Source organism: Streptomyces sp. NPDC053426 (assembly GCF_055585405.1).
Map to the genome: position 1 here is coordinate 574,581 of NZ_JBVJKE010000001.1, position 219,725 is coordinate 794,305.

Consider the following 219,725-nt stretch of genomic DNA (forward strand, 5'->3'; position numbering starts at 1 on the left):
CCTGACGGACCGCTGCCCGGAAGGCGTCCTCCCCTCCTTCCGGGCAGCCGGCCGTCCCGGCCGGCTCAGACGAGATGGGCGAAGACCACCAGGTTCTCGGTGTAGTCCTTGGCGGCACGGTCGTAGTCCCCGGCACAGGTGATGAGCCGCACCTGGGCGTCGGGGGTGTCGGCGTACACGCGCTCGTCGGGGAAGTCGTCCTTCTCGAAGGACTCCGCCTCGTCCACCACGAACGTCGCCTTGCTGCCGTCGGCGCGCAGCACCCGGAAGCGGTCGCCCTTCTCGAGTTCGCTGAGCCGCGCGAACACGGCCGGGGACGTCGTCGTGTCCACGTGCCCGGCGATGATCGCCGTACCGCGTTCGCCCGGGGAGACGCCCTTGGCGTACCAGCCGACCAGGTTGGTGTCGTGGGGCGGCGGCGGTTCGAGCCGGCCCTCGCCGCCGATGGCGAGGTCGGTGAAGGGGGCGTCGACGTCGATGGCGGGGATGAGCAGCCGCTTCGGCTCGGAGCGCGGCAGGTGCCCGGCCGCCGGTTCGCGGGTGGCGGGCTCGCCGGCGGCCGGGGTGCTCGCGGCGGGGGTGGACGGCGCGGCGGAGACCGCGGATGCCGCGCGCGGCCCGTGCGCGTCGTCGGGAGGGTCCTCCCCGCCGCCCATCAGCGTCGTGGCCAGCAGCAGGCCGGCTCCGCTCCAGAAGACCGCCGTCATGGCGGCGCGCAGCCTCCGCCGCGTCGGCGACGCCTGATCGGTTTCGAGGGGGGAAGGGGGACTGGCCGGCATCGGGGGGACCACCTCATTCGGACACGGCACACGGACGAGCGAGCGGGGCCGTCATGACGTGCGAGGCACGTACGACGGCCCCGTCTATGGAGCCGGGCATGGCTCAGGCCACGCTCCCGGCGGCCTTCTTGCGGCGCAGCGCGTATGCGCCGGCGCCGAGGACCGCCAGTGCGGCCAGACCGCCCGTGGTGACACCGGGCTCGGCGAGCCCGCCGCCACCGGTGTGCATCCCGCCGCGCGGCTTCTCCTCCTTGCTCCACTCCTTGTCCTGCTTGCCGCCGTAGGACTCCTCGCTGCCCGAGTCGTCCTTCTCCTTGTACGTCTCGGGGTCGTACTTCGGGTCCTTGGCGGTGTCCCAGTCCTCCTCGCCCACGACGGTCAGGGCCCCACCGCCCGTGTGCATGCCGCCGTGCGGCTTGTCGTGCTCCTTGCCGTCCTTGCTCTCCTTGTCGTACTCCTTGCTCTGAGAAGACTTGTCGTAGCCCCCGTCGTCCGAGTGGCCGGCGTAGGCCGCGGGCGCGGCGATGACGAGGGCCGCCGTGGCCGTCGCGGTGGCGAGCAGCATGCGGGCAGAGCGCATCTGAGAGTCCTTCCGCGGGAGGCCGGGCAGCTGACTCCTCGTCAGCACGGATGTCCCGGTCTCCGGCATGATCCACGCTCGTTCACGGCACCCGGTCCCACCATCCGGGACGATCACACGGGTTAACGTCCCCACTCCTCCGGCGGCACACCGGCCGCGTCCGCCCCCGTCCGGCCTCTCTTGCCGCGGGCCACGACGGTGCCTAGCCTGACTTTGTGCCACTGATAAACAAAACCCGTTCGCACAGTGTGGTGCCGGGTACCGACCTCGTCCGACTCCGTCTCGCCCTGACCGCCTTCTTCGCCCTCGACGGCTTCGTCTTCGCCGGCTGGGTGGTGCGCATCCCCGCCATCAAGGAACAGACCGGCGCCTCCGCCAGCGCCCTCGGCCTGGCCCTGCTCGGCGTCTCCGCCGGGGCCGTGATCACCATGACGCTCACCGGCCGCCTGTGCCGCCGGTACGGCAGCCATCTCGTCACCGTCGTCTGCGCGGTCCTGCTCTGCCTGAGCGTCGGGCTGCCCCCGCTGACCCGTTCCGCCCTCGCGCTCGGCACCGTACTGCTGCTGTTCGGCGCGGCGTACGGCGGGATCAACGTCGCCTTCAACAGCGCCGCCGTCGATCTGGTGGCCGCGCTGGGGCGGCCCGTCATGCCGAGCTTCCACGCCGCGTTCAGTCTGGGCGGCATGACCGGCGCGGGACTGGGCGCCCTGGTCGCCGGTTCGCTGTCGCCCACCCGGCACCTGTGGGGGCTCGCCGCCGTGGGGCTGCTCGTGACGGCGGTCGCGGGGCGGGCGCTGATGCGGTGCGAGCCGCTGACCCCGGCGGACGCGGGACGGACCGAGCGGGGCGCCCCGCGCCGGCCGGACCGCCGTACCCGCGCGCTGGTGATCGTCTTCGGGCTCATCGCGCTGTGCACCGCGTACGGCGAAGGGGCGCTGGCCGACTGGGGCGCGCTCCACCTGGAGGAGGACCTCGGCGCCTCGCCGGGTGCCGCGGCCGTCGGGTACTCCTGTTTCGCGCTGGCCATGACGGTCGGCCGGCTCTCCGGGACGACGCTGCTGGAACGGCTGGGCCGGACCCGTACCGTCCTCGCCGGCGGTACCACCGCGGCGGCCGGCATGCTGCTCGGCGCGCTCGCGCCGTCCCTGTGGGCGGCCCTGCTCGGTTACGCGGTCACCGGCCTCGGGCTCGCGAACCTGTTCCCCGTGGCCGTCGAGCGGGCGGGCGCGCTCGCGGGCGCCGGCGGGGTCGCCACCGCCTCCACCCTGGGCTACGGCGGCATGCTCCTCGGTCCGCCCGCGATCGGCTTCATGACGGACTGGTTCAGCCTCCCGGCCGCGCTGACCAGCGTGGCGGTCCTGGCGGCGGTGGCCACCGTCATCGGCTTCGCCACCCGCCACGTGCGCGCGGACTGATTCCGTACGGTCCCCCGGCCGTCCGGGAGACGGGTGGCGGCGGGGCGGATCGGGTGCGCGGTGCCGGGGTACCCGGGCGGTGGCGTCCGCCGTCCTCCGTCGGCGGGCGCCGACCGCACGACCGCCCCTCCACGGACATGGGAGAGACCGTGACCGAGCAGCAGAACCCCGTCGAGCAGCACCCGACCCCCGACTTCCCGTCCCAGGACCAGCCGCATCCCGGCTGGACCGGCCCCATGGATCCGCCGCCGGACCACGGGGAGGACTCCTACCGGGGCAGCGGCCGGCTGGCGGGCCGCAAGGCCGTGATCACGGGCGGGGACTCGGGGATCGGCCGGGCGGTCGCCCTGGCGTTCGCCCGCGAGGGCGCCGACGTGGTCTTCACCTACCTGGACAGCGAGAAGGACGACGCCGCCGAGACCGCGCGGTGGGTGGAGGAGGCCGGCCGGCGGGCCGTGCCCGTCGCGTGCGACGTCCGGGAGGAGGAGAACTGCCGGGCGCTGATCGACCGCGCGGTCTCGGAGTTCGGCCGGATCGACGTCCTGGTGAACAACGCGGCGTACCAGATGTCCCAGCCCGACGGCATCGAGGCGATCTCCACCGAGCAGTTCGACCGCGTGATGCGGACCAACCTGTACGGCATGTTCTGGCTGTGCAAGCTGGCCGTGCCGCACATGCGGGAGGGCGGCAGCATCATCAACTCGGCCTCCGTACAGGCCTACAAGCCGAGCCCGCACCTGCTGGACTACGCCACCACCAAGGGCGCCATCGTCACGTTCACCCAGGGGCTGGCGCAGATGCTGATCGGGCGGGGCGTCCGGGTCAACGCCGTGGCACCGGGGCCGGTGTGGACGCCGCTGATCCCGGCGACCCTGCCGGACACCGCGGAGTTCGGCAAGCAGGCGCCCATCGGACGCCCGGCCCAGCCGGCCGAGATGGCCCCGGCGTATGTCTTCCTCGCCTCGCAGGAGGCGTCGTACATCACCGCGGAGATCGTGAACGCGACGGGCGGGACCCCGCTCCCCTAGGCCCGGACGGGCGTCCGTACGGCAGACTCCTGCACATGAAGAGTGCCTTGTTCCTGGAAACACTGGAGAAAGAAGGCCAGTTGCTGGCCGATGCCGCGGAGCGGGCGGGCACGGACGCCGCCGTGCCGACCTGCCCGGGGTGGCATGTGAGGGACCTGGTCCGGCACACCGGTGCGGTGCACCGGTGGGCCGCGGCCTTCGTCGCGGACGGGCACACCGAGCCGCGCCCGATGGGTGAGGACCCCGTACTGGACGGCACCGGACTCATGGCCTGGTACCGCGACGGTCATCGCCTCCTGGTGGACACCCTGGCCGGCGCGGCGCCCGACGTGGAGTGCTTCACCTTTCTGCCCGGGCCGCCCTCCGCGCTCGCGTTCTGGACCCGTCGGCAGGCGCACGAGACGACCGTCCACCGGTTCGACGCCGAGTCGGCACGCGGCGGCACCCCGTCGCCGGTCGCCACGGACTTCGCCGTGGACGGCGTCGACGAGCTGCTGCGCGGGTTCCACGCCCGGCCCAAGAGCCGGGTGCGCACCCCGGCACCCCGCGTTCTGCGGGTGCGCGCGACCGACGCGGACGCGGTGTGGACCGTACGGCTGTCCCAGGAGCCGCCGGTGACCAGCCGGGGCGCGGACGGGGACGCGGAGTGCGAACTCGCCGGCCCCGCCGATCAGTTGTACCTCGCGCTGTGGAACCGGGTGCCGATACCGGCGGTGTCGGGTGATCCGGAGCTCGCCGCGCTCTGGCGGGAGACGTCCGCCGTGGTCTGAGGGTCCCGCCGTTCAGCCGTCCGAGAGCATCCGGGCCAGCACCGCGCGCTGCACGGGCAGTACCTCGCCGTGCAGCGCGCGCCCCTTCGCGGTGAGCGACACCCGCACTCCCCGCCGGTCCTCCGGGCACGTCCCGCGCTCGGCGAGGCCCTCCTTCTCCAGCCGGGCGACCAGCCGGGAGAGGGCGCTCTGACTCAGATGGACGTGCTCGGAGATCTCCTGGACGCGGTAGGAGCAGCCGCCCGGTCCGGGGCCCTGCGCGAGGATGTCGAGGACCTCGAAGTCGCTGGCGCACAGGCCGTGTCCGTGCAGGGCGCGGTCGATCTCGCACTGGGTGCGCGCGTGCAGCGCGAGCACGTCCCGCCACCGTTCCACGAGCGCCTGTTCGGCCTGCTTCGCCGCCATGGGCGCACCGTAGCAGGCATGTGCGCAGGAGTCTCCCGAGCGTGCTCTCCCCGCTCACCGCCTCCGTCCCCGGACGCCGGGCCCGGTCTGGTTCCTTGCCCGCCGGGGTGCACGCCTGTTTGACTCCTCGAGGGACCGGATGCGGGGGGCGGGCGTGACGGGGTACGGGGGACGACGGAGTCCGGCCGAGCGGGACGCGATCACCGTGGAGACCGGGTACGCGCTGTGCAGCGCGGCGTTCGCGGCGGCGGTCGTCCTCGGGGCCGTGGCGGGACCGGCACTGCTCTTCGAGCTGCCGGGCCCCTTCGAGACGGTGCTGCGCCGCACCGGGGCACTGCTCGCGACGGTGCTGTTCGCCGTCCGCACGGTGGCCGTGCTGGTCCGGTTCCGGCGGGCGGATCAGCCCAGCCAGCCGGGCCGTACCAAGCCCGACTCATAGGCCAGTACGACCAGTTGGGCCCGGTCGCGGGCGCCCAGTTTCACCATGGTGCGGCTGACGTGGGTCTTGGCGGTGAGCGGGCTGACGACCAGACGGCGGGCGATCTCCTCGTTGGACAGGCCGATGCCGACCAGCGCCATGACCTCCCGCTCCCGCTCGGTGAGCCCGGACAGGGCGTCGGCGGCGGCCGGTTCCTTGGAACGGGCCGCGAACTCCGCGATCAGCCGGCGCGTCACCCCGGGCGACAGCAGCGCGTCACCGTCGACCACCGCCCGCACCGCGCGCAGCAGTTCCTCCGGCTCGGTGTCCTTGACCAGGAAGCCCGAGGCTCCCGAGCGGATCGCCTCGAAGACGTACTCGTCCAGCTCGAAGGTGGTGAGCATGACCACCTTCACGTCCCCCAGCCCCGCGTCCCCGGTGACCCGGCGGGTCGCGGCGAGACCGTCGAGCGCGGGCATCCGGATGTCCATGAGCACGACGTCGGGCCGCAGTTCGCGGATCAGCCGCACCGCCTCCTCGCCGTCGGACGCCTCACCCGCCACCTCGATGTCCGGCTGCGCGTCCAGCAGCGCGCGGAATCCCGCCCGGACCAGTGACTGGTCGTCGGCGAGCAGTACACGGATCACCGGTCCTCCTCGGCCTCGATCGGCAGTACGGCGAGCACCCGGAAGCCGCCGTCCGGGCGCGGGCCCGCCTCGATGGTGCCATCCAGCGCGGCGGCCCGCTCCCGCATCCCGGCGAGCCCGTTCCCGCTGCCGCCCGCGTCGGCGCCGGTGGCGGGCCCGTCGTCGTCGACGCACAGCCGCAGCCGCCCCTCGCCCCGTTCGATCCGCACCCGCGCCTCGCGCGAGCCCGAGTGCCGCACGACGTTGGTGAGGGCCTCCTGGACGATGCGGAAGGCGGCCAGGTCCGCGCCGGGCGGCAGGCGCGGCGGCTCCCCCTCGACCGTCACGGTGAGGCCCGCGCTCGCGGCCTGTTCCACCAGCTCGGGCAGCCGGTCCAGGCCGGGCGCCGGGGCGCGCGGCGCGGCGCCCGGCGCGCGCAGCGTGTCGAGCACCTGCCGCACCTCCCCCAGCGCCTCCTTGCTCTTGGCCTTGATGGTGGTCAGCGCGCTGCGCGCCTGCTCCGGGTCGCTGTCCAGCAGCGCGAGGCCGACGCCCGCCTGCACGTTGATGACGGAGATGCTGTGCGCGAGGACGTCGTGCAGTTCGCGGGCGATCCGCAGCCGTTCCTCGTCCGCGCGCCGCCGTGCCGCCCGGGCCCGCTCGGCCCGCTCCCGCGCCCACTGCTCACGGCGGGTCCGGGCCAGTTCCGACACCGCCACGAGCGCCACCACCCAGGTGGCGATCACGATCTCCTGGTTCCAGGAGGGCGCCCGGTCACCGGAGGGCGGCAGCCATCCGTACAGCGCATGGGCGATCAGCGCATGTCCCGCCCAGAACGTCCCCATCGCCGCCCACGCGGCATGCCGGTGCCCCGAGACGACGGCGCTGAAGCAGGCGACGGCGACGGTGAGGAACACCGGTCCGTACGGATACCCGGCCCCGGCGTAGAGCAGAACGGCGGCCACGGTGCCGAACACGACGGGCACGGGGTGACGCTTGCGCCACAGCAGGAGCGCGCCCGCCAGGAACAGCAGGACCCGCCCGAGGGGGTCCAGGGCGACCCGCTCGCCCTCCTGGGCGTGCTCGGCGAAGCCGGAGCCGACCAGCACGAACACCGTGAGCAGCACGGTGGAACGCCAGGGCCACCGGGAGCGCCGGTCCTGGCCGTCGGCGGCGCCACCGTCGTCGTCGGTGGCTCTGCCCGCGGCTTCGTGGGCCCCGTCGTCCTCGTGGGCCCGACGGATCCCGCCGGGCGGGCCGTGCCGGAGCGGCCGCCCCGGGCGCCACCACCCCGGCCGCCGGCCGCCGGGTCCGCGCTGCTCGTCCATGTCCGTCACGCTAGACGCCGGACGCCCGGTGCGACGTCAGCCCGGCGTGGTGATCACGCGTACTCCCGGCGGAGTACGTCCGTCCGCCCCGCCTCCTACGACGGCTCGGCGGCGGGCCCGCCCGGCGCGGCCACGGGGCCCTGCTGCGGGTACACCAGGCCCACGGTGTGCGCGAGCTGTCCCACCGCGTGGCGGAAGAACGTGTCGCGGTCCTCCACCACCCGGTTGAACTGCCCGAACAGCTCGAACCCGATCAGCCCGAACAGCTGGGCCCAGGCGGCCACCATCGTCGCCACCACCTCGGGCGGCAGATCGGGGGCGAGGTCGGCGGCCATGCGGACGGCCTCGGGCCTCAGCTCGGCCGGCAGCGGGGGCTTGGCGAGGCCGAGGCCCTGGTGCGCGTCGCGGAGGATGCCGATGATGACGAGGGCGGAGCGGGCGGCGGCCGGAACGGTCGTCTCGGGCGCGGTGTAGCCGGGCACCGGTGTGCCGTAGATCAGCGCGTACTCGTGCGGGTGCCCGAGCGCCCAGCCGCGCACGCCCTCGCACACGGCGGTCCAGCGCCGCACCGGTCCGGCGTCGGCGGCCGCGTCCCGGGCCGCTTCGGCCGCCGCGCCGAGGGAGTCGTAGGCGTCGATGATGAGCGCGGTCAGCAGGTCGTCGCGGCTGGGGAAGTAGCGGTAGAGCGCGGAGGAGGCCATGCCGAGCTCGCGGGCGACGGCCCGCAGCGAGAGCTTGACGGCACCCTCCTTCGCGAGCTGTCTGCGGGCCTCTTCCTTGATGGCCGCGGTGATTTCGATCCTGGCCCGGGCGCGGGCGCCGTGTGCGGTGCTGCTCATGCGGACCAGTGTTCCACGAATCCAGAGCAGTGCACACAAACGAGATCGGTGTACTCAAACCAGAGCGATGAGCGCAAGAAAGAGCGGTGCGCGCAAACAAGAGCGGCGCACAAAAACGAGAGCAGCGCTCTTGCTTTGCCACGCCGGCATCGTGCAGACTGAAGGCACACCGCGAGAGCAGTGCTCACAAAAGAGAGCAACGCTCTCACAATCACTCCGACCCGGGGGTCACCGATGTCGTCGTCCACGCCGTACTACCTCAAGGGCAGCCCCATGGCCATCCGGCTCAACAGCGTCATCGGCTGGCTGGCCCGGCACGGCGTCAGCCTCGCCGGAACCGCGGAGATGTCCGTCCGCGGCCGCAAGAGCGGACGGATGCAGCGCATCCCGGTCAACCCGCACACCCACGACGGCGGGCAGTACCTGGTCTCGGCCCGCGGTCACTCCCAGTGGGTGCGCAACATGCGCGCCGCCGGCGGCGGGGAACTGCGCGTGGGACGCAAGGTCCGCGCCTTCACCGCCGTGGAGCTTCCCGACGAGGAGAAGCTCCCGATCCTGCGGACCTACCTGGAGAAGTGGGGCTGGGAGGTGAACCAGTACTTCCAGGGGGTCACCGCCCGGTCCTCCGACGAGGAGATCGTCGCCGCCGCCCACGACCACCCGGTCTTCCGGATCACGGTCAGGAGCTGACCTCGTCGCCCGCGGGACGCCGGTCCAGCGCCATCAGCGCGCGGTGCGCCAACGGGTGGGTGCGGACGAGCTCGCCGAGCGTCGTCGAGCCCTGCGTGATGTCCTTGAACGCCTTCCACGCCGGGCGGAAACCGGTGAGGACCGCGTGGAACACCCCCGGACGCCGTTCGAACGCGGCCAGCATCCGCTTGCCGACGCTCATCTCCACGCCGAGCCCCGCCTTCACGGCGAAGGCGTAGTTCAGCGCCTGCCGGCGCGTGTCCACGGCGTCGTGCGCCTCGGCGATCCGCACCGCCCACTCCCCCGCCAGCCGGCCCGAGCGCAGCGCGAAGGAGATGCCCTCGCGGGTCCACGGCTCCAGCAGCCCCGCCGCGTCCCCGCACACCAGCACCCGGCCGCGCGACAGCGGCGAGTCGTCGGCGCGGCAGCGGGTCAAGTGGCCGGAGGAGATGCTCGGTTCGAAGCCGGCGAGGCCGAGCCGCCCGACGAAGTCCTCCAAGTAGCGCTTGGTCGCGGCGCCTTCACCGCGCCGCGAGATCACCCCGACGGTGAGCGTGTCGCCCTTGGGGAAGACCCAGCCGTAACTGCCGGGCATCGGGCCCCAGTCGATGAGCACCCGCCCCTTCCAGTCCTCGGCGACCGTCTCCGGCACCGGGATCTCCGCCTCCAGGCCCAGGTCGACCTGGTCCAGCTTGACTCCGACGTGGGCCCCTATGCGGCCCGCGCTGCCGTCCGCGCCGACCACGGCCCGCGCCAGCACCGTCTCGCCGCCCTGCAGGACGACGGCGACCGTGCGCCGGTCCGGTACGGCCGAGCCGTGCTGCTCCACCCGCTGCACGGCGACGCCGGTACGCAGCTCGGCGCCCGCCTTCTGCGCGTGCTCCACGAGCTGCTGGTCGAACTCGGGCCGGTTGATCAGCCCGAACAGCATCTGCCGGGAGCGGCGGGTACGGGTGAAGCGGCCGTTGTGGGAGAACGTCACCGCGTGCACCCGGTCCTTGAACGGAAGCTCGAAGCCCGGAGGGAGCGAATCGCGGGAGGGGCCGATGATGCCGCCGCCGCACGTTTTGTAGCGCGGCAGCTCCGCCTTCTCCAGCAACAGCACGCGCCGCCCCGCGACCGCCGCCGCGTAGGCGGCCGAGGCCCCCGCGGGTCCCGCGCCCACCACGACGACGTCCCACACCTGCTGTACGTCGTCCGCCGAAGAGTTCTCGCTGCTCACGATGGTCTACTGCTCCCGATCCAGCCGCCTGCCGCTGATGTCCTCCCGCATCCTACGGCGGCGATCACCTCGGGCCACTGTGGGAGGATCGGCGGCGTAAGTGCCCCGTACACGGGCCCTCACGCACACCGCACGATCATCTCGTACGAAGTAGTACGCAGAAGCTCGCAGAAGTACAACGTCGCACCCACAAGGAGCGTGCCCATGTCGTCGAATCCGGTCGCCGCGACCGTCGCCTCGCTGATGCCCAGGGCGAAGGAGGAGCTCACCGAGCTGGTGGCCTTCAAGTCGGTGGCGGACTTCGGCCAGTTCCCGCGCGAGGAGAGCGAGGGCGCCGCGCGCTGGATCGCCGACGCGCTCACCGCCGAGGGCTTCCAGGACGTGGCGCTGCTCGACACCCCGGACGGCACGCAGTCGGTGTACGGCTACCTGCCGGGCCCGGAGGGCGCCAGGACCGTGCTGCTGTACGCGCACTACGACGTGCAGCCGCCGCTGGACGAGGCCGGCTGGGCCACCCCGCCCTTCGAGCTGACCGAGCGCGACGGCCGCTGGTACGGGCGCGGGGCCGCCGACTGCAAGGGCGGCGTCATCATGCACCTGCTGGCGCTGCGGGCACTGAAGGCGAACGGCGGCGTCCCCGTGCACGTCAAGGTGATCGCCGAGGGTTCGGAGGAGCAGGGCACCGGCGGCCTGGAGCGGTACGCCGAGGACCACCCCGACCTGCTGACGGCCGACACGATCGTGATCGGCGACGCGGGCAACTTCCGCGCCGGTCTGCCGACGGTCACCTCCACCCTGCGCGGCATGACCCTCGTCCGGGTGCAGGTCGACACCCTGGCGGGCAACCTGCACTCCGGCCAGTTCGGCGGGGCCGCGCCCGACGCGCTGGCCGCGCTCGTGCGCGTACTGGACTCGCTGCGCGCCGAGGACGGCAGCACGACCGTCGACGGGCTGGCCGGCGACGAGGCGTGGGACGGACTGCAGTACGACGACGAGCAGTTCCGCAAGGACGCCAAGGTGCTGGACGGTGTGGAGCTGATCGGTTCCGGCACGGTCGCCGACCGCATCTGGGCGCGCCCGGCGGTGACCGTGCTCGGCATCGACTGCCCGCCGGTGGTCGGCGCCACGCCGTCGGTGCAGGCGAGCGCCCGCGCGCTGATCAGCCTGCGGGTGCCGCCGGGCGTCGACGCGGCCGAGGCGACGAAGCTCCTCCGGGCGCACGTGGAGACGCACACGCCGTGGGGTGCTCGGGTGAGCACCGAACAGATCGGCCAGGGGCAGGCGTTCCGCGCGGACACCACCAGCCCGGCCTACCGGGCCATGGCCGACGCGATGGCGGTGGCGTACCCGGGGCAGGAGATGCAGTACGCCGGCCAGGGCGGCTCGATCCCGCTGTGCAACACCCTCGCCGCCCTCTACCCGAAGGCGGAGATCCTGCTCATCGGCCTGAGCGAGCCGGAGGCGCAGATCCACGCGGTGAACGAGAGCGTGTCCCCCGACGAACTCGAGCGGCTGTCGGTCACGGAAGCGCTGTTCCTGCGCAACTACGCGTCCGGCGCGAGCTGATCGCCGGTGGTCCGTCGCCCCGCCCGCGGGCGGGGCGACGGACCACGGGTGGGGCCCCGCCCGGGACGGACAACTCCCTGACGTGGCCGAGCGTCCGGACCCTCCCGAAGGAGGAGTCCGGACCGTCCGCCTCGGGCACCCCGCCCGTCGACGGCACCGTACCGCCGGGCGTGCCCGGCCCCGGCCGGCGGCGGGCCGGTGAGAGGCGTCCGCCGGTCCGGGCTCAGCCGACCGGCACTCCGGCCTCCAGGTACATCGCCTTGCCGCGTTCCCGTGCCCGCAGGGCCCGCCGCAGCCGTTCGTAGCGGACCGGGGGCAGCAGATCGGCGGCCTCGGCCTCGGAGGCGAAGCGCCAGCCGCGCAGTTCCGGGCCGGGCAGCAGGAGGCTTCCGGCAGCCGCGGAGTCGAGACGGCCGCCGTCGAAGAGCAGCCGCAGGCCGCCGAATCCGGGCGGCGCGGGCGGCTCCCAGTCGACGACGAGGAGCGCCGGTACGTCGTCGAGGCGGATCCCGGTCTCCTCGGCGACCTCGCGCATGCCCGCACGCGCGGGGGCCTCGCCGCGTTCCACGACCCCGCCCGGGAACTCCCAGCCCGGCTTGTAGGTCGGGTCGACGAGCAGGACCCGGTCCTGCTCGTCGAAGAGCAGCACACCGGCGGCGACCGTCTCGGCGGTGGGTTCGGGCGTCTGCACGATGTCGCAGGCCGGCGCCTCCCCGCTGCCGACCGCCTCGGCTATCCGCAGGGCGGTCTCGTAGGGGCTGAGGGTTCCGCTGTCGACCGGGTAGGCGTCGGCGGTGAGCCAGGCGGCGAGGGCCGCCTTGTACGGTTCGATGTGGTCGTACGACCATTGCCGGACGCGCATCTCGCCGTCGGGGAGGTCCGCCGGGACCTCGCGGGCGGCTATGCGCTCGCGCAGGATCGTTTCCGCCGGGGTGAGGAGGACATGCCTCACCGGTATGCGCCGGGCGGCGAGCCCGCCGAAGATCTCGTCGCGGTACTCCTGGCGCAGCAGGGTCATGGGGACCACGAGGGTCCCGCCGAGCTCGGCGAGCATCGCGGCCGCCGTGTCGATCACGAGTCGTCGCCAGATCGGGAGGTCCTGGAAGTCGCCGACCTCGGCGAGGCGTTTGGGCGGGAGCAGTCGCTCCAGTGCTCCGCCGATGACCTCGGGGTCGAAGAGCGTGCTGTTCGGGATCAGCTCGATCAGTTCGCGCGCGGTGGTGGTCTTTCCCGCACCGAACGTGCCGTTGACCCAGACGATCACGTTTCCCCCTCTTCTGTTGGCCCCCTGTGGCTTGCCCGCTCCACCCTGCCACGGAAACCAGATCCGGGAGAGAACGCACGAGAACGGCGCCGGTGCCCCCTGTCTTCCAGGGGGCACCGGCGCCGTACGGCCGCGCCGTGGGGCTCGTCAGTCCTTGTCACCCCGGTCGACGTCCAGGTCCAGGGTGTTGCCCTCGGCGACGGCCCGGTCGAGGGTGCTGAGGGTGTCGTCGACGCCGAACGGGGCGACACCGTCGGCGAGCGCGTGCGACGGGGTGACGGCCGCGACGACGAAACCGGTGGCGAGGGAGGCGATGGCCAGCATGCTGCGCTTCTTCATACCCGCCACAACGGCCGGAACGGCCTCGGGGTCACGCACGTGTTCCCGGTACCGCCCGGCGGCCGTCACGGCGTCGCGCACGACGGGCCGCGCCGCGAGAAGCCCCGGCCGGTCGGCGACCGGCCGTGAGCGGCAGACACCGACGGCCGGACGTCACGACGCCCGCGCCCGGCCCGGAAGGCCCCGCGTCCCGCGCGCCGCCCACGACTCCGGCACCCGGACCACCGATGCCGGACGCCCGCTCCCGGCCCGGCCCCCCGGACCCGGCCCTCAGACCCCCGCCACCGCCGTGTCCGTCCTGCCCGCCAGCGCTGCCGCCGCCGCGCCCACCAGGCCCGCGTCCGTGCCCATGCGGGCCGGGGTCACGGCGAGGCGCTGGACGAAGGACAGGGTGGCGTACTCGGTGAGGGCCCTGCGGAGGGGGGCGAAGAGGACCTCGCCCGCCTTGCCCACGCCCCCGCCGATCACGGCGATGTCGATCTCGACGAGTGTCGCGGTGGCCGCGATCCCGGCGGCCAGCGCCCTGGCCGCCCGTTCGAAGGACGCCACGGCCACCGGGTCCCCGGACCGGGCGGCGGTGGCCACCGCGGCGGCGGAGGTGTCGCCGTCCGGGCCGGGACGCCAGCCGTTGTCCAGGGCGCGGCGGGCGATGTTGGGGCCGCTCGCGATGCGCTCCACACAGCCGCGCGAACCGCACGGGCACAGGTCGCCGTCGAGGTCCACGCTGATGTGACCGATGTGGCCGGCGTTGCCGGTGGGCCCGGGGTGCAGCCGGCCGCCGAGCACCAGGCCGCCGCCGACCCCGGTCGAGACGACCATGCACAGTGCGTTGTCGTGGCCGCGGGCGGCGCCCTGCCAGTGCTCGGCGGCCGTGATCGCCACCCCGTCGCCGATCAGCTCCACGGGCAGGCCCCCGGCCGCGTCCCGGACCCGGGCGACGAGCGGGTAGTCGCGCCAGCCGGGCACGTTGACCGGGCTCACCGTGCCGGCAGAGGCGTCCACGGGGCCCGCGCTGCCGATGCCCACCGCGCCGGCGCGGTGCCACAGCGGGGACGCGATGAGCTCACCGAGCACCGCCTCGACCGCCCGCATCACGGTCTCGCCGTTCTCCTGCGCGGGCGTCGGCCGCTGGGCGCGGACCAGGATCCGGCCCTGGCCGTCCACCAGCGCGCCGGCGATCTTGGTGCCGCCGATGTCGAGCGCGGCCACGAGGTCGGTGTGCATCAGTGTCGGATCTCCCCGTTGGAACATCAGAAAATCGCCGAGAACGACCATGTGCGACCACGAGGCAACACATGGAGTACGAACAACGGCCCGATCGCGCGGCGAGGTGCGGGCCGGAGTGTGCGTCGGACAGTGTCCCCCGAGCCTGACAACGTTGTCCAGGCTCTATGCTCGACGCCACATCCTCATACAAGCCCATGGACCTACGCATCCCCGTGGCCGACAGGACAGGACACCGCACCGTGCCGGAGACGACCCGCCGCACCGACCGCATCCCAGGGACCCGTTACGGCAACCGTCCGACGATGAAGGACGTGGCCGCGCGTGCCGGGGTCGGGCTCAAGACGGTCTCCCGCGTGGTCAACGGCGAGCCCGGTGTCACGCCGGAGACGGAGCGCCGCGTCCAGGAGGCGATCGACGCGCTCGGCTTCCGCCGCAACGACAGTGCCCGCGTGCTGCGCAAGGGCCGCACCGCCAGCATCGGTCTGGTCCTGGAGGATCTCGCGGACCCGTTCTACGGGCCGCTGAGCCGGGCGGTCGAGGAGGTGGCCCGCGCGCACGGCGCCCTGCTGATCAACGGATCCAGCGCGGAGGACGCCGACCGCGAGCAGGAACTGGTGCTGGCGCTGTGCGCCCGACGGGTGGACGGTCTGGTGGTGATCCCGGCCGGCGACGACCACCGCTACCTGGAGCCGGAGATCAAGGCGGGCGTCGCCACCGTCTTCGTGGACCGTCCGGCCGGGCACATCGACGCGGACGTCGTCGTGTCGGACAACTACGGCGGTGCCCACGACGGCGTGAGCCACCTGATCGCGCACGGTCACCGCAGGATCGGCTTCATCGGCGACATGCCCCGCATCCACACCGCGGCCGAGCGGCTGCGCGGCTACCGGACCGCCATGGAGGACGCGGGGATAACGGTGGCGGACTCCTGGATGTCGCTGGGCGTCACCGACCCGGAGCGGGTGCGCCGGGCGGCCGAGGAGATGCTCTCGGGACCGGACCCGGTCACCGCGATCTTCACGGGCAACAACCGGGTGACGGTCACCGTGATCCGGGTACTGGCCGGGCACGCCCGCCGGGTCGCCCTGGTCGGCTTCGACGACATCGAGCTCGCCGATCTGCTCCAGCCCGGCGTCACGGTCGTCGCCCAGGACGCGGCGGCCCTCGGCCGGACCGCGGCCGAGCGGCTGTTCCGCCAGCTGGACGGCACCCTGCTCGCCCCGGAGCGCATCGAGCTCCCCACCCGGCTGATCACCCGCGGCTCCGGCGAGCTGCCCCCGGCGGACTGAGCGGGCGGTGCCGCCGGAGGAGGACCGCACCCTGCGGGCGCTGGGCCTGGAGAAGGCGCCGCGCGAGCACCCGCTGCTGTACCCGGGCGCGTGGCCGCGGGACTCGGGGCTGCTGAACGGGGACCGGCTGCTGCCGCTGGACCGCCTGGTGTACGAGGACCGCGTGCCCGTGCTCGCGGTCGGTTCCAACGCCTGTCCCGGTCAGCTGCGGCACAAGATGGCCGAGTCCGGGATCATCACACCGGTGCCGATGGTGCGGACGCGGGTGACGGGCGTCGACATCGGCGTCTCGGCGCACGTCAGCCGTATGGGTTATGTGTCCAACTCGCCGGTCCGCGCCCCGGAAACGGTGCGGGAGCTGTTCGTCCTCTGGCTCGACGCCCGGCAGCTCGCGGTGATCGACGCGAGCGAGGGCGTACCGCGGCCGGACGGCAACTTCCACCGCGCCTGGCTGCCCGCCCCCGATGTGCGCGTCGAACTCGCCGACGGCTCCACGCTCCCCGGCGCGTACGCGTACGTGAACCGCCACGGCGTGCTGCACGACGGCACCGGCGTCCCGCGCGGCCATCCGGGCCAGCGGGCGCTGCTCGCCGATCTGCTCGTGAACGTGCCCGGACTGCGGGAGCTGTTCGGCGTCTCCCCCGAGGAGTTCTGCGCGCGGGCCCGCGCCGACCTCCGGCTGTGCGCGCGGGGCACCCGGCTGTTCGCCGAGGAGAAGCTGGTGACGGTCTGCGGCCTGGAGCGGTACGTGGGGTCCGAGCGGTACGGACGTCCTGGTACGGGCGCGTCGTCGGCGCCGCTGCCGAGGCAGGGGCGTGGGTGACGGGTCAGGGCCGGGTGTCGTCGGGCTCCCAGCGCAGCAGGTCGCCCGGCTGGCACTCGAGCACGTCGCAGAGCGCGGCGAGGGTCGTGAAGCGCACCGCCTTGGCGCGGCCGTTCTTGAGCACCGCCAGATTGGCCGGTGTGATGCCGACGCGTTCGGCGAGTTCGCCCACGGACATCTTCCGCTTGGCCAGCATCACGTCGATGTCGACGGCGATCGGCATCAGATCACCTCGGCCAGTTCGGCCCGCATCCGCGACGCCTCGACGTCGCGCGCGACGGCCTGCGCCAGCAGCATCCGCAGGACGAGTACGACCAGGGCGATGCCCAGGATCGCCAGACCGGCCCCGCCCAGCAGTGCCACGATGCCCGGGGCCACGGCCTCGCCGGGCGCGAGGAGCGCTCCGAGCGCGAACACCAGCAGCGCGGCGGCGACGAAGGCGCCGATGACGGTGTGCACGTAGCGGAAGGCGGCGTGGGAGAAGACGGTGCCGCGCCGCGCCATCGTCACCAGCCGCCAGACGCAGACCAGGACGACCTGGGCCGTCACCACACCGAGGACCACGACGAGGAGGAACGGGACGCGCAGGTGCGAGTACTCCGCGTCCAGCCCTTCGAGGTCGTTCGCCATCAGCGGCACCATCACCGCCTGAATCCCCAGGGAACCCGCCAGCAGCGCCACCATCACGGTGCGCAGCGCGAGCACGGTCAGCCGTCCCATCGCCCCTCCTTGAACCGAATCACGATGGAAAATTATCGAAATTCGATAGGTTGGGCAAGCGGGTGCGCCCCGGTCTACCGCGCGAAACCCTCCAGGTCGGCGCGGGACAGCGAGGTCGGGCGTGCCACCTCGGCGGCGTCCAGGGCGCCGCAGTCCAGGCCGCGCAGCAGGTACCCGGCGAGGGCCTTGGCGGTGGCGGGCTCGTCCATGACGTCGCCGCCGGCCCGGTCGGCGTACCGGGCGAGACGGGCGGCGGCCTGCGCGAAGCCCTCGCGGTAGAAGGCGAAGACGGCCGCGTAGCGGGTGGGGAGGTGACCGGGGTGCATGTCCCAGCCCTGGTAGTAGGCGCGGGCGAGGGCGCGGCGGGTGAGGCCGTAGTGCAGCCGCCAGGCGTCGTGGACCTGCTCCGTGGGGCCGACGGGCAGCACGTTGGTGGAGCCGTCCGAGAGGCGTACGCCGGTGCCAGCGGCGGCGACCTGCATGACGGCCTTGGCGTGGTCGGCGGCCGGGTGGTCGCTCGCCTGGTGCGCGGCGGAGACGCCGAGGCAGGCGCTGTAGTCGAAGGTGCCGTAGTGCAGCCCGGTGGCGCGGCCCCGGGCGGCCTGGATCATGCGGGCGACGGTGGCGGTGCCGTCGGTGGCGAGGATGGACTGACTGGTCTCGATCTGGATCTCGAAGCCGATCCGGCCGGGTTCGAGGCCGCGCGCCTCCTCGAAGGCGTCGAGGAGGCGCGCCATGGCGGTGACCTGCTCGGGGTATGTGACCTTGGGCAGGGTCAGGACCAGTCCGTCCGGCAGGCCGCCGGCCTCCATGAGGCCGGTGAGGAAGACGTCGAGGGTGCGGATGCCCCGGTCGCGGACGGCGGCCTCCATGCACTTCACGCGGATGCCCATGTACGGGGCCGCGGTGCCGTCGCCGTACGCCTCGGCGATCAGCCGGGCCGCGCGGGCCGCGGTCTCGTCCTCCTCGGCGTCGGAACGCCTGCCGTAGCCGTCCTCGAAGTCGACGCGCAGGTCCTCGACCGGTTCGCGTTCCAGTTTGGCGCGGACGCGGCCGTACACGTCCTCGGCCAGTGCGCCGTCCAGTCCGAGGACGGCGGCGAAGGAGGCGGCGTCCGGGGCGTGTTCGTCGAGCGCGGCGAGGGCCCGGTCGCCCCAGGCGCGGAGGGTGTCGGCGGCGAAGGCGTCGCCGGGGACGTAGACGGTGTGGACGGGCTGGCGGGTGCCGGGGTCTCCGGGGTAGCGGCGCTCCAGTTCGGCGTCGACCGGTGCGAGGGAGGCGCCGATCTCCTCGGTGACGGCACCCGCGAGACTCGTCGCCACCCGCTCCTGCTGACCCTGGCCCATCCCACACCCTCCCGAATTTCCGCGATACGGAATCAACAATCCGTTGAATGAAGTTATCGGGCCCGCTTCCCCCGGTCAACACCATCCTGCGCCCCGGTCCACTCCTCCTCCCTCCATGCTCGCGCCCGTCCCCGGCGCTCCTCCACGACGCCCCGTGACGCGCCGAGGCCCCCGCGACCGGAGCGGTCGCGGGGGCCTCGTACGGCTCGGGGTGATCAGCCCTTGCGGGTCTTGATCTCCTCGGTGAGCTGGGGCACGACGTCGAACAGGTCGCCGACGACGCCGTAGTCGACCAGGTCGAAGATCGGGGCCTCGGCGTCCTTGTTGATGGCCACGATGGTCTTCGAGGTCTGCATGCCGGCGCGGTGCTGGATCGCACCGGAGATGCCGGAGGCGATGTAGAGCTGCGGCGAGACCGACTTGCCGGTCTGGCCGACCTGGTTGGTGTGCGGGTACCAGCCGGCGTCGACGGCGGCGCGCGAGGCGCCGACGGCCGCGCCGAGCGAGTCGGCGAGCGCCTCGATGATCGCGAAGTTCTCCGCGCCGTTGACACCGCGGCCACCGGAGACCACGATCGCGGCCTCGGTCAGCTCCGGGCGGCCCGTCGACTCGCGCGGCGTGCGGCCGGTGACCTTGGTGCCGGTCGCCTGCGCGGAGAAGGACACGCTCAGGGCCTCGACGCCGCCCGCGGCCGGGGCGGCCTCCACGGCGGCCGAGTTCGGCTTGACCGTGATGACCGGGGTGCCCTTGGAGACACGGGACTTGGTGGTGTAGCCGGCGGCGAACACCGACTGGGTGGCCACCGGACCCTCGTCGCCGGCCTCCAGGTCGACGGCGTCGGTGATGATGCCGGAGCCCAGACGCAGCGCCAGGCGGGCGGCGATCTCCTTGCCCTCGGCGGAGGAGGAGACCAGGACGGCGGCCGGGGAGACGGCCTCGACGGCGGCCTGGAGCGCGTCGACCTTCGGCACGACCAGGTAGTCGGCGTACTCGGACGCCTCATCCGTGAGGACCTTCACCGCGCCGTGCTCGGCGAGCACGGCCGCGGTGTCACCGGCACCGCTGCCCAGCGCGACGGCGACGGGCTCGCCGATGCGGCGGGCCAGGGTCAGCAGCTCCAGGGTGGGCTTGCGGACGGCACCGTCCACGTGGTCGACGTAGACGAGAACTTCAGCCATGGGACTTCTTCTCTCCTGCTTGCGAAGTATGAGGGGCGGGAAGCGAGTTGAGCCGCGTAGCTCAGACGAACTTCTGGCTCGCGAGGAACTCGGCGAGCTGCTTGCCGCCCTCGCCCTCGTCCTTGACGATCGTGCCGGCGGTGCGGGCCGGACGCTCGGCCGCCGACTCGACGACCGTGTAGGCGCCCTCCAGGCCGACCTCGTCCTCGTCGATGTCGAGGTCGGACAGGTCCCAGGACTCCACCGGCTTCTTCTTGGCCGCCATGATGCCCTTGAAGGACGGGTAACGCGCCTCACCCGACTGGTCGGTGACCGACACGACGGCCGGGAGGGAGGCCTCGAGCTGCTCGGAGGCGGTGTCGCCGTCGCGGCGGCCCTTGACCGTGCCGTCCTCGACGGACACCTCGGACAGCAGGGTCACCTGCGGCACGCCCAGACGCTCCGCCAGCAGCGCCGGTACGACGCCCATGGTGCCGTCGGTGGAGGCCATGCCGGAGATGACCAGGTCGTAGCCGGCCTTCTCGACGGCCTTGGCCAGGACCAGGGAGGTGCCGATGGCGTCGGTGCCGTGCAGGTCGTCGTCCTCGACGTGGATCGCCTTGTCCGCGCCCATGGACAGCGCCTTGCGCAGGGCGTCCTTGGCGTCCTCCGGGCCCACCGTCAGGACGGTGATCTCCACGTCGTCGTCGGAGTTCTCCGAGATCTGCAGCGCCTGCTCGACCGCGTACTCGTCCAGTTCGGAGAGCAGACCGTCCACGTCGTCACGGTCGACGGTCAGGTCATCGGCGAAGTGCCGGTCGCCAGTGGCGTCGGGCACGTACTTCACGGTGACAACGATCCTCAAGCTCACGCCGGCTCTCCTACTGCATCGTCATTTCTGGCTGCCTGCCTGCAGGCAGCATAGGCGCCTGAAGCGGGCGGTCCCGGTCAGGGCGGCCCGCGCTCCGACCGAAATATTACTCGTCAGTACACCCAGTTCCTTCCCGCTAAGCAAGCGCTTTGAACTGTGACCTTCGCAACGCAGCGTAACCGGAACTCGACGGGTCCGCGACCAGGGGAACCCCGCCTCAGTCGCGCAGACCGTTGAAGCGTCCCTGGTGGTAGAGGAGCGGACGGCCGTGACCGGTGGGGTCACCGAGCAGGACCTCGGCGATCACGATCCGGTGGTCACCGGCGGGCACCCGGGCCACCACCTCGCACACCATCCAGGCCGGGACGTCGTCCAGCACCGGAACCCCCTTCGGCCCCTCCCGCCAGGCGGTGGCCGGACCGAAGCGGTCGGCGCCGCTGCGCGCGAAGGTCTCCGCCAGCTCCCGCTGGTGCTCCCCGAGGACGTGCACGCCGACGTGGCCGCCCGTCGCGATCGCCGGCCAGCTCGAACTCCCGGTGCCGATGCCGAAGGAGAGCATCGGCGGCTCGGCGGAGACGGAGGCGAGGGAGGTGGCGGTGAAGCCGACCGGACCGCGGTGACCGCGCGCGGTGATCACGGCGACGCCCGCCGCGTGCCTGCGGAAGACGGAGCGCAACAGCTCGGGCGAGGCGGGCCGGGCGGTGCCCAGGCCGGACGTGGCCGTCATGAAACTGTCCTTCCGCGGGAGGTGACGAACGGGTTCGCGGCCACTCACCGGCCCGGTCGGCGCACACGCGCGGCGCACACGCGCGGCGCGGGCGGCGGCCGCCGGGCGGCCGGGTACCCGCCGGGAGCGGAGGAGTTCCGAAGGCATGGGGTCAGGCTGACGACGGGTGGCATGCACAGTCAAGTCGGTCCCGTGATGTGGGAGATGCCTCACCACGGCCCGGCCGGCCCTCACACGGCCTCCCCGAGCGCGGCGATCACATCGGCCTTGCGCGGCTGTCCGGTCGCCCGCCGTACGATCCGGCCGGCCGCGTCGAGGACCAGCACCGTCGGCGTCTTCACGATCTCCAGACGGCGTACGAGGTCCAGACGGGACTCGGCGTCGATCTCCACGTGGGCCACGCCCGGCACCAGCGCGGCCACCTCGGCGAGCACCCTCCGGGTCGCCCGGCAGGGGGCGCAGAAGGCGCTGGAGAACTGCACCAGGGTGGCGCGCTCCCCCAGTGCGACTCCCTGCCCGGCCCACGGTTCCGGCATGCCGAGCCGTCCTCCGTCGTCCCCGTCCCGCACTCGCGCACTCCTCTCGCGGATCACCCGTCGACGATGTCCAGCGCCGCCGGGAGCGCGGGCATTCCCGGCCGCACGCACAAAGTCCGAGGTGGATCAAGGGGTGGACGTGACGAGAATCTCGCCGACGACGGGCACCAGGACTGGTCCACCGGCCGTTCTTGGGGCACCATCTGCGACAAGCCGTAAAACCTACGGCTGCGTAACTTCGACTGGGAGCCTCCTTCCCAGGCAGAGAAGGAAGGGTTCCAACCCGCCCATGGCAGAACTCGTCTACCGGCCCGTCGTCGGTTTCGCCCGCACTCTGTTCAAGGCGTGGGACCTCAAGATCGACTGCCAGGGGTCGGAGAACATACCGCGCTCGGGCGGCGCCGTGCTGGTGAGCAATCACATCAGCTACCTGGACTTCGTCTTCAACGGCCTGGCGGCACTCCCCCAGAAGCGGCTCGTCCGTTTCATGGCGAAGGAGTCGGTCTTCCGGCACCGGATCTCCGGTCCGCTGATGCGCGGCATGAAGCACATCCCGGTGGACCGCGAGCGGGGCGAGGCGGCGTACGAGCACGCGCTGCGGTCGCTGCGGTCGGGGGAGATCGTGGGCGTCTTCCCGGAGGCGACGATCTCGCAGTCGTTCACGCTGAAGAGCTTCAAGTCGGGTGCCGCGCGTCTGGCCCAGGAGGCCGGCGTGCCGCTGGTCCCGATGGCGGTGTGGGGCACTCAGCGGCTGTGGACGAAGGGGCACCCGCGCAACTTCGGGCGCAGCCACACCCCGATCACCATCCGCGTGGGCGAGGCGATCGAGGCGTCCAGGGACAAGTACGCGGGTGCGATCACCCGGCAGCTGCGCGAGCGTGTGCAGGAGCTGCTGGAGGCGGCGCAGCGGGCCTACCCTGTGCGGCCCAAGGGTCCGGACGACACCTGGTGGATGCCGGCCCACCTCGGCGGCACGGCCCCGACCCCGGAACAGGTCCGCCAGGCCGAGGCCCACTGACACCGCTCACCGCTCTCCGCCCTCCGCCCTCCGCCCTCCGCGGGCAGTCGTGCCGCACCCGCCCGCCCCTCCGCGGGCAGTCGTGCCGCAGGGCGGCACGGGTGGGCGCGACGGCACCCCGCCAGCGCCGGGCTGCGCGACCTCCTCCCGCCCCGCACCGGCACCGCTGACCGGTGCCGGCCGGGTGCAGCTTTACTCACCGGCGCTCGCCGGGTGCCTCCCCCACTCTCGGCTTCGCTCGAGCGGGAGGTACCCCCACCGCCCACCCGTGCCGCCCCAGCGGCACGACTGCCCGCAGCTACGGCGGCTACGGCAGGCTGCTCTCGTCTTCGAGTGCGGTGGGGAGTGTCCGCCACAGGTGGGGGCGGTCCGGGGCGGACCTCAGGGCGTTCAGTACGACCGGATGCGGTGCGGCGTACAGGACCGGGTAGTCGGTCTCGCCGGACGCCGGATCGGGATCGAAGGCCAGCCGCTCGCCGTCCAGGGAGAACCGCGCGTCCACCCCGGGCTTGTTGCCCCGCGGGTCCTGCCGGTGCCAGGCACCGCGGAACCGCACGGCGACCAGGCCGTGCACGACGCCGAGGTTCTGATAGCACAGCGCGGTCGGGATGTCCTCGGCCCGCAGCAGCGCGGCCAGCGCGTGGGCCTTGGCGTAGCAGATGCCGGTGCCCTGCTCCAGGACGTCGGAGGCGCGCCAGGTGACCCGGAGATCGCCGGAGTCCTGGGAGTGCGGGATGGTGTCGCGCACGAACTCGAAGGCCACCCGCGCATATTCATACGAGTCGGCCACTCCGGCGGCGAGCCGTTCCGCCGTCTCGCGTACCAGCGGATGATGGTGGTCGATCGCCTCGTCGGCGGCGAGATAGGCGGAGAGGTCCGGGTTTTCCTGGATCAGCTGCATGCCGCCAGAGCATAGGTACGCGACCGACCGGCAGTCAATGCATTTCCGGTCGACCGCATATCTATGCATGCATCTCTAGCGGGCCATCTCCTCCTTGAGCGCGGCCACGAACATGTCCACGTCGTCCTCGGTGGTGTCGAAGGCGCACATCCAGCGGACGTCACCGGCCGCCTCGTCCCAGAAGTAGAAGCGGAACCGCTTCTGCAGGCGCTCGCTCACGTCGTGCGGCAGCCGCGCGAAGACCGCGTTGGCCTGCACCGGGTAGAGGATCTCCACGCCGTGCACGGCGCGCACGCCCTCGGCCAGGCGCTGGGCCATCTCGTTGGCGTGCCGGGCGCTGCGCAGCCACAGGTCGCGGGCGAGCAGGGCCTCCAGCTGCACCGAGACGAAGCGCATCTTGGACGCGAGCTGCATGGACAGCTTGCGCAGGTGCTTCAGGTGCCGGATGCCGTCCGGGTTCAGCACCACGACCGCCTCGCCGAACAGGGCGCCGTTCTTGGTGCCGCCCAGCGAGAGCAGGTCGACGCCGACCGCGTTGGTGAAGGTGCGCAGCGGCACGTTCAGCGTGGCGGCGGCGTTGGCCAGCCGGGAGCCGTCGACGTGCACCTTCATGCCGTGCGCGTGGGCGTGCTCGCAGATGGCGCGGATCTCGTCCGGGGTGTACACCGTGCCCAGCTCGGTGGTCTGGGCTATGGAGACCACCTGCGGCATGGCACGGTGCTCGTCGTCCCAGCCGTACGCCTGCCGGTCGATCAGCTCGGGGGTGAGCTTGCCGTCCGGGGTGGGCACGGTGAGCAGCTTGATGCCGCCGACCCGCTCCGGGGCGCCGCCCTCGTCCACGTTGATGTGGGCGCTCTCGGCGCAGATCACCGCGCCCCAGCGGTCGGTGACCGCCTGGAGCGCGACGACGTTGGCGCCGGTGCCGTTGAACACCGGGAACGCCTCGGCCGTAGGACCGAAGTGGCTGCGGATCACCTGCTGGAGGTTCTCGGTGTAGGCGTCCTCGCCGTACGCGACCTGGTGCCCGCCGTTGGCCAGGGCCAGGGCGGCGAGCACCTCCGGGTGGACCCCGGCGTAGTTGTCGCTGGCGAAACCGCGGACGTCCGGGTCGTGATGACGACGCGCGTCGGTCCTCGGTGGGTTCACGGCTTCTCGGTCAGCCACAGACGGTTTCCGTTCACTTCCGCGGCGGGCTTGTCCCAGACGCCGACGATGGCCTCGGCGAGGTCCTTGACGTCCGTGAAGCCCGCGAACTTCGCGTTGGGGCGGTCGGCGCGCATCGCGTCGTGCACCAGCGCCTTCACCACCAGGATCGCAGCCGCCGACGTCGGCCCCTGCTCGCCCCCGGCCTTGCGGAAGTAGTCGCCCATGGCCAGCGTCCACGCCTCGGCGGCGGCCTTGGCGGCGGCGTAGGCGGCGTTGCCCGCGGTGGGCTTGGTCGCGCCGGCCGCGCTGATCAGGACGTACCGGCCGCGGTCGCTGCGCTGGAGCGCCTCGTGGAAGGCGAGGGTGGTGTGCTGCACGGTGCGCACCAGCAGCAGCTCCAGGAAGTCCCAGTCGTCCAGGCTCGTCTTGGTGAAGGTCTCGCTGCCGCGCCAGCCGCCGACGAGGTGGACCAGACCGTCGATCCGGCCGAACTCCTTCTCGGTGCGGGCGGCCCACTCGCGGGTGGAGTCCAGGTCGAGCAGGTCGACCGTGTCACCGGTGACGGTGGCGCCGCCGTGCGCGTAGCGCGCCGCGTCCACGGCCTCCGCCAGCCGCTCCGGGTCGTTGTCCGAGCCGACGACGGTCGCTCCCGCCTCGGCCAGCCTGAGCAGTGCCGCCCGGCCCGCGGGTCCCCCCGCTCCGGCCACCGCGATCACCGCACCGTCGAGCGCCCCGTTCCCCATGATTCCCGCCTCCTGAGCAGTTGTGGTCTCGCGATCGCTCACGCGGCGACCCGCTCGGCACCGTCCGCCGTGATGCCCTTGGTGGAGGCGATCACGTTCTTCAGCTTCTTGGACAGTGCCTCATAGAACATGCTCAGCGGAAACTCGTCCGGAAGCACGTCATCGACGAGTTTGCGCGGCGGCTGCGTCAGGTCGAGGGCGTCGGGGCCCTTGGCCCACGTGGAGCCCGGGTGCGGGGAGAGGTAGGTGGAGACCAGCTCGTACCCGGCGAACCAGTGGACGAGCTTGGGGCGGTCGATGCCGTCGCGGTACAGCGTCTCGATCTCGGCGCACAGCTGGTTGGTGACCCGCGGGGCGCGCTCCCAGTCGATGGAGAGCTTGTTGTCGGTCCAGCGGACGACGTCGTGCTTGTGCAGGTAGGCGAAGAGGAGCTGGCCGCCGAGGCCGTCGTAGTTGCGTACGCGCGCGCCGGTGACGGGGAAGCGGAACATCCGGTCGAAGAGCACCGCGACCTGCACGTCACGGGCCTGCGGGACGCCGTCGCCGGCCAGCTTCACGGCCTCCTTGAAGGCGGTGAGGTCGCAGCGCAGCTCCTCCAGGCCGTACATCCAGAACGGCTGGCGCTGCTTGATCATGAACGGGTCGAACGGCAGGTCGCCGTGGCTGTGGGTGCGGTCGTGGACCATGTCCCAGAGCACGAAGGCCTCTTCGCAGCGCTTCTGGTCGTGCACCATCGCGGCGACGTCCTCGGGCAGCTCCAGGCCCAGGACGTCGACCGCGGCCTCGGTGACACGCCGGAAGCGCGCGGCCTCGCGGTCGCAGAAGATGCCGCCCCAGGTGAACCGCTCGGGGGCCTCGCGCACCGCGATGGTCTCCGGGAAGAGGACCGCGGAGTTGGTGTCGTAGCCCGCGGTGAAGTCCTCGAAGGTGATGCCGCAGAACAGCGGGTTGTCGTAGCGGGTGCGCTCCAGCTCGGCCAGCCAGTCGGGCCAGACCATGCGCAGCACGACCGCCTCGAGGTTGCGGTCGGGGTTGCCGTTCTGCGTGTACATCGGGAAGACGACCAGGTGCTGGAGGCCGTCCGCGCGGCTCGCGGCCGGCTGGAAGGCCAGCAGCGAGTCGAGGAAGTCGGGCACCTCGAAGCCGCCCTCGGCCCAGCGGCCCAGGTCCTCGACCAGGGCCTCGTGGTAGGCGCGGTCGTGCGGGAGCAGCGGGGAGAGCTCCTCGACGGCACCGGTCACGGCGCGCACCGCGCGCTCGGCGTCGGCGCGGTCCGGGGCTCCGTCGGCGTCGAAGTCGATCGAACCGTCCTTGGACTGCCAGGGCCGGATCCGCTCCACGGCATCCTTGAGCACGGGCCATGCCGGGTGCTCCACCACCCTGGTCGCCGGAGGAACCTGTCCCTCGGCACCCACCTGCACAAGAATTTCCGTCATGTCCCATCCTCCACGGGAGAACCTCGCGTAAGAAGACCGTATACATACGGGGTTTCTCCCAGCAAGGGGAGTCTCGGGAAATTATCCTGCCCTACCCCCGCCTTAACCGCATTTTTTCCTGTGGGACACCGGGGTGGGCGGCGGTGTCTGCGATCCGGGTTCAGCCTCTGGACGCGGCGGGCACAGGCGATACGGTCCAGGAGGGCCGTAGGGACGCGGCCCCCCGCCGCCGTCGACGGAAGCGAGTCGGATCTTGAACTTCCTCACCATCGGTCACCGCGGAGTCATGGGTGTCGAGCCCGAGAACACCCTCCGGTCCTTCACCGCCGCCCAGGAGGCGGGCCTCGACGTCATCGAACTCGACCTGCATCTGAGCAAGGACGGCGCGCTCGTCGTCATGCACGACACGGAGGTGGACCGCACCACGGACGGCACGGGCGCGATCGCCGACAAGACCCTCGCCGAGCTGCGCGCCCTGGACGCCGGGCGGGGCGAGCGGATTCCCGTCTTCGAGGAGGTGCTCGACGCCGTCCGGGCACCGCTCCAGGCCGAGATCAAGGACGTCCAGGCCGCCCGTGCGCTGGCCGAGGTGATGAACGGACGGGAACTGGCCGAGCGGGTCGAGGTGTCCTCGTTCCACGACGAGGCGGTCGCGGAGATCGCCCGCCTGGTGCCCGGCGTCCGTACGGCGCTCATCGCGAGCCGCTACGGCACGGACATCGTGGACCGGGCGGTCGGGGCCGGTGCCTCGACCGTCTGCCTCAACATCCGCAGACTCACGCTGGAGACCGTGGAACAGGCGCGGAAGGCCGGGCTGCGGATCATCGGCTGGGTGGTGAACACCCAGGACCACCTCAGACTGGTACGGGCCCTGGGACTCGACGGCGCCACCACCGACTACCCGGAGATCAAGCGCACCGGCCGCTTCACGGCGTGAGCCGTCAGACCAGCTCCTTCACCAGCAGCTCGAACTCCAGGTCGTCCCGCTGCGGAACGCCGAAGCGCTCGTCGCCGTACGGGAAGGGCGTCATCCGTCCCGTACGGCGGTAGCCGCGCCGCTCGTACCAGGCGATCAGGTCCTCCCGCACGGAGATCACCGTCATGTGCATCTCGCTCGCGCCCCAGGTCTCGCGGGCCTGGCGCTCCGCCTCCGCGATGACCGTCCTGCCGAGTCCGGCGCCCTGGAGGGCGGGGCTGACCGCGAACATCCCGAAGTAGGCGTGCGCGCCGCGGTGTTCCAGCTGGCAGCAGGCGACCACGCGGCCGGCGCGCTCCACCGTGAGCAGCCTGCTGTCCGGCGCCTTGATGACCTCCAGCACGCCCTCCGGGTCGGTCCGCTGCCCCTGGAGGATGTCCGCCTCGGTGGTCCACCCGGCCCTGCTGGACTCGCCCCGGTACGCCGACTGGATCAGCGCGACGAGGGCGTCCACATCGGCGTCGGTCGCGTCGCGGAAGGTCAGTGCGGTGTCGGTGGCGGATTCCATGGGCACGTCTCCGGTTCTCCTGGGCGCCTTCCGGCGTGGCTCGGGCGGGAACGAGACTAACCCGGCCACTACGCTCGGCCGCATGGTGCACGTACTGAGCAGTCGCGTCCTGCTCCGCCCCACCGACCCCGACCGCTCCCGCGCCTTCTACGGGGAGCGGCTGGGCCTCGCCGTCCACCGCGAGTTCGGCACCGGACCGGAACGCGGCACCGTCTACTTCCTCGGCGGGGGGTTCCTGGAGCTCTCGGGCCGCGCGGAATCCTCCTCGCCGTCGTCCTCGTCCTCGTCCCCGGACGTACGGCTGTGGCTCCAGGTCGAGGACATCGCGGTCGCGCACGAGGAACTGGCGGCCGGGGGCGTCGACATCGTCCGTCCGCCGGTGCTGGAGCCGTGGGGTCTGCTCGAGATGTGGATCGCCGACCCGGACGGCACCCCGATCGTGCTGGTCGAGGTCCCGGCCGAGCACCCGCTGCGCTACCGGCCGGGCATCTGAGGGGCGCGCTCGCGCCGGATGGCCGGGCCCGGAAGGCGGGCTTAGCGTGGCGAGGGTACGGAAGGGAACGCCATGAAACAGTCCGCGCCGGTGACCGGCGGGCCCTGCTGGGCCGAGCTGGGGACCACCGATCCGGAGTCCGCCCGACGGTTCTACACGCGGTTGTTCGGCTGGCGCCCCGAGACGGACCCGCGTCAGGAGTCGGGCGGCTACACGGTCGCGTACCTCGGTGACGCGGCGGTCGCCGCGCTGGCGCCGCTGTACCAGGAGTCGCAGCCGGTGGCCTGGAACGTGTCGTTCGCGGTGGCCGACGTCGACGCCGCCCTCCGTGCGGTGGAGGCGGCGGGCGGGCGGGCGCTGCTCGGCCCGACGGACGTGTTCGACGCGGGCCGTTCCGCGGTGGCCGTCGACCCCACCGGCGCCGTCTTCCAGCTCTGGCAGGCGGACGCCTTCCCGGGCGCCGGTGTGTTCGACGTGCCCGGCTCCCTGGGCTGGGTGGAACTGATGACGCGGGCGCCGCGGCAGGCCGTGGCGTTCTACACCGGCGTGTTCGGCTGGAGCGTGGACGCCTCCCGGCGGTACCCGCGGTGGGGCGCCGGCGGCGCGGACTTCGGCGGCATGGTGACGATGGACGACAAGTTCCCGCACGAGGTGCCCGCGCACTGGCTGCCGTACTTCGCCGTGGACGACGTGGACGACGCCGCGGTGACGACCACGACGGTGGAGGGCACGGTGCTGATGGAGCCCGTCTCGCAACCGGAGGGTCCGCGCATCGCGGTGCTCCGCGACCCGCAGGGGGCGATGTTCGGCGTGTACCGGGCGGCGGACGAGAGGTGAGCGGGGGGCGGGCCCGCGGCCGTCACGCCCGCAGCGCGTCCAGGCGTCCTTCCAGCTGCCCGAGCAGCTCGCCGAGCAGGGCGGCGAGCTCGCCGAGCTCCGGGCCGTCCAGACCGGACAGTACGGCGGTCTCGTAGGCGAGCTGCGCGGGCAGGATGCCGTCGACCAGGTCGCGTCCGGAGTCGGTGAGGCGGACGTGGGCGACCCTGCGGTCACGGGCGTCGCCGCGGCGTTCCACCAGTCCGCGCTCGGTGAGCTGCTTGAGGCGTTTGGTGACGGCGGCGCCCGAGGAGAAGGTCTCGCGGGCCAGCTCGCTCGGCGTCAGCTCGTGGCCGGTGCGGCGCAGGGCGCCCAGCAGGTCGAACTCCGGGCGGGTCAGTCCGGCGCGGCGCAGCGGGGCGTCCTCCGCCTGCTGGAGGAGGGCGGCGCAGCGGTTGATGCGGCCGATGACCTCCATGGGGCCGGTGTCGAGGCCGGGGTGGACGGCCCGCCACTGCCGGACGACGGCGGCGACGGTGTCGCCCCGCGAGCGGCCGGGCGCGTCCCCGTCGGCCGTCTCCGGCCCCTCGCCGCCGGCCGCCGCTGGTCCTTCGGTCGCCGTCATGGCCGTGCGTCCTCCGTGTTCGTGCCCGTGCCGGGGTCCGGGAGCAGTCCCTGGCGTCGTACCGTCGCCGCGAGCGTACGGTGTCCCGACTGCTCGGCGAGCACGACCCGCTCCTGGGCCGGTGCGCGCTGCCACCACTCGCCGGACGCGGCGTCGGCGGTGGCCCGCAGGTCGACCAGGGCGGCGGCGAGGTCGCGACGGGCGGCGTCCAGGGCGGCGAGGGCGGGCCGGGGCCCGGCCAGCAGGCGCGCGGCGTGCTCGCGTGCGCGGTCGGCCGTGGTGAGCGCCCGCTCCACGCGGTCGCCCGCCCGCCGGTTGGTGACGGCCACGGCGGCGGCGAAGCCGACCAGGGCGCCGACGAGGGTGTCCACCGCGCGCTCGGTGATCAGGTCGCCGGGCGGCTGGTAGCCGGCGAACTCGGTGACGAGCAGCGCGAGCGGGGTCACGCAGACGGTGCCGAGCCAGTAGTTGCGGCCGATGAGCGCCTCGGCGCCGAAGTTGAACAGCAGGCAGCAGAGCACGAGGGCGAGCGGGCCGAGGTGGGCGACGGGGACGACGGCGGCGAAGAGCAGCACGCCGGCGAGGTTGCCGACGACGCGCTGGACGGTCCGGCTCCAGGTGAGGGTGATGTTGGCCTGGTAGAGCGAGGCGGCGGTGACCAGGGCCCAGTAGGGGCGGCCGATGCCGAGGGCGAGGGAGGCGTAGCCGGCGAGGGCGCAGCCGAGGGCGGTGCGGACGGCGATCGGGGTGAGCGGGCCGAGCCTGGTCCACAGGGGGCGTGGCGGGGTGGCGCGCTCGGCGGCCACCCCGAGGAGTTCACCGGCGTCCGCGCGGGGGTCGTCGGTGCGCGGGACGGCGCCGGTGCCGCGCAGTGCGCGGGCCCAGGCGCGCAGGCGTTCGGGGTCGGCGTCGGCGGGCGCGGCGAGCGCGACCTCCGCGCGGACGACGAGCCGTTCGAGGGCGCGGCGGGTGGCGGAGGGCCGGTTGCCGGTGGAGAGCAGGGACTGCCAGGCGGCCTGTACGGCGGCGTAGGCGGCGGCGCGGGCCCCTGTGTGACCGTCGCCGGTGCCACCGGTCCCGGCGTACGCGGCGGCGGCGTTCAGCGCCTGGGCGGTGGCGCGGCGTTCGGGGCCGTGCGGCCGGAGCGGCGCGGGCGCCATGCCCACCAGATAGGCCCAGACACCGGCCGCGGCGGCGAGCGCGAGATGGCCGGGGACCTGTCCGAGGGTCTGCGGCACGAACAGCGAGGCGGAGCTGACGAAGGTGAGGATCACATGGCCGGGCGGGCCGACGCGGGTGGCGTCGCACAGCGCCTTCTGCGCGGCGGCCAGGACGGCGCCGACGGTGACCAGGACCACGGCGTTCCGGGTGAGGGAGGCGGCGACCAGGGACACGGCGAGGCCGCCGAGCATGCCGAGCACCACCCAGGCCAGCACCCTGGCCCGGGCGGCGTACGGGCGGTTGTGGGCGTAGAGGGCGCACAGGGACCCCGCCATGGTGTACATCGCGAGGTCGAGCCGGCCGAGGGCCACCAGGAGCAGGCTGGGCGGTGCTACCGCGGCGACCACGCTGAGGGCCGGCTTGAACCAGATGTCGGAGGGCCGCCCGAGGCGCAGTGGGGCGGCGAGCGGGAGGCGCCGGGCTGCCTGCGGGGCGGTGGGGGTGGGGGTGGGGGTCGCACTGCTCATGAAGAACAAGGTTAACAGGTAATTTACTCGTAAAGCATATGCGTGGGCCCACCGCGCCCCCGGGCGCTCCCCCCGCACTCCCGTGCGCTCGGGTGTCCGTCGCCGGGACCGGGCATGCCATGACCGACCGTCGAGCGGGCCGAGGGGGAGGTTCGGGTGCACGGACCGGTGTCGTCCGGCTGGCTGCTGGTCGCGCTCTGCGCGGCGACCGGCGCCTACTGTCTGCTGCGCATGCGCAGCCATGTGGCGGAGCAGCGCCGCGCCGCGGGCGGCGAGGCGCTCATGGGTTTCGGCATGGCCGTGATGGCCGTGCCCGCGGCGGTGTTCACCCCGCCGGCGTGGGCCTGGCCGGCCTACGCGGTGGTGTTCGGCGCGGCCGGGCTGCACGCGCTGTGGACGGCCCGCGCCGGCGCACGCCACCTGCACCATCTGATCGGCGCCGGGGCGATGGTGTACATGGCGGTGGCCATGGCCGCCTCCACCGGTCAGGGGCCCGGGCACGGGCACGGCGGATCGGGCACACCCCTGCTGACCGGGGCCCTGCTGCTCTACTTCGTCGCGTACGTGCTCGCCGCCGGTGCACGACTGGTGCCCGCGGCCGCCGTGGCGGGGGGCGGCCGGGGCGCGGGCTGGGGCGACCGGCCGGAGCTGGCGCGGGCCTGCCGGCTGTCCATGGGGATCGCGATGGTGGCGATGCTGCTGACGATGTGAGGGCGGGACACCCGGCGCGGCGGCCGTTGCCTGCGTCACTTCGGTGCGTCCGTCCATGTCCTCGGGCGGCCCGCGCTCATAGGCTGCACGCATGATCCTCCCCGCGGCCCTGCTGCTGCTCGGCGTCCTGACCGCCGTCCTGGGTCCCCGGCTGCTCGCCCGGGCCGACTGGCCGGACCGCGAACCGGTGGTGGCGCTGTGGGCGTGGCAGTGCGTGATCGCGGCGGTGCTGCTGTGCTGCGCGCTGTCGATGACGTTCAGCGCGGCGGCCGCCTGGCAGGCGGTGGGCGGCCAGGTGTTCGCCACCGCGCCCCGCGCGGTCGTGGAGGCGTACGCGCTCGGTACGGCGGGGCTCTGGGCGCAGACCACCGCGGTGGCGCTGGCGTGCGGCGGGCTGTGGAGCGCGGCGATGCTGGTCCGGGAGGCCGTACGGGCCCGCGCCCGGCGTCGGGCGCGCCGCGCCGAACTGCGGGTGCGGGCACCGCTGCTGCCCGGGGAGCGGCCGGGCTCCGACCGGCTCGTGGTCCTGGAGGGCGAGCGGCCCGACGCCTGGTGGCTGCCCGGCACCCCGCCCCGACTGGTCGTCACCACGGCCGCGTTGCGCCGGCTGAAGGGCAGGCAGCTGGACGCCGTCCTCGCCCACGAGCGGGGGCACGCGCAGGCCCGGCACGACTGGCTGCTGCACTGCTCCTCCGCGCTGGCGGGCGGTTTCCCGCAGGTGCCGGTGTTCGCGGCGTTCCGCGACGAGATGCACCGGCTGGTCGAACTCGCCGCCGACGACATGGCGTCCCGCCGCGTCGGCCGGCTGACCACGGCCCTCGCGCTGGTGGAACTCAACGAACACCGCGGGGTGTTCGGCGGCCCCTGCCCGGCCCCGCAGGCCCACGTCCCGGCCCGGGTGCACCGCCTGCTCACTCCCCCGGACCGGCTCACCGCGGGGCGCCGGCTACGGCTCACGGCGGTGGCGTCGCTGGTCCCGGTGATCCCGGTACTGGTGGCGTTCACACCGGGCCTGCGGGCACTCGGCTAGCCCGCCGCCCCCGCGGGCAGCCGCACGCCACGTCCCTCGCTCTCCGCGGGCGGTCGCGCCTCAGGGCGGCACGGGGGTGGACGCGGACGGCACCCCGCAAGCGCCGGGCAGCGCGAACACCCCCGGCCCGCACCGACGTCGGGGCACCTCGTACGGCGCCGGGCCGCGCACACCCCCGACCGGCACGAGCCCGGAAGAGGCCGGCGGAGGCGGGGGCTGGCCCCGGTCACCGGCGTTCGGAGAGGATCGCCCCATGCACACCCCCCACACCGAATCCCCGCCCAGGCCCCCGGAGCACCGCCCGGCCGCCCTGTCCACCGGAGTGCTCGCGCTGTGCTCGGCGCTGCTGCTGACCCTGGTCGGCGTCGAGTGGCGCCCGCTGCTCGAGCTGGACGCCGACATCGCCCGCACCACTCACCGCTGGGCGGTCGAGGAACGGGGGCTGACGCAGACGTCGCGCATCCTGACGGACTGGGTCTGGGACCCGTGGACGATGCGGGTGCTGTGCGGTGTGGCGGCGGCGCTGCTCCTCTGGCGGTACGCGGCCCCCTGGTCGGCGCTCTGGCTGGTGCTCTCGGTCGCCGTCGGAACGGCGGTGCAGCAGGGGCTGAAGGCCGCACTGGACCGCGCCCGCCCGGTCTGGCCCGACCCGGTGGACTCCGCGCACTACGCGGCGTTCCCGTCGGGGCACGCCATGACCGCGACGGTCGTCTGCGGCCTGCTGCTGTGGCTGCTGCACCGCCGCGGGGTGGGCCGCGCCCTGTGGCGTACGGCGCTGGCCGTGGCGGTCCTCTCGGTGGCCGGTGTCGGCCTCACCCGGGTCTGGCTCGGCGTCCACTGGCCCACGGACGTCCTCGGCGGCTGGCTGCTCGGCGCCCTGACGGTGGCGGCGGCCGTGGCGGTCCACCGGCGGCGGTGTCCGGCGCGCCGGTGATTCCGGGCGCCCCCGAGCCGGTGCCCCGGGGCCGCTCTCGCCGCGAACCAGACCGTTCACCTCGGACGATCCCCCGCGTCGCCCGAGGTGAACGGCAACCCGGCAAGGCCCGCCAAGGGGTCTCGCCGGACGCGCTGAGTATAGTTGGCTGCCAGCCAGTCAACGCAGGAGTCCAGCATGTCCCCGCGCAGCGCCCTGGTCAATGAAGAGTTGCGGAGGCGTTCGAAGGAGCGGCTTCTGCACGCCGCCGTGGAGTTGGTCGACGAGCACGGCTACGAGGCCACGACGCTGGGCGACATCGCCGACCGGGCGGGCTCCGCGCGGGGCCTGGTGTCGTACTACTTCCCGGGAAAACGCCAGCTCGTGCAGTCCGCCGTGCACCGGCTGATGCACCGCACCCTGGAGGAGGCCCTGGAGCGGGAGCCGCACACCGAGGACGGCCGGGAGCGGATGGCACGGGCCATCGACGCGATCCTGGGCCTGGCGCGGGACCGGCCGGTCCTGATGCGCCAGCACATGGCCGGACTGCTGCAGGCCGAGGGTTTCCTGCCCTGCCCGGAGCAGCGGCGACTGGCCGAACTGCTGAGCGACACCGTCACCCGGCACGGCTCCCACGACGTCGACACGGACTACCCGATGCTGCGCGCCCTGCTGATGGGTGCCGTGTACGCGGCCCTGATGCCGGGCGCGCCCATGCCGGTCCCGGTGCTGCGCGCGGAGCTGTTCAAGCGCTACCGGCTCGACTGGGAGATGGGCGTCCCGCCGGACACCGAGGTGCCCGGCGGGACGTGTGGCAAGGACCGGGCGGACATGGCCCGGTTCTTCGCGACGGAGCCGGACGCTCAGTCGAAGTAGTCCGGCTGGGTCTGCACGTTGAGCTCACGCAGGTGGACCCGGCGGGCCGGGTCCGTACGCCGGTCGTCGATCTTCAGGACGTCGAAGCCCTTGGCGATGTCGTTCGAGTAGATGTAGCCGTTGTAGTAGTACGCCGACCAGGAACCGCCGGTGACGAGCTGGTCCGTGGACAGCGGGCCGCGCTCGAAGTAGGCGATCTCCTTCGGCTTCGAGGAGTCGGTGAAGTCCCAGACGGAGACGCCGCCCTGGTACCAGGCCTGGACCATCAGGTCCCTGCCCTTGACCGGGATGAGCGAGCCGTTGTGGGCCACGCAGTTCTCGGTGTCCGCCTGGTGGCGGGGGATCTTGAAGTAGCTGCGGAAGACCAGCTTCTGCCGGTCGCCCTTGCCGACGATGTCGTAGATGCCGTCCGCGCCGCGGTTCGGGCCGATCTCCGCGTTGCAGGTGGCGCCGCCACCGCCGCCCAGCTCGTCGGTGAAGACGACCTTGTTCGCCTTCTGGTTGAAGGTCGCCGAGTGCCAGAACGCGAAGTTGACGTTGTCCTGCACCCGGTCGATCACCCGCGGACGCTCCGGGTCCTTGATGGAGAACAGGATGCCGTCGCCCATGCAGGCACCGGCCGCCAGGTCCTTCGACGGCAGCACGGTGATGTCGTGGCAGCCGGTGGTCTTGGAGACGCCCGGGTTGGTGGGCCCGCCGGGGTTGCCGCCGCCGTCCGGGCCCTCACCCGGGAACAGCACCGGGAAGCCGACCAGCGCCGCCTTGTGCGGGGCCTTGCGCGGCACCTTGATCACCGAGATGCCGTCGTGCGGCGGCTGGCAGTCGGGGTAGGCCGCGTTCGGCGAGTACGACGAGACGTAGACGTAGACGTTCTTGCGCTCGGGCACCAGCGTGTGGGTGTGCGAGCCGCAGGCGGTCTCGACGGCGGCGACGTAGCGCGGGTTGCGCTTGTCGCTGATGTCGAAGACCTTCATGCCCTCCCACGAGGACTTCTCGGTCGCCGGCTGGGTGGTGCTGTTGCAACTGCTGTCGCTGCGCGAGGAGTCCGTGGACAGGAACAGCAGGTCGCCGGAGACGGAGATGTCGTTCTGCGAGCCGGGGCACAGCACCTGGGCCACGGTCTTCGGCGTCTTCGGGTCGCTGATGTCGAAGATGCGGAAGCCGTCGTAGTTGCCCGCGAAGGCGTACCGGCCCTGGAAGGCCAGGTCCGAGTTGGTGCCGGACAGCGCGTCCTTGGGGATGTTGGCCACGTGCCGGATGTTGTCGGAGTGGACGACCTCGTCCTGGCCGGGTATCTCGCCGCTCCGGATGGCCTCGCGCGCCTCGGCCTGGTCGCTGCGCGACACCTCCTTCTCGGCGGCCGGCGAGTCCCCGGGGTCGGGGATCGCCGCGGCCGGCGCGGCGGTGAGCAGCGCGGCCAGCAGTCCGCCGGCCGCCGCGGCAACTCCCAGTCGTCTGCGCCGGGTTCGGGGAACGTTCAACAGGATCACTGTTTTCCTCCCTGGTTCCGTTCACATCAGAACGGTTTTCGCACCGGCAGTATCGTCGTGGACATGCACATACCAACAGAGGGCAACGCCATCGCGATGAAGTTTTTTGATCACTGACGCGCGGAAGCGTGCTAGGACGGTCGTCGACACTCACGAGGTGTCCCGCAACCCCCCTGCCACAGGAGGTCCTTGTGCACTACCGCCGTGCGTCACGCGTGTCCCTCGTCGCGGCCGGGCTGACCGCCCTGGCCGTACTCGGGCTCGTGGGCTGCGACTCCGGTACGGACGACACCGAGTCGGCAGCCGCCGCCGGGCCTTCGGTCATCGCGCCGGGTGAGCCCGGGGAGGCCAACCGGACCCTGTCGGCCGAGGAGGCCGAACGGCAGCGCGTCGAGGACGACTCCCCCAACTCGGCGGACGTGTCCTACGCGCGGATGATGATCCAGCACCACGCGCAGGCCCTGGAGATGACCGGAATGGTGCCGGACCGCGCCGAGTCGTCGAAGATCGTCAAGCTGGCCGAGCGCATCGCCGCCGCGCAGCAGCCGGAGATCAAGGCGATGAAGGGCTGGCTGAAGAGCCACGACAAGCCGGAGCGGGACGACGGGCACGGGCACGACCACGCGACGATGCCCGGGATGGCCACACAGGCCCAGCTGAAGCAACTGCGCGCGGCCGGCGGCAAGGCCTTCGACCAGCTCTTCCTCACCCTGATGATCACGCATCACCAGGGGGCGATCACCATGTCCACCGAGCTGAAGGGGCAGGGCAACAACATCCGGATGGAGGAGATGGCGGACGACGTGGTGGCCCAGCAGACCAGCGAGATCAGCCGGATGCGCGACCTGATGTGACGGTGCGCGGCACGCCGTGCCGGCGGCCGGCGCCCGACGGGGCGGCTCAGCGCCGGACGTGCCGTGCGGGCAGCAGTCCCGCGTCGCGCGTCCGGCCGATGAGCCTGAGCGCACCGCGCCGGCTGTACCCGGTCTCGTCCATCACGGCGAGGACCGGATCGGCTCCCCGCTCCTGCGCCGCGCGGTACGCCCCCGCCACGAGGCTGTGCTCCTGTGGCCCCCTCGGCCGGTCGGCCCGCTCCCGGTGCGTGCCCGTACCGGCCTCGTCGCCGGGTCCCGGCTCGGGCCCGGCGCCGCAGGCCCGCGCCAGCGGCCCCTCGATCCAGTCGGCGAACAGGGCGAGGTCCTCCAGGGCCAGCGCGGGCCGGGCCCGTACGTCCTCGACGCAGACCCACCCCTCGCACACCGTCGCCAGCGCGTCGATGCGGGCCCCGTCGCCGAAGGCCAGCCGCACATGGAGCCACCGGGTCGCCCGCTCCCCCTCCCGCACCTCCCACGCGGGCCACACGGACACCGCACCCTCCCCCGGAGAGCGATCGGAAAGATGAAGAAAAGATGCCTCAAACACACACGCAACGTAACCGCGTGATCAGTTCCCCTCCGTAGAACACGCGCCCCGGGCGGCGGACGGCACCCTGTCAGCGGAGCGCGGACGGTGCCATGCTGGAGACATCAGCGATCTCCTGTGGATCCCCCGGGGTGAGGAGTTCCGCCGTGCTGCGTGTCGCCGTCGTCGGTTCCGGGCCGAGCGGGTGCTACACCGCCCAGAGCCTCGTCCAGCAGGACGCCCGGGTGCGTGTGGACGTCCTGGACCGGCTGCCGTGTCCGTACGGCCTGGTCCGCTACGGCGTGGCGCCGGACCACGAGAAGATCAAGTCCCTGCAGAACACCCTCCGGGCGGTCCTGGAGCACGAACGCGTGCGCTTCCTCGGCGGGGTACCGGTCGGGCCGGGCGGGGTACCGGTCGCGCGGCTGCGGGAGCTGTACCACGCGGTGGTGTACTGCGTGGGCGCCGCCACGGACCGGCGGCTGGGCATCCCGGGCGAGGAGCTGCCGGGCAGCTGGTCGGCGACGGAGTTCGTGTCCTGGTACAGCGCGCATCCGGACGCCGCCGACGGCGGTTTCCTGCGCGGGGTGCGGTCGGCGGTGGTCATCGGGATGGGGAACGTCGCCGTGGACGTGACGCGCATGCTGGCCCGGGGCGCTGCGGAGCTGAGCCCGACCGACATGCCGCACGCGGCCCTGACCGTACTCGCGTCGAGCCGGGTGGACCGCATCCACATGGTGGGCCGGCGCGGCCCGTCCCAGGCCCGCTTCACCACCAAGGAGCTGCGCGAACTGGGGACCCTGCCGGACACCGGAATCGCCGTGGACCCGGCCGAGGCGGCCCAGGACCCGGCGTACACGGACCCGTCCGCGCTGCCCGCCCCGCAGCGCCGCAACGTCGAGGTGCTGCGCGGCTGGGCCGGGGCGCCGGTGCCGGGCGCCCGGCGGCTGGTCCGGCTGCGCTTCTTCCTCCGCCCGGCCGAGCTGATCGCCCGGGAGGGCAGGGTGGGCGCGGTGCGTCTCGAGCGGACGGTGCCGGACGGACACGGCGGCGCCACGGGCACGGGGCGGTTCGAGGACGTCGAGGCGCAGTTGGTGCTGCGCTCGGTCGGTTATCGCGGGGTGCTGTTGGAGGGACTGCCGTTCGACGCGGCCGGCGGCACGGTTCCGCATCTCGCCGGGCGGGTGCTGCGGGAGGGCGCCGTCACTCCGGGCGAGTACGTGGCGGGCTGGATCAAGCGGGGCCCGACGGGCGTCATCGGCACCAACCGGCCCTGCGCGAAGGAGACGGTGACCTCCCTGCTGCGGGACGCGCCCTTCCTCGCCGACCGTGACCTCCCCGGCGACCCGCTGGCGGCACTGCGGGCCGAGGGCGTCGAACCGGTCGAGTGGAGGGGCTGGCAGGCGATCGAACACGCCGAGGCGGAACTGGGCGCCTCTCTCGGCCGGACCACCGTCAAACTCCCCGACTGGGACACCCTCCTGGCAGCGGCCCGCGCGGCCGGCCCATGACCGCTCCGGGGTCACGGACGACCGCCGGCCCGCCGGAGCGGGCCCGGCCGGTGCCACCGGGAGCCGGACTCCGCCACACGGACACCCGCACGCGCACGGACGCCGCGCCGGTGCCCTCCGACGCCCGCGGCATGCCCGCCGTACGCCCACACGCGCACGGCCGGCGCCACGCGGGATCCCGGGCCGTCACGGCCACCGGCGGAGCTGGTCCCCGGACCCGCCCCGCGCACGACCGGTAACGGTCCGCGCGGCCTCCGGCAACGGGAAGCGCGCCGGCCTTCGGCGCCGGGCGGACCGGGCCCCGGTGGGCACCGCCCCGTCGGGCGGACCCCCGCACGCCGACAGGCGACACCTCCCGAGATCCCCGGCTCCCGGACGCACCGGCGAGCGATCGGCCGCCCCGCAGTGAAACCCGCAGAAGCCCCGAGTGCAGCCCGTAGCGGCCCCCGTGGCCTCCTGCGGCAGTCAAGGGATCAGACACCCAGGGTCGAGGGCCGGACCCCGGTGGGCACTGCGCCGAGGCCCCCGGTTCCCGCACGCACCGGCGAGCGATCGCCCCCGGGCGGAAACCCGCACGCCAGGCGTGCGGCCGGCAGCGAGCCGCTGGGCGGTGGCCGGGTCAGCCGGTGTTCTGGCGAAGGGACTGGTGGGCGGCGGCGGTGAGCAGGCAGTCGAGGAGGCCCGGGAAGAGGTCGTCCAGGTCGGACCGGCGCAGGCCGTTCATCTTGGCGGTGCCCTCGTAGATCTGCCGGATCACGCCGCTCTCGCGCAGCACCCGGAAGTGGTGCGTGGTGGTGGACTTGGTGACCGGCAGGTCGAAGTACGAGCAGGACAGCTCGACGCCCTCGGCGGCGAGCTCGCGGACGATCCGCAGCCGTACGGGGTCGGAGAGCGCGTGCAGCACGCCCTCCAGCCGGATCTCCTCGCGCGCCGGGTGCGGCAGGTCGCGGCTGCTGGGTGCGGGGGCGGCGGTGGTCACGGCGGCTCCTGGTGCGGTCCGGGAAATCTCATTGTACGAAAGGCATCGTAGTTTGACATCCCCCGTACTACGATGACTATCGTACGAGTCGACCCCTCTCCCGGTCCCTGCCGAACGGAGCCCGCCGTGAGCACGCTGTTCCAGCCCTACACCCTGCGCGACGTGACCATCCCCAACCGGGTGTGGATGCCGCCGATGTGCCAGTACTCGGCCGCGCCCGAAGGGCCCGGGACCGGCGCGCCCGACGACTGGCACTTCGCGCACTACGCGGCCCGCGCGGCCGGCGGCACGGGCCTGATCGTCGTCGAGGCCACCGCCGTGTCACCGGAGGGCCGGATCTCCCCGTACGACCTCGGCATATGGAACGACACCCAGGTCGAGGCGTTCCGCCGGATCACCCGCTTCCTCGTGTCGCAGGGCACCGTCCCCGCCGTCCAGCTCGCGCACGCCGGGCGCAAGGCGTCGACCGAGCGCCCCTGGAAGGGCGGCGCGCCCGTCGGGCCGGACGCCCACGGCTGGCAGCCGGTGGCTCCGAGCGCGGTCGCCTTCGACGAGCGGCACCCGGTGCCGGACGAACTGTCCGTCGAACAGATCCATGAGATCGTCGGACAGTTCCGCGCCGCCGCGCGCCGCGCGCTCGCCGCCGGGTTCGAGATCGCCGAGATCCACGGCGCCCACGGCTACCTGATCAACGAGTTCCTGTCTCCGCACTCCAACCACCGCACCGACGCCTACGGCGGCTCGTACGAGAACCGGACGCGGTTCGCGCTCGAGGTGGTGGACGCCGTGCGCGAGGAGTGGCCGGACGACAAGCCGCTGTTCTTCCGCGTCTCGGCCACGGATTGGCTGGAGGAGTCCGGCTGGACCCCGGACGACACCGTCCGCTTCGCCTCCGAGCTGCACGCCCACGGCATCGACCTGCTCGACGTCTCCACCGGCGGCAACGCCTCCGGCGTCCGCATCCCGACCGGCCCCGGCTACCAGGTCCCCTTCGCCGCGCGGGTGCGGAACGAGACGCCGATGCCGGTCGCCGCCGTGGGGCTGATCACCGACGCCGAGCAGGCGGAGAAGATCGTGTCCAACGGCGAGGCGGACGCGGTGCTCCTCGGCCGCGAGCTGCTCCGCAACCCCTCGTGGGCCCGGCACGCCGCCCGTGAACTGGGCGGCGAGGTCCATGTGCCGGACCAGTACCACCGCTCGGTCTGAGCCCGCACCGCCACCGCGCCGGTGGCCCGGGGCGCCCTTCGCGCCCGGGCCACCGGCGTCGGCCTTTCCTGTCCGAATGTGATCCCCTCGAGGCGTTGACTAGAAAGCGCTTACCCCATACGTTTCCCGTTCAGCGGCGTGACCCGCTCACGGCAACGAACCGGGCACGCCGCACACCATCACGAACGTCGTTCAGGTACCTGTCTCACACCCCCACAACAGAAGGAACGACATGACTTCCGCGAAACGACCACGCGCCCGCGCGCTGACGGGCGCACTCGCCACCCTGGGCCTCTCGGTTGGCATGCTCATGACTACCGGCGCGTCCCCGGCGAGCGCCGCCACCTGGCCGACCGCCAACGGCAGCCAGGGCGTCTCCTCCACCATCTCCGTGTCCGGCACCAAGGACTACGGGATGAAGCGCCTGTACGGCACCGGCGACCTGGGCTCCGGCAGCCAGGACGAGGACCAGGGTCCGATCCTGGAACTGGCGGACGGCGCGGTCCTGAAGAACGTCATCCTGGGCGCCCCCGCGGCCGACGGCGTCCACTGCAAGGGCTCCTGCACGCTGCAGAACGTCTGGTGGGAGGACGTCGGCGAGGACGCCGCCACGTTCAAGGGCAAGTCGTCGGGGTCGGTCTACACCGTCAGCGGCGGCGGCGCGAAGGAAGCCGGCGACAAGGTGTTCCAGTTCAACGGCGCCGGAACGCTGAACGTGTCGAACTTCGCGGTCAAGAACTTCGGCACCTTCGTCCGCTCCTGCGGCAACTGCTCCACGCAGTACAAGCGGACGATCAACCTCAACACCATCGAGGTGACCTGGAAGGGCAGCAGGCTCGCCGGCATCAACACCAACTACGGCGACAGCGCGACCCTGCGGAACATCACGATCATCGGGGACAGCAGCAAGAAGATCGTCCCCTGCCAGAAGTACATCGGCAACGACGACGGTGACGAGCCGGACAGCAACGGCTCGGGCCCCGACGGCACGTACTGCAAGTACGCGGCGTCCGACATCACCTACCGGTAGCCCCCCACGGGCAGCGGCCGTACGAGGCGTCCCGCGCGGCGTCTCGTACGGCCGACCGGCCCCTGCCACGACTTCACGCGCCGCCCACGCGGGAACGCACCTCCCCCGTCAGCTCCCGCCGGTACTCCGCGTAGGCGGACCGCAGCGCGTCGCCCGGCCAGTCGGCGGGCAGCAGGGCGGGGGGCAGGACGGGGTCGGCGAGCAGATGACGTACGACGGCGGCGAACGCGGCGAGCCGCTCGGCGGGGCGAGTGGCGCGGCCGCTGTGGCCGAGGAGTGCGCGGGCCGTACCGGACCAGGCGTCCAGCGGCCACAGACGCGCGGCGAGCTCGCGGGCGGGCCGACCGGGGCGGGCCGTGCAGCGCTCGGCCACCTCGTCGAGGGCGGCGGGCAGACCGCGCTCCAGATTGGCGGGGCGCAGCCACACCCCCTCACGGAGTTCGGCGAGCCGGAGGGCGGCCAGCCGGGTGCGCAGGTCCGCGCGTTCGGCGGGGCCCCGGCCCGTCGCGGTGACCACCACCAGCTCCCAGTCGCCGTCCCACGCGCGCGTGCGCGGCTCCACGGACTCGTCCTGGCGGCGCTGGCGTTCGAGCAGCCGGTCGCTGAGCCGGTAGCCGGCGTCCGTGCGCCGCAGGTCACCGGCGGCGACCATCCGGCTGAGCGCCGCGCGGAGCGTGGACCCGCCGACGTCGAAGCCCTCCACCAGCCGCCCCAGCTCCCTCGCCGACAGCTCCGGCGGGTGCGTACCGAGCAGCAGGCTCAGCACGACCGACCGCGCGGACAGCGGGCGCGGCCGGGGGTCGTCCGGCGCCTCCGGGTCGTTCCTCCGCATGGGGCCGTACTCTACGACGCCGATCGTGTTGCATGATTGCTGCGACCGTAGGAGAAGTGCAACACTCGCGTCATGGCAACCACACTCGCGGACGAGCAGCGGCAGGACTCCGGCGCGCCCGGGGGCGCCACCCACGACGTCACCAACCAGCCCCCTCCCCTGGCCCCGTACGACGCCTCCGACGACACCGCCCTGCTGGAGGGGCTGCGGCGGGAGGGCGCCGGCTGGGCCGAGGAGGAGCTGCGCCGGGTCGGCAGGCTGGCCGGCAGCGCGCAGGTGCAGGAGTGGAGCGACCAGGCCAACCGCCACGAGCCCGAACTGCGCACCCACGACCGGTACGGGCACCGCGTCGACGAGGTGGAGTTCCACCCGAGCTGGCACCACCTGATGCGCGCGGCCGTCGCCGAGGGGCTGGCCGCCGCGCCCTGGGCGGACGACCGGCCCGGCGCCCATGTCGTCCGTACCGCCAAGGGACTCGTGTGGGGGCACACCGAGGCGGGACACGGCTGCCCGACGTCCATGACGTACGCGGCGGTGCCCGCCCTGCGCCGGCAGCCGGAGCTGGCGGCGCTGTACGAGCCGGGGCTGACCAGCCGGGAGTACGAGCCGGGCCTGCGGGTGCCGGCCGGGAAGCGCGGTCTGCTGGCCGGCATGGGGATGACCGAGAAGCAGGGCGGCTCCGACGTCCGGACCAACACCACGTCGGCCGCTCCGACCGCCGAGCCGGGTGTGTACACCCTGCGCGGCCACAAGTGGTTCACGTCGGCGCCGATGTGCGACGTGTTCCTGGTGCTGGCGCAGGCCCCGGGCGGACTGTCGTGCTTCCTGGTGCCGCGCGTGCTGCCCGACGGCACCCGCAACACGTTCCGCGTCCAGCGGCTGAAGGACAAGCTGGGCAACCGCTCCAACGCCTCCTCCGAGCCCGAGTTCGACGGGACGGTCGCCTGGCTGGTCGGCCCCGAGGGGCAGGGCGTGAAGACCATCATCGAGATGGTCAACTGCACCCGGCTGGACTGCGTGATGATGTCGGCGGCGCTGATGCGCAAGACACTGGTGGAGGCGGGCCACCATGTGCGGCACCGCGGCGCGTTCGGGGCGCGGCTGGTGGACCAGCCGCTGATGCGCAACGTGCTGGCCGACCTGGCACTGGAGTCCGAGGCCGCCACGACCCTCACCCTGCGCCTGGCCGGAGCGGCCGACCGCGCGGTGCGCGGGGACGCCGGGGAGGCCGCGTTCCGGAGGATCGCGACGGCGGTCGGCAAGTACTGGGTCACCAAGCGGGGCCCGGCCTTCACCGCCGAGGCCCTGGAGTGCCTGGGCGGCAACGGCTACGTCGAGGAGTCCGGGATGCCCCGGCACTACCGCGAGGCCCCGCTGCTGTCGATCTGGGAGGGCTCGGGGAACGTCAACGCCCTCGACGTGCTGCGGGCGCTCGGCCGGGACACGGCCACCGCGCAGGCGCTGTTCGACGAACTCGCCCTGACGCGAGGGGCGGACGCCCGGCTGGACGCGGCCGTGGCAGGACTGAAGGACCAGCTGGCCGAGGGGTCCCAGGCGGGCGCCCGGCGGCTGGTGGAGCGGATGGCCCTGACGCTCCAGGGTTCCCTCCTCGTCCGGCACGCCCCGTCCGCGGTCGCCGACGCCTTCTGCGCGACGCGGCTGGGCGGCGACTGGGGACACGCCTTCGGCACCCTGCCCGCGACGGCCGGCCTGGACGCGATCCTCGGCCGCGCGCTGCCGGACGGCGGCTGACCCCGCCGTCCGGCCACCGCGCACGGTCGTCCCCGTCCCCGTCCGCACAGGCCCCGAGCTGCGGCGACGCCGATCCGGGGGTGACTGTCAGTGGTGGGGTGCAGACTGGCCGGTGTCCTGGAACGAGGGCGTCGACGAAGACGTCGCGGAGGTGGTCGGCATGACCGAGGTACTGCTCGCCGTGGGCACCCGCAAGGGCCTGTTCATCGGGCGCCGGCGAGGTGACACCTGGGAGTTCGACGAAAGTCCCTGCTTCAACGCACAGGCCGTGTACTCGATCGCCATCGACACCCGTGGCGCGAGCCCGCGGCTGCTGGTGGGCGGGGACAGCGCGCACTGGGGCCCCTCGGTGTTCCACTCCGACGACCTGGGCCGCAGCTGGACCGAACCGGCCCGGCCCGCCGTCAAGTTCCCCAAGGACACGGGGGCTTCGCTGGAGCGGGTCTGGCAGCTCCACCCGTCCGAGGCCGAACCGGACGTGGTGTACGCGGGGACGGAACCGGCCGCGCTGTACCGCTCGGAGGACCGCGGGGAGACCTTCGAACTGGTCCGGCCGCTGTGGGAGCACCCCACCCGGGCGAAGTGGGTGCCGGGCGGCGGCGGTGAGGGCCTGCACACCGTGCTGACCGACCCGCGTGACCCGCGCGCCGTGACGGTGGCCGTCTCGACCGCGGGCGTGTTCCGCACCCTGGACGGCGGCGCGAGCTGGGCCCCGTCCAACTCCGGGGTGTCCGCGGTGTTCCTGCCGGACCCGAACCCGGAGTTCGGGCAGTGCGTGCACAAGGTCGCCCGGGACGCGGCGGACCCGGACCGGCTGTATCTGCAGAACCACTGGGGGGTGTACCGCAGCGACGACGCGGGCGGAAGCTGGACGGACATCGGCGAGGGCCTGCCGTCGACGTTCGGCTTCGCGGTGGTGGCCCACCCCCGCCGCGGTGACACGGCGTACGTGTTCCCGATCAACGCCGACTCCGACCGGGTGCCGGCCGGCCGGCGCTGCCGGGTCTTCCGGACGGCGGACGCGGGCCGGAGCTGGGAGCCGCTCACGGCGGGGCTGCCGCGGGAGGACCACTACGGCACGGTGCTGCGCGACGCGATGTGCCACGACGGCGCGGACCCGGCGGGCGTCTACTTCGGCAACCGCAACGGCGAGGTGTACGCGTCCGCCGACGACGGCGACACCTGGCGGCAGTTGGCGGCACATCTGCCGGACGTGCTGTGCGTACGGGCGGCGGTCGTCGCATGAACCGCACGAACCACATGAACTGCACGAGCCGTACGGGTCGTACGGTGATCCCGTCCGGTCCTGGCCACTGGTTGATCTCCGCCGCCGTCGCGGCAGTAAGGTGACGCCCGTGGCACCACGACCCTTGAATGAAATCGTCGAAGCGGGCTGGGCGAAGGCCCTGGAGCCGGTGGCCGAACGGATCGCCGGAATGGGGGACTTCCTGCGCGCGGAGATCGCCGCGGGACGCACCTACCTCCCGGCCGGAGCGAACGTCCTGCGCGCCTTCCAGCAGCCCTTCGACGAGGTACGCGTTCTGATCGTCGGGCAGGACCCGTACCCCACCCCGGGGCACGCGGTGGGGCTGTCGTTCTCCGTCGCGCCCGAGGTGCGGCCGCTGCCGGGCAGCCTCATCAACATCTTCCGGGAGCTGAACACCGACCTGGGCCTGCCCCAGCCGTCGAACGGCGACCTCACGCCGTGGACCCAGCAGGGCGTACTGCTGCTCAACAGGGCGCTGACGACGGCCCCGCGCAAGCCGGGCGCCCACCGCGGCAAGGGCTGGGAGGAGGTCACCGAACAGGCGATACGGGCGCTGGCCGGCCGGGGCAAGCCCCTGGTCTCCGTCCTGTGGGGGCGGGACGCCCGCAACTGCCGTCCGCTGCTGGGCGATCTGCCCGCGGTGGAGTCGGCCCATCCGTCGCCGATGTCCGCCGACCGCGGCTTCTTCGGCTCCCGCCCGTTCAGCCGGGCCAACGACCTGCTGATCCGCCAGGGCGGCCAACCGGTGGACTGGCGCCTGCCGTGACCGGGCCCGGTTTCCTCGCCGTGGACTCCGGGGGCTCCGGTCTGCGGGTCGTCGTCGGGGCCGGCGGGCGCGGACCACTGGCCCGGGACGCCTCCGGGGAACCGGTGCGGACGGGGGCCCGGGGCCTCGACCCGGGGCACCTCATGGAGCAACTGGTCCCGATGGCGCGGGCCCTGTGCGCGGAGGCCGGGGTCGAGGGGACGGCGACGGCCGTCGTCGGGGCCGCCGGGCTGGCCAGCCTGGGGGACGCGCTGCGCGCGGAGCTGCCGGGGGCGCTCGCCCGTGAACTGGGGGTGCGGCGGGTGGTGCTGGCCGCCGACGCCGTCACCGCGTACGTCGGAGCCCTCGGGGCACGGCCCGGTGCCGTGATCGCCGCCGGTACGGGGGTCATCGCGGTCGGCACCGATCTGGCCGGCTGGCGCCGGGCGGACGGCTGGGGGCACCTGCTGGGCGACTGCGGCGGCGGCGCCTGGATCGGGCGGGCGGGTCTCGACGCGGCGCTGCGCGCGCACGACGGGCGGGAGGGCGGCTCCGCGCGGCTGCTGGCGAGCGCCGAGGACCTGTTCGGTCCGGCGGCCGGGCTGCCCGGCCGGCTGTATCCGCGGACCGACCGGCCTGCCGTGCTCGCCTCCTTCGCGCCCCGGGTGGGCGAGTGCGCGGCCGACGGCGACCCCGTCGCCGTGGCGGTGCTGCGGGCCGCGGCCCGGCACATGGCCGGCTCCGCCGCGGCCGTGTGCCCGGCGGCGGGCGAGCCCGTGGTCGGTCTCACCGGTGGTCTGTTCCGGATGGGTGCCGTGCTGCTCGGCCCCCTGGACGAGGAGCTGGCCGAGCGGCTGCCGGGGGTGCGGCGGATCATGGCCGAAGGGGACCCCCTGCACGGGGCGGTCCGTATGGCGGAGGACCTCACCGCCGGCTCGTTCGCCCTTCCGGGCGACGAGAAGATGCTGTACGTGACGGGTCCGGCGGATGAGGACGTCACCCGCGCGGCCGACGTCCGTACGTAACTCATCAGAACTCATCAGACAAAACCGGACGGATACCGCTCACCCGCACCCTCCCCGAACAGGGGAGCCCGGGAAACCACTAACATGCCGCAACATGAGCACCCCCACTGGGCCCGCGTCCGGCCTGCCAGTACGAATGCCGCGCCCCCGTCAGCCCGGACGGCACCGCCGTCCCGAGCCGCTGGTGGCTCCCGAGGACGCGCCCGCGCTCGTCCTCGCCGTGCCGGGTGCGCCCAGTAGTGCCACCCGCTCGCTCGCCGACGAGGTCGTGAGCATCGCCCGTTCCGAGCTGCCCGGCCTGGACGCCCGGATCGGTTACCTCGACGGTGACGACGAGGAGTTCCCGACGCTGCGGTCCGTCCTCGCGTACGCGGCCGAGGAGCGCACCGCCCGCTTCGAGCAGGCCCGCGCCGCCGGCCTGGACGTCAAGGAGCCCGACGGCCCCGTCGCCGTCGTCGTGCCGCTGCTCGCCGGTCCGGACAGCGCGCTGCTGCGCCAGGTCCGCCAGGCCGTGATGGACAGCCGGGTCGCCGCCGAGCTGACCGATGTGCTGGGTCCGCACCCGCTGCTCGCCGAGGCGCTGCACGTGCGGCTCTCCGAGGCCGGTCTGGCCCGCGCCGACCGTGCCCGCCTGTTCACCGTGGCGACCGCGGCGGACGGCATCATCCTGGCCTCCGTGGGCGGTGACGAGGCCGTGCAGGCGGCCGGGATCACCGGCATGCTGCTCGCCGCGCGCCTCGCCGTGCCGGTGATGGCGGCGGCCCTGGACCAGGAGGGTTCCATCGCCTCCGTGGCCGAGCAGCTCCGGGACGCCGGTTCGCAGCAGCTGGCGCTCGCGCCGTACCTGATCGGCCCGGAGATCGACGCCGGCCTGATCGAGGAGGCCGCGAAGGAGGCGGAGTGCTCCGCCGCCGAGGCGCTCGGCCCGTACCCGGCGATCGGCAAGCTGGCGCTGGCCAAGTACACGACCGCGCTGGGCATCGCCCCGCAGCAGGCACAGAGCACCCCGGCCCACTGACCCGGCCGGTTCCCGCACGACGCCGGAAGGGCCCGCTCCACGCACCGGAGCGGGCCCTTCGTCATGTCTCCCCGGGCTCCGTCAGCCGGTGACCACGCAGGACGCCGCGGGCACCGGGACCGAGCCGGCGCGCCGCGGCACTCCCGTGTCCGGGTCGAGCGCGAACCAGGTCACGTCCCCGGAGCGTTCGTTGGCGACGTACAGGACGCCGTCGGAGGCGGTGATCGCACGGGGCCAGTGACCGCCGCAGGGGACGGTGGTGAGCGGGGTCAGCGCCTTGCCCTCGCCCTCGACCGCGAAGACCGACAGGACGTCCTCGCCGCGGGTCGCGGTCCACACGAAGCGGCCGTCGGGCGAGACGGCCACCCCGGACGGATAGGCGTCGCCGGCCGGGGCACCGGGCAGGACCGGGATCTCGGCGAGCGGTCTGAGCGCGCCGTCGGCGGCGTCCCAGCGGCAGACCACGAGGGTGGGGCTGAGTTCGTTGAGGACGTACGCGTACGACCCGTCCGGGTGGAAGGCCAGGTGCCGCGGGCCCGAGCCGGGGCGCAGGGCGATCTCCCGGTGCGGTGCGAGCACGCCGCCGGACAGGGCGCAGACCCGTACCGAGTCCGTGCCGAGGTCGACGCCGACCGCCCAGCGGCCGCTCGGGTCGGGCTGCACCTGGTGGGCGTGCGGGCCCTGCTGGCGCTGCGGATGAGGGCCGGAGCCGCTGTGCCGGAACACCCCGGACACCGGCGCGAGGCCGCCGTCCGGGCGGACGGGGACGGCGCTGACGCTGCCGGAGCCGTAGTTCGCGGTGAGGACGTGTCCGGCGAAGAGGCTGAGGTGGGTCGGCCCGCTGCCGTCCACCCGCACCGGGCGCCCGGCCGGCCGCGGCCCGTCCGCGGTCACGCGGAACGCGGCCACGGCGCCCTCGGCCGTCTCGCTGACCGCGTACAGCATGCGGCCGTCGGGCGACAGGGCCAGGTAGGACGGGTCGGGTACGACGTTCACGGTGCTCAGGACGGTCAGCGCGCCGCTGCCGGGGGCGACGGCCGCGGTGACGATGCCCGGGCCTCCCGCCGCCGTGAACGACCCGATGAACGCCCGCCGTCTGCCGTCCGCCACGGCTGTCCCCTCTCGTCCGATGCCGACCGGGGTGACGGTAGCAGTCGATCACGTCAGGTCTAGACCAAAGGCCCGTCCAATGCGTCCGCGCGTGTCAGGCCCCGACCAGCGGGGAGCCGGACGGCGCCCGCAGCGGCGCGGCCAGCTCGGCGAGGGCGCGTTCCAGACCGTGCAGATGGGCCAGGGCGGGTTCCGTCCCGGCCGGGGAGGTCCGTACGGCGATGTCCCGGCCGCCGGTGAGCGCCTCGACGGCGGCCTCGACGCGCCAGCAGGCGGCGGCCAGCCGGGCGTCGTGCGAGGCCTCCGGGTCGGCGGCGACGGCGACGAGGCCGCGGATCTCCCGGGCGCAGTCGTCGAGCAGGGCGAGCACCCGCCGGGCGCGCCGCTTGCGGCCGAGCATGGGGTTCAGCGGATGCACCAGCGGGGCGACCGAGAGCCGCACCCGGGCGAGCAGCTGTTCCAGCTCCGCCACCACCGGCGCCGGGTCGGCGTCCGCGGTCCCGGCCAGCCGCGCGGCCGCCTGGGCGGTGCACGCGTGGACGCAGCGCAGGGCCCGCTGGATCCAGGTGTCGGTGACGCTGTGCGTGGTCACGGGCAGGACGAACGCCACCGCCAGCACGGCGCCGAGCGCGCCGACGGCGGTCTCCACGGCCCGGAGCGCCAGCAGACCGGGGGTGAGCACGCCCAGCAGGCCGTAGAGCATGGCGGCGAGCACCGTCACCCAGAGCATCATCCAGGTGTAGGACACGGCGGCCGTGTAGAAGATGCCGAAGACGGCGACGGCGACGACCAGCGCGGTCACCGGCCCGTCCCCGTGTGCGGGGACGGCGACGAAGAGCGCGAGCCCGATGCCGATGACGGTGCCGAGCACCCGCCGGAAGCCGCGCACCAGGGTCTCGCCGCGCGAGGTGGTGTTGACGAAGACCCACCAGGTGGCGCCGACGGCCCAGTACCAGCGCTCCCCGGACAGCAGCTGGCCCACGACCAGGGCGAAGCCCGCGCCGGCGGTCGCCTGGACCGCCTGGCGGGTGGTCACGCGGGCCAGCCCGGTGCCGGCGGGCGGCGCCGGTACGACGGCCGGGGGCAGCCGGCGCTCGTAGCACCACAGCCCGAAGCGCACGGCGGCCGCGGCGAGCACGGACAGCAGGACGGAGGCGTACAGCTCGGGGAGCTGGGCGGTCCTCGCGTGCAGGAACTGCGCCACGAAGTAGGTCATGAAGGCGAAGACGCCGAGGCTGTGGCCGCGCGGGCCCCAGCGCCGCGCGTACACGCCGAGTCCGACCACGGCGAGGAAGGTGAGGTCACGGGCGACCGGGTGGTCGTGCAGCACGGCCGCGGCGGCGAGCACCGGCAGGCCGACGACGGGCAGCAGCGCCGTGGTGACGGCCTGCCCCCGGACAGTGGCGTCGGTGACGGTGAACAGGGCGAGCAGTGCGGCGAGCCCACCGGTGACGGCACCGGTGAGCGAGTGCCCGGCCAGGCCGCAGACGACGACGGCCAGCCCGATGCCGAGCACGGCCCGCGCCGCGAAGCGCAGCCGGATCCGGCCCGGGTCCGGAGCCATGAACACCCTCTTCAGCACGTACCGCCCCCTGGGAACTCGTTGGTGTGCGCCGTGGCACGAAAAAGGCGCCGCGGAGGTCCGCAGCGCCATCGACCCCTCCATATCAGCATCCCTTCCACCAGTGGCTCAACCGAGTCCTGTGGGAGTGGGCCATTGGTACAGTGTTCGCGGCATTCCTACGGCCGTCGAAGTGCCAATGGCCGATACGGGGACACTTCGGATCTCATGGCCGTGGACGAGCTCGACACCCGCATCCTGCGGCTGCTGCTGGAGCAGCCGCGCACCAGCGTGCGGGAGTACGCCCGCGTCCTCGGGGTGGCCCGCGGCACTCTCCAGGCCCGCCTGGACCGCATGGAGCGCGAGGGCGTGATCACCGGCACCGGCCCCGTCCTCTCCCCCGCCGCGCTGGGCCACCCCGTCCTCGCGTTCGTGCACATCGAGGTCACCCAGGGGCACCTGGACGAGGTGGGGGACGCGCTGGCCGCCGTACCGGAGATCGTCGAGGCGTTCTCCACCACGGGCGGCGGCGATCTGCTGGCCCGGGTGGTGGCGCGCGACAACGCGCATCTGGAGGACGTGGTCCAGAAACTGATCAGCCTGCCCGGCGTGGTCCGCACCCGCACCGAGGTGGCGCTGCGCGAGCGCGTCCCGCACCGGCTGCTGCCGCTGGTGAAGTCGATCGGCCGTACGGCACGGAAGTGAGCCCTGTCATCCTGGACCCCATGAGCACCCTCGGCGCCCTCTCGGTCGTCTTCGATCTCGACGGAACGCTCGTGGACAGCGAGCCGAACTACTACGAGGCGGGCCGGCGGACCCTCGCCGAGTACGGGGTGCCGGACTTCTCCTGGGCCGAGCACGAGCGCTACGTGGGGATCAGCACCCGGGAGACGCTCGCCGACTGGCGGGAGCGGTACGGGCTGTCCGCCCCGGTGGAGGAACTGCTCGCGGTCAAGGACCGCCACTATCTGAGGCTGGCCGGCGCCTCGACGCGGGTGTACCCGGAGATGCGGGCGTTCGTCGAACTGCTGGCGGCCGGCGGCGTGCCGATGGCCGTGGCCTCCGGTTCCTCGCCCGTCGCCATCGGGGCGATCCTGGCCGGCACGGGCCTGGACGCGCACTTGCGCACCGTCGTGTCGGCCGACGAGGTAGCGCGGGGCAAGCCGGCCCCGGACATCTTCCTGGAGGCGGCCCGCCGGCTCGGCGCGGACCCGGCCGACTGCGTGGTGGTCGAGGACGCGGCCCCGGGCGCCGCCGCCGCGCACGCGGCCGGGATGCGCTGCATCGCCGTCCCCTATGTCGCCGCTCAGGCCGACGCGCCCGAGTTCGCCACCGCCGGTCTGCTGCTGCGGGGCGGGCAGGCGGAGTTCACGGCGCGGGCCGCGCACGCCTGGCTGACGGACTCCGCCCGGCGCCCCTGACCGGCTCCCGCCGTCGCGATCGCGGGCACGCTCACCGACACCACCGCCGAGACGTGCTGCGCGTACAACATGCTCAAGCTGAGCCGGACGCTGTTCTTCCACGAGCAGGACCCGGCGTACACGGACCACTACGAGCGGGCCCTGTCCAACCAGGTGCTCGGCTCCAGACAGGACCGGCCGGACGCGGAGAAGCCGCTCGTCACCTACGTCATCGGCCTGACGCCCGGCCATGTGCGCGACTACACGCCCAAGCGGGGGACGACCTGCTGCGAGGGCACCGGCATGGAGAGCGCCACCAAGTACCAGGATTCCGTGTACTTCGCGAAGGCCGACGGGTCCGCCCTGTACGTCAACCTCTACAGCGCCTCCCGGCTGACCTGGGCCGAGAAGGGCGTCACGGTCACGCAGACCACCCGCTACCCCCAGGAGCAGGGCAGCACGCTCGCCCTCGGCGGCGGCCGGGCCTCCTTCACGCTGCTGCTGCGGGTGCCGTCCTGGGCGGCCGCGGGCTTTTGGGTGACCGTCAACGGGCGTGCCGTGCCCGGCACTCCGGTCCCCGGCCGCTACTTCGGCGTCTCGCGGACCTGGCGCGAGGGTGACACCGTACGGATCTCCGTGCCCTTCCGGCTGCGGGTGGAACGGACCCTCGACGACCCCGCGCCGCAGGCCCTGTTCTACGGCCCGGTCAACCTGGTCACCCGTCGACCGGGGCCGGACGAACCCCTGCACTACACGCTGGACGGGATCGAGCCGACGCCCTTCGCGGAGGGGACCGAGGACCTGACACACGCCTCCTTCCGGCGCTCGGAACCGCGTGTGATCTTCGGCACGTCCGACTCCGGAGTCGCCAGCCCGGCCCGCGGCGACGGCACGACGCTGCTCGACGAGATCTGGGCCGGGGCGCCCTTCCGCGGCAAGGGAGCGCTGGTGGCACGGGTGCGGTCCACCGTGGCGGCCCGGGTGTCCGAGGGCCTGCTGAGCCGCGCGGACGGCGACAAGGTGGTGAGCACGGCGCAGAGGGCCGCTTACGCCGACTGAGGCCGGCCGAAAAATCTTTCCCGGACGGTGACTGTCTCGCGCCCGGCGTCCGTACTCCCTGCTGTTGGGCCGTTCACATCCCAGGAGGCACGATGCGCATCTCGCGCAGCACGGCAGGAACCGCGTTCGTGGGCGGAGCCATGATCCTCACCCTCACCGCGCTCGCCTACCCCACCATGCTGGGCGTCCAGAACACATCGACCAAGCAGGACCGGGTGGTGGCCAACACGAACTACGGCCCGCTGACCGAGGCGGACCGCGACTTCGTGGTGAAGGTGCGCGCGGCGGGGCTGTGGGAGCACCCGCTGGGGCTGCTGGCGATGGAGCGGGGGACGACGCCGGAGATGAAGGAGGCGGGCGAGCACCTGGTCGTCGGTCACGGCCGGCTCGACGCGTCCTGCCGCAAGATCTCCGTGGAGCTCGGCATCACGCTGCCGAACGTGGCCTCACCGCAGCAGCAGGGGTTCGTGGAGACCGTGAAGGCCACCAACGGCAAGGAGTTCGACTCCACGGCGGTGAACATCATGCGCGTGACGCACGGGCAGATCTTCCCCGCCATCGCCAACATTCGGGCCAACACCAGGAACACCCTGGTCCGGCAGCTGGCCGACCAGGCCAACGACACGGTGCTCGACCACATCACGGTGCTGGAGAAGACGGGCCTGGTCAATCACGAGCAGGTCAACTTCCAGCAGACCAGCCCGCCCAAGATGCCGCGGGAGGCGGTGACGCCGCCGGCGCCGCAGCCGGGTGCGCAGGTCCTCGCGCTGGAGATCCCCGAGGGTCTCGAGGACCTCAACACGGCGTCCCCGGCGCCGTCACCGTCCCCGACGGTCAGGTAGCCGGGTCAGGACCTGCGACGGGGCTTGCCCCGCCGCGGGTTCTTCGCCGTGCCGCCGGTTCCTCCCCGGCGGCTCCGGCCGGCGGTCCCGCCGGCCGGCTGCTGCCGCCGGGCGGCGGGCTTCCTCTCCCGCGTCGGCTCCTGCCTGCGGCCCCTGGTGCTGTTGACGGTCCGGCCGCGGACGATCCCGATGAAGTCCTCGACCCGGTCCGTCGTCGCCGCCTCGGGCCAGGACAGCGCCACGCTCGACTCGGGGGCCCCCTCGAGCGGCCGGTGGGTGAGGTCCTTGCGGTGGTGCAGCCGGGCGAGCGACAGCGGGACGACGAGCACGCCGATCCCGGCCGCGACGAGTTCGATCGCGTCGGCGGTGGTGGCGGGGCGTTCGAGGGCGGGCCGTCCGGGCAGGCTCTCCCAGGTGAGGACGTCGTCGAGCGGGTGCAGCACGATGTCGTCGGCCAGGTCCTCCGGGGACACCGCGTCGGCCGCCGTGACGAGGTGGTCCTTGGGCACCACGACGACCGTCTGCTCGGTGTAGAGGGGGATCGCGCTGAGGACCGTACGGTCGACGGGCAGCCGGACGAGGCCCGCGTCGGCGTCACCGCCCAGCAGCAGCCCCTGCGCCGTGCCGGCGGGGACCTGCGTGAGGGTCAGCGGGACGTCGGGCAGCCGCTCGTTCCATACGCGCACCCATTTGTCGGGCATCACGCCGGGTACGTACACGAGCCGGAACGAGGGGGACACTTCCGAGCCTGTCACCTGGCCAGGTTACCGGCCGTGGTCGGCGGCCGTGCACACGCTCGATACCCTGGACGTCATGACGCAGCACCAGAGCACCCAGACGATGAAGCCCGCGACCGCGGCGAAGAAACTGGGTGTGTACCTCGACGCCACCCCCGCCGACTTCCGGGACGGTGTCGTCTCACGCGCCGAGCTGAACGCGCTCCAGGCGGACCCGCCGCAGTGGCTGCGGGACCTGCGGCGCGACGGCCCCCACCCCCGCCCGGTGGTCGCGGCGAAGCTGGGCGTGTCCATCGCCGGCCTCGCGCGCGGCGGGGTCACCGAGGCCCTCACCACCGAGCAGATCGAGGCGCTGAAGGAGGAGCGCCCCGAGTGGCTGGAGCGGGAGCGCGCCACCCAGGCCGAGGTCCGCAAGGAGGCGGCCCGGATCAAGAAGCGGAACGCGGAGCGCGCGGAAGGCGACGACACCCCCTAAACGCCAGCCCGCGCCACCCTTCCGGTGGATAGAAATATCTACCAGCATGTCCGTACCGCACGCGCCCGCAGCGGCGCAGCCGACCGTGCCCGGGGTGGACATGCACAGCGCCATGTGGAAGCAAGCCGTCGAGTGGCTGGCCGCGGCGGCCACGGACCCGCAGGAGTGCAAGCGCGAGTGGGACCACGGCAAGGGCACGGCGCTGCTCGCGGCGGGCCGGTACTGGGACGTGCTGAGCGTGCCCGACCGGCTCGGGCTGCTCGCCCTGGACATCCTGTGGCGCGACCCCCTGAAGGTGCCCGGGCCCACGCTGGTGGACGTCACGGCCCGCAGAGTGGGGTTCTTCCTGCCGCCCGACCCGGCCAGCGAGTGGGTCGGCTTCGGGGTGCGGCACGTGGGCCGTGGGTCCTGGGTCGCCGTACCGCCGCCGTACCGGCCGGCCGGGCGTCTGGAGTGGCTGGTCCCGCCGGACGGCGCCGGCACCCTGCACGCCCCCGGTCCGCTCGAACTGGCGCTGCGCGGGGCGACCGGCACGCTCGCCGTGCTGGCGCCGGTCAGCGCGGAGCCGGCGGGTCCGGAGGGCTGGTGAGTTCCTCGCCGGTGCCATCGCCGGTGTCCTCGGCGGTGTCCTCGGCGGGCGGCCGCAGCAGGGGGACGGGGAAGGGCACGGGCAGCACCGTCGCGCGCTCGCCGACCGTGGCGGCGGCGAAGGAGGCCCACAGGCCGTCACGGTGCTCCGGGACCGCGTGCCCCCTGGCCCGCCACTCCGCGACGAGGGCCGTGTAGATCGGCGTATGACCGCCGTACCCGCTGGTGAGTTCGGCGTACAACCGGCCCGCGGCGTCGTGCCCGAGAAGGCGCCGCGCCGTCTCAGTGCTGTCCATGCCGGTCCAACGCGCCCCCGTGCGCCGGTGGTACGCCGGTGGCCGCAGGTCCGCCGGGTCGGGTGAAGCCGTCACCCGTACAGCCGTACCCAGGACGGGGTCCGCCCTGGACACGGGATTGAACGAGCGTTTAGCATGCTGTACATGCGTTCAACCCAGGACGACCGGACCACCCGGGCCGTCATCCGCGACGAGGCGTTGCGGCTGTTCGCCGAGCGCGGGCCGGAGTCGGTGACCGTACGGCAGATCGCCGGGGCCGCCGGGGTGTCGGCCGGGCTCGTGGTGCACCACTTCGGGTCGAAGGACGGACTGCGGCAGGAGGTCGACCAGTACGTCCTGGCCGTGTTCGAGGCGATGCTGGGCGAGCTGACCGGTGAGGGCGGGCAGGAGCTGCTCGACCCGGGCGCCGGGTCGGCGTCCCTGAGCGAGGCGTTCGCCCGGCATCTGCCGGCCGGCTCGCCCCTGCCGGGCTATCTGCGCCGGCTGCTGCTCACCGGGGCGGACACCGGGCGGGTGCTGTTCCGGCGGCTGTTCGAACTGAGCCGCCGGACGCTGGACGAGCTGGTCGCGGCCGGAATGGCCGATCCCGGCCGGGATCCGGCCGTCCGCGCGGCCGTGCTGCTCGCCAACGACCTGGCCGTGTTCCTGCTGCGCGACCACCTCACCGACGTCCTGGGAACCGACCCGCTGTCCGCCGACGGCATGGCCCGCTGGGCCCCGGAACTGCTCGGCGTCTACGCGGGCGGGCTGAACGCGGCACCGCGAGGAGAGGCGCCCCCACAGCGATAGGGAGATTCCGCATGCCGTCCGGAACCGTACTCGCACCACCCGCGCTCGAAGCGCGTGACCTGCACAAGTCCTACGGCGCCCACCGGGTCCTGCGCGGTGTCGACCTCACCGTCGCACCGGGGCGGCTGGTCGCCGTCGTGGGCGAGAACGGCGCCGGGAAGTCCACGCTGCTCAAGGCGCTGGCGGGCGTCCTCGCCGCGGACCGGGGCGAGGTGGTCCATCACGGGACGCTCGGCTACTGCCCGCAGGAGCCGGTGCTCAACGACAGCCTGACCGTGGAGCAGCATCTGCGGTACTTCGCCGCCGCCCGGCGGCTGCCCGGTCTGGAGCACGGCCACGAACTCGTCGGGCGGCTGGGCTACGAGAAGTACCTGGGGACCGCGGCCGGTGAACTGTCCGGCGGGACCCGGCAGAAGCTCAACCTCACCCTGGCCCTGCTGCACGACCCCGACGTCCTGCTGCTGGACGAGCCCTACCAGGGGTTCGACTGGGAGACGTACCTGCGCTTCTGGGAACTGACCGAGGAGCTGCGCTCGCACGGCAGGGCGGTCGTCGTCATCACCCATCTCGTCTTCGAGCGGGAGCGCTTCGACCTGCTGGCCGATCTCGTGGACGGACGGCTCGTCACCCGCGCCACCGGCGCCACGGAGGCGGAGGAGGCCCGGCATGCGGACGTCTGACACCGTGCGGCGGCCGCCGTACCGGCAGTTCCCCACCGCCCTGCGCTTCTCGGTGCGCGACCAGACCCGCAACCGGCTCGCCGGGCTGCTGCTCGTGCTGTTCGTGCCCGCCTGGTACCTGCTGATGGACGCGATGGCCGGGAGCGAGGTGCTGGAGTTCAGGCTGTACGCGACCGGGGAGGTGCTCCAGGTCGACGGCGGCCGGCTCACACTGATCACGGCCGGGCTCAACTGCGTCACCATGATCGCGGGTTTCGTGGTCTTCGACGCCGTCCGCAAGGCGCTGCTCTTCGACCGGCGGCTGGTGTTCGCCGGTTACGGTCAAGCCGTCCTCGTCGGCGCCAAGACCCTTGCCGTCGTGGTCGTCGCCGCCGCGATCGCCCTCTACACCGCGCTGGCGGTGCTGTTCCTCTGGCGCCCCTCGGTGGGCGGCTGGTTCGCCGTGCTCGCGGGCTTCACGGTCATCGCGCTCACCTACGGCGCCCTCGGCCTGCTGCTGGGGGTGCTGGTCAAGCGGGACCTGGAGGGCTTCTTCCTCATCATCATGGGCGGGCTGATGGACACCTTCCTGCAGAACCCGCTGGGCAATCCGCTGGCCAACGAGCCCGTGCTGCGGTGGTTCCCGTCCTTCGGGCCCATGCAGTTCGCGGCGGGCGGCGCCTTCGGGGACGCCGTTCTCTGGGGGCACCTCGGGCTCGGGCTGCTGTGGGCGGGCGCGTTCAGCGCGGTGGGGCTGGTGGTGTTCTGGATCAGGACCCGCAGCCGGAACCACGCGCGGTGACCGGCCGGGGTTGACCCTCGACCTGGTCGAGGGACCAGGGTCACGGGTGTGGAGAGCGAGATGCGCAGCATTGGTGAGATGGCCCGGGACAGCGGGCTGGGCGTGAGCGCCCTGCGGTTCTACGACCGTGCCGGTGTCCTGGTCCCCGACCGGGTGGACCCGGTCAGCGGCTACCGCTGGTACGCCCCCGGGCAGCTGGAGGAGGCCCGGCTGCTGGCCCGGCTGCGCCGGGCCGGGATGCCGCTGGCGGACATCCGGCTGGTGCTGGCCGGCTGGACGGGCACCGACACCGATCTCGTACGGCAGCTCCTTCAGGCGCATCTGCGCCGGCTGGAGCAGGGGCTGTCCGATGCCCGCGCCGAGTTCTCCGCGCTCCGAGTCCTGCTCGACCACAGGGAGAACCCCATGACCTCGCTCCGCACCGACACCGCCGTACGGCTGTCCCTCTCCGGTCCCGGACTGGCCGCCGCACTGGACGCGGTCCGGTTCGCGGCCGGCACCGACCCGGAGCTGCCGATGCTCGGCGGGATCCACTTCGACGTCGAGGGCGACGCGCTGCGCCTGGTGGCCACCGACCGGTACCGGATGGCCGTGGCGCGCGCCGCCGCCGACGGGCACGACGGATCCCGCGTCCAGGTCACCGTGCCCCTTCCGCTCGCCGACGCGATGCGGGCGCTGCTGGACGGAGAGGACCGGGTCCGGCTCACCGTGGACGGTGACCGCGTGACCCTGGAGACCGGGGACCGGCAGACGGCCGGCCAGTGCCTCGGCCACGACTTCCCCGACTACCGCCGGCTGGTCCGCCTCCCGGCCGGGCGGCGTGCCGTGGTGGACGTGCCGGCCTTCCGGGAGGCGGTGCGCACGGGTCCCGTCCGCGCGGGCGAGGCGCCCGGACAGGACGGGACGCCCTGCGACCTCAGCGTGCTGGAGGTGGCGGAGGACGGCTCGGTCGCCCTGGCCGGGGACGGTGCCGACGGCCGGGACCTCGTCGCCGTCAACCGCGCGTTCCTGCTGGACGCCCTCACCGCCGGGTCCGGCGACCGGCTGGTCCTCGAATTCGGCGCCCCCACGGCGCCCCTGGCGGTCCGCCGGCCGGACGACGAGCACACGTTCTCGCTCCTGATGCCGGTGCGGCTGGAGGACTAGGGACCCTGGGGCCGGCCCGGACGGTTCAGCGTTCGGGCCGGCTCTCGTCCACCGGTTCCAGCGTCTCCGCGGCCGGCGCCGTGGCCTGTGCGGGCACGGTGTCGGCGGAGGCGGTGCGCCGGGCGGTCAGGCGCAGCGCGACGGGCTCGGTGTAGCGGGCCGTGAGCGGGCCCAGGACGACCAGGACCAGGACGTACGCCGTGGCCAGCGGGCCGAGGTCCGGTTCGATGCCGGCGGTGACCGCGAGACCGGCGATGACGATGGAGAACTCGCCGCGGGCGACCAGGGTGCCGCCCGCGCGCCAGCGGCCCTTGGGGGAGATCCCGGCCCGGCGGGCGGCCCAGTAACCGGTGGCGATCTTCGTCAGCGCGGTGACGACGGCGAGCGCGAGGGCGGGCAGGATCACCGGCGGGATCGACTGGGGGTCGGTGTGCAGGCCGAAGAAGACGAAGAAGACCGCGGCGAACAGGTCCCGCAGCGGCGCCAGCAGGTTGTGCGCTCCCTCGGCGACCTCCCCGGACAGGGCGATGCCGACCAGGAACGCGCCCACGGCCGCCGAGACCTGCAACTGCTGGGCGAGCCCCGCGACGAGCAGGGTCAGGCCCAGCACCACCAGCAGCAGCTTCTCCGGGTCGTCGCTGGAGACGAAGCGGGAGATCACCCGCCCGTAGCGGACGGCGACGAACAGCACGAGTCCGGCGACGCCCAGCGCGATGGCCAGCGTGACGCTGCCCGCGGCGAGGCTGACGCCGGCCAGCAGGGCGGTGATGATCGGCAGGTAGACCGCCATGGCCAGGTCCTCGAGCACCAGGATGCTGAGGATGACCGGGGTCTCGCGGTTGCCGAGCCGTCCGAGGTCGCCGAGGACCTTGGCGATGACGCCGGAGGAGGAGATCCAGGTGACGCCGGCCAGCACCACCGCGGCGACCGGGCCCCAGCCGAGCAGCAGGGCCAGGGCGGCGCCGGGCAGGGCGTTGAGCGCCATGTCGACGAGGCCGGCCGGGTACTGGGTCTTGAGGTTGGAGACGAGGTCGCTGGCCGTGTACTCCAGGCCGAGCATGAGCAGCAGCAGGATGACGCCGATCTCGGCGCCGATCGCGACGAACTCCTCGCTCGCGCCGAGCGGCAGCAGCCCGCCCTCGCCGAAGGCGAGGCCGGCCAGCAGATAGAGGGGGATCGGGGAGAACTGGAGGCGTCCGGCGAGACGTCCCAGCAGGCCGAGCCCGAGGATGATCGCGCCGAACTCGATCAGGAAGATCGCGGAAGAGTGCACGCGCTCACTCCCGACCGAGTATCTCGGCGGCGGCGTCGATGCCCTCGCGGGTGCCGATCAGGATCAGCGTGTCACCGCCGGCCAGCCGGAAGTCCGGCGCGGGGGACGGGATCGCCTCGGCCCGCCGCAGCACGGCCACGATCGAGGCGCCGGTGTCGGTGCGCATCCGGGTGTCGCCCAGCAGCCGGCCGTTCCAGTGGGAGACGGCGGACAGTTCGACGCGCTCGGCGACCAGCCCCAGGTCGGTGGTGTGCAGCAGGTTGGGGCTGTGGTGGGCGGGCATGAGCGCGTCGATCAGCGCGGCCGACTCGGCGACGGTCAGCCGCATCGAGCGGGCGCAGGCGTCCGGGTCGTCGGAGCGGTAGACGTTGACCGTGCGGGCACCGTCGCGGTGCGCGATCACGGACAGGTGCTCGTGCTCACGCGTGGTGAGGTCGTATTTCACGCCGATGCCCGGCAGCGGCGTGGCGCTCATCCGTGGAGCAGGCACAGCCCGTCCCCTTCCCGGTTCTCTTGTCGATGTCGTCCGGGGTGTGGTGCCGGCCGTGCCGTCGAACGGTACGGATGATCCACCCCCACGGGGCAATGGTGCCATCCCGCCATTCGGCCGGAACATGGGTGTTGTCACGGATGGACAGGGGGGCGCGACGGAGCCGAGGATTTCCGGGGAGACCGTGTCGCCGCAGGTCGGAGGGGTGGGTACGGGCTCTCTCCCGCGGGTACCCGGAGGAACCGCCGGGGACGGGAGTGAGTGGTGAACGACACGGTGGTCGTAGGAGTGGACGGTTCGCCGTCCAGTCTCGCCGCGGTCGACGTCGCGGCGCACGAGGCCCTGCTGCGCGGCGCGCGACTGCGGATCGTGCACGCGTTCAGCCGCCCGGCGGATCTCGACCCGATGATCCACGGCGTTCTGGCGGGGGCCGAGCAGCGTGCCCACGACCGTGCGCCGGGGCTGGAGATCGCCAGGACGGTGGCGTCCGGTGAGACGCTGACGGTGTTGCGGAGCGAGTCGCGGCACGCGGTGCTGACGGTGGTCGGCGGGCGGGGCCGCGGTGGGTTCGGGGATCTGCTGCTGGGCTCGACGGTCGTGCAGCTGGCCGCCCACGGGCACGGCCCGCTGATGGTGGTCCGCGGTCGCCCCGGCCCCGAGGGGCCCGTGCTCCTCGCCGTGGACGGCTCGCCGGCCGGGGCCGCGGCGGCGGGCTTCGCCTTCGCCGAGGCCGCGCTGCGCGGGGCGCCGCTGGTCGCGACGCACGTGTGGAACACCTGGAGCGAGCCGACGCCGTACGAGGGTCCCGCCGATCCGCTGAACGTGGTGGTGGATCTCGACCGGCTTCGGGAGCGGCACCAGCGGATGCTGGAGGAGGCGGTGGCGCCGTGGCGGGAGGTCCGGCCCGAGGTCGCCGTGGAGCTGCGCCTGGAGCGGGCGCGGGTGCGGCACGCGCTGCTCGACGCGAGCCGGGAGGCCCAACTGGTGGTGGCCGGGGCCCGCGGTCACGGCGGCTTCACCGGGATGCTGCTCGGTTCGGTCAGCCAGGCGCTGCTGTACCACGCCGACTGTCCCGTCGCCGTCGTCCGCGGCACGCAGTGAAAGGGTGTCCCCGCTCCTCGTGGGGGCTTCCTCGTCGCGGCACGACGGGACCGTGTGCACGACCCGCGCCTCGGGACATGTGAACGCGCCCCGTCCGGCCGTCCACCGGGCGCTGGTGAGCGCGGAGGCGGTCGCGTGGTGGCGGGTGCCGTCGGGGACGCGGAGCGAGGTCCACGCGTTCGAGGCGCGCGAGGGCGGCGGGTTCCGGGTCTCCCTGACCCACGACTCGCCCGGCGCGGTCGGCAGGTCGTCCCGCGCACCGACACCTGCCACGGCCGCTTCGCGCGGCTCGTGCCCGGCGAACCGGTGGTGGAGGTCCTCCAGTTCGAGACCGAGGACCCCGAACCGCGCGGCACGATGACGATCACCACCACGCTCACCGAGGCCGGTGGCGGCACGGATGTGCTGACCGTCCACGAGGGTGTCCCCGACGCGGTGCCCGCCGCCGATAACGAGGCGGGCACCCGCTCGGCACCGGCCCGGCTCGCCCGTTTCGTGGAGGCGCACGCCTGAATTCCTGCGCTCCCCCGTGCACCCGTGCGCCCCCTTGGCGACGGCATTCGGTGCGTCGGGTGCCGGTCCGGTGTGGGCAGGACAAGGTTCGAGTGCCACATGTATGTGGACTCGTATATGTGGACTCACTGAATTCCGTTTGTGTCGCTGGAGACAGGTGGTATTCGATGAGCAATTGCGTTCACGAACCGGTGCCGGCCTGGAGGCCGGGAATCGCGCCGGGCATATTCCCGTCCGTCGGCCACGGTATCGCCTTGTTCCGGCGCCCGCTGGAGTTTCTGAATTCTCTGTCCGAGTACGGCGATCTGGTGGAGATACGCCTGGGTCCGACGCGTGCCTGGGTGGTGTGCCACCCGCGGCTGGTCCACGAGATGCTCAGGGACACCCGCACCTTCGACAAGGGCGGCCCCCTCTACGAGCGGCTCCGGGCCCTGATGGGGGACGGGGTCGTCACCTGCCCGCACGGCGAGCACCTCAGGCAGCGCAGGCTGCTGCAGCCCGCCTTCCGCCCGGCCGGCGTCGCCGGCCTGACCGGGGCGATGGGCGAGGAGGCCGAGTCGGTGTGCCGCACGTGGTGGGCGGGGCGGAGGGTCGATGTCAGCGCGGCCATGATGGCCCTGACCACGGGGACGATCAGCCGGGTCCTGCTCTCCGACTCGCTCGACGCGGCGAGGGCCGCCGAGGTGCGGGACTGCCTGGCCGGGATCGTCCACGGACTGTTCCTGCGCACGGTCCTCCCGGTCGACGCCCTGTTCCGGGTGCCCCTGCCCGCCAACCGCCGGTACCGGGACGCGGTCGCCCGTCTGCACCGGCTCGTGGACGCGGCGATCGCCGAGCGCCGCGCGGGCGAGCCGCGCGACGACCTGCTGGGGGCCCTGCTGGCGGCGGCCGACGCCGGAGAGCACGGGGTGACCCCCGGTGAGGTGCACGACCAGCTCGTCTCCCTGCTGCTCACCGGGTCGGAGAGCCCCTCCCTGGGCCTGTCCTCCACGTTCAGCCTGCTCGCACAGCACCCGGAGGCCGAGCGCGAACTGCACGCCGAGGTCGACTCCGTACTGGCCGGGCGCGCCCTCCCCACCTCCGACGATCTGCCGCGTCTCCCCTACACCCGGGCCGTGATCAGCGAAACCCTGCGCCACTCCCCGCCCGGCTGGCTCTTCACCCGGTCCACCACCAAGGACGTCGAGTTCGGCGGGCGCCGCCTGCCGCGCGGGGCCACCGTTCTCTACAGCCCGTACCTGCTGCACCACGCGCCCTCGTCGTTCCCCGACCCCGAGCGGTTCAGGCCCGAGCGGTGGCTGTCGGACGAGCACACCGACCAGCCGTACGGCGCGATGGTCCCGTTCTCCGCGGGCAGCCGGAAATGCCTCGGGGACTCCTTCGCCATGGCGCAGAGCACGGTGGCGGTCGCGACCATCGCCCGGCGCTGGCGGCTGCGCCACCCCCCGGGGCCCGTCGCGCCGGTGCGCCCCGCGGCGACGCTGGGCCCCAGGTCGCTGCGGATGATCTGCGAACCGCGCGGCGAAGGGCTCGGCCGGCGATCCCGAGGGGCGGGTGGCGATCTTGTCGACCACACATGAGGACATCACGGTCGGCACACTGCGCGGAATTCCCGGATCCGATCTCAGGGATCTGATCGACACCCATCTGCGCATGCCGTTCCCCTTCCGGACCAATCCGCACGAACACCGGGTCACGGCGGGCGTCGAGAAGTGGCTGCGGAAAACGGGACTGGCGGACGAAAGCTGGGTCCCGGAAATGATCGCCCGCACCCGCCCGGCCCAGCTCGCCTCCTACAACGGCCCGGAGATGGATTCCGGTCTGCTGCAGATCGTCGCCAATCAGATCGCCTATCAATTCGTCTTCGACGACCGGGCGGAGGAGGTGGGCCGGCAGGGACCCGGCCGGCTGCTGCCCATGCTGGAGGAGAGCATCGCCGTACTGCGGGACGACGCGTCGCCGTCGACGCCGCTCGGCGCGGCCCTGGCCGATCTGCACCGGCAGGTCCGCGAGCGGTGCACGCCCGCCCAGGCCGCGCGATGGGCCGTCAAGAGCCGTGAGTACGTGCACGGCCTGCTGTACGAGGCGGTGGCGCAGGCCGACACCGCCCCGCTGCCTACCGGGCTGTGCACGTCGATACGGTCACTGACCGCGGGGGTCGAGCCCTTCCACCCGCTGTGCGAGGCGGCCCAGCCGTGCGAACTGTCCGACGCGGAACTCCACCACCCGGTGATGCGGCGGCTGGCCCGGCTGTCGGCCGACGCGGCGGTGTGGATACCCGATCTGTACTCCGCGGTGAAGGAACGGCAGGCCGGCGGGATGATCAATCTGGCCCTCGCCCACCAGCGGGCCCACCGCTGCTCCCTGCCGGTCGCCGTCATGCTGGCGATCCGGCAGATCAACCGCACGATCGACGAGTTCGTCGGCCTCTTCGAGGAGATCAGGCCGCGGCTGAGTCCCTCGGCCGTCGGTTACGCGGAGGGCATGGCCGGCTGGATCCGCGGGTGCTGCCACTGGTCCCGCACCGTCCCGCGCTATGCCGACACGGCGGCGGCCCCGGCCTGACCCGGGCGCCGCCACGGACGCGCCCCATCCGGACACCTCTACCCACAGGAGGGATGCCTCAAGCCGTCACCGCCTTCGATTCACCCGTCCTGTCACGGTCGTACCGTAAGACGGACACGGTGTGCCGTGGCAGGCATACGCTCGTCTGCCACTCGTTGGCCGAACGACAGGAAGCGGTACGGCACATGGTGATCGAGCGGCGGCAGCATGTCACCGAGTCCCGGCCGTTGCTGGAGCGCCGACGGGAACTCCGCGCGCTGGACGAGGCGTTGGCGGCCCTGCGGGACACCCGGGACGGGGTGCCGCAGGTGCCGCGCGGCGGGCTCCTCGTCTTCACCGGCCCGGGCGGGATGGGCAAGACGGCGCTGCTGGCGCAGGCCCGCTCCCGCGCGCTGGCCCAGGGGGTCACCGTGCTGTCGGGCTGCGGCGGCCAGAACGAGCAGGAGCTGGCGTTCCGTGTGGTGCGCCGGCTCCTCCAGCCCTCGCTGGCCGCGATGGACGGCGGCGAGCTCCGCGCCTTCCTGGGCAGCTGGTACGACGTCGTCGCCACCGCGCTCGGCCTGGAGGCGGGGCCCGGCCCCCACGTGCCCGACCCGTCCGGGGTCCGCGAGGGCCTGGACTGGGTCATGACCCGGCTCGCCGCACGGAAGGCACCCATGGTGCTGCTCCTCGACGACCTGCACTGGGCGGACGTCGAGTCCCTCGACTGGCTCACCTCCTTCGCGCCCCGGGCGGCGGATCTGCCGCTGCTGATCGTCCTCGCCCACCGGCCCGACGACCTGCCGCGCGAGGCGGAGCCGCTGCGCGCCCTGCCGGGCAGTCTCGGCACCCGCCCCTACGCGCTGGAGCCGCTCACCTCCGAGGCGGTGGCGCGGATCGTCAGGGACGAGGTGGGGGACGAGGCCGAGGACGAGTTCTGCGAGGAATGCCGGCAGGTCACCGGGGGAAGCCCGTTCGAGGCCGTCGAACTCGCCATCCGCCTGGGCGAACGCAATCTGCGGGGCACCCGGCACGAGCTGCGCGCGATGCGGGACCTCGCCGCGGCGATCAAGGGCCGCGGACTGATCGAACGTCTGCGCGCCCTCGGGACGACCACCGTCCGTTTCGCCTACGCCGCGGCCGTGCTCGGCGAGTCCGTGTCGCAGGAACTCGCCGCCGCCATCGCCGTGGTCGGCAGTGAGGCGGCCGCCGAGGCGACGGAGCGGCTGCGCGCCGCCCGGATCCTGGCCGAGGACGACGGGACCGGGGACGGACTCGCCTTCGTCCACCCGCTGATCGCCACCACCATCTACCGTTCCATCGCCCCGGCGCTGCGGGTCGGACTGCACAACGGGGCCGCCGAGGCCATCCGGGCCGCCGGGTTCGGGCCGGCGGCGGCCGCCCGGCATCTGCTGGAGGTGCCCTGCGACGGCCGCGTCGAGGCGGTGGCGTGTCTGCGCGAGGCCGCCCGCGAGTACATGCGCGCCGGCGCCCCGGAAGCGGCCCGGCGGCTGCTGACGCGGGCGCTCCAGGAGCCTCCGCCGCCGGAGCAGCGCGCCGAACTGCTGCACGAACTCGCCTCCTCCACCTTCCTCATCAAGCCCACGGCCACGGTCGCGCACCTCCGTGAGGCGCTGGCGGAGCCCGGCATCGACCCGGAGCTGCGGGCGTCCATCGTGTACCGGCTCACGCAGGCGCTGGCGCACATCGACGAGGTGGCCGAGGCCGCGGCCGTCGCCGCCGACGAGGCGCGGCGCACCCCGCATCCCCGGATCAGGCTGCGGATGCTGGCCGACCACTTCGTGTGGAGCTCGTACCGCACCGACGAGCCGGACCCCGCCGCCCGCTCGCGCAGGCTCGCCAGGCTGGCCGCGCGGGTGACCGGCCGCGGCCTGGAGGAGCGGTACATCCTGGGTCTGCGGGCCTGGGAGGCGGTGGTGTGCGGCGAGCCGCGGCGAACGGCCCTGGAGTACGCCGAACGGGCCCTGCGCGGCGGGCTGAGCTGGACCGACGAGAACCGGGGCTTCGAGGTGCCGGTGGCGGTGGCGATGGTGTTCCTGTACGCCGACCGGCCGCGGCGGGCCGAGGAACTGTTCAGCAAGGGCATGGCGGAGTGCGAGGCGAAGGGCTGGCGCGGCTCCCACCTCGCCCTGGGCCAGACCCTCTCCGGGTACATCCGCTACCGCCGGGGCTCCCTGGCCGAGGCGGAGAACCTGGTCCGGGAGGGGCTGCGCATCGCCGACCGGGTGGAGGGGGCGGTGCCCGCCCAGTGGTTCGCCGTCGGCATCCTCGTCCAGACGCTCCTGGCCCGCGGGCGTACGGCGGCGGCACGCCGGATCGCCGACCACTACCGCTACGGCGGACTGGTCCCGAACGCCGTCATCTACCCCGATCCGCGCACGGTGTACGCCGAGCTGCTGCTGGCGGAGGGCCGCGCGGACGAGGCCGCCGCGCTGCTCCGCGACGTCGGGGACTGGCTGGACGGGCGGGAGTGGCGCAATCCCGCCTGGTGCGCCTGGCAGTCGGGGCTGGCGTTCGCGCTCGCCCGCAGCGCGCCCGACCTGGCGGTCCGGCACGCGCAGGACGCGGTCAAGCGGGCCCGGGACTTCGGGGCGGCCTCGGCGATCGGGCAGGCGGTGCACACCCTGGCCGAGGTGACCGGCGGCCCGGCCTCGCTCGACCTGCACGCGGAGGCCGTCGGTCACCTGGAACAGTCGCCCGCGGCCTACGAGCTGGCCCGCGCCCTGGTCGGCCACGGGGCGGCGCTGTCCCGCACCGGGCAGTTGCAGGAGGCCGCCGACCGCCTCTACCGCGGGCTGGAGGGCGCAGTGCACTGCGGCGCGGAGGCGCTGGCGGGACGGGCCAGGGACGAGCTCGCCGCGGCCGGACTACGACCGCTGCCCCTGCGCTACGCCCAGACGGACACGCTCACCGCGCCCGAACGGGAGGCCGCCGAGCTGACGGTCCGGGGAGCGTCCGCGGCGGCGATCGCCGGAAAGCTGCGCCTCACGGAGCAGGGCGTACGCCATCTGCTCTCCTCGGTCTACCGCAAGATCGGCACGGACGCCTCCGGCCTGGCGGCCGCACTGGAGTCGTTCCCCCGCCCCCGGTCCTGAACAAGCCGCGGCCGAACGGGGCGTCCGTCTCGGCCGACTAGCGGCGCAACACGGGGCGTTGCCGCCGCGCGCCCCCACGGTCGGAGAGGCGTCGCCGATCTCGAACGCCTCCTCCGCCGCCTCTGACAGCCGATGGCCGCGGACCACCGGGCGGGCTCCGCGGTCGGGGTGTCGCGGTTGGCGCCCACGACCTTCGAATCTTTCGATCTACTCACCGAAATATCTGATCGGCCGGCTCCCGGCGGAACGACCAAGAGGACCCATGGAGCGGACCAGGAGATCAATGACGAAGTGAGTCAGGGCTGTTGACTCCCCACAGCCTCACTCTTAACTTATCCGCACCAATTCGACAACAGGACTGAAACTTTCGAATCCGCGGAAAGGACGCTCACGTGAAGGCCAGACGAAAGTTACGGATACGCCCGCTCCTGCTGGCGTTGTTCGGCGGGGTGCTCCCCCTGCTCGCCGGCTTCCTCCTCACCACGCCGAGCGCACAGGCCGCTTCCCTCACCGAGGTGACCGACTTCGGGAACAATCCCGGCAACCTGCGCATGTACGAGTACGTGCCCACCAGCGCCGCAGCGAACCCGCCGGTTCTGGTCGCGGTCCACTACTGCACCGGCACCGGGCCCGGCTTCCACTCGGGCACCGAGTTCGCCTCGCTGGCCGACCGGTACGGGTTCATCGTGATCTACCCGGACGCCAACGTCAGCGGCCAGTGCTTCGACGTGTCCTCCCCGCAGGCGCTCAGGCACGACGGGGGCAGTGACCCGACGAGCATCGCCTCCATGGTGAGTCACGTCGTACAGCGCCACGGCGCCGACGCCGGCCGCGTCTACGTCGCCGGAGCCTCGTCCGGGGCGATGATGACCAACGTGCTCCTCGGCGACTACCCGGACGTCTTCAAGGCCGGGGCGGCGTTCATGGGCGTGCCGTTCGGTTGTTTCGCCACCACCGACGGATCGGGATGGAACAGCGCCTGCGCCGACGGCCGGATCAGCAAGACGCCTCAGCAGTGGGGTGACCTGGTGCGCGCCGCCCACCCCGGCTACAGCGGGTCGCGGCCGCGGATGCAGCTCTGGCACGGCACGACGGACACGACGCTGGACTACAACAACTTCGGCGAAGAGATCAAGCAGTGGACCGACGTGCTGGGCGTGAGCCAGACCCCGGTGCTCACCGACAGCCCACAGTCCGGCTGGACCCGCACCCGCTACGGCGCCGACGGCACCCAGGCGCCCGTCGAGGCCATCAGCGTCTCGGGCGTCGGCCACAGCCTGCCCACCGCCGGCATGACCGCCAGGGCCATCTCGTTCTTCGGCCTGGACCAGAGCACGCCGCCGCCCACCACCCCTCCGCCGACGGGCGGTGCCTGCCGGGTGACGAACGCCGTCAGCGCGTGGAACAACGGCCTCACCGACAACATCACCATCACCAACACCGGTTCGTCGACGCTCAACGGGTGGACGCTGACCTTCACGCTGGGCTCCGGACAGACCATCACCTCCGGCTGGAACGCGACCTTCTCGCCCACCAGCGGTGCGGTCACGGCCAAGAACGTCAGCTACAACGGGACACTCGCCCCGGGCGCCGGCACCTCCATCGGCTTCCAGGCCACCCACACGGGCAACGCCGGAACCCCGACGGACTTCAAGCTCAACGGATCCGCCTGCCAGTCCGGCTGAGCCGACCCGGCCCCTCGCCGACGGGCCCGGCCGGCCGGACTCCCCGACCGGGCCCGTCTCCGGCGCATCCCTAGCCGAGGAAGCTCAGCCGCACGTGGCGGTCGGGGTTGTCGCGGTTGGTGTCGACCAGGCACACCGACTGCCAGGTGCCCAGTTCCAGCCGTCCGTCCACCACCGGGAGCGTCGCGTGCGGCGGGACGAAGGCGGGCAGGACGTGGTCGCGGCCGTGGCCGGGGCTGCCGTGGCGGTGCTGCCAGCGGTCGTCGGCGGGCAGCAGGGTGTGCAGGGCGGACAGGAGGTCGTCGTCGCTGCCGGCACCGGTCTCGATGACGGCGATCCCCGCCGTGGCGTGCGGCACGAAGACGTTCAGCAGGCCGTCCCGGCCGGCCGCCGTCTCCCGCAGGAAGGACTCGCAGTCGCCGGTGATGTCGACGACCCTCTCGTCGGAGCCGGTGGCGATGTTCAGGACTCGGGTGGTGAAGGCATCGGACATGTGCTCCATCCTGTCCCATGCGCCGGGGTTCCCGCGGGAGCACCGACGGGAAGATCCACGGCCTCCGCCTGGTTGGTAGAAACGTGAACGACATGCGCGAGGTCGAGGTAGTCGTCATAGGCGCCGGGCAGGCCGGACTGTCGAGCGCCTATCACCTGCGGCGGACCGGGTTCGAGCCGGACCGCGACTTCGTGGTGCTGGACCACTCCCCCGGCCCCGGCGGCGCCTGGCAGTTCCGGTGGCCGTCACTGACGTACGGCAAGGTGCACGGGATGCACGCGCTGCCCGGCATGGAGCTTGACGGCGCCGATCCGGCGCGGGCCTCCTCCGAGGTGATCGGCGAGTACTTCGACCGCTACGAGCGGACCTTCGATCTGCGGGTCCGGCGTCCGGTGGACGTACGGGCGGTGCGCGAGGGGTCCGGCGGACGACTGCTGGTGGAGACCTCGGACGGCGACTGGTCGACGCGGGCGCTGATCAACGCCACCGGCACCTGGGACCGGCCGTTCTGGCCGCGCTATCCGGGCCAGGAGACCTTCCGGGGGCGGCAGTTGCACACGGCGCGCTACCCGGGGCCGGAGGCGTTCGCCGGACAGCGGGTGATCGTGGTGGGCGGCGGTGCCTCGGGCACCCAGCACCTGCTGGAGATCGCGCCGTACGCGGCGGCCACGACCTGGGTGACCCGGCGGCCCCCGGTCTTCCGTGAGGGCCCCTTCGACGAGGAGGCGGGCCGGGCGGCCGTGGCGCTCGTCGAGGAGCGGGTACGGCAGGGTCTGCCGCCGCGCAGTGTCGTCTCCGTGACGGGATTGCCGCTCAACGACGCGATCCGCCGGGGTCTGGCGGACGGTGTGCTCGACCGGCAGCCCATGTTCGACCGGATCACGCCCGACGGCGTGGAGTGGGCGGACGGACGGCGGGTGGCGGCCGACGTCATCCTGTGGGCGACCGGCTTCCGCCCCGCCGTCGAGCATCTCGCCCCGCTGCGGCTGCGGGAGCCGGGCGGCGGCATCCGGGTCGAGGGCACGCGGGCGGTCGCCGACCCGCGGATCCATCTGGTCGGCTACGGCCCCTCGGCGAGCACCATCGGCGCCAACCGGGCCGGACGCGCGGCGGTGCGGGACATCAGGCGGCTGCTGGCGCGGGAGGAGCGGGCCGCGGCGTGACGGCCGGGGCGGTGTGACGGCCGGGGGCGCGCCGCTCACTTCTTCGACGGTTCGCTCGCCTTCTTCCCCTGTGCGTCGGACTCGGCGACGTTGCGCTGGTGTTCCGCGTAGTCGGCCGTGAAGCGGGTGTCGCCCGGCTTGACGGTGACGAAGTAGAGCCAGTCGCCCGGAGTCGGGTTGATCGCGGCGCGCACCGCGTCCTCGCCGGGGTTGTCGATCGGGGTCGGGGGCAGCCCCATGCGCCGGTAGGAGTTGTAGGGGCTGTCGATCTCGGTGTCGGCGGCCGTCGTGCGCGGCGCCCCGCGGTTCAGGGCGTAGTCGACGGTGGAGTCCATCTGGAGCGGCATCCCGCGCTCCAGCCGGTTGAAGATCACCCGGGCCACCTTGCCCATGTCGGCCTTGGTGGCCGCCTCCGCCTGGACGATGCTCGCGACGGTGACCGCCTGGTAGACGTTCATCGCGTTGCGCTGCGCGCCGGCGGCGATCGGGGCTCCGTTGAACTTCTTGTCGGCGGTGTCGACCATGCGGGACAGCAGCTTCTGCGGGGTCGCCTTCTCCTTCAGCGGATAGGTCGCCGGGAAGAGGTAGCCCTCCGGGTTGCCCCCGGCCTCGTCGGGCAGCTTCAGGCCGGCCTCGGGGAGGGACTTCTTCGTGGTGCCGGGGGGCAGGTCGAGGACCTTGTCGACGGCGGCGTACACCTGGCTCGCGCGCCAGCCCTCCGGGATCACCAGGGTCGTGGGGCGGGAGTCGTCGTCGCCGTTCATGATCAGCAGCGGCACCGCCACGGCGGTGCCGGCCACGACGGCCCCGAGCGCGGCGAGGGCGAGGCGGCCCCGGCGCGTCAGTCGGATCGTGCTCCGTGACGGAGTGTTCGTCTGCATGCGGGCACGGTAACCCGCATATCGCCACAAACCCGGCATATTTTCATTTTGTCGGCTCCAGTTGGGCGTCCCGGCGTACGAGGGCGGCGTAGCGCCCGCCGCGCTCCAGCAGCTCTTCGTGCGTGCCGCGTTCGACCGCGCGGCCGGAGTCGAGGACCACGATCTGGTCGGCGCTCCGGACGGTGGACAGCCGGTGGGCGATGGTGACCGTGGTGCGGTCGGCCGACAGCGCGTCGATGGCCTCCTGGACGGCGGCCTCGGTACGGGTGTCCAGGGCGCTGGTGGCCTCGTCGAGCACCAGGACCGGCGGGTCGCGCAGGATGGTGCGGGCGATCGCCAGGCGCTGCTTCTCACCGCCGGAGAACCGGTGGCCGCGCTCGCCGACCACCGTGTCGTACCCGTCGGGCAGGGCGGCGATGTGGTCGTGGATCTGCGCGGCCCGCGCCGCCGCGTGCAGCTCCTCGTCGGTGGCGTCCGGCTTGGCGAAGCGCAGGTTGTCCGCGACCGAGGCGTGGAAGAGGTACGTCTCCTGGGAGACGACGCCCACCGCGCGGGCCAGCGTGTCGAAGTCGAGGTCGCGGACGTCGACGCCGTCGAGGGTGACCCGGCCGCCCGTGACGTCGTACAGCCGCGGCACGAGGTGACCGAGGGTGGACTTGCCGGCGCCGGTCGGCCCGACCACGGCGAGGCTGCCGCCCGGGGGGACGGTGATGTCGATGCCGTCGAGGACGGGGCCGCCCTTGCCGTCGTATCCGAAGGTGACGCCCTCGAAGCGGACCTCGCCCTTGACCCGGTCGAGGTGGACCGGGTCTTCGCGCTCGGTGATGTCGATCGGGAGGTCGAGGTACTCGAAGATGCGCTGGAAGAGCGCGAGCGACGTCTGGATCTGGACGCCGGTGGACAGCAGGCTCACGGCCGGGCGGAACAGCCCCTGCTGGAGCGAGACGAAGGCGACGATGGTGCCGATGGAGACCTCGGGGCCGCCCGTCTGCAGGGCGATGCCGGCCGTCCAGTAGATGATCGCCGGCATGGCGGCCATGACGATCGTGATGACGGCCATGCGCCAGCGGCCGGCCATGTTCGACCGGACCTCCAGGTCGACCAGCCGCTCGGACTCGTCCGAGAAGGCGCCGGTCAGGGAGTCGGAGCGGCCCATGGTGCGGCCCAGCAGGATGCCGCTGACCGAGAGCGACTCGGTGACCGTGGCGGCCATCGCCGCCATCTGCTTCTGGCGCTGGGTGGTGATCTTCTTGCGTTCGTTGCCGACGCGGCGGCTGATCCAGACGAACACCGGCAGCAGGACCAGGGAGACCACGGTCAGCCGCCAGTCGAGCGCCAGCATCGCGACGACGGTGGCGACCACGCTGGTGAGGTTGGAGACCAGGGACGTCGCCGTGGAGGTCACGGTGGCCTGCATGCCGCCGATGTCGTTGGCGATGCGGGACTGGACCTCGCCGGTGCGGGTGCGGGTGAAGAAGGCGAGCGACATGCGCTGGAGCCGGCCGTAGACGGCGGTGCGCAGGTCGTGCATCACGCGCTGGCCGACGGTGGTCGAGATCAGGGTCTGCAGCACGCCGAAGACACTGGTGAGGACCGCGCTGAGGATCATGCCGAGCGCGAGCAGGCTGAGCAGCCCGGTGCGGCCCTCGGGGATGGCGACGTCGAGGATCGCCTTCAGCAGGAACGGGGTGGCCACCGAGACCAGTGAGGCGGCGCCGACGAGCAGGCCGACGATCGCGAGGCGGCCCCGGTAGGGACGGAAGAGCTTCAGGATGCGCCGCACCTGCCGGGGTTGCTCCTCGGCACCGGCGGGCGGGGTCCAGTCGGGTTCGTGGTCGGGGTGCATGGTCTCCTTCGGCAAGAGTGCCCGGGTTCGCGGGCGGAGGGTGCCCGGGTGCGCGGGCGGGGTGAGTCCAGCTCATTGTTACCTATACTCACAATGAACGGCATCCTGATATTGTTCCCGTATGACCGCCCCCGATCCCGACGGCCTGCTGGCCGAGCAGCTGCTTCGGCTGACCCGCCGGGTGCATCGCATCCAGAAGCGCCATCTGGCGGGGCGCGAGCTCGGTATCACCCCTGCCCAGTCACGGCTGCTGCGCACCCTCGCGCACTATGGTTCGCCGCCCCGCATGGCCGATCTGGCCGAGCGGCTGGAGGTGGTCCCCCGCGCCGTCACCACGCTGGTCGACGGGCTGGAGGCGAACGGCAAGGTGCGGCGGGTGCCGGATCCGGCCAATCGGCGGGTGATCCGGATCGAACTCACCGACGACGGGCGCGCGGCCCTGCGGGAACTGCGCGCCGCGCGCCGGTCCGCCGCGGAGGAGATCCTGGCCCCGCTGGGGGACGCCCAGCGCGAGGCGCTGGGCGAGCTGCTGGACACCCTGATCGACGGGACGGTTCCCGCGCGGTGCGGCGACGCGTCCGGACGACCCGTGTGACGTGACGGTACGGCGGTGCCGGCCGCCCTGACCGCCGGTTCTGTGCGGTCGTGTGGAAAACCGTTTGCCTCCCGGTACGTAGCGGGGTCAACCTGTCACGGTTTGCTGCCGCCGTCCTCGGACTGCGCACGCCTTCGCCTTTCCCCGTTTCCGCCTCCCCCTGATCCGAGCCACTGGGACGTCATGCAGATTCAAGACCTTCCGTTTCCCGACCCGGGGGTGCCCGACGCACGCTCGGGTCCCCGATTCCTGTGGTGGCTCTTCCGGAATCAGCTGTCCGGACAGCTCAAGTCGCTGGCCTGGGGCCTGCTGCACTTCGCCTCCGTGGCCTCGCTGCCGTTCTGCGTCGGCGTCGCCGTCCAGGCCGCGGTCGACCGCTCCGGCGGCCGGCTCGCGCTGGCCGGCGGCCTGATGGCGCTGGCCTGCGCGGGCAACGCCATCGGCGACACCTTCCTGCACCGCGCCGCCGTCACCAACTGGATCACCGCCGCCGCCCGCGTCCAGCAGCTGCTGGCCCGCAAGGCGGCGACGCTGGGCTCCGCACTGACCCGGCGGGTCGCCGCCGGGGAGGTCGTGGCGGTCTCCACCGGTGACGTCGAGAAGATAGGGTGGTTCGTGGAGGCCCTGTCGCGGTTCACCGCGGCGGCGGTCACCATCGTGCTGGTCTGCGTCGGCCTGGTCGTCTACCAGCCGGCGCTGGGCGTCGTCGTCGCCGTGGGACTGCCGGTGCTGGCGATCGCGGTGCTGCCGCTGCTGCCCCGCGCCACCCGGCGGGCGGACGTCCAGCGCGAGAAGGCCGGCCGGGCCACCGAGCTCGCCTCGGACACCGTCGCCGGGCTACGCGTCCTGCGCGGCATCGGCGGCGAGGAACTGTTCCTCGACCGCTACCGCCGCGCCTCCCAGGAGGTCCGCCACGCCGCCGTGCGCAGCGCCAGGATGTGGGCCCTGATCGCCGCGATCCAGGTGCTGCTGCCGGGGATCCTGCTGATCACGGTGGTCTGGTACGGCGTCCATCTCGCCCGCGAGGGCCGGATCGCCGTCGGTGAACTGGTCACCGTCTACAGCTCGGTCATGGTGCTCACCTACCCGCTGCGGCACTTCGAGGAGATCGCGATGGCGTACTCCTTCTCGCGTCCCTCGGCGAAGCGGGCCGCGCGTGTGCTGTCGCTGGAGCGTGCCACGGACACCGCGGGGTCGCGCGCCGCCGAGGACCCGGCCGGGGACCTGTACGACCCGGAGACCGGTCTGCTCGCCCCCACGGGCCGGCTCACCGCCGTGGTGTGCGGGGACCCGGACGCGGCGGGACGGCTGGCCGAACGGCTCGGCGGGCACGCCTCCGAGCGGGGCACCCCGGTGCTGCTCGGCGGGGTACCGCTCGACGAACTGCCGCTGGACTCCGCCCGCCGGGCCGTCCTCGTGCAGGACAAGGATCCGGTGCTGCTCTCCGGCACCCTGCGCGAACTGCTCGACGTGCCGGCGTCCGGCACGGTCGACCCGCGCGACGCGCTGGACGCCGCGCAGTGCGGGGACGTACTGGCGGCGCTGGTGCAGGGCTCGGCGGACGCCGACGACCCGATGGACGCGTGGATCACCGAGCGCGGGCGGTCCCTGTCCGGCGGGCAGCGCCAGCGGCTCGCGCTGGCCCGGTCGCTGGTCACGGACCCGGAGGTGCTCGTCCTGGACGAGCCGACCTCGGCCGTCGACTCGCACACCGAGGCCCGTATCGCCCAGGGCGTGCGCGAACTGCGGGCGCGGCGCACCACCGTGGTGTTCACCTCGTCCCCGCTGCTGCTGGACCGCGCCGACCGGGTGGTGTTCCTGCACGGCGACACCGTCGCGGCGGTCGGCGACCACCGCGAACTGGTGCGCACCGAGCCCCGGTACCGGGCCGTGGTGACGCGCGAGACCGAGGACGAGGCCGCGCCGGCGGGGGTCCTGGACGAGGACGGCGTCCTGCGCGAGGACGAGGTCCTGCAGGGGTTGGAAGAACTGGAAGAGATCGAGGAGACAGCATGATCGGCGTGGCGCCACCGGCCTACGACCCGGCGGCCCCGACCGCGGCCAGCACGCTGCCGGTGGGCGCGCCCGCGACCGTCCGCGCCTACGTGGGCGAGCTGCTGCGCAGGCACCGCCGGGCCTTCGTGCTGCTGATCACCGTGAACACGGTCGCCGTGATCGCCTCGATGGTGGGCCCGTATCTGCTGGGCGGACTGGTGGAACGGGTCTCGGACCGGGAGCGGGAGCTGCATCTGGGGCTCACGGTCACGCTGTTCGTGCTCGCGCTGGCCCTCCAGGCGGTGTTCGTCCGGCAGGTACGGCTGCGCGGGGCGATGCTCGGCGAGCGGATGCTGGCCGATCTGCGCGAGGACTTCCTGGTGCGGTCGGTCGGGCTGCCGCCGGGCGTACTGGAACGGGCGGGCACGGGCGATCTGCTGTCGCGGATCACGACCGACATCGACCGGCTCGGCAACGCCATGCGCGAGGCCGTGCCCCAGCTGGCCATCGGCGTGGTGTGGGCGGTGCTGCTGCTGGGCGGACTGGTCGTCACGGCACCCGAGCTGGCACCGGCCGTGCTGCTCGCCGTGCCGCTGCTGGTGATCGGCTGCCGCTGGTACTTCCGGCGGGCGCCGGCCGCCTACCGCTCGGAGGCCGCCGGGTACGCCGCCGTGGCCGCCGCGCTCACCGAGACCGTGGACGCGGGGCGGACCGTGGAGGCGCACCGTCTCGGCGCGCGCCGCGTGGCACTGTCGGACCAGCGGGTCAGGGAGTGGACGGCCTGGGAGCGCTACACCCTCTGGCTGCGGTCGGTGCTCTTCCCCGTCGTCAACATCACCCACGTCACCGTGCTCGGCTCGGTGCTGATGATCGGCGGGGTGTTCGTCCTGCAGGGCTGGATCGGTGTCGGCCAGCTGACCACGGGCGCGCTGATCGCGCAGATGCTCGTCGACCCGGTGGGGCTGATCCTGCGCTGGTACGACGAGCTGCAGGTGGCGCAGGTGTCGCTGGCCCGGCTGGTCGGGGTCCGGGACATCGAGCCCGACGCCGGTGACGCCGGTCTTGCTCCCGAGGGGCGCCGGGTCCACGCGGACAAGGTGCGCTTCGGCTACCTGGAGGGCGTGGACGTCCTGCGCAAGGTGTCCCTGGAGGTCTCCCCCGGGACCAGGCTGGCACTGGTCGGTCCCTCGGGTGCGGGCAAGTCCACCCTGGGCCGGCTGCTCGCCGGGATCTACGCGCCCAGGGACGGGCGGGTCACCCTGGGCGACGCCGAACTGTCGCGGATGACCGCGGAACGAGTGCGGGAGCATGTGGCCCTGGTCAACCAGGAGCACCACGTCTTCGTGGGCTCCCTGCGCGACAATCTGCGGCTCGCCAGGACCAGCGCGGAGGACGCCGAGCTGTGGGCGGCGCTCGGGGCGGTCGACGCGGACGGCTGGGCCCGTGCGCTGGACGAGGGCCTGGACACCGAGGTCGGCTCCGGCGGGTTCGCGCTCACCCCGGCCCAGGCCCAGCAGATCGCGCTGGCCCGGCTGGTGCTGGCCGACCCGCACACGCTGGTCCTGGACGAGGCGACCTCGCTGCTCGACCCGCGAGCGGCGCGGCACCTGGAGCGCTCCCTGGCCCGGGTCCTGGACGGCAGGACCGTCGTCGCCATCGCCCACCGCCTGCACACCGCCCATGACGCGGACGTCATCGCCGTCGTGGAGGACGGCCGCATCAGCGAACTGGGCAGCCACGACGACCTGGTCGCGGCGGACGGGGCGTACGCGGCACTGTGGCGCTCCTGGCACGGCTGAGCATGCGCCGCCCCGGCGGGAGCGGGCCTGCGGGCGAGGTCCCCCCGCCGGACCTCTCGGTGTGACCTCGAACCGGCCCGGAACCCCGCCGCCCGGACCGGCGGCACCATGCCGCACGCCCGGCCGGCCGCCGGCCCGGGGCATCCGGCGCCCCCGGCGGCGGTGGGGCCGGGGAACGCGGCCCGCGCCGACGGCCGTACCCGTGCGGGACTTCCGGCCCGGGGACGGTTCCGGGCCGTGTGGCGGGGTATCGGCGGGGGTGCCGGGCGAGGCGGGGTGAGGGTCCCGGACGCGCGGCCCGCCGGGGGTGTGCCGTTGCGCGGTGGGGAGCTCCGGTGGAAGGCTGGAGTCAGGCACCGGCTCGGGGGCGCCCGGGGCCCGGCGGACCGGGCACGGACGGCGCCAGTGCCCCGTGCAGCGGCGACCCGCCGCGGTCCGCGGTGAGAAGGGGCCCGTCCCCACCCCCTGGAGGTACCTGTGAACAGCGCCGACGGATGGGGAGACGACGTCTACCAGCCCGACGGTTCCGAGCAGAGGGAGGACACCGGGCTGCTCGACGCGGAGGACACCCTTGAGTACGACGGGGTCGCCGATCCCCTCGACCGGGGCTGGTCCCCGCCGGAACGTCCCTGGGCGGTGGAGCACACCGGCGTGACGGCCGGGGAGCGCCACCGGGGCGAGACGCTGGAACAGCGGCTCGCCGAGGAGCAGCCCGACTCCCTCGCACCCGACGGCGACGGCCTGGGCGATTCCCAGGACACCGACGGGGAACTCCTGGACAACGAGGTCGGAGCCGCACGCTCCGGCCGGCTCGTGGCCCCCGACGAAGGGGCGCACGAGGACGAGGAGGAGGCCCTGGTCGCCATGGACGTCGGCATCGACGGCGCGGCCGCCTCCGCCGAAGAGGCCGCGATGCACGTCGTCGACGAGGACAACCTGCCTGGCTGACCCCGAGGAGCACCCATGCAGCAGGACAAGCACCCCGACTACCACCCGGTCGTCTTCCGGGACCGTGCCGCCGGATACGCCTTCCTCACCCGGTCCACCGCGACCAGCGACCGGACCATCGAGTGGGACGACGGCGAGACCTACCCGGTGGTGGAGGTGGAGATCTCCTCGGAGAGCCACCCGTTCTACACGGGCAGGGCCCGGACCGTGGACACGGAGGGCCGCGTCGCCCGCTTCGAGCGCCGGTACGGCGGTGAGGGGTCCGGCTGAGTCCCGGGCGGGCGCGTTCCTCAGATCACGTTGAGCGCCGCCGCGCAGCCCACTCCGCCCAGCAGCATGAACACGGGCATCAGCACCTTCAGCTCCACCCAGCTGCCCGCCCGGAACCGCATCGCCTTCGGTGGGCCGATCGGGTACCAGCGCTTGCGGCCCACCGGTATCGGCCACAGGACCGGGCAGCCGGAGACGGTCAGCGCGTCCCCGATGTCGTGCACCAGCGCGCCCAGAACGACCGGCAGCCCCAGCCACAGGTACTCCTGGCCCGGCTCGGTGAACAGCCAGTTCGCGCCGTGGCCCGGCTCGTCCAGGACGCCCGCGAGGATCCAGGCGCTGGTCGCGGCCAGCAGCCACACCAGGACATCGCTGCTGGAGCCCCGCGTCGCCCGCCACAGCAGGCCCTCGATGGCCAGCACCATGTGCACGAAGAGGATGGCCAGCACCGCCCAGCGGCCGCCCGTGATCGCCAGGACCGCGGTGCCGGCACCGATCAGCACCGCCCACAGCCAGGTGTGCGTGAGCGTGCGGTGCCCGCCGGAGCGGCGCGGGTCGCCCTGCTTCTTGGTGGCCTTGTAGACGGCGTAGGACAGCTTGTCGACGACCTCGCACAGCCAGCGGGACAGGGGTCCGAAGGCCCGCGAGATGGTGGCCGCCTTGTGGTCCAGGTCGGGGGCGAGCGCGGCGCCGGCGCAGATCAGGGCGCCGGCCAGGAGCACCGGCCAGGGCATGGGGTGTCCGGCCGCGGCCGTCGCCGCGCCGACCCCGAGCCAGGCCGCGGCGCCCGACAGTGAGTGTGCTGGTCCCATCATCGCCGTTGCCCGCCCCATTCCTCGTTCGCCGCCGGCCGGTTGACCCGGTGCGTTGACGCCCCGCCGGCGACACAGCGTAGCGTTCGCGATCTTCGCGCCCGCAGCCGATTCCCCCATCGGCCGGGCGGGCAGGCAAGATGGGGGCGTGACCCTCATCGATCAGCTGCCGCCGACCGCCGACCCCGACGCCCTCTACGAAGCCTTCGAGTCGTGGGCCCGGGAGCGCGGTCTCACGCTCTATCCCCATCAGGAGGAGGCACTGATCGAGGTGGTCTCCGGGGCGAACGTGATCGTGTCGACGCCCACGGGCTCCGGCAAGAGCATGATCGCGGCGGCCGCCCACTTCGCCGCGCTGGCGCGCGACGAGGTCACCTTCTACACGGCGCCCATCAAGGCGCTGGTGTCGGAGAAGTTCTTCGAGCTGTGCAAGATCTTCGGCACCGAGAACGTCGGCATGCTCACCGGCGACGCGTCCGTCAACGCCGACGCCCCGGTCATCTGCTGCACCGCCGAGGTACTGGCGTCGATCGCGCTGCGCGACGGCAAGGACGCCGACGTGGGCCAGGTCGTGATGGACGAGTTCCACTTCTACGCGGAAGGGGACCGCGGCTGGGCCTGGCAGATCCCGCTCCTCGAGCTGCCGCAGGCGCAGTTCGTGCTGATGTCGGCGACGCTCGGCGACGTCTCCTTCTTCGAGAAGGACCTCACCCGCCGCACCGGCCGCCCCACCGCCGTGGTCCGCTCGGCGACGCGTCCCGTGCCGCTGTCCTACGAGTACCGGTACACGCCGCTCACCGAGACGCTCACCGATCTGCTCGAGGCCCGGCAGGCGCCGGTCTACATCGTGCACTTCACACAGGCGCAGGCGGTGGAGCGGGCGCAGGCGCTGATGAGCATCAACATGTGCACGCGCGAGGAGAAGGACAAGATCGCCGAGCTGATCGGCAACTTCCGTTTCACCACCAAGTTCGGACGCAATCTGTCCCGCTACGTCCGGCACGGTATCGGCGTGCATCACGCCGGCATGCTGCCCAAGTACCGGCGGCTGGTGGAGAAGCTCGCGCAGGCGGGTCTGCTGAAGGTCATCTGCGGCACCGACACGCTCGGGGTGGGCGTCAACGTCCCCATCCGCACGGTGCTGTTCACGGCCCTGACCAAGTACGACGGCAACCGCGTGCGCACGCTGCGGGCCCGTGAGTTCCACCAGATCGCGGGCCGCGCCGGACGCGCCGGCTTCGACACCGAGGGCTTCGTGGTGGCCCAGGCCCCCGAGCACGTCGTCGAGAACGAGAAGGCCCTGGCGAAGGCGGGCGACGACCCGAAGAAGCGCCGCAAGGTCGTGCGCAAGAAGGCGCCCGAGGGCTTCGTCGCCTGGAGCGAGCAGACCTTCGAGAAGCTGATCGGCTCCGAGCCGGAGCCGCTGACCTCCCGCTTCCGGGTCACGCACACCATGCTGCTGTCGGTGATCGCCCGGCCCGGCAACGCCTTCGAGGCGATGCGACGGCTGCTGGAGGACAACCACGAGCCCCGCAAGCAGCAGCTGCGGCACATCCGGCGGGCGATCGCCATCTACCGTTCGCTGCTGGACGGCGGCATCGTCGAGAAGCTCGACCGGCCGGACGCCGAGGGCCGGATCGTCCGCCTCACCGTGGACCTGCAGCAGGACTTCGCGCTGAACCAGCCGCTGTCCACGTTCGCGCTGGCCGCGTTCGAACTGCTGGACCCCGAGTCGCCGTCGTACGCGCTGGACATGGTGTCCGTCGTGGAGTCCACGCTGGACGATCCGCGCCAGATCCTCGCCGCCCAGCAGAACAAGGCGCGCGGCGAGGCGGTCGCCGCGATGAAGGCCGACGGGGTGGAGTACGAGGAGCGCATGGAGCGGCTCCAGGACATCACCTACCCGAAGCCGCTGGAGGAGCTGCTCTTCCAGGCGTACAACACCTACCGCAAGAGCCACCCCTGGGTCGGGGACCACCCGCTGTCGCCGAAGTCCGTGATCCGGGACATGTACGAGCGGGCGCTGTCGTTCACCGAGCTGGTGTCCCACTACGAGCTGGCCCGCACCGAGGGCATCGTGCTGCGCTACCTCGCGAGCGCCTACAAGGCGCTGGAGCACACCGTCCCGGACGACCTGAAGTCGGAGGACCTGGAGGATCTGATCGCCTGGCTGGGCGAGACGGTGCGCCAGGTCGACTCCAGCCTGCTGGACGAGTGGGAGCAGCTGGCCAATCCGGAGGAGATGACCGCCGAGGAGGCGCAGGAGAGGGCCGACCAGGTCAAGCCGGTCACCGCCAACGCGCGTGCCTTCCGTGTCCTGGTCCGCAACGCCATGTTCCGTCGGGTCGAACTCGCCGCCCTCGACCAGGTGGACGAGCTGGGCGAGCTGGACGCCGAGGGCGGCTGGGACGCGGATGCCTGGGGCGAGGCGATGGACAAGTACTGGGACGAGTACGAGGAGCTCGGCACCGGTCCCGACGCCCGCGGGCCGAAGCTGCTGCTGATCGAGGAGCAGCCGGAGAACGGGCTGTGGCGGGTCCGGCAGATCTTCGACGACCCCAGCGGCGACCACGACTGGGGCATCAGTGCCGAGGTCGACCTCACCGCCTCCGACGCGGAGGGCCGCGCGGTCGTCCGGGTCACCGATGTCGGCCAGTTGTGAGCACAGGAGAATCCCACCCATGACAAATCCGGCCGAGAGCCTCGTCGCCCTGCTCGACCTGGAGCAGATCGAGGTCAACATATTCCGTGGCCGCAGCCCCCAGGAGTCCCTCCAGCGGGTCTTCGGCGGCCAGGTGGCGGGCCAGGCCCTGGTCGCCGCCGGCCGCACCACGGAGGGTGACCGTCCCGTGCACTCCCTGCACGCGTACTTCCTGCGTCCGGGCAGGCCCGGGGTGCCGATCGTGTACCAGGTCGAACGGGTGCGGGACGGCCGGTCGTTCACGACCCGCCGGGTCACCGCGGTGCAGCAGGGACGTACGATCTTCAATCTGACCGCCTCCTTCCACAAGCCTGAACAGGGGAGTTTCGAGCACCAGCTGCCGCCGGCCCGCGAGGTCCCGGACCCCGAGTCGCTGCCGACGGTGGCGGACGAGATCCGTGAGCACCTGGGCGTGCTGCCGGAGCAGTTGGAGCGGATGGCGCGCCGCCAGCCCTTCGACATCCGTTATGTGGACCGGCTGCGCTGGGACGCCGACGACGTCAAGGGCGCCGAGCCGCGCAGCGCGGTGTGGATGCGCGCGGTCGGCCCGCTCGGCGACGATCCGCTGGTGCACACCTGCGCCCTGACGTACGCCAGTGACATGACCCTCCTGGACGCCGTGCGGATCCCGGTGGAGCCGCTGTGGGGGCCGCGCGGCTTCGACATGGCGTCGCTGGACCACGCGATGTGGTTCCACCGTCCGTTCCGCGCCGACGAGTGGTTCCTGTACGACCAGGAGTCGCCGATCGCCACGGGCGGGCGGGGCCTGGCCCGCGGCCGGATCTACGACCTGGAGGGCCGGATGCTGGTGTCCGTCGTCCAGGAGGGGTTGTTCCGGGCCCTGTAGGTCACCGGTTTCCGCGCCGCCACCGGCCCAGCAGGCCGCGGGACGTCCCGCGTACCGGCTCGACGGCTTCCGGCACGCGCTGGACCGGTTCCGGCCGGCGGGGAGCGGGACGGGGTGCCGGCCGGTGTGCCCGCGCCTCCTCCGTCAGCCGGACCAGATCGGCCTGCAGCCAGGCGACCTCGTCCGGGTCCTGAGCGGTCATGAGCTCTTCCGCCAGGTCCGCGGCCGGTGAGCCGGGCGCGCCGTGGGACGGAGGCGGCCGGCGGAACCCGTTGAGGTGGGAGCGGTCGTAGGGGTCCGGGACGGCCTCCGACACGTGCGACGGGCCGAGCAGCGACGCCACGGCCCCGGCGCGCGCCCAGGGGTCGTCGGCCCGGCGGAGCATGAAGCCCAGCTGCCGGGTGCGCCAATTGCGCGGGCGCAGGTCGACGCCGGTGTCGAGCCGGATCCTGAGGTTCTCGGGCGTGCGCCCCGTCAGCAGGGGCGTGTTCCTGTCGTCGGCCGCGAACAGCCGTAGTTCCTCGGCCAGGTAGAGCCAGACCACGGCTCGGTAGCGGTTCAGGTAGAACTTCACGGGCACCAGCAGTCCCAGCCTCGCGAGGCGGGTGAAACGGGTCTTCGTCACGTCGATGAGGGCGGCACCCTCCGTGGTGCCCATGGCCTGCACGCTCCGGCGCAGGGCCTCCGGGAACCCCGGCCCGGCACGGAGCCGCTCGATCTCGGCCCGGTCGACCCACCGGCCCCCTCCGCCGTCGTCGGGGATCGTACGGATCCGCCCGAGCTGCACGGCGAGGTCGAACTCGGTGCTTTTGAGACCGAGTTCGCGGGCCGCGCGGCCCGGGCCGATCCGGGCCTCCCGTGCCGCCCCGGGCCGCTCGGCAATGGCGGTGGTGTCGTGCGTGACGGCGTGCTGTCCGGGCATGTTCGTCTTCCCCCGTGGAGTGTGGGCGGCCGGCGCCGGGTGCGCCACCGGGAAAAACCGTAGCCGCTTTGTCACTCTCCGTGTCGAGCCTGTGGATAACTCCGCAGCGGAGGACGAATTCGCAGGTCAGTGCTCTGTGCTGGGTTTCTGTCGGCGGGCGCCCACGTCCAGATGCTCGCCGACCCGGTTGACCAGCAGGGTCATCTCGTACGCGATCTGGCCGATGTCGGCCTCCGCCCCGCTGAGTACGCACAGACAGCTGCCGGCGCCCGCCGCGGTGACGAAGAGCACCGCGTCGTCGAACTCGATCATCGTCTGGCGTACCCCGCCCGCGCCGAAGTGCCGCCCCGAGCCCTTGGCGAGGCTGTGCAGTCCGGACGAGACGGCGGCGAGGTGTTCCGCGTCCTCCCGCCGCAGCCCCGTGCTCGCGCCCGTCACCAGCCCGTCGTTGGACAGGACCAGTGCGTGCCGTACGTGTTCGACGCGTTGGGTCAGGTCGTCCAGCAGCCAGTCGAGTCCCTGGTTCTGCGCCATGTCGTGTGTCTCCCCCTGGTTCTTCCCCGTGGTCTGCCCCGTGTGCCGTTCCCTCCTGGCGGGAGGGCCCTCGCGCCAGCCTTCCCCACGACCGGGCGCCGGGCAAGGAGGACGGGAGCCAAGGGGTGGAAGATGACCGAGGAACAGTGGCGCGAGCCCGGATCCCGCGGTCACCCCACCGAGTCGAGCAGCCGGGCGGTGTGCACGCGTCCGGCGTACTCGACGAGCCGGATCAGCACCTCCTTCCCCGAGTCGCGCTCGCGTGCGTCGCACAGCACGACGGGCGTTCCGGCGTCCAGGTCGAGCGCGCGGCAGACGTCCCCCGTGTCGTGGTGCCGGGCTCCCGTGAAGCAGTTGACGGCGACGACGAACGGGATCCGCCGGTGCTCGAAGTAGTCCACCGCGGGGAAGCAGTCCTCCAGGCGCCGGGTGTCCGCGAGAACGACCGCGCCCAGGGCGCCTTGCGCCAGCTCGTCCCACAGGAACCAGAAGCGGTCCTGTCCCGGGGTGCCGAAGAGGTACAGGGAGAGTCCCGAGCGGATGGTGATGCGCCCGAAGTCCATGGCGACGGTCGTGGTGACCTTCCGGTCCACGCCGTCGGTGTCGTCCACCGACTGACCGGCTTCGCTGAGCAGTTCCTCGGTGCGCAGCGGCCGGATCTCGCTGACCGCGCCCACCAGGGTGGTCTTGCCCACGCCGAATCCGCCGGCGACCAGTATCTTCAGCGCCAGCGCGGCCGTCTCGTCACCGGGGGCGTCGGAGTGTTCGGGGACCATCGATCACTTCTCTCTTGGAGTGCCGGCCGCGGTCGGCGGGGATACGGGTGTGCCGTGGGCCCGGGAGACGTCGCCGCGCGGCGTCCCGGCCGGGAGCGCGGTGTCGCCTACAGGGCCCTCAGCCCCTCGATCACCTCGCGGAGGACGCGCTCGTCTGGCAGGTGGGCGGGCGGTACGGGACGGCTGACGGTGACGCGGCCGCGCTCCAGCAGGTCGCCGAGGAGCACCCGGACCACGCCGACGGGCAGGTCCGCGCCCGCGGCGAGTTCGGCGACCGACTGCGTCTCCGGGCGGCACAGGTCGATCAGGGCGCGGTGCTCGGGACCGAGCGCCGGGTCGTCGGCGCCGGGAGCGGCCGGGTCCAGGGTGACGAGGGCGATCAGGTCGAACCGCACCCCGCCGGGGCCGGGCCCGGTGCGTCCGCCGGTCATGGCGTACGGCCGGACCAGGGGCCCGGCCTCGTGGTCGTACCACTGGCTGCCCGCCGCGTGCGGAGCGCCCGTCGTGTCCTCGGTCATCGTCCCGGACCGCTTCCTCGTCTCATCCGGCCGCCGGTGGCCGCGCGCCGGCCCGCGGCGGGGTGTGGAGATGCTCGCCGACGCGCTTGACCAGCCGTGCCATCTCGTAGGCCACCAGGCCGATGTCGGCGGTCACGGCCGTCAGGAGGGCGAGGCAGGTGCCGTCTCCGGCGGCGGCGACGAACAGGAAGCCGTCGTCCATCTCCACCATCGTCTGGCGCACTCCGCCGGCCCCGAAGTGCCGGCCCGCGCCCTTCGCGAGGCTGTGGAAGCCGGAGGCGACCGCCGCGAGGTGCTCGGCGTCCTCGCGTCCGAGGCCGCCGGAGGCGCCGACGGCGAGTCCGTCGTCGGAGAGCACCACGGCGTGCCGGACGTCGCCGACGCGGAGCACCATGTCGTCGAGCAGCCAGTCGAGTTCGCCGGATCGCCGGCCGGTCCTCGTGCTCGGTTCCTGGATCATGCGGGGTCTCCTTCGGTGCTGTGCTTCACGGGACCGGGACCGGCACCGCGGCCGGAGGGCCTGCCGCCGCCGCGCGCCCAGCCGTCGCGGTAGGCCGTCATGCGGTCCCGTACGAGTTCGGGGGTGCGCTCGTCCCGGCCGTCGCGCCGCGCGGGCGCGGGCGTTTCCCGGCGGTCGTCGCGCAGTTGGGGGGCGAGGCTGGCCTGTCGTACGCGGCGTGGGAGATCGTCGGAGCCGGCGGGCTCCTCCTCCGGGCGGTGCGGTCGCAAGGCGGCGACTCCTGGGGATCGGTTCGCGGCGGTGCCCCGCGCGGTGTCGGTGGTGCGGTCCGGCGGGCCGTAGCCGGTGTCCGCCACGGCGAGGGTGCCGTCCGCCGTGTCGGCGGCCGGAGCCACCAGGGCGGGCCGGTCGTCCGGTGCGGGGACGGCCTCGTGGCGCGCGATGCCGTCGGGCATCCGCGCGGAGGCATGCTCCTCGTGCCGTGCCTTCGGCGCCGTCCCGCCGCCGGGGCGTTCCGTCGCGCCGTCGTCCAGCAGGACGGTGGGGAGCAGGACGACCGCGGTGGTGCCGCCGTACGGAGAGGTCCTCAGGTGCACCTTGATGTCGTGCCGGGCGGCGAGCCTGCTGACCACGAACAGGCCGAGCCGGTCGCTGTCGAACAGGTCGAGCGCCTCGGACTCGGTGATGCGGCGGTTGGCCTCGGCGAGGGTCTCCTTGCCCATGCTCAGCCCCCGGTCCTCGACCTCGACGGCGTAGCCGTTGCCGACGGGTTCGCCGGTGACGCGTACGCGCGTGTGGGGCGGTGAGAACTGGGCGGCGTTCTCGATGATCTCGGCGAGGAGGTGGGTGAGGTCGGCGACGGCCGCGCCGACGACGGACGCCTCGGAGAGCTGCCGCACCTCCACGCGCGCGTAGTCCTCGACCTCGGACACGGCCGCGCGCACCACGTCGGTGAGCGGGACGGGCAGGCGCCAGGCGCGGCCCGGTGCCGCTCCGGAGAGGATGATCAGGCTCTCCGCGTGGCGCCGCATCCGTGTGGTGAGGTGGTCGAGGCGGAAGAGGTCGCTCAGCTCGTCGGGATCGTCGGAGCGGCGTTCCATGCCGTCCAGGAGGCTCAGTTGCCGGTGGACGAGGATCTGGCTGCGGCGGGCGAGATTGACGAAGACGCCGGAGATCCCGCCGGCCAGCTCCGCGCGCTCCACGGCTGCGCGCAGCGCGGCGCGGTGCACCGTGCCGAGGGCCTCGGCGACCTGGCCGGTCTCGTCCTGGGCGGGCGGCCCGGGCGGGGCCTCCGCGCGGATGTCGATCCCTCCGCCCGAGCGCAGTTTCCGCATGGCTTCGGGGAGTTTGCGGCGGGCGATCTCCAGGGCGTCGTTGCGCAGGCCGACCAGTTCGACCACGAGACCCCGGCCGATGCGTACGGAGATGACGAGCGACGCGGCGACGGCGGCGAGGCCGAAGAGCACGGCGGCGCCGGCCGGGGTGAGCAGTCCGCGGGTGAACGGGTCGGCCCGGTGGGCGGCGCCGGTGGCCGCGTCGGTCTCGACGCTCCGCATGCCGTCCCGCACGCGCGCGTGCGCCGTGTCCCAGGTGTCCCGCGGGACCGCGTGGGCGGCCCGGGCGCCGGGGCCGGCGGCGAGGATCTCGTCCTCCGCGGTGTGGAGGACGGCGTAGGCGCGGCTGTCGGCGAGGGCGCGCCACTCGGTGCGGGCGGGGTCGCGCAGGTCGGCGACGGCGGAACCGGTGAGTGCGCGGCGCAGTTCGACGGCCCCGGTGAACAGGCGCAGCCGTTCACCGCCGAGGCCGCCGCGCAGCCGGGCGCCGGCCAGGATCGCGTCCTCCTGGGCCAACGCCTCCCCCGCGCGGGAGAATTCGAGCAGCACGCGCGCGTCGGAGCCGAGTTCGGCGTCCTGGATGCCGGTGAGGGCGCCGCCGACGCCGAAGGCCGTGGAGACGGTGCTCGTGTACCGGTCGTAGGTCTGCGTCCAGCCCGCGCGGCCTTCGCTCAGTGCCGTCCGCAGCGGGCCCAGCCGTTCGGCCGCGGTGACGAAGGCTTCGAGGCGGCCGGCCACCGCGCGGGGCAGTTCCTCGCCGTCGGCCACGGTCCGGTGCTCGCCCAGCCGCAGTTCCGCGACCGCCCGGTCGGTGCGCCGCGCGAGTTCCGTCAGTTCGTCGGGGCGTACCGCCGAGGTGTCGGTGGCGCGGCGCACCGCGGCCGCGCGTTCGGCCTGGAGGGCGGCGGCGGAGAGCGGGGCGCGGACCGTGGCGTCCACGCGCTGGACCTGACGCAGCCGGGAGACGTCCTGGGCGGTGGTCACGGTGGCGTACGCCCACAGGGCGAGCAGGGAGACGACCGGCACCATCAGCAGACAGATGATCTTGGCGCGCACGGTGCGGGGACCGCCGAACCGGCGTCCCGCGTGCGCGGATGCCGTGTCCGGGGCCGACTCACCCAGGGGGTGCGGGCCTTCGTCGGCCGGTGGCCCGGCGTGCGCGCGCCGGCCGCGCGCGGGAGGCGGGGGCGGCGCCTTCGCGCGGGCTGTCGGGATCCTCCGGGATGTGCGCATGGACTCCTCGCTCGGGAGTGGTGCGTGGGGCGGGCCAGAACGGTCGTCGGCACCGCGGGGCGCGGTCAGTGGGCGGTGTGCCCGGCCGGGCGCTGGGCCGAGGCGGACGCCTCGCGCTCCCCGGCCGTCGGTGACAGCGCCACGAAGGCCGAGGTGATGAAGAGGTAGGACCCGAGTCCGACGGCGAGCGGGAAGATGAACTGCATCGCCGTGGCCCCGGGCAGGGGTTCACCGGAGGGCGTGACGCGCACGCTCACCGCGGACATCCCCGTGTAGTGCATGCTGCTGACCGCGGCGCCCATGATCAGAGAGGCGAGGGTGACCGCGACGGGCGACCGGATGTTGAGCGCCGCCCACAGGGCCGCCGTGGCCGCGACGACGGCGATGAGGACGGAGAGGCCGACGAGCACCGGGTCGTAGCTCACCTCGCCGTGCAGCCGCACCGCCGCCATGCCCAGGTAGTGCATGCTGGCGACGCCGAGACCGGTGGTGAGTCCGCCGAGCAGCAGTGCCCGGACCCGGTCGCGGCCGTGGCCGACGGCGAACACGCCGGCGCAGACGACGGCCATGGCGACGAGCAGGCTGGCGAGGGTGAGCGGCACGTCGTAGCGGATGTCGGTGCCGCTGACGGCGAATCCGAGCATGGCCACGAAGTGCATGGTCCAGATGCCCGTGCCGATCGCCGAGGCGGCGGTGAGCAGCCAGTTGCGGCGCACGCTGCCGGTGGCGGCGAGCGCGCGGACGGTGCAGCGCAGTCCGAGGGCGGCGCCGGTGCAGGCCATCGCGTACGACAGCACGGGGGTGAGCCACCCCAGGGCGGCGTGGTCCAGGTGTCCCATGGCCCCGGGACGCTAGGGGGCGCGGGCGTGCGAAGGGGACGCGTTTCGAAAGCGGCTGAAATATGACGCGGCGGTGCACCGGAACGACCGCGTCATGCTCGAACGTGCGCACAAGGGCGTCGCCCGTCCCGGTGAGGGATCATGCGGAGCATGAGCGACGACCACACACACGTCCAGGAGTTCTTCACCGCGCGTGCCGCCGACTGGGACCGCCGCTTCCCCGACGACGGTCCGGTCTACGCCGCCGCGGTCGCCGGGCTCGGGCTGCGCGAGGGGGACCGGGTGCTCGACGCGGGCTGCGGCACCGGGCGCGCCCTGCCGCCGCTGCGGGAGGCCGTGGGGCCCTCGGGCGTGGTCCTCGGCGCGGATCTGACGCCGGCCATGCTGCGGGAGGCGGCACGGGCCGGACGGGACCGCGACGGGGCGCTGCTGCTGACCGACGTCGCCGCGCTGCCGCTGCGCCCGTCCGTGCTGGACGCCGTGTTCGCGGCGGGCCTGATCGCCCACCTTCCCGATCCGGCCGGCAATCTCCGGGAGATCGCGCGGGTGGTGCGGCCGGGTGGCGTGCTCGCGCTGTTCCATCCGGTCGGCCGGGCGGCGCTCGCCGCCCGGCAGGGCCGCACGCTCACCCCGGACGACCTCCGCGCGGAGCCGAACCTCCGTGCGCTGCTGTCCCGTTCGGGGTGGCGCATGACGTCGTACGTCGACGAGGACACGCGCTTCCTGGCGCTGGCCGTCCGCGCGGACTGAGCATCCGGCCACGCGCCGGGCGCTCGGTCCGAGTCCCGCGCCGGGCCGCCCTCTTCTGCTGTCGGAGCCGCAACTCTACGTTGGGCGGCAGGAGATGAACGGTCGGCGAGGACAACCGGGCCGGGGAAGGTGGACCGCATGTGGGGAAGGGTTCGGGGCATCGGGAGCAGAGTGACCGGCAGGTGGCGCACGGAGGAGCGGGCCGGGCGGGAGGAGCGTCCGCACAATCTGTTCGAGGCCGCCGCGGCGTACGTCTCGGCCTGCGCGGAGGACGATCAGGACCGGATCGACGAGGCGGCCGGCTGGGTGTCGCCGGAGGCGCTGTCGTTCGGGGTGAACGAGCTGGCGTGCCGGGCGGTGATCGCGCTCGCGCGGGAGCGGGACGAGTCTCCGGGGACGGTCGCGCGGGCTCTGCTGGGTCTCCCGGCCGCCTGAACCGTCCGCCGGCGCGTGGCCGATTCGCCCCGTCCGGCCGGAAACCTGCAGCTCCGGGCATGGCCGCGGGGGTCGTGACAAGCGGCTCGGGGTCGGCATAGGGTGCGCGCCGGTGGACGAAGCGATGGGGAGGCTGGGATGGCCGGGACGGACGAGGAAGCCGTCGCCGCCGCGGACGACGCGCTCTATGTGCTCACGGCGGCGCTGCTGACGCCGGCGAAGTTCCCGAGCGTGCTGGGCGACGACTACCCGGAGGCGTGCGCGGCGCTCGGTCTTCCGCCCCTCGCCGACGGGTACGGGCTGGTGCTCGGCCAGGACGGCGAGGGCGCCCGGTGGACCGTCGTCGTCGACGACGTCTCGCTGGTGGCCGTCGCGATCGCGTCCTGGGACTGCGGGATGGAGCACGATCTGTCGCCGGACGAGCGCACGGTCGTCACCGCGTTGCCCGGCTGGCCCCTCGCGGTGGCCGTCGCGGCGCCGAACGTGCCCGCGCCGCACGATCCCGGCCCGGACGCCGCGGACGGGCCCCCGCTGGCCCCGCCGGACGCCGGGGCCTGGGGACCGGCCCAGCGCCGGCTGGGTGCCGACGAGATCGCGCTGCAGTGGGCGGTCTGGCGGGAGCAGGTCGACGACGCGGCCTTCCCGGCGCCGGGCGGCCCGGTCCGGGCGGCCGACGACGCCGAGGAGTCCGCGGAGGGGCCCGCGGAGGACGGCCGGACTGAAGAAGCGGGCGGCCGGCCGGACGGGCGGCCGGGACACGGCGGGATCCGGCGGGTGCTGGCGGAGGCACGCGCGTACGTCGACTCGCCGCCGCCGCTCGGCCGGGTCCGCTCGTCCTTCGCCCCGGGTGGCGCACGCACCCTGCGTGCCGACGGCCCCGGCTGGTCGCTGGTGGCCCGGACCGACGACATCGCGTTCGTCCTGCTCGACGACGAACCCGGCGAGGTCCTGCCGGTGGGCCGGGGCCCGGAGCTGCCGGGCCTGCTCGAAGCGCTCGACCGGATGGCCGTACGACCGCTCTGAGCACACGCGGCTTCGAAAGGGCCGGGAGTGATGGACAGGACGTCAGCGTGTGTTGAAACCCCATGTGTGGACGCCGTTCCATAGGGCGCCAACCCATCGATGACGGCGAGGGCGGGCCCTCACCATGGGGCGGTTCCGCGATCGACCCCATGTCCCCCTTCCGCTGCTCGTCCTTTCGGAGGCCGTCATGCGCCCCTCCCGTGGCGTTCCCCTGCTCGTCGCCGTCCTCTCCGCGGCCGCCCTCACCGCTCCGACTCCGGCCGGCGCGGCCGGGGACGGTCACTGCGCGCGCCAGGAACGCGTGCGTGTGCCGGGCGCCGCCCATCAGCGCAGTGCCTGTCTCACCGATCTGACCACGGCGGGGCTGGCCGGTACGCCGTACACCGACATGGCCGACCAGGCGGGGCTGACCGCTGCGGCCACCCGGTCGCCGTCCGGCGTGCCCGGGGTGCAGATCGACGGCTACTTCCCGGACTCGTCCCGCTTCAACAACACCCACGGCTGGCGGCACGACGCCCAGTTCGTGATCCGGCTGCCCGACCGTTGGAACGGCGGGCTGGTCGTCACCGGAGCGCCCGGCAACCGCAGGCAGTACGCGACCGACAAGGCGATCTCCGACCAGGTACTGGCGCGGGGCTACGCCTATGCGGCGACCGACAAGGGCAACAGCGGTGTCGACTTCTACCGTGACGGCAGGCGGCCCGGTGACGCGGTCGCCGAGTGGAACGCGCGCACCACACAGCTCACCCGCGCCGCCCGGCGCGCGGTGGCCCAGCGCTACGGGCACGCCCCGCGCCGCACGTACATGACCGGCGTCTCCAACGGTGGCTACCTCACCCGCTGGCAGCTGGAGAACCACCCGGAGCTGTACGACGGCGGGGTGGACTGGGAGGGCACCCTGTGGGCCGCCGAGGGGCGTCACCCGCTGCTCTCCCTTCCGGTGGCGGTGGCCCGGACGTACGGCAGGGCCACCGACGAGGACATGTACGCGGCGGGCTTCGCACGCGGCTCCGAGTTCCTGTGGCCGTACCACGAGAAGGCCTACTGGGGGCTCACGCAGAAGATCTACCGCGCCGAGTTCGACCCGGACCACGACCCGGACTGTCCCGGTCCCTCCGCCGGGTCGACGACGGAGCAGATCCTCGCGCCGTGCCCGTCCGACGCCGCCTACGACTACGCCTCGCGCCCCGCGTCCGTGCACCGTGCCGTGGAGCGTGTGGCGCTCACCGGGCGGATCGGGCGGCCGATGATCACCCTGCACGGTGATCTGGACGCGCTGCTGCCCAAGTCCGTCGACTCCGATGTGTACGACGGCATGGTCGAGGCGAGCGGACGCGGGCGGATGCACCGCTATTACACGGTGCGGGGCGGGACGCATGTCGACGGGCTGTACGACACCCGTCCGGACCGGCTGCGGCCGATCCTGCCCTGTTACCGCTCGGCGTTCGACGCCCTGGTCGCATGGGTGGAGCGCGGGGTCGCGCCGCCCGCGGACCGGACGGTCGGCGGGCCCGCGGACGGCGATGTGGTCGACTCCTGCGCGCTGGGCTCCGGTGAGGCGGTGACGCCGTAGCGCCTCAGCGGCCCAGCTCCTTGCGCGAGACGCGGCGCAGCCTGCGCCGCTGTGCGGGGTCCAGGGCCAGGTACGCGGCGGCCGGGACTCCCAGGACTATCAGGAGGGCGGCCCACCAGGGCAGCCAGATGAGCAGGATCAGTCCGGCCGCCACACCCCCCGCGGCGATCTTGGCGTTCTTCGACATGAGTGTCGCCTCCTTCGCGGCCACTGCCGCTCTCTGCCGTGAGAACGGGCCCGCGCCCGCGGCGGTTCCGGACCACGACCCTGAGACGTCCCTGAGGTGCGCCCCCTAAGGTCTTCGAGAACCCTTCGTGGGCCTCCCGGGCGGGAGGCCCACGACGCGCCTCCATGGTGACCCGTCTCACAGCACAGGCACACCCGGTCGACGCCACTCGTGCTGTACCCTCGGCGACTCCGGCTTCACTAGTCAAGTTTGAGGAATCCTGTCATCGCCGCGCAGACGACTCCCCCGGCACCTTCCTCCGCACACCCCGCACACCCCGCACACTCCGAACTGGCCGGCTGTCCGGCCGTATTCGTACCGGGCGACCCCGCCCGCACCGGCCGGATCGCGTTCTGGCGGCCCGACGGCTCACCTCCGCCGGCCGTGGACGCGGACGCGGCGTCGGCCGAGGACCTGACCGTCGTGGTGCCCGGCGACGACGGGACCGAGGCGGTGCGTGTGCCCGCCACCGTGCTGCCGGTGCGCGACGCGCTCCCGTTCCTCACACGTGCGCGGGCCGGTGGTGCGGGACACCGGGCCACCCGGTTCTGGGGCGCCGCCGCCGTGCACGCCCTGCACCTGGTGGCGCGCGGTCTGCTGCTGCCCGGCCTCTCCCCCGCCGACCACGACGCCTGGCGCGTCGGCCCGCTGGACGCGGAGGACGTCGAGGCGATCCGCCGGCTCGCCGCCGCGATGCCGCCGGAGGCGCACGCGACGCCGCTGGACGGCACCGGGCCGCACCGGCTGCCCGACCCCGAACGGCTGCTGCGCGCCTTCCTCGACGCGGTCGCCGACACCCTCCCCCGCTCCCCCGCCGCCCACCTCGCGACCGGCACCGCCGCCTTCGCGGCCCCGGGGCCGCGACGACTGCCCGCACTGCGGTCCTGGGCCGCCGACATCGCCGCCGGCCACGACGCCGGCGTACGGCTGTCGCTGCGGATCGAGGCGCGCGGGCTCACGGACGCGGCCGACACCGCGGACGTGTCGTTCCGGGCCGTCCTCCAGATGCACGGCGTGAGCGACCCCTCCCTCGTCGCGGACGCCGGCGAGGTGTGGGCCGGGGCCTTCGACGCCGCCTTCGACTCCCGCGCGCGGATGGACGCCCTGCTCGCGCTCCGCCGCGCGGCGCGGGCCTGGGCACCGCTCACCCCCTTGCTGTCGGCGACCGTGCCGGACGCGGTGGACCTCGCGGAGGAGGAGATCGCCGAACTCCTCGGCAACGGCGGCCGGATGCTCGCCGCCGCGGGCGTCGACGTGCACTGGCCCAGGGACCTGGTCCGCGAACTCACCACCCGCGCGGAGGTCGGTCCCGCCGACGACGAGCCGGGACCCGGAAGGACCGGGTCCGCGGACGGGCCGTCGTTCCTTTCCGCCGACGCGCTGCTCGCCTTCGACTGGTGGTTCGCCCTGGGCGACCGGCGGCTCACGCGCGAGGAACTGGACCGGCTGGCCGAGGCGAACCGCCCCCTCGTACGACTGCGCGACCAGTGGGTCCTGATCGACCCGCGGGAGCTGGCCCGGGCCCGTGCGCGCCAGGACCGCAAGATCACGCCGGTCGACGCGCTCGGCGCGGCCCTGACGGGCTCCGTGGAGGTCGACGGAGGCCGGATCGAGGTCCGGCCCACCGGGTGGCTGGCGGCCCTGCGGGACCGGCTCGCGGACCCCGAGGCGCAGGAACCCGTCGAGCAGCCCGCCGCGCTCACCGCCACGCTGCGGGACTACCAGCGGCGCGGCCTGACCTGGCTGGCCCGGACGACCTCCCTGGGCCTGGGCTGCTGTCTCGCCGACGACATGGGGCTCGGCAAGACCATCACCCTGATCGCCCTGCATCTGCACCGCCGGACCGACCCGGAGTCCGCGGGCCCCACGCTCGTGGTCTGCCCGACCTCCCTGATGGGCAACTGGCAGCGGGAGATCGAGCGGTTCGCGCCCGGCACCCCGGTGCGCCGCTTCCACGGCGCGCGGCGGACGCTGGACGACCTGGCCGACGGCGAGGTGGTGCTCACCACGTACGGCACCATGCGGCTGGACGCCTCCCGGCTCGCCGGGGTCCCCTGGGGCATGGTCGTCGCCGACGAGGCCCAGCACGTGAAGAACCCGTACTCCTCGACGGCCCGTCAGCTGCGTTCCATCGGCGCACGCGCGCGCGTGGCGCTCACCGGCACGCCGGTGGAGAACAACCTGTCGGAACTGTGGGCGATCCTCGACTGGACGACCCCCGGCCTGCTGGGCCGGCTCGGCACCTTCCGGCGGCGGTACGCGGACGCCGTCGAGGGCGGGCAGGATCCGGCCGCGGCGGAACGGCTGGCCCGTCTGGTACGGCCGTTCCTGCTGCGCCGCCGCAAGTCGGACCCCGGGATCGCGCCCGAGCTGCCGCCCAAGACGGAGACCGATCACGCCGTGTCGCTCACCCAGGAGCAGACGGCGCTGTACGAGGCCGTGGTGCGCGAGGCGATGGCCGAGATCGCGGGCGCCGGCAGCATGGCGCGGCGCGGGCTGATCGTGAAGCTGCTGACCGGCCTGAAGCAGATCTGCAACCACCCGGCGCAGTTCCTCAAGGAGGAGCGGCCGGTGGTGGCCGGGAGGTCCGGGAAGCTGGAGCTGCTGGACGAACTCCTCGACACGGTCCTCACCGAAGAGGCCGGCGTCCTGGTGTTCACGCAGTACGTGCGGATGGGGCGGCTGCTGGAACGGCATCTGGCCGCGCGGGGCGTGCCGACGCAGTTCCTGCACGGCGGCACGCCGGTCGCCGAGCGTGAGGCGATGGTGCGCCGTTTCCAGGACGGCGGGGTCCCGGTCTTCCTGCTGTCGCTGAAGGCGGCGGGCACCGGGCTGAACCTCACCCGCGCGGAGCACGTCGTGCACTACGACCGCTGGTGGAACCCCGCCGTCGAGGCGCAGGCGACGGACCGCGCGTACCGCATCGGCCAGACCCGGCCGGTGCAGGTGCACCGCATCATCGCCGAGGGGACCATCGAGGACCGTATCGCCGGGCTGCTGGAGCGCAAGCGTGAGCTGGCCGACGCGGTGCTCGGCTCCGGCGAGGCGGCGCTCACCGAACTGACCGACGCCGAGCTGGCGGAGCTGGTCGAACTGCGAGGGGGACTGCGATGACCCGGTACGACGGTGACGAGGCCGGTGTGGAGCGCGTCTTCGCCGCGCTGCCGCCCGCGCGGGGGCGCGCTTTCGCGCAGAGCTGGTGGGGCCTGGCCTGGCTGACGGCGCTGGAGGGTACGGCGCTGGACTCCAAGCAGCTCAAGGCGGGCCGCGGGCTGGCACGCGCGGGCGCGGTCGGCGCGGTGTCCGTACGGCCGGGGCGCATCACGGCGGTCGTACAGGACCGGGACCGTACGGCCCACCGCGCGGACGTGCTGCTGCAGGAGTTGTCCGAGGAGCAGTGGGACCGGTTCCTGGCCATGACCGTGGAGCGGGCCGGGCACGTCGCGGCGCTGCTCGACCGCGAGATGCCGACGCACCTGGTCGAGGACGCGGAGCTGGCCGGTGTCGAACTGCTGCCGGGCCTTGGTGATCTGGAGCCGGAGTGCGACTGCGACGCCTGGGACCACTGCGGTCACACGGCGGCGCTGTGCTATCAGGTGGCCCGGCTGCTGGACCAGGACCCGTTCGTCCTGCTGCTGATGCGGGGGCGGGGTGAACGCGCCCTGCTGGACGCGCTCCAGGCCCGGGGGGACGCGTCCGCCGGGCGGCCCGCCCAGGGACCGGAAGGCGTGGACGCGGCCGAGGCGTACGCGGCCGGTGACATCCTGCCGTCGCTGCCGGCCGCCCCCGCCCTTCCCGCGGAGCCGGGGATTCCGCCGTCGCTGGACACGGAGACGGAGCCCGCGGCCGGGATCGATCCGTCCGCGCTGGAGTTCCTGGCCGCCCGGACCGCCGTACGGGCCCACCGGCTGCTGGCCCGGGCACTCCAGGACGGGCACGAACGGCAGCCCGTGGAACCGGAACCGGACGTCGCGCGGGACGCGGTGCGGCTGGCCGCCGGGGAGCCTCACCGCGCGGTGACGGAGCGGCTCGCCGAGGGGTCGGGGCGCGGCCGGGAAGGGCTGGCCGTGGCCGTACGGGCCTGGCGGCACGGCGGTACGGCGGCGCTGGCCGTGCTCGACGAGGAGTGGACCGTGGACGGCGAACGGCTGGCACGCGCGCGTGCCGCCCTCGACTCGGCGTGGGACGAGGACGAACGGCCGGTGCTCCGGGCCCGGGCCAACCGGTGGACGGTGACCGGCGCACCCGTCCAGCTGCGCCTGGGCCGCGAGGGGCGCTGGTGGCCGTATCGCAAGGAACGCGGCCGGTGGGTCCCGGCGGGGAATTCCTCCCAGGACCCGGCGACGGCACTGGCCACGGCGGAGAGCGCACCCGAAAGGTAGCCACCCACCAGGTCACCGCCGCACCAAGGCCACGACCGGCCCCGGGAGCCACACCGCAAGGAACACGGTCGCCGGGCCCCGCAGGGCCCCGGCGGAAGTCCTGGCCTCGGCGGAGCGCACACCTGAAGGCGGCCACCAGCGAGATCGTCGCCACGCCGAGGCCACGACCGGCCCCGGCGGCCGTACCGCGAGGAACACGGTCGCCGGGCCCGGCAGGGGCCCCTCGGGGATCCGGCGGCGGCCTCGGCCGAGGGTCCCTCCGGGGAGTGACCGCGGCTCGCGCGGTGCTGTGTTCAGGGCAGTTCCACGTCACCCAGGGAGGGCAGGAGCGACTCCAGGCCGCTCGGCAGCTCGCTCGGGAACTCGGACGGCAGTTCCGTGGGGAACCCGGAGGGGAGCCGGCTCGGGAGGCCGCTGGGCAGCTCGGAGGGGATGCCCAGCGACGGAGCGGGGGAGCCGCCGGTGCCCGTGCCGCTCTCGGTGGGCTCCTTGTCCGGCGGGTCGTCGTCGCCCGTGGCCGTCAGTACGACGAGGGACACGGCCGCGATGGCGACGACAACGGCGAGCAGGAGGAGCACGAGCCTGCGCCCGCCGGGCGGCCCGGGAGGGCGGGGCGGCAGCGCGCCGTCGTTCGGGGGTGGTCCGAAACTGCCGCCGTCCGGCGGCCGGGGCGGTACGGGTGGCGTGGCCATGCACACCATCGTCGCCGCGCATACGGGGCCCGCGCGAGGACGCCGCGCGGAAGTTGATACGGACTCAGGGGACGGGCGCCATGATGACGGCGTACCCCGCGCGGAGCGGGCGCCCGGAACAGCACCGTCCTCGCGGCGGACCGGACCCGTACCGCTCGTGTGCGCCACACGCTCGTACCACGCGAGGGCGCACCTGTGGGATGCGTACCGAGCGGCCGGTGCGCACGATCGCGCGCGGGACGCCGGCCCGGACGCGTACCACCGCGCGCGTGATTCCGCGCGGCCGTCGCGTCGGCCGCACCCTGGGGCGAACCGCACGTGGGGCGCGGTCGCCCCGGACACGCGTGCGGGGGCGTGCCCGTCCCGTGGCAGGGGTGGGACGGGCACGCCCTCGCGGCCGGGGTTCAGCCCCGGGCGCCCAGCAGGTGGTCCATCGCCAGCTGGTCGAGGCGCTCGAAGGCCATGCCCCGCGCGGCGGCCTCGTCGACGTCGAAGTCCTCGAAGGCGGACCGGTCGTCGAGCAGGGCCTGGAGGCCGTCGGCCGCCGTGGGCTGGGCCAGCTGGTCCAGCCGGGCCGCGCGCAGCGCCTCCTGCACCTCGGGGTCCGCGCGGAAGGCCGCCGCGCGCTCCTTGAGGATCAGGTAGTTGCGCATGCAGCCGGCCGCCGAGGCCCACACGCCGTCGAAGTCCTCGGTCCGCGGCGGCTTGAAGTCGAAGTGCCGCGGGCCCTCGTACCCGGCCGACTCCAGCAGGTCCACCAGCCAGAACGCGGCGCGCAGGTCGCCCGCGCCGAAGCGGAGGTCCTGGTCGTACTTGATGCCGGACTGGCCGTTGAGGTCGATGTGGAAGAGCTTGCCCGCCCACAGCGCCTGCGCGATGCCGTGCGGGAAGTTCAGCCCGGCCATCTGCTCGTGGCCGACCTCCGGGTTGACGCCGTACAGCTCCGGGCGCTCCAGGCGCTCGATGAACGCCAGGGCGTGGCCGATGGTGGGCAGCAGGATGTCGCCGCGCGGCTCGTTCGGCTTGGGCTCGATGGCGAAGCGGATGTCGTAGCCCTGGGAGGTGACGTACTCGCCGAGCAGGTCGAAGGCCTCCTTCATCCGGTCGAGGGCGTCCCGCACGTCCTTGGCGCCACCGGACTCGGCGCCCTCACGGCCGCCCCAGGCCACGTAGGTCTCGGCGCCGAGCTCGGCCGCGAGGTCGATGTTGCGGATGGTCTTGCGGAGCGCGTAGCGGCGCACGTCGCGGTCGTTGGCGGTGAAGCCGCCGTCCTTGAACACCGGGTGGGTGAACAGGTTGGTGGTGGCCATCGGCACCTTCATGCCGGTGTCGTCCAGCGCCTGCCGGAACCGCTTGATGTGCTCCTCGCGCTCGCTGTCGCTCGAGCCGAAGGGGATGAGGTCGTCGTCGTGGAACGTGACGCCGTGGGCGCCCAGCTCGGCCAGGCGCCGCACCGACTCGACCGGGTCGAGGGCACGCCGCGTGGCGTCACCGAAGGGGTCCCGTCCCTGCCAGCCGACGGTCCACAGTCCGAAGGTGAACTTGTCCTCGGGGGTGGGCTGGTAGTTCATGCCGCGGCTCCTTGCTCGCTGAGGCTATTTCGTCATGGCGCTTTACAAATTAGTATGCAGGAACATTTCTGGGAAGAGACACACCCCGCCGAGTCGCGGAAGTGGGTCGCAGAAGAGGGAGAGACCGATGTCAGCAGCCGAGGGTCCGCTCGTCGTCGGCGTGGACACATCCACCCAGTCCACCAAGGCGCTGGTCGTCGACGTGGCCACCGGCCGGGTCGTCGCGAGCGGCCAGGCACCGCACACGGTGACCTCGGGGGCGGGCCGGGAGAGCGACCCGCGCCAGTGGTGGGACGCCCTGTCCGAGGCGCTGCGCCAGTGCGGCGAGGCGGCGCACGAGGCCGCCGCGGTGTCGATCGGCGGGCAGCAGCACGGCCTGGTCACCCTGGACGGGCACGGGGAGCCGGTCCGTCCGGCGCTGCTGTGGAACGACGTGCGTTCCGCGCCGCAGGGCCGCCGGCTGATCGAGGAGCTGGGCGGCGCGAAGTTCTGGGCCGAGCGCACCGGAAGCGTGCCGGCCGCCTCCTTCACGGTCACCAAGTGGGCCTGGCTGGCGGAGCACGAGCCGGACGCGGTGCGCGCCACCAAGGCGGTCCGCCTCCCCCACGACTACCTCACCGAGCGGCTCACCGGGCAGGGCACGACCGACCGCGGCGACGCCTCCGGCACCGGCTGGTGGGCGTCGGGGACGGAGGCGTACGACGAGGAGATCCTCGCCCACGTGGGCCTCGACCCGGCGCTGCTGCCCCGCGTGGTGCGTCCCGGTGAGGTCGCCGGGACCGTGCGCGACGGCCACGACCTGCCGTTCTCCAAGGGCACCCTGGTGGCGTGCGGCACCGGTGACAACGCCGCCGCCGCGCTGGGTCTCGGGGTGCGTCCCGGCACACCGGTGATGAGCCTCGGCACCTCGGGCACGGTGTACGCGGTGACGCAGCGCAGGCCCGCCGATCCGACCGGCACGGTGGCGGGGTTCGCCGACGCGCGCGGCGACTGGCTGCCGCTGGCCTGCACGCTCAACTGCACGCTGGCCGTGGACCGGGTCGCGGCGCTGCTGAACCTGGACCGCGAGGCCGTCGAACCCGGGCGCGGCGTCACGCTGCTGCCCTTCCTGGACGGTGAGCGCACCCCGAACCTCCCCCACTCCTCCGGCCTGCTGCACGGGCTGCGCCACGACACCACCGGCGGGCAGCTGCTCCAGGCCGCGTACGACGGCGCCGTGTACTCCCTGCTGGCCGCGCTGGACCTGGTCCTCGACGAGGACGCCGACCCGTCGGCGCCCCTGCTGCTGATCGGCGGCGGCGCCCGGGGCACGGCCTGGCAGCAGACCGTACGGCGGCTGTCGGGGCGGTCCGTCCAGGTGCCCCGGGCCAAGGAACTGGTCGCGCTCGGTGCGGCGGCGCAGGCGGCCGGGCTGCTCACCGGGGAGGACCCGGCCGCGGTCGCCCGGCGCTGGGACACGGCGGCGGGCCCGGTGCTGGAGGCCGTGGAGCGGGACGAGGAGACGCTGGCCAGGCTGGCCGGGGTACTCTCCGACGCGGCCCCGCTGCTGGACCGCGGCACGGACACCGCCTGACGACACCGCCGGACAGGCACCGGCCCGCGGGCGCGGCCCGACGGGCGTCGGCCCACCGGCACGGACCGGCCGGGCACCCGCCTGCCGACACCGACCGACGGGCACGGACCGACCGGCACCAGCCCGCGGGCACCGGCCGGCAGGCACGGACCGCCGACCGGCACCGCCCCGCCGACACCGGTCGGCGGGCACGAACCGACCGGCACCAGCCCGCGGGCGCATACCGGCAGGCACCGGCCCGTCGGCACGGACCGGCCGGCGTCGACCGACAGGCCGACGCCGGCCGCAGAGACCGAGGAACGACGGAGGAATGAGCACACCGCTGCACAAGGCCCGCCCGGCCGGTCCGGGGCGCGCGCTGCCCGACACCCAGCAGGGCATGCGCCGCCGCAACCTCTCGCGGGTGATGCACACCGTCAGCGCCGAGGGGCCGCTGTCCCGGGCCGCCGTCGCCTCCCGCATCGGTCTGACCCGCGCGGCGGTGTCCACGCTGGTCGACGAGCTCATCCGGTCGGGCCTGCTGGAGGAGCTGGGCCCCGAGCGGCCCGGACGCGTGGGCCGTCCCGGCTCGGCGCTCGCCGTCAGCGGGCGCGGCCCCGCGGGGATCGGCGCCGAGGTCGGCGTCGATCACCTCGCGGTCTGCGCGGTCGACCTGCGCGGGCGGGTCCGGTCGCGGGCGGTGCGGCACGTCCCGAACCGGGACCGCTCCCCCGGGCCGGTGCTCGGTGAACTCACCGAGCTGACGGAGCGGGTCGTCGCCGAGGCGGAGGGCGAGGGCCTGTGGCCGGCGGGGCTCGCCGTGGCCGTACCGGGTCTGGTGGCGCGCGACGCCCGGACCGTCGTACGCGCCCCGAACCTCGGCTGGCTCGACACGGACCTCGGTGACCTGCTCCCGGCGGGCCTGCCGCTCACCGTGGCCAACGAGGCCAACTTCGGCGCACTGGCCGAACTGTGGCTCGGCGAGGACACCCCGCGCGACTTCCTCCATGTGTCCGCCGAGATCGGTATCGGTGCCGCGGTCGTCGTGGACGGGCGGCTGCTGCACGGAAACCGCGGCTTCGCGGGCGAGCTGGGCCATGTACCGGTACGGCCGGACGGACCGGAGTGCGCCTGCGGCGGACGGGGCTGTCTGGAGCAGTACGCCGGTGAGGAGGCGGTGCTGCGCGCGGCCGGGCTGGAGCCGGGCGAGGACCGCGTCGGCCTCCTCGCGGGCCGCGCCGAGCAGGGCGACACGAACGTACGACGCGCCCTGGAGGACGCGGGGACGGCGCTCGGGATCGCCCTGACCGGGGCGGTCAACCTGCTGGACCCCGAGAGCGTGGTGCTGGGCGGAGCCCTGTCCGGGCTCGCCCCCTGGCTGCTGCCGTCGCTCCGCTCCGAACTGGCCCGCCGTACCGCGGGGCCGGCCTGTCCCGTCTCCGTGTCCCCGCTGGGCCCCGAGGGCCCGCTGCTGGGCGCGGCGCACTCGGTGGTGCGGGGAGTCCTGGACGACCCGGCGGCGGTGGCCGAACGGGCCTGACGCCCGCGGGCCCCTCCTCGGTTCCCGCACGAAGTCGCGCGGGGCGTCGCCGCCGGCCGTCCGGGAGGCGATGTCGCCGACGACCGCCTTCCGGCCGCCCCGTCGCGCACGAGGACGGGAACGCCGTACCAGGTCACGAGCTCATCGGCCGCCATGACATGATCGCGTGTCAGTTTCTCACCGGGGTTTCGGCGGTCTCACCACCTCACCGCTCGATTACGAATCGCCCAACATCTGGTGGCCGGACGTTGAGCAGGCAACGATGAGGGCATGACACCGGCGCAGCGAGCCATGGAGCGACTGCTCACCTGGCCCGATCTCACGGCCTGTCCGGCCGATTGCGGTACGGGGCACGCCCTCCGCACCACTCGTGACGAGATCGTCCACTTCCACTCCGCGCGGGACGTGGACCTCCACCTCACCCGTCGCGCCATCCAGCGCTTCCACTACGACCTGGGCGGGTCGAGCGCGATACAAGTGGTCCCGGACTCGGACTGGGTGACGGTGCATCTGGACTGCGCCACCGACGTGGACCTGCTGCTCAGCCTGGTGAGCGTCGCCCTCAAGGCACACCAGAACAGACCCCCGTCCGCACCTCCCGCACCGGCGGGGTGCAACTTCCACCGCGTCACCGTGCTGCCGCGCGACGTGGTGTCCGACCGCTGAACCACGCTCCGCGCGGTGGCCTCACGGCCGCAGACCGCCGACGATGTCGGCGGTCGCCGTGAGGCCACTGTGGATCGTGGGCGCGATGCTCGTGCTGGCCAGGTAGAAACCGAGCAGCAGACAGACCAGCGCGTGGGAGATCTTCAGCCCGCCGTTGCGCAGGAAGATCACCGCAAGGACCGAGAGCAGCAGCACCACAGAGATGGAAATGGCCATCGTCAACCTCCTCCGCCACATCCGTTTCGCGGCGTTCGGCCGCAAGTGTGGCGTAACGGAGGGTTCGTCCGGGCGGCTGACCTGTCCTCCGAACGTGTGGTGTCATGCCCTCCGGTAGGCGTCGAGGAAGGCTTCCAGGCCCGCGAGGTCGTCGGTGTTGAGGTGGTCGACGTCCGCCGCCACCAGTTCGCCCCAGAGCGCGTCGCGGGCGGGGCCCGGCAGGTCGGGGGTGGCCCAGAACCGCACCCGCTGCCCGCGCGCGTGGGCGGTGCCCACGATGTCGCGGAGCTTCCGGCGCTCGGCGTCGGGGAAGGCGCCGACGCCCTGCCAGGTGAAGTTGAGCGTCCAGTTGTCGCTGATCAGCGGGACGAAGGAGGCCGGTGCGGTGCTGCCGAGATCGGTGAGCCTGCCGTCGTAGAAGGCGCGGCGCACCCGTTGGGCCTCCATGGGCGCGCGGGCCGCGCGGTCGCCGGAGATGACGGCGGTGACCGGCCCGGGCAGCACCCTGCCGTGGGCACAGGTGGTGAACAGGTGCCGGTAGCGGCGCAGATGGCGGTCGAGTTCGAGGTAGGTGGACGCGCCCTCGGTCTTGATGTCGATCAGCAGTTGGAGCGGCTTGCGGTGTCCGCGGTACACGGAGCCGTGGTGCGCCCGGACGCGGGCGGCCAGCGGATCGAGGTACAGGGACTCCAGCGTGCGGGACGGATCGAGGTCCTCGGGGTCGTGGGCGACGAGGAGTTGGCCGCCGACCAGGTAGATGTCGGCCTCGACGCTGCCGAAGCGGTGGTCGAGGGCGTCGAGGAGGGGGCGGGGGTGCTCGTAGTCGTTGTGGGCGTGGGCTCGCCACAACGGGCGCGGCCGGTGCTTGTGTTCGCCGGCCAGTGCCTGCGTCGCGGGGAGGGCGACGGTACCGGCGAGGGCGGCGCCGAGGGTGGTGAGGGCTCTGCGACGGGTGGTGAGGGCCATGCTCTGCCTCCCTGGAGGGGCCTACGGGACCAGGGAGAGTATGAGGTCCACGGGTGGTCGAAGAGCAGTGTGGTGCGGGGAGTTGGCCGATCCGCCGTCGGTCGTTCATCTCACCGGGGCAGGGCACGCGGAAGAAGCCCGCCCCCGAAGGGACGGGCTTCTTCCGTCGTTCGACCGGTCAGGGCGCTCTCAGGTCGACCAGTTCCGCCAGCGCCTCGCGGTGGGCGCCCGCCGTGCCGTAGGCGATCGAGTCGGCCTTGGCGCGCTTGAGGTGGAGGTGCACCGGGTGTTCCCAGGTCATGCCGATGCCGCCGTGCAGTTGCAGTGCCTCCTCGGCGGCCCGGACCGCGACGGGCGCGGCGTAGGCCTGGGCGACGGTGACCGCCACGCCGGTGTCCTCGCCGGTCGCGAGCGCGTCGGCGGCGCCCCGCGCGGCGGCGCGGAGGCTGACGACCTCCAGCCAGAGCTGGGCGAGCCGGTGCTTGAGCGCCTGGAAGCCGCCGACGGGACGGTTGAACTGCTTGCGGTCCTTCAAGTAGCCGACGGTCTCCGTCAGCGACCACTCGGCGGAGCCGAGTTGCTCCGAGGCGAGCAGTCCGGCGCCGGCCCGCAGGGCGCGGGGTACGGCGGTCCCCGCGTCGCCCAGCCTGCGTCCGGGTGCGCCGTCCAGGGTCACCCGGGCCACCGGACGGGTCAGGTCCAGGGAGACCTGCGGGGTGACGGTGACCGCGCCGGCCTCCACCGCGTACAGCCCGCCGTCGTCCGCCGGTACGAGCAGTACGTCGGCGACGGCGGCGTCCGCGATGCCGGTCAGCTCACCGTGCAGCGCTCCGTTCTCCAGCCGTACGGTGGTGAACGCGGCGCCCGGGGCGGTGTGCAGGCCGACGGCGAGGGCGCCGATCCTGCGCCCGGACGCCAGCTCGGCGAGCAGGTCGCCGGCGTCCTGGCAGGCCAGCAGCGCCTCGGTGGCCACCACGGCGCTGGTCAGGTACGGCACGGGAGCGACCGCGCGTCCCAACTCCTCCAGTACGACGGCGGCTTCGCGGTGGGTGGCGCCCTGGCCGCCCCGGTCCTCGGGGACCAGCAGACCGGCGAGGCCCATGCCGTCGGCGAGCGCCTTCCACAGGGACAGGTCGTGCGGGGCGTCCGACTCGGTACGGGCGATCACGCCCGCCGCGTCGCAGTGGTCGGTGAGCAGGTCCCGGACGGCGGCGCGCAGCGCCTCTTCCTCCTCCGAGTACAGAAGATCGCTCATCGGGCCAGGTCCTTCCATGCGACGTCCTTGTCGGTGCGCGGCTCGGCGGGCAGGCCCAGGACGCGCTCGGCGACGATGTTCAGCAGGACCTCGCTGGTCCCGCCCTCGATGCTGTTGCCCTTGGAGCGGAGGTAGCGGTAGCCGGCGTCGCGGCCGGTGAAGTCGACCAGCTCGGGGCGGCGCATGGTCCAGTCGTCGTACAGCAGGCCCTCCTCGCCCCTCAGTTCCACCTCCAGGCCGCTGATCTCCTGGTTGAGGCGGGCGAAGGCCAGTTTCATGCCGGCGCCCTCGGGGCCGGGCTGCCCGGCGACGAGCTGCTGGCGCAGGCGTTCGCCGGTGAGCCTGGCCACCTCCGCCTCGACCCAGAGCTTCAGCAGCCGCTGGTGCAGGTCGTGGGTGCGCAGTTCCGGCCGTTCGCGCCAGGTCTTCGCGACCGGGCCGATCATGCCGCCCTCGCGGGGCAGCCGCATGCCGCCGATGGCGACGCGTTCGTTGTTCAGGGTGGTCTGCGCGACCCGCCAGCCGTCGCCGGCCTCGCCGAGGCGGTGGGCGTCGGGGACGCGGACGTCGGTGAGGAAGACCTCGTTGAACTCGGCCTCACCGGTGATCTGGCGCAGTGGCCGCACCTCGACACCGGGGTCGGTCATGTCGCACACGAAGTAGGTGATGCCCCGGTGCTTGGGCGCGTCCGGGTCGGTGCGGGCGATGAGGATGGCCCAGCGGGCGAGGTGGGCGCTGGACGTCCACACCTTCTGCCCGTTGACCACCCAGTCCTCGCCCTCCCGGACGGCACGCGTGCCGAGGGCGGCCAGGTCGGATCCGGCGCCGGGCTCGCTGAAGAGCTGGCACCAGACCTCCTCGCCGGTCCACAGGGGCTTCAGGAAGCGCCGCTTCTGCTCCTGTGTGCCGTACTGGAGGATCGTCGGCGCGGCCATGCCCAGGCCGATGCCGATGCGGCGCGGGTCGTTGTCGGGTGCCCCGGCGGCCTCCAGTTCGGCGTCCACGACGGCCTGGAGGGAGCGTGGGAGACCGAGTCCGCCGAGCCCTTCGGGGAAGTGCACCCAGGCGAGTCCGGCGTCGAAGCGGGCGCGCAGGAAGTCCAGGCGCTCCGTGTCGGCCGGGGGGTGCTCGGTCAGGAACTCCAGTGTGCGGCGGCGCAGTTCGGTGGCGTCGGTCATGCGGCGGCTCCGTTCTCCAGCGAGGGCAGCACGGCGACGCGTCCGGTGGTGGCACCGTCGGCGACCCGCTGCACGGCGCCGGCGGCCCCGGCGAGCGGCACGCGCTCGCTCACCAGCGGCTTGATCGCGCCCCGCGCGGCGAGTTCGGTGAGCTGCTCGTGGCAGCGCTGGACCAGCTTGGGGTTCTTGGTGTTGTACAGGCCCCAGTGCAGGCCGAGGATCGCGTAGTTCTTGACGAGGGCGTGGTTCAGGGCGGGGCTGGGGATGGATCCGCTCGCGAAGCCGACGACGACGATCCGGCCCTCGAAGGCGACGGCCTTGGCGGACTGGGCGTAGGCCTGGCCGCCCACGGGGTCGTAGATCACGTCGGCGCCCCGGCCGCCGGTGGCCTCCTTCACGGCGGCGACGACGTCCTGCTCGCGCCGGTCGATCACCACGTCGCAGCCCAGCTCACGGGCGACGGACGCCTTCGCGGCGCCGCCGACCACGCCGATGACGGTGGCGCCCGCCGCCTTGCCGAGCTGCACGGCCGCGCTGCCGACCCCTCCCGCGGCGGCGTGGACGAGCAGGGTCTCGCCGGCCTCGAGGCCGGCCCTGCGGTGCAGGCCGAACCAGCCGGTCTGGTAGCCGATGTGCAGGGCGGCGGCCTCGGCGTCGTCCAGCGCCTCCGGCGCCGGCAGCAGTGCGGCGGCGTCCGCGACGGCGTACTCGGCGAAACCGCCGTACGGCAGCGCGGGGTTGGCGATCACGCGGCGCCCGTCCTCGGTCTCGCCGCAGATCTCCACCCCCGGGGTGAACGGCAGCGGCGGCCTGACCTGGTACTGGCCCCGGCACATCAGCGCGTCCGGGAAGTTGATGTTGGCGGCACGCACCTTCAGCAGGACCTGCCCGTCACCGGGTGCCGGCCGCGCCACCTCCGCGAGACGCATCACCTCGCCCGGCTCGCCGAGCTCGTGCACTTGCCATGCCTGCATGGGGGGCCTCCACGGGAGCGTGAACGTCGGGTTCGCCTGACCGGGTCCACCGCATACTAAGCGGTCGCTTGCTCGCTGGGAAGGGACACCGGGAAGAGACCCCCGGAAGGCACACCGGAAAGGGAACGGTCCCGTCCGTCACCCCCGCTTGGGCCGCGCCCGCACATGCATCCGCTCCCCCTGCGGCCCGAACAGGCTGAGGAACTCCACGGGCCCCTCCCCCGTCGACCCGAACCAGTGCGGCACCCGCGTGTCGAACTCGGCCGCCTCCCCCGCCGTCAGCACCACGTCGTGCTCGCCGAGCACCAGCCGCAGCTTCCCGGACAGCACGTACAGCCACTCGTAACCCTCGTGGGTGCGCGGTTCCGGCTCCAGCCGCCGCTTCGGTTCCAGCACCTTGTACGCCTGGAGGCCGCCGGGCTGGCGGGTGAGCGGCCAGTGGGTGCGGCCGTAGCGCTGGATCGGCTCGGAGGCCCGGATGCGCGGATCGCCGACCGGCGGCGCGCCGACCAGTTCGTCCAGCGGCACCTGATGGGCCTGCGCTATCGGCAGCAGCAGCTCCAGACTGGGTTTGCGCAGGCCGGACTCCAGCCGGGAGAGGGTACTCACGGAGATGCCGGTCGCCTCGGACAGCGCCGCGAGGGTCACCTCCCGCTCCTTCCTGATCCGCCGCAGCCGGGGGCCCACTTCCGCGAGAACGTCGTCCGTAGTCATACCGGTATTGCAGGTTCGGCAAAGTCGTTTGTCAATGCGGCAGTGTCCGGGCGACTGTCGTGGTGGAGGTGGTCACGATGAACGAGACATTCGGAAGCGAGACGTACGACGTGGTCGTCGTCGGCGGCGGGGCGGCGGGGCTCTCCGCCGCGCTGGTGCTCGGCCGGGCCCGGCACCGCACGCTGGTCGTCGACGCGGGCGAGCCGCGCAACGCGCCCTCGTCGCACATGCAGGGCTATCTGTCCCGGGACGGGATGGCACCGGCCGAGTTCCTGGCGCTGGGCCGGGAGGAGATCGCGCGTTACGGCGTGGAGCTCGTCCGGGACCGGGTCACGGAGGTCACCAGGGACGGGGACTTCACCGTCGTGCTCGACGCGGGACCGGCCGTACGGGCCCGGCGGCTGGTCGTCGCCACCGGGCTGAAGGACGAGATGCCGGCGGTCCCCGGGGTCGCCGAGCGGTTCGGGCGGGACGTGCTGCACTGCCCGTTCTGCCACGGCTGGGAGGTGCGCGACGAGCCGTTCGGTGTGCTCGCGTCGAGCGCGATGAGCGTGCACCAGGCGCTGATGGTGTCCCAGTGGTCGAAGGACGTCACCTTCTTCCTGCACGAGGTCGCCGAGGAGGAACTGTCCGACCTGGACCTGCGCCGGCTGGCCGCCGCCGGGGTCGAGGTGGTGCCCGGCGCGGTCGCGGAGCTGGTGGTCGAGGACGACCGGCTCACCGGGGTGCGACTGGCCGACGGCACCACCCACACCCGCTCCGTGCTCTTCGTCGGCCCGCGCCCGGTGCCGCAGACGTCTCTGCTGGAGGCGCTGGGCGCCGAGATGAACGAGACCCCCTTCGGCGCGTACCCGGTGATCGACTCGACCGGCCTGACCACGGTGCCCGGGGTCTGGGCGGCGGGCAACGCGATCGGCTTCTCCGAGCAGGTGGTGCACGCGGCGAGCGGCGGTTACCGCGCGGCGGCCGCGATCGTCGGGGACCTGCTGATGACCGGCCTGGACGCCGCGGTGGACGGGTAGGCGCCGGACGACGGAGGTGTGGGGCGCCCGCCTCCGGAGCACTATGGCTGCATGCTGCTGTCCCGGCTGGCCCGTGTGTCCCAGGAGGTCGCCGCCGCCTCGGCGCGGTCCCGGAAGATCGCCCTGCTCGCCGAGCTGTTCCGGGAGGCGGAGGCGGACGACGTGCCGGTCGTCATCCCGTATCTGGCCGGCCGGCTGCCGCAGGGCCGCATCGGGGTCGGCTGGAAGGCACTGAGCCGTCCGGTCGCCCCCGCCGCCGAGCCGTCACTGACGGTGCGCGAGGTGGACGCGCTGCTCACCAGGCTGGGCAAGGTGTCCGGTGCGGGATCGCAGGCCGAGCGGGCCCGGCTGGTCGGCGAGCTGCTGGGCGCGTCCACCGAGGACGAACAGCGGTTCCTGTCCGGGCTGCTCACCGGCGAGGTCCGGCAGGGCGCCCTGGACGCGGTCGCGGTGGAGGGGCTGGCGCGGGCGACGGGGGCGCCCTCGGCGGACGTACGGCGGGCCGTGATGCTGGCGGGCTCGCTGCAGACGGTGGCCGAGGCGCTGCTGGCGGACGGTCCCGGGGTGCTGGAGCGGTTCCGGCTGACCGTGGGCCGACCGGTGCTGCCGATGCTGGCGCACAGCGCCTCCTCGGTCGCGGAGGCGGTGGAGAAGCTGGGGGCCTGCGCGGTCGAGGAGAAGCTCGACGGCATCCGCGTCCAGGTGCACCGCGACGGGGACAGCGTGCGCGTGCACACCCGCACCCTCGACGACATCACCGACCGGCTGCCGGAAGTGACGGCGGCGGCGCGGGAGTTGCGGGGCGAGCGGTTCATCCTGGACGGGGAGGTCATCTCCTTCGACGGGGACGGGCGCCCCCGCTCGTTCCAGGAGACCGCCGGACGGGTCGGCTCCCGGGTGGACGTGGCCACGGCCGCACGGGAGGTCCCCGTCTCCCCCGTCTTCTTCGACGCGCTCTGCGTCGACGGCCGCGATCTGCTGGACCTGCCGTTCACCGAGCGCCACGCGGAACTGGCCCGGCTGGTCCCGGAGCCCATGCGGGTGCGCCGCACTCTGGTGGCGGGTCCCGGGGAGCTGGGCGCGGCGGAGGGGTTCCTCGCCGAGACGCTGGCGCGCGGCCACGAGGGCGTCGTGGTCAAGGGCCTGGACGCCCCCTACAGCGCGGGCCGGCGCGGCGCGTCCTGGCTGAAGGTCAAGCCGGTGCACACGCTCGACCTGGTGGTGCTGGCCGCCGAGTGGGGCCACGGCCGCCGCACCGGAAAGCTCTCCAATCTGCACCTGGGCGCCCGCACCGCCGACGGCGGCTTCGCCATGCTCGGCAAGACCTTCAAGGGCCTGACCGACGCGATGCTGGCCTGGCAGACCGAACGGCTGCGGGAGCTGGCGGTCGAGGAGAGCGGACACGTCGTGACGGTGCGCCCCGAACTCGTCGTGGAGATCGCCTACGACGGCCTCCAGCGCTCCACCCGCTACCCGGCCGGCGTCGCCCTCCGGTTCGCCCGCGTGATCCGCCACCGCGAGGACAAGCGCCCCGAGGAGGCGGACACGGTCGAGACCCTGCTCGCCGCGCACCCCGAGGTACGGCCGTGAGGGGCGCCCGGAGCGCCGGACTGCTGTTGTTCCGGCACACCGGTCAGGGCATCGAGGTGTTGCTCGGTCACATGGGTGGCCCGTTCTTCGCCCGGCGCGACAGCGGGGCGTGGACCGTGCCGAAGGGCGAGTACGACCCCGGCGAGCCGGCCTGGGAGGCGGCGCGGCGCGAGTTCCAGGAGGAGCTGGGGCTGCCGCCGCCGGACGGGGAGGCGCTGCCGCTCGGGGAGGTCCGGCAGTCCGGCGGGAAGACCGTCACGGCCTGGGCGGTCGAGGCCGACCTCGACCCGGTGACGGTCGTCCCCGGCACCTTCGAGATGGAGTGGCCGCCGAGGTCGGGGCGGATCCAGAAGTTCCCGGAGCTGGACCGGGTGGCGTGGTTCCCCCTGGAGCGGGCCCGCGAGGTGATCGTCGGCGCGCAGACCGCGTTTCTCGACCGCCTGGCGGAGCACTCGCCCTGAGGAGACCTCCCGCGTTGCGCCGCCCACCACCGCGCGGGAAGGTCGAGAGGCACAGCCCGCCCCAGGGAGGTCAGCGATGCACATCGCCACGGTGAACCCGGCGAACGGCGAGACGGTCAAGACGTACCACCCCATGGACGAGGAGGAGATCGGGCACCGGATCCAGCTCGCGGAGGCCACGTTCCGTACGTACCGGACGACGACCTTCGCCGAGCGTGCCCGTCTGATGCACCGGGCCGCCGAGATCCTCGACGAGGACCGGGAGACCATCGGCCGGGTGATCACCACGGAGATGGGCAAGCCGGTCAAACAGGCCCGCGCGGAGGCCGCGAAGTGCGCCAAGGCGATGCACTGGTACGCCGATCACGCGGCGCAGTTGCTCTCCGACGTGGAACCCGCCGCCTCCGACGTGAAGGACTCCGGCGCCTCCCGTGTCCTGGTGCGCTACCGGCCGCTGGGTCCGGTGCTCGCCGTGATGCCGTGGAACTTCCCGCTGTGGCAGGTGGTGCGGTTCGCCGCGCCCGCGCTGATGGCGGGCAACGTGGGTCTGCTCAAGCACGCCTCGAACGTGCCGCAGACCGCCCTGTACCTGGAGGACCTGTTCCACCGCGCGGGCTTCACCGAGGGCTGCTTCCAGACCCTGCTCATCGGCTCCGCCGCGGTCGACGACATCCTGCGGGACGAGCGGGTGAAGGCGGCCACCCTCACCGGCAGCGAGCCCGCGGGCCGCGCGGTCGCCTCCACCGCCGGGGAGATGATCAAGAAGACGGTGCTGGAGCTGGGCGGCAGCGACCCGTACGTGGTGATGCCCTCCGCCGACCTGGACCGGGCCGCCGAGGTGGCGGTCACCGCGCGGACGCAGAACACGGGGCAGTCCTGCATCGCCGCCAAGCGGTTCATCGTGCACACGGACGTCTACGACGCCTTCGCCGAACGCTTCGTCGCGGGCATGAAGGCGCTGAAGGTCGGCGACCCGATGGACGAGGAGACCGACGTCGGCCCGCTCTCCAGCGAGAAGGGCCGCAGCGACCTGGAGGAACTGGTCGACGACGCCGTCCGCGCGGGCGCCACCGTGCTGTGCGGCGGCGAGCGCCCCGACGGGCCCGGCTGGTACTACCCGCCGACCGTCCTGGCCGGCATCGGCCGGGAGATGCGCATCCACCGCGAGGAGGCCTTCGGCCCGGTCGCCACGCTGTACCGCGCGGCGGACGTCGACGAGGCGGTCCTGATCGCCAACGACACCGACTTCGGGCTGAGTTCCAACGTCTGGACCCGCGACGAGGCCGAGGTCGACCGGTTCGTACGGGACCTGGAGGCCGGCAGCGTGTACGTGAACGGGATGACGGCCTCCCATCCGGCGTTCCCGTTCGGCGGGGTGAAGCGGTCGGGGTACGGGCGTGAGCTGTCCGGGCACGGAATCCGCGAGTTCTGCAACATCACCACGGTTTGGCAGGGTGCGTGATGTCCGCGCGGCTACGATCCCGACTGTGAACCGCGAAGTGACTCTGCCTCTGATCGTCGACGACCGCGGGACCCTGCAGGTTTCCGCTGCCGATGTCAGCAAGCTGCTGCGTACGGTGGGTGGGCGGTGGGTCCGGCTCGTCGAGGCGGGGGAGGACGGGCTCGATGAGGACACGGTCGCCGCGCTGACGATCGAGCTGGCGAAGCTTGCCGATCGGATCGACGTCGCGTGCATCGCCCACAGCAGTGGTACGCCGTAGGGCGCAGTGTTTCGTTGCCGGGTGCGGGTCGTCTGTGGTTGATCGCGCCCACGCGGCGGAGCCGCACATCGGAACAGCCCCGCGCCCCTTCAGGCGTGCTGCACCAACGCCATCCAGAACATCGCCTCGTACGACTGGAGCAATCGGGCGTACTGGTGGGCTCGGTTCTCGTTCAGGCGGCCCTCGTCCAGGGCCGTCCGGACTGCCCCAGTGGCCATGCGGTCCAGGTCGGGGGCCGGCTCCGCGAAGAAGTCGAAGAAGGCGCAGGACTCGTCGGTGAAGCCGTAGTGGGTGCGCAGGGCCTTCGCGATCGTCGCGCAGTAGCCGCCCCAGGCCGAGAAGTTCGCCGTCAGGGCCAGGACCACGTCGGACGGGTTCGCGTTGAGGGCCAGCCAGGCGACGTACGCGGGATAGGCCTGGCAGCCCGGCAGGGGCTCGTACGCGTCCGCCCGCGCCTCGTCCACGCCGCACGCGGCCGTGAACGTCCTCAGGTGTTCCGCCGCCAGGGTCTCGCCCTCGGCCAGGGCGGTGAAGTACGCGGCCGACTCCGGGCCGGCCCGTTCCGCCAGGTGCAGGAAGGCGCGGCGGTCCGCCGGGATCACCCGGCGTTGTTCCAGGGCGAGCGTGGCCAGGACGGCCCGGTCGGCCTCGCCGCGGGCGATCAGGGGGACCAGCGGGTTGGACCCCGGATCCGGGGCCAGTTCCCCGGTGGTCGTCTCCAGCAGTTCCCGGGCCGTGCGTGTCATCGCGTCCTCCGTCGCGTCGGTCACGCACGAGCCTTTCCCGGGAGCGGGGCAGGGGTAACCCGGCGGTGCCGCCCGCACCGCCGGGTCGTCCGGGTGGCCGGCCTCAGCGGATGGGCATGCCCGACAGGGTGCGGGCGATCACCAGGCGCTGGATCTCGCTCGTGCCCTCGAAGATGGTGTAGATCGCGGCGTCGCGGTGCATGCGCTCCACCGGGTACTCGCGGGTGTAGCCGTTGCCGCCGAGGATCTGTATGGCCTGGGCGGTGACCTTCTTGGCGGTCTCGCTGGCGAACAGCTTGGACATGGAGCCCTCGGCGGCCGTGAACGGCTTGCCGTTGATCGCCATCCAGGAGGCGCGCCACACCAGGAGGCGGGCGGCGTCGATCCGGGTGCGCATGTCGGCGAGCTGGAAGGCGACGCCCTGGTTGTCGATGATCGGGCGGCCGAACTGCTCACGGGTGGTCGCGTAGTCGAGGGCGACCTCGTAGGCGGCGCGGGCGGTGCCCACCGCCATGGCACCGACGGCGGGGCGGGACGCCTCGAAGGTGGCCATGGCGGCGTTCTTCACGCGCTCACCACCCTGCTTGGCCTTCTCGCGGGCGCGGGCGAGGCGCTCGTCCAGCTTCTCCTTGCCGCCGAGCAGGCAGGAGCCGGGGACGCGCACGTCGTCCAGGATGACCTCGGCGGTGTGCGAGGCGCGGATGCCGTGCTTCTTGAACTTCTGGCCCTGGGAGCAGCCGGGGGTGCCGGGCGGGATGATGAAGGAGGCGTGGCCCTTGGAGCCGAGGTCCGGGTCGACGACCGCGACCACGACGTGGACGTTGGCGATGCCGCCGTTGGTCGCCCAGGTCTTGGTGCCGTTGATCACCCACTCGTCCTTGGCCTCGTCGTACACCGCGCGGGTGCGCATCGAGGCCACGTCGGAGCCGGCGTCGGGCTCGGAGGAGCAGAAGGCTGCGACCTTGACGTCGTTGGCGTCGCCGTACATCTGGGGGATCCAGGTGCCGATCTGCTCCTCGGTGCCGTTGGCGAGGACGCCGACGGCGGCCAGGCCGGTGCCGACGATCGACAGGGCGATGCCGGCGTCGCCCCAGAAGAGTTCCTCCATGGCCATCGGGATGCCGAGGCCGGTCGCGTCGAAATACTGCTGGGCGTAGAAGTCCAGGGAGTAGATGCCGACCTTGGCGGCCTCCTGGATGACCGGCCAGGGAGTCTCCTCACGCTCGTCCCATTCGGCGGCCGCGGGGCGGATCACATCGGCGGCGAAGCCGTGCAGCCAGTCCCGCACCTCCTTCTGTTCGTCGTTGAGCTCCATGGTGAACTCGGCCATGTCCCCTCCAGCGGCGACGCACGTGCGTGTTACTTGCGGTAACCCCGAGTCTGTTACCGGTGGGTAGGAAAAGTCAACTCCCCAGGACCGGTCGGCATCCCGTTCGATGACCGGATCGCCCGCAGTGTTAGTTTGCGCAGGCGTCACCGAATCAGCACGGGTGGGGAGAGATCATGAACACCACACAGCGGACCGATCAGCAGCGGTCCGCCGACCGACGCCGGCGCGAACTGCTGGAGGCCGCCGACCGGGTGGTGCTGCGCGACGGCCCGGGGGCCTCGATGAACGCGATCGCCGCCGAGGCCGGCATCACCAAGCCGATCCTCTACCGGCACTTCGGTGACAAGGGAGGACTCTACGCCGCCCTGGCCAAGCGGCACACCGACGCGCTGCTGGACTCGCTGCGGGCCGCCCTGGACGCCCCGGCGGACCGGCGCGAACGGGTCGAGGCCACCCTGGACACCTACCTCTCGGCCATCGAGGCGCGGCCCCAGGTGTACCGGTTCCTGATGCACCCGGCGGAGGGGTCGCAGAGCGACCAGGGCTTCGACGTCGGCAAGCACTCGGCGCCGCTGCTGCGCCGGATGGGCGAGGAGCTGGCCCAGGTCATCGGGGAACGGCTGGACCTCGGGCCGGACGGCCAGCGGCTGGCCCGGGTGTGGGGGCACGGCATCGTCGGCATGATGCACGCGGCCGGCGACTGGTGGCTCGGTGAACGGCCCTGCTCCCGGGCGGAGTTGGTGCGCAGTCTGGCCGATCTGCTGTGGGGACGCCTCGCGGCGGCGGGGGACAAGGTGGGAGGTCCGGGGTTCTGATCCTCACAGGTCGCGTGCGGGCCGTGTGCGGCCGGCCGCGCCCACGCGGCGGAGCCGCACCCCGAGGGGTTCAGTCCGTCCGGCGCCAGGAGGCCCGGGCCACCTGCCGCATCAGTTTCCGGTGACGCCGGCCCGTCAGGTGGTCGGCGTAGATCCGGCCCTCCAGGTGGTCGCACTCGTGCTGCAGACACCGGGCGAAGAAACCCGTGCCGTGGACGGTGACCGGCTCTCCGGTCACCGTGAAGCCCTCGACGACCGCGTGGTCGTACCGCTCCGTGCCCGCCTCCAGGCCGGGCAGGGACAGACAGCCCTCGGGTCCGCGCACCACCACCCCGTCCGTCTCCACCAGCCGCGGGTTCACCACGTGGCCCAGGTGGCGGACGTCCTCGTCGTCCGGGCAGTCGTAGACGAACACCCGCAGCGGCTCACCGATCTGGTTGGCGGCCAGGCCCACGCCCTGCGCCGCGTACATCGTGGCGAACAAATCGTCCACCAGACGTGCGAGTTCCGGACCGAAGCCGGTGACCTCCCGGCAGGGCGCGTGCAGCACCGGGTCGCCGAGCAGGGTGAGGGGCCGTACACGTCCGTGGACGCCGGGGATGGAGCCTTGTCGCATGCCCGTCAGAGTACGGTCCTCACAGCAACGCCCGTCTCACGACGGTGCCGCGGTTCTGGAGTGCGAACGATCTCGATAGGCTGAGGTCTCACCACGTGGCCGTCAGGCACAGACGCGGCGCGTACGCAAGGAGGATCGAGAACTGATGGCAGGCAACTCGGACCCGCTCACGCCGCGGGCCAAGCTGGCCGTGACCGCCGGCAAGGCGGTCGCAGCGGCATCCCGCGCCGCCGGGCGCGGCAGCGGTTCGGTGATCGGCGGCCGGGTGGCACTCAAACTCGACCCCGATCTCCTGGCCCGGCTCGCGCAGCACCTGGACGTGACCCTGGTCTCCGCGACCAACGGCAAGACCACCACCACCCGGCTCATCGCCGAGGCCCTCAAGGCCGCAGGACCGGTCGTCTCCAACGCGCTCGGCGCCAACATGCCGGCCGGCATCACCTCGGCGCTGGCCGGCGGCTCGGAGGCCAGGTTCGGTGTCATCGAGGTCGACGAGAAGTACCTCGCGGGCGTCGCCCGGGACACCGACCCCAAGTGCATCGCCCTGCTCAACCTCTCCCGCGACCAGCTCGACCGCGCCGCCGAGACGCGGATGCTCGCGGAGAACTGGCGCGAGGGCCTGGCCGGCTCCAAGGCCGTGATCGTCGCCAACGCCGACGACCCGCTGGTGGTGTGGGCCGCGTCCTCCTCCCCCAACGTGATCTGGGTCGCCGCGGGCCAGATGTGGAAGGACGACGCCTGGTCCTGCCCGTCCTGCGGCGGTGTGATGCAGCGCCCGGGCGACGACTGGTTCTGCAGCGAGTGCGGCTTCCGCCGGCCGACGCCGAGCTGGGCGCTCTCCGGCGACCACGTGCTCGACCCGCACGGCTCCGCCTGGCCGATCCACCTCCAGCTGCCGGGCCGCGCCAACAAGGCCAACGCCGCGAGCTCCGCGGCCGTCGCCGCCGTCTTCGGGGTGCCGCCGCAGGTCGCCCTGGAGCGCATGTACCAGGTGCAGGCCGTGGCCGGCCGCTACGACGTGGTCCAGTTCGAGGGCCGTGATCTGCGGCTGCTGCTCGCCAAGAACCCCGCGGGCTGGCTGGAGACGTTCTCGCTGATCGACCCGCCGCCGACCCCGGTGATCCTCTCGGTGAACGCGCGCGGCGCCGACGGCACCGACACCTCCTGGCTGTGGGACGTCGACTACACCCGGCTGACCGGCCACCCGATCTGCGTCATCGGCGACCGGAAGCTGGACCTCGCGGTGCGCCTGGAGGTCGCGAACCAGCAGTTCCAGGTCTGCGAGAACCTCGACCAGGCGGTACAGCTGTGCCCGCCGGGCCGGATCGAGGTCATCGCCAACTACACCGCGTTCCAGGACCTGCGCCGCCGCGTCGGCAACTGACCAACGACACCCCAGGGGACTTGAAGTGAGCGACAACCAGCTGCGGGTCGTATGGATCTACCCGGACCTGCTCAGCACCTACGGCGACCAGGGCAACGTCCTCGTCGTGGAGCGCCGGGCGCGGCAGCGCGGCCTGGACGTGGCACGGCTCGACGTGCGCAGCGACCAGCCGATCCCGACCTCCGGCGACATCTACCTGATCGGCGGCGGCGAGGACCGTCCGCAGCGGCTGGCCGCCGAGCGGCTGCGCCGGGACGGCGGTCTGCAGCGGGCGGTGGGCAACGGCGCGATCGTCTTCTCGGTCTGCGCCGGCTACCAGATCCTCGGCCACGAGTTCATCAACGACCTCGGCCAGCGCGAGCCCGGTCTCGGCCTGCTCGACGTGGTCTCGGTACGCGGTGAGGGCGCCCGGTGCGTGGGCGACGTGCTGGGGGACATCAACCCGCAGCTGGGCCTGCCCCCGCTGACCGGGTTCGAGAACCACCAGGGCGTCACCCACCTGGGTCCCTCGGCCCGCCCGCTCGCCCAGGTGCGCTTCGGCAACGGCAACGGCACCGGGGACGGCACGGAGGGCGCGTTCAACGAGACCGTCTTCGGTACGTACATGCACGGTCCGGTGCTGGCCCGCAACCCGCAGATCGCGGACCTGCTGCTGAAGCTGGCGCTCGACGTCAACGCGCTGCCGCCGACCGACGACCGCTGGTACGAGGCGCTGCGGGGCGAGCGCATCGCGGCGGCGCAGCAGCAGCCCGCGTGAGTCTCCGTCCGCCTGCGGACGGCCCCTGACACCCCGGCGCGACCGGCCCGTCTGACGGCTGGTCCGCACAGGTGAGCGGGGTCGTCCAGCAGGCGGACGCCAGGTGCGGCCCCGCCCCCCGGAGCGGCTAGGGTGGCGGAGATCGAGCCGGACAACGCGGTCCGGTCCCGGCCCACTTCGAGAAGGTTGTTTCGGGCTATGCGCATTGGTGTCCTCACGTCCGGCGGCGACTGCCCCGGCCTGAACGCCGTCATCCGGTCCGTCGTGCACCGTGCCGTCGTCGACCACGGCGACGAGGTCATCGGCTTCCGGGACGGCTGGAAGGGCCTCCTGGAGTGCGACTACCTCAAGCTCGACCTCGACGCCGTGAGCGGCATCCTCGCCCGCGGCGGCACCATCCTCGGCTCCTCCCGGGTCCGCCCCGAGCACCTGCGGGACGGCGTGGAGCGGGCCAAGGGGCACGTCCGGGAGCTCGGCCTCGACGCGATCATCCCGATCGGCGGTGAGGGCACGCTGAAGGCGGCCCGGCTGCTGTCGGACAACAGCCTGCCGATAGTGGGTGTGCCGAAGACCATCGACAACGACATCGCCGTCACCGACGTCACCTTCGGCTTCGACACGGCCGTCGGCGTGGCGACCGAGGCCCTGGACCGGCTGAAGACCACCGCCGAGTCCCATCAGCGGGTGCTGATCGTCGAGGTCATGGGTCGGCACACGGGCTGGATCGCGCTCCACTCCGGCATGGCGGCCGGCGCGCACGCCGTCGTCGTACCCGAACGGCCCTTCGACATCGACGAGCTGACCGCGAAGGTCGGCGCGCGCTTCTCGGCCGGCAAGCGGTTCGCGATCGTGGTCGCCGCAGAGGGGGCCAAGCCGAAGGCCGGGACCATGGACTTCGACGAGGGCGGCAAGGACGTCTACGGCCATGAGCGGTTCGCCGGCATCGCGCGGCAGCTCTCCCTGGAGCTGGAGTCGCGGCTCGGCAAGGAGGCGCGGCCGGTGATCCTCGGGCATGTGCAGCGTGGGGGGACGCCCACGGCGTACGACCGGGTGCTGGCGACGCGGTTCGGGTGGCACGCGGTGGAGGCGGTGCACCGGGGGGAGTTCGGGCGGATGACTGCGCTGCGCGGGACGGACATCGTGATGGTTTCCCTCGCGGAGGCGGTGGAGACGCTGAAGACGGTGCCGGAGGAACGCTACGCGGAGGCGGAGTGCGTGCTGTGAGTTTGCGGCGCCGGTAAGAGCTCGGTCTGCTGCGGTTCGTTGCGGGCTACGGGCCGTCCGTGGCTTGTCGCGCAGTTCCCCGCGCCCCTGGGTGGTTTCCCCGACCCCGGTCACAGGTGTGGCCGGGGTCGGTCGTACTCTGAGTGCGGACAGACTGCGTACAACCCCCACGAAACAGGAGCCGGTGGATGGATCACGGCGGGCACGGCATGACCATGGATCTGCCGCCGTTCACGCTGGGGCGAGGGCTCGGCTGGTCGGCGGACCCCTTCTTTCTCGTCGCCTGCCTGCTGGGGCTGGCGCTGTACGGCTGGGGTGTGGTCCGGCTGGTGCGGCGCGGTGACAAGTGGCCGGTGGGGCGGACCGTCGCGTTCGTCGTCGGTGTGCTGAGCATCGGGCTCATGATGTGCACCAAGCTGAACGACTACGGCATGGTCATGTTCAGCGTGCACATGGTGCAGCACATGGTGATCAGCATGGTGTCGCCGATCCTGATCCTGCTCGGCGCCCCGATCACCCTCGCCCTGCGCGCGCTGCCGCCGGCCGGGCGGGGCCGGAAGGGACCGCGCGAGCTGCTGCTGATGCTGCTGCACAGCCGCTACATGCGGGTCGTCACCCATCCGGTGTTCACCATCCCCCTGTTCATCGCCAGCCTGTACGGCCTGTACTTCACCCCGCTGTTCGACTTCCTGATGGGCTCCAAGGTGGGGCACATCGCGATGATGGTGCACTTCCTCGCCGTCGGCCTGGTCTTCTTCTGGCCGATCATGGGTGTGGACCCGGGGCCGCACCGGCCGGGGTATCTGATGCGGATGCTGGAGCTGTTCGCGGGCATGCCGTTCCACGCGTTCTTCGGCATCGCGCTGATGATGGCGTCGACGCCGATGGTCACGACCTTCGAGAACCCGCCCGGCTCGCTCGCCATCGACGCGCTGTCCGACCAGAACGCGGCCGGCGGTATCGCCTGGGCGTTCAGCGAGGTCCCCTCCGTGCTGGTGCTGCTCGCGCTGCTGTTCCAGTGGTACGCCTCGGACCAGCGGCAGGCCAGGCGCAAGGACCGGGCCGCCGACCGGGACGGTGACAAGGAACTCGAGGCGTACAACGCCTACCTGGCCTCACTGAACGCACGCGGGAACTGAATTCACCGTCTCCCCGATCCCCTTGAACGGGGATTTTCCACCGGTAGCATGAATGCGTCGGGGGGAACCGCAGGGGGGAGCGGTGATGGCACTTCGCGTGTTCACGCACAGGGCGGGAAAATCGGCGATTCGGAAGATCGCCGTCCTGTCGTTATTACTTCTTGTCGCCAGTGGGTGCGATTCGGGCACACCTTTGTTCGACGTGAAGGCGGTGGCCGCGGGAGCCGCCTCCCTCGCGCCGTTCTTCGACGAGAGCAGCGGACTCGGACGGGACGCCGACGTGCGGTCGCGTCCCGCTCACGGCGGTCTTCAGCAGGGGGACACGCCCGGCCTGTACGGGGGCACCGACGAGGCGTCGGTCTGCGACGTCGAGCAGTTGAAGCGGTATCTCGCCGAGCCGCGCAACGACCGCAAGGCACGGGCGTGGGCCGGGGCGCTGGATCTCCGTAGGAATGAGATACCGGAGTATCTCGACGGGCTCACCCCTGTTCTCCTGCGTCACGACACTCTGGTGCGGAACCACGACTACAAAAAGGGAAAAGCTGTTCCCTTCGACGCGCTGCTTCAGGCGGGAATCGCGATTCTGGTCGACGAGCAGGGGGTGCCGGCGGTGAAGTGCTCGTGCGGAAATCCGCTGCGGCCCTTCGAGGGGGACAAGAGCAGGATTTCCGTCTCGTTCGACGACGGGAACGAGGAGTGGAAGGGATACGACCGTTCCGAGGTCGTGGTCGTACGGCCCGCGTCCCACGAACTGGAGCGGATCGCCCTCGTCGACGTGGAGGATCCCGGCCGGGGCATCGAGCGGCCCGTGGGAACGACGGGCGAGGAGGACACCGCTTTCGACACGAGGAAGCGGCGGGCGGTGCCGGCCCTCATCGGGACCACGTTCGGTGAGGCGAGCCGGCGACTGGCCGGGCGGGGACTGGCGGTCGCGTACGACGGGGAGGCCGTGCCGCCGGACGGCGCACGGGTCACGGCGTCCGATCCGGCCGCCGGGGCCGAGCTGCGGTTCGGGGCGCACGTCACGCTGAGCGTGGTGGGGGACACGGGTCGGTCCGGTGGCGGGACCACTCCCCCGGGCCCGGAGTCGTCGCGACCGACGGCGACTCCCACGTCGCCGTCCTCCCCGCCCGTGCCGTCCACTCCGTCCTCCGGTCCGTCGAAGTCCGAGCGGCCGGCGTCGCCGAGCGGGACACCGGAAGCCCCGTCCTCACCGGCCGGCTCGACACCGCCGTCTCCGCCGAGCACCGCGTCCGCCCCACCACCTTCCACGCGCTCCACGCCTCCAAAGACCCCCGAGGCCCCCGAGACCACCTCCGCGCCTCCCCGCACCACTCCCCCACCTCCCACCGGCGGGCCCGCGAGCGGCGCTCCGGCCACGAGCGTGCCCGCCACCCCCGAAGCACCCACCACGAGCGCCCCCGCTGAGCGCACCCGCCGAACCCGGGAGTGACCGGATGCCCTCATCACCGACGTCGGGAGTGGGCCGGGTCATCGCCGGCCGCTATCTGCTGCTGCACCGGCTGGGCAGCGGCGGCATGGGGCACGTCTGGCTCGCCCACGACCAGCGACTCGCGTGCGAGGTCGCGCTGAAGGAGATCGTGTTCGGCGACCCGGCCGAGCCCGGCCAGGAGCGGGAGGCCCGGGTCGCCCGGGCCCGCGCCGAGGCGCGGCACGCGGCCGGTCTGCGCGGTCACCCCCATGTGGTGACCGTGCACGACGTGCTGGAGCACGAGGGGCTGCCGTGGATCGTCATGGAGTACGTGGCGGGCGCCGTCGATCTGCGGGAGCTGCTCGCCCGGAGCGGTCCGCCCGCCCCCGCCGAGTGCGCCCGGATCGGGCTCGCGGTGCTGGACGCGCTGACCGCCGGGCACGAGCGGGGCGTGATGCACCGGGACGTGAAACCGGCGAACATCCTGCTGGCACCGGACCGCACCGGAGCGCCGTACGGGCGGGTGCTGCTCACCGACTACGGCATATCGGTCCAGCCGGACACCGGGGAGACGCGGTACACGATGGCGTCCGCGCTGGTCGGCACGGCGGGCTATCTGGCGCCGGAGCGGGCCACCGGCGGCCCGCCCACCCCAGCGGCCGACCTGTTCTCGCTGGGCTGCACGCTCTACCACGCGGTGGAGGGCAGCGGCCCCTTCACGCGGGAGTCCCCGCTGGCGTCGGTCACCGCCGTGGTCATGGAGGACCCGCGTCCACCGGTGCGGGCGGGCGCGCTGGAGCCGGTGCTGCGGGGGCTGCTCGCCAAGGATCCGGACCTGCGGGCGACGGCGCGGGAGGCGGAGGCCGAGCTGGCGCGGATCGTGACGCCCCAGACGGAGGCGTACGCGCGGACGCAGACGGACCTCGGCTCCCAGCCGCCCTGGGCCGCCTCCGCGCACCCGGCGCCCGAGGCGGGCACGCGGGGCCCCGCCGCCACCGGCACCCGTCGTCGGTCCCGCCCGCACGCGCTGCGCGCGGTCCTCGCCGGCGGGCTGGGCCTGGTGCTGGCGCTGGGCGGTGCCTGGTACGCGCTGGCCGACCGGGAGAGCGGCAGCGGCGGGACGGCGGTGCCGTACGGGGAGGCGGTCGGGCTGGCCGAGCCGCTGGAGGAGGGCGACTGCGTGCTGGCCGACTGGCCCGGTGGCTCCCGGTTCACCGGCACGCCCCGGCTGACCCTCGACCCGACCTGCGCGGACCAGGCGCCCGACGGGCAGGTCGTGGCGTTCGTCGGGGCCGCCTCGGACGAGGAGGCGCGGGAGCGGGGCCCGGCCCGCTGCGAGGAGCGGACGCGGGAGCTGCGCGGCCGGCTGGCCGACGTACGCGGTCTGGCCGTCGTACCCACGGCGGACGGGTTCGAGGCGGCCGGGGGGCGTACTGCCTGTCTGGTGCTGGGGGCGCACGGGCCGGTGTACGGGCCGCTCGGGGACCGGCGCCGCCCGGGGACGGCGTTCGCCGACACGGCGACGATGCAGCGGCGGGACTGCCTGGACGTACGGTCCCGCCGGGAGGCGCGGCTGGTGTCGTGCGAGGGGACGTACGACGAGCAGGTGCTCGGGTTCACCCGGCTGGGCGAGGACGTCACGCTCGCCGAGGCGCGCACCGAGTCGGACACGGCGTGTGCGCGCGAGGTGCCGCCGCGTGACTACGGCTTCGACCCGTCGGTCCACGAAGCGGGGTCGTGGACCAGTGAGGGGCCCTGGAAATCAGGCACACATGTCGTCGTGTGCACCGTAAGGAGGCAGAACGGGGGCACCATGGAGGGAGCCGAACCATGAGGAGGGTGTTGCGATGCCCGGTTCCACGAACGGTTTCTCGAACGGTTCCACGTCGACGAAGACCATGGGGGTGCTCACCGTCGGCGGTCTGGTCGCCGTGACGGCGTACACGGTGGCGCTCGGCAGCAACGGCTGGCTGTGGTTCGGCTGGGTCGTCCTGGGGCTGATCACCTTGGGGATGGTGGCCACCCGCAGCACCTGAGAGGCGCCGGGGCGGCCGGCCTCACCTGGGGGTGAGCCGCCCCGTCAGGTGCACGCCCGGCTGGTACTTCGGCAGCCGGACGGTGATCTTCATGCCGGCGCCGACGGCGGTCTCGATGACGAGGCCGTGGTCGTCGCCGTAGACCTGACGGAGCCGGTCGTCGACGTTGGAGAGGCCGATGCCGCCGGTGGGGCTGACCTCGCGGGCGAGGATGCGGCGGAGCAGGCCGGGGTCCATTCCGGCGCCGTCGTCCTCGATGACGACGAGGGCCTCGGCGCCGGCGTCCTGCGCGGTGATCTGGATGCGGCACTTGTCGGCCTTGCCCTCCAGTCCGTGCTTGACGGCGTTCTCCACCAGCGGCTGGAGGCAGAGGAAGGGCAGCGCGACCGGCAGCACCTCGGGGGCGATCTGCAGGGTGACGGAGAGGCGGTCGCCGAAGCGTGCCCGCACCAGCGCCAGATAGTGGTCGATGGCGTGGAGTTCGTCGGCGAGGGTGGTGAAGTCGCCGTGCCGGCGGAACGAGTAGCGGGTGAAGTCGGCGAATTCCAGGAGCAGTTCGCGGGCCCGCTCGGGGTCGGTGCGCACGAACGAGGCGATCACGGCGAGCGAGTTGAAGATGAAGTGCGGGGAGATCTGGGCGCGCAGGGCCCTGATCTCGGCCTCGATGAGGCGGGTGCGGGACTGGTCGAGGTCGGCGAGTTCGAGCTGGACGGAGACCCAGCGGGCGACCTCCCCGGCGGCCCGGACCAGGACCGCCGACTCGCGGGGCGCGCAGGCGACGAGCGCGCCGTGCACCCGGTCGTCGACGGTGAGCGGGGCGACCACGGCCCAGCGCACCGAGCAGTCGGGGGTGTCGCAGGTGAGCGGGAAGGCCTCGCCGCGGCCGGTGTCGAGGGGGCCGGTGAGGCGTTCCATGATCTCGGCGCGGTGGTGGGCGCCGGCGCCGTCCCAGACGAGGACCTGGTCGCGGTCGGTGAGGCAGAGGGCGTCCGTGCCCAGCAGGGAGCGCAGTTTGCGGGCGGACTTGCCGGCGGTCTCCTCCGTCAGGCCGGCCCGCAGCGGGGGCGTGGCCAGGGACGCGGTGTGCAGGGTCTCGAAGGTGGCGTGCTCGACGGGGGTGCCGAGCCCGGCGAGGCTGGCGGGCCGGGCGGTGCGCCGGCCGATCCAGAACCCGGCGGCCAGCAGGGGCAGGACGGCGACGAGCAGACCGGCGAGGAAACCGCTCATGCGGACACCTCCGTACGGAGTTCCTCCGGCAGGTGGAAGCGGGCCAGGACCGCCGCCGTGCCGGTCGGCACCCGGCCGGGGGTGGCCAGGGACACCAGGATCATGGTGAGGAAGCCCAGCGGCACCGACCACAGCGCGGGCCAGGCGAGCAGGGCGTGCCAGGGCCCCGCGCCCGGGTAGCCGGCCATGGTCGCGGCGACGGCGAGGAACGCGGAGCCGCCGCCCACCAGCATCCCGGCCGCCGCGCCCGGCGGGGTCAGCCGGCGCCACCAGATGCCGAGGACGAGCAGCGGGCAGAACGACGAGGCCGACACGGCGAAGGCGAGCCCCACGGCGTCGGCCACCGGCAGCCCGCCGACCAGGAGGCTCGCCCCGAGCGGTACGGCCATGGCGAGCACGGTGCCGAGCCGGAAGTGCCGTACGCCGCGGGTGGGGAGCACGTCCTGGGTGAGCACGCCGGCGACGGCCATGGTGAGTCCGGAGGCCGTCGACAGGAACGCGGCGAAGGCGCCCCCGGCGACCAGCGCGCCGAGGAGGTCGCCGCCCGTCCCGCCGATCATGCGGCCGGGCAGGAGCAGGACGGCGGCGTCCGCGTCGCCGGTGAGGGTGAGCTCGGGCGCGTAGAGCCGGCCGAGGGCTCCGTAGACCGGCGGGAGGAGGTAGAAGGCGCCGACCAGGCCGAGGACCGCGACGGTGGTGCGGCGGGCGGCGACGCCGTGCGGGCTGGTGTAGAAGCGGACCACGACGTGGGGCAGTCCCATGGTGCCGAAGAAGGTGGCGAGGATCAGCCCGTACGTGGCGTACAGCGGGCGTTCCTCGCGGGACTCGGCGCGGGAGGGCGACAGGGCGTCGTCGGCGCCGCGTCCGGCGGCGGGGACCTCGGCGCCCTCGGCGAAGGTGAGCCGGGTGCCACCGTCGATGCGGTGGGGTCCCGCGGACAGGCCGGTCTCGGTGCCGTCGAGTTCGCGGCCGTCGACGGTGCCGTCCACGGTGACGGTGAGCGGCTCGGTGAGCCGGAGCACGAGCGTGTCGTCGATGCGGACCACCCGCTGTTCGCGGAAGGCGGCCGGTTCGTCGAAGGCGTGGCTGGGGGCGCCGTCGCTCTGCCAGGCGGTGATCAGGAAGAGGGCGGGGACGAGCAGGGCGGTGAGTTTGAGCCAGTACTGGAAGGCCTGGACGAAGGTGATGCTGCGCATGCCGCCCGCGCCGACGATGACGGTGACCACGACGGCGACGATCACCCCGCCGAGCCAGTCGGGCGCCCCGGTGAGGACGGTCAGGGTGAGCCCCGCGCCCTGGAGCTGGGGCAGCAGGTACAGCCAGCCGACGCCGACGACGAAGGCGCCCGCGAGCCGCCGTACCGTCTGGGAGGCGAGCCGGGCCTCGGCGAAGTCGGGCAGGGTGTAGGCGCCGGAGCGGCGCAGCGGGGCGGCGACGAACAGCAGCAGCACCAGATAGCCGGCGGTGTAGCCGACCGGGTACCAGAGCATGTCCGGGCCCTGGACGAGGACGAGGCCCGCGATGCCGAGGAAGGAGGCGGCGGAGAGGTACTCGCCGCTGATGGCGGCCGCGTTGAGGCGGGGGCCGACGGTGCGGGAGGCGACGTAGAAGTCGGAGGTGGTGCGGGATATGCGCAGACCGAAGGCGCCGACGAGGACGGTCGCGAGGGCGACGAGCGCGACGGCGGTGACGGCGTAGGCGGAGTTCACGGTGCTGGAGGTCCCCGGTCTCAGCGGTCCTCGACGAGCCGCACGAAGTCGCGTTCGTTGCGTTCGGCGCGGCGCACGTACCAGCGGGCGAGCAGGACCATCGGGGGGTACAGGCCGAAGCCGAGCACCGCCCACTCCAGGCGGCGGGCGTCCGGGGCGGCGGCGAAGACCAGCGGGAGCGGGCCGATGAGCAGGACGAGGACGGCGAACACGACGAGTCCGGTGCGCAGCTGGATGCGCATCAGGGAGCGGACGTAGGTGTGGCCGAGGGTGGTCTGCTCGTCGATCTCGGTGCGCGGGCGGTAGTAGCCGGAGGTGCGGCGGGCGCGGCGGGGCGGGCCGGTGACGACCACGCGGCGTTCGGTCGGGTCCTGGGGCATGCGTCCTCCCCCTAGCTCGTGGTCCGGCGCATCAGCAGGTCCCGCAGTTCACGGGCGTGCCGACGGCTGACCTGGAGTTCCTCGGAGCCGATCAGGACGCTCACGGTGCCCGCGTCGAGCCGGAGCTCGCCGATGTGGCGCAGGGCGACCAGATGGCGGCGGTGGATGCGGACGAAGCCGCGGGAGCGCCAGCGTTCCTCCAGGGTGGAGAGCGGGATCCGTACGAGGTGGCTGCCCCGGTCGGTGTGCAGGCGGGCGTAGTCGCCCTGGGCCTCGACGTGGGTGATGTCGTCGACGGCGACGAAGCGGGTCACGCCGCCGAGTTCGACGGGTATGTGGTCGGGGTCGGGTTCGTGCACGGGGATGCGCGGGGTGGTGGTGTCGCGCTGTGCGGCGGCGCGCAGTTCGACGACGCGGCGGACCGCCTCGGCCAGCCGTTCCTTGCGCACGGGTTTGAGGACGTAGTCGGCGGCCTTGAGGTCGAAGGCCTGGACGGCGAAGTCCTCGTGGGCGGTGACGAACACGATGAACGGCGGCCGGGCGAACCCGGTGAGCAGCCGGGCCAGGTCGAGTCCGTCGAGGCCGGGCATCTGGATGTCGAGGAAGACGACGTCGATGGCCTCGGGCCCGTCGGGTCCCGACTCCAGGGCGCGGTTGATGCGGCGCAGCGCCTCGGTGGCGTCGCCGGCGCCCTCGGCGCTGCCGACGCGGGGGTCGGTGTTCAGCAGGTAGAGCAGTTCCTCCAGTGAGGGGCGTTCGTCGTCGACGGCGAGGGCGCGCAGCATGAAGGTGGAGTGTAGGGGTGATTTCCACGTCTGGACATGCCCCGGACGTGGGCGTTCGCGCTGGATACAGTGCCCGCATGAACAGCAGGCCCGCGTCGTTCGACGAGCTCGACCGGAAGATCGTCACCGCGCTGATGGCGAACGCCAGGACGTCCTTCGCCGAGATCGGCGCGGCCGTCGGGCTGTCGTCGACGGCGGTCAAGCGCCGGGTGGACCGGCTGCGCGAGACCGGGGTGATCACCGGGTTCACGGCGACGGTGCGGCCGTCGGCGCTGGGCTGGCGCACCGAGGCCTATGTCGAGGTGTACTGCGAGGGTGCGGCGCCGCCCCGGCGGCTGGCGGAGGTGGTGCGCAACCATCCGGAGATCGCCGCGGCGATGACGGTGACCGGCGGCGCGGACGCGCTGCTGCACGTACGGGCGCGGGACGTGGAGCACTTCGAGGAGGTGCTGGAGCGGATCCGCCAGGAGCCGTTCATCCGGAAGACGATCAGTGTGATGGTGCTGTCCCATCTGCTGCCGGACAGTCCTGAGGCAGGAGTGAGTCAGCCCGCCCCGGACGGCGCATCAGACGTGCGCTGAACGGTGGAATCGCGCAGCGTTCCTGCGCGAACACGCAGCTCTTGTTCCTTGTCGTCCGTATCGCTCGCTTCCTACCGTGGTCTCACCCCCTGTCGAGACCGCGTGGAAGCGGAGGAACCCCTCTGTGCCCGACTTCCGTGTGGCGTCCCGGCGGCGATACCTCGTCTGCGAACCCAGACACTTCGCCGTCCGGTACGCGATCAATCCCTGGATGCATCCCGACCGTCCCGTCGACGTCGCCCTCGCCCGACGCCAGTGGCGGACGATGGTCGACACCTACCGCGACCACGGTCATACCGTGGAGACCGTGAGGCCCGAGCCCGATCTGCCCGACATGGTGTTCGCCGCGAACGCGGCGGTCGTCGTCGGGGGCCGCGTCCTCGGCTCCCTCTTCCTGGCGCCCGAGCGGCGCCCGGAGTCCGTGCCGTACGAGACCTGGTTCAAGGCCGAGGGGTACGAGGTGCACCGTCCCGGGTCGGTGTGCGAGGGCGAGGGCGACCTGGTGCCCGCCGGGCGCTGGATCCTCGCCGGCACCGGCTTCCGCACCACCCGTGAGGCGCACCACGAGGCGCAGGAGTTCTTCGGGGTGCCGGTGATCGGCCTGACGCTGGTGGACCCGTACTTCTACCACCTGGACACGGCGCTGTTCGCGCTGGACGAGGAGAACGTCGCGTACTACCCGGAGGCGTTCTCGCCGGGCAGCCGCGAGGTGCTCGCCCGGCTGTATCCGGACGCGGTGCTCGCGACCCGTGAGGACGCGATGGCGTTCGGGCTGAACTCCGTCTCCGACGGGCGCCACGTGTTCGTCTCCCCGGGGGCCACGGCCCTCGCCGCCCGGCTCGCCGACCGCGGCTACGTTCCCGTTCCCGTCGACCTGTCCGAGTTCCACAAGGCCGGCGGGGGCATCAAGTGCTGCACTCAGGAGATCCGCTCATGACCTCTGTCGTACCCGCGCGTTCGTCCGCCGAGCTGATCGGTGCCGAGGAGCCGGTCCTCGCGCACAACTACCATCCGCTGCCCGTGGTCGTCGCCCGCGCGCAGGGCGCGTGGGTGGAGGACGTGGAGGGCCGCCGGTACCTGGACATGCTGGCGGGCTACTCGGCGCTCAACTTCGGCCACCGGCACCCGGCGCTGATCGAGGCGGCGCACCGCCAGCTCGACCGGCTCACGCTGACCTCGCGCGCGTTCCACAACGACCGGCTCGCCGAGTTCGCGGAGCGGCTGGCCGCGCTGACCGGTCTCGACATGGTGCTGCCCATGAACACCGGCGCGGAGGCGGTGGAGAGCGGGATCAAGGTGGCCCGCAAGTGGGCCTACGACGTGAAGGGCGTCCCGGCGGACCGGGCGACGATCGTGGTGGCGGCGGACAACTTCCACGGCCGTACGACGACGATCGTGAGCTTCTCCACGGACGAGGTCGCGCGGGCCGGGTTCGGGCCGTTCACCCCGGGCTTCCGTGTGGTGCCGTACAACGATCTCGCGGCGCTGGAGGCGGCGGTCGACGAGACGACGGCCGCGGTGCTGATCGAGCCGGTCCAGGGCGAGGCGGGTGTGATCGTCCCGGACGACGGCTACCTCGCCGGGGTGCGGGAGCTGACGCGCCGCGCGGGGTGCCTGTTCATCGCGGACGAGATCCAGTCGGGCCTTGGCCGCACCGGCCGTACGCTCGCCGTGGAACACGAGTCGGTCGTCCCGGACGTGGTGCTGCTCGGCAAGGCGCTGGGCGGCGGCATCGTCCCGGTGTCGGCGGTGGTGGCCCGGCGGGAGGTGCTCGAGGTGCTCCGTCCGGGTGAGCACGGATCGACCTTCGGCGGCAATCCGCTGGCCGCGGCGGTCGGTACGGCCGTGGTGGAGCTGCTGGAGACGGGCGAGTTCCAGCGCCGGGCGGCGGAACTGGGCGGCATCCTGCGCGAGGGCCTGGAGTCGCTCGTCGGCAAGGGCGTGGTCGGGTTCCGCTCCCGCGGTCTGTGGGCGGGCGTGGACGTCGACCCGGCGCTCGGCACCGGCCGCGAGGTCAGCGAACGGCTGATGCGGGAGGGCATCCTGGTCAAGGACACCCACGGCTCCACCATCCGCCTGGCCCCGCCGCTGACCGTCACGGCGGAGGAGCTGCAGAGCGCCCTGCACACCGTGGAGAAGGTCCTGGCCCGGCAGGCCTGAGCCCTCGCCGTCCCCGCCGGGGGCTCGGCGGGGGCTCGGCGGGGGACGGCGTATCCCAGGGAGCCCACATCCCACCCGAAGGGTGAAGATGGGGACAAGAGGGGGTAGACCACTCTCAGCGACAGAGAGGTCGGCCGTGGGCGGACACAAGGAGCAGGACGTTGCCCGGCAGGGGTTCGATGTGGCCGACGCCGTTCCCCTGTTGCTCGATCCGCACGGCATGGTGACGAGCTGGACCGGCGGGGCCGAGCGGCTGCTGGGGTACCGCGCCGCCGAGGCCGTGGGCCGCAAGTTCGCCGAGCTGCTGGTCCCCGAGGACGCCGAGCGGGTGCCGGACCTGGTCGAGCGGTGCCGCTCGGACGGCGACTGGGCGGGGCTGATGACGGCCCGGCACCGGGACGGGCGGCCGGTCGCGGTGATGGTGCGGATCACGCCGACCGTGGGGCCGCGGGGCCGTTCGTCGCTGCTGGTCCTGCTGTCGGAGCTGGCCGGCTCGCCCGGCTGGGACATGAGCCGCGTCGTGCTGGAGCAGATGGTCGCCGGTACGTCGATCGGCATCGCGATCGTGGACACGGAGCTGCGCTTCGTGTGGTCCAACGCCGCGCTCGAACAGTACGGCGGCGGGCCGGCCGGGCGGCGCCTGGGGCTGCGGTTCGCGGACATCCAGCCGGGGCTGGACGCCGAGGCCGTCGAGGAGCGCATGCGGCACGTGCTGGACACCGGCGAACGGGTGATCGACTACGAGCTTGTCGGCCGTGCCCGCTCGGCACCGCTGCGCGAGACCGCGCACATGCTGTCGTTCACCCGCCTCGACGACGACCGGGGCCGCCCGATGGGCGTGTACTACACCGTCGTGGACGTCACCGAACGGCACCGCGCCCGTCAGCGCCTCGCCCTGCTCGACCGGGCCGGAGAGCACATCGGCCGCACCCTGGACATCCTGCGCACCGCGCAGGAGCTGGCGGACGTGGCCGTGCCCGATCTCGCGGACTTCGTCATCGTGGACCTGCTGGAGACGGTGCTGCGCGGCGCCGAGCTCCCGCCGGGCCCGCTCACCGACTCCGACCGGGTGCCGCTGCGCCGCGCGGGCCACCGGTCGCTGTACGAGGACCTGCCGCGGACGGCCGTGGAGACCGGGACGGCCGTGTCGTACCCGGCGGGTTCCCCGCCGGTGCGCTCCCTGACCACGGGCCGGTCCTGGCGCCAGGAGCAGCTCGACCCGCTCGCCCCGGAGTGGGCCGCGACGCCGGGCGGCCGGGAGTCCACCTTCCTGGAGCTCGGCCTGCAGAGTGCGATGACCGTCCCGGTCCGGGCCCGGGGTGTCACCCTGGGCGTCACCACGTTCTTCCGCCGCCGCCGGCAGAACCCCTTCGAGGAGGGCGACCTCAGTCTGGCCGAGGACCTCGTCTCCCGCGCCGCCGTCTGCGTGGACAACGCCCGGCGCTACACCCGCGAGCGGGACGCCGCGCTGGTCCTGCAGCGCAGTCTGCTGCCCCGCCGACTGCCCGAGCAGGACGCCGTGGAGGTGTCCGCCTGCTACCGCCCGGCGGACGAGCTGACCGGGCTGGGCGGCGACTGGTACGACCTGATCCCGCTGTCCGGCGCCCGTGTCGCCCTGGTCGTCGGCGAGGTGCCGGGGCACGGCATCGGCGCCGCCGCGGCCATGGGGCGGCTGCGCACCGCCGTACGGACGCTGGCCGCGATCGACCTGCCGCCCGAGGAGGTGCTCGCCCATCTGGACGACCTGGCGTCCCGGCTGGCGCGGGACGAGGGCGACGGGGAGTACGGGGACTTCCCCGGCCGGTCCGTCGGGTCCGGCTGCCTGTACGTCGTCTACGACCCGGTGACCGGGCAGTGCACGATGGCGGCCGCCGGTCATCCCGCGCCCGCCGTGGTGGCGCCCGACGGCACGGTCACCTTCGTCGACCTCCCGCAGGGACCCGCGCTCGGTGTGGGCGGCCCGCCGTTCGAGGCGGTGGAGCTGACCCTGGCCGAGGGCAGCACGCTCGTCCTGCACACGGACGGTCTGCTGGCCGGCGGGAAACCCTCGCCCGACGGGACGGACCGCGAACGGCTGCGGCAGGTGCTGCAGGGCGCCACGACCGCGCTCGAGCAGAGCTGCCACGCGGTGGTCGACATGCTGGTCCCGGCCCGGCCGTACGACGACGTGGCCCTGCTGATGGCGCGCACCAAACGTCTCGGCCCCGGACGGATCGCGGCCTGGGACCTGCCGGCGGACCCGGCGGTCGTGGCGGAGGCCCGCAGGACCAGCACCCGGCAACTGGCCCGCTGGGGTCTGGACGAACTGGTCTTCACCACGGAGCTGGTCGTCAGCGAACTGGTCACCAACGCCATCCGGCACGCCGGCGGGCCCGTGCGGCTGCGGCTGATCCACGAGCGGGCGCTGGTGTGCGAGGTGTTCGACGGCGGCGCCACCGCACCCCATCTGCGGCATCCCCGCGCGATGGACGAGGGCGGGCGCGGGCTGCTGCTGGTCTCGCAGCTCGCCCAGCGGTGGGGCACCCGGTTCGTCCCCGACGGGAAGATCATCTGGGCGGAGCAGTCACTGACCGCGCCGCCGGAGTGAGGCGAGGGTCCATGGCGGAGGCGTCGATCGACTACGCGGCGGTCTACCAGGCCCTGCCCGGCATGGTGGCGCTGCTGACCCCGGACCTGGTGTACGCGGACGTCAACGAGGCGTTCGTCAGCGGGACCGGGCGCTCCCGCGAGGCCGTGGTGGGCCGCTTCCTGTTCGACGTGTTCCCGGAGAACCCGAACGACCCGGAGGCCGTGGGCGCGCGGCAACTGCGCGCCTCGCTGCGGCGGGTCCTGTCCACCGGTGAGCGCGACACCATGGCGGTGCAGCGTTACGACGTGGAGAACCCGGAGCGTTCCGGGAAGTGGGAGGAGCGCTACTGGAGCCCGGTGAACACCCCGGTGCTCGGCCCCGACGGACGGGTCGTGCTGATCGTGCACCGGGTCGAGGAGGTCACCGAGCTGATCCGGGTCCGGGGCGGCGCGGGTGACGGCCGGGGGCGGATGCTGGAGGCCGAGCTGTACGCGCGCGCCCGCGAGCTGCAGGAGCTCAACAACCGGCTGCGCCAGGCGCACGCCCGGGAGCGCGAGGTGGCCCTGGCGCTGCAGGAGGCGATGCTGCCCGCCCGCCGGCAGGTCGGCCACCACCGGGCCGCGGTGCGCTACCGGCCGGCGGTGGGCGCGCTCAACGTCTGCGGGGACTGGTACGACCTGGTCGACCTGGTGGGCGGGCGCCGTATCGGCGTGTCCGTGGGCGACGTGGTCGGGCACGGGCTGGCGGCGGCCGGGGTGATGGGCCAGCTGCGCAGCGCGCTGACCGCCGCCTCCCGGGTGGCGGACGGGCCCGCGCAGGCGCTGAACGTGGTGGGCCGCTACGCCCATGTGGTGGACGGCGCCGAGTCCGCGACCGCGGTGACGACCTTCATCGACTTCGACCGGCACACCATCACCTACAGCAGCGCCGGCCATCCGCCGCCCGTGCTGCTCCACCGCGACGGACGCGTGGAGTTCCTCGACCGGGCCACCGACCCGCCGCTCGACGCCCAGCCGGACCCTACGCCCCGGCCGGAGGCGGCGACCGGGTTCGAGCCGGGGGCGACCCTGGTGCTCTACACCGACGGGCTGATCGAACGGCGCCGGGAGGACATCGACAGGGGACTGCTGCGGCTCGCCGGGGCCCTGCGCCGGCACCGGACGCAGGATCCCGAGACGCTCGCGGACATCGTGCTGCTGGAGCTGCTGCCGCCGGGCGGCGCCACCGACGACGCGGCGCTGGTCGTCGTACGGCTGTAGGCGGGTCAGGCGCCGGTGCGCTCCCGGTCGAGGCGTACGGTGCGTTCCACGTTGCGCCGGTCCTCCGGGTCGTCGCTGGGCGCGCCGGCGAACCAGGCGTCGAGGATCTCCGTCAGCAGCGGCCCGGACGTCAGCCGCAGGCCGATCGCCAGCACGTTGGCGTCGTTCCAGCGGCGCGCGCCGTCCGCCGTGTAGGCGTCCGTGCACAGGGCGGCCCGGACGCCGGGCACCTTGTTCGCGGCGATCGAGGCGCCGGTGCCGGTCCAGCAGCACACCACCGCCTGGTCGGCGGTACCGGAGGCGACCTCACGGGCCGCCGCCTCGGAGCAGACGGCCCACTGCGGGTCGTCCCCGGGGTTCAGGGCGCCGTGCGCGCGTACCTCGTGGCCGCGCGCACGGAGTTCGGCGAGGAGGGCGCGGGCCACGGGTTCGTCCATGTCGGAGGAGACGGAGATCCGCATGCGTCCGAGCCTACTCGGCCGGCCGTCCGGCACGGTGCCTTCCGGTCGCGTCGAACCTGATGCCGGGCCGTACCGCCCGCGCCTAGACTGGCACCCCACGACGTGCCGGATGGCCTGCCGGGATGCGGCGGCACCGCCCGTCCGCCGGAGTCGAGGAGCGTGTCCTTGTTCTACTACCTGCTCAAGTACGTGCTGCTGGGTCCGCTGCTGCGTCTGGTCTTCCGGCCGCGGATAGAGGGCCTGGAGCACGTGCCGTCGTCCGGCGCCGCCATCGTCGCGGGGAACCACCTGTCGTTCTCGGACCACTTCCTGATGCCGGCCGTGCTCAAGCGGCGCATCACCTTCCTCGCCAAGGCCGAGTACTTCACCGGCCCCGGCCTCAAGGGCCGGCTGACGGCGTTCTTCTTCCACAGCGCGGGGCAGATCCCCGTCGACCGCTCCGGCAAGGAGGCCGGGCAGGCCGCCATCCGCGAGGGCCTCGGCGTGCTGGGCAGGGGGGAACTGCTCGGCATCTACCCGGAGGGCACGCGCTCGCACGACGGCCGTCTCTACAAGGGCAAGGTCGGCGTCGCGGTGATGGCCCTCAAGGCGGGCGTCCCGGTGATCCCCTGCGCGATGATCGGTACGTTCGAGGCCCAGCCGCCCGGCAGGAAGATCCCCCGGATCCACCCGGTGGTGATCCGTTTCGGCAAGCCGCTGGACTTCTCGCGCTACGCGGGGATGGAGAACGAGAAGGCGGTCCTGCGCGCCGCCACCGACGAGCTCATGTACGCCATCCTCACCCTGTCCGAGCAGGAGTACGTCGACCAGTACGCGGCCGTCGCCAAGGCGGAGGAGGCCGAGCGCAGGGCGGAGGACAAGCGCCGCTTCCCGCGCATGCCGCTGAGCTGATCCCGGTGGGCGCACGGACGAGGGGCGGCCGGAGAGTTCCGGCCGCCCCTCGTGTCGTACGGCGTGGGTGTCACGGCTTCGGCGTGGCGTGCGGTGCGCAGGTCACGTCGGAGCGGTCCAGCCCGCCGGTGAGCAGGTAGGTGTCCACCCGGTCGTTGACGCAGGAGTTGACCAGGCCGGTGACCCCGTGGGATCCGGCGTCCCGCTCGGTGATGAGGCGGGAGCCCCTGAGCCGCTGGTGCAGTTCGACGGCGCCCGTGTACGGGGTGGCCGCGTCGCGCTCGGACTGGACGATCAGCACCGGCGGCAGCCCCTTGCCGGACTTGACGTCCACGGGCGTGCGCTGCTTGACCGGCCAGGTGGCGCAGGGGAGGTTCATCCAGGCGTTGGCCCAGGTCATGAACGGGTGGTCCCGGTGCAGCCGGGTGTTGTCTCGGTCCCACTTGCGCCAACTGGTGGGCCACTTGGCGTCGGTGCACTCCACGGCCGTGTAGACGGCGTTGCCGTTCTCCGAGGCCGCGTTGCCCGCCGTGTCGGAGAGGTCGGGGGCGGCGGCGTCGACGAGCGCCTGGGTGTCGCCGGCGACGTACCGGCTGAAGACGGCCGCCGTGGGCGCCCACGCGGAGTCGTAGTACGGGGCGCTCTGGAAGAAGGAGATCAGCTCGGCCGGGCCGACGACGCCGCCGAGGGGGTTCTTCTCGGCGGTGGCGCGCAGTTCGAGCCACCGCTCCTGGACCTCGGCGCGGGTGTCCCCGAGGTGGTAGGTCGCGTCGTTCTTCGCGACCCAGTCCTGCCAGTCCTTCCAGCGGCCCTCGAAGGCGACGTCCTGGTCCAGGTTGGCCTGGTACCAGATCTTCTCGCGGGAGGGGTTGACGACGCTGTCGACGACCATGCGTCGGACGTGGCCAGGGAAGAGGGTGGCGTAGACGGCGCCGAGGTAGGTGCCGTAGGAGACGCCGAGGAAGTTGAGCTTCCGCTCGCCGAGGGCGGCACGGATGACGTCGAGGTCGCGCGCGGTGTTCGGCGTGGTCATGTGCGGCAGCATCTCGCCGCTGCGCTCGTGGCAGCCCTCGGCGTACTCGCGGGCCAACTTGCGCTGGGCCCGCTTGTCGGCCTCGGAGCGGGGCACCGGGTCCATCTTGGGCGCCTTGACGAACTCCTGCGGGTCTGCGCAGGAGATGGGCGCGGACTTGCCGACGCCGCGCGGGTCGAAGCCCACGAAGTCGTACGCTGTGGCCACATTGGCCCAGACCGGGTTCCTGGCGGTGACCCGGGCCGGGAAGCGCAGACCGGAACCGCCGGGACCACCCGGGTTGTACAGCAGCGCGCCCTGGCGTTCACCCTTGGTGCCGGTGTTGCCGATGCGGTCGACGGCGAGCTTGATCTGCTTGCCGTACGGCTTGGCGTAGTCCATCGGCACCGAGACCCAGCCGCACTGGATCGGCTTGGCCAGGTTCCAGTCGGCGGGGCAGTCCTGCCAGTCGATGCCGGTCTCCGCGGCCCGGGCGGCGGCGATCGCCACGCCCCTGGCCTCGCGGTCCTTGCCGTGGTGGGTGTCCGCCGTCGCGCTCGCCGTGGGCGCCGCGACGGCGCCGGCTATGAGCGTCGCCGTGACGAGCACTCCGGCCGAACCGAGCGCCGCCGCCCGTCTCTTCGGTCCGCTGTCCCTCAAGTGGGGCCTCCCCGTACGTCGTTGCGATGGGCAGGGGGATCCTCGCCGCTGTGAGGCAGCCGGGAACAGGGTTCGAGGCCGTTCTTTGCCAATCCGATAACCGGATATTGACACCCCGTCAATCGGACACACTTCTCAGCCCGTCCGGCTGGAGGGCGAGGCCGGGTTCTCAGCCCGTCCGGCGTTCGAGGACGAGGCCGTTCAGGCCGAAGGGGGGTCCGGGGGCGCAGCCCCCGGGGGCGGGGAATGGAAACGGGCGGCGGGGGCGACCACTCGTCAGGTGTCCGTCCGGACGGGCCCCACGGCCATCAGCGCCCGCAGCCCCTCCCCCAGCGTCCGCTCGGAGATCCCCCCGAAGAGCGCCATCTGAGCGGCGAATCCCTGCACCAGCGCGATCATCGCCCGCGCCACGGCATCCGTGTCCGCGTCGGCGGACATCAGACCGGCCTCCTGGTACCCCTCGGCGACCCTCCCCCAGGCCCCGCGGACTTTGTCGTACCCCTCACCCAGCACAGCCGCCAGCTCGGGACTGCGCGTGGTCTCCGTCCACACCTGGATCATCAGCCGCGGAAACATCCACTCACCGTCGTCCAGAGTGGCCGGCCGCTGCTCCCTCATCCGGGCCAGGGCCCGCGGGATGAGCACGTCCGGGGTGGGCGGCGGGCTCTCCCGGGCGGCCTGTTCGAGGATCCCGCGCACCGTGTCGAGCACATCGGTCACGATCGCGGCGATCAGCTCGTCCTTCCCCCGGAAGTACCGGTAGACGGCGCCCGCGGAGAGATCCGCCTCCTTGAGCACGTCCTGCATCGAGGTGGCGTGGAAGCCGTTGCGGGCGAAGCAGGACGCGGCGCCGTCGAGGATCTGGCGGCGGCGGGCGTCGAGGTGTTCCTGGGATACGCGGGCCATGACCGCAATCTAAAACGAACATTCCTTCTTGACAAGGAGCGGGCGGAGCGGGACGGTGGCGGTGAACCTAAAACGAACGATCCTTCTTTCAGATCGCCGGAGCCCTCATGTCCCTCTCGACACTGCCGCCGCACCGTCGCGTCGTCGCCGTGACACTGCTGATCCCCGCCCTGGTGGCGCTGGCGCTCTGGGCCTTCGCCTGGCCCGCGGCCCGCACGGCACCCCACGACCTGCCGCTCGGCGTGGCCGGCCCCACCGCCGCGACCGCACCGGTGGAGCAGCGGCTGGAGCGCCAGGAGGGTGCCTTCGACCTCCACCACTACGCCGACGAGGCCGCCGCCCGGGAAGCGGTCGAGAGCCGCGAGGTGTACGGCGCGGTCGTCGTCACCGGGCAGGGACCGAAACTGCTCACCGCGTCCGCCGCGAGCCCGGTCGTGGCCCAGCTGCTGCAACAGGCGGTGACCCAGCAGACCGCGGCCTCCGGCGGCCGGGTCACCACCGTGGACGTGGTGCCCGCCGCCGAGGGGGACCCGCGCGGCGCGGTCCTGAACACGAGCGTGCTGCCGCTGGCCCTGGCCGGGATCGGCGCCGGTGCCGCGGTGACGCTGCTGGGGCTGCGCGGCGCCCGCGCGGTGGCCGCGCTGGCCGGATCCGCCGCCCTGGTCGGCGCGGTGGCCGCGGCGCTGGCGCACAGCTGGCTGGACGCCGTTCCGGGGAACTGGTGGACGGTGGCCGGTACGTTCGCGCTGGCCGCGCTGGCCATGGGGGCGACGGTCGCCGGACTCGCGGCGCTGCTCGGACGGGCGGGCATCGCGCTCGGCGGCTTGGTGATCATGCTGCTCGGCAACCCCTTCTCGGGGGCGTCCTCGGCACCGGAGATGCTGCCCGAGCCGGCCGGGGCGATCGGCCGGTGGCTGCCGCCGGGGGCGGGCGTGTCGCTGCTGCGCTCGGTGTCCTTCTTCGACGGCGCGGCGGCGGCCGGCCCCGCCCTGACGCTGACCTGGTGGGCCGTGCTGGGCCTGGGCGCCGTACTGGTCGGCGGCGCGCTGAAGGAACGGACGGGGAACACGCGGTCCGCGTCCGAGCGCGCACCGGTCCCCGTCGGCTGACCGCGGACCGGCCCCGCCGGTCGGCATCGGTCCGCTCGACGGCCGGTCTCCGGCCGCGTGGAACGACCGTGCACCCCCGCCGTGGCGGACGGGGGTGCACGGTTCCGTCGTGAGGGGTTACGAGGTGGCCGTCCCCCGGTGCTCCGCCGCGATGCCGAAGCGCTGCCGTTCGCGGGGAGCGGACGCGACCTCGCGGACACCGGCCACCGTGCTGATCACCTGCTCCTCGGCGGGCTCCGGCACCTCCCTGAGTTCTTCGAGTCGTCGCAGGTCATCGGCGGAGACAAGGGCGACGAGGGGTTTTCCGTGCCGGGTCACGACGACGCGCTCACCGCCGTACACCACGCGGTTGATGAGGTCGGCGAGCTCAGCCCTGGCTTGGGTAACCGGAATCTCGTAGGCCATGAACCCATCATAACGTCACGTACGTCCTGTACATTTTTTACAGAGACAACCAGACAGGAGGGGCTCTCATGACCCGACCGTCCGCCCGTCACGTCCTGCCCGAGTTCACCGAACGCACGGCATCGGGGAACCGGACGACGGACCCCTACTCGAAGCTGCTCGAGGAGCGGATCGTCATCCTCGGGACACAGGTCGACGAGACCTCCGCCAACGACGTGATGGCGCAGTTCATGTACCTGGAACACCACTCCCCCGACCAGGACATCTCGCTCTACGTCAACTCCCCCGGCGGCTCCTTCCACGCCATGTCGGCGATCTACGACACGCTGCGCTACGTCTCCTGCGACGTGCAGACGATCTGCCTGGGCCAGGCGGAGGGCGCCGCCGCGCTGCTGCTGGCCGCCGGCACCCCGGGCAAGCGACTGCTGCTGCCCGGTTCCCGCCTGGTGCTCCGTCAGCCCTCCCTCCTGGAGCCGGTCGAGGGACAGACCAGCGATCTGGCGATCCAGGCCGAGGAGTTGACCCGTATCCGGTCACGGATGGAGGAGATCCTGGTCCGGCACACGGGCCGTACCCCGGAGCAGGTCCGGGCGGACATCGAGCGGGACAAGGTCCTCGACGCGCGGGCCGCGGTGGAGTACGGCCTGGCGGACCGGATCGTGCCCGACCGCAGGAGCCTGTCCCCCGCCTCCGGCGCGAGGTGAGCCGCGGATGCTGCCACCGGAGCTGCCGCCGCTGCCCGCGCTGACCCGCGCGGAGGCCGAGTTGATCGACCGTTACCTCGAGGCCGTCGACCTGCTCGGCCGGGTCAACCCGGCCCTGGGCGGTGACACCTACCGCGGACTGCGCGCGGCCCAGGCGCTGGTCGGCAAGGCCGTCGCGCTGCGCGACGCGCTGACCCTGATGCACCGGCGCGGCGAGAGCGAACTGCACTCCGACACGCTGGCCCGGGCCCTGCGCGTGCTGGACGGCGAACGGCGCACGGCCAGGGTCACGCTGCCGCCGGCCCGCGGCAGTTGACACCCGAGGGCCCCGGACGGCGGCCCCGGTCGGCGGTGCGCACCGGCCGGGGTTGAAACGGACCAAACGGTGTACCCCCGTCCGGCGTAGACGAACCTGCTGTTTTCGGGCGCACGAAGTTGCGCAACGCGCGTACCGCACGACCGGAACGGTGCTTTCCCTCCCTGGTCCGCGGCTCCCCCCGGCCCTCGGCGAGGGTCCGAACAGGGAGGTGTCCACCCGAACGGATGATTGGTGAGTAACAACACAAACCCCACGTTCCGTTGGGATTTCGATCGCGCCATGAGTCAAGATCCGTGACTGACGACAAGACCCCGCCGCCGCGGCGGGGCGATCCGGGCGGACGCCGAGTCCTGCCGCCGCCCGGATGACCGGTCGACAGGAGTGGATCGGCAGGAGTGGAGGACCCAAGCACGACGGGCCGCCGGGACGTCAGTTCCGAGCAGTCCTTGGGGTGAAGCCGCACATGTGCGGCCGGGCCACTTCGCCAGCCCGAATCCGACAGGTCATCCTTCACAGGCGGCTGACGAAGGGTTGCGCATGACTGCGCTCAATCGTGTCCCGTCTCTCATGGCCCGGGCCGGCACGGCCTCGGCCCTCACCCTGGCCGCCGTGGGCGGCTCCATCGTGGTCCCCGGAGCCGCCTCGGAGGCGGCCGCCGCGAGCACGGCCACCAAGGCGCTGAGCATCGCCGCCTCCAAGAAGGGCTCGCCCTACAAGTGGGGCGCCACGGGTCCGTACAGGTTCGACTGCTCGGGTCTGACGCTGTACTCGTTCAAGAAGGCCGGCAAGAAGCTGCCGCGCACCGCCGCCCAGCAGTACAACAACACGCGCCACATCTCCGCCGGCAGCCGCAGGGCGGGAGACCTGGTGTTCTTCCATTCGGGCGGCTACGTCTACCACGTCGGCATCTACGCGGGTAAGGGCAAGATCTGGCACGCCCCGAAGACCGGGGACGTGGTGCGCCTGCAGAAGATCTGGACCCGCAGCGTCTCGTACGGCCGGGTGAGGTGACCGCGGCGGGGGGGGGGGGGGGGGGGGGGGGGGGCCCCCCCCCCCCCCCCCCCCCCCCCCCCCCCCCCCCCCCCCCCCCCCCCCCTCCCCCCCCCCCCCCCCCCCCCCCCCCCCCCCCCCCCCCCCCCCCCCCCCCCCCCCCCCCCCCCCCCCCCCCCCCCCCCCCCCCCCCCCCCCCCCCCCCCCCCCCCCCCCCCCCCCCCCACCGCCGTATACGTGCCGGCTATCCCAGGAGGCCGCCGACGAGTCCGGGCCTCCCGGAGGAACCGCCGCTGCCCCCGCTCGGTGCGCCGCTGCCGCCGGAGGCGCCGCCCGAGGTGGGGCCGGAGCTGGTGCTCGGCGCCTGACCGGCCGGGGAGGACTGCCGGGACGGGGCCTGGCCGACGCTGCCCTGGGTCTGGCTGGGCGCGCCGGTGACCGCGCCGGCGCCCTGGGTCGCGCCGGGGGTGGTGGCACCGGCGGACGGGCTCGTCCCGCCCGAAGTGGCGTCCCGGGTGGGCGAGGTGGAGGCGGCCGGGGTCCGCTCCTCCTTCTGGCGTTCGCCGGACTCCTTCGGCAGCGGGGAGCCGGGAAGCTCGTTGCGCGGGGCCTCGCCGGGCCCGGGGACGACCACCCGGTCGGCGTCCCGCACGGCACCGCCGAGCAGTGAGCCGACGAGCATGCTGAACCCGCAGACCACGAAGGTGACCAGGGCGCCCCGGCGCAGCACGTACCGGCGCAGGTCCCAGATGGCGGCGCGGGGGCCGAGCCGGCGCCAGGCCCGGCTCGCGAGGCGGCCGTCGACGGAGTAGACGGGGGCGCCCGCGATGATCAGCGGTGACCAGGCGGCGAGGTAGATGATGTCGGGTGTCTCGTAGGCGGGGACGCTCTTCCAGCTGACGGTGACCAGCAGTGCCGCCGAGAGTGCCGCCCCGACGACGGCGGCCAGGCGCTGCCAGCAGCCGAGGGCGGTCAGGACGCCGACGACGATCTGTGCGAAGGCGATGGCGAGGCCGGAGCCGATGGGGTGCTCCAGGGCGAACTGGCGCAGCGGCTCGGCGACTTCCCAGGGGTGCAGGGTGTGCAGCCACTTGACCATGGAGCCGCGCCGGCCGCCCTCGAAGTAGAGGGGGTCGCACAGCTTGCTCATTCCGGCGTAGACGGAGATGCCGCCGAGGAAGACGCGCAGCGGGAGCAGGACGACGCCGAGGTTCATCCGGCGGCCGGGGTAGTAGGCGTGCCGGGCCGGGTCGTCACCGTGCCGTCCGGCGCGGCGGCCGGTGTCCTCGTACCCGTCGTCGTACGCGGGTTCGTCGTAGGCGGGTTCGTCGTAGACGCTGCCGACCGTGCGCATCGGGGGCAGCAGGGGCCCGTCGGCCGGGCGGCGCTGGGCGCCGACGAACGGGGTTTCCAGGGTCCGGGCGACCGGGTCGTCGGCGGGGTCGTACCCGGTGCCGGTGCGCGGGATGACCTGGGTGGCCCCGGCGTCGGTGAGCGGCTCGTCGGCGTGGCGGACGCCTTCGTGCCGTACGGCCTGGAGCAGTCGGTGGGCGCCGGTGTCGTCGGGCGCGGACCGGCCGCTCCAGACGACGGGCCGACGGCGGGCGCCCGACTGGCCCGGTGTGCCCACGGTGGTGACGACGGGGATGCGGGCGGTGTCCTCGGCGGCGCTCACGTGCCGTGCGATCCGCGGCGATTGGGCGCGCCGCGCCGAGACGCCCAGCTGCACGCGGAAGCTGGCGTGATTGACGATGACCTGCGCCGGATCGCTCGGCACCTTCACCATGCTCAGCGCGGGAGCGTCGTCGAGTCCCGACGAGCGGTCCCCCGTGGGCGTGCGGGGTGTTCTGGTGTCCACACTCATCTAACCGAGTGACACGGCGTTAGGACACTGCCTTGACCCGCCGGAAGTGTCCGGACCGCGTCAAACCTGCCCGGACCCTCCGCGACGCCCCGTACGGGCGACCTCACCGAACACCCGTCCGACCCCGCCGACGGCACCCCTGCCCGCCGCACCGACCCCGACCGGCGGCCTTCACCGGCCCCCGGCATCAGCCCCGCCGACGCGCCGCCTCGTACAGCACGATGCCCGCCGCCACACCGGCGTTGAGCGACTCCGCGCCGCCCGGCATCGGGATCCGCACCCGGAAGTCGCAGGTCTCGCCGACCAGCCGGGAGAGGCCCTTGCCCTCGCTGCCGACGACGATGACGACCGGTCCGTCCAGCGCGTCCAGGTCGCCGAGCTCGGCCTCGCCGTCGGCGGCCAGGCCGACGACCGCGATCCCGGCCTTCTTGTACGCCTCCAGCGCACGCGTCAGGTTGGTGGCGCGGGCGACGGGCGTACGGGCGGCCGTACCGGCGGACGTCTTCCAGGCACCGGCGGTCATCCCGGCGGCGCGCCGCTCGGGCACGACGACGCCGTGGCCGCCGAACGCGGAGACGGACCGGACGACCGCGCCGAGGTTGCGCGGGTCGGTGACCCCGTCGAGGGCGACGATCAGCGGGTCCTGCCCCTCGTCGTGGGCGCCGGCGACGAGGTCCTCGGGGTGCGCGTACTCGTACGGCGGGACCTGGAGGACCAGGCCCTGGTGGTTCAGGCCGTTGGTCATGCGGTCGAGCTCGGGACGCGGCGCCTCCATGAGGTTGATGCCGCCGCGCTCGGCCGCGAGCTGGAGCGCCTCGCGCACCCGCTCGTCGTTGTCGATGAACTGCTGGACGTACAGCGTGGAGGCGGGCACGCCCTCGCGCAGCGCCTCGACGACCGGGTTGCGGCCGACGACGAGTTCGGAGGCCGAGCGGCCCCCGCCGCGCCGCTGCTGCGGGCGGGCGCCCTGGGCGCGGCGGGCCTTCGCCTGGGCGGCGCGCTGCTTGGCGTGCCCCTTGCGCATCTCGGCGGGCGGCGTGGGCCCCTTGCCTTCCAGGCCCCGGCGCCGCTGGCCGCCGCTGCCGACCTGCGCGCCCTTCTTGCCGGACATGCGGCGGTTGTTCGCGGCCATGAGGTATCCGTCTCCATGAAGTCGTGGGTGGTGCTGCTTGTGTGCGTGCTTTGCGCGCACGTCTGTGACGTGTGCCTATGAAGTGTGCCGCCCGGAGGCCCGGACGGCACAGTCGATCTTCGGACGCCGAGGTCAGGGCCTGTCGGGGCCTGGCTCCTCAGCGCGGGCCGAGGCTCCAGCGCGGCCCCTGCGGGCTGTCCTCGACGACCAGGCCGGACTGGCCCAGCTGGTCGCGGATGGCGTCCGCGGTGGGCCAGTCCTTGCGGGCACGGGCGGCCTCGCGCTGGTCGAGGACCATGCGGACGAGGGTGTCGACCACGCCGTGGAGGTCTTCGCCGCGGTCGCTCTCGCCGGCCCAGTGCGGGTCCAGCGGGTCGAGGCCGAGCACGCCGAGCATGGCGCGGACCTCGGCGAGGCGGGCGACGGCCTCCTCCTTGTCGTCGGCGGCCAGCGCGCTGTTGCCCTGCCGGACGGTGGTGTGCACGACGGCGAGCGCCTGCGGGACGCCCAGGTCGTCGTCCATCGCCTCGGCGAACGCGGGCGGCACCTCGGCGGCGGGTTCGACGACGCCCCCGGCCATCTCCGTCACGCGCTGCACGAAGCCCTCGATCCGCGCGAACGCGGACTCGGCCTCGCGCAGGGCCTCCTCGCTGTACTCGATCATCGACCGGTAGTGCGGGGTGCCGAGGTAGTAGCGCAGCACGATGGGCCGCCAGCGCTTGACCATCTCGGAGACCAGGACGCTGTTGCCGAGCGACTTCGACATCTTCTCGCCGCTCATGGTGACCCAGGCGTTGTGCACCCAGTACCGGGCGAACTCGTCGCCGTAGGCCTTGGCCTGGGCGATCTCGTTCTCGTGGTGCGGGAAGATCAGGTCGAGGCCGCCGCCGTGGATGTCGAAGGCGCTGCCGAGGTACTTGTGCGCCATCGCCGAGCACTCCAGGTGCCAGCCGGGGCGCCCGCGGCCCCACGGCGTCTCCCAGCTCGGCTCGCCGGGCTTGGCCGCCTTCCACATCGCGAAGTCGCGCGGGTCCCGCTTGCCGGTCTCGCCCTCGGCGGACGGCTGGAGCAGGTTGTCCAGCTCCTGGTTGGACAGCCTCAGGTACTCGGGGAACGAGGTGACCGCGAAGTACACGTTGCCGTCGGCCTCGTAGGCGTGCCCGCGCTCGATGAGGCCGCGCATCATCTCGACCATCTCGGTGATGTGGCCGGTGGCGCGCGGCTCGTAGGTCGGGGGCAGGCAGCCGAGGGCGCGGTAGCCGTCGGTGAAGGCGCGCTCGTTGTCGTAGCCGATGGACCACCAGGGGCGGCCCTGTTCGGCGGACTTGGTGATGATCTTGTCGTCGATGTCGGTGACGTTGCGGATGAACGTCACCGCCAGGCCGCGGTACTCGAACCAGCGGCGCATGATGTCGAAGTTCAGGCCCGAGCGGATGTGCCCGATGTGGGGTGCCGCCTGCACGGTGGCACCACACAGGTAGATCGAGACGCAACCCGGCTGGAGCGGGGTGAAGTCACGGATCTGCCGGGCGCTGGTGTCGTACAGGCGAATAGTCACGACACCAGGGTAGTAGGCGCGGGGGTGTGCGCGGTGCGCCTCGCTGTTTCGGGGACGTTTGTCATGGGCGGGCCCGGTTGTTCGTCGTCCGCGGGTCCGGTGGGGGCCGGTCGCGTCCACGCGGCGGAGCCGCATATCGGCACGGCCCGCGCCCCTTGGGACGGGACGCTCACCCCTCTCGTACGACCAGCGCCGTCGCCACCGCCATGAGGCCCTCGTCTCTTCCCGGGAAGCCGAGGCCGTCCGTCGTGGCGCCGGAGACCGAGACCGGGGCGCCCGCCGCCTCCGAGAGGAGCTTCTGGGCCTCCTGCCTGCGTCTGCCGATCTTCGGGCGGGGGCCGACCACCTGTACGGCGATGTTGCCGATGCGGAAGCCGGACTCGCGGACGATGCGGGCGGCCTCCGTCAGGAGGGTGGTGCCGGACGCGCCGGACCATTCGGGGCGGCCGGTGCCGAAGTGCTGTCCCAGGTCGCCGAGGCCGGCGGCGGAGAAGAGGGCGTTGCAGGCGGCGTGGGCGACGACGTCCGCGTCGGAGTGGCCGGCGAGGCCGGGGCCCTCGCCCTCCCACTTCAGGCCGGCGCACCACAGTTCGCGGCCGTCCTCGAAGGCGTGGATGTCGGTGCCGATGCCGACCTGCGGCAGGGGGTACGGCTGCTCAGAAGCCATCGTTGAGCCTCCTGCGGGCCAGGACCGCCTCGGCGAGGACCAGGTCGAGGGGGCGGGTGACCTTGAAGGCCTCCTCGTGCCCGGGGACGGTGACGACGGTGAGGCCGAGCTGTTCGACCATGCTCGCGTCGTCGGTGACGTCGTCCTTCACCGTCTCGTGGGCGCGTACGAGGGTGGCCCGGTCGAAGCCCTGCGGGGTCTGCACGGCCCGCAGCAGCGACCGGTCCGGGGTGGCGACCACGGGTTCCGGCTCGCCGGGGGCGCCGGCGGGCTCGACCTGCTTGACGGTGTCGGCGAGCGGCAGCGCGGGCACGACGGCCGGCGCTCCGTCGCGTACGGCCTCGATGACGGCGTCGACGGTGTCCACGGGGACGAGCGGGCGGGCCGCGTCGTGCACCAGGACGATGTCGTAGCCGGGCGGCAGCGCGTCCAGGCCGAGCTTCACGGACTCCTGGCGGCTCTCGCCGCCGGGGACCACGAGGAAGTCGGTGCGGTCGGGCAGGGCGTGCGCGTCGAGCAGCGACTTGACCTCGGGGGCGCCGTCGGGCGGGGCCACGACGACCACCAGGGAGACGGCGCGGGAGGCGGCCATCGCGCGGACGGCGTGGATGAGCATGGGCGTGCCGCCCAGCGCGCGGAGCGCCTTGGGGGCGCCCGGTCCGAGGCGTACACCACGGCCGGCGGCCGGGATCACGGCCGCCGTAGGGGCGGTCGTACGGCCGGATGCGGGGTTCGGCGACGGCGGGGGGAGCGGATCGTCAGACATCGGTTCCTGTCAGGTTTGTGTGCTCGGCCCGGGTGGGTATGGCCTGGGCGTACCCCCTGCTCCCGGAGCGGGGGGAGTGCCGGGCGTTCCGCCTTGACCAGCCCCTTCCGTGATTCTGGTCGAGTCGACCGCCCGGGCCCGGCACGCCAGGGGTGGGGACGTGAGTCATGACACATTCCCCGGTGCGGCGCAAGTGCAGCGTACGCAGGGTGTCCGGGTACGAACATGCCGCAGCGCCCGGCGACATCCATGACGTCATCGGGCACCGCGGCATTTCGAAGTGCTTCGAAGTACTGAGTGTCGGGAACGGGCCGCGGGCTGCGGCTCGGGATCCCGGGCTCAGAGATCTCAGGAGGCGAGGACCTCGTCGAGCAGGGCCTCGGCCTTGTCCTCGTTGGTGTTCTCCGCGAGGGCGAGCTCGCTGACCAGGATCTGACGCGCCTTGGCGAGCATGCGCTTCTCACCGGCGGAGAGTCCGCGCTCGCGCTCACGACGCCACAGGTCACGCACGACTTCCGCGACCTTGATGACATCGCCCGAGGCGAGCTTCTCGAGATTTGCCTTGTAACGACGGGACCAGTTCGTGGGCTCCTCCGCGTACGGTGCGCGCAGCACCTCGAAGACCCGGTCCAGCCCGTCCTGACCGACCACATCACGTACGCCGACGAACTCCGCATTGTCCGCTGGCACACGTACCGTCAGGTCACCCTGGGCGACCTTCAGCACCAAGTAGGTCTTGTCCACGCCTTTGATCTGGCGAGTTTCGATAGCCTCGATCAGCGCGGCCCCGTGATGGGGATAGACCACGGTGTCGCCAACCTTGAACGTCATGTGACAGGTACCCCTTCCGTGGCTATCCAGGGTAACACGGATACGGCGTCTTCTGAATGGCGTTTTCGCAGGTCAGGGCCATTCTCGGGGCTTGACAACAGCAACAGGAACGTGCTGCGGACGTCTAGCGGAAGCAGGTATTCGCAGGTCGGAGCGGCTCTCCGGCGCGAGCGAAACACGCACGTCACACACATCCGGAACCCCGCACGAGCGGTCGAACATCCCCATATGTCCGGTTCCAAGTGCTCGAGTTCCGCTACTCCGTTCGGTGCGCGGAGCCGGGTTCCGGCCGAATCCGGAATTGATCACACGGCACGAGGATGAGCGGCCGGTGATCAATTCCGGAGCCCTCCGCTCATTCCTTCACGGGAAATGCGCGATCACTATGGGAATGGCGCGGGAGTGCGGCGTGAAAGCGGCCCAAGTGACCGGTGAGTCACTTGTGACTCAAGAGGCGGCGCGTGCCCGCTCTCGACCGTCGATGAGGTGGTGACGGGGGTGGTGGCGGAGGTTCCGGGCACGCCTTGCCGGGCCGACACGGGACGTCTCGGGAGGGTCGGGTGCGGCCGCGTGGGGACGGCTCGGTAACCTGAGGCCGCTGACAGACACTTAGGGCGGCTTCACACGGTCGCCGAACGACTCGAGTCAAGGAGTTGCCGCCGCCGTGAGCAGCAGCCTTCGACGCGGCGCTCTCGCCGCCGCCGCCATCGCGTTCTCGATCGCCCCGCTCTCCGCGTGCGCGGCCGGCCACAACGCCCAGACCCTGGAGATCCGGCCGGACAACGCGGCGACGACCGTCGGTGACATCAAGGTCCAGAACGCCACGGTCATCACCCAGCCCGACCTGGAGTCGACGGGCCCGGCGGTCGTCTCCGCCACCCTGTTCAACGAGGGCCGCACCGACCAGACGCTGGAGTCGGTCACCATCCCCGGCACCGGCAAGACCGCCGAGCTGACCCCCGCCGAGGGCGGCAGCCTCACCGTCCCGGCCGGCGGCTCGCTGATCCTCGGCGGCGAGGGCAACGCGTCCGCCGTTCTGCCCAGCAGCCGTGAGGCCGTCCAGGACGGCAACGCCCAGAAGGTCACCTTCACCTTCAGCGAGACCGGCGACGTGAGCCTGCGCGCGATCGTCTTCCCGGCCGAGCACTTCTTCGAGAGCTGGGGCCCGAGCGAGGAGGCCGCCGCGCCGGGCGCCTCGACGGCTCCGTCGACGGAGCCGTCCGCGGAGTCCTCCGACAACCCGGCCGCCGGCACCACGGACGAGGCCACCGGCGCCCCGGGCGGCACCGAGACCGGCGACTCGACGGAGACCGGCACCGAGTCGGTCACCCCGACCGACGCGGCCTCAGCGAGCGCACAGACCGGTCACTGAGCACGCGTACGACATGAAGGGCGGGACCCCTGAGAGGGGTCCCGCCCTTCACACATCACTACGGGCACCACTGCCGCACAACTACGGGCACGACTGCCGCACAACTGCGGGCAATCGTGCCGCTGGGGCGGCACGGGTGGGCGCTGCGGTACCCCGCGAACGCCGGGCTGCGCGACACCCCCCGCCCGGCTACAGCACAGGCACAGGCACCGACACCGGCACCGGCACCGGCACCGGTGAACACCGAGCCACAGGCCTACGGCTCGAACTTGTACCCCAGCCCCCGAACCGTCACCAGATACCGCGGCGCCCCCGGATCCGGCTCGATCTTCGCCCGCAACCGCTTCACATGAACATCGAGCGTCTTGGTGTCACCGACATAATCGGCCCCCCACACCCGGTCGATGAGCTGCATCCGCGTCAGCACCCGCCCCGCGTTCCGCAGCAGCATCTCCAGCAGATCGAACTCCTTCAGCGGCAGATCGACCTTGGTCCCGCCCACCGTCACCACATGCCGGTCGACATCCATCCGCACCGGCCCGGCCTCCAGCGCCGCCGGAGCAACCTCCTCCGGCTCCCCGCGCCGCCGCAGCACCGCGCGGATACGTGCCACCAGCTCCCGCGAGGAGAACGGCTTGGTGACGTAGTCGTCGGCCCCTATCTCCAGCCCGACAACCTTGTCGATCTCGCTGTCCTTGGCGGTCACCATGATGACGGGGACGTTGGAACGGCCGCGCAGCTGGCGGCAGACCTCGGTGCCCGGCAGGCCGGGCAGCATCAGGTCGAGGAGAACGAGGTCGGCGCCGTTGCGCTCGAACTCGTCGAGTCCGTCGGGCCCGGTGGTCGCGACGGCGACCTCGAAGCCCTCCTTGCGGAGCATGTACGACAGGGCGTCGGAGAAGGACTCCTCGTCCTCGACGACGAGCACACGGGTCACGGAAGGACCTCCGGGGAGGGAAGCGTTTCGTACGCGGATGGATCGGAAGAGTGGGGGGATGAGTGGGACGCCCGCCGGGCCTCACCGTCGAGGCCGTGGGTGTCGCCGTCCTGCTGGGACATGTCGTCCTGGGAGGACATGTCGTCCCGGTGGGACGTCTGGTGGGCGCGGGCGCGGGCCGCACGGGCCTCCGGCAGCCGCAGGGTGAAGGTGGAACCCTGGCCCTCGGCGCTCCACACCGTGACCTCCCCGCCGTGCGAGGCGGCCACGTGTTTCACGATCGCGAGACCGAGCCCCGTACCGCCGGTGGCACGGGAGCGGGCCGGGTCGACCCGGTAGAAGCGCTCGAAGACGCGCTCCTTGTCCTTCTCCGAGATGCCGATGCCCTGGTCGGTCACCGCTATCTCGATCAGGTCCCCGCCGGGCTGCGCGACCGTACGGGCCGCGATGCCCACGCGGGTGCGGGCGGGTGAGTAGTTGACCGCGTTCTCGACGAGGTTGCCGAGCGCGGCGGCGAGCTGGCCGCGGTGACCCCATACGTGCAGGTCGGCGGTGCCGCCCGCGGCCATGGTGATCTCCTTCGTCCCCGCCGCGTGCCGGCACCGGTCGATGGCCTCGGCGACGAGTTCGTCGACGCGGATGGGTTCGGCGTCCTCCAGCGGGTCGTCGTTCTGCACCCGGGAGAGGTCGATGAGCTCCTGCACCAGGTTCGTCAGCCGGGTCGCCTCGATCTGCATCCGCCCGGCGAACCGTTCCACCGCCTCGGGGTCGTCGGAGGCGTCCATCACGGCCTCCGAGAGCAGCGAGAGCGCCCCGACGGGCGTCTTCAGCTCGTGGCTGACGTTGGCGACGAAGTCACGTCGTACCGCCTCGATGCGGCGGGCCTCGGTGAGGTCCTCGACGAGCAGCAGAACAAGCCGGGAGCCGAGCGGCGCCACCCGCGCGGACACCGCGAGGGCCTCGCCGCGTCCGGTCCCCCGGCGGGGCAGGTCCAGCTCGACCTGGCGTATCTCGCCGTCGCGCCGGGTGTCGCGGGCCATCTGCAGCATGGGCTCCACGGCGAGCTTGCCGCCGCGGACCAGCCCGAGGGCGTACGCGGCGGAGCTGGCCTTGACCACGCCGTCGGCCTCGTCGAGGACGACGGCGGACGAGCGCAGCACGGACAGCACGGTGTCCACACCCGGCGGAAGCACCGGGTCCGTGTGCAGCGAGGTGCGCGTGGGGCGCCTCTGTTCGCGCTCGCTGAAGCGGAACGCCAGCATGGCGATGACGCCGGTGAGCACCCCGGCGATCGCTGCCACTGCGGCGACCGCCGCGTTCACGTCCATGCGTCCAGGTTAGGCATGGCGCGGGCGGTGCCCACAGCCGTCGGAGTGCGAGCTCGAACACTCGTCGCCCAGAGTTCACCTTGGAGCCAGGGGCGGTTCACGTGAGGTGGCGGAATCGGACGCGTAGAGCCCACAACGTGGGAGCGTGGGGAGGAGAGCAGGCCCCTGAAGCCCGGACGAAGAAGCACGAGAGGAACACTGATGCGGGACGCGTACCACGAGGAACTGGATTCGATCGGCGACGGTCTGGTGGAGATGGCCCGGCTGGTCGGGTCGGCGATCGGACGCGCCACGACGGCCATCCTCGACGCCGATCTGAAGCTGGCGGAGAGCGTGATCGAGGCCGACCAGAAGGTCGACGAGCTCCAGCACGACCTGGAGGCCCGTGCCATCGCCCTGCTGGCCCGCCAGCAGCCGGTGGCGACCGACCTGCGCATAGTCGTCACCTCGCTGCGGATGTCGGCCGACCTGGAGCGCTCGGGCGACCTGGCCCAGCACGTGGCCAAGCTGGCCCGGCTGCGCTACCCGGAGCGGGGGGTCCCGCGCGACCTGCACGCCACGATCCTGGAGATGGGCCAGCTCGCGCAGCGCCTGATGGCGAAGGCGGCCGAGGTGATCATCACCAAGGACGTCGACCTGGCGCTCCAGCTGGAGCAGGACGACGACGCGATGGACCTCCTGCACCGCACCCTCTTCCAGCACCTGATGGACGACCGCTGGAAGCACGGCATCGAGACGGCCGTCGACGTCACGCTGCTGGGCCGCTACTACGAGCGCTTCGCCGACCACGCGGTCTCGGTCGCCAAGCGGGTGGTGTACCTGGTCACCGGCGAACACGCGGACGAGATCCAGTCGGACCTGCAGCCGGTGCCGGGGGTCGAGGGGGCCTGACGGCCGGCGTGCCCCCGCGCGACGGGGGCCGGCCGGGGCTCGTACGAGCCCCAATGCGCCGTTGATGCGCCCGGCGGGGCGGGCGTCCAATGGGGGCAGGTGTGCACAGGCGCCAGCCCTGAGGAGGGACCCATGGCCGAATCCCCCAGCACGACGCCCGACCCCGCGCGGGAGCGCGAGACCGAGCAGTCCGCCGAGATCAGGAACCTCACCCTGATCGCCGCCTGCGGCTGCGGCTCGGGCTGCGGCTGCGGCTGCCAGTCGGGCAATCCCTGCCAGTGCGGCTGACGCCGTAGGCGCCCGGCCCGTCACCGGCCGAGGACCCCGGCGCCCGTGACGGGCGCCGGGGTCCTCGGCGTGCCGGTGGGTGCGGCGGGGCGCAGGATGGGAGATGGCCGACAGCGACGCAACCCGAAGACTCGGGAGCCCGGAAGTCGGAAGGAGGTGCGGAGCCATGACCCAGTTCATGGACGTCCACCACGGTGTGGAGGGCATCACGGAGGAGAAGCTGCGGCAGGCCCACGAGTCCGACCTCGCGATCCAGCAGGAAGAGGGAGTCCACTTCCGGCAGGCGTGGGCGGACCCGGAGTCCGGCACGATCTACTGCCTCTCCGAGGCCCCCTCCGCCGAAGCGGTCCAGCGCATCCACGAACGTACCGGCCACAAGGCCGACGAGATCCACGCGGTGACGCTGTCCGTCTGAGCGGGAGGTCGCGGTGCCCGCGGGGGCCGGCCCCTCTCAGGAGGCACCGACCTCCGCGGCCTTCTCCACCACGACCGCCGTCCTCTCCTTCTGCGGAAGCGCCTCTTCCGGAAGCCGCCGCATCAGCAGCCCGTACCCGAGGCCGGCCACCGTCCCGACGACGGCGCACATCCCCCACAGCCACTCGGCGCCCCAGTGGTCGATGACGAACCCGGACATCAGCGGGGCGACGAGCGAGGCGACCGCCCAGGACATGGTGTACATGCCCTGGTAGCGCCCGCGCCCGTGCACCGGGGAGAGCCGTACGACCAGCCCGGTCTGGGTCGGCGCGTTGACGATCTCGGCCAGCGTCCACACGCATACGGTGAGGGCGATGACGCCGACCGATCCGGCGAAGGCGGTGAGCCCGAAGCCGTATCCGGCGAGCAGCGAGGAGATCACCAGCAGCCGCCCGGGGTCCCGGTGCTCGATGAACCGGGTGACGGGAATCTGCAGGACGACGATCAGTACGCCGTTGACGGCGATGGCCATCCCGAAGTCCGCGGGCGTGAACCCGGCCTCCCCCATGGCGACCGGAAGCCCCAGATACCCCTGCTGGAAGACGAGGGCGACGAGGAAGGACAGCCCGACGACCCCCATGTACCGCCCGTCGCGCAGCACGGTCAGAAGGGAAACGGCCCCGCTCCCCGCAGAAGCGTCCGGGGAATCCTCACTCCCCGGCCGGGACTCGGGCAGCTTCACGAAGACGAGCACGGCGCAGACCAGCGTCATGCCCGCCTCGATCAGGAACCCGGCGAGGTAGCTGTACTCGGCGATGAACCCGGCCCCCGCGGAGGAGATCGCGAAGCCGAGGTTGATGGCCCAGTAGTTGAGCGAGAAGGCCCGGATACGGTCCTCCGGCCGCACGATGTCGGCCATCATCGCCTGCACGGCGGGCCGGGAGGCGTTGGAGGCCATGCCGACGAGGAACGCGACGGCGGCGATGGCGACCGGGTCCCGCATGAAGCCGAGCAGCGCCACGGACAGGGCGGTGGCGGTCTGCGCGACGAGCAGCGTGGGCCGTCGTCCCAGCCGGTCGGTCATCACCCCGGCACCCAGCGACGAGATCACCCCGCCCAGCCCGTGCAGCGCGGCGACGAGCCCGGCGTAGGAGGCGGAGTACCCCCGGTCGAGCGTGAGGTACAGCGCCATGAAGGTGGCGACGAACGCCCCGAGCCGGTTGACGAGGGTGCTGGTCCACAGCCACCAGAACTCGCGGGGAAGCCCGGAGACGGACTCGCGCACGGCACGTCTCAGTCCGGCGACCGACATGGAACCCCCGTAGAAGATGTAAGCGGCTGGAGCGGCAAGCACAACTTACGAAGCAGGGGGCCGGGGCAACCACTCAATTAACAGATCCCGTCAACCGTCCGCCAAGCGGGCAGGGCGCGCGGCCCGTACGGGGTGTCGATTACGCTCGGGCACATGGCCGACGCACCGTACAAGCTGATCCTCCTCCGCCACGGCGAGAGCGAGTGGAACGAGAAGAACCTGTTCACCGGCTGGGTGGACGTCAACCTCACCCCGAAGGGCGAGAAGGAGGCGACGCGCGGCGGCGAGCTGCTCAAGGACGCCGGCCTGCTGCCCGACGTGCTCCACACCTCCCTCCAGAAGCGCGCGATCCGCACCGCGCAGCTCGCCCTGGAGGCCGCCGACCGCCTGTGGATCCCGGTGAACCGCAGCTGGCGCCTGAACGAGCGTCACTACGGCGCCCTGCAGGGCAAGGACAAGGCGCAGACCCTCGCGGAGTTCGGCGAGGAGCAGTTCATGCTGTGGCGCCGCTCCTACGACACCCCGCCGCCGGCGCTCTCCAACGACGCCGAGTACTCCCAGTTCTCCGACCCGCGCTACGCGACCCTCCCGCCGGAGCTGCGCCCGCAGACGGAGTGCCTGAAGGACGTCGTCGTCCGGATGCTCCCGTACTGGTTCGACGCGATCGTCCCCGACCTCCTGGCCAACCGCACGGTCCTGGTCGCCGCCCACGGCAACAGCCTGCGCGCCCTGGTCAAGCACCTCGACGGCATCTCGGACGCCGACATCGCGGGCCTGAACATCCCGACGGGCATCCCGCTCTACTACGAGCTGGACTCGGACTTCAAGCCGGTCACCCCCGGCGGCAAGTACCTCGACCCGGAGGCGGCCGCGGCGGCGATCGAGGCGGTCAAGAACCAGGGCAAGAAGAAGTAGCCCGAACGCTTTGAGCCCCCTGCCTGCGACTCCTTCGCGGGTAGGGGGCTCATCGCTGTCCCGGGGTCGTCTCCGGGCCGTCAGGAGCGGCGGTCACGCCGCCACTCGTACGCACCGGGTGACGTCTCGACCACCTCACGGGGGTAGACCTCACGCACCCGGGTGAGGAGGTCGCGCTGCTCGGCGGCCCATGCCGGCGGCAGCACGGAGAACGGGAGGGTGACCGTGATTCCGGTCGACGGCCCGTCGTGCACGGACACCGAGAGCCCGCCGCTCTCCTCGGGCTCGAACCGCAGGGAAGGGGTCCGCCCGGAGTCGAGCCACGTGGCGGACCGCTGAGCTTCCAGCCCTGCCAGATCCTCCTCCCAGTCCTCCAGGTCCTCGGGGAAGAGGGTGACCGGGAAGGAGGCGTCGAGGGACTTCCCGGCCAGGATGACGATCTCGCCGTCGAGGAGGTCGTGGCCGGTCAGGATTCCGGGTTGGGAGCGTCCCAGGACGCGCACGGAGACACTGTGGCCACTGGTGCCGGGCCTGTCGGCCAGATGGATCAGATCGATGATCCCGTCCGCAGAGTGCATGGATTCCCTCCCCGAAGTAACCGCGTTCGAGCATCCTGCCGGACCACTCGCCGACCCCACGACTCGGGGGCGGGCGCTCCACGTGGACCTCGGACACGGCTCCGTCAGCCCGTTCCCGGCCGGAGGGCATGAAGGGCGCGAACACAATCTTGCTGAGCTCGACAACCAACGGCTTTGTCGTGTGGATATGTTCAGGTGGACGGAGTGGCGAGAGCGGGCTCACGGAGGCCGGGGACGCATGGACGCAGCAACAGTCATCGCGCGGTTGGACGAAGCTCGTGCGACCGATGCCAGAACGCGCGACCGCATCTGTGACGAGACAGCCGCGGAACTGCTGGCGGCGGGAACGCCGCCGACGTTCGAGGTGCGTTCCGCCGACCTCCGTCTCGACCCGTACTTCATGTGTGCCGATCGTTACTGGCGCCAACGCTTCCAGCAGCGGCCGACAGCCACGACGGCTGTCGAGTGCGCGCGGTGGATGGCCGACCGGGTGACGGCCGACAGCTGGGGTGCCGTCGCGCAGCAGTGGGCTCTTGGCAACGGATTCCTGAACCGGGGAGCCGCGGAGTCCGCGGATCAACTCGCGGCGGCGGTGGACGGGGCAGGCGGAGGGACCGAGGCGGAACGCACGGCGTTCTTCGTCACCCTGTTCCACGCGGGTAAGTTGCGGGCGAACTTCTGCTTCGACGAGTTGCACGCCTTCCTGGAGTTCTCACCCACCTCCGTGGCTGCCGGCTCCCTTCGGAACGAACCCGTCTACATCGCGCTTCAGTCGTTCGCGGCGTTCGGCAGCCGGACTCTGACCGTCGCGTACGCGACCGAGTTGTTGGAAAGGGCTTGGTCCGCGCCGGGCCGGACCCGGCACACCGTGGACATCTGCCTCAACGGGTTGGCGTTCGCCGCCCCCTTCCCGGGCCAGGGAGAGCTTCTGCGTCGCCACGCGCAGGAGGCGGTACGGACCTATCCCGGCGACCACATGTTCCATGCGCGCCTGGCCACCGGGCTGCACATGTGCGGGGAGCACGACGCGGCACTGGAGAACATCGACACCGCCCTTGCGTTGCTCGCGGCGAGTCCCACTGCCAGTCTCGGCGTTCTGCAGGATCAGTACCTGACGAAGAGGGACGCGGTCCAGGAAGGAAGGCTTCGTGCTCTGCGGGACGCGGAGCAGCAGCGCCGATGGGAACAACAGGCCGCGGCCAATGCTCAGCTGGAACGTTCTCTCCACACCTCTTCGGTGCGAGCCGTCGAAGTCGTCGCCGTCTTCACGGCCGCCATCGCCTTCGCAGTCGGTTCGCTCCAGGTCACCCTCACCGGAAAACTCCCCCTGTCTGACCGTCTGTGGCTCCTGGCCGCACAGGGCGTCGGCCTGGCGCTCTTCGCGCTACTGATAGTCGGCGGAACATGGCTCATCACCCGAAGTCACCACCAGCGAGACAGGTGAGGCACGACCCGGCGGCTCGCCCAGGTCAGCACAGTGACCGGCCATACATGACAGCAGTTTCCCGGGCTGATGGTGAGGTGGCGCGAGCCGGACGGACCTCAGCAGAGGACGACTCTCCAGAGTTCGACCAGCAGCATCCGGCCACTGCCCGTGTCGCGCACCTGGACCCGGTCGTCCTCCACCTGCCGGACGGTGCCGCAGAGCGCGTGGCATCCGGGAGGTCCACCCTGACGGTGTCGTGCACCCCCAGGTCGTCCTCCACCGGGCGGAACCACGTGGGCCCGCAACGGTCACAGCGGTAGCTGACGACATCCCGCCCGCGGGCGGAGGAAGGGATGCCGGTACGGACTTCCTCGACGCGGCACTTGGGGCATGGATCGGCGGTATGCGCGCCTGTCGAACGGGACATCGCCCGATCCTGCGACAGGGCAGCGGAGCCCAGCAACTGCCAAGGAACGACAACGGCGACTCGACCGCCCCCGCGCGCGGACGATCCGCGACCCGCGCGCAGGACTCGGGAGTGCTGTACGGACTCATGGAGTTGTGGGTCCGGTCGGCCCGTACGGCGCTCAGAGGCCGGGGAGTCCCGTCAGGGCGGCCATCTGCTGGAACTTCACCCGGTCCGCGACACCGTAGTGGGCGCGCACCTCGTCCACCGTGCCTGCGAAGTACTCCCCCGGATCGCCGAGCGGCCCACCTGGAGACCGCCCGAGGCCGTCCACGAGGTCGTGTCCACCGCGGTGGAGGTGTGGGAGAGCTGCCCCGTCCACGTAGAAGCGGAGCTCGTGGGCGGGAGCGACGAAGACGACGGCCAGATGCTCGCCCACGTCGCAGGGGTTGTCATCACGTGGCGGACGTGACCGCCGTAGCCGCTGCTCGCGGTGTGCGGGGATACCAGCTCCAGGAACGCGTCGAGGTGGACTGTCAGGTCGTCGACCCGGTCCTTGCGGGCGAACAGCTCCCATTCGTGCCGCTTCCCCGACGACGCGAACTCCTGCACCGTACGGCGCGGGGACACGGTGTCACCGCCGGGGAGGCGGCTGTTGCCGTCCGGGATTAGCAGCGGGTAGGGGCGGTCGTCCGGGTCCAGGACGTCCGGGCAGTCGTCGTCCACGCCCATGTGCCGGCGCAGGGCCGCCAGTACCGGATCCGGGGCGTCGTCGCGTAGAAAGCAGGAGAAGACGACCTCGTGGTGCTCACTCATGGCGGCATTGTGGGAGACGCCGCTTAAGCAAGCCCTCTACTTACGGTTTCTCCGCCGGTAGGGGCTTACTGGCCGGGGTTGGGCCGTCTCACCCGGAGCTGACGGAGAGGGGACGCGCTGGGGAACTCAGCTCTCCGTCCAGGCGTCAGCCAGCTCGAAGGAGACGACCGTTCCCCCGAAGCGGCTCGGCCCGGAGTGCCAGGAAGCGACGATGGCGTCGGCCAGGAGCAGCCCGCGTCCGTGAGCGTCGTCGGCGCCCGGTCGGCGGAGGCGCACGTTCGCGGGCAACCCGGGGTTGTGCACCTCCACGCGCAGCGAGGTTCCGGCTCGGAAGCACTCGACCCGTACGACCCACTCGTCGTCGGACCGCCCGTGGAGGACCGCGTTGGTCACCAACTCCGAGATCATCAGCACGCAGTCGTCGACCGAACAGAGCGGACGGTACGGGGCGATGAACTTCCGGAACCAGCGTCGCGCTCGGGGGACGGACTCCGGAACCGACTGCAAGGTCATCGACCCGAGTCGCGGTGATCCCTCACAGGGGTGCCGGTCGATCGCAAAGGCCATCCGCGCTCACTCCTCACCGTTGCCTCCGCGGCGTCTTCCAGGTGGGTCGCGTCCCATCCGTCACGACGGCTGTCGGGCTCGTGTCCAGCCTGACCGTTCAGAAGCAGTCGCAGGACCAGGCATAGGCGATGAACACGGCGGCCACGGCGGACGTGGCAGCCGCCACGCCGGCCAGTCGCCCGCGCCGCCCTGGCTCGGCAGGACGAAGCAGTTCCCAGCCGCCATAGCCGAGGAAGGCCAGGAAGGCACCGCCTGCACCTCCTGTGACCAGCGGGCTGTGCTCCCATCCCCAGACGAACGCCAGGGCCAGACCCACCACGGCAAGACAGGCGACCGCCGTCAGTACTACTTCTCCGGCGAGCTCTCCCAGAAATTCCTTCAGGAACGAACCCACGCCACGGATCACGCGTAGGGCACGACTCCGACCTACGGAAACAGCCACACGCCCCCTCCCAGAGCCGGTCTCGGATGATCGGACCCTACGAAGTCGCGCCGCGTCGGGGAAAGATGGCCAAGGCCACTTGATCAGTCCTCCCCGAGCAACGGGGAACCTCACCCACCTGCGGCCCGGCACGGGAGGACTGTGCATCCTGGGCACCATGACGAACCCCGAGGGCCCGTACGTGAAGGTGCACTTCCGGCTCGAGATCAAGGACGACTGGCCCCCGGCATCGGTGGAGAGTCTGTGGGCGGTCGATCAGGGCGACGGCACTGCGCGGCTCGACAACGTCCCCTGGTTCGTCCGAGGTATCGCCTGCGGGGACATCGTGGCCATCGAGCCCGACGAGGAGGGCGTGCGATGGGCCGGCGAGGTGGTCCGGCGTTCCGAGAACTGCACCGTCCGCCTCGTCGTGCTCCGTGACGGCGGCTCTGGAGCTGCACGTCAGAGCGTGATCAACGCGTTTCACGAACTCGGGGTCCACGGCGAGGGCATAGAGCGGTTCGGCATGGTCGCCCTGGACGTCCCGCCCACCGCCGACCTCACCAAGGTGCAGAAGCTGCTCAACCACGGCGTGGCCAAGGAGTGGTGGGACATGGAGGAGGGGTGCATCACCGCGCAGTGGCGGGCGGCTTCTGCCGGCTGACGCCATTCAGTGATCCACGGCTGGGCCGTCCGAGGCCGCTCGACAGTGGCCGAGGACGACCGTCATGCGTACGGGCCCATTACCCCTGACCAGCAAAAACCCAGCTCACCAAGGTCCCCGGCAAGAAGACGGGTCTTCGCTCGCCCATTGAGAGGCCGCCGGCCTCGGAGAGTCCATAGGGTGCGGGCATGGTTGCTCCACACGATCCCGACGGCCGCCCCCTGCCCTTCGATCTGCGTTTCGGTTGGGAGCTGCGCGGCTCCGGGTGGGCGACGTGCCGAGTCGCCGACGGCGCGTCAGAACAGGTTGACGTCGTCAGTTACTGCACCGATGCCCTCCGTGACCTGTTGAAGGCGGTAGCGGGGCTCTACGGAGCCGCCGCCTCCCAGCGTGTCTCCTTCGATCTCGAACCCGCCGAGGTGAGGTGGCGGCTCCGGCGCCAGGGGTCCGAGGTGGACATCACCATCTACCGCTACCCGGACATGTCCGAGAGCTGGAACGCCCCTGATGACGAGGGCACCCGCTGCTGGCACTCCACGCAGCCACGCAGCGCGCTGGGCCACGTGGTGGTGGAGGCCGCCGAGGCGGTACTGCGGACGCACGGCGAGGCCGGCTACCTCGAGAAGTGGATTCAGCACCCGTTCCCCGGCGAGGCCCTGGACAACCTTCGGCGACTTCACCGGCGAGACGACGAGTGCCGGCACGAGGACTGCCAGGGCAACGCTGATCTCTGACATCCACGGCTGACGTCGACGACGCCGGACGGCGGCGTACACCGACAACCCCGTCCAGCCCTCGTACCAGTCGATCACGGCATCCGAAGTGGGCTCGGACCGGACTCCTGAAGCAGTGCTCTCTCGGCCGTTGTCGGGCTCAGTCTTCCTGTTCCTCGACCAGGCCGCAGTCGAAGGGGAACGACTCCAGGAACTCCCGTCGTGCGGGGTCCTGTTCCGCTTCGGCCAAGTCGGCGAGCACCTGCAAGAGACGGTCGCGCTGGTCCGGAGGCAGTCGCAGCAGTTCCCCGCCCACGCTTTCCATCATCTTCACCGCGGAGTCGGGATCGACTTCGTCGTCACCGCAGCTCTCGAGGAACCAGACGGCGTCGACGACCAACCCTGCGAGGGTTGGCACAAGCGGATCCATGGCGGTCATTCCCACAACCTAGCCGACCCCTATGACAAGGCCCCCTGCCTGCAACTTCACCGCGGGTAGGGTCCTACTCGCGGAGCCGGGCCGTCTCGCCCGAGCCAGGCGTCAGCCGGCTCGAAGGAGACGACCGGGCAGAGCGGGCGGCGTCCCCCGGGCCGTTTGACAGGCCCTTCACGCCTCCTCCGCCGGGTTAGCCTCGTGCCAGCCCATCTGCGGAGGACGTGCTCATGCCCAGTTACGACAGTTCCCGTTCACGGCTGCGGCTGGCCGACCGTCATGTGCGGGTGCTCGCCCGCCTTGCGGAAGGAAAGACGCCGAGCGCGGAACTCTTCCCCTCGCTCGGGGAGCTCCAGGTGCTCGGGCTGGTCGGCGAGGAGGGACAGCTCTCGCCTCTCCTGCGGGAGTTGACGGAGACGCTCGAAGCTCCCGTGCTCACCATCGGTGTCGAGATCACCGGTGAGGCCGGCCCCGTGCATCACGGTGTCGTCGTCGGACCGAACTCGGTGATCGCCCATGAGGGGTGGCCGGGCGAGGAGGAGTCGGAGTACATCCCGGTCGAGCCGAGCACCCTCGTCTTCGAGCTCGCCCGCATGGTCCATCTGCGTCGTGGTGCCGACGAGCAGCCGGCCGCGCCCCGGATCGTATCGACCATGAGGGCTCTGGACGGCGCCTTCGCCGTGCTCACGGCTCCGTCCGGGGAGGCCGAGGAGGACCGGGACACCGTGCACAAGGCCGTCACCGACGCCGGTACCTCCGGGGAGATGGCGGGGCCGCTGACCGATCTGGTCCTCGCGCTGAACTCGTACTGGCGTGTCACCGTCGCCTGGGACGGGGAGCACGACGGTGCGCACGCCCCGATGCTGCGCAGTCTCGCCGTCTGGGACTGCGGCCCGCGGGGGTACTGGATCCGTGAGCAGCCGGAGGAGCCGATCCTGCCCGGTCGGGTCACGCCCGAGAGTCCGCTGGTGCTGACGCGGTCGGAGGCGGGGGAGATCTGGCGGATGCTGACCGGCCTGATTCCGGAGAAGGAGGAGTTGGGGCCGCGGTCCTGAGCGGGACCGCCCGCTACTCCGCCCGGTCCGAGAAGCGCTGCATCAGGGCGAAGGGAGAGGACAGTGCGGCACCGGTCAGGGTGAGGACGTCGGTGTCCACCTCTTCCAGCACGATGGCGAGGGCGAGGTCCACGGCGTCCACCGGGCCGGTCGCCGTACCCGCGCCGGCGATGTCGGCGGGCGGGATGTGCCGACCGAGTCCGATCGAGACCCGGATTCCCTCCCTCCGCAGGACCTTCGCCTTTCCCAAGCCCTCCGATGAGTACACGTACTCCCGGCCGTCGTAGGCGATGCGCAGCACCCGGTCCTCACGCTTCAGGACCTTGGCGTTGAACCGCAGCTCCGCGTGCCGACCGTCGAGGGTGAGCTCGGCCTTGAACAGCGACGGCCTCCCCGACCGGCGCTTCCCCCGGAAAACCGTCTCCGGGAAGGCGGGACCGCTCAACCGAGCGGTGTCCATTCCCTTTTCGAGTGGCTGGTAGAGCGGGCAGCGCTCCACGACGACCGGGCCGAAGGGCCCCACGTCGCCCTTGACCCCTTTCTTGGGCCGCTCCCGCTTCGTCGCCTCGGTCCTGTACGGCAGCAGCTCGAACTCGAAGGATTCGCTACTCGTTCCCATGGCGACAAAGGCTCTCATCTCTCGCGTCTGATCAGTCGAACGGGTTCAGCGCGCTGCCCAGCTTCTTGGCACCGTCCGCGATGTCATCGCCGATGTCACTCGCCTTGTCGCCCACCCAGTCGGCCGCCTTCTCCGCGCCTTCCGTGATGTCGTCCCAGTGTTCTACGACCTTCAGGCCCCCGTAGACGAGGCCGGTGCCCACGGCCAGGCCGATCGTGAGCGGGGTGGGGGCGACCATCGCCGCGGTCAGGGAGGCGTTGAAACCGACCTCGGCGTAGTTGGCGAGGTAACCGGCCTTGCTCTTCTCCCACTCCTTGGCGTGGTCCATGGTGGCGATGTTGGCCACGGAGAACGCCGTCGCGCCCGCCGAGCCGACGATGCCCGCCCCGCGCCACAGTCCGGCGGTCTTCGCCGCCGCACTGAACCCGCCGGCCCTGCCGACCGTCACCAGGCTGGCCTGTCCCGCGCGGGTGACCGCCTGACCGGAGTGGGTCAGTCCGCCGTACATACGGGCCATGTCGTCCGACCCGGCGAAGAAGTTGATGGCCTGGTTGGGGGTGAAGCCCAGCAGCTTGGCATTCATGAAGCCGCGTTGACGCAGCGCGTCGAATCCGCCGCCCCAGCGGTCGCCCAGGAAACCGGAGCTGAAGGGCACGTTCGCGACCCTCTGGTACCTCTGGCTTCTCGACGCCATGTTGCCGAGCTGGCCGGGAAGCCAGCTTCCGGGTGCCGACAGCGAGCGGATCGGCGGGTTGTAGCTGCCGAGCTTGCTGCCCGCCCAGCGGAGGATGGGGTTGCTGCCCGCCGCGGTCCAGCGTGCGGCGAGGGCGTCCTTCATCGGCCCGAGCTTCCCGGTCTTCACCGCGTTGCCCAGCAGCACCTTGGTGCCCGAGAAGCCGCTCGCCACCGAGACCTGGGCCGCGGCCGCCACGTTGAACGCGTCGCTGCCGAACTTGATCATCTCGGTGAGGGTCTCTTCGTGCGGTTCCAGGCCCGGGATCTTCGCGAGTGCGTGTGCCTCCAGCCGTACGATCCAGTCGCCGAGTTTCTCCCCCGGCTGCCGTGCCAGCTCCTGGGCCTTGGGGTCGTCGCTCGCCGCCACCGAGTTGGCCAGCAGGAACGTTTCCGGCTTGATCCCCTCGCCCCGGTAGTTCTCCAGGTCCTTCGCCGTGAAGCCCGCCCACAGCAGCCCGGCCGTCGGGTCGCCGTTCTCCAGACGGAGCAGGGTCGCGCGTCTACGCAGGTCCTTGGCCTCGTCACGGGTCCAGGACCGCATCGGTTCCAGGGGCGCCAGCTGTCCGCTCACCCCCAGACGGGCGGCTCGGGTGAAGGCCTCGTCGAGGCGGTCCTCGACGCCGCCTCGGCCGTCCAGGAGCTTCGCCAACCGCTCCAGATCCTCGGGATCCGCCCCCCGAAACGCCATCGCTCGCCCCGTCCCTCGATCGCCGGCCCGGCCCTCGCGGCTCGCGGCTCAGGATAGGACGCCGGGAGGGAAATGGGTGCCGCGATCACGTCAAGAGGGGTCGTCGTGAGGGGTTCGCCGGGCCGCACCGGGATGCCGGAGACCGCGGAGTACGGCTCGGCGACTTAGCGATCGCTAGGTCACCGAACCACATCACCGGCGGGGGCGAAGCGCCGTTCGGGTGTCCACCGTGGGCCGCTCCACCCCACTTGAACTCATCGATCATCGACGGGCGGTCGTCCGAGGAGGAAGCCTCCCCCGAGCCGCGGCCCCGCCGGGCCTGAGTCCTCCTCCACGGAGTCGGACCAGACCCCCTGCCGGATGCCGGAGGCGGTGATGCCGCCGGAGACGCCCGCGGTGTTCTGGTTGACGCGGGTGACGCCGCCGGGGCCGCTGGAGCCGCCGCGCCGGCCGCACCGGCATCACCGCCTCCGCCGCGATATTCGCTTGCGGCCCGGGGCGCCGCTCAGCATCGTGGGCCCGGTGAGCGATGCGCCGGAGCGATGGAGCCAGGCCAGTGTCCACCCCGACATGTGGGCGGACCCCGACGACGATCCCCGGGAGAGTGACGGGGCCGGTCCGGAGGGGGAGTTGGCGACGTTGCAGGACTACCTGCGGAACTACCGGCTGACCCTGAGGATGAAGTGCGAGGGGCTGAGCCCGGAGCAGTTGGCGTGCCGGTCGGTGCCGCCGTCGACCATGTCCCTGCTGGGGCTGGTCCGGCATCTCGCGGAGGTGGAGCGGGACTGGCGGGGCTGGTTCCAGCCCGGCGGACCGGAACCGAAGCTGTACGGGGCGCGTGACGCCGACTTCGACGGTGCCGTCGCCGACCAGGCGCTGGTCGACGGCGCCTTCGCCGACCTCGCCCGCGAACAGGCGGCCACCGACGCGGCGTTGGCCGCGTACCCGGACCTGGGTGCGCGGGTGGTCCAGGACGGCAGCTCCGTACGCGAACTGTGGGTCCACCGCATCGAGGAGTACGCCCGCCACTGCGGCCACGCCGACCTGCTGCGCGAGTGCGTCGACGGGCGGGTGGGGCAGTAACCCGCCCACCCGTCGACGGAGCACGGCGTTCTCGGCCCGGCGGCGCGCAGGGAGGCGAGATGAGCCCCCGCGTCAGTCCCCTGAGTGGTTTAGCCGTCGGCCCGGGGAATCGAGAGCCGACCCCTCCTAACCTCTCACTGTGTAGTCGCACGACTACTCTCGGCGAAAGGTGGAGGGATGCGTCTCACGTTCATGGGCCGGTTGGCGGCGACCGGTTCGGCAGTACTGCTGCTGCTCGGTGGAGCGGCCGCTTCCGCGCAGGCGGCGGCACCCGGACCCGTCATGTACTTGATCGAATTCTCCAACCCTCAGGAGCGCGACGACAACGACCTGCCCGAGCCCTACGGGAGGGTCTGGCTGCAGGCGCCGTGGGGCCAGGAGACCGCCCTGTGGGAGCACCCGGACGTCGGCCTCTACACCCCCACCCTTCCGCGCTACCCGGACTCGGGCCTTTACGAGGTGAGGTACGCCGACCACCCCGTCACCGAACTGTGCGCCTTCGTGAACGAGGACGACACGGGCATCAACGACGACGACGTCCTCGCCGCCGGTTGTGTGCCGGTCGTGGGCCCCGGCGAGTACACCGTCACCGGCGAGGACGGGTCGGTCACCGTCACCCTGTACGACGTCTGACACCTCCGCCGGGCTCGTCCCCGCCCTTGCCACGGCCTCGCGGTCCGCGGCGAGGGCGGGACGGGTCGAGTCGCGGCCGGCGGGTTTGCCGGGTCGGCAAATGGGCTCGGGCCTTCGGGGCGGCCTTCCGCATGATCGAGGTGATCGAGACACAGCGGAACACGGTCCTGGAGGAGGGCTCATGAACCGGAAGACCACGGAGATCACGCACCGGCTGGTTTCCTCGCCGGGAGGCCGGATCCATCTCGCGGAGCAGGGCACCGGGCCGCTGGTGCTGCTCGTGCACGGCTTCCCGGAGTCCTGGTACTCCTGGCGGCACCAGTTGCCCGCACTCGCGGCGGCGGGGTACCGCGCGGTCGCCGTCGACGTCCGCGGATACGGCCGCTCCTCCAAGCCGGCCGCGACGGACGCGTACCGGATGATCGACCTGGTGGCGGACAACGTCGCCGTGGTGCACGCCCTGGGCGAGGAGTCGGCCGTGGTCGTGGGGCACGACTGGGGTGCGACCATCGCCGCGAACTCCGCGCTGCTCAGGCCGGACGTCTTCCGCGCGGTGGCGCTGCTGAGCGTGCCCTACACCCCGCGCGGCGGGCCCCGGCCCAGCGACGTCTTCGCCGGGATGGGCGGTGACGAGGAGTTCTACGTCTCGTACTTCCAGGAGCCGGGCCGCGCCGAGGCGGAGATCGAGCCCGATGTACGGGGCTGGCTCGCGGGCCTCTACGCGGCGCTGTCCGCCGACACCATGCCCGCGCCCGGCGCTCCCGATCCGCACTTCGTCGGCAGGGGCGGGACCATGCGCGACCGGTTCCCCGCGGGCCGGCTGCCCGGCTGGCTGAGCGAGCGGGACCTCGACGTCTACGCCGGGGAGTTCGAGCGCACCGGCATGACCGGGGCGCTCAACCGCTACCGGAACATGGACCGTGACTGGGAGGACCTCGCCGCCTTCGACGGCGCCCCGATCGGCCAGCCGTCGCTGTTCGTCGGCGGCGGCCTGGACGCCTCCACGACCTGGCTGGCCGACGCGATCGAGGCGTACCCGGTGACCCTGCCGGGCCTGGTCTCCTCCCACCTCCTCGACGGCTGCGGCCACTGGATCCAGCAGGAACGCCCCGAGGAGGTCAACCGCCTCCTCACCGAGTGGCTGGCCGCGCTGTGACCCGGACGCCCTGAAGGGGGACCGCGCGCCGGGCGGTCGAGCCCGGGGGCGACGCGAAGACCCGGTCGGCCTCGGCGAGCGCGTGGCGCCGCATCGCGTACGGACCCGACGTCACGGGGATCGGACGTGTCGGCCTGCCACGGGGACTCCGCACAGGGGGTCTGTCGAAGAGCGCGACGTCACCGGCCGGGAGGGACAGCGCGCAGCCACTCCCGTACCACCGTGAAGTCCGCCTCCGTCAGGCCCTTCGCCGGGTCCACCCGGTGGAGGAGTGCCGGGGCCGGGTGGGCTGCCCCGGTCCACGCGCGGTCCGTCTCGCCGATCTCGTCGTCCAGCCAGACGAAGGGGCGCCGCCCGGCCCACTCCGCGAGGGGGCGGGTCTTCCAGTGGAGGCCGCGCGGTGCGGGGGTGTCGTCGTCCTCCGGCCAGGAGACCGTCGGCAGGCGCGGCAGGCCGAGGCGCGGGGCGATCGTGTCGTTCGCCTCGTGCCGCCAGGTCGTCGCCCACACCAGCTCGCAGGGGAGGGCGAGCAGGCGCGCGCCCACCGTGGGGTCGAGGCGGGTCAGCAGGGGGTTCCCGGAGTCCGTGAGCGGTCCCCGCACGGGTGCGCCGGACCCGAAGCCGGAGTCGAAGCCGGACCCGAAGCCGGACCCGAAGCCGGAGTCGAAGCCGGGACCGAAGGGGATCAGCGGGCCGTCCACGTCCAGGAAGAGAACCGGGCGGGGCGCACTGCTGCTCATGCGGTCAGCGTCTCACGGATGCATCCTGGCCCCCTTCAGGACCTTGTCCACCGCGTTCCTCGGGCCGTGGAGCGACAGGCCCACCAGGTCCAGGTCCGCCGTGCCCACGGCGCGGACCGCCGCGCGGTTGGCCTCGTCGTGGCCCGTGGCGAACAGGTCGGAGGTGAAGACCGCGCGGGGGAGGGCGCGGGAGAGGGCCCGCGCGTGGGCCGCCTTCAGCACTTCCTTCGTGCCCTGGAAGACCAGGACCGGCTGGCGGAACATCGGCAGGTACGGCACGTCGTCCGCGTCCTCGTAGGGTGCGCCGATCAGCTCCGGGAGCCGGGTGCCCAGGCCGCTGACCAGGAACGCGGTGACGTTGAGGCGCTGCCAGGGCTCCAGGTCCTCGCGCAGCAGTACGGCGATCTTCGTGTCGAAGCGAGTGCTCATGCCCTGAGACTGCCGATCGGGGCCGGCCCGCGTCTTGTACGTTGTTTGCATGTCGTCCCGGGCGAGCGTGTCCGCCTGGCGGCCCCGTGTTCCGGGCGTCGTCGAGGTGTTCCACGCCCGCTTCACCGAGTACGCCTACCCGATGCACGTCCACGACGCCTGGACGCTGCTCATCGTGGACGACGGGGCCGTACGGTACGACCTCGACCGGCACGAGCACGGCACCCCGCACGACACCGTGTCCCTGCTGCCGCCGCACGTCCCGCACAACGGGGCCCCCGCCACCTCCGACGGCTTCCGCAAGCGGGTGCTGTACCTCGACGGCCACCATCTCGCCGACGGTCTCATCGGGGCCGCCGTCGACCGGCCCGATCTGCGCGATCCGCTGCTGCGGCGGCGCGTCGGACAGGTGCACTCCGCGCTCGTGCGGCCCGGGGACGAGCTGGAGGCCGAGAGCAGGCTGACGCTGGTCGGGGAGCGGTTGCGGGAGCATCTGCGGTCCCGGGAGGTCCTCGGCGCGCCCCGGCGGGATCCCGTGCTCGCGCGGCGGCTGCGGGAGCTGCTCGACGAGCGGGTCGTGGACGGCGTGAGCCTGGCGGAGGCCGGCGGGACGCTGTCCGCCCATCCCGCGCATCTCGTACGGGCGTTCAGCGGGGCCTACGGCATCGCGCCGCACCAGTACCTGATGTCCCGCCGGGTCGGCCGCGCCCGGCGGCTGCTCCTGGAGGGGCGCTCACCGAGCGAGGTCGCCGTCGCCACCGGCTTCTACGACCAGGCGCACTTCACCCGGCACTTCCGCAAGCTGGTGGGGGTCACGCCGGGTCGCTACCGGGCGACGGGCGCTGAAGCAGGTGGGTGAACGCGTCCAGGTTGCGGGTGGACTCGCCGCGCGACACGCGCCAGTCGTACTCCTTGCGGATCGCCGAGGCGAAGCCCAGCTCCAGGAGGGTGTTGAAGCTGCCGTCGGCGGCCTGGAGGACCTGGCCGAGGAGGCGGTCGAGTTCCTCCGCGGTGACGGCGGCCAGGGGGAGGCGGCCGGTGACGTAGATGTCGCCGAGCGGGTCGACGGCGTAACTCACGCCGAAGAGCTTGAGGTTGCGCTCCAGGAGCCAGCGGTGGACGCCGGCCTCGTTCTCGTCGGGGTGGCGGATGACGAAGGCGTTCAGGGAGAGCGTGTGCCGGCCGGCGATCAGGGACACGGTGGTGGAGAGCTTGCGGGTGCCGGGGAGTTTCACCACGTAGCTGCCGGGCGCGGGACTCTCCCACTCCAGCTCGGCGTCCTTCAGGACACCCTCGATGACCCGCGCTGCCTCCGTCGCCTTGTCAGCCATGGTGGGAGCGTACGTGACGGCGGTGGGCCTGGGTCGCGGCCGTGTAGGTGTCGGCGGTGGCCGCGGCGGAGGCGTCCCAGCCGAAGGACCGGGCGTGCCGGGCGGCGGCCTCGCCCATGCGGTCGGCGAGGTGCGGGTGGTCGGCGAAGTCGCGCAGCACGCGCGCGTAGGCGTCGGGGTCGTGGCCCTGGACGAGGAAGCCGGTGTGCCCGTCCCGTACGGCCACCGGGAGGCCGCCGACCGCTGCCGCGAGCACCGGGGTGCCGGCGGCCTGCGCCTCTATGGCGACCAGTCCGAAGGACTCGCTGTAGGAGGGCATGACGAGCACGGACGCCGCGCGGAACCAGTCCGCGAGCTGTTCCTGTCCGACGGGCGGGTGGAAGCGGACGACGTCGGCGATGCCGAGCCGCGCGGCGAGCTTCTGCAGCCCCTCCGGCTTGGCGAGGCCGCTGCCGCTGGGGCCGCCGACCACGGGGACGCAGATGCGTGAGCGCAGCTCGGGGCGTTCGCCGAGCAGGGCGGCCACCGCGCGCAGGAGCACGTCGGGGGCCTTGAGGGGCTGGATGCGGCCCGCGAAGAGCGGGATCAGGGCGTCCTGCGGGAGGCCGAGGCGGGCCCGCGCGGCGGCGCGGCCGTCGGCCGGGCGGAAGCGGGTCAGGTTCACGCCGGGGTGGACGACGGCGACCTTGCCGGGGTCGGCCGCGTAGTGCCGTACGAGTTCGTCGGCCTCCTCGGCGGTGTTGGCGATCAGCCGGTCGGCGGCGGCGACGATCTGGGTCTCGCCGATGACGCGGGCGGCGGGCTCGGGGGTGTCGCCGTCGGCGAGGTTGGCGTTCTTGACCTTGGCCATGGTGTGCATGGCGTGCACCAGGGGGACGCCCCAGCGCTGGGCGGCGAGCCAGCCGACGTGGCCGGAGAGCCAGTAGTGGGAGTGGACCAGGTCGTAGTGGCCGGGGCGGTGGTGGGCCCAGGCCTGCATCACGCCGTGGGTGAAGGCGCAGAGCTGGGCCGGCAGCTCCTCCTTGGCGAGGCCCTCGTAGGGGCCCGCGTCGACGTGCCGGACGAGGACGCCGGGGGCGAGTTCGACGGTGGGCGGGAGGGCGGCGGTGGTCGCGCGGGTGAAGATCTCGACCTCGATGTTGATCGCGGCGAGGCGCTGCGCGAGCTCCACGATGTAGACGTTCATGCCGCCCGCGTCGCCGGTGCCCGGCTGGTGGAGCGGGGAGGTGTGCACGGAGAGCATCGCCACGCGGCGGGGCCTGCGGTGCAGCCGCAGCCGCGGGGAGGCGGCGGGGGAGCGCCGCCCGAGCCTCGCGATGTACTGGCTCACGTGGCGTTCCTCCTCGCTGCGGGCATGGCTGGCGGAGGGTGTGCGGCCCTCGGCGACGTCAACGTCCGAAAACCGCGTCCCCATTTCCGGACGACGTCTCCGGTTCGGGTTTTTACCGAATCATTACCGATGATCGCTCAACCGTTCGACAGCGGGTCGCGTCACCCTCATCGGTGCCGTTCGCGGGTACCCGCATACTCGTCCGTATGACAGCCCGCGCCACCCCCCTCCCCCACTCTCGGCCGCGCTCGAGCGGGGGGACCACCGTCGTCGGCACGGTGACGCGCGGGACCACCAACCCCAACCGCCTGCGCCGCATGGACCGCTGGATCGCCGCCACGCACGGCGCGGAACTGCGCCGCGCGGCCGATCCCGTCGCCGTCGACCTCGGCTACGGCGCGGCCCCCTGGACGGCGGTCGAACTGCTGCACCGGCTGCGCGCCGCGGCACCCCGCGCGCGCGTGACGGGCGTCGAGATCGAACCGGCCCGGGTCGCGGCGGCACGGCCCTACGAGCGCGAGGGGCTGGCCTTCCTCCGCGGCGGCTTCGAGGTCCCGGTCCCCGGACGGCCGGTGCTGGTCCGCGCGGCGAACGTGCTGCGCCAGTACGACGAGGCCGAGGTCGCCGCCGTGTGGCGGCGGCTGTGCGCGCGGCTCGCCCCCGCCGACCCGGCGACCGGCTCGCGCGGCGGGCTGCTGGTCGAGGGGACCTGCGACGAGATCGGACGCCGGCACGTATGGGTCGCCCTCGGCCCCGAAGGGCCGCGCACCGTCACCTTCGCGACCCGCCTCGGCTCCCTGGAGCGCCCCTCCGACCTGGCGGAACGCCTGCCGAAGGCGCTCATCCACCGCAATGTGCCGGGCGAACCGGTGCACGCCTTCCTGCGCGACTTCGACCGCGCCTGGGCCGCCGCCGCGCCCTACGCCTCGTACGGCGCGCGGCAGCGCTGGATCCGGGCGGTGCGGGACCTCACGGCCGACTGGCCGGTGTCGGACGGGCCGGGCCGGTGGCGGCAGGGGGAAGTGACGGTGCGGTGGGAGGCGCTGGCGCCACGGGGGTGACGGTGGCTCCGTGGTGACGCGGAGCGGGAACGATCCGCGTGAGTCGTTCGTCACACGGGCGGGATGATCACCACGCCGGGGATGCCGGAGGGCGCCGGGAAGCGGGGGACGGGAAGTACTCCCTCTGTCGTTTCGCGCGTCGGCATGGCAGCATCCACCGGGCGACCATATGTTACTGACGGTTAATCAACGGGGGTGCGAGTCATGGAGACGGCCAAGCGCGGATTGCTCACGACGGCTGTGACCGTGGTCTGCGCGGTCACCGTACTGGCGCTGCCCGGTACGGCGTTCGCGGCTCCCGCTCCCCCGCCGTCCCCGGGCACGACCGCGAGCGTCACCGTGGTCGGCGACCAGGACGAGGAGCTCGAGGCCGTACGCGAGAAGCTCGACAAGCTCTACCGCGCGGCGGCCGTCGCCACCGAGGAGTACAACGCCGCCGAGGAGAAGGCGCGGCAGCAGTCCGCCCAGATCGTCCGGCTGGCGAAGAAGATCGTCGAGGGCCGGGAGAGACTGGACGAGCTGAAGGCCCGCGCGGGTGCCGCGGCCGCCGCCCAGTACCGCGGCGGCGGGCTGCCGCCCGAGGCCCACCTGATGCTGAGCGACGACCCGCAGGATTTCCTCGACGGCGCGGGCCGGGTGCGCCAGGGCGAGCACGCGGCCAAGGGCCTGCTCGGGGAAATGACCCGCACCCAGCAGGACTTGGAGCAGTACGCGCAGGACGCCGAAGCGCAGATGACGAAGCTGGAGGCGGGCCGCAAGACCAAGGCCGAGGCGCAGAAGAAGATCGAGAAGCGGATCGAGGCGGCCGAGAAGGTCGAGTCCGAGCTGGAGCAGGTGGAGAAGGAGCGCCTGGCCCTGCTGGAGAAGCGGGCCGCCGCCGAGGCGCAGGCTTCGTGGCTGGGCTCCGGCATCCTCGACGAGATCAGGGGCAAGGCGACGGAGCAGGGCGCGAAGGCCGTCGCGTACGCCACCGCGCAGATCGGGAAGCCGTACCAGTGGGGCGCCGAGGGGCCGAACACGTACGACTGCTCCGGACTGACCTCCCAGGCCTGGATCTCGGCCGGGCGGGGCATGCCGCGCACCTCGCAGGCGCAGTGGAAGCAGCTGAAGCGCGTCGACATCGAGGACATGCGCCCCGGTGACCTCGTCATCTACTTCGACGACGCCAGCCACGTGGGGATGTACGTCGGGGACGGCATGATCGTGCACGCCCCGCGCCCGGGGCGGACGGTGACGCTCGCGGGGGCCGGAACGATGCCGATCCTCGGGGTGGTACGGCCGGACGCGGACGCGAACTGAGCGGTTCGCGCCCTCCCGCCCCGGCCGCTCAACACCCCGGTGACCTACGCCACGTGACCCAGTACACGTCGATCTTTCCGCCAAACCCCCTGCGGGCGTGACGTTCGTCATTCCCGTGACGTCTTCGGCCTGTCCAAGTGCGGTAGCAAACGCGGCATATGACGGGGGCCGATGGTGGAGCGGCGTGGTTCACACCATTCCGCTGCGGCGCCGTCAGCCGCTATGGTCCCCGTTCGAAGGGGGCGATCCCCTGCTCGCACCCGGAGGTGGGAGCAGGACACAGGCCTGTGGCCGAAGCCCCCACCGTGCCCTCGGGGGGAGGGAAGGAACCCGCAACAATGCCCGCACCCGTACCGCGGCAGAGAGCGACCCCGGCCGCGGAAGGTGGTCAGGCGCCGACCGCCGCACCGAACGGCGGACCCGCCCAGGACTCCTCGGAGGCCAGGGCGACGGCCCCGCGCGCGGCGGCCCCGTCCGAGCACACCGCGGACCGGACCGGCACCGCGCCGGACCGGGCCGAGACGGCCGCCCACACCAACCTCACCCTGCTGCTGATCGAGGACGACCCCGGCGGGTCGCCGATCGTGCCGGAGCTGCTCGACCAGTCCGGCAAGCCGATCCGCGTCCGCACCGCCCGCAACCTCACCGAGGCCGAGCGGCTGCTGACCCACGACGTCCACTGCATCCTGCTGGACCTCGCGCTGCCCGCGCCCGGCCGGGCGGGCGCCGGTGACGACGAGCTCGCCGTGCTCAAGCACGTCCTGGAGCTCGCGCCCCGGCACGCCGTCCTCGCGCTCACCGGCGCCGACGACACCGAGCGCGGCGCCGAGGCCGTACGGGTGGGCGCCCAGGACTACCTCGTCCGCGACGAGCTGGACGGCCGGCTGCTGAGCCGGGCGATCCGGTACGCGGTGGAGCGCAAGCGGTCCGACTCCGCCGAGCGGCGGCTCGCCGAGGGCCGCGTGCGCGCCCAGGAGAACCGTCGGCTGGAACGCGGCCTGCTGCCCACCCCGCTGCTGGACGGCTCCCCGCTGCGGTTCGCCGCCCGCTACCGCCCCGGCCGCTCCCGCGCCCTGCTCGGCGGGGACTTCTACGACGTCGTCCGCACCCCGGACGGGACCGTGCACGCCATGATCGGCGACGTCTGCGGGCACGGCCCGGACGAGGCCGCGCTCGGCGTGGAGCTGCGCATCGCCTGGCGCGCGCTGACCCTGGCGGGACTCTGCGGCGACCAGCTCCTCGGCACACTCCAGCAGGTGCTGGAGCACGAACGGTCGGACGACGAGATCTTCGCGACCCTGTGCACGGTGGACATCGCCCCGGACGGCCGCCGGGCGGGCCTGTGCCTGGCCGGCCACCCGTCACCGCTGCTCGCCCGCCCCGGCCGTCCCGCACGGCTGCTGCCGTACGACAACAACGGCCCGGCGCTCGGTCTGCTGCCGGGCGCCCGCTGGCCGCGGATGCAGGTGGAGCTGGGCGCCGAGTGGAGCCTGATGCTCTACACCGACGGCCTGATCGAGGGCAAGGTCGGCGACACCGGGGAGCGGCTCGGCCAGGACGGCATGGTGGAGATGATCCGCCGCCAGCTCTCCGAGGGGCTGCGCGGGGAGGAGCTGCTGCGGACCGCCGTCAACGAGGTCCGGGACCTCAACGGGGGCGAGCTGACGGACGACGTGGCGGTGCTGCTGCTGGACCGGGCGGTGTGAGCGGAAGCCCGCCGTCCGGAGTGCGCCGGGTGCCGGGTGCCGGCCCGTCGTGACCGGCCGCGCCCGCGCGGCGGTACGGGCCCGCGCCCCTCCCAGGGGCACGGGCCCGCTTCCGGATCAGCGACCGCCGTTGTACGGCCCGTAGGGACCGTCGCTGCTGGAGCCCCTGCGGGAGCGCCCGCCGCCGGACAGGCCGCGGAGGGCGGGGCGGACGTCGACCATGTACACGATGGTCGCGATCAGCCCGATGATCGGCAGGAACGACAGGATGGGGAAGAGCACGCTCACCACGAAGGCGATGCCGAGGATGATCAGCCAGAAGGGCTTGGTCTTCTTGTCGGCCGCGCGGTAGGCGTCCTCACGGCGCGTGGCGGCGTCGATCAGCGCGAAGCAGCAGTACACGGTCAGGGCCATGCTCAGCAGCCACATGAACCCGTTGAAGCCCTGCATCAGCACAACGTCCACCACCAGACTCGGCTCGTCCTCTACGCCGTCACCGTACCCGCAACCACCGGCCGGCTACCCGGACAACGGGCCGGGCACCGCGAGAGTGCCCGGCCCGTCCGGTTCCGTCCCGTCTACTTCGCGGGCGGAGTCGTCTTCTTCGCCGTGGTCTTGCGCGCCGGGGCCTTCTTGGCGGCGGCGGGCTTCTTCGCCGCGGCGGACTCGGCGGCGGGCGCGTCGTCCTTGACCTCGACCGGCTCCGGCCGGGACGCGGACTTCGGCTCGGCCGCCGCCGGCTCGACGGCGACGGCGATCTCCTCGATGCCCTCGGCGGCGTCGCCGCGCCAGGTCTTCACGGCCTGCTCGCCGTGCTCGGCGACCTTCTCGTAGGCCTCCCGGGCCTTGACGGCGTACTCGGCGGCGATGCCGACCCCGCGCAGCGCGAGGTCCTGGGCGTTCTCGCCGAGCTTCTTCAGATCGGTGTCGAGCGAGCCGAAGAGCTCGCCGACCTTGCTCTGGAGGTTCTCCTGCGTCTCCCGGACCCGGACGGTCGCCCGTTCCTGGACGGCCTTGGGGTCGGTGTTGCGCACGGCCTCGATACGGGCCGGGGCCTCGGCGCGCAACTGCTCCACCAGGGCCGGCACCTTCTTGGCCTGCTGCAGCGCGAGGTCGGCGGTGCCGGCGGCGAAGTAGAGCGGGGTCGGGTCGCTGAGGGTCTTGCGCAGGTCGTCGGTGATGGCCATGGTGATGGTCCTCCCGGATTCGTTTTCGGCTGAGGGTTCTGTGTGGTCCGCGGCGGGCGGCCGGCGCCCTGGTCCGGCTCAGCCGGCCGTCCGCCGCGGCCCCTTGTCACCGCCGCCGCCCGCAGGGGGGCGGCGCTCGGCGGCCGTACCGCCGTCGGCCGTACGGCTCCGGCGTATCGCGGTGCCGCCGTCCGGAGCGTCCACCGCGCGGGTACGCGCGCCGGCGGCCTCGGACACCCCGGCCGGCTCCGCCGCCCCGGGATCCTCCGTCGCCTCACCGTCCTCGGCGCCGCCGAACCCGTTCTCCTTGCGGAACGACTCGTAGATCTGGAGCAGCACCTGCTTCTGGCGCTCGGTCAGCGTGGGATCGGCGAGGACGGCGGCCCGCGTCTCGACCTCGGACCGGTCCCGCTCGGCGTCGAGGATCCCGGCCCGGACGTACAGCGTCTCGGCGGAGATCCGCAGCGCCTTGGCGACCTGCTGCAGCACCTCCGCGCTCGGCTTGCGCAGTCCGCGCTCGATCTGGCTGAGATACGGATTGGACACCCCGGCGGCGTCGGCGAGCTGCCGCAGCGACAACTGCGCACTGCGCCGCTGCTCGCGCAGGTACTCACCGAGATTGCCGACGTTGAGCGATGCCATGCCTCCACCGTGCCCCACCTCGCTAACTATTGCAAGCACCCGCTTGCAATAGTGCGCCACGGCACAGAGGGATCCCGGAGAACACCGAAGCCGTACCGGACGGGGCACTAGCGTGGGGGCCATGATCGTATGGATCAACGGCACCCACGGCGCGGGCAAGACGACGACCGCCGCGCTCGTGCAGCGGCTGCTCCCGGACTCACGGGTGTTCGACGCCGAGAAGGTCGGCGAGACGCTCATGGACATCACGCCGGGGCTGCCCTGGACGGGAAACTTCCAGCACTGGCCGCCGTGGCGGCCGCTCGTGGTCGAGACCGCCCGCCACGTGCTCGACTACACCGGCGGCACCCTGGTGATGCCCATGACCGTCCTGGTCGAGGAGTACTGGCGCGAGATCGGCGCGGGCCTCGCCCGGCACGGCATCCCGGTACGCCACTTCGTCCTCCACGCCGACCGGGAGACCCTCCGCGGGCGCATCGCGGGGGACACGGTCCTCGGCCCGGACTCCCCGTTCCGCCTCAGCCACCTGGAGCCCTACGCCGAGGCGGCCCGCACCTGGCTGCACCGCGAGGCCGAGGTCGTCGACACCACGCACCTCACGCCCGCCGAGGCGGCCCTGCGGATCGCGGAGGCCGTCAAGGGCTGAGCCGCCCGATTGTCAGTGCCATCGGCGAGGATCCCGGACATGACTGCGACCGCCGCCGACGCACGGGACCTCCTGGACGACGTCCGCACCAGCGCCGCCTGGATCGCCCGCGCGCTCAACAGCTCCGGGTACCGGGCGGACTTCACGCCCACGAGCCTGCGGGACGTCGAGCGCTTCATGGCCGAGCACAGCGACCACGGGATCGCGGTGGCCGGGGGCCTCCTCGCGACGGACCTGAAGGCGCGCCTGTTCGCCCTCGGCGCCTACCTGGGGGAGACGGTCCGACGCAGTGCCGGCGGGGCCTGGGAGACCGACGCCGAGGACCCGCACAGCGAGGTGGACCTCACGCTCCGCCTCCCCGACGGCTCCGTCATCTGGCCCGTCCAGCGCGTGATCAAACGCTTCCAGCACGGCCACGAGGACAGCATCGTCGGCTACGTGATGGGCCTCGGCATGCAACCGTCCGCGCCGCCCCGGCGGCGTCACGGTCACGACGCCGCCGGACCGGTACGGACGGCCGCGCCGAGGCCGGGGAGGACCGGTCAGGAATCGAGAAGCCTCCGCGGGCGGAGGACTCCTAGCGTGGAGGGCATGACGTTCATCGACAGTGTGACGCTCGACGTGGCCGACACCGAGGCCGCACGCCGGTTCCAGTCCGCCGCCTTCGGGCTGGGCCCGCGGATAGGGCTGCGGGCCTCGGAGGCGGCCACGAGCGGGTTCCGCGGGTTCACGCTGGGGCTCACGGTGTCCCGGCCGGCCGACGTGGACAGCCTCATCGGCACCGCCGTGGAGGCCGGCGCCGTACCGCTGAAGCCGGCCGCGAAGTCGCTCTGGGGGTACGGCGGTGTCGTACAGGCCCCGGACGGGACGATCTGGAAGGTCGCGACCTCGGCGAAGAGGGACCGGGGCCCCGCGACCCGGCGGATCGACGAGATCGTGCTGCTGCTCGGCGTCGCGGACGTGGCCGCGAGCAAGCGGTTCTACGTCGAGCGGGGCCTCACCGTGGCGAAGAGCTTCGGCCGTACGTACGTCGAGTTCGCCGGCGGGGAGTCGAGCCCCGTCAAGCTGGCGCTGTACCGGCGCCGCGCCCTCGCCAAGGACCTCGGCGTCTCCGCGGAGGGGAGCGGATCGCACCGGCTGGTGATCGGCGGCGGCGCGGGTGCCTTCACGGACCCGGACGGGTTCGCCTGGGAGGCCGCCTCACCGGCCGTCATGACACCGTGACGGAGGCTGCGCCGCGCGAGACCCGGGAACGACGCCGGCCTCCGGCGGCACCCTCGGGCACCCCGTACGGCGTCCGTACGGTCCCGCTCCCGTTCCTCCGGGACGGGACGGCGTGCCCCGGTCACCGGCCGCGGCCTGCCGGCGGACGACCTGGTCCGGCCCGCGCCGACCCGACGAGTCCCACCGGTGCTTCCTCGTCCGGCCGGGGCGTGTCCAGGCCTGGCGCGAGGCGGACGAAATGCGTGGGCGCGTCCTTGTGCGCGACGGCAGACTGACCCGCATGACCCCACCCGACACCGCCAGGACCGACCTCCTCTTCTATCTCCAGTCCGCCCGCGACGCACTGCTGTGGAAACTCGAGGGCCTCCCCGAGTACGACGTCCGCCGCCCGCTGACGCCGACCGGCACCAACCTCCTGGGCCTGGTGAAGCACGCGGCCGGGGTGGAACTGGGCTACCTCGGCGACACCTTCGGCCGGCCGTCCGGTGAGCCGCTGCCCTGGCTCGCGGACGGGGCGGAACCGAACGGGGACATGTGGGCCACCGCCGAGGAGTCGCGCGAGGACATAATCGGCCTGTACCGCCGGGCGTGGGCGCACGCGGACGCGACGATCGAGGCGCTGCCGCTGGACACCGCCGGCAGGGTGCCGTGGTGGCCGGACGGCAGGGACGAACTGACGCTGCACCACGCCGTGGTCCGGGTGATCGCCGACACCCACCGGCACGCCGGCCACGCCGACATCCTCCGCGAACTCATGGACGGCGCCGTGGGGATGAACGAGACCAACACCAGCCTGCCGTCGGACGACCCGGCCTGGTGGGAGGCCTACCGGAACCGTCTGGAGCGCGCGGCCCGGGAAGCCTGACCAACCCCTCACCGCGCCGCGCGGGCCCACTCGCCGAGCACGGGAACGCACCGCTCGGCGAAGTACTCGTAGTCCTCGGCGGTGTTGTAGACGTGCGCGGACAGCCGCAGATGGCCGACCCCGCCGAAGCTGGTGAACGCCGCCTCGACGCCCAGCTCCGCGGGGGCCCGGTCGCGCAGCGCGTCGGCGGCGACGCGGCTGTCGGCGAGCCCGTCGGGCAGCCGCACCAGCCGCATGCCCGGCACGGGCATACCGACGTCGACGGAGGCGTCCGCGCCGGTCAGCTCGGTGAGCGCGGCACCCACGACCCGCGCGCCGTAACCGGCCAGCTCGTCCATGTACCGGCGGGCGGCGGGCCAGCCCCAGGTGCGGTCGACGAAGTCGAGGGCGGCCGGGGCGGCCAGGTGGTTGGTCGCGTCGACCGTGCCCTGCTGGTCGAAACGGTCGGGGTACGGATCGGCGGCGCCCCACGAGTCGATCAGCGGATACAGCCCGTCCCGCAGCGGACCGCGCGCCACCAGGACCGCGGTGCCGCGCGGGGCGCACCCCCACTTGTGCAGATTGCCCGTCCAGAAGTCGCAGGTCAGCCCTTCGAGCGGGGCGGCGATCAGGCCGGGCGCGTGCGCGCCGTCCACGAGCAGCGGGACCCCGCGCCGCCGTACCTCCGCGCCGATCCGCTCCACCGGCAGCCGGCGGGCGGTGGCCGAGGTGATCTGGTCGACGACGACGAGCCCGGTGTCCTCGCCCACCTCGGCCATCACCGCCTCGTACGCCTGCTCCGCACCGGCGTCCAGCGGCACCCTGGCCGTGCGCACCCGGCCGCCCCAGCGGCGGGCCAGCCGTTCGGCGCCCATCGTCACGGCGCCGTAGCCGTGGTCGGTGACGACGATCTCCCCGCCGCCCCGGCGCTCCAGGTTGGCGTACACGACACTCGCGCCGGCGCTCGCGTTCGGCACCAGGGCGAGGTCGCCGGGGTCCGCGCCGAGGAAGGCGGCGAGTTCGACCCGGGCCGCCGCGAGCCGCCGCGGCAGCTCGGGGAACCACACCACCGGCGCGCTCTCCATCCGCGCACGCAACTCCCGCTGCCGCTCCTGGGCGGCCAGCGGTACGGCACCGAACGACCCGTGGTTGAGATGGCGCAGGGCGGGGTCCAGCGACCAGGCCCGCGCCGCCGGCCGGCCGTCGGCCAGCAGCAGGGGCCGGGGCGCGGCGCTGACCTCGGTCTCACTCATAAGACTCCCCTCCGCGAGGAACATCGGGTACCGACTCGACCACACGATCGCACGGGGCGTCCTGACGTCGGCATACGCACTTTTTTGTGCGTACTTGGCAGCGTGGCGGCGTGCGGCGAACCTGGATGCGGGGCGCCGGACAGGAAGGGAGCGGAAACAACCGGCGGTCAGGAGGCCGGGGCCTCGGACAGCATCTCCAGCCGGCGGTGGCCCCAGTCGGACAGCGGCGCCAGCGCCTCGGCGAATTCGCGGCCGAACCCGGTCAGGGAGTAGACCGTCTTCGGCGGCAGTACGTCGTGCACCTCCCGGTGCACCAGCCCGTCCGCCTCCATCTCACGCAGCGCCTGGGTCAGCACCTTCTCGGTGAGGCCCGGCACCTTCCGGCGCAGTGCGGCCGGCCGGTGCGGGCCGGACTCCAGCAGCCACAGCAGCGTGGTCTTCCACTTGCCCTCGATCACGGCGATCGCGGCGGTCACCCCGCAGACGTCCGGATCGTGGCGCCGGTGCACCATGCCGTGCCCCCTTCTTCAGTAATTGCGATAAACATTAAGGGAGTTCACCCATGTCTGAGCACACCGTCCAGCCCTCCGTCACCGTCCTCGGGCTCGGCCCGATGGGCCGCGCGCTGGCCGGCGCCTTCCTGGACGCGGGGGTGCGCACCACCGTCTGGAACCGCACGCCCGGCCGGGACGCCGAGTTGACCGGCCGGGGCGCGGTCGCGGCGTCCTCGCCCGAGGAGGCGGTCGCCGCCTCCCCGCTGACCGTCGTCTGCGTGGTGAACTACGACGCCTCGGACGCCGTACTGCGCCAGGACGCCGTCACCGCCGCCCTCAAGGGCCGTACGGTGGTGAACCTGAGCGCCGACACCCCCGGCCGCGCCCGGGACACGGACGAGTGGGCCGGCCGACACGGCATCCGCTACCTGGACGGCGCGATCATGACCCCGGCGCCGACCATCGGCACGGACGACGCGGTCTTCCTCCACAGCGGCCCCGAGGAGCTGTACCGGGAGCACCGGCCCGTGCTTGCGGCGCTCGGCGGCGGCCACACCCACCTCGGGGAGGAGATCGGCCGGGCGGCGGCGTACGACGTCGCGCTGCTCGACGTCTTCTGGACGGCGATGGCCGGCTACACGCACGCCATCGCCGTGGCCCGCGCGGAGGGCGTCACCGCGACGGAACTCGCTCCCTTCGCCCAGGGGATCGCCGCGATCCTGCCCCCGCTGTTCACCGAGTTCGCGGCCGACATCGACGCCGGCACGTACTCGGGCGACCTGAACCCGATCACCTCGGCCGCCTCGACCATGGACCACATCGTGCACGCCTCCGAGGCGCACGGCATCGACGCGAGCGTGATGCGGGTGATCGAGGGCCAGGCCCGCCGGGTCATCGCGCGGGGGCACGGCGGGGACGGCTTCAGCCGGGTCGTCGAGGTGATCGCCCACCGCTGACGGAGGGCTAGAAGGGCAACTCCCGCGCCTGTACCACCTCCAGCCGGGACACCGCCCGCGTCAGCACCACGTACAGCCGGTGCAGCCCCCGCTCCTCCGCCTCCGCGATCGCCGCGGGCTCGACGGCCACCACATGGTCGTACTCCAGGCCCTTGACGACGCTCGCCGGCACCACGGCCACGCGTGCGCCCAGCGTCTCCGGACCCGACGCCTCCACCCCTGCCCCGGCCAGCGCCCGTCGCAGCCGGGGCACGTCCGCGTCCGCCGCCACGACGCCGACGGATCCGTCCCGCTCCAGCGCGTCCCGTACGGCGGCCACGACCGCGTCCGGCACCTCACCCGGCGTGGCGGCCCGCCGGATGCTCAACTCGCCGTCGCCGCGCAGGGAGCGGGCCGCCGGGACGTCGACGTCGAGGCGTCGCAGGAGCCGGTTGGCGAGCGTGACCACCGCCCGCGGCACCCGGAAGCCGGTGGTCAGCGGGATCACGGCCGCGTCCGGCTTCCCCAGGTGCCGCAGCACCGCCGGCCACGAGCGGGCCGCCCAGGGGGTCGTCCCCTGCGCGAGGTCGCCCAGCACGGTGAGCGAGCCGAAGGCGGCCCGGCGGGCGATGGCCCGGCACTCCATCGGGGAGAGGTCCTGGGCCTCGTCGACCACGACGTGCCCGTACCCCTCGGGGCGCTCGACCAGCCCGGCGGCCTCGTCGAGCAGCACCAGGTCCGCGGCCGACCAGCGCGCCGACTTCCACGACCGCGGCGGCCCCGTCCACAGCAGCGCCTTCCGCTCCCCGGCGTCCAGCACCCCCTCGGCGGCGACGGCCAGCGCCCCGGGATCGCCCAGCAGCCCGGCCACCACCTCCTCCGCCCGCGCACGCGGCCACACGGTGTCGACGTACGCCGACACCGGCCGCGACCGCTCGATCCGGCGCGCCCAGGCGGTGCCGCGCGGACCGCTGCGCCGCTCGGCCCGCTCCCGCACGGCCCGTACGATCCGGGCCCGCACCCGCTCCCGTCCGACGCCGTACGGCGGTTCCTCGGCCCGTACGTCCGTCACGATCCGCGTCAACTCCTCCGGTCCGAGGCGCCAGCGGTACGAACCGTCGGGCACGGCAAGGGAGTCGGTCCGGTCGGTACGCACCCGCGCGTACAGGGCCCTGCGGAGCACCTCGGCCATCCGGGCGTCGTGCTTGACGACGGCGGTGCGCTCGTCGTCGGTGCCGGTGACCGGGTGCCGGGCGATCTCCTCGGCGAGGGTCGACTGCCGTACGCCGGTCTCGCCGAGGGCGGGCAGGACCTCGGCGATGTAGGAGAGGAAGGTGCGGTTGGGGCCGAGGACGAGCAGTCCGCCGCGCCGGATGCGCTGCGGGTGGGTGTAGAGCAGGTAGGCCGCCCGGTGCAGGCCGACGGCGGTCTTGCCGGTGCCGGGGGCGCCCTGCACGCACACGGTCAGGCCCAGGTCCCCGCGGACGAGGTCGTCCTGCTCGGGCTGGATGGTGGCCGCGATGTCCCGCATGGGGCCGACGCGGGGCCGCTCGATCTCCCGGGCGACGATGCCGCTGACCCGCTCCTCCCCCCGCTCCAGGTGTTCGTCCTCCAGTCCGGTCAGGTCGGCGGAGTCGCCCCGGCTGCCGGGTGCCCAGCCGAACCGCCTGCGTACGGCGACGCCCTGCGGGTCGCGGGCGGTGGCCTGGTAGAAGGCGCGGGAGACGGGCGCCCGCCAGTCGACGACGAGGGGCGGTGCGGCGGGGTGCTCGGTGATCCGCAGCCGTCCGACGTGGTAGCTCTGCCCCGGGTGACCGGTGCCGGCCCGCGCGAAGTCCAGCCGCCCGAAGAACAGCGGACCCGGGGGCAGTTCCCGCAGCTCCTTGGCGTGGCTGCGCAACCGGTACCCGAGGACCTCGGCGTCGGCTCCGGAGGCGGAGACGTCCTCGCCGGTGACGACCCGCTCGTCGGCGCCGTCGGCCATGGCGGCGAGGGCGGTGCGGCAGCGGTCGTGGTGCGCGCGTTCCTGGTCGAGAGCGGGCTCGGGTGGTGTCATTCCACCGAGCGTACCGAATAAAGCAACCGAGTTACATTTTTTACTCGGTGTCTTTCGCTCGGTCCCGCAATCGCGGCAGCGTCTCCTCCAGCACCCCGAACGCCCGCCCGGCCGCCGCCACCGCGTCCTCCCGTACGTCCTCGACCCGCTCCCCCGCCGCGATCCGCCGCCAGTTCTCCTGCGCGAGGATCCGCCGTACGGCGATGATCTGCCCCGCCGCCAGCCGCGCGTCGAGCCCGCCGCCGAGCGCCCCGGCCAGCGCGTCCTCGGACCGCTCCAGATGCCCGTACAGCCGCGCGACCAGCGCCGGTGTGCCGTACAGCAGCGCGTGGAAGGCCAGTACCTCGGGATCGTCGTTGAGCCCGGTGACCGGATCGCACCGCCGGAGTCCGTCCAGGAAGTGCCGCCGCAGCGCCTCGACCGGCGCCGGCCCCTCCGCGGCCACCCGGGCGGCCTCGCCCTCGTGGTCGGCGATCCGGTACAGGACGAGGTCCTCCTTCGCCGGGAAGTACCGGAAGAGCGTCGGCTTGGAGATCTCGGCCGCGGCCGCCACCTCGGCGACGGACACGGCGTCGAAACCGCGCTCCAGGAAGAGCCGGATGGCGGTGTCCGACACGGTCCGGTACATCCGCCGCTTCTTGCGCTCCCGCAGGCCGATCTCACTCATGCGGCGAGCCTACGCACACGTCCTCCGGGGCGGCGGCGGGCCGCTCGGCCGCGCCGGCCCGCATGACGACGCGTACCCGGGTCAGCCCGGGAAGACGTCTCCGGCCTCCCCGTGCTCCCCGCGCCAGCGTACGAGGGCGTCCGCGATACGGTCCGGGGCCGGCACGGAGGTGAGGCCCAGCGGGCCGGCGGCCTCGGTCAGGACGCGGCGCAGCTTCCTTCCCGTGTCTTCCGGCCGGCGCCGGTCGGCACCCTGTCCGGGGCCCAGCGCCAGGGCCGCGCGGATGACGTCGGTGAACACGGACTGGGCCTTCTTGAAGTCCATCAGCAGCCCCAGATCGCGCTGCCAGCCCTCCGAGCCGCCGGGGCGAACGTCTTCGACGGTGCTCACCCAGTGCCGGGTGAGCCTGCGAGCCTGCCACTCCGGATAGCGCATGAGATACAGGTGGGTGGCCAGGTCGTAGAGCGGGTCGCCGACCATCGCGAGCTCCCAGTCGATGGTCCAGAGCCGTTGCCCGGAGTCGACGATGAAGTTCTCGCGGTGGAGATCGGCGTGGAGGAGACAGAAGGGCCGCTCCGCCAGGCCCGACACGTGCTCCCTGAGGTTCTCGAACGCGTCGGCCCTCACGCCGAGTTCGTCGAAGAGCGCCGCGAACTCGTCGAGGTTCGACAGGTAGACGCTTTCCTCCGTGAAGGAGACGAGCCGATCGAGGAACCCGTTGGTGTCACCGTCGCGGGGGCGGTCCCTGGCTTCACAGCGCCGCTTGACGACGAGCGTCTCCGGCCTCACTCCGGCCAGCTCGCGGAAGAGACCGACGACCTGTCGGAGCAGCGGGCCGGGAATCGGAAGACCGGACCTCCTCAGCGCGCCCAGCGTCCGGCCCTCGATGAACCGCTGCAGGCGCAAGCCGCCGAATTCCGTGATGCCCGGGATGCTGCTGATCCGACCGCTCAGCGCGGTCAGGAGTTGCTCCTCCGAGTCGAAACACCGCCGGTCGAACCAGAGCAGACCGGCGCGCGGCTCCCGGCACTTCCATCGTGTCGTCGCGGGCGCCCCCGCCCCGTCGCCCAGGGGGAACACATAGGTCTCGTGGTGATAGCCCTGGAGCGGTCCCTCGACCGCACCCGGATTCCCGCACGCCTCGATCGCGTGCCGCCGGGCAAGGGAAGGTGTTTCGGGTGTCATGGGCCCGTTTCTCGCGTGCTGGACCCTTCCGCGGGTCACAGAAGTGGCAGTACGTTACCCCCGCCACCACCGCGCTTCCCGCCGGACCCGTCCGTCCACCGCACGCGTTCCCCCGAAGGCGCCCTGCCCACGGACGCACGACGCCACGGCCCGGGACGCGCTCCCGGGCAGGCCATCAGTGGCGGAGCAGCCGGAGAACCGGTTCCAGCGAGTCCACGACCGTCGTGGCGCCCGCGTCGCGCAGGAGTTTGCCCTTGCGTTCGTTGCGTGCGTAGCCGAGGAAGGGAACGCCGGCCGCCCGTGCGGCGAGGAGGTCCGTCGGGGCGTCGCCGATCAGCAGGGCGGTCGCGGGGGCGGCGCCCATGGCGTTCAGGGCCCGGTGGACGCAGTGGGGGTCGGGTTTGAGGAGGCTCAGTTCCTGGGTGCGGCCGTATATGTGGGGGGAGAAGCAGGCACCGAGACCGCGGGAGGCGAGGTACTCGCGCACCACGCGCGGGGAGTTGTTGGTGGTGACGGCCAGCCGGGAGCCCACCGCGGTCCAGGTGCGGATCAGCGGATCGGCGTACGGGGTGGGCATCGCCGAGGCGGTGGCGCGCAGCTCCTCCTGGGTGAGCCGCTCCTCCAGTTCCGCGACCAGGTCGCTGCCGGGGTGCCGGCGGTCGACGGCGCGCAGGACGAAGTGCGGGTCCAAGGACTCGCGTTCGGCGTCCGTGAGCAGGCCGTGCAGGCCCCGGCTCTCCAGCCAGGACGCCAGGTCGTTCGCCACCCGCTCCGCCGAGTGGCCCGCGAACAGGCGGCAGACGGGACCGTCGAAGTCCCACAGCACCACCCGGGCGCCTTCGATCAGGTGCCGCAGTGCGTCCGGTTCGTCGTCGGTCCCGGTCTCGTTCCGCTTCCCGGCCGTCACCGCGTCAGTCCGCTTCGTCTCAGAAGTCACTAGGAGAGTGTCAGGTCCGTCGTGATGGTTTCCCAGAGGGCGTCGAACCACTTCTGGGATTCCTCCACGAACGCCCGCTCCCGCTGCCCGTCCCGCTTGACGAAGGGGAAGAGGAGGGACTGGGAGCCCAGGGCGTCGTACATCTCCAGGGTGTGGCTCTCCCACTCCTCCTCGCGCCGGGTCAGCATGTAGTAGCCGATCAGCGCCTCCTCCCCGTTGAGCAGGTACAGCTTCACCGGCGGGGTGAACGGCAGGGCCCGGAAGGAGACGTGCACGTCGACGCCGTGGGTGGCGCGCAGCGCGAGCAGGTTGTGCTGGAGCACGCGGGCCTGGGCGTTGCGCTGGGCCAGCCACCGCTCGTGGACCGGGTCGTCGTTGCCGTCCCGGCCCTCGACCGGGACGGGGAAGGCCAGGTTGATCCGCCGGGAGGGCAGCAGGATGCGGACGTCGACCGACTCGGGGCGGGTGCGGCCCTCGTGGATGTGCCGGACCGGTTCGCTCAGCGCCAGCATCAGGCTCTCGGCGGTCAGGCACACCGCGTCGATCCGCACGTGGGCCGTCGAGAACGCGTCCGTCAGGCGCGGCGCCAGCCCCACCATCGTCGGCTGGGGTTCCTCCAGGGCGGAGGCCGGTTCGGCGATCCTCGGCGGGCTGCCCTTGCCCTGGTTGGTGAGCAGGCCGTCCTCCCGGAGGGTGTGCAGGGCCTGGCGAACGGTGCCGCGCTCCACGCCGAACTCCTCGGCCAGCTCCGCCTGGGTGGGCAGGCGGTCGCCCGTCCTGAGCTCACCGGACCGGATGCGTTCCCGCAGGATGTCGGCGATCTCCTGCGGCGAGACTCTGCTGCTGCCGTTCACTGCCACGTTCTCCTGGGTCACGACCAAACGCTACAACTTTGATCCATCTGAAGGGAGTTGTTTGAAAGTTGTTTGTGAGTAGGGGCCAAGTGGGGACAACATATACAGAGTTGGCAACCAACTTCTCCAAGTTGGCAGCTCTCTGGTTCCGCAGTTCCGGCCCGCACACCCGAAGGAGGAACACGCCATGCCCGTCCTCGCCCTCGTCTCCGCCGTCCTGGTCGTCACCGTCGAGCAGCTCGTCCAGTGGAGGTACGGCGCGGCCGGCATCCTCGGCCTGCTGCTGCTCACCATAGGCATCAGGTCCAACCGGCCGGGCGTCAGCTCCGCCGGAGCGGTCCTGCTCGCGCTGCTGGTGGCGAGGCCCGCCCTGTGAGGAGCCGCCGTGAGGAGCCACCGTGAGAAGCCGCCGTCGCACCGGACCCGTGGGAGACGTCAGCCCGTGAGCACCAGCTCCGAGCTGATCGTCTCCCACAGCGCGTTGAACCACAGCTGCGACTGCTCCACGAACGCGGTGTCCCTCAGCCCCGGCCCCTGCTCGAAGCCGAACAGCAGGGACCGGATGCCCTGCGCGTCGTACGTCTCCAGGTACTCCTGGTCGATCTGCGCCTTGCCGCGCGCCAGCGTGTAGTAGGCGAACAGCGCCTCCTCCCCGTTGAGCAGGTACAGCTTCACCGGCGGGGTGAACGGCAGCGCGCGGAAGGAGACCCGCACGTCGATGCCGTGGGTGGCGCGCAGCGCGAGCAGATTGTGCCGCAGCACCTGCCCCTGGGCGTTGCGCTGCGCCAGCCACCGATCGTGCACCGGGTCCTCGTCGCCGCCGCGCCCCTCGACCGGCACCGGGAAGGCGAGGTCGATGTCCCGGCTGGGCAGCAGCACCCGCAGGTCGACCTTGGCCGGTTTCAGCCGCCCGGAGTGAATCTGGCGCAGCGGCTCCCCGAGGGCCAGGGTGAGGGAGATCGAGGTCAGGCAGACGGCGTCGATCTCGACGTGCTCGGCCTCGAAGGCGGCGGCGATCCTGGGCGCGAGGCCCACGGTGGTGGGCAGCGGGGGCGCCGAGGGGCCGGTCAGCGCCCTGCCGGGGTCCGCGGCGACGGTCGCCGGGGCGCCCTTGGAGACGTTGGTGAGCAGCTGCTCGGACTGCAGGATGCGCAGCGCCTGGCGCACCGCGGGGCGCTCCACGCCGAACTCGGCGGCGAGCTGGGCCTGGGTGGGCATGCGCCGGCCCGGCTGCAGCGCCCCGGACCTGATCCGCGCGCGCAGTTCGTCGGCCACCTCGCGGTGTGTCCTCTGTGGCCGCTGCGGCTTCTTCCGTCCATTGACGGAGACGTGTTCCGGGTCCACGACAGAACCCTACAACTTCCCGCCATCTTCGGGCAGTTCAGCGAAGGGTGGTTATAAGACTCTTCCAAGTGGCTATAACTAAGAGCAAGTTGGTAACCAACTCCTGCAACCTGGTTGGCCGCTCCAAGGGTTGGCCAACGGGGAAGGGGTCGGGAGCCACGGACAACAAGGGGGACCGCCATGCCGCTCATCGCCATCGCCCTCGCGGCCCTGGCCATCGGGTTCGAGCAACTCGTCCAGTGGAAGTACGGGCCGATGGGAATCATCGCCTTCGTCGCCCTCACCGTGGGCATCAAGGCACGCAACACCATGATCAGCGGCATCGGCGCGGTCATCCTCGTGATGCTGCTCGCCCAGTCCGGCTGACGGCACACCGCACGGACCGCCGGCCGGGCTCCCTTCCGGAGGGGAGCCGGGAGTCCCGCCGACGGGCACCACCCGCACAACAACCACAACCACAACCGAACAGCTCGCTACGGATGAGAACCCACCCGTCGCCGTCGGAAGGAGGCAGGCAGCAGGAGCGCGGGAGCGACAGCGCTCAGAACACGTCCGGGCACCACGGTCGCCTGGAAGTACGCAGCAGGGCGTCGGCCTGACGGGCGGCGCCCGCTCGTTCTTCCCGGACCCGGCCCAGCGCGGCCAGCCGCACCGCGGACTCGTCCCCCAGCCACAGCACGGACAGCTCGGCGACGTCCAGCGTCAGATCGGCGCTCTCGCCGGTCGGCGCACAGACCCCGGTCCCGTCCGCGGACGCCTCGAGGCGGTAGCGGCCCCCGGCCAGACCGGCCCGGTCGGCCACCTCCAGCACCAGCGACCCCGCGGCCCCGTACGTCCGCGCCTGAAGGGCCCGTACGACGTCCAGCATCCGCACCCACAGCCAGTCCGCCTGCGTGGTGACGGCGGCGGCGCGCGGGTCCGGCAGGAGGTGCGGGAGCAGGTCGTCGGGCGCCCGCCAGCCGCTCTTCACCTTCACCACCCAGTCGATGGAGCACAGGTAGAGCCACAGCGCCCGCTCGGCCGCCGGGGTCACCCCGGTCAGCCACTTCACCCGCACCGTGTTCAACGGCTGCTTGCTGTCCCCCCAGTCGTCGTCCGCCGTGTAGGCGACCATGCCCTCGACCTCGCCGCCGGCCGAGCGGTACACCGCGTAGTACGGCTCCTGGAAGGTCGGCCAGAAGCGCACCGCCCCCGTCGTCACCCGCCACCACAGCTCGTCCCGGCTGACGACACCCGGCTGGGTGCGGCGCAGCCGCTCGTGCAGCTCGGGGCCCAGCTTGCGGACGTCCTCCGCGTCCACGAGGTCGACCCGGCCGCCGTCCTGAGGGCCCGCCCGGCGCGGGTCGAGACCGGCGCGCGGCACGTCGATCGTCCACTCGGCCGCCGTGGTGGCCGGCCCGAAGCCGTACCGGCCGTAGATCGGGTACTCGGCCGCGATCAGCGTCGCGACGACGTCCCCGCGCTCCTTCGCGGCGGCGAGGTCCCGCTCCATCATCCGGGTCAGCAGCCCGCGCCGCCGGTGGGTGGCGGTGACGGTGACGTTGGTGACGGCGTCGGCGGGCACGGTCGCCCCGCCGACCACCGTCAGCTCCTGTGCGAAGGACCGGAACGTCGCGACGCACCGCCCGCCGTCGAAGGCCCCCAGCGACCGGCCGGGCGTGAACTGCGCCCGGCGCGCGTCGAGGATCTCCTCGGACAGGGTGGGTTCCCGCAGGAACCCGACGTTCATGGCCCGTTGCCAGTCGGCGAACTCGGATTCGGTGATCGGACGTACGTCGACGTCGGCGCGGGAGGTCATGGGCCCACGGTAGGTCGGCCGCGCGCCGGGTGTCGAAGAGGTTTTCGCCCACTCCCTCACACGAGGAGGTCGTCCACCTGCGCCTCCCCGTCCCGGTACCGGCGCGCGATCTCCGCGCTGCACTCGTCGGCCGTACGCTGCAGCCGCTGCCGCCGCCGGGACACCTGCTGCTCGCAGAGCACGAGCCGCCCCATCGCGGTGTTCAGCTCCCCGTCCGTGCGGGCGCCCAGGTCGGACAGCTCCACCTCGGCGAGCGTCTCGGCCGCCAGCCGCCGGTACTCCTCGCCCTGCGGCGTCCCCAGCGTCACGTGCCGGGCGGAGGAACGGTGCCGGGCCGGGGTGTCCCGCAGGATCTCCCCCAGCCGCTCGACGACGGACACCTCCCCCGGCGCGAGGACCGAGGGCGCCTCCTGGGGCAGGCGCCGGGCCAGCTCCGCCCGCAGGATGTCGATCCGCCCCTGCAGCAGCCGCCGTACGTAACTGAGGTCGGCCTCGTCACGCTGTGCGTCGCGCCGCACCGTCCGCAGCTCGGCCAGGCTGAGCACGATCAGATCGTGCACCGCCCGGTCCTCGGACAGCACCGGGCTGTCCGTGCGCTGTGTGGGCGGCCGGCAGAACTCCCGTTCCCCGATTCCCGCTTGGGCCGACGAGACAGCCTCGAGCTGCTGTCCGATCCCTGGTGTGCTCATACGCCTCAACCGTCCCCTCGACCGGCATGTGCCAGCATCGTGCCACCCCAAGCGGCCGCATTGTGAGCGAGTGCCCCCGATCCGCCCCAGATGGGCGCTAAGGAGTAAAAATAGCCCGACCGGGGTCCCCCGTGGGCCGCCGTCGGCCGCCTGTTCGCCGACCGGCATGATGGTCGTATGCGAGCAGTGGTGCAGAGGGTCGACGGCGCGAGCGTGGTCGTGGACGGCGAGACGGTGGGGGCGATCGAGGGCGAGGGGCTGTGCGTCCTCGTCGGCGTCACCCACGAGGACACCAAGGAGAAGGCGGCGCAGCTCGCCCGCAAGCTCTGGTCGGTCCGGATGCTCCAGGACGAGAAGTCGTGCAGCGACCTCGGCGCCCCGCTGCTGGTGATCAGCCAGTTCACTCTTTACGGCGACGCCCGCAAGGGCCGGCGCCCCACCTGGAACGCCGCCGCCCCCGGCGATGTCGCCGAGCCGCTGGTCGACGAGGTGGTCGCGCAACTGCGCGCGCTGGGCGCGACGGTGGCGACGGGCCGCTTCGGCGCGAAGATGAGCGTGTCGCTGACCAACGACGGCCCGTTCACCGTCCTGCTGGAGATCTGAGCCGTACGGCTGGAGATCTGAGCCGTACGGCTGGAGGTCCGAGCCGTACGGCTCGGGGCCGGTCCGTACCGCTCAGGGCTCGACGACGGTCTCCTGCGCGGCGGCCGTGTCCCCCGCGAGCAGCCGCGCGTCCACCGGCACGTTCCGCTTCACCAGCGCCAGCGCGACCGGCCCCAGCTCGTAGTGGCGTACGGACGTGGTGACGAACCCGATCTTCCGCCCGTCGGGGCCGTCGTCCGCGACCCGGATCTCGGTACCCGCCACCGGCAGGTGCACCTCGCTGCCGTCCAGGTGCAGGAAGACCAGCCGGCGCGGCGGCTTCCCCAGGTTCTGCACCCGGGCGACCGTCTCCTGCCCCCGGTAGCAGCCCTTCTGCAGGTGCACGGCGGTGCCGATCCAGCCCAGCTCGTGCGGGATGGTGCGGTGGTCGGTCTCGAAACCGAGCCGCGGCCGGTGCCGCTCGACCCGCAGCGCCTCGTGCGCGAGGATCCCGGCGGCCGGCCCCGCCTTCTCCGCGTACGACTCCAGGTCGCCGCGCGGCAGGAACAGGTCCCGCCCGTACGGCGTCTCGCGGACGGCGGTCCCCTCGGGCACCTCCGCGATGGACCCGGCCGGCAGGTGCACCACCGCGATGTCGGCGGTGCGGTCGGCGACCTCGACCCGGTAGAAGAACTTCATCGACTCCAGGTACGCGATCAGCGCCTCCTGGGTGCCGGGCTCGACGTGCGCCCAGACCGTCTCCCCGTCGTCGACCAGGTAGAGCGCGTGCTCGATGTGGCCGTTGGCGGAAAGTATCAGCGCCTCGGTGGCCTGGTGCGGCGGCAGGTCGCTGACGTGCTGGGTGAGCAGCAGGTGCAGCCAGGCCAGCCGCTCCGGACCGGAGACGGTGACGACCCCGCGGTGGGACAGGTCGACGAAACCGGTGCCGTCGGCGAGGGCGCGCTGCTCGCGGAACAGGTCGCCGTAGTGGGCGGCCACGCCTTCGTCCACGCCCTCGGCGGGAACGGCGCCGGGCAGGGTCAGCAGGGGGCTCTTCATGCGCCTAGCCTACGACTCGGCGGTCGAGGCCTTCAGGGAGCAGTCCTCGCACCGGCCGAAGATCGCGAAGTGCTTCATGTCGGTGTCGAAACCGAACTGCTCGCGCAGCTTGGCGGTGAACTCGGCGGCCACCGAGAGGTCGGCCTCGATCACGTTCGTGCAGTCCCGGCAGACCAGGTGGATGTGGTGGTGCCGGTCGGCGAGGTGATAGGTCGGCGCCCCGTGCCCGAGGTGGGCGTGGCTGACCAGCCCCAGCTCCTCCAGGAGCTCCAGCGTGCGGTACACGGTGGAAATGTTGACCCCCGACGCCGTCTTCCTCACTTCGCCGAGGATGTCGTCGGGGGTCGCGTGTTCCAGGGTGTCCACGGCTTCGAGCACGAGCTGCCGCTGCGGGGTCAGCCGGTAGCCGCGCTGCCTGAGGTCGCTCTTCCAGTCGGTGCTCACCACACCCACGAGTCTAGGACCTCCCGGGCGGGGGCCTACTTGAAGAAGGCGATCCCGTCGTCGGGCATGTCGTCGGGCAGGGCCTTGGCCCAGCGCTCGACCTCTTCCGGGGTGACGACCTTCTTCAGGTGCGCCGACATGTAGGGGCGCAGCTCGACCTCGGGGGTCTGCTTCTCGCCGACCCACATCAGGTCGCTCTTGACGTAGCCGTACAGCCGCTTGCCGCCGTTGTAGGGCCCCGAGGCGGCGGTGCGCGCGACCGCGTCCGTCACCAGGTCGATCTGCGGCTTCTGGTGCGCGAGCTCGCCGTACCAGATCTCGATGACGCCGTCGTCGCGGGTCATCGTCACCTCGACCTTGCGGTCCGCGTCGATCCGCCAGAAGCCGTGCTCCGACTCCAGCGGGCGGACCTTGTTGCCGTCGCCGTCCAGCACCCAGGTGTGGGAGCTGTACTCCAGGAAGTCCCGGCCGTCGTGGGTGAACGTGACCTCCTGGCCGAAGTTGCACTTCTCGGCACCGGGGAAGTCGTGCACGCCCGCGCCGGCCCAGTTGCCGAGCAGGAAGGCGAGCGGGACGAGGTCCTTGTGCAGGTCGGACGGGATCTCGATCATGAGCGGAACTTCCTGGCGTCGGTGATCAGCGCTGGCCCTGGTACAGCTTCTTCACGGTCAACCCGGCGAAGGCGAGGACGCCGACGGCGACGAGGACCAGCAGGATTTCGAAGAAGAGGATCACGGGGTGCTCCTTGAGCGGGGTGCGGTGGTGTGCACAGGGCCGGTCCCCAGCTTACGCGGCCGGGGCCGGCCCCCGTCGTGCGAGGTGGTGCCTCCCGCGGCTCAGCCCAGCAGCTGGCTCTGCAGCACGACCGTCTGCCGGAACGGCACGGCGGGCGCGGTGCCCTTCCGGGACTGCAGCACGACGGCGAGGACGTCACCGGCGGCGAGGTAGGCCTGGCGGTCCTGTTCCTCCCCGTACGGCCTGGTCTCGACCTGGGCCGAGCGCTGGACCCCCGCGACCTCCGACTTCACCGGGAACGAGTCGTCGTTGTCGGTGAAGTCGGCGCCCTTCACCGAGTAGGCCGAGGTGTACGAGAAGTGGGGCTTGAAGAAGGAGTCCTCCACCACGGCCGCGGTGTCGAACCGCAGCAGGTAGATCCTCGTCCGGGTGCCGTCCTCGGTCGTCCAGCCGCGGGCCGCGATGTGCCGCAGCCCGGCGTCGACGAGCTCCTGCCGGAAGGTGTCCCGGTCGTCGTCCTCCGCGTACTCCTCGAGGAAGTCGTCCGTCGCCAGCCAGCCGTCCTCGCCACGCAGTGCCTTGTCCTCCTCGGCGCCCGCCGGGGCGGGCAGCAGGAGGGCGCGCAGGTCGGCGTGGTGGGTGCCGGCCGGGTTGGACTCCGCCTGCGGTCCGGGGCTGCCGGCGGGCAGCGGCGGCTTCGTCAGCTCCGGGTAGTCCCACCGCCCGTCGGAGGCGGTCGCCAGGCCGGGTACGTCCGTCCGTTCCATGCGGGTGATCCCGTACGCCGTGCCCGCGCCGGCCACGGCGAAGACGGCCACGGCGGCGGTCCAGCGCAGGGCGGCGCGCAGCACCCGTCGGTCCCTGCGCGCCGGCGGCCCGGGATCGGCCACCACGTCCGGTGCGGCGGGTACGGCCGGTGGCTCCGTGGGCGGGGCGGGTACGAGGGTCTGCGGCTGCTCGGTCATACGGCCTTCCCCGGTTCGTCGATACGGTCGAGCTGCTCGCGGAACAGTGCGGCGACGCTCTTGGTGTCCAGCGGCTTCGCGCCGTCCGCGGTGAGGGTGACCAGGACGTTCCCGACGCGGGCCGAGCACTGCATCATGTCGAGGTCGGTCTCCGTGTCCGCCGGCGGCAGGAAGCACTGGGCGTCCTTGTGGCCCTTGATCTCCGGCCCCTTGCGGAAGATGTCGAGGGCGTCGAGGAACTCGGTCTGGAACCGCGCGAAGTCCCGCACGGCGGCCTTGTTCTCCATCCGGGCGAGCACGATGCCCACGGTGAAGATCTCGTCCTCCTGGTAGATGCTGACCGACCCGCTGGTGTAGCTGCGCATCGCCATGCCCTCGATGCGCCAGCCGTCGATCTCCTTCTCCAGCCGCTTGCGCTGGGAGCGCGGCAGATCGCCCAACGACTCCTTCTGCAGCGCCGTGGCCCGGCCGCCGCCGAGCTGCGCGTCCGAGCCGAACTCGCCGAAGTCGGGCCCCGGGAGCCAGTGGTCGTACCCGTACGGCACGAGCATCCCGGCCAGCCCTTCCGGCTCGGCCTTCTTGCCCTCGGCCGCCGCCTCCTTCGGGAACTTCCACTCGGGCGCGGCGGCCTCGCGGTCGGCGCCGTCCACGGTCACGACGGTGTACCCGACGCCCGTGACGACGGCGCCGGCCAGCAGCACGGAGCCGACGACGGACGCGATACGACCCCACCGCACGGGCCGCTTCGCGGGGGCCGCGGCGGGGGCGTCGTCGGGGACGGGCGGCAGGGGTGCCGGGGTCTGCGTCTCGTTCACAGCCGCTCCATCTGCCGCTCGGCCAGATCCATGATCATTTTCTTGGGAACGGGCTTGGTCCCGTGCACCCAGATCTCCATGGAGACGTCGCCGCGCCAGGCGTGCGCCTCCGCGCTGTACAGGGGCTCGTAGCCGGGTTCGACGTGAGGGCTGTCGTGGACGTACGCCCTGCCGTCCCCGGTCCCGGGGACGGCCCAGCTGTCCGTGTCCTCCGCGTCGGACGCCCAGTACTGGTTGTTGTCGACGTTGGCGGCGGCCGCCAGGCCCTCCTCCTGGCGGAACTGGACCAGCCGGATCTCCACGCTGTACTCGTCGTCGTCGAGCCAGCCGGTGACGGCCGCCCGGCGGAACCCGTCCATGGCCAGCTGTCCGAACATCGAGCCGGATCCCTCGTAGTCGCCGGCGTACTCGGCGAGTTCCATCCAGCCGTCCTCGCCCGCCGGCCAGGGGAGCTCCCGCGTCCCGCGCGGCTCCTTCAGCAGCAGCTCGCGCAGGTCGCCGTCGGTCTTCACACGGCGGTCCCGGTCGGCCGACAGCGGCTCGGGCGCCTCGCCCTTCGACTGCGCGAGCACCGGCTGCGACAGCGGCGGCAGCCTGGTGGGCTCGCGGTCGGCCTGTACGAGGTATCCGGTGCAGGTGCCGGCGACCACGCCGAGCACGGCCGCGGCGGCGATCAGCACGGCCGTCCGCCCCCGTCGGCGTTTCCGGGGCGCGTCCGGAGCCGCGGCCTCCGGTGTTTCCGGAGTCTCGTCCGCCGGTGTCTCCGGGGCCTCGCTCACCGGTGTCTCCGGGGCCGGGGCGGCCTCCGGCGTGTCCTCGGCTCTCGGTGCATCCGGGGCGTCGGCTGCTTCTTCGGGTTGTTCCAAGACGTCCCCCCACAGAAGGTGAAGCGCGTATTCCGTCCACGCGCGCACAGGAGACCCACAGGCGTCGGCCGAAGTTGTAGCGATCATGATTACGATTCGGTCATGGCGAAGAAGCTTGTGATCAAAGTGACCGCGGGAACCGACGCACCCGAGCGCTGCTCGCAGGCGTTCACGGTGGCGGCGGTGGCCGCGGCCAGCGGTGTCGAGGTCTCCCTGTGGCTCACCGGCGAGTCCTCGTGGTTCGCCCTGCCGGGCCATGCGGCCGAGTTCGAGCTGCCGCACGCCGCCCCGCTGCCCGACCTGCTGGACACGATCCTGGCCACCGGCCGGGTCACCCTGTGCACCCAGTGCGCGGCCCGCCGCGACATCACCGAGAAGGACGTCGTCGAGGGCGTGCGGATCGCCGGCGCGCAGGTCTTCGTGCAGGAGGCGATGGCGGACGGGACGCAGGCGCTCGTCTACTGAGCGGCCCGCCCTACCGGGGCGGCTTCCTGCCGTCCAGCTCGTCCCACCACTCGTCGGACTGCGGGTCGCCGGACGGATCGTCCCACCAGCGGTCCTCCGGCCCCCGCCGGTTGGCGACCATCGCGGCGACCGGCGGGATGACCATGGCCACCACGCACATGCCCACGGCCGCCGGCACCGACCACAGCCGCACCACGCCCCAGGCCAGGACGAACAGCCCGATGCAGGTGCCCATCATGGCGAAGTAGACGTGCCGCCTGCGCGCGTACATAGGACCAGCGTAGGTCCGGGCACGCCGAAGGGCCGCACCCCGGGCGTCCAACCCGCGGGGTGCGGCCCCTCGGCCGTTCCCGTGCCCTCAGACCGCGATCGCGACCTCGGCCAGGCCGCCCTGCTGGGCGACGACCGTGCGGTCGGCGGTGCCGCCGGGCACCAGGGCGCGAACGGTCCAGGTGCCCTCCGCCGCGTAGAAGCGGAACTGTCCGGTCGCGGAGGTCGGGACCTCCGCGGTGAACTCGCCGGTCGAGTCCAGCAGACGGACGTAGCCCGTCACCGGCTCGCCGTCGCGGGTCACCTGACCCTGGATGGTGGTCTCACCGGGCTTGATCGTCGAGGCGTCCGGGCCGCCGGCCTTCGCACCGCACATGTCTTACTCCTGAAGGGGTCTGGAAAGGTCGGTCGGGAGGGGTTACTTGCCGGAGCCGAGCTCGATCGGCACGCCGACGAGGGAGCCGTACTCGGTCCAGGAGCCGTCGTAGTTCTTGACGTTCTCCACGCCGAGCAGCTCGTGCAGCACGAACCAGGTCAGCGCGGAGCGCTCACCGATGCGGCAGTAGGCGATGGTGTCCTTGGCCAGGTCCACCTGCTCGTCCTCGTAGAGCGCCTTGAGCTCGTCGTCGGACTTGAAGGTGCCGTCGTCGTTGGCGTTCTTCGACCACGGGATGTTGGCGGCCGACGGGACGTGGCCCGGGCGCTGCGACTGCTCCTGCGGCAGGTGGGCCGGGGCGAGCAGCTTGCCGGAGAACTCGTCGGGCGAGCGCACGTCGACCAGGTTCTGGGTGCCGATGGCGGCCACGACGTCGTCGCGGAAGGCACGGATGGACGTGTCCTGCGCCTTCGCCTTGTAGTCGGTCTTCGGGCGCTCCGGCACCTCGTCGCCGGGGACCAGCTCGCGGGCGTCGAGCTCCCACTTCTTGCGGCCGCCGTCGAGGAGCTTGACGTTCTCGTGGCCGTACAGCTTGAAGTACCAGTAGGCGTACGAGGCGAACCAGTTGTTGTTGCCGCCGTAGAGGACGACCGTGTGGTCGTTGCCGATGCCCTTGTCCGACAGGAGCTTCTCGAAGCCGGCCTGGTCGACGAAGTCGCGGCGGACCGGGTCCTGCAGGTCCTGCGTCCAGTCGATCCGGATGGCGTTCTTGATGTGGTTCTTCTCGTAGGCGGACGTGTCCTCGTCCACCTCGACGATGGCGATGGTCGGGTCGTCCAGGTGCTCCTGGACCCAGTCGGCGTCGACCAGGACGTCGCTGCGGCTCATGCTCTTTCTCCTCCGGGGCAGTTGCGGCGGGGCGTGCGGGTGAGAGGGTGCGCGCGGCCTCACGGGGCCGGCGCACGGGTGCCCTCAGCGGGGGCGGGGCGGGAACGCGGACGACGACGTCCGCTCGGAAAGTCAGAAAGAACGACAGAGCATGGCGGCGACACGGCACAGGTCCACTGCCCGCCGCTTCGTGAGATCCGCCTGTCCCCTCGACCGGAGGACGCTCGTCTGATCCTGCATGGGTCCGATCGTAAGGAGGGACGGGCGGGCGTGTCACCGGTGTGTCGCATGCTGAGACGCGATCGTCCGCGATGCGGGATGACGCATCGCGGGAGCGGCCCCTCCCACCCCCCGGTCCCTCCCGGTCCCGCCTCCGCATCTGCCCTGCGGACGCCCCCGTCTCGCCTGTCGGACAACGCCCCCGTCAAACCACTCCCTACCCGACCAGACGGACGTCGGAACCCTTCACCGTGATGTCCACGCCGTCCTCCGCCGCCTCGACCTTGTCCAGCCGGATGCCGCCGGGCAGTCCGTCGATCCTCTGCTCGAAGTCGGTGATCTGCCGCACGCTGGACTCGACGATCTCGACCCCGCCGAACGCCGGTACCGAGTCGGCCTTCACGCGCACGGTGTCGCCGTCCACGACCGTCACGGAGCTGAGCACGGAGACCGGCTCGGGCAGCTCGGCGCCCAGCACGGTGGCTTCCACCTCGACCTTGATCTTCCCGTTGCCGCCGTCGGACAGGCCGACGATCCTGGCGCTGACGCCGGGGCCCACCCGGCCGGGCTCCGGCTTGCCGGCGGTCTTCAGCAGCTCGTCGTAGGCGATGGTGGCCGTGCCGGTGGCGCTGTCGGCGACGGCGGAGCTGAAGTCGGTGGAGAAGTCGACACCGCGCATGTCCGCGCGCAGGTCGGCGATGCGGATCCGCTTGGCACCGTCGCCGGTACTGGCCTCGTAGTCCGAGATCCCCACCTCCACCTCGTCGAGGGTGCCGCCGGCGAGCTGGGTGAGGAAGGGGAAGCCGTTGATCGACACGTCGGGGGTGCTCGCCAGGTTCTCGGTCGCCTTCAGCCGGTCGGCCGCCTCGCCCTCGGCGAAGTTGACGGCCACGCGGTCGACGACGACGAAGATCCCGCCGAGTATCACGACGACGATGAGCAGTATTCGCAGTGCGCGCATGCGGTGTCCCCCACCTGGCGGTTTCGACGAGGCCGTGCCGCGAGGGTAACCCTGTGGGGGACGGGAGCCCGGGGATTGTCGATCACCTGTGACAAGGGACCGCGCCGCGGGCGTCCCACCCGCCGGCCGTCAGGCGACCAGCCGTCCCAGGGCGTACACCGCGGGGGCCGCCGCGGCCAGGGGCAGGGCCACGCCCGCCGTGAAGTGGACGAAGCGGGACGGGTAGTCGTAGGAGGCCACCCGGTGGCCGATCAGCGCGCAGGCCGCCGCGCCCGCGCCGAGCGCCGCCCCCGCCGAACCGTCGACGGCGAACCCCGCACCCGCCGCCGCCAGCAGCGCGACCACCACCGACACCGGCGTCGGCAACGGCAGTGCCCGTACCACCGCCCCCGCCGCCACGGCCACCGCGCCCGCGGTCACCGCGGAGGCGTCCGCCGCCAGGTACCCGCCCGCCGCGATCGCCAGCGCCGCCGCCACGACCGTCGCCATCAGGCCGTACATCCGCTCGTCGGGATCCGCGTGCGACCGCAGTTGCAGCACCAGCGACAGCAGCACCCACACCCCCAGCGTCCCCAGGATCGCCGCCGGCGACCGGTCGGACGCCAGCAGCGCCGCGTCCGCGGCCAGCGCGCCGAGGAACCCCAGCGCGATGCCCTGCCGCGCCGGCCACATCCCGTTCAGCCGGAACCAGCCCGCCGCCGTGAGCCCCTGCAGCAGCACCAACGGCACCAGCAGCGCGTACGTCCCCAGCGCCGCCCCGCCCGCCAGCAGCAGCCCCAGCAGCGCGGTGAGCGCCGCCGGCTGTATCCCGGGCTCGATGATCGGCGACCGGCCCTCGGCCCGCGCCCGCTGCGCGTCGGTGACCCGCGAGTTCCCGGCCAGCGTGGCCGGCCCGTACTCGGGCCCGGCCTCAGGAGCGGCCGGGGGTTCCGGAGCCACCGGAGCCACCGGAGCGGCCGGCGCCGGGTCCGGAGCCACCGCGGCCGGAGCCACCGGCGGCTGCGTCTGCGTCTCCCACGTCTGCCCCTGCCACTGCTGCGTGTACTGCTGATCCGCGTACGGATCCGCGTACGGGTCCTCGTGCGCCTGCTGCCCGGGCCACACGCCCTGAGCAGCGGCCTGCCGCTGATCCTGGTACGACTGATCCTGGTACGACTGGCCCTGGTACGACGGGTCGTACGCCCCGTACGGCTGGTTCGTCATCGCTCATCCTCCTGCGAACGGCGGAAGCACCTCGACCGTGCCGCCGTCGGCCAGCCGTACCGTCTCATGCGCGCGCTTTCCCACGGGATCACCGTCGACGAGGAACGAGCACCGCAGCAGCACGCGCGTGAGTTCGCCGGGGTGCCGCCCGCGCACCGCGTCGAGCGCTTCGGCGAGCGTGGCCGCCTCGTACGCCTCCTCGGCCACCCCGGCCGCGGCCTTGGCTGCGGCCCAGTACCGCACCGTGACCTTTGCCATCTGCTGATCCTCAATCGGTCGACGACGAACACCGTCAGGCTAGCCCGCCCGGCCCACCACCCAGTCCCCGATCCGCCCCAGCAGCTCCTGAGGCGCCGCGTTCTCCGCGTGCCCCATGCCGGCCTCGACCCACAGCTCCCCGTGTTCGCCCGCTGCGGCCGCCAGCATCCGCGGGTGATCGAGCGGGAAGTACCCGTCCTGGTCCCCGTGGACGATCAGCAGCGGCGTGGGCGCGATCCGCGGCACCGCCTCGACGGGCGACAGCGGCACCGGGTCCCACTGCCGGTGGTGGATCCGCGTCCGCAGCCCGTACCGCCCCACCAGCCGCCCGGACGGCCGGGTCACCAGCCAGTGCAGCCGTCGCATGGGGGCGGTCCCCCGGTAGAACCACCGCGCGGGCGCGCTCACGGAGACGACGGCGTCGACCCGGGTGTCCCGGCCGACCGCGGCGTGCCGCAGCACCACCGAGCCGCCCATGGAGAACCCGACGGTGGCCACCCGCGCGTACCCCAGCTCACGCGCCCATCCCACCGCCGCCGCGAGGTCGAGCACCTCCCGGTCCCCCACGGTCGACCGCCCGCCCGACGCCCCGTGCCCCCGGAAGGAGAACGTCACGACACCGCCGTACCGCGCGAAGGCCCGCGCCGCCCGCCGCACGTGCGGCCGGTCCGCGTCCCCGGTGAACCCGTGCGCGACCACGAACACGAGATCACCGGAAGAAGCGGTCCCCGGTTCGTATACGGAATCGATCGCCACCCCGTCCGCAGTGCGCAAGAACGTCCGCAAAGGCTTACCGCCCCGCGTTACATCAGCCGTCTCGGAATATGGACGAATGGTGGATCGATCGGTGGATCGCGCCACATGACCTGCCGGACCGGTGCTCATGTCGGCTATTCTGCTGCGAAGAGGACTCGGGCAGTGAAGCCCCCGGGTCCTTTTGTGCTTTCGGAAGCGTTGTATACGAACGCGGGAAACCGCCGGTGTACGGGCCGTCGAACGCACGCGGCAATGCCGTAAGCGTCCTCGCAGGGACCGAGGAGGAACCAGACGTCATGGGCGAGCGAACCGTGTACGAGCGAACGACGACGACCCGGGCCGGTGGGGTGCGATGAGCTCTCTGCTGCTGCTGACCAACGCGCTCCAGCCGTCGACGGAGGTGCTCCCCGCTCTCGGCCTGCTGCTGCACAACGTGCGGGTGGCGCCCGCGGAGGGCCCGGCGCTCGTCGACACCCCCGGCGCCGACGTGATCCTGGTCGACGGCCGGCGCGACCTCCCGCAGGTCCGCAGCCTGTGCCAGCTGCTGCGCTCCACCGGCCCCGGCTGCCCCCTCGTCCTGGTCGTGACCGAGGGCGGCCTGGCCGCCGTCACCGCGGACTGGGGCATCGACGACGTCCTCCTGGACACCGCGGGCCCGGCCGAGGTGGAGGCGCGCCTGCGCCTCGCCATGGGCCGCCAGCAGATCGTCAACGACGATTCCCCGATGGAGATCCGCAACGGCGACCTGTCGGTCGACGAGGCGACGTACTCCGCGAAACTCAAGGGCAGGGTCCTCGACCTGACCTTCAAGGAATTCGAACTGCTCAAATACCTGGCGCAGCACCCCGGCCGGGTCTTCACCCGTGCCCAGTTGCTCCAGGAGGTCTGGGGCTACGACTACTTCGGCGGCACCCGCACGGTCGACGTCCACGTACGGCGGCTGCGCGCCAAACTCGGCCCCGAGCACGAATCCCTGATCGGCACCGTCCGCAACGTCGGCTATCGGTTCGTCACCCCGGAGAAGCCCGAGAAGCCGGCCCGTACCGCGGAGGACACCAAGGCCGAGAAGAAGGCGGACACCGCGGAGGCGGCGGAATCCAAGGTGTGATACGCCCTGCCCGTACCGGGTATATCCGCGTAGACTCCGCGCGTGGCCAAGGTAACCAGGGATGATGTGGCGCGGCTGGCGGGGACGTCCACCGCCGTCGTCAGCTATGTCATCAACAACGGACCCCGGCCGGTCGCCCCGGCCACGCGCGAGCGCGTCCTCGCCGCGATCAAGGAGCTGGGGTACCGGCCGGACCGGGTCGCCCAGGCGATGGCCTCGCGGCGCACGGACCTCATAGGCCTGATCATCCCGGACGCCCGTCAGCCGTTCTTCGGCGAGATGGCGCACGCGGTCGAGCAGGCCGCCTCCGAGCGCGGGAAGATGGTCCTGGTCGGCAACACGGACTACATCGCCGAGCGCGAGGTCCACTATCTGCGGGCCTTCCTCGGGATGCGGGTCTCCGGCCTGATCCTGGTCAGCCACGCGCTCAACGACCAGGCCGCCGCGGAGATCGAGGCGTGGGACGCCCGGGTCGTGCTGCTGCACGAGCGCCCGGAGGCGATCGACGACGTCGCCGTCGTCACCGACGACCTCGGGGGCGCCCAGCTCGCCGTGCGCCACCTGCTGGAGCACGGCAACGAGTACGTGGCCTGCGTCGGCGGCACCGCGGAGACCCCCGCCGTCGGCGACCCGGTCTCCGACCACGTCGAGGGCTGGCGGCGCGCGATGGAGGAGGCCGGGATACCGACCGAGGGCCGCCTCTTCGAGGCCCCGTACAACCGCTACGACGCCTACCGGGTCGGCCTGGAGATCCTCTCCGGACCGGACCGCCCGCCGGCGGTCTTCTGCTCCACCGACGACCAGGCGATCGGCATCCTGCGCGCCGCGCGGGAGCTGCGCATCGACGTGCCGGGTGAGCTGGCGGTCGCCGGGTTCGACGACATCAAGGAGGCGGCGCTCGCGGATCCGCCGCTGACCACGGTCGCCTCCGACCGTTCGGCGATGGCCCGCTCGGCGGTCGACCTCGTCCTGGACGACGGCGTACGGGTGTCGGGCTCGCGCCGCGAACGGCTGAAGGTGTACCCGTCCCGGCTGGTGGTACGCCACTCCTGCGGCTGCAAGTAAGCGGGTCCCGACGGCCGGGGTCCCGGCGGCCTTCATGCGGTCCCGGCGGCCTTTATATCGGGCATACGAGGTTCTGCCGGGCTTCTCAGCACACACTCAGCTCGCTCTCATGGTCGGGCGCGAGGCTCTGTGCCATGACCGAGAGCCTCCGCCCCAGCGGCGAGTACGGAAACCCCGCCCCGGTGAACCCCGAGTGGCCGCCCCCGCCGGCGTACGCGCCGCCCCGGCAGCCCGCGTCGGATCCCTCCTCGGCGCTCACGCGGGAGCCCGCGGCGGAGCCCGCGCCCCAGCCCACGACGGCGTTCGCGCAGGAGCCCGCCCCGCGGCCCGCGAAGAGGAAGCGCACCCGGGGCCCGGCGGCCCTGCTCGCCGCCGTGGCGATCGTCGCGGCGGCCGTGGGCGGCGGCACCGCCTACGGCGTGCAGGAGCTGACCGGCAGCGACACCGTGGCCTCCAGCTCGACCAGCACCAACGTCGTACCGTCGAGCCAGAAGGGCACGGTGTCCGGCGTCGCCGAGGCGGTCGCCCCGAGCATCGTCGAGATCAACGCGGCCTCGAACGCCGGTTCCTCCACCGGCTCCGGTGTGATCATCACGTCCGACGGCGAGATCATCACCAACAACCACGTGGTGTCCGGGGCCTCGTCGATCGAGGTGCGGACCAGCGACGGCAAGACGTACACGGCGGAGATCGTCGGCACCGACAGCAGCAAGGACCTCGCCCTGATCAAGCTCCAGGACGCCTCCGGACTGCGGGCGGCCACCCTCGGCGACTCCGACGGCGTGCGGGTCGGTGACCAGGTCGTGGCGATCGGCTCCCCCGAGGGCCTGACCGGGACGGTGACCAGCGGGATCGTCTCCGCCCTCGACCGTGACGTGACGGTCTCGACGGACGAGAACCAGGGCCGGCAGCAGCGGCAGGGCGGCGGCTGGCCGTTCGAGTACGGCGGCCAGGAGTTCAACGGCGACACGGGCAGCTCCACGACCACGTACAAGGCGATCCAGACCGACGCGTCCCTGAACCCGGGCAACTCCGGCGGCGCGCTGATCGACATGAACGGCAACATCATCGGCATCAACTCCGCGATGTACTCGGCGAGCGGCAGCGGCTCGTCCTCGTCCGACGCGGGCAGCGTGGGCCTGGGCTTCGCCATCCCGGTCGACACGGTCAAGTCGGACCTGCCGGCGCTGCGCTCCGGCTCGACGAACTGACGCGCCGCCCGGCGACCGTGCGAGGCTGAAGGCCGAAGACCGTAGAGAGCCGTGAGGAACCCCGAGCCCATGAGCCCCGCAGAAGGCGACCGTGACACCCAGCGCATCCTGATCGTCGACGACGAGCCGGCGGTGCGCGAAGCGCTCCAGCGCAGCCTGGCCTTCGAGGGGTACGGCACCGAGGTCGCCGTCGACGGCGCGGACGCCCTGGAGAAGGCGGCGGCCTACCGGCCCGACCTGCTCGTCCTGGACATCCAGATGCCCCGGATGGACGGCCTGACCGCCGCCCGCCGCATCCGCGCCACCGGCGACACCACGCCCATCCTGATGCTGACCGCCCGGGACACCGTCGGCGACCGGGTGACCGGGCTCGACGCGGGAGCGGACGACTACCTGGTCAAGCCGTTCGAGCTGGACGAGCTGTTCGCCCGCATCCGCGCGCTGCTGCGCCGCAGCTCGTACGCGGCGGCGGTGGCCGCCTCCGCCGAGTCCGACGACGTCCTCGCCTTCGCCGACCTGCGCATGGACCTGTCGACCCGCGAGGTCACGCGGGGCACCCGGCGGGTGGAGCTGACCCGCACGGAGTTCACCCTCCTGGAGATGTTCATGGCGCACCCGCGCCAGGTGCTCACCCGTGAGCAGATCCTGAAGGCGGTCTGGGGCTTCGACTTCGAGCCGTCGTCCAACTCGCTCGACGTGTACGTCATGTACCTGCGCCGCAAGACCGAGGCGGGCGGCGAGCCGCGCCTGGTGCACACGGTGCGGGGGGTGGGGTACGTGCTGCGGCAGGGCGGCGCGGAGTGAGCGGGCTGGTCCGCCGCGTCCGCGCCCTGCCCATCCGGGCCCGGCTGTCGCTGCTGGTGGCGGCGGCGGTGGCGTTCGCGGTGGCGGCGGTGTCGGTGGCCTGCTGGTTCGTGGTGAAGAGCGTGCTGGTGAGCTCGCTGGACGAGGCCCTGAAGGCGAACCGGATGAACGGGCAGCAGGTGAGCAAGTACGTCGACCTGCCCACCGGTCTGTGCGCCCACGATCCCCGCACCCACGAACAGAACCCCTTCGGCTCGTCCGTACAGCTCGTGGACGCCAAGGGCGGGAGCTGCCTCATCATCGGCACGGAGGAGGTCCGGCTCACCGACGCCGACCGCGCCGTCGCCGAGGGCACGTCCACCGACGCGCTGCACCAGGCGACGGGGTCCGACGGCGGGCAGTACCGGGTCTTCACCTACACCGTGCCCGGCCTGCGGAACATCGCCGTCTCCGCCGCCCGGCCGCTGAGCGAGGTGAACGACTCCCTCAGCAACCTCGCGCTGGTGCTGGTCTTCGTCGCCGGCGCGGGGGTCGTGGGCGCCGCCGCCGCCGGCCTCTGGGTGGCCCGGACCGCCCTGCGCCCCGTGGACGAGCTGACCAGGGCCGTGGAGCACGTGGCCCGCACCGAGGACCTGGGCGTCCGCATCCCCGTGGAGGACGACTCGGAGGACGAGATCGCCCGTCTCTCCCGCTCCTTCAACTCCATGACGTCCGCGCTGGCCAGCTCCCGCGACCTCCAGCAGCAGCTCATCGCGGACGCCGGCCACGAGCTGCGCACCCCGCTCACCTCGCTCCGCACCAACATCGAACTCCTCACCCGCAGCGAGGAGACGGGCCGCCCGATCCCGGAGGCCGACCGCAAGGCCCTGCTCGCCTCCGTGAAGGCGCAGATGACGGAACTGGCCGCGCTCATCGGCGACCTCCAGGAGCTGTCCCGCCCGGACACCGGCCAGCACGCGGGCCGGGCGCAGATCGTCGCCTGGCAGGACGTCGTCGAGTCGGCCCTGCGCCGCGCCCGGCTGCGCGGCCCGGAGCTGACCATCACGGCGGACGTCCACCCCTGGTACGTACGGGCGGAGCCGTCCGCCCTGGAGCGGGCGATGGTCAACATCCTGGACAACGCGGTGAAGTTCAGCCCCGGGGGCGGCACGATCGACGTACGCCTGACCGACGGCGTCCTCACCGTCCGCGACCACGGCCCCGGCATCCCCGCCGACGAACTCCCGCACGTCTTCGACCGGTTCTGGCGCTCCCCGAGCGCCCGCGCCCTCCCGGGCTCCGGCCTCGGCCTGTCCATCGTGGCCCGCACGGTGCAGCAGGCGGGCGGCGAGGTGTCCCTGACCCGCGCGGACGGCGGCGGCACCACGGCCACGGTCCGCCTGCCGGGCGCCCCGACGCCACCACCGGAGGTGCCGTAGCGAAGACGGCGGCAACCTTTCCGTGCCGGGCGGCGACCGATCGTCGTCCCCCTCCCCCACACGGAACGGATCGCCGCATGAGCGAGCACCGCAGCAGAGCCCGGCACCGCAGGCCCGGGAAGTTCCTGGCCGTCGGCCTCCCGCTGGCCCTGACCACCGCCGGAACACTGGTCTACGGCACCGACCTGCTCCCCCAGCAGGAGGCGTCCGCCGCGACGGCGACCGCCGCGGCGCCCGCCTGGGCCACCGCCGCCGCCGACGGCTTCGCCTCCGTCGACGCGCTCGGCCAGAACGGCACGTACGGCGGCCGGGACGGGCAGACCGTCACCGTGCGGACGCAGGCCGAACTGGAGAAGTACGCCACGGCCGCCGAGCCGTACGTCATCGTCGTGGCCGGGACGATCACCATGAACCCGGTCGGCAAGGAGATCAAGGTCGCCTCCGACAAGACGATCGTGGGCTCCGGCACCTCCGGGCACATCGTCGGCGGCGGCTTCTTCCTCGGCCGGGGCGTCCACAACGTGATCATCCGCAACCTGACGATCCGGGACGCCCACCAGGGCGTCTGGAACGACAAGGAGCACGACTTCGACGCGGTCCAGATGGACGGCGCCCACCACGTCTGGATCGACCACAACGACCTGCGGAACATGGCGGACGGGCTGATCGACGTCCGCAAGGACAGCACGTACGTGACCGTCTCCTGGAACGAGATGAGCCACAACAACAAGGCGTTCGGCATCGGCTGGACCGAGAACGTGCTGACCGACATCACGATCCACCACAACTGGATCCGCGAGACGGAACAGCGCAACCCCTCCACGGACAACTGCGCCCACGCGCACCTCTACAACAACTTCCTGGAGGACGTCCCCGGCACGGACATCACCTCCTCCTACGGCACCTACTCGCGCGGCGGCACGAGGATGGTCCTGGAGAACAGCTACTTCCAGGGCATGAGGAACCCGGTCGTCAAGGACGCGACGGCGACGATCGTCCAGCGCGGCAACGTCTTCTCGGGCACGTCGGGCCGCAACGAGAGCGGCGGTACGGCGTTCGACCCGAAGGCGTACTACTCCTACACGCTCGACGAGGCGGCCGACGTGCCGGCCCTGCTCAAGTCGGGCACAGGACCGCAGAGTTCCATCGGCACGACGACGGCGTCGGCGGAGGCCTCGACGAAGGCTGCGGCGGCCACCACGCTCACCGTCGCCAAGGACGGCAGCGGGCAGTACCGGACGGTCCAGGCCGCCGTGAACGCCGTCCCCGCGAACAACGCCTCCCGCGTCGTCGTCTCCATCGGGCCGGGCACGTACCGCGAGACGGTCAAGGTCCCCTCCAACAAGCCGCACGTCACCTTCCAGGGCACCGGCGGCAGCCGCAAGGACACGGTGATCGTCTTCAACAACGCGGCCGGCACGCCGAAGCCGGACGGCTCGGGCACGTACGGCACCTCCGGCAGCGCCACGGTCGCCGTCGAGGCGGACGACTTCCAGGCCCGCAACCTGACCATCTCCAACGACTTCGACGAGGGCGCCAACCAGTCCCTCTCCGGCCACCAGGCGGTCGCCCTGCGCACGGCGGCCGACAAGGTCTTCCTCGACGGCGTGATCGTCGAGGGCGACCAGGACACCCTCCTCCTGGACACGGCCGCCAAGGACAGGCTGGGCCGGGTCTACGTCACCAACTCCTACGTCATCGGGAACGTCGACTTCATCTTCGGCCGGGCGACCGCGGTGATCGACCGCTCGGTCATCACCCTGAAGAAGCGCTGGAACGGCACCTCCGCCGGCTACGTCACCGCCCCCAGCACGGCCGCGAACCGCAAGGGCATCCTCATCGCCAACTCGGCGGTCAACGGCGACGTCTCCGACCGCACCTTCCACCTGGGCCGCCCCTGGCACGCCGGCGGTGACGCCTCCCTGGACCCGCAGACCACGGTCCGCAACACCACCCTCAGCGCCGCGATCCGCACCACGCCCTGGACCGACATGAGCGGCTTCTCCTGGAAGGACGACCGCTTCGCCGAGTACCGGAACACGGGCGCGGGCGCGGGCCCCACGAGCAGCGACCGCCCCCACCTGACGGACGCCCAGGCAGCCGACCAGGAGGTCACGGACTGGCTGGCAGGCTGGACCCCCACGGCGTCCTGAGCCCTGGAAGGACGGACGAACCGGTGTTCTAATGAGCGACGGCTCGGCCGGTGCGAAGTGTGCTCGAATACAGGGGAGTTGAGGGTATTCGGGCACCTCGCACGGCACAGCGCTGCGCGCCCCTCGCATGAGGGGCGCGCTTCTCTCGTTCATGGACAAGGGGCTCGAACAACCGAATGAAGAAACCTTTTGGCCTTATATGCACCACTGTGGTGTGCGCCGTGCTCGGCCTGCATCTGGGCACCGACAACGCAGCCGCCGCGGACGCCCGGACCGTGCGGCACGACTACAACGGTGACGGCCGCAGCGACATCGCCGCCTGGTACGACTACGGTGACGGCCACGACGCCATGCGCACCTTCCTCGCCGGCACCGACGGCGGCTTCTCGGCACCGGGCGTGGGCTGGGAGACGGGCGCCGGCAACTTCTGGGCCGACCACATGAAGCGCCTCACCGGTGACTTCGACGGGGACGGCATCGGCGACATCGCCGCGTTCTACGGGTACGACGACGGACGGGTCACCGCGTTCACCTGGCTCGGCAAGGGCGACGGCACCTTCGCCAGCCACTTCTCCTCGTGGACCGCCGCCCCCGGCAACTGGACCTTCGCGAACATGACCGCCGAGGCGGGCGACTTCAACGGCGACGGCCGCGACGACATCGCCGTCTGGTACGACTACGACAACGGCGACGACAAGCTCTTCACCCTCCTCGCCCGGGCCGACGGCGGCTTCAGCAGCCACTTCTCCTCCTTCGAGCGCACCGAGGCCGACGGCTGGGACGTCAAGCGCATGAAGTTCGCCACCGGCGACTTCGACGGGGACGGCCGCGACGACCTCGCCGCCCTGTACGGCTACGCCTCCGGCACCGTGAAGACGATGGCCTTCACCGCCAAGGCCGACGGCGGCTTCAACGAGCCCGTCCGGGGCTGGGAGTCGGACGGCTGGAACTTCAGCCGGGCGACCGTGCACGCCGGTGACTTCGACGGCGACGGCCGCGACGACCTCGCGGCCTGGTACGACTACGCCGACGGCCACGACGCCGTGATCAGCTTCGAACTGGACGCGGACGGCAAGTTCGGCAACCGGCGCGAGATCCTGAACCTCACCACGGCCGCCGGGTACGACCGGAACCGCATGAAGATCGTCACCGGTGACTACAACGGAGACGGCCACGACGACCTCGCCACGCTCTACGGCTACAGCGACGGACGGGTGAAGACCATCACCTTCACCGCCAAGGCCGACGGTGGCCTCAACGGCTCGCTGCACAGCTGGGAATCGACCGGCGACAACTGGACCTTCGACCGGGTCCACATGATCGAGCGCTACAGCAGCCATCCGGGGCTGCCCGTCTGCCCGACCGTCTTCGGGCACGGCGGCTACCCCACCGGGGCGAACGCCTGGGAACGGGACCAGGTGCGCCAGCCGAACCATCCGGCGGGCCTCGCCCAGCAGAAGAGCTGGGGCGCGGACGGCGTGGAGGCCGACCTCCAGCTCACCAAGGATGGCACCAAGGGCGTGATGTGGCACAACACCACGACCCGCGGGCTGACGGGTACGAGCCGGAACATCACGGACATCTGGTGGGCGTCCGGCTCCGACCAGTTGAAGGGGCGCACGATCGACCGCGGCCCGTACACCGGGGAGACCGTCTACACGTTCCGGGAATGGCTCGACAGCGCCAAGGCCCAGAACATGATCCCGCTGGTGGAACTCAAGGGCGAGGCCAAGCAGTCGCTGCTCAACAGTGACTCGTCCATCCGTGAGGCGGCGTGGAACGAGGTCATCGCGCCCATCTCGGAGCGCATCGCCTCACAGGAGATCATGATCTCCACGGGTGACGCCGCGCTGAAGCCCGAACTCGAGAAGCGCCTCGAGGCGGCGGGGCTGGGCGCCACGTTCACCGGCCACCCCGTCTGGGTCGACGACATCGGCTGGGAGGAGCCCGCTCCGTCGGCCTCCGGCAACTACGGCGGATGGCAGCAGGACCTGAACCGCTACGGCTCCACCACCAGGTCGGTCCGCATGGCCACCACGTGGACGAAGGACTTCACGTCCTGGCTGAACGGCAAGTGCGCCTGACGCTCACGACGGGGGGAAGCGGAGCGATCCGCTTCCCCCCTTCCGACCCTTCACGGCTCGTGAGGTTACGCCGAAACCCCTGACCAGGACAGATGTACGGCACGGTGTGACGGCACCGGCCGACTCAGTGGAAGCCGAGCATGCCGGGGGAATCGATGTCGACCGTGACCACGCCGGGCGGGTATGCCTCTTCACGGTCCGTCAGCAGAATGGACATGCCCGTGAACTCCGGACGCGGCAGGGCACAGTACAGGGCGTGACAGGTGTCCGCGCCGCCGTAACCGTCTCGGATCATGGTTCCGACACCGACCGAGGCGACGGTGCCGAGCTCGTCGACCACGACCGATGAGAAGGACAGCACACGCTGCGCCGCGCCCGCGTCCTCGGACTCCGCCTGCATCAGGCAGAGCGCCGGAATCCGGAGAAGGTCACCCGGAGTACGGGCCATGTTGCCCGCGAGGAGGTTCAGCGTCTTGTGCCCGTCCGCGAGGGCACGGGTGGCAGCCGTATCCAAGATGATCACGCAGCCGCACCCCGTGCCAGGCGAGCCTTCTCGGCAGCGATCCGGTAGATGTTCCCGAGCACGTCAGGAGCCTGATCGAAATCCTCGTCACTGAGGTCGAGGCCGATGACCTCGCGCACGACCTGCCGGTCGGCCGCGACCCGTTCGGCGATCTGCTCCGCGGTGGGCTGCTCCGAGGCCAACTGCTCGACCAGCTGCCCGAGGGTCATACC

224 protein-coding genes, 3 pseudogenes and 1 riboswitch (2 of these 228 cut by a window edge) are annotated in these 219,725 nt (G+C 72.7%); of the genes and pseudogenes, 113 read left to right on the forward strand and 114 right to left on the reverse strand.

Annotated elements, in window-relative coordinates; translation table 11 throughout:
* Positions 1–5: the 3' portion of a cellulase family glycosylhydrolase gene (locus tag ACZ62B_RS02370; RefSeq protein ID WP_469689158.1), read on the forward strand. 1,633 nt of this gene lie to the left of the window's left edge; only the last 5 of its 1,638 coding nucleotides appear in the window; the start codon falls outside the window, past its left edge; the stop codon is at positions 3–5.
* Positions 6–65: 60 nt separating this feature from the next.
* Here ACZ62B_RS02370 and ACZ62B_RS02375 read toward each other — a convergent pair whose 3' ends face one another.
* Both ACZ62B_RS02375 and ACZ62B_RS02380 read right to left on the reverse strand, forming a co-directional pair.
* Complete coding sequence (locus ACZ62B_RS02375) at positions 66–707, reverse strand: class F sortase (protein ID WP_344562129.1); 642 nt, start codon at positions 705–707, stop codon at positions 66–68.
* Positions 708–882: 175 nt separating this feature from the next.
* Positions 883–1,359 carry a hypothetical protein gene (locus ACZ62B_RS02380; protein ID WP_344562127.1) on the reverse strand — a complete coding sequence of 159 codons (477 nt, stop codon included), beginning with the start codon at positions 1,357–1,359 and terminating at the stop codon, positions 883–885.
* 251 nt (positions 1,360–1,610) lie between these two features.
* On the opposite strand from ACZ62B_RS02380, the gene ACZ62B_RS02385 reads away from it, so the two are divergent.
* The 3 genes from ACZ62B_RS02385 (at position 1,611) to ACZ62B_RS02395 (ending at position 4,572) form a co-directional block, all read left to right on the forward strand.
* Positions 1,611–2,774, forward strand: a complete 1,164-nt coding sequence (locus ACZ62B_RS02385) for an MFS transporter (RefSeq protein WP_469689159.1) — start codon at positions 1,611–1,613, stop codon at positions 2,772–2,774.
* Between the two features lie 137 nt (positions 2,775–2,911).
* Complete coding sequence (locus ACZ62B_RS02390) at positions 2,912–3,802, forward strand: SDR family oxidoreductase (protein ID WP_468885424.1); 891 nt, start codon at positions 2,912–2,914, stop codon at positions 3,800–3,802.
* A gap of 35 nt (positions 3,803–3,837) precedes the next feature.
* Complete coding sequence (locus ACZ62B_RS02395; protein ID WP_468885425.1) at positions 3,838–4,572, forward strand: maleylpyruvate isomerase family mycothiol-dependent enzyme; 735 nt, start codon at positions 3,838–3,840, stop codon at positions 4,570–4,572.
* Positions 4,573–4,584: 12 nt separating this feature from the next.
* On the opposite strand, the gene ACZ62B_RS02400 is transcribed toward ACZ62B_RS02395, so the two are convergent.
* Positions 4,585–4,977, reverse strand: coding sequence for a MarR family winged helix-turn-helix transcriptional regulator (locus tag ACZ62B_RS02400; RefSeq protein WP_073934868.1), 393 nt, complete (start codon positions 4,975–4,977; stop codon positions 4,585–4,587).
* Positions 4,978–5,131: 154 nt separating this feature from the next.
* Between ACZ62B_RS02400 and ACZ62B_RS02405 the strand changes: the two genes are divergently transcribed.
* Positions 5,132–5,416 carry a DUF6332 family protein gene (locus tag ACZ62B_RS02405; protein WP_344562119.1) on the forward strand — a complete coding sequence of 95 codons (285 nt, stop codon included), beginning with the start codon at positions 5,132–5,134 and terminating at the stop codon, positions 5,414–5,416.
* Here ACZ62B_RS02405 and ACZ62B_RS02410 read toward each other — a convergent pair.
* From ACZ62B_RS02410 to ACZ62B_RS02420, 3 genes are all read right to left on the reverse strand, one after another.
* Complete coding sequence (locus ACZ62B_RS02410) at positions 5,377–6,042, reverse strand: response regulator (RefSeq protein ID WP_073934794.1); 666 nt, start codon at positions 6,040–6,042, stop codon at positions 5,377–5,379. The genes ACZ62B_RS02405 and ACZ62B_RS02410 overlap by 40 nt on opposite strands.
* A complete protein-coding gene (locus ACZ62B_RS02415; RefSeq protein WP_382053331.1) occupies positions 6,039–7,349 on the reverse strand; it encodes a sensor histidine kinase in 1,311 nt (436 codons plus the stop codon). The genes ACZ62B_RS02410 and ACZ62B_RS02415 overlap by 4 nt, the downstream gene beginning before the upstream one ends.
* A 95-nt stretch (positions 7,350–7,444) precedes the next feature.
* Positions 7,445–8,188: a TetR/AcrR family transcriptional regulator gene (locus ACZ62B_RS02420; protein WP_344562114.1), complete on the reverse strand. Its 744-nt coding sequence runs from the start codon at positions 8,186–8,188 to the stop codon at positions 7,445–7,447.
* Between the two features lie 234 nt (positions 8,189–8,422).
* Here ACZ62B_RS02420 and ACZ62B_RS02425 point away from each other — a divergent pair, with 234 nt between their 5' ends.
* Complete coding sequence (locus ACZ62B_RS02425; protein WP_073934792.1) at positions 8,423–8,878, forward strand: nitroreductase family deazaflavin-dependent oxidoreductase; 456 nt, start codon at positions 8,423–8,425, stop codon at positions 8,876–8,878.
* Here ACZ62B_RS02425 and ACZ62B_RS02430 read toward each other — a convergent pair.
* Positions 8,868–10,100 carry a geranylgeranyl reductase family protein gene (locus ACZ62B_RS02430; RefSeq protein WP_451832811.1) on the reverse strand — a complete coding sequence of 411 codons (1,233 nt, stop codon included), beginning with the start codon at positions 10,098–10,100 and terminating at the stop codon, positions 8,868–8,870. The genes ACZ62B_RS02425 and ACZ62B_RS02430 overlap by 11 nt on opposite strands.
* Positions 10,101–10,304: 204 nt before the next feature.
* On the opposite strand from ACZ62B_RS02430, the gene ACZ62B_RS02435 reads away from it, so the two are divergent.
* Positions 10,305–11,666, forward strand: coding sequence for a dipeptidase (locus ACZ62B_RS02435; protein ID WP_344562108.1), 1,362 nt, complete (start codon positions 10,305–10,307; stop codon positions 11,664–11,666).
* 223 nt (positions 11,667–11,889) lie between these two features.
* On the opposite strand, the gene ACZ62B_RS02440 is transcribed toward ACZ62B_RS02435, so the two are convergent.
* From ACZ62B_RS02440 to ACZ62B_RS02450, 3 genes are all read right to left on the reverse strand, one after another.
* A complete protein-coding gene (locus ACZ62B_RS02440) occupies positions 11,890–12,930 on the reverse strand; it encodes an NUDIX hydrolase (RefSeq protein ID WP_344562106.1) in 1,041 nt (346 codons plus the stop codon).
* A gap of 147 nt (positions 12,931–13,077) precedes the next feature.
* The gene (locus tag ACZ62B_RS02445) at positions 13,078–13,269 is read right to left on the reverse strand and encodes a hypothetical protein (protein ID WP_344562104.1); all 192 of its coding nucleotides are present in this window, start codon (positions 13,267–13,269) and stop codon (positions 13,078–13,080) included.
* Between the two features lie 270 nt (positions 13,270–13,539).
* Positions 13,540–14,493, reverse strand: a complete 954-nt coding sequence (locus tag ACZ62B_RS02450) for an ROK family protein (RefSeq protein WP_344562101.1) — start codon at positions 14,491–14,493, stop codon at positions 13,540–13,542.
* A gap of 197 nt (positions 14,494–14,690) precedes the next feature.
* Between ACZ62B_RS02450 and ACZ62B_RS02455 the strand changes: the two genes are divergently transcribed.
* Together ACZ62B_RS02455 and ACZ62B_RS02460 are read left to right on the forward strand one after the other, a co-directional pair.
* The gene (locus tag ACZ62B_RS02455; RefSeq protein ID WP_344562099.1) at positions 14,691–15,785 is read left to right on the forward strand and encodes a LacI family DNA-binding transcriptional regulator; all 1,095 of its coding nucleotides are present in this window, start codon (positions 14,691–14,693) and stop codon (positions 15,783–15,785) included.
* 7 nt (positions 15,786–15,792) lie between these two features.
* The gene (locus tag ACZ62B_RS02460; RefSeq protein ID WP_344562097.1) at positions 15,793–16,608 is read left to right on the forward strand and encodes a hypothetical protein; all 816 of its coding nucleotides are present in this window, start codon (positions 15,793–15,795) and stop codon (positions 16,606–16,608) included.
* 4 nt (positions 16,609–16,612) lie between these two features.
* Here the strand turns inward: ACZ62B_RS02460 and ACZ62B_RS02465 are convergent, their stop codons facing one another.
* From ACZ62B_RS02465 to ACZ62B_RS02495, 7 genes are all read right to left on the reverse strand, one after another.
* Positions 16,613–16,831, reverse strand: a complete 219-nt coding sequence (locus ACZ62B_RS02465) for a helix-turn-helix domain-containing protein (protein ID WP_030865797.1) — start codon at positions 16,829–16,831, stop codon at positions 16,613–16,615.
* Positions 16,831–17,328: a DUF2975 domain-containing protein gene (locus ACZ62B_RS02470; RefSeq protein ID WP_344562096.1), complete on the reverse strand. Its 498-nt coding sequence runs from the start codon at positions 17,326–17,328 to the stop codon at positions 16,831–16,833. Before ACZ62B_RS02470 ends, ACZ62B_RS02465 begins: the two co-directional genes overlap by 1 nt.
* A 74-nt stretch (positions 17,329–17,402) precedes the next feature.
* Positions 17,403–18,674: a DUF6986 family protein gene (locus ACZ62B_RS02475; protein ID WP_469689160.1), complete on the reverse strand. Its 1,272-nt coding sequence runs from the start codon at positions 18,672–18,674 to the stop codon at positions 17,403–17,405.
* A 215-nt stretch (positions 18,675–18,889) separates the two neighbouring features.
* Entirely contained in the window at positions 18,890–19,852 is a 963-nt protein-coding gene (locus tag ACZ62B_RS02480) for an electron transfer flavoprotein subunit alpha/FixB family protein (protein ID WP_344562093.1), read from the reverse strand.
* Positions 19,853–19,913: 61 nt separating this feature from the next.
* Complete coding sequence (locus ACZ62B_RS02485; protein WP_344562091.1) at positions 19,914–20,702, reverse strand: electron transfer flavoprotein subunit beta/FixA family protein; 789 nt, start codon at positions 20,700–20,702, stop codon at positions 19,914–19,916.
* A gap of 217 nt (positions 20,703–20,919) precedes the next feature.
* On the reverse strand, positions 20,920–21,429 hold the full coding sequence (locus tag ACZ62B_RS02490) for a flavin reductase family protein (protein WP_344562089.1): 510 nt from the start codon (positions 21,427–21,429) through the stop codon (positions 20,920–20,922).
* 230 nt (positions 21,430–21,659) lie between these two features.
* Positions 21,660–21,965, reverse strand: a complete 306-nt coding sequence (locus ACZ62B_RS02495; protein ID WP_344562087.1) for a TlpA family protein disulfide reductase — start codon at positions 21,963–21,965, stop codon at positions 21,660–21,662.
* 289 nt (positions 21,966–22,254) lie between these two features.
* On the opposite strand from ACZ62B_RS02495, the gene ACZ62B_RS02500 reads away from it, so the two are divergent.
* Complete coding sequence (locus ACZ62B_RS02500) at positions 22,255–22,983, forward strand: lysophospholipid acyltransferase family protein (RefSeq protein WP_344562085.1); 729 nt, start codon at positions 22,255–22,257, stop codon at positions 22,981–22,983.
* A gap of 307 nt (positions 22,984–23,290) precedes the next feature.
* Here the strand turns inward: ACZ62B_RS02500 and ACZ62B_RS02505 are convergent, their stop codons facing one another.
* The 4 genes from ACZ62B_RS02505 to ACZ62B_RS02520 form a co-directional block, all read right to left on the reverse strand.
* Positions 23,291–23,884 (reverse strand): transglutaminase domain-containing protein, encoded by a 594-nt coding sequence (locus ACZ62B_RS02505; RefSeq protein ID WP_344562083.1) that lies wholly within the window; start codon positions 23,882–23,884, stop codon positions 23,291–23,293.
* 75 nt (positions 23,885–23,959) lie between these two features.
* Positions 23,960–25,030 (reverse strand): threonine aldolase family protein, encoded by a 1,071-nt coding sequence (locus tag ACZ62B_RS02510; protein ID WP_468883210.1) that lies wholly within the window; start codon positions 25,028–25,030, stop codon positions 23,960–23,962.
* The gene (locus ACZ62B_RS02515; protein ID WP_344562077.1) at positions 25,027–25,773 is read right to left on the reverse strand and encodes an SDR family NAD(P)-dependent oxidoreductase; all 747 of its coding nucleotides are present in this window, start codon (positions 25,771–25,773) and stop codon (positions 25,027–25,029) included. The genes ACZ62B_RS02510 and ACZ62B_RS02515 overlap by 4 nt, the downstream gene beginning before the upstream one ends.
* 38 nt (positions 25,774–25,811) lie before the next feature.
* Positions 25,812–27,209: a DUF6421 family protein gene (locus ACZ62B_RS02520; RefSeq protein WP_469689161.1), complete on the reverse strand. Its 1,398-nt coding sequence runs from the start codon at positions 27,207–27,209 to the stop codon at positions 25,812–25,814.
* A 253-nt stretch (positions 27,210–27,462) separates the two neighbouring features.
* Here ACZ62B_RS02520 and ACZ62B_RS02525 point away from each other — a divergent pair, with 253 nt between their 5' ends.
* Entirely contained in the window at positions 27,463–28,146 is a 684-nt protein-coding gene (locus ACZ62B_RS02525) for a glycerophosphodiester phosphodiesterase (protein ID WP_344562073.1), read from the forward strand.
* Between the two features lie 4 nt (positions 28,147–28,150).
* Here ACZ62B_RS02525 and ACZ62B_RS02530 read toward each other — a convergent pair whose 3' ends face one another.
* Positions 28,151–28,693 carry a GNAT family N-acetyltransferase gene (locus ACZ62B_RS02530; protein WP_344562339.1) on the reverse strand — a complete coding sequence of 181 codons (543 nt, stop codon included), beginning with the start codon at positions 28,691–28,693 and terminating at the stop codon, positions 28,151–28,153.
* Positions 28,694–28,775: 82 nt separating this feature from the next.
* Here ACZ62B_RS02530 and ACZ62B_RS02535 point away from each other — a divergent pair, with 82 nt between their 5' ends.
* Together ACZ62B_RS02535 and ACZ62B_RS02540 are read left to right on the forward strand one after the other, a co-directional pair.
* Complete coding sequence (locus tag ACZ62B_RS02535) at positions 28,776–29,186, forward strand: VOC family protein (protein WP_344562071.1); 411 nt, start codon at positions 28,776–28,778, stop codon at positions 29,184–29,186.
* A gap of 72 nt (positions 29,187–29,258) precedes the next feature.
* Entirely contained in the window at positions 29,259–30,023 is a 765-nt protein-coding gene (locus tag ACZ62B_RS02540; protein WP_469689162.1) for a VOC family protein, read from the forward strand.
* A gap of 22 nt (positions 30,024–30,045) precedes the next feature.
* On the opposite strand, the gene ACZ62B_RS02545 is transcribed toward ACZ62B_RS02540, so the two are convergent.
* Positions 30,046–30,627 (reverse strand): MarR family winged helix-turn-helix transcriptional regulator, encoded by a 582-nt coding sequence (locus ACZ62B_RS02545; protein ID WP_344562067.1) that lies wholly within the window; start codon positions 30,625–30,627, stop codon positions 30,046–30,048.
* Positions 30,624–32,315 (reverse strand): FUSC family protein, encoded by a 1,692-nt coding sequence (locus tag ACZ62B_RS02550; RefSeq protein ID WP_468889934.1) that lies wholly within the window; start codon positions 32,313–32,315, stop codon positions 30,624–30,626. The genes ACZ62B_RS02545 and ACZ62B_RS02550 overlap by 4 nt, the downstream gene beginning before the upstream one ends.
* Before the next feature lie 156 nt (positions 32,316–32,471).
* Between ACZ62B_RS02550 and ACZ62B_RS02555 the strand changes: the two genes are divergently transcribed.
* The 4 genes from ACZ62B_RS02555 to ACZ62B_RS02570 all read left to right on the forward strand — a co-directional run bounded on the left by ACZ62B_RS02555 (position 32,472) and on the right by ACZ62B_RS02570 (position 35,845).
* Complete coding sequence (locus ACZ62B_RS02555; RefSeq protein WP_344562063.1) at positions 32,472–33,026, forward strand: DUF5134 domain-containing protein; 555 nt, start codon at positions 32,472–32,474, stop codon at positions 33,024–33,026.
* 91 nt (positions 33,027–33,117) lie between these two features.
* The gene (locus ACZ62B_RS02560; protein ID WP_469689163.1) at positions 33,118–34,056 is read left to right on the forward strand and encodes a M56 family metallopeptidase; all 939 of its coding nucleotides are present in this window, start codon (positions 33,118–33,120) and stop codon (positions 34,054–34,056) included.
* A gap of 253 nt (positions 34,057–34,309) precedes the next feature.
* Positions 34,310–34,990 carry a phosphatase PAP2 family protein gene (locus ACZ62B_RS02565; RefSeq protein WP_344562059.1) on the forward strand — a complete coding sequence of 227 codons (681 nt, stop codon included), beginning with the start codon at positions 34,310–34,312 and terminating at the stop codon, positions 34,988–34,990.
* A gap of 177 nt (positions 34,991–35,167) precedes the next feature.
* Positions 35,168–35,845 carry a TetR/AcrR family transcriptional regulator gene (locus ACZ62B_RS02570; protein WP_073934765.1) on the forward strand — a complete coding sequence of 226 codons (678 nt, stop codon included), beginning with the start codon at positions 35,168–35,170 and terminating at the stop codon, positions 35,843–35,845.
* Here ACZ62B_RS02570 and ACZ62B_RS02575 read toward each other — a convergent pair.
* Entirely contained in the window at positions 35,833–37,335 is a 1,503-nt protein-coding gene (locus tag ACZ62B_RS02575; RefSeq protein WP_468883215.1) for an LVIVD repeat-containing protein, read from the reverse strand. The two genes, ACZ62B_RS02570 and ACZ62B_RS02575, sit on opposite strands and share 13 nt — an antisense overlap.
* Before the next feature lie 191 nt (positions 37,336–37,526).
* Here ACZ62B_RS02575 and ACZ62B_RS02580 point away from each other — a divergent pair, with 191 nt between their 5' ends.
* On the forward strand, positions 37,527–38,189 hold the full coding sequence (locus ACZ62B_RS02580) for a DUF305 domain-containing protein (RefSeq protein WP_469689164.1): 663 nt from the start codon (positions 37,527–37,529) through the stop codon (positions 38,187–38,189).
* Between the two features lie 46 nt (positions 38,190–38,235).
* Here the strand turns inward: ACZ62B_RS02580 and ACZ62B_RS02585 are convergent, their stop codons facing one another.
* Positions 38,236–38,703 carry a DUF6214 family protein gene (locus tag ACZ62B_RS02585; RefSeq protein ID WP_469689165.1) on the reverse strand — a complete coding sequence of 156 codons (468 nt, stop codon included), beginning with the start codon at positions 38,701–38,703 and terminating at the stop codon, positions 38,236–38,238.
* Between the two features lie 200 nt (positions 38,704–38,903).
* Here ACZ62B_RS02585 and ACZ62B_RS02590 point away from each other — a divergent pair, with 200 nt between their 5' ends.
* Complete coding sequence (locus ACZ62B_RS02590; protein ID WP_344562048.1) at positions 38,904–40,247, forward strand: FAD-dependent oxidoreductase; 1,344 nt, start codon at positions 38,904–38,906, stop codon at positions 40,245–40,247.
* 619 nt (positions 40,248–40,866) lie between these two features.
* Here the strand turns inward: ACZ62B_RS02590 and ACZ62B_RS02595 are convergent.
* A complete protein-coding gene (locus ACZ62B_RS02595; protein WP_344562046.1) occupies positions 40,867–41,226 on the reverse strand; it encodes an ArsR/SmtB family transcription factor in 360 nt (119 codons plus the stop codon).
* A gap of 126 nt (positions 41,227–41,352) precedes the next feature.
* Here ACZ62B_RS02595 and ACZ62B_RS02600 point away from each other — a divergent pair, with 126 nt between their 5' ends.
* Positions 41,353–42,432 carry an NADH:flavin oxidoreductase/NADH oxidase gene (locus ACZ62B_RS02600; RefSeq protein ID WP_344562044.1) on the forward strand — a complete coding sequence of 360 codons (1,080 nt, stop codon included), beginning with the start codon at positions 41,353–41,355 and terminating at the stop codon, positions 42,430–42,432.
* Positions 42,433–42,664: 232 nt separating this feature from the next.
* Positions 42,665–43,462 (forward strand): pectate lyase, encoded by a 798-nt coding sequence (locus ACZ62B_RS02605; protein WP_344562042.1) that lies wholly within the window; start codon positions 42,665–42,667, stop codon positions 43,460–43,462.
* A gap of 73 nt (positions 43,463–43,535) precedes the next feature.
* Here the strand turns inward: ACZ62B_RS02605 and ACZ62B_RS02610 are convergent, their stop codons facing one another.
* Entirely contained in the window at positions 43,536–44,294 is a 759-nt protein-coding gene (locus ACZ62B_RS02610; protein WP_344562040.1) for a PaaX family transcriptional regulator C-terminal domain-containing protein, read from the reverse strand.
* A gap of 72 nt (positions 44,295–44,366) precedes the next feature.
* Here ACZ62B_RS02610 and ACZ62B_RS02615 point away from each other — a divergent pair, with 72 nt between their 5' ends.
* The 5 genes and pseudogenes from ACZ62B_RS02615 (at position 44,367) to ACZ62B_RS02635 (ending at position 50,101) form a co-directional block, all read left to right on the forward strand.
* Positions 44,367–46,046 (forward strand): acyl-CoA dehydrogenase family protein, encoded by a 1,680-nt coding sequence (locus ACZ62B_RS02615; RefSeq protein WP_469689166.1) that lies wholly within the window; start codon positions 44,367–44,369, stop codon positions 46,044–46,046.
* Between the two features lie 90 nt (positions 46,047–46,136).
* A pseudogene (locus ACZ62B_RS02620) lies at positions 46,137–47,292 on the forward strand (WD40/YVTN/BNR-like repeat-containing protein).
* A 109-nt stretch (positions 47,293–47,401) separates the two neighbouring features.
* Positions 47,402–48,079 (forward strand): uracil-DNA glycosylase, encoded by a 678-nt coding sequence (locus ACZ62B_RS02625; RefSeq protein WP_344562036.1) that lies wholly within the window; start codon positions 47,402–47,404, stop codon positions 48,077–48,079.
* Entirely contained in the window at positions 48,076–49,083 is a 1,008-nt protein-coding gene (locus tag ACZ62B_RS02630) for an N-acetylglucosamine kinase (protein WP_468724560.1), read from the forward strand. The genes ACZ62B_RS02625 and ACZ62B_RS02630 overlap by 4 nt, the downstream gene beginning before the upstream one ends.
* Positions 49,084–49,177: 94 nt before the next feature.
* Positions 49,178–50,101 (forward strand): sirohydrochlorin chelatase, encoded by a 924-nt coding sequence (locus ACZ62B_RS02635; RefSeq protein WP_344562033.1) that lies wholly within the window; start codon positions 49,178–49,180, stop codon positions 50,099–50,101.
* An 81-nt stretch (positions 50,102–50,182) separates the two neighbouring features.
* Here ACZ62B_RS02635 and ACZ62B_RS02640 read toward each other — a convergent pair whose 3' ends face one another.
* A complete protein-coding gene (locus tag ACZ62B_RS02640) occupies positions 50,183–51,211 on the reverse strand; it encodes a lactonase family protein (protein WP_468883226.1) in 1,029 nt (342 codons plus the stop codon).
* A gap of 94 nt (positions 51,212–51,305) precedes the next feature.
* Complete coding sequence (locus tag ACZ62B_RS02645; protein ID WP_344562030.1) at positions 51,306–52,793, reverse strand: FUSC family protein; 1,488 nt, start codon at positions 52,791–52,793, stop codon at positions 51,306–51,308.
* Between the two features lie 207 nt (positions 52,794–53,000).
* Between ACZ62B_RS02645 and ACZ62B_RS02650 the strand changes: the two genes are divergently transcribed.
* The 4 genes and pseudogenes from ACZ62B_RS02650 (at position 53,001) to ACZ62B_RS02665 (ending at position 56,073) form a co-directional block, all read left to right on the forward strand.
* The gene (locus ACZ62B_RS02650) at positions 53,001–53,477 is read left to right on the forward strand and encodes an Lrp/AsnC family transcriptional regulator (RefSeq protein ID WP_469689167.1); all 477 of its coding nucleotides are present in this window, start codon (positions 53,001–53,003) and stop codon (positions 53,475–53,477) included.
* A 20-nt stretch (positions 53,478–53,497) separates the two neighbouring features.
* Positions 53,498–54,193, forward strand: coding sequence for an HAD family hydrolase (locus tag ACZ62B_RS02655; RefSeq protein WP_344562026.1), 696 nt, complete (start codon positions 53,498–53,500; stop codon positions 54,191–54,193).
* A gap of 18 nt (positions 54,194–54,211) precedes the next feature.
* A pseudogene (locus ACZ62B_RS02660) lies at positions 54,212–55,231 on the forward strand (beta-L-arabinofuranosidase domain-containing protein); the annotation flags it as partial.
* A 92-nt stretch (positions 55,232–55,323) separates the two neighbouring features.
* Positions 55,324–56,073, forward strand: a complete 750-nt coding sequence (locus tag ACZ62B_RS02665; protein WP_468724565.1) for a DUF4142 domain-containing protein — start codon at positions 55,324–55,326, stop codon at positions 56,071–56,073.
* A 5-nt stretch (positions 56,074–56,078) separates the two neighbouring features.
* Here ACZ62B_RS02665 and ACZ62B_RS02670 read toward each other — a convergent pair whose 3' ends face one another.
* Positions 56,079–56,828 (reverse strand): LysR family transcriptional regulator substrate-binding protein, encoded by a 750-nt coding sequence (locus tag ACZ62B_RS02670; protein ID WP_468883231.1) that lies wholly within the window; start codon positions 56,826–56,828, stop codon positions 56,079–56,081.
* A gap of 58 nt (positions 56,829–56,886) precedes the next feature.
* Here ACZ62B_RS02670 and ACZ62B_RS02675 point away from each other — a divergent pair, with 58 nt between their 5' ends.
* Together ACZ62B_RS02675 and ACZ62B_RS02680 are read left to right on the forward strand one after the other, a co-directional pair.
* Positions 56,887–57,285 (forward strand): DUF5997 family protein, encoded by a 399-nt coding sequence (locus tag ACZ62B_RS02675; RefSeq protein WP_073934863.1) that lies wholly within the window; start codon positions 56,887–56,889, stop codon positions 57,283–57,285.
* Positions 57,286–57,385: 100 nt separating this feature from the next.
* Positions 57,386–57,874 (forward strand): hypothetical protein, encoded by a 489-nt coding sequence (locus tag ACZ62B_RS02680; RefSeq protein WP_344562337.1) that lies wholly within the window; start codon positions 57,386–57,388, stop codon positions 57,872–57,874.
* Here ACZ62B_RS02680 and ACZ62B_RS02685 read toward each other — a convergent pair.
* Positions 57,840–58,169 carry a hypothetical protein gene (locus tag ACZ62B_RS02685; protein ID WP_344562019.1) on the reverse strand — a complete coding sequence of 110 codons (330 nt, stop codon included), beginning with the start codon at positions 58,167–58,169 and terminating at the stop codon, positions 57,840–57,842. The genes ACZ62B_RS02680 and ACZ62B_RS02685 overlap by 35 nt on opposite strands.
* 144 nt (positions 58,170–58,313) lie before the next feature.
* Here ACZ62B_RS02685 and ACZ62B_RS02690 point away from each other — a divergent pair, with 144 nt between their 5' ends.
* From ACZ62B_RS02690 to ACZ62B_RS02705, 4 genes are read left to right on the forward strand one after another with little or no spacing between them, the layout of a single operon-like run.
* Positions 58,314–58,958, forward strand: coding sequence for a TetR/AcrR family transcriptional regulator (locus tag ACZ62B_RS02690; RefSeq protein WP_344562017.1), 645 nt, complete (start codon positions 58,314–58,316; stop codon positions 58,956–58,958).
* 11 nt (positions 58,959–58,969) lie between these two features.
* The gene (locus tag ACZ62B_RS02695) at positions 58,970–59,638 is read left to right on the forward strand and encodes an ABC transporter ATP-binding protein (RefSeq protein ID WP_344562015.1); all 669 of its coding nucleotides are present in this window, start codon (positions 58,970–58,972) and stop codon (positions 59,636–59,638) included.
* Positions 59,625–60,419: a hypothetical protein gene (locus tag ACZ62B_RS02700; RefSeq protein WP_344562013.1), complete on the forward strand. Its 795-nt coding sequence runs from the start codon at positions 59,625–59,627 to the stop codon at positions 60,417–60,419. The genes ACZ62B_RS02695 and ACZ62B_RS02700 overlap by 14 nt, the downstream gene beginning before the upstream one ends.
* Positions 60,420–60,479: 60 nt before the next feature.
* Entirely contained in the window at positions 60,480–61,565 is a 1,086-nt protein-coding gene (locus tag ACZ62B_RS02705; protein WP_344562012.1) for a DNA polymerase III subunit beta family protein, read from the forward strand.
* Between the two features lie 25 nt (positions 61,566–61,590).
* Here ACZ62B_RS02705 and ACZ62B_RS02710 read toward each other — a convergent pair whose 3' ends face one another.
* Positions 61,591–62,838: a cation:proton antiporter gene (locus tag ACZ62B_RS02710; RefSeq protein WP_344562011.1), complete on the reverse strand. Its 1,248-nt coding sequence runs from the start codon at positions 62,836–62,838 to the stop codon at positions 61,591–61,593.
* 4 nt (positions 62,839–62,842) lie between these two features.
* The gene (locus tag ACZ62B_RS02715; RefSeq protein WP_465270135.1) at positions 62,843–63,328 is read right to left on the reverse strand and encodes a cation:proton antiporter regulatory subunit; all 486 of its coding nucleotides are present in this window, start codon (positions 63,326–63,328) and stop codon (positions 62,843–62,845) included.
* A gap of 264 nt (positions 63,329–63,592) precedes the next feature.
* On the opposite strand from ACZ62B_RS02715, the gene ACZ62B_RS02720 reads away from it, so the two are divergent.
* The 6 genes and pseudogenes from ACZ62B_RS02720 (at position 63,593) to ACZ62B_RS02745 (ending at position 72,287) form a co-directional block, all read left to right on the forward strand.
* The gene (locus tag ACZ62B_RS02720; RefSeq protein WP_468883237.1) at positions 63,593–64,429 is read left to right on the forward strand and encodes a universal stress protein; all 837 of its coding nucleotides are present in this window, start codon (positions 63,593–63,595) and stop codon (positions 64,427–64,429) included.
* 52 nt (positions 64,430–64,481) lie between these two features.
* Positions 64,482–64,942, forward strand: a pseudogene (locus tag ACZ62B_RS02725) (SRPBCC domain-containing protein).
* A gap of 167 nt (positions 64,943–65,109) precedes the next feature.
* Entirely contained in the window at positions 65,110–66,522 is a 1,413-nt protein-coding gene (locus ACZ62B_RS02730; RefSeq protein ID WP_344562005.1) for a cytochrome P450, read from the forward strand.
* Complete coding sequence (locus tag ACZ62B_RS02735) at positions 66,497–67,507, forward strand: (-)-alpha-amorphene synthase (protein WP_344562003.1); 1,011 nt, start codon at positions 66,497–66,499, stop codon at positions 67,505–67,507. The genes ACZ62B_RS02730 and ACZ62B_RS02735 overlap by 26 nt, the downstream gene beginning before the upstream one ends.
* 185 nt (positions 67,508–67,692) lie before the next feature.
* Positions 67,693–70,602, forward strand: coding sequence for an ATP-binding protein (locus ACZ62B_RS02740; RefSeq protein WP_468883363.1), 2,910 nt, complete (start codon positions 67,693–67,695; stop codon positions 70,600–70,602).
* Positions 70,603–71,051: 449 nt separating this feature from the next.
* Positions 71,052–72,287: an extracellular catalytic domain type 1 short-chain-length polyhydroxyalkanoate depolymerase gene (locus ACZ62B_RS02745; RefSeq protein WP_469689168.1), complete on the forward strand. Its 1,236-nt coding sequence runs from the start codon at positions 71,052–71,054 to the stop codon at positions 72,285–72,287.
* Positions 72,288–72,357: 70 nt separating this feature from the next.
* On the opposite strand, the gene ACZ62B_RS02750 is transcribed toward ACZ62B_RS02745, so the two are convergent.
* Entirely contained in the window at positions 72,358–72,780 is a 423-nt protein-coding gene (locus tag ACZ62B_RS02750) for a secondary thiamine-phosphate synthase enzyme YjbQ (protein ID WP_468724588.1), read from the reverse strand.
* 92 nt (positions 72,781–72,872) lie between these two features.
* Between ACZ62B_RS02750 and ACZ62B_RS02755 the strand changes: the two genes are divergently transcribed.
* On the forward strand, positions 72,873–73,943 hold the full coding sequence (locus ACZ62B_RS02755; RefSeq protein WP_468883248.1) for an NAD(P)-binding domain-containing protein: 1,071 nt from the start codon (positions 72,873–72,875) through the stop codon (positions 73,941–73,943).
* A 35-nt stretch (positions 73,944–73,978) separates the two neighbouring features.
* Here ACZ62B_RS02755 and mltG read toward each other — a convergent pair whose 3' ends face one another.
* The gene (gene mltG, locus ACZ62B_RS02760) at positions 73,979–74,824 is read right to left on the reverse strand and encodes an endolytic transglycosylase MltG (RefSeq protein ID WP_344561982.1); all 846 of its coding nucleotides are present in this window, start codon (positions 74,822–74,824) and stop codon (positions 73,979–73,981) included.
* 43 nt (positions 74,825–74,867) lie between these two features.
* Positions 74,868–76,670, reverse strand: coding sequence for an ABC transporter ATP-binding protein (locus tag ACZ62B_RS02765; RefSeq protein WP_344561980.1), 1,803 nt, complete (start codon positions 76,668–76,670; stop codon positions 74,868–74,870).
* A gap of 121 nt (positions 76,671–76,791) precedes the next feature.
* Between ACZ62B_RS02765 and ACZ62B_RS02770 the strand changes: the two genes are divergently transcribed.
* From ACZ62B_RS02770 to ACZ62B_RS02790, 5 genes are all read left to right on the forward strand, one after another.
* Positions 76,792–77,265, forward strand: a complete 474-nt coding sequence (locus ACZ62B_RS02770; protein ID WP_344561978.1) for a MarR family winged helix-turn-helix transcriptional regulator — start codon at positions 76,792–76,794, stop codon at positions 77,263–77,265.
* A gap of 183 nt (positions 77,266–77,448) precedes the next feature.
* Complete coding sequence (locus tag ACZ62B_RS02775) at positions 77,449–79,281, forward strand: ABC transporter ATP-binding protein (protein WP_344561976.1); 1,833 nt, start codon at positions 77,449–77,451, stop codon at positions 79,279–79,281.
* A complete protein-coding gene (locus ACZ62B_RS02780; RefSeq protein WP_344561974.1) occupies positions 79,278–81,059 on the forward strand; it encodes an ABC transporter ATP-binding protein in 1,782 nt (593 codons plus the stop codon). The genes ACZ62B_RS02775 and ACZ62B_RS02780 overlap by 4 nt, the downstream gene beginning before the upstream one ends.
* Positions 81,060–81,536: 477 nt before the next feature.
* On the forward strand, positions 81,537–82,007 hold the full coding sequence (locus ACZ62B_RS02785; protein WP_344561972.1) for a DUF5709 domain-containing protein: 471 nt from the start codon (positions 81,537–81,539) through the stop codon (positions 82,005–82,007).
* 15 nt (positions 82,008–82,022) lie between these two features.
* Positions 82,023–82,277 (forward strand): type B 50S ribosomal protein L31, encoded by a 255-nt coding sequence (locus ACZ62B_RS02790; RefSeq protein WP_073934726.1) that lies wholly within the window; start codon positions 82,023–82,025, stop codon positions 82,275–82,277.
* 20 nt (positions 82,278–82,297) lie between these two features.
* Here the strand turns inward: ACZ62B_RS02790 and ACZ62B_RS02795 are convergent, their stop codons facing one another.
* Positions 82,298–83,092 carry a metal-dependent hydrolase gene (locus tag ACZ62B_RS02795; protein ID WP_469689169.1) on the reverse strand — a complete coding sequence of 265 codons (795 nt, stop codon included), beginning with the start codon at positions 83,090–83,092 and terminating at the stop codon, positions 82,298–82,300.
* 145 nt (positions 83,093–83,237) lie between these two features.
* Between ACZ62B_RS02795 and ACZ62B_RS02800 the strand changes: the two genes are divergently transcribed.
* Together ACZ62B_RS02800 and ACZ62B_RS02805 are read left to right on the forward strand one after the other, a co-directional pair.
* Positions 83,238–85,751 carry a DEAD/DEAH box helicase gene (locus ACZ62B_RS02800; protein ID WP_344561967.1) on the forward strand — a complete coding sequence of 838 codons (2,514 nt, stop codon included), beginning with the start codon at positions 83,238–83,240 and terminating at the stop codon, positions 85,749–85,751.
* A 19-nt stretch (positions 85,752–85,770) separates the two neighbouring features.
* Positions 85,771–86,637, forward strand: a complete 867-nt coding sequence (locus tag ACZ62B_RS02805; protein WP_344561965.1) for an acyl-CoA thioesterase — start codon at positions 85,771–85,773, stop codon at positions 86,635–86,637.
* A 1-nt stretch (position 86,638) separates the two neighbouring features.
* Here ACZ62B_RS02805 and ACZ62B_RS02810 read toward each other — a convergent pair whose 3' ends face one another.
* The 7 genes from ACZ62B_RS02810 to ACZ62B_RS02840 all read right to left on the reverse strand — a co-directional run bounded on the left by ACZ62B_RS02810 (position 86,639) and on the right by ACZ62B_RS02840 (position 93,253).
* Positions 86,639–87,559 carry a DUF6397 family protein gene (locus ACZ62B_RS02810; RefSeq protein WP_469689170.1) on the reverse strand — a complete coding sequence of 307 codons (921 nt, stop codon included), beginning with the start codon at positions 87,557–87,559 and terminating at the stop codon, positions 86,639–86,641.
* 126 nt (positions 87,560–87,685) lie between these two features.
* Positions 87,686–88,093 (reverse strand): roadblock/LC7 domain-containing protein, encoded by a 408-nt coding sequence (locus ACZ62B_RS02815; protein WP_469689171.1) that lies wholly within the window; start codon positions 88,091–88,093, stop codon positions 87,686–87,688.
* Positions 88,094–88,263: 170 nt separating this feature from the next.
* On the reverse strand, positions 88,264–88,869 hold the full coding sequence (locus ACZ62B_RS02820; RefSeq protein WP_344561956.1) for a GTP-binding protein: 606 nt from the start codon (positions 88,867–88,869) through the stop codon (positions 88,264–88,266).
* A gap of 107 nt (positions 88,870–88,976) precedes the next feature.
* Positions 88,977–89,387 carry a DUF742 domain-containing protein gene (locus ACZ62B_RS02825; protein WP_344561954.1) on the reverse strand — a complete coding sequence of 137 codons (411 nt, stop codon included), beginning with the start codon at positions 89,385–89,387 and terminating at the stop codon, positions 88,977–88,979.
* A 22-nt stretch (positions 89,388–89,409) separates the two neighbouring features.
* Positions 89,410–89,847, reverse strand: coding sequence for a roadblock/LC7 domain-containing protein (locus ACZ62B_RS02830; protein WP_085572966.1), 438 nt, complete (start codon positions 89,845–89,847; stop codon positions 89,410–89,412).
* A complete protein-coding gene (locus ACZ62B_RS02835; protein ID WP_469689172.1) occupies positions 89,844–92,414 on the reverse strand; it encodes a sensor histidine kinase in 2,571 nt (856 codons plus the stop codon). The genes ACZ62B_RS02830 and ACZ62B_RS02835 overlap by 4 nt, the downstream gene beginning before the upstream one ends.
* Before the next feature lie 65 nt (positions 92,415–92,479).
* The gene (locus ACZ62B_RS02840; RefSeq protein ID WP_468889913.1) at positions 92,480–93,253 is read right to left on the reverse strand and encodes an MHYT domain-containing protein; all 774 of its coding nucleotides are present in this window, start codon (positions 93,251–93,253) and stop codon (positions 92,480–92,482) included.
* Positions 93,254–93,403: 150 nt separating this feature from the next.
* Here ACZ62B_RS02840 and ACZ62B_RS02845 point away from each other — a divergent pair, with 150 nt between their 5' ends.
* The 4 genes from ACZ62B_RS02845 to ACZ62B_RS02860 all read left to right on the forward strand — a co-directional run bounded on the left by ACZ62B_RS02845 (position 93,404) and on the right by ACZ62B_RS02860 (position 97,034).
* On the forward strand, positions 93,404–94,003 hold the full coding sequence (locus ACZ62B_RS02845) for a class I SAM-dependent methyltransferase (protein WP_344561947.1): 600 nt from the start codon (positions 93,404–93,406) through the stop codon (positions 94,001–94,003).
* A gap of 138 nt (positions 94,004–94,141) precedes the next feature.
* Complete coding sequence (locus ACZ62B_RS02850) at positions 94,142–94,438, forward strand: hypothetical protein (RefSeq protein WP_468724605.1); 297 nt, start codon at positions 94,142–94,144, stop codon at positions 94,436–94,438.
* 138 nt (positions 94,439–94,576) lie between these two features.
* A complete protein-coding gene (locus tag ACZ62B_RS02855; RefSeq protein ID WP_344561943.1) occupies positions 94,577–95,461 on the forward strand; it encodes a hypothetical protein in 885 nt (294 codons plus the stop codon).
* Positions 95,462–95,648: 187 nt separating this feature from the next.
* Positions 95,649–97,034, forward strand: a complete 1,386-nt coding sequence (locus ACZ62B_RS02860; RefSeq protein WP_468724607.1) for a tannase/feruloyl esterase family alpha/beta hydrolase — start codon at positions 95,649–95,651, stop codon at positions 97,032–97,034.
* 4 nt (positions 97,035–97,038) lie between these two features.
* Here the strand turns inward: ACZ62B_RS02860 and ACZ62B_RS02865 are convergent, their stop codons facing one another.
* Positions 97,039–97,221 carry a hypothetical protein gene (locus ACZ62B_RS02865; RefSeq protein WP_030822433.1) on the reverse strand — a complete coding sequence of 61 codons (183 nt, stop codon included), beginning with the start codon at positions 97,219–97,221 and terminating at the stop codon, positions 97,039–97,041.
* Positions 97,222–97,551: 330 nt separating this feature from the next.
* Here ACZ62B_RS02865 and ACZ62B_RS02870 point away from each other — a divergent pair, with 330 nt between their 5' ends.
* On the forward strand, positions 97,552–100,374 hold the full coding sequence (locus ACZ62B_RS02870; protein ID WP_469689214.1) for a DEAD/DEAH box helicase: 2,823 nt from the start codon (positions 97,552–97,554) through the stop codon (positions 100,372–100,374).
* Positions 100,371–101,642 carry an SWIM zinc finger family protein gene (locus ACZ62B_RS02875; RefSeq protein ID WP_469689173.1) on the forward strand — a complete coding sequence of 424 codons (1,272 nt, stop codon included), beginning with the start codon at positions 100,371–100,373 and terminating at the stop codon, positions 101,640–101,642. The genes ACZ62B_RS02870 and ACZ62B_RS02875 overlap by 4 nt, the downstream gene beginning before the upstream one ends.
* 293 nt (positions 101,643–101,935) lie before the next feature.
* Here ACZ62B_RS02875 and ACZ62B_RS02880 read toward each other — a convergent pair whose 3' ends face one another.
* Positions 101,936–102,334: a hypothetical protein gene (locus tag ACZ62B_RS02880; RefSeq protein WP_469689174.1), complete on the reverse strand. Its 399-nt coding sequence runs from the start codon at positions 102,332–102,334 to the stop codon at positions 101,936–101,938.
* A gap of 404 nt (positions 102,335–102,738) precedes the next feature.
* Entirely contained in the window at positions 102,739–103,905 is a 1,167-nt protein-coding gene (xylA, locus tag ACZ62B_RS02885; protein WP_073934713.1) for a xylose isomerase, read from the reverse strand.
* A 127-nt stretch (positions 103,906–104,032) separates the two neighbouring features.
* Between xylA and xylB the strand changes: the two genes are divergently transcribed.
* From xylB to ACZ62B_RS02900, 3 genes are all read left to right on the forward strand, one after another.
* The gene (gene xylB / locus ACZ62B_RS02890) at positions 104,033–105,478 is read left to right on the forward strand and encodes a xylulokinase (protein WP_344561932.1); all 1,446 of its coding nucleotides are present in this window, start codon (positions 104,033–104,035) and stop codon (positions 105,476–105,478) included.
* 310 nt (positions 105,479–105,788) lie between these two features.
* Positions 105,789–106,997 carry an ROK family transcriptional regulator gene (locus ACZ62B_RS02895; protein ID WP_344561930.1) on the forward strand — a complete coding sequence of 403 codons (1,209 nt, stop codon included), beginning with the start codon at positions 105,789–105,791 and terminating at the stop codon, positions 106,995–106,997.
* Between the two features lie 270 nt (positions 106,998–107,267).
* Positions 107,268–107,663, forward strand: coding sequence for a luciferase domain-containing protein (locus tag ACZ62B_RS02900; protein ID WP_344561929.1), 396 nt, complete (start codon positions 107,268–107,270; stop codon positions 107,661–107,663).
* A 21-nt stretch (positions 107,664–107,684) separates the two neighbouring features.
* On the opposite strand, the gene ACZ62B_RS02905 is transcribed toward ACZ62B_RS02900, so the two are convergent.
* From ACZ62B_RS02905 to ACZ62B_RS02930, 6 genes are all read right to left on the reverse strand, one after another.
* A complete protein-coding gene (locus ACZ62B_RS02905) occupies positions 107,685–107,879 on the reverse strand; it encodes a hypothetical protein (RefSeq protein ID WP_073934709.1) in 195 nt (64 codons plus the stop codon).
* Positions 107,880–107,981: 102 nt separating this feature from the next.
* Positions 107,982–108,845, reverse strand: coding sequence for a phosphatidylinositol-specific phospholipase C/glycerophosphodiester phosphodiesterase family protein (locus ACZ62B_RS02910; RefSeq protein WP_344561927.1), 864 nt, complete (start codon positions 108,843–108,845; stop codon positions 107,982–107,984).
* 178 nt (positions 108,846–109,023) lie between these two features.
* Positions 109,024–110,100, reverse strand: a complete 1,077-nt coding sequence (locus tag ACZ62B_RS02915) for an acyl-CoA dehydrogenase family protein (protein WP_344561925.1) — start codon at positions 110,098–110,100, stop codon at positions 109,024–109,026.
* A complete protein-coding gene (locus ACZ62B_RS02920) occupies positions 110,097–111,278 on the reverse strand; it encodes an acyl-CoA dehydrogenase family protein (protein WP_344561923.1) in 1,182 nt (393 codons plus the stop codon). Before ACZ62B_RS02920 ends, ACZ62B_RS02915 begins: the two co-directional genes overlap by 4 nt.
* Entirely contained in the window at positions 111,275–112,252 is a 978-nt protein-coding gene (locus tag ACZ62B_RS02925; protein WP_344561921.1) for an NADPH:quinone oxidoreductase family protein, read from the reverse strand. The genes ACZ62B_RS02920 and ACZ62B_RS02925 overlap by 4 nt, the downstream gene beginning before the upstream one ends.
* 138 nt (positions 112,253–112,390) lie before the next feature.
* Complete coding sequence (locus ACZ62B_RS02930; protein ID WP_344561919.1) at positions 112,391–112,966, reverse strand: helix-turn-helix domain-containing protein; 576 nt, start codon at positions 112,964–112,966, stop codon at positions 112,391–112,393.
* Between the two features lie 77 nt (positions 112,967–113,043).
* Between ACZ62B_RS02930 and ACZ62B_RS02935 the strand changes: the two genes are divergently transcribed.
* The 5 genes from ACZ62B_RS02935 (at position 113,044) to ACZ62B_RS02955 (ending at position 117,760) form a co-directional block, all read left to right on the forward strand.
* Positions 113,044–113,988 carry an NAD(P)/FAD-dependent oxidoreductase gene (locus tag ACZ62B_RS02935; protein ID WP_344561917.1) on the forward strand — a complete coding sequence of 315 codons (945 nt, stop codon included), beginning with the start codon at positions 113,044–113,046 and terminating at the stop codon, positions 113,986–113,988.
* A 51-nt stretch (positions 113,989–114,039) separates the two neighbouring features.
* Positions 114,040–115,578 carry an ATP-dependent DNA ligase gene (locus tag ACZ62B_RS02940; RefSeq protein WP_469689175.1) on the forward strand — a complete coding sequence of 513 codons (1,539 nt, stop codon included), beginning with the start codon at positions 114,040–114,042 and terminating at the stop codon, positions 115,576–115,578.
* The gene (locus ACZ62B_RS02945; protein WP_344561913.1) at positions 115,575–116,039 is read left to right on the forward strand and encodes an NUDIX hydrolase; all 465 of its coding nucleotides are present in this window, start codon (positions 115,575–115,577) and stop codon (positions 116,037–116,039) included. Before ACZ62B_RS02940 ends, ACZ62B_RS02945 begins: the two co-directional genes overlap by 4 nt.
* Before the next feature lie 76 nt (positions 116,040–116,115).
* Positions 116,116–117,501 carry an NADP-dependent succinic semialdehyde dehydrogenase gene (locus ACZ62B_RS02950; protein WP_344561911.1) on the forward strand — a complete coding sequence of 462 codons (1,386 nt, stop codon included), beginning with the start codon at positions 116,116–116,118 and terminating at the stop codon, positions 117,499–117,501.
* 25 nt (positions 117,502–117,526) lie between these two features.
* On the forward strand, positions 117,527–117,760 hold the full coding sequence (locus ACZ62B_RS02955; RefSeq protein WP_385045261.1) for a DUF6213 family protein: 234 nt from the start codon (positions 117,527–117,529) through the stop codon (positions 117,758–117,760).
* 89 nt (positions 117,761–117,849) lie between these two features.
* Here the strand turns inward: ACZ62B_RS02955 and ACZ62B_RS02960 are convergent, their stop codons facing one another.
* Positions 117,850–118,506, reverse strand: coding sequence for a thiaminase II/PqqC family protein (locus ACZ62B_RS02960; protein WP_468883269.1), 657 nt, complete (start codon positions 118,504–118,506; stop codon positions 117,850–117,852).
* A gap of 103 nt (positions 118,507–118,609) precedes the next feature.
* Positions 118,610–119,836: an acyl-CoA dehydrogenase family protein gene (locus tag ACZ62B_RS02965; protein WP_073934700.1), complete on the reverse strand. Its 1,227-nt coding sequence runs from the start codon at positions 119,834–119,836 to the stop codon at positions 118,610–118,612.
* A 173-nt stretch (positions 119,837–120,009) separates the two neighbouring features.
* Here ACZ62B_RS02965 and ACZ62B_RS02970 point away from each other — a divergent pair, with 173 nt between their 5' ends.
* On the forward strand, positions 120,010–120,651 hold the full coding sequence (locus ACZ62B_RS02970) for a TetR/AcrR family transcriptional regulator (protein ID WP_344561903.1): 642 nt from the start codon (positions 120,010–120,012) through the stop codon (positions 120,649–120,651).
* A 70-nt stretch (positions 120,652–120,721) separates the two neighbouring features.
* Here the strand turns inward: ACZ62B_RS02970 and def are convergent, their stop codons facing one another.
* Complete coding sequence (gene def, locus ACZ62B_RS02975; protein ID WP_344561901.1) at positions 120,722–121,267, reverse strand: peptide deformylase; 546 nt, start codon at positions 121,265–121,267, stop codon at positions 120,722–120,724.
* A 145-nt stretch (positions 121,268–121,412) separates the two neighbouring features.
* On the opposite strand from def, the gene ACZ62B_RS02980 reads away from it, so the two are divergent.
* From ACZ62B_RS02980 to ACZ62B_RS03010, 7 genes are all read left to right on the forward strand, one after another.
* Complete coding sequence (locus tag ACZ62B_RS02980) at positions 121,413–122,651, forward strand: MurT ligase domain-containing protein (protein WP_073934697.1); 1,239 nt, start codon at positions 121,413–121,415, stop codon at positions 122,649–122,651.
* Between the two features lie 25 nt (positions 122,652–122,676).
* A complete protein-coding gene (locus tag ACZ62B_RS02985) occupies positions 122,677–123,408 on the forward strand; it encodes a type 1 glutamine amidotransferase (protein ID WP_344561895.1) in 732 nt (243 codons plus the stop codon).
* A 198-nt stretch (positions 123,409–123,606) separates the two neighbouring features.
* The gene (locus ACZ62B_RS02990; protein ID WP_469689176.1) at positions 123,607–124,632 is read left to right on the forward strand and encodes a 6-phosphofructokinase; all 1,026 of its coding nucleotides are present in this window, start codon (positions 123,607–123,609) and stop codon (positions 124,630–124,632) included.
* Between the two features lie 188 nt (positions 124,633–124,820).
* Positions 124,821–125,771, forward strand: a complete 951-nt coding sequence (locus ACZ62B_RS02995; RefSeq protein WP_344561892.1) for a cytochrome c oxidase assembly protein — start codon at positions 124,821–124,823, stop codon at positions 125,769–125,771.
* Between the two features lie 202 nt (positions 125,772–125,973).
* On the forward strand, positions 125,974–127,224 hold the full coding sequence (locus ACZ62B_RS03000) for a DUF6777 domain-containing protein (RefSeq protein ID WP_469689177.1): 1,251 nt from the start codon (positions 125,974–125,976) through the stop codon (positions 127,222–127,224).
* Between the two features lie 4 nt (positions 127,225–127,228).
* Positions 127,229–129,037 carry a serine/threonine-protein kinase gene (locus tag ACZ62B_RS03005; protein WP_469689178.1) on the forward strand — a complete coding sequence of 603 codons (1,809 nt, stop codon included), beginning with the start codon at positions 127,229–127,231 and terminating at the stop codon, positions 129,035–129,037.
* 13 nt (positions 129,038–129,050) lie between these two features.
* Complete coding sequence (locus ACZ62B_RS03010; protein WP_073934691.1) at positions 129,051–129,239, forward strand: hypothetical protein; 189 nt, start codon at positions 129,051–129,053, stop codon at positions 129,237–129,239.
* Positions 129,240–129,260: 21 nt separating this feature from the next.
* On the opposite strand, the gene ACZ62B_RS03015 is transcribed toward ACZ62B_RS03010, so the two are convergent.
* Genes ACZ62B_RS03015 through ACZ62B_RS03030 form a run of 4 tightly spaced genes read right to left on the reverse strand, consistent with a single transcriptional unit; the run spans position 129,261 to position 133,340 of the window.
* A complete protein-coding gene (locus tag ACZ62B_RS03015) occupies positions 129,261–130,466 on the reverse strand; it encodes a sensor histidine kinase (protein ID WP_344561885.1) in 1,206 nt (401 codons plus the stop codon).
* On the reverse strand, positions 130,463–132,175 hold the full coding sequence (locus ACZ62B_RS03020) for a sodium/solute symporter (RefSeq protein ID WP_468883279.1): 1,713 nt from the start codon (positions 132,173–132,175) through the stop codon (positions 130,463–130,465). The genes ACZ62B_RS03015 and ACZ62B_RS03020 overlap by 4 nt, the downstream gene beginning before the upstream one ends.
* A 20-nt stretch (positions 132,176–132,195) precedes the next feature.
* On the reverse strand, positions 132,196–132,555 hold the full coding sequence (locus ACZ62B_RS03025) for a hypothetical protein (RefSeq protein ID WP_344561881.1): 360 nt from the start codon (positions 132,553–132,555) through the stop codon (positions 132,196–132,198).
* Positions 132,556–132,566: 11 nt separating this feature from the next.
* The gene (locus tag ACZ62B_RS03030; RefSeq protein ID WP_468883281.1) at positions 132,567–133,340 is read right to left on the reverse strand and encodes a LytR/AlgR family response regulator transcription factor; all 774 of its coding nucleotides are present in this window, start codon (positions 133,338–133,340) and stop codon (positions 132,567–132,569) included.
* A gap of 77 nt (positions 133,341–133,417) precedes the next feature.
* Here ACZ62B_RS03030 and ACZ62B_RS03035 point away from each other — a divergent pair, with 77 nt between their 5' ends.
* The 5 genes from ACZ62B_RS03035 (at position 133,418) to ACZ62B_RS03055 (ending at position 139,909) form a co-directional block, all read left to right on the forward strand.
* Positions 133,418–133,921 (forward strand): Lrp/AsnC family transcriptional regulator, encoded by a 504-nt coding sequence (locus tag ACZ62B_RS03035; RefSeq protein ID WP_344561877.1) that lies wholly within the window; start codon positions 133,418–133,420, stop codon positions 133,919–133,921.
* Between the two features lie 124 nt (positions 133,922–134,045).
* Positions 134,046–134,858: a dimethylargininase gene (ddaH, locus tag ACZ62B_RS03040; protein WP_344561875.1), complete on the forward strand. Its 813-nt coding sequence runs from the start codon at positions 134,046–134,048 to the stop codon at positions 134,856–134,858.
* Positions 134,855–136,081, forward strand: coding sequence for an ornithine--oxo-acid transaminase (gene rocD / locus ACZ62B_RS03045; protein ID WP_344561874.1), 1,227 nt, complete (start codon positions 134,855–134,857; stop codon positions 136,079–136,081). The genes ddaH and rocD overlap by 4 nt, the downstream gene beginning before the upstream one ends.
* Positions 136,082–136,217: 136 nt before the next feature.
* A complete protein-coding gene (locus tag ACZ62B_RS03050; protein WP_468889907.1) occupies positions 136,218–138,668 on the forward strand; it encodes a SpoIIE family protein phosphatase in 2,451 nt (816 codons plus the stop codon).
* An 11-nt stretch (positions 138,669–138,679) separates the two neighbouring features.
* Complete coding sequence (locus ACZ62B_RS03055; protein WP_469689179.1) at positions 138,680–139,909, forward strand: PP2C family protein-serine/threonine phosphatase; 1,230 nt, start codon at positions 138,680–138,682, stop codon at positions 139,907–139,909.
* A gap of 5 nt (positions 139,910–139,914) precedes the next feature.
* Here the strand turns inward: ACZ62B_RS03055 and ACZ62B_RS03060 are convergent, their stop codons facing one another.
* Positions 139,915–140,370, reverse strand: coding sequence for an RpiB/LacA/LacB family sugar-phosphate isomerase (locus tag ACZ62B_RS03060; protein ID WP_344561869.1), 456 nt, complete (start codon positions 140,368–140,370; stop codon positions 139,915–139,917).
* A 165-nt stretch (positions 140,371–140,535) separates the two neighbouring features.
* Here ACZ62B_RS03060 and ACZ62B_RS03065 point away from each other — a divergent pair, with 165 nt between their 5' ends.
* Positions 140,536–141,261 (forward strand): lysophospholipid acyltransferase family protein, encoded by a 726-nt coding sequence (locus tag ACZ62B_RS03065; protein ID WP_344561867.1) that lies wholly within the window; start codon positions 140,536–140,538, stop codon positions 141,259–141,261.
* 70 nt (positions 141,262–141,331) lie between these two features.
* On the opposite strand, the gene ACZ62B_RS03070 is transcribed toward ACZ62B_RS03065, so the two are convergent.
* Positions 141,332–142,933 carry an alpha/beta hydrolase gene (locus ACZ62B_RS03070; protein ID WP_469689180.1) on the reverse strand — a complete coding sequence of 534 codons (1,602 nt, stop codon included), beginning with the start codon at positions 142,931–142,933 and terminating at the stop codon, positions 141,332–141,334.
* A 276-nt stretch (positions 142,934–143,209) separates the two neighbouring features.
* On the reverse strand, positions 143,210–143,839 hold the full coding sequence (locus ACZ62B_RS03075; protein ID WP_468883287.1) for a TetR/AcrR family transcriptional regulator: 630 nt from the start codon (positions 143,837–143,839) through the stop codon (positions 143,210–143,212).
* A gap of 107 nt (positions 143,840–143,946) precedes the next feature.
* Between ACZ62B_RS03075 and ACZ62B_RS03080 the strand changes: the two genes are divergently transcribed.
* A complete protein-coding gene (locus ACZ62B_RS03080) occupies positions 143,947–144,948 on the forward strand; it encodes an ABC transporter permease (RefSeq protein WP_344561862.1) in 1,002 nt (333 codons plus the stop codon).
* 117 nt (positions 144,949–145,065) lie between these two features.
* Here the strand turns inward: ACZ62B_RS03080 and ACZ62B_RS03085 are convergent, their stop codons facing one another.
* Positions 145,066–145,353 carry a type II toxin-antitoxin system Phd/YefM family antitoxin gene (locus tag ACZ62B_RS03085; protein ID WP_344561860.1) on the reverse strand — a complete coding sequence of 96 codons (288 nt, stop codon included), beginning with the start codon at positions 145,351–145,353 and terminating at the stop codon, positions 145,066–145,068.
* Between the two features lie 68 nt (positions 145,354–145,421).
* On the opposite strand from ACZ62B_RS03085, the gene ACZ62B_RS03090 reads away from it, so the two are divergent.
* The 3 genes from ACZ62B_RS03090 to ACZ62B_RS03100 all read left to right on the forward strand — a co-directional run bounded on the left by ACZ62B_RS03090 (position 145,422) and on the right by ACZ62B_RS03100 (position 147,387).
* Positions 145,422–146,057, forward strand: a complete 636-nt coding sequence (locus ACZ62B_RS03090; protein WP_468883292.1) for an ATP-dependent Clp protease proteolytic subunit — start codon at positions 145,422–145,424, stop codon at positions 146,055–146,057.
* A 7-nt stretch (positions 146,058–146,064) separates the two neighbouring features.
* Complete coding sequence (locus ACZ62B_RS03095; RefSeq protein ID WP_073934675.1) at positions 146,065–146,373, forward strand: hypothetical protein; 309 nt, start codon at positions 146,065–146,067, stop codon at positions 146,371–146,373.
* Positions 146,374–146,720: 347 nt separating this feature from the next.
* A riboswitch (cyclic di-AMP (ydaO/yuaA leader) is annotated at positions 146,721–146,910 on the forward strand.
* Positions 146,911–146,913: 3 nt separating this feature from the next.
* The gene (locus tag ACZ62B_RS03100) at positions 146,914–147,387 is read left to right on the forward strand and encodes a C40 family peptidase (RefSeq protein WP_344561855.1); all 474 of its coding nucleotides are present in this window, start codon (positions 146,914–146,916) and stop codon (positions 147,385–147,387) included.
* A gap of 223 nt (positions 147,388–147,610) precedes the next feature.
* On the opposite strand, the gene ACZ62B_RS03105 is transcribed toward ACZ62B_RS03100, so the two are convergent.
* From ACZ62B_RS03105 to ACZ62B_RS03130, 6 genes are all read right to left on the reverse strand, one after another.
* Complete coding sequence (locus tag ACZ62B_RS03105) at positions 147,611–149,230, reverse strand: DoxX family protein (RefSeq protein WP_344559467.1); 1,620 nt, start codon at positions 149,228–149,230, stop codon at positions 147,611–147,613.
* A 187-nt stretch (positions 149,231–149,417) separates the two neighbouring features.
* Positions 149,418–150,362, reverse strand: coding sequence for a 23S rRNA (guanosine(2251)-2'-O)-methyltransferase RlmB (rlmB, locus tag ACZ62B_RS03110; RefSeq protein WP_344559469.1), 945 nt, complete (start codon positions 150,360–150,362; stop codon positions 149,418–149,420).
* Between the two features lie 157 nt (positions 150,363–150,519).
* The gene (gene cysS / locus ACZ62B_RS03115) at positions 150,520–151,920 is read right to left on the reverse strand and encodes a cysteine--tRNA ligase (protein ID WP_344559471.1); all 1,401 of its coding nucleotides are present in this window, start codon (positions 151,918–151,920) and stop codon (positions 150,520–150,522) included.
* Between the two features lie 169 nt (positions 151,921–152,089).
* Positions 152,090–152,587 (reverse strand): 2-C-methyl-D-erythritol 2,4-cyclodiphosphate synthase, encoded by a 498-nt coding sequence (ispF, locus tag ACZ62B_RS03120; RefSeq protein WP_344559473.1) that lies wholly within the window; start codon positions 152,585–152,587, stop codon positions 152,090–152,092.
* Complete coding sequence (ispD, locus tag ACZ62B_RS03125; RefSeq protein ID WP_344559475.1) at positions 152,577–153,353, reverse strand: 2-C-methyl-D-erythritol 4-phosphate cytidylyltransferase; 777 nt, start codon at positions 153,351–153,353, stop codon at positions 152,577–152,579. The genes ispF and ispD overlap by 11 nt, the downstream gene beginning before the upstream one ends.
* 348 nt (positions 153,354–153,701) lie before the next feature.
* Entirely contained in the window at positions 153,702–154,184 is a 483-nt protein-coding gene (locus ACZ62B_RS03130) for a CarD family transcriptional regulator (RefSeq protein ID WP_003953493.1), read from the reverse strand.
* Positions 154,185–154,848: 664 nt separating this feature from the next.
* Here ACZ62B_RS03130 and ACZ62B_RS03135 point away from each other — a divergent pair.
* Positions 154,849–155,556, forward strand: a complete 708-nt coding sequence (locus ACZ62B_RS03135; protein WP_469689181.1) for a copper chaperone PCu(A)C domain-containing protein — start codon at positions 154,849–154,851, stop codon at positions 155,554–155,556.
* 256 nt (positions 155,557–155,812) lie between these two features.
* On the opposite strand, the gene phoP is transcribed toward ACZ62B_RS03135, so the two are convergent.
* Entirely contained in the window at positions 155,813–156,493 is a 681-nt protein-coding gene (gene phoP, locus ACZ62B_RS03140; RefSeq protein ID WP_030829297.1) for a two-component system response regulator PhoP, read from the reverse strand.
* Complete coding sequence (gene phoR, locus ACZ62B_RS03145; RefSeq protein WP_344559480.1) at positions 156,490–157,821, reverse strand: two-component system sensor histidine kinase PhoR; 1,332 nt, start codon at positions 157,819–157,821, stop codon at positions 156,490–156,492. Before phoR ends, phoP begins: the two co-directional genes overlap by 4 nt.
* 201 nt (positions 157,822–158,022) lie before the next feature.
* Between phoR and phoU the strand changes: the two genes are divergently transcribed.
* The 3 genes from phoU to ACZ62B_RS03160 all read left to right on the forward strand — a co-directional run bounded on the left by phoU (position 158,023) and on the right by ACZ62B_RS03160 (position 159,415).
* A complete protein-coding gene (gene phoU, locus ACZ62B_RS03150) occupies positions 158,023–158,712 on the forward strand; it encodes a phosphate signaling complex protein PhoU (RefSeq protein ID WP_073934358.1) in 690 nt (229 codons plus the stop codon).
* A gap of 132 nt (positions 158,713–158,844) precedes the next feature.
* A complete protein-coding gene (locus ACZ62B_RS03155) occupies positions 158,845–159,000 on the forward strand; it encodes a hypothetical protein (RefSeq protein WP_344559483.1) in 156 nt (51 codons plus the stop codon).
* 166 nt (positions 159,001–159,166) lie between these two features.
* A complete protein-coding gene (locus ACZ62B_RS03160; protein WP_344559485.1) occupies positions 159,167–159,415 on the forward strand; it encodes an SCO4226 family nickel-binding protein in 249 nt (82 codons plus the stop codon).
* Positions 159,416–159,451: 36 nt separating this feature from the next.
* On the opposite strand, the gene ACZ62B_RS03165 is transcribed toward ACZ62B_RS03160, so the two are convergent.
* Entirely contained in the window at positions 159,452–160,726 is a 1,275-nt protein-coding gene (locus ACZ62B_RS03165) for an MDR family MFS transporter (protein WP_344559487.1), read from the reverse strand.
* 153 nt (positions 160,727–160,879) lie between these two features.
* On the opposite strand from ACZ62B_RS03165, the gene ACZ62B_RS03170 reads away from it, so the two are divergent.
* Positions 160,880–161,641: a phosphoglyceromutase gene (locus ACZ62B_RS03170; RefSeq protein WP_344559489.1), complete on the forward strand. Its 762-nt coding sequence runs from the start codon at positions 160,880–160,882 to the stop codon at positions 161,639–161,641.
* A gap of 80 nt (positions 161,642–161,721) precedes the next feature.
* Here the strand turns inward: ACZ62B_RS03170 and ACZ62B_RS03175 are convergent, their stop codons facing one another.
* Complete coding sequence (locus ACZ62B_RS03175) at positions 161,722–162,219, reverse strand: DUF5959 family protein (RefSeq protein WP_469689182.1); 498 nt, start codon at positions 162,217–162,219, stop codon at positions 161,722–161,724.
* 238 nt (positions 162,220–162,457) lie between these two features.
* Here ACZ62B_RS03175 and ACZ62B_RS03180 point away from each other — a divergent pair, with 238 nt between their 5' ends.
* The gene (locus ACZ62B_RS03180) at positions 162,458–163,663 is read left to right on the forward strand and encodes a hypothetical protein (protein WP_469689183.1); all 1,206 of its coding nucleotides are present in this window, start codon (positions 162,458–162,460) and stop codon (positions 163,661–163,663) included.
* Between the two features lie 613 nt (positions 163,664–164,276).
* Here the strand turns inward: ACZ62B_RS03180 and ACZ62B_RS03185 are convergent.
* The 3 genes from ACZ62B_RS03185 to ACZ62B_RS03195 form a co-directional block, all read right to left on the reverse strand.
* Entirely contained in the window at positions 164,277–164,867 is a 591-nt protein-coding gene (locus ACZ62B_RS03185; protein ID WP_469689184.1) for a hypothetical protein, read from the reverse strand.
* A gap of 126 nt (positions 164,868–164,993) precedes the next feature.
* The gene (locus ACZ62B_RS03190) at positions 164,994–165,434 is read right to left on the reverse strand and encodes an ATP-binding protein (protein ID WP_469689185.1); all 441 of its coding nucleotides are present in this window, start codon (positions 165,432–165,434) and stop codon (positions 164,994–164,996) included.
* Between the two features lie 97 nt (positions 165,435–165,531).
* Positions 165,532–165,828 (reverse strand): hypothetical protein, encoded by a 297-nt coding sequence (locus tag ACZ62B_RS03195; protein WP_344559500.1) that lies wholly within the window; start codon positions 165,826–165,828, stop codon positions 165,532–165,534.
* Positions 165,829–166,033: 205 nt separating this feature from the next.
* Here ACZ62B_RS03195 and ACZ62B_RS03200 point away from each other — a divergent pair, with 205 nt between their 5' ends.
* Entirely contained in the window at positions 166,034–166,519 is a 486-nt protein-coding gene (locus ACZ62B_RS03200) for a DUF4265 domain-containing protein (RefSeq protein ID WP_468721999.1), read from the forward strand.
* Between the two features lie 188 nt (positions 166,520–166,707).
* The gene (locus ACZ62B_RS03205) at positions 166,708–167,253 is read left to right on the forward strand and encodes a hypothetical protein (RefSeq protein ID WP_344559504.1); all 546 of its coding nucleotides are present in this window, start codon (positions 166,708–166,710) and stop codon (positions 167,251–167,253) included.
* A gap of 139 nt (positions 167,254–167,392) precedes the next feature.
* Here ACZ62B_RS03205 and ACZ62B_RS03210 read toward each other — a convergent pair whose 3' ends face one another.
* Positions 167,393–167,671: a hypothetical protein gene (locus tag ACZ62B_RS03210; protein ID WP_344559506.1), complete on the reverse strand. Its 279-nt coding sequence runs from the start codon at positions 167,669–167,671 to the stop codon at positions 167,393–167,395.
* 224 nt (positions 167,672–167,895) lie between these two features.
* On the opposite strand from ACZ62B_RS03210, the gene ACZ62B_RS03215 reads away from it, so the two are divergent.
* On the forward strand, positions 167,896–168,720 hold the full coding sequence (locus ACZ62B_RS03215) for a hypothetical protein (RefSeq protein WP_469689186.1): 825 nt from the start codon (positions 167,896–167,898) through the stop codon (positions 168,718–168,720).
* Positions 168,721–168,733: 13 nt separating this feature from the next.
* Here the strand turns inward: ACZ62B_RS03215 and ACZ62B_RS03220 are convergent, their stop codons facing one another.
* Both ACZ62B_RS03220 and ACZ62B_RS03225 read right to left on the reverse strand, forming a co-directional pair.
* On the reverse strand, positions 168,734–169,339 hold the full coding sequence (locus ACZ62B_RS03220; RefSeq protein WP_469689187.1) for a hypothetical protein: 606 nt from the start codon (positions 169,337–169,339) through the stop codon (positions 168,734–168,736).
* Positions 169,340–169,370: 31 nt separating this feature from the next.
* Positions 169,371–170,762, reverse strand: a complete 1,392-nt coding sequence (locus tag ACZ62B_RS03225) for a PE-PGRS family protein (protein WP_469689188.1) — start codon at positions 170,760–170,762, stop codon at positions 169,371–169,373.
* Between the two features lie 522 nt (positions 170,763–171,284).
* Here ACZ62B_RS03225 and ACZ62B_RS03230 point away from each other — a divergent pair.
* The 3 genes from ACZ62B_RS03230 to ACZ62B_RS03240 all read left to right on the forward strand — a co-directional run bounded on the left by ACZ62B_RS03230 (position 171,285) and on the right by ACZ62B_RS03240 (position 173,634).
* On the forward strand, positions 171,285–171,845 hold the full coding sequence (locus ACZ62B_RS03230; protein WP_344559514.1) for a DinB family protein: 561 nt from the start codon (positions 171,285–171,287) through the stop codon (positions 171,843–171,845).
* A gap of 177 nt (positions 171,846–172,022) precedes the next feature.
* Positions 172,023–172,478 carry a hypothetical protein gene (locus tag ACZ62B_RS03235; RefSeq protein ID WP_469689189.1) on the forward strand — a complete coding sequence of 152 codons (456 nt, stop codon included), beginning with the start codon at positions 172,023–172,025 and terminating at the stop codon, positions 172,476–172,478.
* A 181-nt stretch (positions 172,479–172,659) separates the two neighbouring features.
* Entirely contained in the window at positions 172,660–173,634 is a 975-nt protein-coding gene (locus ACZ62B_RS03240) for an alpha/beta fold hydrolase (RefSeq protein WP_344559518.1), read from the forward strand.
* A 179-nt stretch (positions 173,635–173,813) separates the two neighbouring features.
* On the opposite strand, the gene ACZ62B_RS03245 is transcribed toward ACZ62B_RS03240, so the two are convergent.
* The gene (locus tag ACZ62B_RS03245) at positions 173,814–174,374 is read right to left on the reverse strand and encodes an HAD domain-containing protein (RefSeq protein WP_469689190.1); all 561 of its coding nucleotides are present in this window, start codon (positions 174,372–174,374) and stop codon (positions 173,814–173,816) included.
* A 12-nt stretch (positions 174,375–174,386) separates the two neighbouring features.
* Positions 174,387–174,854 (reverse strand): DUF2000 domain-containing protein, encoded by a 468-nt coding sequence (locus ACZ62B_RS03250; RefSeq protein WP_344559522.1) that lies wholly within the window; start codon positions 174,852–174,854, stop codon positions 174,387–174,389.
* On the opposite strand from ACZ62B_RS03250, the gene ACZ62B_RS03255 reads away from it, so the two are divergent.
* Positions 174,853–175,662 carry a helix-turn-helix domain-containing protein gene (locus ACZ62B_RS03255; protein ID WP_469689191.1) on the forward strand — a complete coding sequence of 270 codons (810 nt, stop codon included), beginning with the start codon at positions 174,853–174,855 and terminating at the stop codon, positions 175,660–175,662. The two genes, ACZ62B_RS03250 and ACZ62B_RS03255, sit on opposite strands and share 2 nt — an antisense overlap.
* On the opposite strand, the gene ACZ62B_RS03260 is transcribed toward ACZ62B_RS03255, so the two are convergent.
* Both ACZ62B_RS03260 and mshA read right to left on the reverse strand, forming a co-directional pair.
* A complete protein-coding gene (locus ACZ62B_RS03260) occupies positions 175,616–176,134 on the reverse strand; it encodes a type III secretion system chaperone family protein (protein ID WP_344559526.1) in 519 nt (172 codons plus the stop codon). The genes ACZ62B_RS03255 and ACZ62B_RS03260 overlap by 47 nt on opposite strands.
* Entirely contained in the window at positions 176,127–177,464 is a 1,338-nt protein-coding gene (gene mshA / locus ACZ62B_RS03265; RefSeq protein ID WP_344559528.1) for a D-inositol-3-phosphate glycosyltransferase, read from the reverse strand. Before mshA ends, ACZ62B_RS03260 begins: the two co-directional genes overlap by 8 nt.
* A 206-nt stretch (positions 177,465–177,670) precedes the next feature.
* On the opposite strand from mshA, the gene ACZ62B_RS03270 reads away from it, so the two are divergent.
* From ACZ62B_RS03270 to ACZ62B_RS03280, 3 genes are all read left to right on the forward strand, one after another.
* Complete coding sequence (locus tag ACZ62B_RS03270) at positions 177,671–178,525, forward strand: class I SAM-dependent methyltransferase (protein ID WP_382052500.1); 855 nt, start codon at positions 177,671–177,673, stop codon at positions 178,523–178,525.
* A 204-nt stretch (positions 178,526–178,729) separates the two neighbouring features.
* Positions 178,730–179,824 (forward strand): C40 family peptidase, encoded by a 1,095-nt coding sequence (locus ACZ62B_RS03275; RefSeq protein WP_344559530.1) that lies wholly within the window; start codon positions 178,730–178,732, stop codon positions 179,822–179,824.
* Between the two features lie 338 nt (positions 179,825–180,162).
* On the forward strand, positions 180,163–181,530 hold the full coding sequence (locus tag ACZ62B_RS03280) for a PP2C family protein-serine/threonine phosphatase (protein WP_344559532.1): 1,368 nt from the start codon (positions 180,163–180,165) through the stop codon (positions 181,528–181,530).
* Positions 181,531–181,647: 117 nt separating this feature from the next.
* Here the strand turns inward: ACZ62B_RS03280 and ACZ62B_RS03285 are convergent, their stop codons facing one another.
* The 3 genes from ACZ62B_RS03285 to ACZ62B_RS03295 all read right to left on the reverse strand — a co-directional run bounded on the left by ACZ62B_RS03285 (position 181,648) and on the right by ACZ62B_RS03295 (position 183,359).
* A complete protein-coding gene (locus ACZ62B_RS03285; protein ID WP_344559748.1) occupies positions 181,648–181,980 on the reverse strand; it encodes a DUF2516 family protein in 333 nt (110 codons plus the stop codon).
* Positions 181,981–182,108: 128 nt separating this feature from the next.
* Entirely contained in the window at positions 182,109–182,717 is a 609-nt protein-coding gene (locus ACZ62B_RS03290) for a hypothetical protein (RefSeq protein WP_344559534.1), read from the reverse strand.
* A gap of 78 nt (positions 182,718–182,795) precedes the next feature.
* Entirely contained in the window at positions 182,796–183,359 is a 564-nt protein-coding gene (locus ACZ62B_RS03295; protein WP_344559536.1) for a helix-turn-helix domain-containing protein, read from the reverse strand.
* A gap of 121 nt (positions 183,360–183,480) precedes the next feature.
* Here ACZ62B_RS03295 and ACZ62B_RS03300 point away from each other — a divergent pair, with 121 nt between their 5' ends.
* The 3 genes from ACZ62B_RS03300 to ACZ62B_RS03310 all read left to right on the forward strand — a co-directional run bounded on the left by ACZ62B_RS03300 (position 183,481) and on the right by ACZ62B_RS03310 (position 186,094).
* Positions 183,481–184,005 (forward strand): P-loop nucleotide/nucleoside kinase family protein, encoded by a 525-nt coding sequence (locus tag ACZ62B_RS03300; RefSeq protein WP_344559580.1) that lies wholly within the window; start codon positions 183,481–183,483, stop codon positions 184,003–184,005.
* Between the two features lie 591 nt (positions 184,006–184,596).
* Positions 184,597–185,229, forward strand: coding sequence for a VOC family protein (locus ACZ62B_RS03305; RefSeq protein ID WP_469689215.1), 633 nt, complete (start codon positions 184,597–184,599; stop codon positions 185,227–185,229).
* 280 nt (positions 185,230–185,509) lie between these two features.
* Positions 185,510–186,094: a DinB family protein gene (locus tag ACZ62B_RS03310; protein ID WP_468721983.1), complete on the forward strand. Its 585-nt coding sequence runs from the start codon at positions 185,510–185,512 to the stop codon at positions 186,092–186,094.
* A gap of 8 nt (positions 186,095–186,102) precedes the next feature.
* Here ACZ62B_RS03310 and ACZ62B_RS03315 read toward each other — a convergent pair whose 3' ends face one another.
* Together ACZ62B_RS03315 and ACZ62B_RS03320 are read right to left on the reverse strand one after the other, a co-directional pair.
* Positions 186,103–187,326, reverse strand: coding sequence for an aminotransferase class V-fold PLP-dependent enzyme (locus ACZ62B_RS03315; RefSeq protein WP_468885275.1), 1,224 nt, complete (start codon positions 187,324–187,326; stop codon positions 186,103–186,105).
* A 167-nt stretch (positions 187,327–187,493) separates the two neighbouring features.
* Complete coding sequence (locus ACZ62B_RS03320) at positions 187,494–187,838, reverse strand: winged helix-turn-helix transcriptional regulator (protein ID WP_468885274.1); 345 nt, start codon at positions 187,836–187,838, stop codon at positions 187,494–187,496.
* A gap of 50 nt (positions 187,839–187,888) precedes the next feature.
* Between ACZ62B_RS03320 and ACZ62B_RS03325 the strand changes: the two genes are divergently transcribed.
* Positions 187,889–188,776, forward strand: coding sequence for an NAD(P)-dependent oxidoreductase (locus ACZ62B_RS03325; RefSeq protein ID WP_344559588.1), 888 nt, complete (start codon positions 187,889–187,891; stop codon positions 188,774–188,776).
* Positions 188,777–188,783: 7 nt separating this feature from the next.
* Here ACZ62B_RS03325 and ACZ62B_RS03330 read toward each other — a convergent pair whose 3' ends face one another.
* The 5 genes from ACZ62B_RS03330 to ACZ62B_RS03350 all read right to left on the reverse strand — a co-directional run bounded on the left by ACZ62B_RS03330 (position 188,784) and on the right by ACZ62B_RS03350 (position 194,481).
* Positions 188,784–190,811, reverse strand: a complete 2,028-nt coding sequence (locus tag ACZ62B_RS03330) for a HelD family protein (RefSeq protein ID WP_469689192.1) — start codon at positions 190,809–190,811, stop codon at positions 188,784–188,786.
* A 40-nt stretch (positions 190,812–190,851) separates the two neighbouring features.
* Positions 190,852–191,478: a TetR family transcriptional regulator gene (locus tag ACZ62B_RS03335; protein ID WP_468885271.1), complete on the reverse strand. Its 627-nt coding sequence runs from the start codon at positions 191,476–191,478 to the stop codon at positions 190,852–190,854.
* Positions 191,479–191,559: 81 nt separating this feature from the next.
* Positions 191,560–192,663: a phosphotransferase gene (locus ACZ62B_RS03340; RefSeq protein WP_468721973.1), complete on the reverse strand. Its 1,104-nt coding sequence runs from the start codon at positions 192,661–192,663 to the stop codon at positions 191,560–191,562.
* A 175-nt stretch (positions 192,664–192,838) separates the two neighbouring features.
* Entirely contained in the window at positions 192,839–193,600 is a 762-nt protein-coding gene (locus ACZ62B_RS03345) for an HAD family hydrolase (RefSeq protein ID WP_344559596.1), read from the reverse strand.
* Positions 193,600–194,481 carry a winged helix-turn-helix domain-containing protein gene (locus ACZ62B_RS03350; protein ID WP_344559598.1) on the reverse strand — a complete coding sequence of 294 codons (882 nt, stop codon included), beginning with the start codon at positions 194,479–194,481 and terminating at the stop codon, positions 193,600–193,602. Before ACZ62B_RS03350 ends, ACZ62B_RS03345 begins: the two co-directional genes overlap by 1 nt.
* Before the next feature lie 160 nt (positions 194,482–194,641).
* Between ACZ62B_RS03350 and ACZ62B_RS03355 the strand changes: the two genes are divergently transcribed.
* The gene (locus ACZ62B_RS03355) at positions 194,642–194,830 is read left to right on the forward strand and encodes a hypothetical protein (RefSeq protein ID WP_344559600.1); all 189 of its coding nucleotides are present in this window, start codon (positions 194,642–194,644) and stop codon (positions 194,828–194,830) included.
* A gap of 59 nt (positions 194,831–194,889) precedes the next feature.
* Here the strand turns inward: ACZ62B_RS03355 and ACZ62B_RS03360 are convergent, their stop codons facing one another.
* Positions 194,890–195,798, reverse strand: coding sequence for a FadR/GntR family transcriptional regulator (locus tag ACZ62B_RS03360; RefSeq protein ID WP_469689193.1), 909 nt, complete (start codon positions 195,796–195,798; stop codon positions 194,890–194,892).
* A 180-nt stretch (positions 195,799–195,978) separates the two neighbouring features.
* Here ACZ62B_RS03360 and ACZ62B_RS03365 point away from each other — a divergent pair, with 180 nt between their 5' ends.
* Positions 195,979–196,164 carry a hypothetical protein gene (locus ACZ62B_RS03365; RefSeq protein ID WP_149552237.1) on the forward strand — a complete coding sequence of 62 codons (186 nt, stop codon included), beginning with the start codon at positions 195,979–195,981 and terminating at the stop codon, positions 196,162–196,164.
* A 175-nt stretch (positions 196,165–196,339) separates the two neighbouring features.
* Here the strand turns inward: ACZ62B_RS03365 and ACZ62B_RS03370 are convergent, their stop codons facing one another.
* Positions 196,340–197,596, reverse strand: a complete 1,257-nt coding sequence (locus tag ACZ62B_RS03370) for a GNAT family N-acetyltransferase (RefSeq protein ID WP_468885266.1) — start codon at positions 197,594–197,596, stop codon at positions 196,340–196,342.
* A 56-nt stretch (positions 197,597–197,652) separates the two neighbouring features.
* Positions 197,653–198,285: an RsiG family protein gene (locus ACZ62B_RS03375; protein WP_344559606.1), complete on the reverse strand. Its 633-nt coding sequence runs from the start codon at positions 198,283–198,285 to the stop codon at positions 197,653–197,655.
* Positions 198,286–198,462: 177 nt separating this feature from the next.
* Between ACZ62B_RS03375 and dtd the strand changes: the two genes are divergently transcribed.
* A complete protein-coding gene (gene dtd, locus ACZ62B_RS03380; RefSeq protein ID WP_030864202.1) occupies positions 198,463–198,888 on the forward strand; it encodes a D-aminoacyl-tRNA deacylase in 426 nt (141 codons plus the stop codon).
* 72 nt (positions 198,889–198,960) lie between these two features.
* On the opposite strand, the gene ygfZ is transcribed toward dtd, so the two are convergent.
* The 6 genes from ygfZ to ACZ62B_RS03410 form a co-directional block, all read right to left on the reverse strand.
* Positions 198,961–199,926, reverse strand: a complete 966-nt coding sequence (ygfZ, locus tag ACZ62B_RS03385) for a CAF17-like 4Fe-4S cluster assembly/insertion protein YgfZ (protein ID WP_344559608.1) — start codon at positions 199,924–199,926, stop codon at positions 198,961–198,963.
* A gap of 9 nt (positions 199,927–199,935) precedes the next feature.
* Positions 199,936–200,373 (reverse strand): Fur family transcriptional regulator, encoded by a 438-nt coding sequence (locus tag ACZ62B_RS03390; RefSeq protein ID WP_381223100.1) that lies wholly within the window; start codon positions 200,371–200,373, stop codon positions 199,936–199,938.
* Positions 200,374–200,405: 32 nt separating this feature from the next.
* Complete coding sequence (locus tag ACZ62B_RS03395) at positions 200,406–200,981, reverse strand: heme-binding beta-barrel domain-containing protein (protein WP_073934294.1); 576 nt, start codon at positions 200,979–200,981, stop codon at positions 200,406–200,408.
* Between the two features lie 225 nt (positions 200,982–201,206).
* The gene (locus tag ACZ62B_RS03400; protein WP_469689194.1) at positions 201,207–202,070 is read right to left on the reverse strand and encodes a hypothetical protein; all 864 of its coding nucleotides are present in this window, start codon (positions 202,068–202,070) and stop codon (positions 201,207–201,209) included.
* Positions 202,067–202,885, reverse strand: a complete 819-nt coding sequence (locus ACZ62B_RS03405) for a hypothetical protein (RefSeq protein WP_344559615.1) — start codon at positions 202,883–202,885, stop codon at positions 202,067–202,069. The genes ACZ62B_RS03400 and ACZ62B_RS03405 overlap by 4 nt, the downstream gene beginning before the upstream one ends.
* Positions 202,882–203,664 carry a hypothetical protein gene (locus ACZ62B_RS03410; RefSeq protein ID WP_469689195.1) on the reverse strand — a complete coding sequence of 261 codons (783 nt, stop codon included), beginning with the start codon at positions 203,662–203,664 and terminating at the stop codon, positions 202,882–202,884. Before ACZ62B_RS03410 ends, ACZ62B_RS03405 begins: the two co-directional genes overlap by 4 nt.
* A 189-nt stretch (positions 203,665–203,853) precedes the next feature.
* Between ACZ62B_RS03410 and ACZ62B_RS03415 the strand changes: the two genes are divergently transcribed.
* Positions 203,854–204,216 carry a DsrE family protein gene (locus tag ACZ62B_RS03415; RefSeq protein WP_469689196.1) on the forward strand — a complete coding sequence of 121 codons (363 nt, stop codon included), beginning with the start codon at positions 203,854–203,856 and terminating at the stop codon, positions 204,214–204,216.
* A gap of 10 nt (positions 204,217–204,226) precedes the next feature.
* Here the strand turns inward: ACZ62B_RS03415 and ACZ62B_RS03420 are convergent, their stop codons facing one another.
* The 8 genes from ACZ62B_RS03420 to ACZ62B_RS03455 all read right to left on the reverse strand — a co-directional run bounded on the left by ACZ62B_RS03420 (position 204,227) and on the right by ACZ62B_RS03455 (position 209,276).
* Positions 204,227–204,487 (reverse strand): DUF3099 domain-containing protein, encoded by a 261-nt coding sequence (locus tag ACZ62B_RS03420; protein WP_344559619.1) that lies wholly within the window; start codon positions 204,485–204,487, stop codon positions 204,227–204,229.
* Between the two features lie 87 nt (positions 204,488–204,574).
* Entirely contained in the window at positions 204,575–204,862 is a 288-nt protein-coding gene (locus ACZ62B_RS03425) for a DUF1416 domain-containing protein (protein ID WP_004986406.1), read from the reverse strand.
* A gap of 42 nt (positions 204,863–204,904) precedes the next feature.
* The gene (locus tag ACZ62B_RS03430) at positions 204,905–205,750 is read right to left on the reverse strand and encodes a sulfurtransferase (protein WP_344559621.1); all 846 of its coding nucleotides are present in this window, start codon (positions 205,748–205,750) and stop codon (positions 204,905–204,907) included.
* 132 nt (positions 205,751–205,882) lie between these two features.
* Entirely contained in the window at positions 205,883–205,990 is a 108-nt protein-coding gene (locus tag ACZ62B_RS03435; RefSeq protein WP_382052532.1) for a putative leader peptide, read from the reverse strand.
* A 196-nt stretch (positions 205,991–206,186) separates the two neighbouring features.
* Positions 206,187–206,930, reverse strand: coding sequence for an LmeA family phospholipid-binding protein (locus ACZ62B_RS03440; protein ID WP_344559623.1), 744 nt, complete (start codon positions 206,928–206,930; stop codon positions 206,187–206,189).
* A 129-nt stretch (positions 206,931–207,059) separates the two neighbouring features.
* Complete coding sequence (locus tag ACZ62B_RS03445; RefSeq protein WP_468721953.1) at positions 207,060–208,133, reverse strand: hypothetical protein; 1,074 nt, start codon at positions 208,131–208,133, stop codon at positions 207,060–207,062.
* A gap of 3 nt (positions 208,134–208,136) precedes the next feature.
* Positions 208,137–208,391, reverse strand: a complete 255-nt coding sequence (locus ACZ62B_RS03450; RefSeq protein WP_073934285.1) for a MoaD/ThiS family protein — start codon at positions 208,389–208,391, stop codon at positions 208,137–208,139.
* A 39-nt stretch (positions 208,392–208,430) separates the two neighbouring features.
* Positions 208,431–209,276 carry an alpha/beta hydrolase gene (locus tag ACZ62B_RS03455; protein WP_344559628.1) on the reverse strand — a complete coding sequence of 282 codons (846 nt, stop codon included), beginning with the start codon at positions 209,274–209,276 and terminating at the stop codon, positions 208,431–208,433.
* Positions 209,277–209,499: 223 nt separating this feature from the next.
* On the opposite strand from ACZ62B_RS03455, the gene ACZ62B_RS03460 reads away from it, so the two are divergent.
* The 7 genes from ACZ62B_RS03460 (at position 209,500) to ACZ62B_RS03490 (ending at position 218,990) form a co-directional block, all read left to right on the forward strand.
* A complete protein-coding gene (locus ACZ62B_RS03460) occupies positions 209,500–210,255 on the forward strand; it encodes a response regulator transcription factor (RefSeq protein ID WP_344559629.1) in 756 nt (251 codons plus the stop codon).
* A gap of 42 nt (positions 210,256–210,297) precedes the next feature.
* On the forward strand, positions 210,298–211,320 hold the full coding sequence (locus tag ACZ62B_RS03465; RefSeq protein WP_344559630.1) for a LacI family DNA-binding transcriptional regulator: 1,023 nt from the start codon (positions 210,298–210,300) through the stop codon (positions 211,318–211,320).
* A gap of 134 nt (positions 211,321–211,454) precedes the next feature.
* Positions 211,455–212,531 (forward strand): S1C family serine protease, encoded by a 1,077-nt coding sequence (locus ACZ62B_RS03470; RefSeq protein WP_468885256.1) that lies wholly within the window; start codon positions 211,455–211,457, stop codon positions 212,529–212,531.
* Between the two features lie 69 nt (positions 212,532–212,600).
* Entirely contained in the window at positions 212,601–213,335 is a 735-nt protein-coding gene (locus ACZ62B_RS03475; RefSeq protein ID WP_344559634.1) for a response regulator transcription factor, read from the forward strand.
* Positions 213,332–214,753, forward strand: coding sequence for a sensor histidine kinase (locus tag ACZ62B_RS03480; RefSeq protein ID WP_344559636.1), 1,422 nt, complete (start codon positions 213,332–213,334; stop codon positions 214,751–214,753). The genes ACZ62B_RS03475 and ACZ62B_RS03480 overlap by 4 nt, the downstream gene beginning before the upstream one ends.
* A 77-nt stretch (positions 214,754–214,830) precedes the next feature.
* Positions 214,831–216,906, forward strand: coding sequence for a pectinesterase family protein (locus ACZ62B_RS03485; RefSeq protein WP_469689197.1), 2,076 nt, complete (start codon positions 214,831–214,833; stop codon positions 216,904–216,906).
* A gap of 221 nt (positions 216,907–217,127) precedes the next feature.
* Positions 217,128–218,990, forward strand: a complete 1,863-nt coding sequence (locus ACZ62B_RS03490; RefSeq protein ID WP_469689198.1) for an FG-GAP-like repeat-containing protein — start codon at positions 217,128–217,130, stop codon at positions 218,988–218,990.
* 124 nt (positions 218,991–219,114) lie between these two features.
* Here ACZ62B_RS03490 and ACZ62B_RS03495 read toward each other — a convergent pair whose 3' ends face one another.
* On the reverse strand, positions 219,115–219,513 hold the full coding sequence (locus ACZ62B_RS03495; protein WP_344559642.1) for a PIN domain-containing protein: 399 nt from the start codon (positions 219,511–219,513) through the stop codon (positions 219,115–219,117).
* Positions 219,510–219,725, reverse strand: the 3' portion of a protein-coding gene (locus ACZ62B_RS03500; protein ID WP_344559644.1) for a hypothetical protein. The gene runs 72 nt beyond the window's last position; only the last 216 of its 288 coding nucleotides appear in the window; the start codon falls outside the window, past its right edge; it ends in the stop codon at positions 219,510–219,512. The genes ACZ62B_RS03495 and ACZ62B_RS03500 overlap by 4 nt, the downstream gene beginning before the upstream one ends.

Bases quoted from the DNA above. Each gene is read 5' to 3' on its own strand.
- ACZ62B_RS02930 (WP_344561919.1), bottom strand. From the start codon at position 112,966: ATGACTACGGACGACGTTCTCGCGGAAGTGGGCCCCCGGCTGCGGCGG.
- ACZ62B_RS03375 (WP_344559606.1), bottom strand. From the start codon at position 198,285: ATGAGCACACCAGGGATCGGACAGCAGCTCGAGGCTGTCTCGTCGGCC.
- ACZ62B_RS02845 (WP_344561947.1), top strand. From the start codon at position 93,404: ATGAGCGACGACCACACACACGTCCAGGAGTTCTTCACCGCGCGTGCC.
- ACZ62B_RS02830 (WP_085572966.1), bottom strand. From the start codon at position 89,847: ATGATCCAGGAACCGAGCACGAGGACCGGCCGGCGATCCGGCGAACTC.
- phoR (WP_344559480.1), bottom strand. From the start codon at position 157,821: ATGGACGTGAACGCGGCGGTCGCCGCAGTGGCAGCGATCGCCGGGGTG.
- ACZ62B_RS02795 (WP_469689169.1), bottom strand. From the start codon at position 83,092: ATGATGGGACCAGCACACTCACTGTCGGGCGCCGCGGCCTGGCTCGGG.
- ACZ62B_RS02650 (WP_469689167.1), top strand. From the start codon at position 53,001: ATGGCCGTGGACGAGCTCGACACCCGCATCCTGCGGCTGCTGCTGGAG.
- ACZ62B_RS02545 (WP_344562067.1), bottom strand. From the start codon at position 30,627: ATGACGGCGACCGAAGGACCAGCGGCGGCCGGCGGCGAGGGGCCGGAG.
- ACZ62B_RS02875 (WP_469689173.1), top strand. From the start codon at position 100,371: ATGACCCGGTACGACGGTGACGAGGCCGGTGTGGAGCGCGTCTTCGCC.
- ACZ62B_RS03285 (WP_344559748.1), bottom strand. From the start codon at position 181,980: ATGCAGGGCTTCAACGGGTTCATGTGGCTGCTGAGCATGGCCCTGACC.
- ACZ62B_RS03430 (WP_344559621.1), bottom strand. From the start codon at position 205,750: ATGAGCCGCAGCGACGTCCTGGTCGACGCCGACTGGGTCCAGGAGCAC.
- ACZ62B_RS02530 (WP_344562339.1), bottom strand. From the start codon at position 28,693: ATGGAATCCGCCACCGACACCGCACTGACCTTCCGCGACGCGACCGAC.
- ACZ62B_RS02515 (WP_344562077.1), bottom strand. From the start codon at position 25,773: ATGGGGAACGGGGCGCTCGACGGTGCGGTGATCGCGGTGGCCGGAGCG.
- ACZ62B_RS02935 (WP_344561917.1), top strand. From the start codon at position 113,044: ATGAACGAGACATTCGGAAGCGAGACGTACGACGTGGTCGTCGTCGGC.
- ACZ62B_RS02780 (WP_344561974.1), top strand. From the start codon at position 79,278: ATGATCGGCGTGGCGCCACCGGCCTACGACCCGGCGGCCCCGACCGCG.
- ACZ62B_RS03010 (WP_073934691.1), top strand. From the start codon at position 129,051: ATGCCCGGTTCCACGAACGGTTTCTCGAACGGTTCCACGTCGACGAAG.
- mltG (WP_344561982.1), bottom strand. From the start codon at position 74,824: ATGCAGACGAACACTCCGTCACGGAGCACGATCCGACTGACGCGCCGG.
- ACZ62B_RS03475 (WP_344559634.1), top strand. From the start codon at position 212,601: ATGAGCCCCGCAGAAGGCGACCGTGACACCCAGCGCATCCTGATCGTC.
- ACZ62B_RS03435 (WP_382052532.1), bottom strand. From the start codon at position 205,990: ATGCAGGATCAGACGAGCGTCCTCCGGTCGAGGGGACAGGCGGATCTC.
- ACZ62B_RS02940 (WP_469689175.1), top strand. From the start codon at position 114,040: ATGCTGCTGTCCCGGCTGGCCCGTGTGTCCCAGGAGGTCGCCGCCGCC.
- ACZ62B_RS03185 (WP_469689184.1), bottom strand. From the start codon at position 164,867: ATGAGTGAGCACCACGAGGTCGTCTTCTCCTGCTTTCTACGCGACGAC.
- ACZ62B_RS03180 (WP_469689183.1), top strand. From the start codon at position 162,458: ATGGACGCAGCAACAGTCATCGCGCGGTTGGACGAAGCTCGTGCGACC.
- ACZ62B_RS02520 (WP_469689161.1), bottom strand. From the start codon at position 27,209: ATGACGGAAATTCTTGTGCAGGTGGGTGCCGAGGGACAGGTTCCTCCG.
- ACZ62B_RS03450 (WP_073934285.1), bottom strand. From the start codon at position 208,391: ATGGCAAAGGTCACGGTGCGGTACTGGGCCGCAGCCAAGGCCGCGGCC.
- ACZ62B_RS02420 (WP_344562114.1), bottom strand. From the start codon at position 8,188: ATGAGCAGCACCGCACACGGCGCCCGCGCCCGGGCCAGGATCGAAATC.
- ACZ62B_RS02685 (WP_344562019.1), bottom strand. From the start codon at position 58,169: ATGGACAGCACTGAGACGGCGCGGCGCCTTCTCGGGCACGACGCCGCG.
- ACZ62B_RS03155 (WP_344559483.1), top strand. From the start codon at position 158,845: ATGGCCGAATCCCCCAGCACGACGCCCGACCCCGCGCGGGAGCGCGAG.
- ispD (WP_344559475.1), bottom strand. From the start codon at position 153,353: ATGTCTGACGATCCGCTCCCCCCGCCGTCGCCGAACCCCGCATCCGGC.
- ACZ62B_RS03215 (WP_469689186.1), top strand. From the start codon at position 167,896: ATGCCCAGTTACGACAGTTCCCGTTCACGGCTGCGGCTGGCCGACCGT.
- ACZ62B_RS02850 (WP_468724605.1), top strand. From the start codon at position 94,142: ATGTGGGGAAGGGTTCGGGGCATCGGGAGCAGAGTGACCGGCAGGTGG.
- ACZ62B_RS02445 (WP_344562104.1), bottom strand. From the start codon at position 13,269: ATGAAGAAGCGCAGCATGCTGGCCATCGCCTCCCTCGCCACCGGTTTC.
- ACZ62B_RS03320 (WP_468885274.1), bottom strand. From the start codon at position 187,838: ATGGTGCACCGGCGCCACGATCCGGACGTCTGCGGGGTGACCGCCGCG.
- ACZ62B_RS02910 (WP_344561927.1), bottom strand. From the start codon at position 108,845: ATGGCCCTCACCACCCGTCGCAGAGCCCTCACCACCCTCGGCGCCGCC.
- ACZ62B_RS03030 (WP_468883281.1), bottom strand. From the start codon at position 133,340: ATGCTGCGCGCCCTCGCCGTCGACGACGAACGCCCCTCACTGGAGGAA.
- ispF (WP_344559473.1), bottom strand. From the start codon at position 152,587: ATGGCTTCTGAGCAGCCGTACCCCCTGCCGCAGGTCGGCATCGGCACC.
- ACZ62B_RS02550 (WP_468889934.1), bottom strand. From the start codon at position 32,315: ATGAGCAGTGCGACCCCCACCCCCACCCCCACCGCCCCGCAGGCAGCC.
- ACZ62B_RS03330 (WP_469689192.1), bottom strand. From the start codon at position 190,811: ATGACACCACCCGAGCCCGCTCTCGACCAGGAACGCGCGCACCACGAC.
- ACZ62B_RS03165 (WP_344559487.1), bottom strand. From the start codon at position 160,726: ATGTCGGTCGCCGGACTGAGACGTGCCGTGCGCGAGTCCGTCTCCGGG.
- ACZ62B_RS03025 (WP_344561881.1), bottom strand. From the start codon at position 132,555: ATGCCCCAGGACCCGACCGAACGCCGCGTGGTCGTCACCGGCCCGCCC.
- ACZ62B_RS03415 (WP_469689196.1), top strand. From the start codon at position 203,854: ATGGCGAAGAAGCTTGTGATCAAAGTGACCGCGGGAACCGACGCACCC.
- ACZ62B_RS03305 (WP_469689215.1), top strand. From the start codon at position 184,597: ATGACGTTCATCGACAGTGTGACGCTCGACGTGGCCGACACCGAGGCC.
- ACZ62B_RS02475 (WP_469689160.1), bottom strand. From the start codon at position 18,674: ATGGGCCAGGGTCAGCAGGAGCGGGTGGCGACGAGTCTCGCGGGTGCC.
- dtd (WP_030864202.1), top strand. From the start codon at position 198,463: ATGCGAGCAGTGGTGCAGAGGGTCGACGGCGCGAGCGTGGTCGTGGAC.
- phoU (WP_073934358.1), top strand. From the start codon at position 158,023: ATGCGGGACGCGTACCACGAGGAACTGGATTCGATCGGCGACGGTCTG.
- ACZ62B_RS02980 (WP_073934697.1), top strand. From the start codon at position 121,413: ATGGCAGGCAACTCGGACCCGCTCACGCCGCGGGCCAAGCTGGCCGTG.
- ACZ62B_RS02855 (WP_344561943.1), top strand. From the start codon at position 94,577: ATGGCCGGGACGGACGAGGAAGCCGTCGCCGCCGCGGACGACGCGCTC.
- ACZ62B_RS02390 (WP_468885424.1), top strand. From the start codon at position 2,912: ATGGGAGAGACCGTGACCGAGCAGCAGAACCCCGTCGAGCAGCACCCG.
- ACZ62B_RS03445 (WP_468721953.1), bottom strand. From the start codon at position 208,133: ATGACGAACCAGCCGTACGGGGCGTACGACCCGTCGTACCAGGGCCAG.
- ACZ62B_RS02465 (WP_030865797.1), bottom strand. From the start codon at position 16,831: ATGCCGATCGCCGTCGACATCGACGTGATGCTGGCCAAGCGGAAGATG.
- ACZ62B_RS02395 (WP_468885425.1), top strand. From the start codon at position 3,838: ATGAAGAGTGCCTTGTTCCTGGAAACACTGGAGAAAGAAGGCCAGTTG.
- ACZ62B_RS02610 (WP_344562040.1), bottom strand. From the start codon at position 44,294: ATGCGGAGGAACGACCCGGAGGCGCCGGACGACCCCCGGCCGCGCCCG.
- xylA (WP_073934713.1), bottom strand. From the start codon at position 103,905: ATGAACTACCAGCCCACCCCCGAGGACAAGTTCACCTTCGGACTGTGG.
- ACZ62B_RS02380 (WP_344562127.1), bottom strand. From the start codon at position 1,359: ATGCGCTCTGCCCGCATGCTGCTCGCCACCGCGACGGCCACGGCGGCC.
- ACZ62B_RS03130 (WP_003953493.1), bottom strand. From the start codon at position 154,184: ATGACGTTCAAGGTTGGCGACACCGTGGTCTATCCCCATCACGGGGCC.
- ACZ62B_RS02425 (WP_073934792.1), top strand. From the start codon at position 8,423: ATGTCGTCGTCCACGCCGTACTACCTCAAGGGCAGCCCCATGGCCATC.
- ACZ62B_RS02695 (WP_344562015.1), top strand. From the start codon at position 58,970: ATGCCGTCCGGAACCGTACTCGCACCACCCGCGCTCGAAGCGCGTGAC.
- ACZ62B_RS03260 (WP_344559526.1), bottom strand. From the start codon at position 176,134: ATGGCTGACAAGGCGACGGAGGCAGCGCGGGTCATCGAGGGTGTCCTG.
- ACZ62B_RS03190 (WP_469689185.1), bottom strand. From the start codon at position 165,434: ATGGCCTTTGCGATCGACCGGCACCCCTGTGAGGGATCACCGCGACTC.
- ACZ62B_RS03440 (WP_344559623.1), bottom strand. From the start codon at position 206,930: ATGCGCGCACTGCGAATACTGCTCATCGTCGTCGTGATACTCGGCGGG.
- ACZ62B_RS02905 (WP_073934709.1), bottom strand. From the start codon at position 107,879: ATGGCCATTTCCATCTCTGTGGTGCTGCTGCTCTCGGTCCTTGCGGTG.
- ACZ62B_RS02765 (WP_344561980.1), bottom strand. From the start codon at position 76,670: ATGCACCCCGACCACGAACCCGACTGGACCCCGCCCGCCGGTGCCGAG.
- ACZ62B_RS02880 (WP_469689174.1), bottom strand. From the start codon at position 102,334: ATGGCCACGCCACCCGTACCGCCCCGGCCGCCGGACGGCGGCAGTTTC.
- ACZ62B_RS02435 (WP_344562108.1), top strand. From the start codon at position 10,305: ATGTCGTCGAATCCGGTCGCCGCGACCGTCGCCTCGCTGATGCCCAGG.
- ACZ62B_RS02995 (WP_344561892.1), top strand. From the start codon at position 124,821: ATGGATCACGGCGGGCACGGCATGACCATGGATCTGCCGCCGTTCACG.
- ACZ62B_RS02665 (WP_468724565.1), top strand. From the start codon at position 55,324: ATGCGCATCTCGCGCAGCACGGCAGGAACCGCGTTCGTGGGCGGAGCC.
- ACZ62B_RS03365 (WP_149552237.1), top strand. From the start codon at position 195,979: ATGCCGCTCATCGCCATCGCCCTCGCGGCCCTGGCCATCGGGTTCGAG.
- rocD (WP_344561874.1), top strand. From the start codon at position 134,855: ATGACCTCTGTCGTACCCGCGCGTTCGTCCGCCGAGCTGATCGGTGCC.
- ACZ62B_RS02690 (WP_344562017.1), top strand. From the start codon at position 58,314: ATGCGTTCAACCCAGGACGACCGGACCACCCGGGCCGTCATCCGCGAC.
- ACZ62B_RS03325 (WP_344559588.1), top strand. From the start codon at position 187,889: ATGTCTGAGCACACCGTCCAGCCCTCCGTCACCGTCCTCGGGCTCGGC.
- ACZ62B_RS03055 (WP_469689179.1), top strand. From the start codon at position 138,680: ATGGCGGAGGCGTCGATCGACTACGCGGCGGTCTACCAGGCCCTGCCC.
- ACZ62B_RS03095 (WP_073934675.1), top strand. From the start codon at position 146,065: ATGCTGCCACCGGAGCTGCCGCCGCTGCCCGCGCTGACCCGCGCGGAG.
- ACZ62B_RS03210 (WP_344559506.1), bottom strand. From the start codon at position 167,671: ATGACCGCCATGGATCCGCTTGTGCCAACCCTCGCAGGGTTGGTCGTC.
- ACZ62B_RS03470 (WP_468885256.1), top strand. From the start codon at position 211,455: ATGACCGAGAGCCTCCGCCCCAGCGGCGAGTACGGAAACCCCGCCCCG.
- ACZ62B_RS02895 (WP_344561930.1), top strand. From the start codon at position 105,789: ATGAGCACACCGCTGCACAAGGCCCGCCCGGCCGGTCCGGGGCGCGCG.
- ACZ62B_RS03160 (WP_344559485.1), top strand. From the start codon at position 159,167: ATGACCCAGTTCATGGACGTCCACCACGGTGTGGAGGGCATCACGGAG.
- ACZ62B_RS02835 (WP_469689172.1), bottom strand. From the start codon at position 92,414: ATGCGCACATCCCGGAGGATCCCGACAGCCCGCGCGAAGGCGCCGCCC.
- ACZ62B_RS02535 (WP_344562071.1), top strand. From the start codon at position 28,776: ATGGTGCACGTACTGAGCAGTCGCGTCCTGCTCCGCCCCACCGACCCC.
- ACZ62B_RS02950 (WP_344561911.1), top strand. From the start codon at position 116,116: ATGCACATCGCCACGGTGAACCCGGCGAACGGCGAGACGGTCAAGACG.
- ACZ62B_RS02570 (WP_073934765.1), top strand. From the start codon at position 35,168: ATGTCCCCGCGCAGCGCCCTGGTCAATGAAGAGTTGCGGAGGCGTTCG.
- ACZ62B_RS03235 (WP_469689189.1), top strand. From the start codon at position 172,023: ATGCGTCTCACGTTCATGGGCCGGTTGGCGGCGACCGGTTCGGCAGTA.
- ACZ62B_RS02925 (WP_344561921.1), bottom strand. From the start codon at position 112,252: ATGCAGGCATGGCAAGTGCACGAGCTCGGCGAGCCGGGCGAGGTGATG.
- ACZ62B_RS02755 (WP_468883248.1), top strand. From the start codon at position 72,873: ATGCGCGAGGTCGAGGTAGTCGTCATAGGCGCCGGGCAGGCCGGACTG.
- ACZ62B_RS03175 (WP_469689182.1), bottom strand. From the start codon at position 162,219: ATGCACTCTGCGGACGGGATCATCGATCTGATCCATCTGGCCGACAGG.
- ACZ62B_RS02860 (WP_468724607.1), top strand. From the start codon at position 95,649: ATGCGCCCCTCCCGTGGCGTTCCCCTGCTCGTCGCCGTCCTCTCCGCG.
- ACZ62B_RS03300 (WP_344559580.1), top strand. From the start codon at position 183,481: ATGATCGTATGGATCAACGGCACCCACGGCGCGGGCAAGACGACGACC.
- ACZ62B_RS03225 (WP_469689188.1), bottom strand. From the start codon at position 170,762: ATGGCGTTTCGGGGGGCGGATCCCGAGGATCTGGAGCGGTTGGCGAAG.
- ACZ62B_RS02540 (WP_469689162.1), top strand. From the start codon at position 29,259: ATGAAACAGTCCGCGCCGGTGACCGGCGGGCCCTGCTGGGCCGAGCTG.
- ACZ62B_RS03400 (WP_469689194.1), bottom strand. From the start codon at position 202,070: ATGACCGAGCAGCCGCAGACCCTCGTACCCGCCCCGCCCACGGAGCCA.
- xylB (WP_344561932.1), top strand. From the start codon at position 104,033: ATGTCAGCAGCCGAGGGTCCGCTCGTCGTCGGCGTGGACACATCCACC.
- ACZ62B_RS02700 (WP_344562013.1), top strand. From the start codon at position 59,625: ATGCGGACGTCTGACACCGTGCGGCGGCCGCCGTACCGGCAGTTCCCC.
- ACZ62B_RS03250 (WP_344559522.1), bottom strand. From the start codon at position 174,854: ATGCAAACAACGTACAAGACGCGGGCCGGCCCCGATCGGCAGTCTCAG.
- ACZ62B_RS02865 (WP_030822433.1), bottom strand. From the start codon at position 97,221: ATGTCGAAGAACGCCAAGATCGCCGCGGGGGGTGTGGCGGCCGGACTG.
- ACZ62B_RS03240 (WP_344559518.1), top strand. From the start codon at position 172,660: ATGAACCGGAAGACCACGGAGATCACGCACCGGCTGGTTTCCTCGCCG.
- ACZ62B_RS02990 (WP_469689176.1), top strand. From the start codon at position 123,607: ATGCGCATTGGTGTCCTCACGTCCGGCGGCGACTGCCCCGGCCTGAAC.
- ACZ62B_RS02470 (WP_344562096.1), bottom strand. From the start codon at position 17,328: ATGGGACGGCTGACCGTGCTCGCGCTGCGCACCGTGATGGTGGCGCTG.
- ACZ62B_RS02675 (WP_073934863.1), top strand. From the start codon at position 56,887: ATGACGCAGCACCAGAGCACCCAGACGATGAAGCCCGCGACCGCGGCG.
- ACZ62B_RS03295 (WP_344559536.1), bottom strand. From the start codon at position 183,359: ATGGCATCGCTCAACGTCGGCAATCTCGGTGAGTACCTGCGCGAGCAG.
- ACZ62B_RS03245 (WP_469689190.1), bottom strand. From the start codon at position 174,374: ATGAGCAGCAGTGCGCCCCGCCCGGTTCTCTTCCTGGACGTGGACGGC.
- ACZ62B_RS02920 (WP_344561923.1), bottom strand. From the start codon at position 111,278: ATGACCGACGCCACCGAACTGCGCCGCCGCACACTGGAGTTCCTGACC.
- ACZ62B_RS03220 (WP_469689187.1), bottom strand. From the start codon at position 169,339: ATGGGAACGAGTAGCGAATCCTTCGAGTTCGAGCTGCTGCCGTACAGG.
- ACZ62B_RS02740 (WP_468883363.1), top strand. From the start codon at position 67,693: ATGGTGATCGAGCGGCGGCAGCATGTCACCGAGTCCCGGCCGTTGCTG.
- ACZ62B_RS03200 (WP_468721999.1), top strand. From the start codon at position 166,034: ATGACGAACCCCGAGGGCCCGTACGTGAAGGTGCACTTCCGGCTCGAG.
- ACZ62B_RS03310 (WP_468721983.1), top strand. From the start codon at position 185,510: ATGACCCCACCCGACACCGCCAGGACCGACCTCCTCTTCTATCTCCAG.
- ACZ62B_RS02825 (WP_344561954.1), bottom strand. From the start codon at position 89,387: ATGACCGAGGACACGACGGGCGCTCCGCACGCGGCGGGCAGCCAGTGG.
- ACZ62B_RS02495 (WP_344562087.1), bottom strand. From the start codon at position 21,965: ATGCCGGAACCGTGGGCCGGGCAGGGAGTCGCACTGGGGGAGCGCGCC.
- ACZ62B_RS02900 (WP_344561929.1), top strand. From the start codon at position 107,268: ATGACACCGGCGCAGCGAGCCATGGAGCGACTGCTCACCTGGCCCGAT.
- ACZ62B_RS03080 (WP_344561862.1), top strand. From the start codon at position 143,947: ATGTCCCTCTCGACACTGCCGCCGCACCGTCGCGTCGTCGCCGTGACA.
- ACZ62B_RS02455 (WP_344562099.1), top strand. From the start codon at position 14,691: ATGGACCTACGCATCCCCGTGGCCGACAGGACAGGACACCGCACCGTG.
- ACZ62B_RS03355 (WP_344559600.1), top strand. From the start codon at position 194,642: ATGCCCGTCCTCGCCCTCGTCTCCGCCGTCCTGGTCGTCACCGTCGAG.
- ACZ62B_RS03340 (WP_468721973.1), bottom strand. From the start codon at position 192,663: ATGACACCCGAAACACCTTCCCTTGCCCGGCGGCACGCGATCGAGGCG.
- ACZ62B_RS02560 (WP_469689163.1), top strand. From the start codon at position 33,118: ATGATCCTCCCCGCGGCCCTGCTGCTGCTCGGCGTCCTGACCGCCGTC.
- ACZ62B_RS02770 (WP_344561978.1), top strand. From the start codon at position 76,792: ATGACCGCCCCCGATCCCGACGGCCTGCTGGCCGAGCAGCTGCTTCGG.
- ACZ62B_RS02775 (WP_344561976.1), top strand. From the start codon at position 77,449: ATGCAGATTCAAGACCTTCCGTTTCCCGACCCGGGGGTGCCCGACGCA.
- ACZ62B_RS02490 (WP_344562089.1), bottom strand. From the start codon at position 21,429: ATGACGGCCACGTCCGGCCTGGGCACCGCCCGGCCCGCCTCGCCCGAG.
- ACZ62B_RS02810 (WP_469689170.1), bottom strand. From the start codon at position 87,559: ATGCCCGGACAGCACGCCGTCACGCACGACACCACCGCCATTGCCGAG.
- ACZ62B_RS03015 (WP_344561885.1), bottom strand. From the start codon at position 130,466: ATGAGCGGTTTCCTCGCCGGTCTGCTCGTCGCCGTCCTGCCCCTGCTG.
- ACZ62B_RS03280 (WP_344559532.1), top strand. From the start codon at position 180,163: ATGCCCGCACCCGTACCGCGGCAGAGAGCGACCCCGGCCGCGGAAGGT.
- ACZ62B_RS03090 (WP_468883292.1), top strand. From the start codon at position 145,422: ATGACCCGACCGTCCGCCCGTCACGTCCTGCCCGAGTTCACCGAACGC.
- ACZ62B_RS02750 (WP_468724588.1), bottom strand. From the start codon at position 72,780: ATGTCCGATGCCTTCACCACCCGAGTCCTGAACATCGCCACCGGCTCC.
- ACZ62B_RS02500 (WP_344562085.1), top strand. From the start codon at position 22,255: ATGGCAGAACTCGTCTACCGGCCCGTCGTCGGTTTCGCCCGCACTCTG.
- ACZ62B_RS02820 (WP_344561956.1), bottom strand. From the start codon at position 88,869: ATGGTCCCCGAACACTCCGACGCCCCCGGTGACGAGACGGCCGCGCTG.
- ACZ62B_RS03060 (WP_344561869.1), bottom strand. From the start codon at position 140,370: ATGCGGATCTCCGTCTCCTCCGACATGGACGAACCCGTGGCCCGCGCC.
- ACZ62B_RS03425 (WP_004986406.1), bottom strand. From the start codon at position 204,862: ATGTGCGGTGCGAAGGCCGGCGGCCCGGACGCCTCGACGATCAAGCCC.
- ACZ62B_RS03275 (WP_344559530.1), top strand. From the start codon at position 178,730: ATGGAGACGGCCAAGCGCGGATTGCTCACGACGGCTGTGACCGTGGTC.
- ACZ62B_RS02605 (WP_344562042.1), top strand. From the start codon at position 42,665: ATGACTTCCGCGAAACGACCACGCGCCCGCGCGCTGACGGGCGCACTC.
- ACZ62B_RS02450 (WP_344562101.1), bottom strand. From the start codon at position 14,493: ATGCACACCGACCTCGTGGCCGCGCTCGACATCGGCGGCACCAAGATC.
- ACZ62B_RS03075 (WP_468883287.1), bottom strand. From the start codon at position 143,839: ATGGCCCGCGTATCCCAGGAACACCTCGACGCCCGCCGCCGCCAGATC.
- ACZ62B_RS03460 (WP_344559629.1), top strand. From the start codon at position 209,500: ATGAGCTCTCTGCTGCTGCTGACCAACGCGCTCCAGCCGTCGACGGAG.
- ACZ62B_RS03205 (WP_344559504.1), top strand. From the start codon at position 166,708: ATGGTTGCTCCACACGATCCCGACGGCCGCCCCCTGCCCTTCGATCTG.
- ACZ62B_RS03315 (WP_468885275.1), bottom strand. From the start codon at position 187,326: ATGAGTGAGACCGAGGTCAGCGCCGCGCCCCGGCCCCTGCTGCTGGCC.
- ACZ62B_RS03485 (WP_469689197.1), top strand. From the start codon at position 214,831: ATGAGCGAGCACCGCAGCAGAGCCCGGCACCGCAGGCCCGGGAAGTTC.
- def (WP_344561901.1), bottom strand. From the start codon at position 121,267: ATGCGACAAGGCTCCATCCCCGGCGTCCACGGACGTGTACGGCCCCTC.
- ACZ62B_RS02965 (WP_073934700.1), bottom strand. From the start codon at position 119,836: ATGGCCGAGTTCACCATGGAGCTCAACGACGAACAGAAGGAGGTGCGG.
- ACZ62B_RS02375 (WP_344562129.1), bottom strand. From the start codon at position 707: ATGACGGCGGTCTTCTGGAGCGGAGCCGGCCTGCTGCTGGCCACGACG.
- ACZ62B_RS02970 (WP_344561903.1), top strand. From the start codon at position 120,010: ATGAACACCACACAGCGGACCGATCAGCAGCGGTCCGCCGACCGACGC.
- ACZ62B_RS03290 (WP_344559534.1), bottom strand. From the start codon at position 182,717: ATGGCCATCACCGACGACCTGCGCAAGACCCTCAGCGACCCGACCCCG.
- ACZ62B_RS03395 (WP_073934294.1), bottom strand. From the start codon at position 200,981: ATGATCGAGATCCCGTCCGACCTGCACAAGGACCTCGTCCCGCTCGCC.
- ACZ62B_RS02615 (WP_469689166.1), top strand. From the start codon at position 44,367: ATGGCAACCACACTCGCGGACGAGCAGCGGCAGGACTCCGGCGCGCCC.
- ACZ62B_RS03085 (WP_344561860.1), bottom strand. From the start codon at position 145,353: ATGGCCTACGAGATTCCGGTTACCCAAGCCAGGGCTGAGCTCGCCGAC.
- ACZ62B_RS02840 (WP_468889913.1), bottom strand. From the start codon at position 93,253: ATGGGACACCTGGACCACGCCGCCCTGGGGTGGCTCACCCCCGTGCTG.
- ACZ62B_RS02480 (WP_344562093.1), bottom strand. From the start codon at position 19,852: ATGGCTGAAGTTCTCGTCTACGTCGACCACGTGGACGGTGCCGTCCGC.
- ACZ62B_RS02400 (WP_073934868.1), bottom strand. From the start codon at position 4,977: ATGGCGGCGAAGCAGGCCGAACAGGCGCTCGTGGAACGGTGGCGGGAC.
- ACZ62B_RS03105 (WP_344559467.1), bottom strand. From the start codon at position 149,230: ATGAGTGTGGACACCAGAACACCCCGCACGCCCACGGGGGACCGCTCG.
- ACZ62B_RS03255 (WP_469689191.1), top strand. From the start codon at position 174,853: ATGTCGTCCCGGGCGAGCGTGTCCGCCTGGCGGCCCCGTGTTCCGGGC.
- ACZ62B_RS03370 (WP_468885266.1), bottom strand. From the start codon at position 197,596: ATGACCTCCCGCGCCGACGTCGACGTACGTCCGATCACCGAATCCGAG.
- ACZ62B_RS02415 (WP_382053331.1), bottom strand. From the start codon at position 7,349: ATGGACGAGCAGCGCGGACCCGGCGGCCGGCGGCCGGGGTGGTGGCGC.
- ACZ62B_RS03035 (WP_344561877.1), top strand. From the start codon at position 133,418: ATGAACAGCAGGCCCGCGTCGTTCGACGAGCTCGACCGGAAGATCGTC.
- ACZ62B_RS02730 (WP_344562005.1), top strand. From the start codon at position 65,110: ATGAGCAATTGCGTTCACGAACCGGTGCCGGCCTGGAGGCCGGGAATC.
- ACZ62B_RS03270 (WP_382052500.1), top strand. From the start codon at position 177,671: ATGACAGCCCGCGCCACCCCCCTCCCCCACTCTCGGCCGCGCTCGAGC.
- ACZ62B_RS03335 (WP_468885271.1), bottom strand. From the start codon at position 191,478: ATGAGTGAGATCGGCCTGCGGGAGCGCAAGAAGCGGCGGATGTACCGG.
- ACZ62B_RS02705 (WP_344562012.1), top strand. From the start codon at position 60,480: ATGCGCAGCATTGGTGAGATGGCCCGGGACAGCGGGCTGGGCGTGAGC.
- ACZ62B_RS03170 (WP_344559489.1), top strand. From the start codon at position 160,880: ATGGCCGACGCACCGTACAAGCTGATCCTCCTCCGCCACGGCGAGAGC.
- ACZ62B_RS02915 (WP_344561925.1), bottom strand. From the start codon at position 110,100: ATGAGCGATCTTCTGTACTCGGAGGAGGAAGAGGCGCTGCGCGCCGCC.
- ACZ62B_RS02805 (WP_344561965.1), top strand. From the start codon at position 85,771: ATGACAAATCCGGCCGAGAGCCTCGTCGCCCTGCTCGACCTGGAGCAG.
- ACZ62B_RS02680 (WP_344562337.1), top strand. From the start codon at position 57,386: ATGCACAGCGCCATGTGGAAGCAAGCCGTCGAGTGGCTGGCCGCGGCG.
- ygfZ (WP_344559608.1), bottom strand. From the start codon at position 199,926: ATGAAGAGCCCCCTGCTGACCCTGCCCGGCGCCGTTCCCGCCGAGGGC.
- ACZ62B_RS02565 (WP_344562059.1), top strand. From the start codon at position 34,310: ATGCACACCCCCCACACCGAATCCCCGCCCAGGCCCCCGGAGCACCGC.
- ACZ62B_RS03005 (WP_469689178.1), top strand. From the start codon at position 127,229: ATGCCCTCATCACCGACGTCGGGAGTGGGCCGGGTCATCGCCGGCCGC.
- ACZ62B_RS02960 (WP_468883269.1), bottom strand. From the start codon at position 118,506: ATGACACGCACGGCCCGGGAACTGCTGGAGACGACCACCGGGGAACTG.
- ACZ62B_RS02655 (WP_344562026.1), top strand. From the start codon at position 53,498: ATGAGCACCCTCGGCGCCCTCTCGGTCGTCTTCGATCTCGACGGAACG.
- ACZ62B_RS02815 (WP_469689171.1), bottom strand. From the start codon at position 88,093: ATGGCGCAGAACCAGGGACTCGACTGGCTGCTGGACGACCTGACCCAA.
- ACZ62B_RS03455 (WP_344559628.1), bottom strand. From the start codon at position 209,276: ATGAGCACCGGTCCGGCAGGTCATGTGGCGCGATCCACCGATCGATCC.
- ACZ62B_RS02505 (WP_344562083.1), bottom strand. From the start codon at position 23,884: ATGCAGCTGATCCAGGAAAACCCGGACCTCTCCGCCTATCTCGCCGCC.
- ACZ62B_RS02635 (WP_344562033.1), top strand. From the start codon at position 49,178: ATGAGCACCCCCACTGGGCCCGCGTCCGGCCTGCCAGTACGAATGCCG.
- ACZ62B_RS02790 (WP_073934726.1), top strand. From the start codon at position 82,023: ATGCAGCAGGACAAGCACCCCGACTACCACCCGGTCGTCTTCCGGGAC.
- ACZ62B_RS03420 (WP_344559619.1), bottom strand. From the start codon at position 204,487: ATGTACGCGCGCAGGCGGCACGTCTACTTCGCCATGATGGGCACCTGC.
- rlmB (WP_344559469.1), bottom strand. From the start codon at position 150,362: ATGGCCGCGAACAACCGCCGCATGTCCGGCAAGAAGGGCGCGCAGGTC.
- ACZ62B_RS03100 (WP_344561855.1), top strand. From the start codon at position 146,914: ATGACTGCGCTCAATCGTGTCCCGTCTCTCATGGCCCGGGCCGGCACG.